Annotated in this window: 202 protein-coding genes and 1 pseudogene (2 of these 203 cut by a window edge); 96 read left to right on the top strand and 107 right to left on the bottom strand. The window is 39.4% G+C overall.

What is annotated here, in order from left to right; genetic code table 11:
* Both leuC and ED557_03885 read right to left on the bottom strand, forming a co-directional pair.
* Nucleotides 1–392 carry the 5' end (the start) of a 3-isopropylmalate dehydratase large subunit gene (gene leuC / locus ED557_03880; GenBank protein ID RNC85919.1) on the bottom strand. Its footprint begins 1,018 nt before the window's first position, so 392 of the gene's 1,410 nt are visible here — the first part of the coding sequence; its start codon is at nucleotides 390–392; the stop codon falls past the left edge of the window.
* An 8-nt stretch (nucleotides 393–400) separates the two neighbouring features.
* The gene (locus tag ED557_03885; GenBank protein ID RNC85920.1) at nucleotides 401–1,564 is read right to left on the bottom strand and encodes a 2-isopropylmalate synthase; all 1,164 of its coding nucleotides are present in this window, start codon (nucleotides 1,562–1,564) and stop codon (nucleotides 401–403) included.
* A gap of 207 nt (nucleotides 1,565–1,771) precedes the next feature.
* On the opposite strand from ED557_03885, the gene ED557_03890 reads away from it, so the two are divergent.
* From ED557_03890 to ED557_03915, 6 genes are all read left to right on the top strand, one after another.
* Nucleotides 1,772–3,319 (top strand): hypothetical protein, encoded by a 1,548-nt coding sequence (locus tag ED557_03890; GenBank protein ID RNC85921.1) that lies wholly within the window; start codon nucleotides 1,772–1,774, stop codon nucleotides 3,317–3,319.
* A 238-nt stretch (nucleotides 3,320–3,557) separates the two neighbouring features.
* A complete protein-coding gene (ilvD, locus tag ED557_03895; protein ID RNC85922.1) occupies nucleotides 3,558–5,237 on the top strand; it encodes a dihydroxy-acid dehydratase in 1,680 nt (559 codons plus the stop codon).
* A 24-nt stretch (nucleotides 5,238–5,261) separates the two neighbouring features.
* Entirely contained in the window at nucleotides 5,262–6,998 is a 1,737-nt protein-coding gene (ilvB, locus tag ED557_03900; protein ID RNC85923.1) for a biosynthetic-type acetolactate synthase large subunit, read from the top strand.
* A gap of 4 nt (nucleotides 6,999–7,002) precedes the next feature.
* Nucleotides 7,003–7,548: an acetolactate synthase small subunit gene (gene ilvN, locus ED557_03905; protein ID RNC85924.1), complete on the top strand. Its 546-nt coding sequence runs from the start codon at nucleotides 7,003–7,005 to the stop codon at nucleotides 7,546–7,548.
* A 181-nt stretch (nucleotides 7,549–7,729) separates the two neighbouring features.
* Complete coding sequence (gene ilvC, locus ED557_03910; protein ID RNC85925.1) at nucleotides 7,730–8,776, top strand: ketol-acid reductoisomerase; 1,047 nt, start codon at nucleotides 7,730–7,732, stop codon at nucleotides 8,774–8,776.
* 224 nt (nucleotides 8,777–9,000) lie between these two features.
* Nucleotides 9,001–9,663, top strand: coding sequence for a hypothetical protein (locus ED557_03915; protein ID RNC85926.1), 663 nt, complete (start codon nucleotides 9,001–9,003; stop codon nucleotides 9,661–9,663).
* A gap of 814 nt (nucleotides 9,664–10,477) precedes the next feature.
* Here the strand turns inward: ED557_03915 and ED557_03920 are convergent.
* Entirely contained in the window at nucleotides 10,478–10,672 is a 195-nt protein-coding gene (locus ED557_03920; protein RNC85927.1) for a hypothetical protein, read from the bottom strand.
* Nucleotides 10,673–10,796: 124 nt separating this feature from the next.
* Between ED557_03920 and ED557_03925 the strand changes: the two genes are divergently transcribed.
* The 6 genes from ED557_03925 (at nucleotide 10,797) to ED557_03950 (ending at nucleotide 14,823) form a co-directional block, all read left to right on the top strand.
* On the top strand, nucleotides 10,797–11,174 hold the full coding sequence (locus ED557_03925) for a hypothetical protein (protein RNC85928.1): 378 nt from the start codon (nucleotides 10,797–10,799) through the stop codon (nucleotides 11,172–11,174).
* A gap of 51 nt (nucleotides 11,175–11,225) precedes the next feature.
* Entirely contained in the window at nucleotides 11,226–11,462 is a 237-nt protein-coding gene (locus tag ED557_03930; GenBank protein RNC85929.1) for a DUF1059 domain-containing protein, read from the top strand.
* A gap of 22 nt (nucleotides 11,463–11,484) precedes the next feature.
* Nucleotides 11,485–12,063, top strand: coding sequence for a hypothetical protein (locus tag ED557_03935; protein RNC85930.1), 579 nt, complete (start codon nucleotides 11,485–11,487; stop codon nucleotides 12,061–12,063).
* Nucleotides 12,060–13,268, top strand: coding sequence for an FAD-dependent oxidoreductase (locus ED557_03940; protein RNC85931.1), 1,209 nt, complete (start codon nucleotides 12,060–12,062; stop codon nucleotides 13,266–13,268). Before ED557_03935 ends, ED557_03940 begins: the two co-directional genes overlap by 4 nt.
* A 67-nt stretch (nucleotides 13,269–13,335) precedes the next feature.
* Complete coding sequence (locus ED557_03945) at nucleotides 13,336–13,848, top strand: Crp/Fnr family transcriptional regulator (protein RNC86166.1); 513 nt, start codon at nucleotides 13,336–13,338, stop codon at nucleotides 13,846–13,848.
* Between the two features lie 144 nt (nucleotides 13,849–13,992).
* Nucleotides 13,993–14,823 (top strand): SDR family NAD(P)-dependent oxidoreductase, encoded by an 831-nt coding sequence (locus ED557_03950; protein ID RNC85932.1) that lies wholly within the window; start codon nucleotides 13,993–13,995, stop codon nucleotides 14,821–14,823.
* 228 nt (nucleotides 14,824–15,051) lie between these two features.
* Here the strand turns inward: ED557_03950 and ED557_03955 are convergent, their stop codons facing one another.
* From ED557_03955 to ED557_03965, 3 genes are all read right to left on the bottom strand, one after another.
* Nucleotides 15,052–15,252 (bottom strand): hypothetical protein, encoded by a 201-nt coding sequence (locus ED557_03955; GenBank protein RNC86167.1) that lies wholly within the window; start codon nucleotides 15,250–15,252, stop codon nucleotides 15,052–15,054.
* Nucleotides 15,253–15,382: 130 nt separating this feature from the next.
* Entirely contained in the window at nucleotides 15,383–18,514 is a 3,132-nt protein-coding gene (locus tag ED557_03960; GenBank protein RNC85933.1) for a T9SS C-terminal target domain-containing protein, read from the bottom strand.
* 205 nt (nucleotides 18,515–18,719) lie between these two features.
* Complete coding sequence (locus tag ED557_03965) at nucleotides 18,720–19,565, bottom strand: 3-hydroxybutyryl-CoA dehydrogenase (protein RNC86168.1); 846 nt, start codon at nucleotides 19,563–19,565, stop codon at nucleotides 18,720–18,722.
* A gap of 355 nt (nucleotides 19,566–19,920) precedes the next feature.
* Between ED557_03965 and ED557_03970 the strand changes: the two genes are divergently transcribed.
* Nucleotides 19,921–22,377, top strand: a complete 2,457-nt coding sequence (locus tag ED557_03970; protein RNC85934.1) for a penicillin acylase family protein — start codon at nucleotides 19,921–19,923, stop codon at nucleotides 22,375–22,377.
* Between the two features lie 213 nt (nucleotides 22,378–22,590).
* Nucleotides 22,591–24,777 carry a hypothetical protein gene (locus ED557_03975; protein ID RNC85935.1) on the top strand — a complete coding sequence of 729 codons (2,187 nt, stop codon included), beginning with the start codon at nucleotides 22,591–22,593 and terminating at the stop codon, nucleotides 24,775–24,777.
* A 65-nt stretch (nucleotides 24,778–24,842) separates the two neighbouring features.
* On the opposite strand, the gene lepB is transcribed toward ED557_03975, so the two are convergent.
* The 5 genes from lepB to ED557_04000 form a co-directional block, all read right to left on the bottom strand.
* Complete coding sequence (lepB, locus tag ED557_03980; protein ID RNC85936.1) at nucleotides 24,843–25,967, bottom strand: signal peptidase I; 1,125 nt, start codon at nucleotides 25,965–25,967, stop codon at nucleotides 24,843–24,845.
* Nucleotides 25,968–25,976: 9 nt separating this feature from the next.
* Nucleotides 25,977–26,561, bottom strand: a complete 585-nt coding sequence (locus tag ED557_03985) for a hypothetical protein (protein RNC85937.1) — start codon at nucleotides 26,559–26,561, stop codon at nucleotides 25,977–25,979.
* On the bottom strand, nucleotides 26,561–28,363 hold the full coding sequence (locus ED557_03990) for an elongation factor 4 (protein RNC85938.1): 1,803 nt from the start codon (nucleotides 28,361–28,363) through the stop codon (nucleotides 26,561–26,563). The genes ED557_03985 and ED557_03990 overlap by 1 nt, the downstream gene beginning before the upstream one ends.
* Before the next feature lie 337 nt (nucleotides 28,364–28,700).
* The gene (locus tag ED557_03995; GenBank protein RNC85939.1) at nucleotides 28,701–31,571 is read right to left on the bottom strand and encodes a hypothetical protein; all 2,871 of its coding nucleotides are present in this window, start codon (nucleotides 31,569–31,571) and stop codon (nucleotides 28,701–28,703) included.
* A 108-nt stretch (nucleotides 31,572–31,679) separates the two neighbouring features.
* Nucleotides 31,680–31,922 carry a hypothetical protein gene (locus tag ED557_04000; protein ID RNC85940.1) on the bottom strand — a complete coding sequence of 81 codons (243 nt, stop codon included), beginning with the start codon at nucleotides 31,920–31,922 and terminating at the stop codon, nucleotides 31,680–31,682.
* A 133-nt stretch (nucleotides 31,923–32,055) separates the two neighbouring features.
* On the opposite strand from ED557_04000, the gene ED557_04005 reads away from it, so the two are divergent.
* The 5 genes from ED557_04005 (at nucleotide 32,056) to hisC (ending at nucleotide 38,307) form a co-directional block, all read left to right on the top strand.
* Nucleotides 32,056–32,376 carry a hypothetical protein gene (locus ED557_04005; protein ID RNC85941.1) on the top strand — a complete coding sequence of 107 codons (321 nt, stop codon included), beginning with the start codon at nucleotides 32,056–32,058 and terminating at the stop codon, nucleotides 32,374–32,376.
* Between the two features lie 28 nt (nucleotides 32,377–32,404).
* Nucleotides 32,405–34,795: a response regulator gene (locus ED557_04010; protein RNC85942.1), complete on the top strand. Its 2,391-nt coding sequence runs from the start codon at nucleotides 32,405–32,407 to the stop codon at nucleotides 34,793–34,795.
* Between the two features lie 163 nt (nucleotides 34,796–34,958).
* Nucleotides 34,959–35,840 (top strand): ATP phosphoribosyltransferase, encoded by an 882-nt coding sequence (locus ED557_04015; GenBank protein RNC85943.1) that lies wholly within the window; start codon nucleotides 34,959–34,961, stop codon nucleotides 35,838–35,840.
* 24 nt (nucleotides 35,841–35,864) lie between these two features.
* Complete coding sequence (gene hisD, locus ED557_04020) at nucleotides 35,865–37,154, top strand: histidinol dehydrogenase (GenBank protein ID RNC86169.1); 1,290 nt, start codon at nucleotides 35,865–35,867, stop codon at nucleotides 37,152–37,154.
* Nucleotides 37,155–37,248: 94 nt separating this feature from the next.
* Nucleotides 37,249–38,307, top strand: a complete 1,059-nt coding sequence (hisC, locus tag ED557_04025) for a histidinol-phosphate transaminase (protein RNC85944.1) — start codon at nucleotides 37,249–37,251, stop codon at nucleotides 38,305–38,307.
* Between the two features lie 19 nt (nucleotides 38,308–38,326).
* Here the strand turns inward: hisC and ED557_04030 are convergent, their stop codons facing one another.
* Nucleotides 38,327–38,731 (bottom strand): DoxX family protein, encoded by a 405-nt coding sequence (locus tag ED557_04030; GenBank protein ID RNC85945.1) that lies wholly within the window; start codon nucleotides 38,729–38,731, stop codon nucleotides 38,327–38,329.
* 216 nt (nucleotides 38,732–38,947) lie between these two features.
* On the opposite strand from ED557_04030, the gene hisB reads away from it, so the two are divergent.
* From hisB to xerD, 5 genes are all read left to right on the top strand, one after another.
* Nucleotides 38,948–39,730 (top strand): imidazoleglycerol-phosphate dehydratase HisB, encoded by a 783-nt coding sequence (hisB, locus tag ED557_04035; protein RNC86170.1) that lies wholly within the window; start codon nucleotides 38,948–38,950, stop codon nucleotides 39,728–39,730.
* Complete coding sequence (hisH, locus tag ED557_04040) at nucleotides 39,730–40,326, top strand: imidazole glycerol phosphate synthase subunit HisH (GenBank protein RNC85946.1); 597 nt, start codon at nucleotides 39,730–39,732, stop codon at nucleotides 40,324–40,326. The genes hisB and hisH overlap by 1 nt, the downstream gene beginning before the upstream one ends.
* 18 nt (nucleotides 40,327–40,344) lie before the next feature.
* Complete coding sequence (hisA, locus tag ED557_04045) at nucleotides 40,345–41,058, top strand: 1-(5-phosphoribosyl)-5-[(5-phosphoribosylamino)methylideneamino]imidazole-4-carboxamide isomerase (GenBank protein ID RNC85947.1); 714 nt, start codon at nucleotides 40,345–40,347, stop codon at nucleotides 41,056–41,058.
* Between the two features lie 258 nt (nucleotides 41,059–41,316).
* Complete coding sequence (locus ED557_04050; GenBank protein RNC85948.1) at nucleotides 41,317–43,710, top strand: HDIG domain-containing protein; 2,394 nt, start codon at nucleotides 41,317–41,319, stop codon at nucleotides 43,708–43,710.
* 2 nt (nucleotides 43,711–43,712) lie between these two features.
* Nucleotides 43,713–44,624 carry a site-specific tyrosine recombinase XerD gene (gene xerD, locus ED557_04055; GenBank protein ID RNC85949.1) on the top strand — a complete coding sequence of 304 codons (912 nt, stop codon included), beginning with the start codon at nucleotides 43,713–43,715 and terminating at the stop codon, nucleotides 44,622–44,624.
* Here the strand turns inward: xerD and ytxJ are convergent.
* On the bottom strand, nucleotides 44,609–44,992 hold the full coding sequence (ytxJ, locus tag ED557_04060; protein ID RNC85950.1) for a bacillithiol system redox-active protein YtxJ: 384 nt from the start codon (nucleotides 44,990–44,992) through the stop codon (nucleotides 44,609–44,611). The genes xerD and ytxJ overlap by 16 nt on opposite strands.
* Nucleotides 44,993–45,100: 108 nt before the next feature.
* On the opposite strand from ytxJ, the gene ED557_04065 reads away from it, so the two are divergent.
* Nucleotides 45,101–45,802 (top strand): metal-dependent hydrolase, encoded by a 702-nt coding sequence (locus tag ED557_04065; protein RNC85951.1) that lies wholly within the window; start codon nucleotides 45,101–45,103, stop codon nucleotides 45,800–45,802.
* Between the two features lie 2 nt (nucleotides 45,803–45,804).
* Nucleotides 45,805–46,297 (top strand): annotated as a pseudogene (locus tag ED557_04070) (glyoxalase).
* Nucleotides 46,298–46,806: 509 nt separating this feature from the next.
* Here the strand turns inward: ED557_04070 and ED557_04075 are convergent.
* From ED557_04075 to ED557_04155, 17 genes are all read right to left on the bottom strand, one after another.
* Nucleotides 46,807–47,121: a hypothetical protein gene (locus ED557_04075; GenBank protein ID RNC85952.1), complete on the bottom strand. Its 315-nt coding sequence runs from the start codon at nucleotides 47,119–47,121 to the stop codon at nucleotides 46,807–46,809.
* Nucleotide 47,122: 1 nt separating this feature from the next.
* Nucleotides 47,123–47,332, bottom strand: coding sequence for a hypothetical protein (locus tag ED557_04080; protein ID RNC85953.1), 210 nt, complete (start codon nucleotides 47,330–47,332; stop codon nucleotides 47,123–47,125).
* 84 nt (nucleotides 47,333–47,416) lie between these two features.
* On the bottom strand, nucleotides 47,417–48,109 hold the full coding sequence (locus ED557_04085; protein ID RNC85954.1) for an RHS repeat-associated core domain-containing protein: 693 nt from the start codon (nucleotides 48,107–48,109) through the stop codon (nucleotides 47,417–47,419).
* 25 nt (nucleotides 48,110–48,134) lie between these two features.
* Nucleotides 48,135–48,365 (bottom strand): hypothetical protein, encoded by a 231-nt coding sequence (locus tag ED557_04090; GenBank protein RNC85955.1) that lies wholly within the window; start codon nucleotides 48,363–48,365, stop codon nucleotides 48,135–48,137.
* A 227-nt stretch (nucleotides 48,366–48,592) separates the two neighbouring features.
* Nucleotides 48,593–49,090, bottom strand: coding sequence for a hypothetical protein (locus ED557_04095; GenBank protein ID RNC85956.1), 498 nt, complete (start codon nucleotides 49,088–49,090; stop codon nucleotides 48,593–48,595).
* Complete coding sequence (locus tag ED557_04100) at nucleotides 49,080–49,487, bottom strand: hypothetical protein (protein ID RNC85957.1); 408 nt, start codon at nucleotides 49,485–49,487, stop codon at nucleotides 49,080–49,082. Before ED557_04100 ends, ED557_04095 begins: the two co-directional genes overlap by 11 nt.
* Nucleotides 49,488–49,577: 90 nt before the next feature.
* Nucleotides 49,578–49,817: a hypothetical protein gene (locus ED557_04105; protein RNC85958.1), complete on the bottom strand. Its 240-nt coding sequence runs from the start codon at nucleotides 49,815–49,817 to the stop codon at nucleotides 49,578–49,580.
* 91 nt (nucleotides 49,818–49,908) lie between these two features.
* Nucleotides 49,909–50,145 carry a hypothetical protein gene (locus tag ED557_04110; protein ID RNC85959.1) on the bottom strand — a complete coding sequence of 79 codons (237 nt, stop codon included), beginning with the start codon at nucleotides 50,143–50,145 and terminating at the stop codon, nucleotides 49,909–49,911.
* 105 nt (nucleotides 50,146–50,250) lie between these two features.
* Nucleotides 50,251–51,495, bottom strand: coding sequence for an RHS repeat-associated core domain-containing protein (locus ED557_04115; protein ID RNC85960.1), 1,245 nt, complete (start codon nucleotides 51,493–51,495; stop codon nucleotides 50,251–50,253).
* A 19-nt stretch (nucleotides 51,496–51,514) separates the two neighbouring features.
* Nucleotides 51,515–51,973: a hypothetical protein gene (locus ED557_04120; protein RNC85961.1), complete on the bottom strand. Its 459-nt coding sequence runs from the start codon at nucleotides 51,971–51,973 to the stop codon at nucleotides 51,515–51,517.
* A 17-nt stretch (nucleotides 51,974–51,990) separates the two neighbouring features.
* Nucleotides 51,991–53,244, bottom strand: a complete 1,254-nt coding sequence (locus tag ED557_04125) for a hypothetical protein (protein ID RNC85962.1) — start codon at nucleotides 53,242–53,244, stop codon at nucleotides 51,991–51,993.
* Nucleotides 53,245–53,293: 49 nt separating this feature from the next.
* On the bottom strand, nucleotides 53,294–53,857 hold the full coding sequence (locus ED557_04130; GenBank protein ID RNC85963.1) for a hypothetical protein: 564 nt from the start codon (nucleotides 53,855–53,857) through the stop codon (nucleotides 53,294–53,296).
* Between the two features lie 21 nt (nucleotides 53,858–53,878).
* Nucleotides 53,879–54,463, bottom strand: coding sequence for a hypothetical protein (locus ED557_04135; protein ID RNC85964.1), 585 nt, complete (start codon nucleotides 54,461–54,463; stop codon nucleotides 53,879–53,881).
* An 8-nt stretch (nucleotides 54,464–54,471) separates the two neighbouring features.
* A complete protein-coding gene (locus ED557_04140; protein ID RNC85965.1) occupies nucleotides 54,472–55,815 on the bottom strand; it encodes a PKD domain-containing protein in 1,344 nt (447 codons plus the stop codon).
* Nucleotides 55,812–57,512, bottom strand: coding sequence for a hypothetical protein (locus tag ED557_04145; protein RNC85966.1), 1,701 nt, complete (start codon nucleotides 57,510–57,512; stop codon nucleotides 55,812–55,814). Before ED557_04145 ends, ED557_04140 begins: the two co-directional genes overlap by 4 nt.
* Before the next feature lie 16 nt (nucleotides 57,513–57,528).
* Complete coding sequence (locus ED557_04150; GenBank protein RNC85967.1) at nucleotides 57,529–63,081, bottom strand: hypothetical protein; 5,553 nt, start codon at nucleotides 63,079–63,081, stop codon at nucleotides 57,529–57,531.
* The gene (locus ED557_04155; GenBank protein ID RNC85968.1) at nucleotides 63,041–63,496 is read right to left on the bottom strand and encodes a hypothetical protein; all 456 of its coding nucleotides are present in this window, start codon (nucleotides 63,494–63,496) and stop codon (nucleotides 63,041–63,043) included. Before ED557_04155 ends, ED557_04150 begins: the two co-directional genes overlap by 41 nt.
* Before the next feature lie 510 nt (nucleotides 63,497–64,006).
* Here ED557_04155 and ED557_04160 point away from each other — a divergent pair.
* Nucleotides 64,007–64,792 carry a S1/P1 Nuclease gene (locus ED557_04160; GenBank protein ID RNC85969.1) on the top strand — a complete coding sequence of 262 codons (786 nt, stop codon included), beginning with the start codon at nucleotides 64,007–64,009 and terminating at the stop codon, nucleotides 64,790–64,792.
* A gap of 366 nt (nucleotides 64,793–65,158) precedes the next feature.
* Nucleotides 65,159–66,103 carry a hypothetical protein gene (locus ED557_04165; protein ID RNC85970.1) on the top strand — a complete coding sequence of 315 codons (945 nt, stop codon included), beginning with the start codon at nucleotides 65,159–65,161 and terminating at the stop codon, nucleotides 66,101–66,103.
* A 195-nt stretch (nucleotides 66,104–66,298) separates the two neighbouring features.
* Here ED557_04165 and ED557_04170 read toward each other — a convergent pair whose 3' ends face one another.
* Nucleotides 66,299–67,567: an aspartate aminotransferase gene (locus ED557_04170; GenBank protein ID RNC85971.1), complete on the bottom strand. Its 1,269-nt coding sequence runs from the start codon at nucleotides 67,565–67,567 to the stop codon at nucleotides 66,299–66,301.
* An 89-nt stretch (nucleotides 67,568–67,656) separates the two neighbouring features.
* Between ED557_04170 and ED557_04175 the strand changes: the two genes are divergently transcribed.
* The 6 genes from ED557_04175 to ED557_04200 all read left to right on the top strand — a co-directional run bounded on the left by ED557_04175 (nucleotide 67,657) and on the right by ED557_04200 (nucleotide 77,250).
* Nucleotides 67,657–68,628, top strand: a complete 972-nt coding sequence (locus tag ED557_04175) for a gfo/Idh/MocA family oxidoreductase (protein RNC85972.1) — start codon at nucleotides 67,657–67,659, stop codon at nucleotides 68,626–68,628.
* Nucleotides 68,621–69,820, top strand: a complete 1,200-nt coding sequence (locus tag ED557_04180) for a hypothetical protein (GenBank protein RNC85973.1) — start codon at nucleotides 68,621–68,623, stop codon at nucleotides 69,818–69,820. Before ED557_04175 ends, ED557_04180 begins: the two co-directional genes overlap by 8 nt.
* A gap of 61 nt (nucleotides 69,821–69,881) precedes the next feature.
* On the top strand, nucleotides 69,882–70,985 hold the full coding sequence (locus ED557_04185) for an acyl-CoA desaturase (GenBank protein ID RNC85974.1): 1,104 nt from the start codon (nucleotides 69,882–69,884) through the stop codon (nucleotides 70,983–70,985).
* Between the two features lie 157 nt (nucleotides 70,986–71,142).
* Entirely contained in the window at nucleotides 71,143–73,467 is a 2,325-nt protein-coding gene (locus tag ED557_04190; protein ID RNC85975.1) for a response regulator, read from the top strand.
* The gene (locus ED557_04195) at nucleotides 73,464–75,851 is read left to right on the top strand and encodes a response regulator (GenBank protein ID RNC85976.1); all 2,388 of its coding nucleotides are present in this window, start codon (nucleotides 73,464–73,466) and stop codon (nucleotides 75,849–75,851) included. Before ED557_04190 ends, ED557_04195 begins: the two co-directional genes overlap by 4 nt.
* 88 nt (nucleotides 75,852–75,939) lie before the next feature.
* Nucleotides 75,940–77,250, top strand: a complete 1,311-nt coding sequence (locus ED557_04200; GenBank protein RNC85977.1) for a M20/M25/M40 family metallo-hydrolase — start codon at nucleotides 75,940–75,942, stop codon at nucleotides 77,248–77,250.
* 220 nt (nucleotides 77,251–77,470) lie between these two features.
* Here ED557_04200 and ED557_04205 read toward each other — a convergent pair whose 3' ends face one another.
* Complete coding sequence (locus ED557_04205; protein ID RNC85978.1) at nucleotides 77,471–78,652, bottom strand: O-succinylhomoserine sulfhydrylase; 1,182 nt, start codon at nucleotides 78,650–78,652, stop codon at nucleotides 77,471–77,473.
* 123 nt (nucleotides 78,653–78,775) lie between these two features.
* On the opposite strand from ED557_04205, the gene ED557_04210 reads away from it, so the two are divergent.
* Together ED557_04210 and ED557_04215 are read left to right on the top strand one after the other, a co-directional pair.
* Nucleotides 78,776–79,582 carry a dienelactone hydrolase family protein gene (locus ED557_04210; GenBank protein RNC85979.1) on the top strand — a complete coding sequence of 269 codons (807 nt, stop codon included), beginning with the start codon at nucleotides 78,776–78,778 and terminating at the stop codon, nucleotides 79,580–79,582.
* A 392-nt stretch (nucleotides 79,583–79,974) separates the two neighbouring features.
* Complete coding sequence (locus tag ED557_04215) at nucleotides 79,975–81,396, top strand: MFS transporter (protein RNC85980.1); 1,422 nt, start codon at nucleotides 79,975–79,977, stop codon at nucleotides 81,394–81,396.
* 69 nt (nucleotides 81,397–81,465) lie between these two features.
* Here the strand turns inward: ED557_04215 and ED557_04220 are convergent, their stop codons facing one another.
* Together ED557_04220 and ED557_04225 are read right to left on the bottom strand one after the other, a co-directional pair.
* Nucleotides 81,466–83,523, bottom strand: a complete 2,058-nt coding sequence (locus ED557_04220; GenBank protein ID RNC85981.1) for a T9SS C-terminal target domain-containing protein — start codon at nucleotides 83,521–83,523, stop codon at nucleotides 81,466–81,468.
* On the bottom strand, nucleotides 83,513–84,400 hold the full coding sequence (locus tag ED557_04225) for a carbohydrate kinase (protein RNC85982.1): 888 nt from the start codon (nucleotides 84,398–84,400) through the stop codon (nucleotides 83,513–83,515). The genes ED557_04220 and ED557_04225 overlap by 11 nt, the downstream gene beginning before the upstream one ends.
* A 130-nt stretch (nucleotides 84,401–84,530) precedes the next feature.
* On the opposite strand from ED557_04225, the gene ED557_04230 reads away from it, so the two are divergent.
* The 3 genes from ED557_04230 to ED557_04240 are packed head-to-tail and all read left to right on the top strand — an operon-like array spanning nucleotide 84,531 to nucleotide 86,505.
* A complete protein-coding gene (locus ED557_04230) occupies nucleotides 84,531–85,064 on the top strand; it encodes a DinB family protein (GenBank protein RNC85983.1) in 534 nt (177 codons plus the stop codon).
* Between the two features lie 45 nt (nucleotides 85,065–85,109).
* The gene (locus tag ED557_04235; protein ID RNC85984.1) at nucleotides 85,110–85,631 is read left to right on the top strand and encodes a TetR/AcrR family transcriptional regulator; all 522 of its coding nucleotides are present in this window, start codon (nucleotides 85,110–85,112) and stop codon (nucleotides 85,629–85,631) included.
* 46 nt (nucleotides 85,632–85,677) lie between these two features.
* Nucleotides 85,678–86,505 (top strand): SDR family NAD(P)-dependent oxidoreductase, encoded by an 828-nt coding sequence (locus tag ED557_04240; GenBank protein RNC85985.1) that lies wholly within the window; start codon nucleotides 85,678–85,680, stop codon nucleotides 86,503–86,505.
* Nucleotides 86,506–86,656: 151 nt separating this feature from the next.
* Here ED557_04240 and ED557_04245 read toward each other — a convergent pair whose 3' ends face one another.
* Nucleotides 86,657–87,172: a hypothetical protein gene (locus ED557_04245; protein RNC85986.1), complete on the bottom strand. Its 516-nt coding sequence runs from the start codon at nucleotides 87,170–87,172 to the stop codon at nucleotides 86,657–86,659.
* Nucleotides 87,173–87,212: 40 nt separating this feature from the next.
* Here ED557_04245 and ED557_04250 point away from each other — a divergent pair, with 40 nt between their 5' ends.
* The 6 genes from ED557_04250 (at nucleotide 87,213) to ED557_04275 (ending at nucleotide 94,410) form a co-directional block, all read left to right on the top strand.
* On the top strand, nucleotides 87,213–88,148 hold the full coding sequence (locus ED557_04250) for a LytTR family transcriptional regulator (GenBank protein RNC85987.1): 936 nt from the start codon (nucleotides 87,213–87,215) through the stop codon (nucleotides 88,146–88,148).
* A gap of 82 nt (nucleotides 88,149–88,230) precedes the next feature.
* The gene (locus tag ED557_04255) at nucleotides 88,231–88,755 is read left to right on the top strand and encodes a gluconate 2-dehydrogenase subunit 3 family protein (GenBank protein ID RNC85988.1); all 525 of its coding nucleotides are present in this window, start codon (nucleotides 88,231–88,233) and stop codon (nucleotides 88,753–88,755) included.
* Nucleotides 88,755–90,461 (top strand): GMC family oxidoreductase, encoded by a 1,707-nt coding sequence (locus ED557_04260; protein RNC85989.1) that lies wholly within the window; start codon nucleotides 88,755–88,757, stop codon nucleotides 90,459–90,461. The genes ED557_04255 and ED557_04260 overlap by 1 nt, the downstream gene beginning before the upstream one ends.
* 23 nt (nucleotides 90,462–90,484) lie before the next feature.
* Nucleotides 90,485–92,332, top strand: coding sequence for a DUF229 domain-containing protein (locus ED557_04265; GenBank protein ID RNC85990.1), 1,848 nt, complete (start codon nucleotides 90,485–90,487; stop codon nucleotides 92,330–92,332).
* Nucleotides 92,333–92,334: 2 nt separating this feature from the next.
* Nucleotides 92,335–93,204 (top strand): sugar phosphate isomerase/epimerase, encoded by an 870-nt coding sequence (locus tag ED557_04270; protein RNC85991.1) that lies wholly within the window; start codon nucleotides 92,335–92,337, stop codon nucleotides 93,202–93,204.
* Between the two features lie 375 nt (nucleotides 93,205–93,579).
* Complete coding sequence (locus tag ED557_04275) at nucleotides 93,580–94,410, top strand: hypothetical protein (protein RNC85992.1); 831 nt, start codon at nucleotides 93,580–93,582, stop codon at nucleotides 94,408–94,410.
* Here ED557_04275 and ED557_04280 read toward each other — a convergent pair.
* The gene (locus tag ED557_04280) at nucleotides 94,407–95,666 is read right to left on the bottom strand and encodes a hypothetical protein (GenBank protein ID RNC85993.1); all 1,260 of its coding nucleotides are present in this window, start codon (nucleotides 95,664–95,666) and stop codon (nucleotides 94,407–94,409) included. The genes ED557_04275 and ED557_04280 overlap by 4 nt on opposite strands.
* A gap of 264 nt (nucleotides 95,667–95,930) precedes the next feature.
* Between ED557_04280 and ED557_04285 the strand changes: the two genes are divergently transcribed.
* Nucleotides 95,931–97,115 carry a hypothetical protein gene (locus tag ED557_04285; protein ID RNC85994.1) on the top strand — a complete coding sequence of 395 codons (1,185 nt, stop codon included), beginning with the start codon at nucleotides 95,931–95,933 and terminating at the stop codon, nucleotides 97,113–97,115.
* 49 nt (nucleotides 97,116–97,164) lie between these two features.
* Here the strand turns inward: ED557_04285 and ED557_04290 are convergent, their stop codons facing one another.
* Genes ED557_04290 through ED557_04305 form a run of 4 tightly spaced genes read right to left on the bottom strand, consistent with a single transcriptional unit; the run spans nucleotide 97,165 to nucleotide 100,681 of the window.
* Nucleotides 97,165–98,043 carry a biotin-dependent carboxyltransferase gene (locus ED557_04290; GenBank protein RNC85995.1) on the bottom strand — a complete coding sequence of 293 codons (879 nt, stop codon included), beginning with the start codon at nucleotides 98,041–98,043 and terminating at the stop codon, nucleotides 97,165–97,167.
* Nucleotides 98,036–98,716, bottom strand: coding sequence for a 5-oxoprolinase subunit PxpB (pxpB, locus tag ED557_04295; GenBank protein ID RNC85996.1), 681 nt, complete (start codon nucleotides 98,714–98,716; stop codon nucleotides 98,036–98,038). The genes ED557_04290 and pxpB overlap by 8 nt, the downstream gene beginning before the upstream one ends.
* Nucleotides 98,691–99,452: a 5-oxoprolinase subunit PxpA gene (gene pxpA / locus ED557_04300; protein RNC85997.1), complete on the bottom strand. Its 762-nt coding sequence runs from the start codon at nucleotides 99,450–99,452 to the stop codon at nucleotides 98,691–98,693. The genes pxpB and pxpA overlap by 26 nt, the downstream gene beginning before the upstream one ends.
* Nucleotides 99,449–100,681, bottom strand: coding sequence for a divalent metal cation transporter (locus ED557_04305; GenBank protein ID RNC85998.1), 1,233 nt, complete (start codon nucleotides 100,679–100,681; stop codon nucleotides 99,449–99,451). Before ED557_04305 ends, pxpA begins: the two co-directional genes overlap by 4 nt.
* A 389-nt stretch (nucleotides 100,682–101,070) precedes the next feature.
* Here ED557_04305 and ED557_04310 point away from each other — a divergent pair, with 389 nt between their 5' ends.
* On the top strand, nucleotides 101,071–101,511 hold the full coding sequence (locus ED557_04310; protein RNC85999.1) for a hypothetical protein: 441 nt from the start codon (nucleotides 101,071–101,073) through the stop codon (nucleotides 101,509–101,511).
* 9 nt (nucleotides 101,512–101,520) lie between these two features.
* Here ED557_04310 and ED557_04315 read toward each other — a convergent pair whose 3' ends face one another.
* From ED557_04315 to ED557_04345, 7 genes are read right to left on the bottom strand one after another with little or no spacing between them, the layout of a single operon-like run.
* On the bottom strand, nucleotides 101,521–102,615 hold the full coding sequence (locus ED557_04315) for a DUF3524 domain-containing protein (protein ID RNC86000.1): 1,095 nt from the start codon (nucleotides 102,613–102,615) through the stop codon (nucleotides 101,521–101,523).
* Nucleotides 102,615–103,538, bottom strand: a complete 924-nt coding sequence (locus ED557_04320; GenBank protein RNC86001.1) for an endonuclease/exonuclease/phosphatase family protein — start codon at nucleotides 103,536–103,538, stop codon at nucleotides 102,615–102,617. Before ED557_04320 ends, ED557_04315 begins: the two co-directional genes overlap by 1 nt.
* Nucleotides 103,539–103,548: 10 nt before the next feature.
* Nucleotides 103,549–104,595, bottom strand: a complete 1,047-nt coding sequence (locus tag ED557_04325) for a hypothetical protein (protein ID RNC86002.1) — start codon at nucleotides 104,593–104,595, stop codon at nucleotides 103,549–103,551.
* The gene (locus ED557_04330; protein RNC86003.1) at nucleotides 104,562–105,323 is read right to left on the bottom strand and encodes a hypothetical protein; all 762 of its coding nucleotides are present in this window, start codon (nucleotides 105,321–105,323) and stop codon (nucleotides 104,562–104,564) included. The genes ED557_04325 and ED557_04330 overlap by 34 nt, the downstream gene beginning before the upstream one ends.
* On the bottom strand, nucleotides 105,302–105,754 hold the full coding sequence (locus ED557_04335) for a GNAT family N-acetyltransferase (GenBank protein ID RNC86004.1): 453 nt from the start codon (nucleotides 105,752–105,754) through the stop codon (nucleotides 105,302–105,304). Before ED557_04335 ends, ED557_04330 begins: the two co-directional genes overlap by 22 nt.
* A gap of 1 nt (nucleotide 105,755) precedes the next feature.
* Entirely contained in the window at nucleotides 105,756–106,466 is a 711-nt protein-coding gene (locus ED557_04340; protein RNC86005.1) for a hypothetical protein, read from the bottom strand.
* Nucleotides 106,467–106,520: 54 nt separating this feature from the next.
* On the bottom strand, nucleotides 106,521–108,080 hold the full coding sequence (locus ED557_04345) for an FAD-binding protein (protein RNC86006.1): 1,560 nt from the start codon (nucleotides 108,078–108,080) through the stop codon (nucleotides 106,521–106,523).
* 103 nt (nucleotides 108,081–108,183) lie between these two features.
* On the opposite strand from ED557_04345, the gene ED557_04350 reads away from it, so the two are divergent.
* The gene (locus ED557_04350; protein ID RNC86007.1) at nucleotides 108,184–108,780 is read left to right on the top strand and encodes a hypothetical protein; all 597 of its coding nucleotides are present in this window, start codon (nucleotides 108,184–108,186) and stop codon (nucleotides 108,778–108,780) included.
* A gap of 11 nt (nucleotides 108,781–108,791) precedes the next feature.
* Here the strand turns inward: ED557_04350 and ED557_04355 are convergent, their stop codons facing one another.
* The gene (locus ED557_04355) at nucleotides 108,792–110,159 is read right to left on the bottom strand and encodes a hypothetical protein (GenBank protein RNC86008.1); all 1,368 of its coding nucleotides are present in this window, start codon (nucleotides 110,157–110,159) and stop codon (nucleotides 108,792–108,794) included.
* A gap of 260 nt (nucleotides 110,160–110,419) precedes the next feature.
* Between ED557_04355 and ED557_04360 the strand changes: the two genes are divergently transcribed.
* Genes ED557_04360 through ED557_04375 form a run of 4 tightly spaced genes read left to right on the top strand, consistent with a single transcriptional unit; the run spans nucleotide 110,420 to nucleotide 114,102 of the window.
* Entirely contained in the window at nucleotides 110,420–111,568 is a 1,149-nt protein-coding gene (locus ED557_04360; protein ID RNC86009.1) for a hypothetical protein, read from the top strand.
* On the top strand, nucleotides 111,565–112,152 hold the full coding sequence (locus tag ED557_04365; GenBank protein RNC86010.1) for a hypothetical protein: 588 nt from the start codon (nucleotides 111,565–111,567) through the stop codon (nucleotides 112,150–112,152). The genes ED557_04360 and ED557_04365 overlap by 4 nt, the downstream gene beginning before the upstream one ends.
* A 59-nt stretch (nucleotides 112,153–112,211) precedes the next feature.
* Nucleotides 112,212–113,381: a lactonase family protein gene (locus ED557_04370; GenBank protein RNC86011.1), complete on the top strand. Its 1,170-nt coding sequence runs from the start codon at nucleotides 112,212–112,214 to the stop codon at nucleotides 113,379–113,381.
* A 22-nt stretch (nucleotides 113,382–113,403) separates the two neighbouring features.
* On the top strand, nucleotides 113,404–114,102 hold the full coding sequence (locus ED557_04375) for a hypothetical protein (GenBank protein ID RNC86012.1): 699 nt from the start codon (nucleotides 113,404–113,406) through the stop codon (nucleotides 114,100–114,102).
* Nucleotides 114,103–114,190: 88 nt separating this feature from the next.
* On the opposite strand, the gene tnpA is transcribed toward ED557_04375, so the two are convergent.
* Nucleotides 114,191–114,625, bottom strand: coding sequence for an IS200/IS605 family transposase (gene tnpA / locus ED557_04380; protein ID RNC86013.1), 435 nt, complete (start codon nucleotides 114,623–114,625; stop codon nucleotides 114,191–114,193).
* 369 nt (nucleotides 114,626–114,994) lie between these two features.
* On the opposite strand from tnpA, the gene ED557_04385 reads away from it, so the two are divergent.
* From ED557_04385 to ED557_04395, 3 genes are all read left to right on the top strand, one after another.
* On the top strand, nucleotides 114,995–117,832 hold the full coding sequence (locus ED557_04385; GenBank protein RNC86014.1) for a hypothetical protein: 2,838 nt from the start codon (nucleotides 114,995–114,997) through the stop codon (nucleotides 117,830–117,832).
* A gap of 235 nt (nucleotides 117,833–118,067) precedes the next feature.
* On the top strand, nucleotides 118,068–118,898 hold the full coding sequence (locus tag ED557_04390) for a TIR domain-containing protein (GenBank protein RNC86015.1): 831 nt from the start codon (nucleotides 118,068–118,070) through the stop codon (nucleotides 118,896–118,898).
* Nucleotides 118,895–119,449, top strand: a complete 555-nt coding sequence (locus tag ED557_04395; protein ID RNC86016.1) for a hypothetical protein — start codon at nucleotides 118,895–118,897, stop codon at nucleotides 119,447–119,449. The genes ED557_04390 and ED557_04395 overlap by 4 nt, the downstream gene beginning before the upstream one ends.
* Nucleotides 119,450–119,526: 77 nt before the next feature.
* Here the strand turns inward: ED557_04395 and ED557_04400 are convergent, their stop codons facing one another.
* The 8 genes from ED557_04400 to ED557_04435 all read right to left on the bottom strand — a co-directional run bounded on the left by ED557_04400 (nucleotide 119,527) and on the right by ED557_04435 (nucleotide 133,754).
* On the bottom strand, nucleotides 119,527–120,993 hold the full coding sequence (locus ED557_04400; GenBank protein ID RNC86017.1) for a DUF4976 domain-containing protein: 1,467 nt from the start codon (nucleotides 120,991–120,993) through the stop codon (nucleotides 119,527–119,529).
* 4 nt (nucleotides 120,994–120,997) lie between these two features.
* Nucleotides 120,998–122,344: a DUF3131 domain-containing protein gene (locus ED557_04405; protein ID RNC86018.1), complete on the bottom strand. Its 1,347-nt coding sequence runs from the start codon at nucleotides 122,342–122,344 to the stop codon at nucleotides 120,998–121,000.
* Between the two features lie 22 nt (nucleotides 122,345–122,366).
* Nucleotides 122,367–124,685 (bottom strand): beta-glucosidase BglX, encoded by a 2,319-nt coding sequence (gene bglX, locus ED557_04410; protein RNC86019.1) that lies wholly within the window; start codon nucleotides 124,683–124,685, stop codon nucleotides 122,367–122,369.
* 213 nt (nucleotides 124,686–124,898) lie between these two features.
* Nucleotides 124,899–126,833 (bottom strand): hypothetical protein, encoded by a 1,935-nt coding sequence (locus tag ED557_04415; GenBank protein RNC86171.1) that lies wholly within the window; start codon nucleotides 126,831–126,833, stop codon nucleotides 124,899–124,901.
* Nucleotides 126,834–127,027: 194 nt separating this feature from the next.
* Nucleotides 127,028–128,299 carry a hypothetical protein gene (locus ED557_04420; GenBank protein ID RNC86020.1) on the bottom strand — a complete coding sequence of 424 codons (1,272 nt, stop codon included), beginning with the start codon at nucleotides 128,297–128,299 and terminating at the stop codon, nucleotides 127,028–127,030.
* Nucleotides 128,300–128,339: 40 nt separating this feature from the next.
* Nucleotides 128,340–129,809, bottom strand: a complete 1,470-nt coding sequence (locus ED557_04425) for a RagB/SusD family nutrient uptake outer membrane protein (GenBank protein RNC86021.1) — start codon at nucleotides 129,807–129,809, stop codon at nucleotides 128,340–128,342.
* 9 nt (nucleotides 129,810–129,818) lie between these two features.
* Entirely contained in the window at nucleotides 129,819–132,893 is a 3,075-nt protein-coding gene (locus ED557_04430; GenBank protein ID RNC86022.1) for a TonB-dependent receptor, read from the bottom strand.
* Between the two features lie 291 nt (nucleotides 132,894–133,184).
* Entirely contained in the window at nucleotides 133,185–133,754 is a 570-nt protein-coding gene (locus tag ED557_04435; protein RNC86023.1) for a DUF420 domain-containing protein, read from the bottom strand.
* 290 nt (nucleotides 133,755–134,044) lie between these two features.
* Between ED557_04435 and ED557_04440 the strand changes: the two genes are divergently transcribed.
* The 14 genes from ED557_04440 to ED557_04505 all read left to right on the top strand — a co-directional run bounded on the left by ED557_04440 (nucleotide 134,045) and on the right by ED557_04505 (nucleotide 151,517).
* Nucleotides 134,045–134,689: a cytochrome C gene (locus ED557_04440; GenBank protein RNC86024.1), complete on the top strand. Its 645-nt coding sequence runs from the start codon at nucleotides 134,045–134,047 to the stop codon at nucleotides 134,687–134,689.
* A gap of 32 nt (nucleotides 134,690–134,721) precedes the next feature.
* Nucleotides 134,722–137,775, top strand: coding sequence for a 4Fe-4S dicluster domain-containing protein (locus ED557_04445; protein ID RNC86025.1), 3,054 nt, complete (start codon nucleotides 134,722–134,724; stop codon nucleotides 137,773–137,775).
* Nucleotides 137,775–139,202 (top strand): hydrogenase, encoded by a 1,428-nt coding sequence (locus ED557_04450; GenBank protein RNC86026.1) that lies wholly within the window; start codon nucleotides 137,775–137,777, stop codon nucleotides 139,200–139,202. Before ED557_04445 ends, ED557_04450 begins: the two co-directional genes overlap by 1 nt.
* Before the next feature lie 5 nt (nucleotides 139,203–139,207).
* Nucleotides 139,208–139,756, top strand: a complete 549-nt coding sequence (locus tag ED557_04455) for a DUF3341 domain-containing protein (protein RNC86027.1) — start codon at nucleotides 139,208–139,210, stop codon at nucleotides 139,754–139,756.
* Between the two features lie 22 nt (nucleotides 139,757–139,778).
* On the top strand, nucleotides 139,779–140,777 hold the full coding sequence (locus tag ED557_04460; GenBank protein RNC86028.1) for a hypothetical protein: 999 nt from the start codon (nucleotides 139,779–139,781) through the stop codon (nucleotides 140,775–140,777).
* 26 nt (nucleotides 140,778–140,803) lie between these two features.
* A complete protein-coding gene (locus ED557_04465) occupies nucleotides 140,804–142,018 on the top strand; it encodes a hypothetical protein (protein ID RNC86029.1) in 1,215 nt (404 codons plus the stop codon).
* Between the two features lie 13 nt (nucleotides 142,019–142,031).
* Nucleotides 142,032–142,415 (top strand): hypothetical protein, encoded by a 384-nt coding sequence (locus ED557_04470; protein ID RNC86030.1) that lies wholly within the window; start codon nucleotides 142,032–142,034, stop codon nucleotides 142,413–142,415.
* 6 nt (nucleotides 142,416–142,421) lie between these two features.
* Complete coding sequence (locus ED557_04475) at nucleotides 142,422–143,255, top strand: SCO family protein (protein RNC86031.1); 834 nt, start codon at nucleotides 142,422–142,424, stop codon at nucleotides 143,253–143,255.
* Nucleotides 143,255–144,196, top strand: coding sequence for a cytochrome c oxidase subunit II (gene coxB, locus ED557_04480; protein ID RNC86032.1), 942 nt, complete (start codon nucleotides 143,255–143,257; stop codon nucleotides 144,194–144,196). Before ED557_04475 ends, coxB begins: the two co-directional genes overlap by 1 nt.
* 1 nt (nucleotide 144,197) lies before the next feature.
* Nucleotides 144,198–145,931 (top strand): cytochrome c oxidase subunit I, encoded by a 1,734-nt coding sequence (gene ctaD / locus ED557_04485; protein ID RNC86033.1) that lies wholly within the window; start codon nucleotides 144,198–144,200, stop codon nucleotides 145,929–145,931.
* A gap of 23 nt (nucleotides 145,932–145,954) precedes the next feature.
* Complete coding sequence (locus ED557_04490; protein ID RNC86034.1) at nucleotides 145,955–146,620, top strand: cytochrome c oxidase subunit 3 family protein; 666 nt, start codon at nucleotides 145,955–145,957, stop codon at nucleotides 146,618–146,620.
* 13 nt (nucleotides 146,621–146,633) lie between these two features.
* Nucleotides 146,634–146,948: a hypothetical protein gene (locus ED557_04495; GenBank protein ID RNC86035.1), complete on the top strand. Its 315-nt coding sequence runs from the start codon at nucleotides 146,634–146,636 to the stop codon at nucleotides 146,946–146,948.
* Between the two features lie 73 nt (nucleotides 146,949–147,021).
* Complete coding sequence (locus tag ED557_04500) at nucleotides 147,022–147,897, top strand: MBL fold metallo-hydrolase (protein ID RNC86036.1); 876 nt, start codon at nucleotides 147,022–147,024, stop codon at nucleotides 147,895–147,897.
* A gap of 254 nt (nucleotides 147,898–148,151) precedes the next feature.
* Complete coding sequence (locus ED557_04505; GenBank protein ID RNC86037.1) at nucleotides 148,152–151,517, top strand: hypothetical protein; 3,366 nt, start codon at nucleotides 148,152–148,154, stop codon at nucleotides 151,515–151,517.
* Nucleotides 151,518–151,522: 5 nt separating this feature from the next.
* Here ED557_04505 and ED557_04510 read toward each other — a convergent pair whose 3' ends face one another.
* The 37 genes from ED557_04510 to ED557_04690 all read right to left on the bottom strand — a co-directional run bounded on the left by ED557_04510 (nucleotide 151,523) and on the right by ED557_04690 (nucleotide 184,692).
* Entirely contained in the window at nucleotides 151,523–152,269 is a 747-nt protein-coding gene (locus ED557_04510) for an HAD-IIB family hydrolase (protein RNC86038.1), read from the bottom strand.
* Complete coding sequence (locus ED557_04515) at nucleotides 152,269–153,288, bottom strand: VWA domain-containing protein (GenBank protein ID RNC86039.1); 1,020 nt, start codon at nucleotides 153,286–153,288, stop codon at nucleotides 152,269–152,271. The genes ED557_04510 and ED557_04515 overlap by 1 nt, the downstream gene beginning before the upstream one ends.
* A 50-nt stretch (nucleotides 153,289–153,338) precedes the next feature.
* Nucleotides 153,339–154,622, bottom strand: a complete 1,284-nt coding sequence (locus tag ED557_04520; GenBank protein ID RNC86040.1) for a DUF4147 domain-containing protein — start codon at nucleotides 154,620–154,622, stop codon at nucleotides 153,339–153,341.
* Nucleotides 154,615–155,094, bottom strand: coding sequence for a hypothetical protein (locus tag ED557_04525; protein ID RNC86041.1), 480 nt, complete (start codon nucleotides 155,092–155,094; stop codon nucleotides 154,615–154,617). The genes ED557_04520 and ED557_04525 overlap by 8 nt, the downstream gene beginning before the upstream one ends.
* Nucleotides 155,081–155,614 (bottom strand): exosortase/archaeosortase family protein, encoded by a 534-nt coding sequence (locus ED557_04530; GenBank protein RNC86042.1) that lies wholly within the window; start codon nucleotides 155,612–155,614, stop codon nucleotides 155,081–155,083. Before ED557_04530 ends, ED557_04525 begins: the two co-directional genes overlap by 14 nt.
* Nucleotides 155,615–156,847, bottom strand: a complete 1,233-nt coding sequence (locus tag ED557_04535; protein ID RNC86043.1) for a DegT/DnrJ/EryC1/StrS family aminotransferase — start codon at nucleotides 156,845–156,847, stop codon at nucleotides 155,615–155,617.
* Entirely contained in the window at nucleotides 156,844–157,428 is a 585-nt protein-coding gene (locus ED557_04540; GenBank protein ID RNC86044.1) for an N-acetyltransferase, read from the bottom strand. Before ED557_04540 ends, ED557_04535 begins: the two co-directional genes overlap by 4 nt.
* A gap of 8 nt (nucleotides 157,429–157,436) precedes the next feature.
* Nucleotides 157,437–158,465 (bottom strand): gfo/Idh/MocA family oxidoreductase, encoded by a 1,029-nt coding sequence (locus ED557_04545; GenBank protein RNC86045.1) that lies wholly within the window; start codon nucleotides 158,463–158,465, stop codon nucleotides 157,437–157,439.
* A gap of 12 nt (nucleotides 158,466–158,477) precedes the next feature.
* Nucleotides 158,478–159,650 carry a nucleotide sugar dehydrogenase gene (locus tag ED557_04550; protein RNC86046.1) on the bottom strand — a complete coding sequence of 391 codons (1,173 nt, stop codon included), beginning with the start codon at nucleotides 159,648–159,650 and terminating at the stop codon, nucleotides 158,478–158,480.
* A gap of 6 nt (nucleotides 159,651–159,656) precedes the next feature.
* Nucleotides 159,657–160,940 carry a nucleotide sugar dehydrogenase gene (locus ED557_04555; GenBank protein ID RNC86047.1) on the bottom strand — a complete coding sequence of 428 codons (1,284 nt, stop codon included), beginning with the start codon at nucleotides 160,938–160,940 and terminating at the stop codon, nucleotides 159,657–159,659.
* A gap of 84 nt (nucleotides 160,941–161,024) precedes the next feature.
* Nucleotides 161,025–161,729: a sugar transferase gene (locus ED557_04560; protein RNC86048.1), complete on the bottom strand. Its 705-nt coding sequence runs from the start codon at nucleotides 161,727–161,729 to the stop codon at nucleotides 161,025–161,027.
* A 32-nt stretch (nucleotides 161,730–161,761) separates the two neighbouring features.
* Entirely contained in the window at nucleotides 161,762–162,880 is a 1,119-nt protein-coding gene (locus ED557_04565) for a glycosyltransferase family 4 protein (GenBank protein RNC86049.1), read from the bottom strand.
* Complete coding sequence (locus ED557_04570; GenBank protein ID RNC86050.1) at nucleotides 162,881–163,789, bottom strand: NAD-dependent epimerase/dehydratase family protein; 909 nt, start codon at nucleotides 163,787–163,789, stop codon at nucleotides 162,881–162,883.
* On the bottom strand, nucleotides 163,776–164,828 hold the full coding sequence (gmd, locus tag ED557_04575) for a GDP-mannose 4,6-dehydratase (GenBank protein ID RNC86051.1): 1,053 nt from the start codon (nucleotides 164,826–164,828) through the stop codon (nucleotides 163,776–163,778). Before gmd ends, ED557_04570 begins: the two co-directional genes overlap by 14 nt.
* Nucleotide 164,829: 1 nt before the next feature.
* A complete protein-coding gene (locus ED557_04580) occupies nucleotides 164,830–165,849 on the bottom strand; it encodes a glycosyltransferase family 1 protein (GenBank protein RNC86052.1) in 1,020 nt (339 codons plus the stop codon).
* A gap of 14 nt (nucleotides 165,850–165,863) precedes the next feature.
* Entirely contained in the window at nucleotides 165,864–167,072 is a 1,209-nt protein-coding gene (locus tag ED557_04585) for a hypothetical protein (protein RNC86053.1), read from the bottom strand.
* A complete protein-coding gene (locus ED557_04590; GenBank protein RNC86054.1) occupies nucleotides 167,065–168,189 on the bottom strand; it encodes a glycosyltransferase in 1,125 nt (374 codons plus the stop codon). The genes ED557_04585 and ED557_04590 overlap by 8 nt, the downstream gene beginning before the upstream one ends.
* Nucleotides 168,186–169,136 (bottom strand): glycosyltransferase, encoded by a 951-nt coding sequence (locus ED557_04595; protein RNC86055.1) that lies wholly within the window; start codon nucleotides 169,134–169,136, stop codon nucleotides 168,186–168,188. Before ED557_04595 ends, ED557_04590 begins: the two co-directional genes overlap by 4 nt.
* Nucleotides 169,129–170,241, bottom strand: a complete 1,113-nt coding sequence (gene glf / locus ED557_04600) for a UDP-galactopyranose mutase (GenBank protein ID RNC86056.1) — start codon at nucleotides 170,239–170,241, stop codon at nucleotides 169,129–169,131. Before glf ends, ED557_04595 begins: the two co-directional genes overlap by 8 nt.
* Entirely contained in the window at nucleotides 170,238–171,053 is an 816-nt protein-coding gene (locus ED557_04605; protein ID RNC86057.1) for a DUF115 domain-containing protein, read from the bottom strand. The genes glf and ED557_04605 overlap by 4 nt, the downstream gene beginning before the upstream one ends.
* A gap of 13 nt (nucleotides 171,054–171,066) precedes the next feature.
* The gene (locus ED557_04610; GenBank protein RNC86058.1) at nucleotides 171,067–171,525 is read right to left on the bottom strand and encodes a DUF386 family protein; all 459 of its coding nucleotides are present in this window, start codon (nucleotides 171,523–171,525) and stop codon (nucleotides 171,067–171,069) included.
* Nucleotide 171,526: 1 nt separating this feature from the next.
* Nucleotides 171,527–172,345, bottom strand: coding sequence for a hydroxyacid dehydrogenase (locus ED557_04615; GenBank protein RNC86059.1), 819 nt, complete (start codon nucleotides 172,343–172,345; stop codon nucleotides 171,527–171,529).
* 8 nt (nucleotides 172,346–172,353) lie between these two features.
* On the bottom strand, nucleotides 172,354–173,088 hold the full coding sequence (locus ED557_04620; GenBank protein RNC86060.1) for an inositol monophosphatase: 735 nt from the start codon (nucleotides 173,086–173,088) through the stop codon (nucleotides 172,354–172,356).
* Between the two features lies 1 nt (nucleotide 173,089).
* Nucleotides 173,090–173,758: a cyclase gene (locus ED557_04625; GenBank protein ID RNC86061.1), complete on the bottom strand. Its 669-nt coding sequence runs from the start codon at nucleotides 173,756–173,758 to the stop codon at nucleotides 173,090–173,092.
* Entirely contained in the window at nucleotides 173,759–174,433 is a 675-nt protein-coding gene (locus tag ED557_04630; GenBank protein RNC86062.1) for a cytidyltransferase, read from the bottom strand. It abuts the gene before it with no gap.
* A gap of 15 nt (nucleotides 174,434–174,448) precedes the next feature.
* Nucleotides 174,449–175,012, bottom strand: coding sequence for an SIS domain-containing protein (locus ED557_04635; protein RNC86063.1), 564 nt, complete (start codon nucleotides 175,010–175,012; stop codon nucleotides 174,449–174,451).
* A 1-nt stretch (nucleotide 175,013) separates the two neighbouring features.
* The gene (locus tag ED557_04640) at nucleotides 175,014–176,003 is read right to left on the bottom strand and encodes a gfo/Idh/MocA family oxidoreductase (protein RNC86172.1); all 990 of its coding nucleotides are present in this window, start codon (nucleotides 176,001–176,003) and stop codon (nucleotides 175,014–175,016) included.
* A gap of 15 nt (nucleotides 176,004–176,018) precedes the next feature.
* Nucleotides 176,019–176,960: a hypothetical protein gene (locus tag ED557_04645; protein ID RNC86064.1), complete on the bottom strand. Its 942-nt coding sequence runs from the start codon at nucleotides 176,958–176,960 to the stop codon at nucleotides 176,019–176,021.
* Between the two features lie 9 nt (nucleotides 176,961–176,969).
* The gene (locus ED557_04650; GenBank protein RNC86065.1) at nucleotides 176,970–177,740 is read right to left on the bottom strand and encodes an aldolase; all 771 of its coding nucleotides are present in this window, start codon (nucleotides 177,738–177,740) and stop codon (nucleotides 176,970–176,972) included.
* Nucleotides 177,733–178,422: a hypothetical protein gene (locus ED557_04655; GenBank protein RNC86066.1), complete on the bottom strand. Its 690-nt coding sequence runs from the start codon at nucleotides 178,420–178,422 to the stop codon at nucleotides 177,733–177,735. Before ED557_04655 ends, ED557_04650 begins: the two co-directional genes overlap by 8 nt.
* Nucleotides 178,419–179,459, bottom strand: a complete 1,041-nt coding sequence (locus ED557_04660) for an aldehyde dehydrogenase (protein RNC86067.1) — start codon at nucleotides 179,457–179,459, stop codon at nucleotides 178,419–178,421. The genes ED557_04655 and ED557_04660 overlap by 4 nt, the downstream gene beginning before the upstream one ends.
* Before the next feature lie 10 nt (nucleotides 179,460–179,469).
* Nucleotides 179,470–180,108, bottom strand: coding sequence for an HAD family hydrolase (locus tag ED557_04665; GenBank protein RNC86068.1), 639 nt, complete (start codon nucleotides 180,106–180,108; stop codon nucleotides 179,470–179,472).
* On the bottom strand, nucleotides 180,108–180,950 hold the full coding sequence (locus ED557_04670; protein ID RNC86069.1) for a DUF115 domain-containing protein: 843 nt from the start codon (nucleotides 180,948–180,950) through the stop codon (nucleotides 180,108–180,110). The genes ED557_04665 and ED557_04670 overlap by 1 nt, the downstream gene beginning before the upstream one ends.
* A complete protein-coding gene (locus ED557_04675) occupies nucleotides 180,947–182,353 on the bottom strand; it encodes a hypothetical protein (protein ID RNC86070.1) in 1,407 nt (468 codons plus the stop codon). The genes ED557_04670 and ED557_04675 overlap by 4 nt, the downstream gene beginning before the upstream one ends.
* A 52-nt stretch (nucleotides 182,354–182,405) precedes the next feature.
* On the bottom strand, nucleotides 182,406–183,356 hold the full coding sequence (locus tag ED557_04680; protein RNC86071.1) for an NAD-dependent epimerase/dehydratase family protein: 951 nt from the start codon (nucleotides 183,354–183,356) through the stop codon (nucleotides 182,406–182,408).
* Nucleotides 183,357–183,378: 22 nt separating this feature from the next.
* Complete coding sequence (locus tag ED557_04685; protein ID RNC86072.1) at nucleotides 183,379–183,918, bottom strand: hypothetical protein; 540 nt, start codon at nucleotides 183,916–183,918, stop codon at nucleotides 183,379–183,381.
* 72 nt (nucleotides 183,919–183,990) lie between these two features.
* Nucleotides 183,991–184,692 carry a hypothetical protein gene (locus tag ED557_04690; GenBank protein ID RNC86073.1) on the bottom strand — a complete coding sequence of 234 codons (702 nt, stop codon included), beginning with the start codon at nucleotides 184,690–184,692 and terminating at the stop codon, nucleotides 183,991–183,993.
* Between the two features lie 86 nt (nucleotides 184,693–184,778).
* Here ED557_04690 and ED557_04695 point away from each other — a divergent pair, with 86 nt between their 5' ends.
* Entirely contained in the window at nucleotides 184,779–187,112 is a 2,334-nt protein-coding gene (locus ED557_04695) for a polysaccharide biosynthesis tyrosine autokinase (GenBank protein RNC86074.1), read from the top strand.
* 86 nt (nucleotides 187,113–187,198) lie between these two features.
* On the opposite strand, the gene cysN is transcribed toward ED557_04695, so the two are convergent.
* The 7 genes from cysN to ED557_04730 are packed head-to-tail and all read right to left on the bottom strand — an operon-like array spanning nucleotide 187,199 to nucleotide 195,392.
* Entirely contained in the window at nucleotides 187,199–188,476 is a 1,278-nt protein-coding gene (gene cysN, locus ED557_04700; protein ID RNC86075.1) for a sulfate adenylyltransferase subunit CysN, read from the bottom strand.
* 11 nt (nucleotides 188,477–188,487) lie between these two features.
* Entirely contained in the window at nucleotides 188,488–189,393 is a 906-nt protein-coding gene (gene cysD, locus ED557_04705; protein RNC86076.1) for a sulfate adenylyltransferase subunit CysD, read from the bottom strand.
* A gap of 25 nt (nucleotides 189,394–189,418) precedes the next feature.
* Complete coding sequence (cysC, locus tag ED557_04710) at nucleotides 189,419–189,955, bottom strand: adenylyl-sulfate kinase (GenBank protein RNC86077.1); 537 nt, start codon at nucleotides 189,953–189,955, stop codon at nucleotides 189,419–189,421.
* Between the two features lie 3 nt (nucleotides 189,956–189,958).
* On the bottom strand, nucleotides 189,959–190,705 hold the full coding sequence (cysQ, locus tag ED557_04715) for a 3'(2'),5'-bisphosphate nucleotidase (protein ID RNC86078.1): 747 nt from the start codon (nucleotides 190,703–190,705) through the stop codon (nucleotides 189,959–189,961).
* A 12-nt stretch (nucleotides 190,706–190,717) separates the two neighbouring features.
* Nucleotides 190,718–192,487, bottom strand: a complete 1,770-nt coding sequence (locus ED557_04720; GenBank protein ID RNC86079.1) for an SLC13 family permease — start codon at nucleotides 192,485–192,487, stop codon at nucleotides 190,718–190,720.
* A gap of 59 nt (nucleotides 192,488–192,546) precedes the next feature.
* On the bottom strand, nucleotides 192,547–194,601 hold the full coding sequence (locus tag ED557_04725; GenBank protein RNC86080.1) for a helix-hairpin-helix domain-containing protein: 2,055 nt from the start codon (nucleotides 194,599–194,601) through the stop codon (nucleotides 192,547–192,549).
* Between the two features lie 2 nt (nucleotides 194,602–194,603).
* Entirely contained in the window at nucleotides 194,604–195,392 is a 789-nt protein-coding gene (locus ED557_04730; protein ID RNC86081.1) for a hypothetical protein, read from the bottom strand.
* A 55-nt stretch (nucleotides 195,393–195,447) separates the two neighbouring features.
* On the opposite strand from ED557_04730, the gene ED557_04735 reads away from it, so the two are divergent.
* The 6 genes from ED557_04735 to ED557_04760 all read left to right on the top strand — a co-directional run bounded on the left by ED557_04735 (nucleotide 195,448) and on the right by ED557_04760 (nucleotide 201,440).
* Nucleotides 195,448–196,377, top strand: coding sequence for a DUF4835 family protein (locus tag ED557_04735; protein ID RNC86173.1), 930 nt, complete (start codon nucleotides 195,448–195,450; stop codon nucleotides 196,375–196,377).
* A gap of 122 nt (nucleotides 196,378–196,499) precedes the next feature.
* A complete protein-coding gene (locus tag ED557_04740; GenBank protein ID RNC86082.1) occupies nucleotides 196,500–197,270 on the top strand; it encodes an electron transfer flavoprotein subunit beta/FixA family protein in 771 nt (256 codons plus the stop codon).
* Between the two features lie 49 nt (nucleotides 197,271–197,319).
* The gene (locus ED557_04745; protein RNC86083.1) at nucleotides 197,320–198,297 is read left to right on the top strand and encodes an electron transfer flavoprotein subunit alpha/FixB family protein; all 978 of its coding nucleotides are present in this window, start codon (nucleotides 197,320–197,322) and stop codon (nucleotides 198,295–198,297) included.
* Between the two features lie 84 nt (nucleotides 198,298–198,381).
* Nucleotides 198,382–199,707, top strand: coding sequence for an FAD-dependent oxidoreductase (locus ED557_04750; GenBank protein ID RNC86084.1), 1,326 nt, complete (start codon nucleotides 198,382–198,384; stop codon nucleotides 199,705–199,707).
* On the top strand, nucleotides 199,704–200,006 hold the full coding sequence (locus ED557_04755; GenBank protein ID RNC86085.1) for a 4Fe-4S ferredoxin: 303 nt from the start codon (nucleotides 199,704–199,706) through the stop codon (nucleotides 200,004–200,006). Before ED557_04750 ends, ED557_04755 begins: the two co-directional genes overlap by 4 nt.
* Before the next feature lie 261 nt (nucleotides 200,007–200,267).
* Nucleotides 200,268–201,440, top strand: coding sequence for an acyl-CoA dehydrogenase (locus tag ED557_04760; protein RNC86086.1), 1,173 nt, complete (start codon nucleotides 200,268–200,270; stop codon nucleotides 201,438–201,440).
* A gap of 3 nt (nucleotides 201,441–201,443) precedes the next feature.
* On the opposite strand, the gene ED557_04765 is transcribed toward ED557_04760, so the two are convergent.
* Nucleotides 201,444–201,734, bottom strand: coding sequence for a hypothetical protein (locus tag ED557_04765; protein RNC86087.1), 291 nt, complete (start codon nucleotides 201,732–201,734; stop codon nucleotides 201,444–201,446).
* Between the two features lie 79 nt (nucleotides 201,735–201,813).
* Here ED557_04765 and ED557_04770 point away from each other — a divergent pair, with 79 nt between their 5' ends.
* The 5 genes from ED557_04770 to ED557_04790 all read left to right on the top strand — a co-directional run bounded on the left by ED557_04770 (nucleotide 201,814) and on the right by ED557_04790 (nucleotide 206,517).
* Nucleotides 201,814–203,016 (top strand): acyl-CoA dehydrogenase, encoded by a 1,203-nt coding sequence (locus ED557_04770; GenBank protein RNC86088.1) that lies wholly within the window; start codon nucleotides 201,814–201,816, stop codon nucleotides 203,014–203,016.
* A 67-nt stretch (nucleotides 203,017–203,083) separates the two neighbouring features.
* On the top strand, nucleotides 203,084–203,560 hold the full coding sequence (locus tag ED557_04775) for a cytochrome C (GenBank protein ID RNC86089.1): 477 nt from the start codon (nucleotides 203,084–203,086) through the stop codon (nucleotides 203,558–203,560).
* Between the two features lie 8 nt (nucleotides 203,561–203,568).
* Nucleotides 203,569–204,138 (top strand): uracil-DNA glycosylase family protein, encoded by a 570-nt coding sequence (locus tag ED557_04780; protein RNC86090.1) that lies wholly within the window; start codon nucleotides 203,569–203,571, stop codon nucleotides 204,136–204,138.
* Nucleotides 204,139–204,211: 73 nt separating this feature from the next.
* A complete protein-coding gene (locus ED557_04785; protein ID RNC86091.1) occupies nucleotides 204,212–205,378 on the top strand; it encodes a cytochrome-c peroxidase in 1,167 nt (388 codons plus the stop codon).
* Between the two features lie 173 nt (nucleotides 205,379–205,551).
* Nucleotides 205,552–206,517 (top strand): alpha/beta fold hydrolase, encoded by a 966-nt coding sequence (locus ED557_04790; protein RNC86092.1) that lies wholly within the window; start codon nucleotides 205,552–205,554, stop codon nucleotides 206,515–206,517.
* Here ED557_04790 and ED557_04795 read toward each other — a convergent pair.
* The gene (locus ED557_04795; GenBank protein RNC86093.1) at nucleotides 206,514–207,314 is read right to left on the bottom strand and encodes a DUF1080 domain-containing protein; all 801 of its coding nucleotides are present in this window, start codon (nucleotides 207,312–207,314) and stop codon (nucleotides 206,514–206,516) included. The genes ED557_04790 and ED557_04795 overlap by 4 nt on opposite strands.
* A gap of 62 nt (nucleotides 207,315–207,376) precedes the next feature.
* Here ED557_04795 and ED557_04800 point away from each other — a divergent pair, with 62 nt between their 5' ends.
* Genes ED557_04800 through ED557_04810 form a run of 3 tightly spaced genes read left to right on the top strand, consistent with a single transcriptional unit; the run spans nucleotide 207,377 to nucleotide 209,563 of the window.
* Nucleotides 207,377–207,973, top strand: a complete 597-nt coding sequence (locus tag ED557_04800; GenBank protein RNC86094.1) for a CDP-alcohol phosphatidyltransferase family protein — start codon at nucleotides 207,377–207,379, stop codon at nucleotides 207,971–207,973.
* Complete coding sequence (locus tag ED557_04805; GenBank protein ID RNC86095.1) at nucleotides 207,973–208,926, top strand: phosphatidate cytidylyltransferase; 954 nt, start codon at nucleotides 207,973–207,975, stop codon at nucleotides 208,924–208,926. Before ED557_04800 ends, ED557_04805 begins: the two co-directional genes overlap by 1 nt.
* Before the next feature lies 1 nt (nucleotide 208,927).
* Nucleotides 208,928–209,563, top strand: a complete 636-nt coding sequence (locus tag ED557_04810) for a 1-acyl-sn-glycerol-3-phosphate acyltransferase (GenBank protein RNC86096.1) — start codon at nucleotides 208,928–208,930, stop codon at nucleotides 209,561–209,563.
* Here the strand turns inward: ED557_04810 and ED557_04815 are convergent.
* Complete coding sequence (locus ED557_04815; protein RNC86174.1) at nucleotides 209,552–210,286, bottom strand: peptidylprolyl isomerase; 735 nt, start codon at nucleotides 210,284–210,286, stop codon at nucleotides 209,552–209,554. The two genes, ED557_04810 and ED557_04815, sit on opposite strands and share 12 nt — an antisense overlap.
* Nucleotides 210,287–211,638: 1,352 nt before the next feature.
* On the opposite strand from ED557_04815, the gene ED557_04820 reads away from it, so the two are divergent.
* Complete coding sequence (locus ED557_04820; GenBank protein ID RNC86097.1) at nucleotides 211,639–212,295, top strand: repressor LexA; 657 nt, start codon at nucleotides 211,639–211,641, stop codon at nucleotides 212,293–212,295.
* On the opposite strand, the gene ED557_04825 is transcribed toward ED557_04820, so the two are convergent.
* On the bottom strand, nucleotides 212,292–212,723 hold the full coding sequence (locus tag ED557_04825; GenBank protein ID RNC86098.1) for a hypothetical protein: 432 nt from the start codon (nucleotides 212,721–212,723) through the stop codon (nucleotides 212,292–212,294). The two genes, ED557_04820 and ED557_04825, sit on opposite strands and share 4 nt — an antisense overlap.
* A gap of 156 nt (nucleotides 212,724–212,879) precedes the next feature.
* Nucleotides 212,880–213,986: an AraC family transcriptional regulator gene (locus ED557_04830; GenBank protein RNC86099.1), complete on the bottom strand. Its 1,107-nt coding sequence runs from the start codon at nucleotides 213,984–213,986 to the stop codon at nucleotides 212,880–212,882.
* A gap of 131 nt (nucleotides 213,987–214,117) precedes the next feature.
* Between ED557_04830 and rplU the strand changes: the two genes are divergently transcribed.
* The 4 genes from rplU to ED557_04850 all read left to right on the top strand — a co-directional run bounded on the left by rplU (nucleotide 214,118) and on the right by ED557_04850 (nucleotide 217,488).
* Nucleotides 214,118–214,612 carry a 50S ribosomal protein L21 gene (gene rplU, locus ED557_04835; GenBank protein RNC86100.1) on the top strand — a complete coding sequence of 165 codons (495 nt, stop codon included), beginning with the start codon at nucleotides 214,118–214,120 and terminating at the stop codon, nucleotides 214,610–214,612.
* A gap of 29 nt (nucleotides 214,613–214,641) precedes the next feature.
* Nucleotides 214,642–214,899, top strand: a complete 258-nt coding sequence (locus ED557_04840) for a 50S ribosomal protein L27 (GenBank protein ID RNC86101.1) — start codon at nucleotides 214,642–214,644, stop codon at nucleotides 214,897–214,899.
* Between the two features lie 73 nt (nucleotides 214,900–214,972).
* The gene (locus ED557_04845; GenBank protein RNC86102.1) at nucleotides 214,973–215,623 is read left to right on the top strand and encodes an FAA hydrolase family protein; all 651 of its coding nucleotides are present in this window, start codon (nucleotides 214,973–214,975) and stop codon (nucleotides 215,621–215,623) included.
* Nucleotides 215,623–217,488 (top strand): M23 family metallopeptidase, encoded by a 1,866-nt coding sequence (locus ED557_04850; protein ID RNC86103.1) that lies wholly within the window; start codon nucleotides 215,623–215,625, stop codon nucleotides 217,486–217,488. Before ED557_04845 ends, ED557_04850 begins: the two co-directional genes overlap by 1 nt.
* On the opposite strand, the gene ED557_04855 is transcribed toward ED557_04850, so the two are convergent.
* The gene (locus ED557_04855; GenBank protein RNC86104.1) at nucleotides 217,456–217,833 is read right to left on the bottom strand and encodes a RidA family protein; all 378 of its coding nucleotides are present in this window, start codon (nucleotides 217,831–217,833) and stop codon (nucleotides 217,456–217,458) included. The genes ED557_04850 and ED557_04855 overlap by 33 nt on opposite strands.
* Before the next feature lie 124 nt (nucleotides 217,834–217,957).
* Between ED557_04855 and ED557_04860 the strand changes: the two genes are divergently transcribed.
* From ED557_04860 to ED557_04890, 7 genes are all read left to right on the top strand, one after another.
* Nucleotides 217,958–219,244: a hypothetical protein gene (locus ED557_04860; protein ID RNC86105.1), complete on the top strand. Its 1,287-nt coding sequence runs from the start codon at nucleotides 217,958–217,960 to the stop codon at nucleotides 219,242–219,244.
* 23 nt (nucleotides 219,245–219,267) lie between these two features.
* A complete protein-coding gene (locus ED557_04865; GenBank protein RNC86106.1) occupies nucleotides 219,268–220,449 on the top strand; it encodes a hypothetical protein in 1,182 nt (393 codons plus the stop codon).
* Nucleotides 220,450–220,455: 6 nt separating this feature from the next.
* Entirely contained in the window at nucleotides 220,456–221,592 is a 1,137-nt protein-coding gene (locus tag ED557_04870) for a PLP-dependent transferase (protein ID RNC86107.1), read from the top strand.
* Nucleotides 221,593–221,665: 73 nt separating this feature from the next.
* Entirely contained in the window at nucleotides 221,666–222,844 is a 1,179-nt protein-coding gene (locus tag ED557_04875; protein RNC86108.1) for an acetyl-CoA C-acyltransferase, read from the top strand.
* A gap of 283 nt (nucleotides 222,845–223,127) precedes the next feature.
* Nucleotides 223,128–226,988, top strand: coding sequence for a hypothetical protein (locus tag ED557_04880; GenBank protein ID RNC86175.1), 3,861 nt, complete (start codon nucleotides 223,128–223,130; stop codon nucleotides 226,986–226,988).
* A 61-nt stretch (nucleotides 226,989–227,049) separates the two neighbouring features.
* Complete coding sequence (locus tag ED557_04885) at nucleotides 227,050–228,195, top strand: hypothetical protein (GenBank protein RNC86109.1); 1,146 nt, start codon at nucleotides 227,050–227,052, stop codon at nucleotides 228,193–228,195.
* Nucleotides 228,196–228,201: 6 nt separating this feature from the next.
* Nucleotides 228,202–230,686 carry the 5' portion of a T9SS C-terminal target domain-containing protein gene (locus ED557_04890; protein RNC86110.1) on the top strand. The gene runs 683 nt beyond the window's last position, so the window shows 2,485 of its 3,168 coding nt (coding positions 1–2,485); its start codon is at nucleotides 228,202–228,204; its stop codon lies beyond the right edge, outside the window.

Below are 230,686 nucleotides of genomic sequence, written 5' to 3' on the forward strand. Positions count from 1 at the left end.
GTATGACTATCCCCACAAACAATGGTCATTCCCGGTTTGGTGATTCCAAGTTCAGGCCCGATTACATGAACAATACCTTGATATTTATGACCCAAACCGTATAGTTCGATTCCAAATTCTTCGCAATTTTTGGTAAGTGTATCGACCTGAAATTTGGATAGCACATCTTTGATTGGAAGATGCTGGTCTTTTGTAGGCACGTTATGATCGGCAGTGGCTACAATACGATCCTTCCTGAATAGACCAATACCCCTATTCCGAATTCCATCGAATGCTTGAGGGCTGGTTACTTCATGAATGAAATGGCGATCTATATAAAGAATTTCCAGTCCACCTTGGACCTTATCCGCCACATGACGATCCCAGACTTTCTCGAATAATGTTTTTCCCATATTTTTGGCTAGGCTGTTTTAGAAGCTGTTCTGGAAAAAAGTACGATTAAATCGTGATCCTGCACTACTTTTTTCTCATCTGCTACAAGTAAAAACTCTTGATAATATCCTTCCATCTCTTCCCTTGTAACATCAAAGCCTAATTTTTTGGCTCTGAAATTCAATGCTGCCCTTCCACTACGGGCAGTAAGCACAATTGAGGATTCGTCCACTCCTACTTCCAGCGGATCTATGATTTCATAGGTTTCCCGGCTTTTTATTACTCCATCTTGATGAATACCGGAAGAATGAGCGAACGCATTAGCTCCTACAATGGCTTTGTTTGGCTGAACAGGCATCCTCATTTTTGTAGATACCAATTCACTAATTGATTTGAGACACCGTGCATTAATGCCTGTATCATAATTTAGATCTTTGTGTTGACGCATAATCATCACTACTTCTTCCAGCGAAGCATTACCAGCACGCTCTCCGATACCATTTATAGTACATTCGATTTGCCCAGCACCATTTGCTACTCCAGCGATTGAGTTTGCTGTCGCCAATCCTAAATCATTATGACAATGGGTAGAAATAGTGACGTTATCAATTCCCTTCACATTCTCTTTGAGGTACTTGATCTTGGCTCCATATTGCCAGGGTAGGCAATAGCCGGTAGTATCCGGAATATTTACTACGGTAGCACCCGCAGCAACCACTTCTTCGATTACTTTTGCTAGAAACTCGTTGTCAGTTCGTCCCGCATCCTCAGCATAAAACTCAACGTCTTCCACAAAGCGCTTTGCATACCTGACTGCAGCAACTCCGCGTTCAATTACATTCTCGCGAGTGGTTCTCAGCTTGTCAAATACATGACTATCTGAAGTTCCGATTCCAGTATGAATTCTAGGCTTGGCAGCATCTTTGATTGCTTCTGCTGCTACTTCAATATCCTTTTCTACCGCTCGGGATAGTGCACATACCGTTGATTCTTTAATTATTGCAGCAATCTTTTGAACAGAATGGAAATCGCCAGGGCTTGAGATTGGGAAACCTACTTCCATCACATCTACCCCGAGGCTTTCCAGTGCTCTTGCTACTTCAATTTTCTCATCGGTATTTAACTGGCAGCCAGGGACCTGCTCGCCGTCCCTTAGCGTGGTATCAAAAATCTGAATTCGGTCGTTTGGCATTGTGCTATTGATTTCTAACTTATCAACGTCATTTACAGATTTGGTCAGAATCCGTAATTGGTGTTCGAAAGTAATTGGCTACCTTCTACTTACGAAACCGAAATACATCTATATTACAACATCCAAAAAACTACAGCTCCACTTAGGAATTAGTTAAAGGTATAATTATAAAAAGCTTACATACTCCGATAAGCGCTTTTTTTTACAATGGCCAACCAGCCCAACGATCACCTATATCAGCTAATTAAATCCCTCACTAAGGCAGAAAAAAGAGGGTTTAAAATTTATGCACTTAGAAATAGCTCCGAGGATGCCAAGTTTATACAGCTGTTTGATGCTATTGATAAAGCGAAGGGATATGATGAAGAACTGATCCTCAGGAAGATTTCCGGGTTAAAAAAAGTGCAGCTTTCTAACCTGAAAGCTCATTTATACAAGCAGATCATGACCAGCCTCAGGCTGAATTATGTAAGCCATAACATAGATATTCAGCTTAGGGAGCAAATAGATTATGCAAGAATTTTGTATGACAAGGGTTTGTATAAGCAGAGCCTGAAAATCCTTGAAAAGGCTAAACTGCTTTCTTACGAACACCATCGTATAACCCTTACTGCAGAGATACTTGGCTTTGAAAAGCTAATTGAATCTCAGTACATCACGCGCAGCCTGAGAAATCGGGCAGATCAACTTATTGAGGAGACAGAAAAATCCATTCAGTCTGTTGATACCTATCATCAGCTTTCTAATCTCGCACTCAGGTTATATGGTATTTATATCAAAGCAGGGCATGTTCGAAGTGAACAGGACTATGATATCACAGAACGATTCTTTGAAAAAGCTCTTTCTCAGATTGATTTAAGCAACGTCGGTTTCTTTGAGCAACATTATTTGAATGTGTCCCATGCTTGGTATAGCCTAATTGTTCAGGACTTTTTGATGCAATACCGCCATGCACAAAAATGGGTTGAGCATTTCCGCAATAATCCGGATATGCTTGAATTAGAGTCTGTATGGTACCTTAAAGGAATGCATGTTCTCCTTGAAGCTTTGTTCATTCTAGGACATTACAGCAAGCATGAGAAAGAAGTACAACATCTAAAATACTTCCTGGATAACCCTCCAATCAGAATCACGGAGAACATTGAAAACCTGGGCTTTCAGTACTATTACACCTCGCGTATTAATGCGCATTTTATGGCGGGTACTTTTACCGAAGGCCTTGATCTAATTCCTGAACTTGAAAAGGAACTTGAGAAATTCGAATCACGAATCGATCCACACAGGATCCTTGTGTTCTATTACAAAATCGCGAGTATGTATTTCGGTGCTGGTAAGATTCAGGAAGCTATTTCTTATCTAAACCGAATCATTAACTACCCTGATCCAAGGCTGAGGGAGGATATCCACTGCTTTGCTCGAATTCTGAATCTCATAGCTCACTTTGAGCTTGGGAACCAAACGCTGTTGGAATACCAGGTTCGCTCTACTTATCGCTTCATCATCAAGATGAACGACCTTAATTCAGTACAAGAAGAAATCCTGAAGTTCCTTCGGAACCTTACCTCTATCAACCCGAAGGATTTAACCAAAGAGTTCGAAAACCTTCGTACTACCCTTCTTGAAATCCAGAAAAAGCCATACCAGCGCCGGGCGTTTTTATACTTGGACATCATATCCTGGTTGGAATCCAAAATTGATCAAAAACCTATCCAGGAAGTCATTAGAGCGAAATTTACTCCCAGAAACGGACGATAAATTTTCTTTGGCCATCCCATTTTTCTGAATATTTATTTCATCTGATGATTGTATTTCGAGGCAAGAAGCTTTTTCTTTGCGAGCAAACAGATTAATTATGTTATCAACAATCATTTCCTTGGTCATTATTAGCGTCATTGGTAAATCATACCGACCAGGGAAAGCTCTATGTTGACAGGACAACGATTTTAAACTAAGCCTTCCCCAACCGGAAGGCTTTTTTTTTGATAAAGAATTAATGGCAGAACTGAACAAATACAGCAAACACATTACGCAAGACGGCTCCCAGCCTGCCGCCCAGGCGATGCTCCATGCACTGGGACTTACTGATGAAGATTTGCAACAGCCTATGATTGGAATCGCAAGTACAGGATATGAGGGAAATCCTTGTAACATGCACTTAAATGATCTTGCTGTTCATATAAAACGAGGTGTAAATGCCCATGCAATGACTGGCCTCATCTTCAATACCATTGGTATAAGTGATGGTATTTCAATGGGAACTCCGGGGATGCGTTACTCCCTTCCCTCCCGGGATTTAATCGCCGATTCTATGGAGTCGATGGTTAAAGGAATGAGCTATGATGGAATGGCTGCAATCGTTGGATGTGATAAGAATATGCCGGGAGCGTTGATGGCAATGCTTCGGATCAATCGTCCCGCTATTCTGATTTATGGAGGAACTATTGCACCGGGACATCATAATGGGAAAAAGTTAGACGTGGTTTCAGCCTTTGAAGCCTGGGGACAAAAAGTATCGGGTTCAATTGATGATAAGGAGTTCAAAGATATCGTAATGAACTCCTGCCCCGGCCCGGGAGCTTGTGGAGGTATGTACACGGCTAATACTATGGCTTCAGCAATAGAAGCGATGGGAATGAGTCTTCCATATAATGCTTCCAATCCTGCCACCAGCGCCGATAAAGTACTGGAATGTGAAGCCGTTGGGGAGCATTTATATGCATTGCTTGAAAAAGATATCAAGCCGAGAGATATCCTTACTAAAACCTCTCTACAAAATGCATTTAAACTGATCACAATCCTGGGAGGCTCAACTAATGCCGTGCTCCATATGATTGCCATTGCTAAAGCTGCTGACCTGGAGTTTACTTTAGCTGATTTCCAGGAAATTAGTGATTCCACTCCTTTCCTAGCTGATTTAAAACCCAGCGGGCAGTATGTAATGGAAGATCTCCATAATGTGGGCGGAATTCCCGGAGTAATGAAGTTCATGCTGAATGAAGGTATGATCGATGGTAGTTGCCTTACTGTAACTGGGAAAAGTATTGAAGAAAACCTGGAGGATATCAGTCCCCTCTCTTCCGAGCAAAAAGTTGTATTCCCGGTTTCTACTCCAATAAAGACAAATGGTCACATTCAAATCCTCTTTGGAAATGTTGCTGAAGAAGGAGCCGTAGCAAAAATTACCGGAAAAGAAGGATTGGCTTTCTCAGGCCCGGCTCGGGTTTTCGACAGTGAAGAAGAAGCCAATGATGGCATTAAAGATGGTAAAGTTCAAAAAGGAGATGTCATTGTTATCCGATATGTAGGACCAAGAGGCGGACCAGGAATGCCTGAGATGCTTAAACCCACTTCAGCTATCATGGGCGCTGGGCTAGGCAAAGATGTGGCGTTAATCACTGACGGTAGATTTTCAGGTGGCTCACATGGATTCGTGGTTGGACATGTAACTCCTGAGGCGCAATCAGGAGGAACTATCGCACTTATCCAGGATGGAGACCTCATCAGTATTGATGCCGAGCAAAATACTATCCATGTAGATCTTTCGGAAAAGGAATTGGAAATCAGGCGAGAAGCCTGGCAAGAACCTCCGCTTAAAGAACAAAGCGGACAATTGTACAAATATGCGAAAACGGTTTCATCAGCCTCGGAAGGCTGCGTGACCGATGAGTTCTAATCAGTCATTCTCAACTCACTCACTATGGGAACGGTAGACACACTCAATCAAACAACGACACAAACAACCTCAACTGAACGAGTTACTGGCGCAGATGCCGTGGTCCGGATTCTACTTGAAGAAGGTGTGGATATGCTCTTTGGATATCCTGGCGGAGCCATTATGCCGGTATATGATTCTCTTTATGATTACCGTGAGCAAATCCATCATGTTCTTGCTCGTCATGAACAGGGAGCAAGTCATGCTGCACAAGGCTATGCACGAGCTTCAGGAAAAGTGGGCGTTTGCCTGGCAACTTCTGGTCCGGGAGCAACGAACCTAATTACAGGATTAGCCGATGCACAAATCGACTCCACTCCTCTTGTTTGTATAACAGGTCAAGTGCCATCTGGTTTATTAGGTAGTGATGCCTTCCAGGAAACGGATGTGATTGGGATTTCGATGCCAGTAACTAAATGGAATTACCAGGTTACACGCGCAGAGGAGATCCCCGAAGCACTTGCCAAAGCTTTTTACCTTGCAAGATCAGGACGACCAGGCCCTGTGTTAGTAGACATCACCAAAGACGCCCAGTTTGAGGAGTTTGATTTCGAGTACAAGAAATGTACTTCCATTCGTAGTTATGTTGAAAAACCCGCCCTTGATTTGGCAAAAGTAGAGGAAGCCGCCGAACTCATAAATAATGCAAAGCGCCCCTACGTACTATTTGGCCAGGGAGTAATACTGGCACATGCTGAAAAAGAATTCAAGGCTTTCATTGAGAAAACGGGAATCCCCTCTGCATGGACCATTATGGGGCTTTCTGCACTTGAAACAGATCATCCATTGAATGTGGGAATGCTGGGCATGCATGGTAATTATGGGCCAAACCTGCTTACTAACGAATGTGATATACTCATAGCTATAGGCATGAGATTTGACGACCGGGTAACAGGTAACCTTTCCAAGTATGCAAAACAGGCAAAGGTCATCCACATGGAAATTGACCCCGCTGAAATTGATAAGAATGTGAAAACAGATGTCGCGGTTCTTGGCGATGCCAAGGAATCCTTGCAAGAACTTATCAAACGAGTAAAACCGAACAGCCATGAAGAGTGGTTGCAGCGATTCAGAGATTGCGATAAGCAAGAACATGAAAAGGTAATTCAAGACGAGCTATACCCTACTTCCGATATACTGAGTATGGGGGAAGTAATTCGATTAATTAATGAGAATACCGGAGGTGATCATATCCTGGTTACCGACGTGGGGCAGCACCAAATGGTGGCTTGCCGTTATTCTAAATTCACTCAATCGAAGAGCAACATAACCTCGGGTGGACTCGGAACGATGGGTTTCGGGCTGCCTGCTGGTTTGGGTGCTGCACTTGGAGCGCCGGACCGAACAGTAATTGCTGTGGTTGGCGATGGTGGGTTCCAAATGACGCTTCAGGAATTGGCTACCATCTATCAGACCAAGGCTAAGGTGAAAGTATTATTACTCAATAATGAGTTTTTAGGAATGGTAAGGCAGTGGCAACAGCTCTTTTTCGATAAGCGATACTCTGCCACAGAAATGATTAACCCCGATTTCCAGCAGATGGTGAAAGGCTTTTATATCCCTACCAATAAGGTTACTAAACGAGAAGAATTAGAAGCCGCAGTAAAAGAATTCATTGAATTTGATGGCGCTTACTTCCTGGAAGTAATGGTTGGAAAGGAAAATAATGTATTCCCTATGGTTCCCAGCGGATCGGGAGTAGCAGAGATCAGACTGGAGTGATACTATGGTACCTTTAGAACAAGAATTTACGATTACGGCATATACTGAAAATCATGTCGGACTTTTGCATCGGCTCACGATTATTTTCACCAAGCGGAAGATCAATATTGAAAGTCTCACTACCTCTGAGAGTGAGATGGAAGGCGTACACCGTTTCACAATTGCAGTAACTGAAACAGAAGAAGTGATCCAGAAAGTGGTGAAACAAATCGAAAAACAGGTTGAGGTATTAAAAGCGGGCTATTATAAGCGCGAAGAAGTGGTTCAACAGGAACTAGCGTTGTACAAAATTCCGACTGAATCCTTAACAAACAGCCTGGAAGTAGAACTCATCGTCAGAGAGCATAATGCACGTTTCCTGACCATTGAAAAAGATTTCGTGGTGATCGAAAAAGCAGGTTATCGTAGGGAAACCGTTGCTTTATTTGAAGATTTACAGCCCTATGGGATCAATGAATTTGTACGTTCAGGCCGCATAGCTGTAGCCCGGCAAGAATATGGCCTCGGTAAACAGGTCAAAGAATTATTGGGGGAAGAAGTTGATGGATAACCAAGATTTTTGCTCGCAAAGACCCACCCCTCAATCCCCTCCGTCGGAGGAGACGCTCGTTGTTTATACTTCTGGATCAGAACAACGAGTCTCTCCTCTTGAGAGGAGAACAAGAGGTGTGTCTCTAAGACACATCCAAAACTAAAAGAAACTCACAAACTAAAAACAACAGAACACACAAATGGCACTTTTAAATTTTGGCGGAGTCGAAGAAGAAGTAGTAACACGTGAGGAATTCCCTCTTGAGAAAGCCAGGGAGACCCTTAAAGACGAAACGATCGCCATTTTAGGATATGGAGTACAAGGCCCCGGACAAGCCTTAAATCTGAAAGACAATGGCTTTAATGTAATTGTCGGCCAACGAAAGAACTCCAAAACCTGGGATAAAGCGGTAGCCGATGGCTGGGTTCCTGGCGAAACACTTTTTGAACTTGAAGAAGCTTGCCAACGAGGAACCATCCTCCAGTTCCTTCTTTCCGATGCGGGACAAATCTCCCTCTGGCCTACCGTAAAGGAGAACCTAACTCCCGGAAAAGCACTCTACTTCTCCCATGGATTTGGAATCACCTATAAAGAACGAACTGGTATTGTCCCCCCGGATGATGTGGATGTGATTCTTGTTGCTCCAAAAGGCTCGGGGACTTCCCTTCGCCGAATGTTCTTAGAAGGCCGCGGATTAAACTCTAGCTATGCCATTTTCCAGGATGCCACAGGAAATGCAAAAAATCGTGTGGTTGCATTGGGGATTGGTGTAGGATCAGGCTACCTCTTCCCTACCACCTTCAAAAAAGAAGTATACAGCGATTTAACAGGCGAGCGCGGAACCTTAATGGGCGCCATCCAGGGAATTTTTGCTGCGCAGTATGAAGTACTTCGTGCAAACGGGCATACCCCTTCCGAAGCCTTTAACGAAACGGTGGAAGAACTTACCCAATCTCTCATGCCTTTAGTAGCCGAAAACGGCATGGACTGGATGTATGCCAACTGTTCTACCACTGCTCAACGTGGCGCACTGGACTGGTGGAAACCATTCCGCGATGCGACAAAGCCAGTTTTTGAAGAGCTCTATAAAGAAGTAGCAGCAGGTAATGAAGCTCAGAAGTCAATCGATTCTAATTCCAAAGATGATTACCGGGAAGGATTAGAACAAGAGCTCCAGGAACTCCGCGAAAGCGAAATGTGGCAGGCTGGTGCTACCGTAAGGACCTTGCGGCCGGAGAATAATTAAACTCTGTTTGTCATTGCGAGCGTAGCGAAGCAATCTCTTCATTTCTACTCATATCCTTGAGATTGCTTCGTCGCAGACTCCTCGCAAAGACTCTACCCTTTAATTGTTATTCTGAGGTTGCCGCCGAAGGATCTAATCGACTATACGACTAGATCCTTCGCAAGTATGCTCAGGATGACTTTTTATTTTTCGGATTTTACACCTGGACTTTATACTTTTTTTTGATGGATGCGATAAAGGGATATTTAATCGATTTTATTTCCAGTAATGGAAATGCTCAAAAATTCGAAAAATGGCTTTATGAACAGGATTCTTCCTTTTTGGAAAACTACTTTGGAGAGAATGGCTATCTAAATCTTATTGGTTATGATTATAGGAAGAAAACTTTCGAGGATGTAGTAGAACTAATTAAGACAAATATTAACCCTGAAGTTAAAATTGAATTTGATAAGGAATTCGAAAAAAGAAAAAAGATGATTTCAGGGGTTTGCGTTAAAAATATAGCTCCTGATTATGATGGAAAGTCATTAAGAAACTGGGGAATTGAAATAGGAGAAGTTTACTCAATAATTAATATTTGGAAAAAAAGAGACTCGATCTTTAAAAAGCGAGTGTATGTTGAATATGTTAACCCTCAGTATCATTTTTTCCCTTCAGGTCTTGTCCCTATGGAACTGTTTGAAATTAACCTAACTAATATTCCTGACCCTTATTTAAAATCCTCATACAGGTTTGGTGAATATAAAATCGAACCTAAAGCATGGTCAAAAGAGTTTTATTTACCTATTAATAAATCCTTTTGGGATGATTTTTATAATCATGACGACAAAGCAGTAGACACTTATCATGATACTTTAAAAGAACTTGGAATAATAACTCCTTGGTAATTCATACTATTTTTCTAGTTCAACTTTACCCACATTCTAAAGTATACAGCCGACAGACCTAAGGATTACAATTCATAACATGGAACGAATTTTTCCTGCATTCGGGTTATTCACCCATTCAACCCAATGCTATGCCAGCAACTAATACTAAAATAGATCTCGATATCGAATATTTGCCAGAAGGTAAATTTGAGATTATTTCTGCTTCCGTAAAGGGCTTAGAATCTAGGTGTAATTCTATCGCTGAGGTAATAGCGCAGGCCTTAGCTGCTGTAGAAGAACAAGATTCTTAGGTTATTTCTATGATACTTTTGAGCGATTGATTCCCGATAACCACCGGGACAGGCGCTAGTACCAAAACCCACCGTAAGGAATGTTAAACCCGTCATGCCGAACTTGTTTCGGCATCTTTATGAGGTTCATGAAACAACTACAAAATGGATAGCTGAACAACGCCCTTCCTTAAGATCTTGAAACAAGTTCAGGATGACCGAAAAGTCTTTTATTGCCCTTCTTAGTGTTCCTTATCCCGAGCTTATACAACTCAAAATTCTGAAGTATCCTTGATAGGTTAATCCGCATTAGAAATTGGAATGGAAAAAGCGAGTTGAAGGATCGGCATACCTGCAAGGTGAATAAATCCGTTCGGGGAGAAAAGTATTAGCGCTTGAGGTAGATCGAAGACCTTCGGATTTATTCAGCCGAAGCTTCATGAGCGCCATTCAAATTTCGCAGCGGAGAGTTTTTGCTACTGAGCCTGCACTGAGGAAGCTCAGTGTCGGTACAAAAGTAGAAGACAAAAGTATTAGAGAAGCTAATCCTCCGATTCAGCGCCCCATTTCCCCCAATCCTCAAACTCTCCATTCTCGATAAGAACCCCTAACACCACGCCTAAGCCTAACCACAACCCCATACTGCCCGTTGCTACACCAATAGCAGTTCCTATTGCTATACCGATTGCGATTCCCATTCCTTTTTCCATGATGTTCTCCTTATCAAAAATTATCAACGGAGTTGGCTACGGTGATTACTTCACTTTGTTTCTCAGTCCACCAAACATTTCTGTATTTGATAATTTGCCCCTCTCCCATTGCCCATTTACTTTCGGGTAGAAAATGAATAAAAAACCGATAATGGACTTACAGGCTAACAAACAAAATGCTATCGCCTTTTATAAAATGGCGTATGAAGGAAGCTCACGAAAAGCTGTTGAACTTTATATTGGAGATGAATACATCCAGCATAACCTTAATGTAGCAGATGGCACTGAGGGATTTATCAAGTATTTCGAACGAATGCAGAATGAATACCCAGATAAATCGATCGAGTTTCTTCGTTGCATTGCGGAGGGAGATTTAGTAGCTCTTCATACACATCAAACCTGGCCTGGAAACGATCAGTACATAACCATGGACTTCTTCCGATTTGATGAACGAGGTAAAATATGTGAGCATTGGGATGCTATTCAACAAATACCTAAGCACCCGGTAAATCCTAATACGATGTATTGATCAAATCATTTACTTTCCAGGTAAGTAATCACAAACCTAATCCATCCTGCTATGAAAACCATGACCTGCAAACAACTAGGTGGAGCCTGTAATATTGAATTCCGTGCCGAAACTTTTGAAGAAATGGCTGAACTCAGTCAACAACACGGAATGGAGATGTTTCAGAAACAAGACGAAGCTCATATTGAAGCCATGCAAGCTATGAGTGAGCTAATGAACGATCCTGAAGGACTTCAACAATGGATGGATGGGAAACGCGCAGATTTTGAAGCATTACCACATAGCTAATACATTAGTCGAATAACATATTTTGCATAAGCTAAGGGTATTATTTTTTTGGGGGGCTTTTTTTGTATTGCTGTGTTCAGGCTCATTGCTTGCTCAGGAGATCAAACCGAATACGCGTGTATCAGTCTCCCTGATTGGCCATATGGTTATTCAACCAGGAATCCAGGTTGGTTCTGAGTTTTTTTTAGACGATCCCATTCTTGAAAACCCGGATAGGCAGAAAACCCGATATATCAGTGTTGAACCTAAGTTAGGATACTTTACACGATATAATCTCACAAAGAACTTCTTGGCACAAACAGAAGTGGGGATTTTAACGATCAAAGAAAAACGACGCGTTAACTATAAAACCTCGGTAAGTCTTGGCTATTTGTTAGAATCCAAAACAACTTCTTTTTCGGTGAATCTTGGTACGGGATCAAAATCAAACGAAGAAACAGAAACAAACCACTTCTTCCTCCCTTCCATCAACCAGGAAATTATTGGCTCACTAGGAGGTAACAACTTTTGGTTTAATAAATACTCTCTGGGAAAACGATTTGGTACTTCTACAAACTCCATGACTTTTTTCGTCGAACTCGGAATTAAATTTAGTATATGATGAGTGATTCTATTTCCAGAAGAGAACTTCTAAAAAAAGCCTCCATCTTTGGAGCAGGTTCGCTCTTTTTACCTGCTTTTCTTTCTTCCTGTGATGATAGTGTCTCTTTTTATGAGGAATTCGATGTCAACTTTTCAGGAGATGTGCTTGTAATTGGCGCAGGTACTGCCGGGTTAATGGCTGGCCATGTACTCAATCAGTATGGAATTGATTTCCAGATCCTGGAAGCGTCCTCAGTATTTGGAGGAAGGGTGAAAAAAATAGATAGTTTTGCTGATTTCCCGATCGATTTAGGTGCCGAGTGGATTCACACTGACCCCTCAATACTGGCTACTTTGCTAAATAACCCTGATGAAACGGCTAATATCGACATCATCAATTATTCCCCATCCGAGCTATACATCTGGAAAAATGGAAAACTCAGAAAGAGAAACTTCTTCACAAATTTCTATGCAGAATGGAAGTTCAAAAGTTCTACCTGGTTCGATTACCTCGAAGATTACATTGTTCCAGGGATATCAGGTCGAATTATCTATAACAGCCCGGTTACTGAAATCGATTATTCCGGAAACAGGGTAAGAGTTACTACCAATGAAAGTACTGTATATGAAGCAGATCGGGTTATTGTAACTGTTCCACTCACGATTTTGAAGAAAAACCTGATCGATTTTGTACCGTCTTTCCCTTCCGAAAAAACAGCTGCAATGGAGAAGGTAGATATGCCGGATGGAATAAAAGTTTTTATGGAATTCTCAGAGCGCTTTTATCCGGAAATGCTATTTGACAGAGGACTTATCGTAGATACCTTAGACGGGGAAAAACTCTACTATGATGCTACTTTCGGTAAGGATACCGACCGAAATATCTTTGCTCTTTTTACTGTAGGTGAACCAGCAACCGTTTATGCTCAATTCGAAAATGATGCTGATCGCATAGCGTACATTCTGAATGAGCTTGACGAGATTTTTGGGGATGATGCCAGCAGAACTTATATCAAACATGTTACTCAAAACTGGTCAGCTGAGCCTTATATACAAGGTTCATATACTCACTATGATGATTACTCCGTTCAATCAACGCTGGTTGAACCTATTGATAATAAGATCTTTTTTGCAGGAGAAGCTTACCCGGAAGATTCTTCTACAGTTCACGGTGCAGGACAATCGGCTTATGAAGCTGTCAGATTAATTCTTGAAAATGGATAATCACTCCGGCCTGATTTCTAACATCCGAAGGTATGTTTCCTTTTCTCGTGATGAGGCACAACGAGTAATAGATATCGCTCATCCTAAACAGATTAAAAGGAAAACATTGCTTGATGAACCTGGCAAAGTTTCTAATTTCAGGAATTATGTGGTAAGCGGTGCTTTTCGTTCTTATTTCATTGATGATGAAGGCAAGGAGCATACGGTCCAAATTGCTGTTGATGATTGGTTCATAAGCGACTTCTATAGTTATGTGACAAGGACTCCTGCTATTCTTTTTGTAGAAGCACTAGAAGATTCTACTATCCTCCAAATGCATTACGATGATATAGAACCTCTTTGCAAGGAGATACACTCGCTAAGTGAATATTTCAGAGCTTCAACAGAACGAGCCTTTGCCTTTTCCCGAAATCGTGCTCTATCCAATCTTTCAAAAACAGCTGAAGAACGGTACGATGAGTTTCTTAATCGCTACCCTAATATCATCGACCGGGTACCGCAATACATTGTAGCCTCTTATCTGGGGATGAGCGCTGAGTTCCTAAGTAAAATCCGGGCAAAGAAAGCCGGAATTTCTTGAACTAGTTCAAGAGAGAGCTTTACACCTGGATTTATCTTAACAGTCATCCTGAGCATACTTGCGAAGGATCTTATTGAGTCACCACCCGTTTAGATTCTTCGGCGGTAGCCTCAGAATGACATTAACAAATAATCTTCATTCATCATGAACAACAGAACCTGGTTTATAACCGGCATATCCAGTGGATTAGGTAAAGCACTTGCAAAAGCTGTAATCGAATACGGAGACTACGTAATAGGTACCTTCAGAAGGCAAGAGCAAGTCGACGAATTCAATAAACTCTATCAAAATAAAGCTAAAGCTCTGCTACTGGATATCACCAATCACCATCTAATTGAAGCAAGCTTTAATAGGCTTAAAGAAACCAATACCCGTATCGATGTTTTAGTAAACAATGCAGGAGTAGGTTTTGCCGGTGCTATCGAAGAAACTTCTACAGAAGAAACCCGGAAAGTATTTGAAGCAAATTTTTTTGGAGCATTAAAGACTACCCGGGAAGTACTGCCAGTTATGAGAGCGCAGAAGTCAGGGCATATTATTCAAATCTCTTCCCATGGGGGTATTAAAGCCTTTGCTGGCTTTGGTATCTACAACGCCAGTAAATTTGCCCTTGAAGGGTTCAGCGAAGCGTTAGCACAGGAAACCGCTCCATTAAACATAAAAGTAACTATGGTTGAGCCAGGTCCGTTTAGAACAGAGTTCGCAGGTACAGGATTAGGCCTTGCAGAAACCGTTATTGAAGACTATTCCGAAACAGCGGGAATATTTCGCAATAAGCTTAAAGGAGTACATGGCCAGCAAGAAGGAGATCCGGATAAAGCAGCCCACGCTATTATTGATATGGTTAATTTAGAGCACCCACCTCTTCGATTACCTTTGGGCAGGATTCCCTTAACTACCATTCAAATGAAGCTGGATAGTGTTCAAAAAGATTTAGATGAGCAACGTTCTGTAGCAGAATCCGTGGTCTTTTAGAGATATTGAATGAGAATAGAAAATCATGAGGTATGAAGTGCCGATCTTCATGTCTTTGCGATCCCGACGAAGGTCGGGAGAAGCAATCTCGATGAGTTTGCCAACTTCTTCGAGATTACTTCGTGGCTAGCTCCTCGCAGATTGGAACTATGTTTCAGGTTCTCTTTAACCAAAAAAAGCCCCGATGGTTATATCGGGGCTCAAAATTAGTTAGTTAGAAAGCCAGCCTTAAAGTTCGCTTTCTTCGTCCGCTTTACGCTTGTCGCGCAGCTTCTTGATTGCATAAGCACCTCCAGCTGCTGCCAGCAGTCCAAGGCCTCCATCAATTGGAGCCTGGTTTGGAGCTCCCGGAAGACCCGGCTGAGCTATCGCTAGTTCCGTAACAAATAATATGAGTGCGGTAAGAGTAAATAATATTCGTGTTTTCATAGTCTTGGTCCTTATAAGCATCTTTGCGAGCGATAGCGAAGTAATCTCGACATGTTTGCCTGCCTTCCGAAGTTTCATACGGAGGACAGGCCACGATCGCGCTTCACTCGCTCTTGCAAGGATAATCAATTTATTTAATTAATGTCATTTTTCTAGTAAAAATTTGTCCACCTGCTTCTAAGCGGTAAATATACATGCCACTGGCTGCTCCTGAAGCATCCCAGCTTACATTATAACTTCCCGCGGTCTTGGTCGCATTGACCAGCTCCGCTACTTTTTGTCCCATCAGGTTGTATACATTCAACGTTACTTTGCCCATAGAGGCTACTGTGTAGTTGATTGTGGTAGATGGGTTAAACGGATTCGGGTAGTTTTGCTCCAGCTCGAAGGCGATAGGTTCATCACCCGTCTCGTTGCTCACTGAAGTCGTATTAGGAGTAATGGTGATCGCAAAGCGGATACCATCTTCACTCTTTGACTTCTGAGCCTGAGCAACCGCTCCGGTCAAAATACTTAGTGGGTTTACTTTCTCGCTGCTTTCAGAAGTAGCTTCGAAGGTGTAGCTGGTCTCAGCCCTCATATCCACATTAGTACCCACTTCATAATCGTGGAACATAAGCTCCCAGTTTTCAGGGATACTCTCTAATCCACTCCAATCAAGAGTAAACTCGCCACTCACTCCTACTAATTGCTGCTCCATGTTAATGGTAGTTTCTTCAGTCAGATCGTAAGGGAGAGACTCAACCGCTTTTAAGATATCGTTAGATTTGAATGCCATGGTTGAATAGGTACCAGCCATTGGGATCAACTTGGTTGCATCAGCTCTGTCAAATTCTTCGGTTGCGTATCCTCTGAAGGCTAAACGAATCGCTTCGTCGAAGCTATTCTCGGAAGAAAGCGTGAACGAGATATCTGCTTTGTTATATAACTCTTTAGAGAAAGAAGTACCCGTAGTATCAGATGAAGTTTTTCCAGAAGTAGGAAAAGAGATACTGGTTACAGAAGCATCTGAAGTCTCTACCCAAAAACCTTGCCATGGAGAAATAATATACCCACTACTTGCTGTTCTATCCTCAGCAGAATAAGAGCCGGAAGCATCATCCCAAAAACTAATGTTATCTGAGATATCTCCCCCTGTAGCTGAAATTGAATTGGTATTGTAATTAGTAGCGAAAGGATTTCCTACTAAGGTAAAACGATTTGCAGCGCCATTATATAGTGTCACACTAACATCAGAGGATGGTTCAGTACCAACAACATCAAGCGTAATTGGTAGCTCAGTACTACTTGCATCTGTATTGTCAAAGAAATAAACGGCCAATCCATACCCATCTGTCAAAGTACTTGCATCAGAGGAGATTGCTTCAAAGGAACCTGTGTCATCGTAGGTATAGATAGTAGCACTATCGGTATCCGAAGTAAATTGAGCACCAAGGCCGTCATCAGAAATATCCGCACCTGTAGCACTAGTTTTAGGAATACTTAATAATCTCCAACCTGCATCACCGGAAATATCTTGTTCTCCATCTAGTTGACCAGGAGTCGCATCAGATTGAGTTCCTGTGATAAAGGTTTGACTTCCAACAGGAAACTGAAAATCTCTAGCCGACCCAACACCATTGGTTGTTGAATCAATAGCAGAACCTGATTGCTGTAGTACCCATCTTCTACCCGTTCCGAAAAAGGCACTTGAAGATCCTTCAGAAAAGTTGGTGTTTGATTGTAAGGTACCCCATTCCGTTTCAAACTCAGATTCCGTAGCTCCTCTTGAAATAATTAAGAAGCCATTTGCCGGAATAGTTGTAGAACCAGTAAAATTCTCGATATCGAAGGTAGTTTCTAAAGTGGTACCAGTATTATCATACATTAAGAGATCTGCGGTAGAAAGAGTAACCGCATCAGATCCAGAATTATAAAATTCAATGAACTCAGCATTAAAGTCGGTATCAGCGTCAGCTACTTCTGTAATAAAAACGGAACCAACAGAAGGAGAAACAGTGGTAGAAATTGTGATTGTACTAGAAGTAGCACTTGTAAGCCCCGAGGAAGTAACAGTTACCGTATAGTCATCAGCAGTATCAAAGGATATGTCACTAAAAGTAGCTACCCCACTTGAAGCGGATACAGGAGAAGTACCGGATAGATTTCCTGATCCAGAATTTACAGCAATTGAGACACTGGCCGAACTGTTAAGATCAACTGAATCATCAGCTCTTTGAATCTCCACAGTAAATTCACTTATCGATTCAGATGTAGCTCCACTTGTTGGAAAATTTTGAATAACTAGTTTAGTTGCTGCCTCTAGTACAGTAAATGTTGAACTGGTTCCAGCCGTAAGACTTCCCCCAGTATTTGTAGCAGTTATAGAAACACCTGATTCCGCAGTATCGTAGGTTACACCTGAAATTGTAACAGAATTACTTCCAGATGAGATAGTTCCCGTTAACGTTCCTCCAAGATTACCATTTCCCGTAGCTAGTGATAATGTTACTGAAGTATCTTGGGTAGCATTAGTGGCTTCATCGTCAGAATCTTGAAGCTCTATAACAACATCGAATGACGTATCAGCAGTCGGGGAATTACTATTATTTACCGTTGTTACCGCGAACTTTGCAGGAGTTGAGCCCGAAGAAAACTCAAAACTAGTATCATCGAATGTTTGAGAGCTGCCCGAAGTAGTCCAATTAGAAGAACTGTAAATCAGGGCTTGATAGCTTGATTGGTCTCCTCCTGTTCGTGTTCCATTATAAATACCGTTATCACCACCAAAGTAAACTGCATCTGTGCCTTCTGTTAAACCTGTACCAGTAAGGGTTCCTGCGTTTGAAGAACTTTCACCTGCAAAACCTAAAATTGTATAAGTACCAGTATTGTAGACATTAGTGGATGTCTGGTAGATAAATACCCCATCACCATTATTACCTAAAGCGAAAGAACCTGCACTAGAGGTAACTGTTCCCTGACTTCCACCATCTACTCCGGTTACACCAGAAGTAGCAAATGTGAAAACATCCCCTGCTGAAATTGATGGTGTTACCCATTCATAAAATCCTTCACCTGAATTGAATGCACTTCCGCCCCATTCCTCGTCTGTAATAAAAACTGATTCTCCAGAAGATATATCAGTTAATGCGACAAGAAGAACTTCTTCATCATCTACACCAACCCCGATTATTGCTATATCACCCGCAGATAATGTTTGCCCATAACCCGAAGTGAATAGAAGTAAAGAAACCCCAAAGGATAGTAAAAGTTTTCTCATAGATTACCCTTAATCATTAGTTAAAAGAAAAAGCTTCAGAGTCTAACCATTTCTTCTTTGTGTGACAAATTAGAGGTGTAAAGTCTCTGTTAAGTTATCTTAATGTTGAGGTAGTTATTCCCGAGAAAAGCGGTTTCAAGTTTTATAACAGGTGTCACCTAAAAAAATTAGAGAGGGAATAGGCTGTTCCCTCTCACTCTGCTATTTAGTAAGAATAAAACCCTTCTCCGGACTTATTCCCTAATTTTCCGGCATCAACCATTTGTACTAACAGCGGACATGGGCGGTATTTGGGGTCTTTAAATCCGTCATGTAGTACATTCAAAATGCTGAGGCAGATATCCAGACCGATAAAGTCTGCAAGTCTTAGAGGCCCCATTGGATGAGCCATTCCCAATTTCATTACTTCGTCCACATGTTCCGGAGTAGCCACTCCTTCATACACTGCAAAAATGGCTTCGTTAATCATAGGCATAAGTACACGGTTACTTACAAATCCGGGCATATCATTTACCGGAACCGGAATTTTATTGAGCTTTTTAGAAGTCTCTTCTATGGCCTGGTATACTTCATCAGAAGTCTCCAGTCCTCGCACAATTTCCACCAGTTTCATAACCGGAACAGGATTGAAAAAATGCATCCCAATGAAGTGATTAGGCCTGGAGGTCATAGCAGCCAGTTTGGTGATGGAAATGCTGGAAGTGTTTGAACCGAAAATACATCCTTCCGGGGCGGCAGCATCTACTTGTGTCCATACAGCACGTTTGATTTCCAGGTCTTCGGGTACTGCTTCTACTACCAGGTCTGCATTAGCAACCCCATCACCTATATTCAAATGTACCGTAATGTTTGCCAGTGATTCTTCTTTCTGTTGTTCAGAGATTTTCTCTTTGCTCACCATCCTATCTAAATTCTTTGTAATAGTGGCTAAGGCACGGTCGGCAAATTCCTGCTTGGTTTCGATAAGAGCTACGTTAAACCCATTCATTGCAAATACATGGGTAATCCCATTTCCCATTGTTCCGCCGCCGATTACTGCTACATTCTTTATGTTCATTTCCTGATGAATTTTCGAGTTAATTTTTGACCAAAGTTCCGGGTTTCGGAAGCGCTTTTCAACCCATTATTGTACAAAAAGCAATACCCCTATGTGTCATCCTGAACGAAAGCGAAGGATCTAAGCGGATAACAAATCGATTAGATCCTTCGGAAGTATCCTCAGGATGACCTTGAGGTAAGAGTAAATAGATAACAACATTGAACCTTGAACATCCAACAAGGAACTTCGAAGTTCAATGTTCGATGTTCAACTGTTCCTTATTGAATATTCTTCATTCCCTACCCAATCGTTATTCTTTTTTTGTTCTATATTCGAATGCTAACGACTAACGATTATCATTTGGGAAATGAATACTGTTCTCAAACTTCTCCTTTTCTTCTTTATCCTCATTCTTGGCTTTATCGGGCTTGCTGCTTACTGGACGTTCTACAAACCTTTGCCTGATTATGAAGATTCTATCTCATTGGAAGGTTTGAATGAGCAAGTAGATATTCACTGGGATGAATTTGGAGTCCCTCATATCTATGCCAATAATGAAGAAGATTTGTATTACGCTTTCGGATTTGTTCATGCCCAGGATCGGTTATGGCAAATGACACTAAGTCAAATTGCTGCTGAAGGTCGCTTTGCTGAGTTTTTTGGAGAAGAACTTGTTCCTTTAGACAAATATCAGCGTACCTTGGGTTTTTGGAGAACAGCTGAACGGTTGGAAAAGGAAGTATTGAATGAGAAAGAGCGGCAAATCCTGAATGCCTACTCTGATGGTGTCAACGCTTTCATCCGAAAAAATAGCAACCGCCTGCCTGTTCAGTTTGCTCTCGCTGATATTGAACCTATTGAATGGTCTCCAACACGTATTCTTGCAGTAACCCGACTCATGGCATGGGAATTGAATATCAGTTGGTGGAGTGAAGTAATGTACAATCACCTGGGAGCTACCCTTTCCGAAGACCAATTTGAAGAATTGCTTCTCGGTTGGGCGGATGGACTACCTACCTCTCTTAATGATGACGAATCCATAGGTCTTACCACTACCGCCTTACTTCCCTTTTTTGAGCAGGAAATTGAGCGTCGAAAACTCCTGGAAACAGAAGGCTCTCATGTAGGAAGTAATGCCTGGGTTATTGACGCATCAAAAACAAATACCGGATATCCAATGCTTGCCGGCGACCCCCATTTAGGCCTTGATATGCCCGGGAAATGGTATGAGATTCACTTAAATCTAAATGGGAAAAATGTTTCAGGAGTAACTTTAGCAGGAATCCCCGGGGTTGTGCTAGGACAAAATGATCAGTTGGGATGGTCATTCACCAGTATGATGTCTGATGACACTGATTTCTTCCTCGAAAAAGTAGACCCTGAAGATCGGGGTCGCTATGTTGTTGATTCAGCTAATGTAGGAGAAGTAGTATTTGAGCCTTTCACAAAAATCCGGGAGATCATTAAAATAAAAGATGCGGATGATGAATTGGTGGAGATTAGATACACTCGCCATGGCCCGGTTATTTCCGATATCTATCCAAATAGTACTTTATTAAACAATGAAGTGGTCTCCTTGAAATGGACCGGGTACGAGCTTTCCAATGAATTTCGAACTATGTACCTGATGAACTGGGCAGAAAATTTCCAGCAGTTTAAAGATGCCCTTCCTCATTACGGAGTTCCGGGTATGAATTTCCTTTATGGTGATGTGGAAGGAAATATCGGGATGTTTTCTACCGCAAAGCTGCCTATAAGAACAGGAAATAAAGTAACAATGAGAAGAGGTTGGGTTCCTGAAGATGATTGGAAGGGATTTATACCTCAGCAAGAAATGCCTTATGTAATTAACCCTGAAAAAGGATGGATTGCTAATGCCAATAACAAGTTAACCACTGAAAATTACCCGCATTATATCAGCACCTTTTGGGAACCCCCTTCCAGAATGCAACGCATCGAAGAACGCTTAACTGCCAGCCAGGTGCTTAGCATTGAAGATATGGAGGATATCCAAAACGATTCCTACTCCGCATTTGCTGCAACGATTACCCCGGTAATCCTGGATATTATCCAGAACCAAAACGTGTACGATTTCTCAGTTCCTGTATCCTATCTGGAAAACTGGGATTTTAAGTATGAATCCAATTCTACCGCTGCTTCTATTTTCGATGCCTTCTTCATCAACTTTACAAAGAATACGCTAAAGGACGAGCTTGGTGATGCCGCGTATGAAAACTTTATTATCCACGAACTTATCCCGGTTCGAACGTTAAGTGCTTTGGTACAGGACAGCAGCTCCTTTTTTGATAATATCAACACGCCCGAGCTTGAGACAAAGTCTGATATTGTACTCAAAAGTATGCAGGATGCTATTTTCTTTTTAAGCGATTCATTGGGAAGTGAACCTTTTGAATGGCGTTGGGAGCAATTACATACCATTTCACTTCGCCCTCCTTTATTTGGTCAGGCTGCCGATGATCCTGCAGCGCCACAAGCGTTAAAAATGATTGTAGATAATGTACTTAGTAAAGGGCCTTATCCGGTTAGAGGACACGGAATGAGTATCAATAATGGCCAATACAAATGGGATAGCCCTTTTGAAATGGTGCTTGGGCCTTCCGTTCGAAGAGTAATTGATTTTTCTGATCTCAGCTCAACAAAATCTGTTATACCAACCGGACAATCGGGCAACCCTCTCTCCTCCCACTTTGGAGATCAAACACAGATGTGGCTGGATGGGCTGTATCGGGACTTCTTCCAGGATAGCACGTTATTTAGAGAGGCAGAACTTCGAACGATGAAGCTTATTCCTAAAGAAGACTAAAGAACATCGAACGTTGAACTTCGAAGTTCCTTGTTGGATGTTCAACATTCAATGTTCTTACGGTCAGTCGATACGTGAAGTATTCGGTTAAATCGTGGAAGCAGAATTTCGAACGATGAAATTGATCCTAAAGAATTAATTCTAGCCCTTTTGCATCTCTGATATAGAAATACGTACTTAGATGTGCTCTATCCATTTAAGTTGCCTCAAACTATGAAGAATCTACTAACTCTATTCTGCCTGATCTTCTCATTTTCTTCACTATCACAATCCATTTCAGCTCAAGGTGTTTTCAATCGCACTATTGAAAATGATAAAGACGCCGAGAAACTATTAATCGATTATTACTTCAACAGAAGTCTGGATCTTGGGGTAAAACATGGAGAAGAGCTTTTTACTAAATATTCGGATTCTCCCAAAGTGGGTGCATGGTATACTGCTTTGCTGGCCAGAAACGAAGAAGTGGATAGTTCCGTTGAGATAGCCAATACACTAAAAGAAAGATTTCCTAACAATCCCTGGACATCCTTCGCTGAAACCAGGGCATTGGGTTCCTCACCTGAGAAAAGAGATTCAGTTGCTTCAAATCTTGATATGGTAGTACAACTACATCCTAATAATGAATACTTCCATTGGTTAAAAGCGGTAATCTTAAGTAATGTGGGGAAGAAGGAAGAATCCTCAAACTATATAGATAGCCTAAGCGAAACAGAATTTAAGAATAGTATCATTCTTCTATCACTTAAAGGCAGCAATTTGCTTTCTTCGAATTTCAGGTCTGAAGAACAAGAGGGAATGGAAAAATTTGAAGAAGGACTTCAAATATTCGAAGAAATAAGAGCAGAGCATCCTGATTGGGTAGACGCTTATTATTTACCGGCCTACTATCTAAATCTAAAAGGTCAGCGTGATGAGCCTTTTGAGCTCCTGGAACAAATTGTTTATCAAACCAATTCTTATCGGGTACATAGCTTTTACTGGAGGCTACTAACCTCTAATGATAAACTTACAAAGGAAGAAAAGTTTGAGAAAATTCAGAAAGGAACTTCTTATATAGATGAAAATGGGTATTTGGGACCTAAATTTTTATTTGGCTTGTCCAGCACTTATGGAGGATTGGGAGATAAAGAAAAACGGTTTGAATATGAAGAAAGAGTACTTAATGAATATCCCAATCACTTGAATACTGAGTGGGTACTCGTTGAGAGATACCGTACTTATTCAAGAGAAAACTTAAAAGCAATTTCTGAGGATGCCGATCCTGAAGTCATCTCTAACTATGAGGAAATGCTATGGGAATTTGTAAATAAGCCATTTCATATTAGAGAAACTTTACTTGGAGATGCATATAGAGAACTTTTTCATGTATCTCAGTTTAAAGAAAAAGACGCTATTGTCCCGGAAACCCTACTAGAAATTGTAGAAGGAATGATTTTATATGAAGGAATCAATCCTCATATAACCTATGCACGGGCTCCGGTTTTTCTTTCAGAAACGACTGAATACTTTGAGAGGGCTAAAGAAATTGTTAGAGAGGGTATCCCCGTTGCAATAGCCAAAATTGAAGGGCAAAACGAACGTAACGTATATAAAACCGAAGAAGACTATCAAAGAAGCTTGAGCTGGATGCAAGCAATAATGTATGATGCTCTTGGTTGGATTAATTTTCAGGAAGGAATTTTGGACAGTGCTGAAATCTATCTCTCCAGGGCATATTCATTGAATTCAGAAAACTCAATTAATCTTAATCGATTAGGGCAACTAAATGAATTCATTGGGAATCTTGATAAAGCAGAATCCTATTATAAGAAAGGATTGAAAATTGAATCAATGGGAGTAAATCCAAATATTGAATCAATTAAGGCTCTATATATACAGAGAAATGGGAGCGAAGAATTATTTGAGGACTATCTCGCTAATATAAAAAACGAGGGAGAGATAGATAAAATGCAAGAGGTATTATCCGAATACATGAAAAATGGGGATTCATTTCCCGGATTCGAATTGAAAGATTTATCCAATAATACTTTTGAATTAAATGATCTAAAAGGGAAGATTGTAATTCTTAACGTTTGGGGGCTTTGGTGTGGACCTTGTGTTCAGGAGATGCCCGATATACAATTGCTTCATGAAAAGTATGAGAAGGACTCAGAGGTTGTGGTAGTAACAATTAATAACGACCCATCCATTGATAAAGTAAAAGAATGGATGGATGAAGAGGATTATGATTTTGTTGTTTTGAGAGATGATGGTTTTTTAGCTCAACAAAAAATTTATGTATTCCCCACTACTTGGTTTCTGGATCATAATTCAGAAATCAAGTTCATTAAAGAAGGTTATACAAAAAACTTAGTAGAAGAGTACACCTGGCGGATAGACTATATTGCCAATAATGATTGACCTAATGGTAGAACATTGAACTTCGAAGTTCCTTGTTGGATGTTCAACGTTCAATGTTCTTCCGGTCAGTCAATAACGTGAAGTATCCGGTTAAATCGTGGAACCATGCCATCTAAAGACATCCAAACCACAAAGGCTTTACCGATCAGATGATCTCTGGGTACAAATCCCCAAAAACGGCTGTCTTCACTATTATCTCGGTTATCTCCCATCGCGAAGTAATAGTCTTGTTTAATGGTATAGGTGTTAGTTCTTTCCCCATTAATAATGAAGTCGTTCCCTTCACGTGTTACTGTATTATTTTCGAATCGCTCAATTAAGTCCTGATAGATATACCAATTTTGGTTGGTGAGCTCGATTTCCTGTCCTTCAAAAGGAATTACGATTTCAGAAAAATGATCGTGATTATAAAATGCTTTTGAAAAATTCCCTTTACTATTCACATAAGGAAATACGGGTTCATCTGAATCAAACATGTAGAAGTCCAGAGAATCAACTTCAGGCCAGTTTCGCACAACATTTGCCACATCATCAGTTAGGTTAACCTGATATAAGTTGTTACCCATTGTACGTACGTACCGATCATTACCACCAATGGTTCCAGCTCCTACCGATTCCATTTTGGCATTACTTAATCTAACACCTTCTTTTAAGGCGAGGGTATAAAAACGTTGTACCCCTTCATGATACTCTTCACGTTCCCCATTTATATAAAGGATCTTATCTCTCAATTCCAGGGTATCACCAGCAACTCCTACAGCCCGTTTTATATAATTCGTTTTTTGTGAAATGGGCTTAGCTTCCCAGGGTATATTGAATACAATGATATCATTTCGCTCCACATCTCTAAACCCTGGAAGCCGGGTAGATGGGATTTTAATACCAGGTAAACAAATCTGGGTAAATGGAATGCAAACTGCCATCGGGGTTCTGGCACCATAGGTTAGATTTGAAACAATCAGGAAATCCCCAATGAGTAAATCCTGCTCCATTGAACCAGTAGGAATCTTATATGAGCCAAAAATTAATGAACGCAAAATTGCTGCGGCAAAAAAGGCAAATACGAGAGCATCAATCCATTCCCTTAGCCACGACTTTGCCTGCTTCTCTTCTTCAGCCTTATCTTTTTTACCCCGCCCAAAAAAACCTGATTTTTTGGTTTCTTCTGTTGCCTTTTTTTCTTCTTCCAAAGTGATCTTTTAGTTTAATTTTATGTGTGAGGGAAGAGTTGTTTCTTCTTTTGAATACACGCCGTCCTTATAAGTTACTTTATACCATTGGTTTCGCTCTGGCGAAAAGAAATAATCAGTGTATTCTTTGGGTTCTACTTCTGTAACCAGTCTTGTAAATGTTCGCTTCACCTGCGGCATTAAATCGATATAACGACTAGCTCCAACATAAACCAGTCCATTAGCAAAAGGTCCATCTAAATCCAGCACCATCATTGGGACTTCACCATCAATAATGAACCAGTATTCAAATTGAATAGCTTTTCCAGCTCTTAATTTTCCATCCTCAACAATATTCTCAATGGTTTTGGTTGGCTGACCAAAGGCACCTTCCAAACGTGCCCGAATTTCTATTGCAGGCATTCGATCAAGGCTGTTATAATTGAACCCCTGTCCCGTCCATTTAATATCGGCGAACTTGTCTTCAAATTTCTCAGCGTCCTGATTTTCTACTTTTTTGATATTAGGTTCTTCAAATTGTGCGTAGGCTGATGACGTTAGCAACACCATTAGCACAAAAAATAGCACCACTATTCTCTTTGTAGGTTTTTCCATTATCTGTCGTCCTCGTCCATAGATAGTACAGCAAGAAATGCTTCCTGGGGTATTTCTACTGAACCAACTTGTTTCATTCGTTTTTTTCCTTCCTTCTGCTTTTCAAGCAGTTTGCGCTTCCGGGTAATATCTCCACCATAACATTTAGCAGTAACATCTTTTCGAAGAGCACGGATCGAATCTCTTGCAATAATCCTGCTTCCGATAGCTGCCTGAACCGCTACCTCGTATTGTTGACGAGGTATGAGTTCTTTTAGTTTGGCACATACTTTCCGGCCTTGATAATATGCTTTGTCACGATGAGTGATACTTGATAAAGCGTCAACTTGTTCTCCATTTAACAAGATATCTAAACGGACTAAGTCGCCTTTTCGGTATTCAATAAATTCGTAGTCTAACGAAGCGTACCCACGGGTTCCTGATTTCAGTTTGTCATAGAAATCGAAAACTACCTCAGCCATTGGAATTTCATAGGTGATTTCAACCCGGTTATTCTGCATAAACATCTGGTTGATATAGACACCTCTTCGTTCCTGGCATAATTTCATAATCGGGCCAATAAACTCAGCCGGAGTAATAATACTCGCTTTGATATAAGGTTCCAGGATTGCATCAATATCACCAGCACCAGGCATTTGACTCGGGTTATCAACTCCAATGGTATTTCCATCTTCCAGTTTCACCTCGTACTGAACGTTGGGAACGGTAGTGATAATATCAATATCAAATTCCCTATCTAGCCTTTCCTGAACTATCTCCATATGAAGGAGTCCTAGAAAACCTGCTCTAAACCCGAAGCCTAATGCTTTAGAAGTTTCTGGCTCATAGCTAAGAGAGGCATCATTTAACTGAAGCTTTTCCAGAGCACTTCGAAGATCCTCAAAATCTTCTGAACTGGTTGGGTAAATCCCGCTGAACACCATAGATTTTGCTTCCTGATACCCGGCAATAGCTTCTTCAGCAGCGTTCTTAACGGTAGTAATAGTGTCTCCTACCCGAACATCCTGGAGAGATTTCACACTTCCAATCACATAACCGACTTCACCTGCACGTAACTCTTTTGCAGGTTGGTAATCCATCCTCAGAAAGCCAATATCTTCTGCGTTATATTCTTCTTTATTGGCCATAAATTTGAAGAGATCGCCTTTTTTTAACACCCCTTCCATTACACGAACATAAGCTACAGAACCACGATAGGTATTAAATACCGAATCAAAAATTAGCGCACGAAGTGGTTTATCTATTTCCTGTGAAGGGCCTGGTATACGATCACAAATGGCTTCCAATAAAACAGGAACTCCTTCTCCGGTTTTACCTGAAACCGTTAGAATATCTTCTCGCTCACAACCAATTAAGTCTATGATTTGCTGACCTACTCCTTCAGGATCAGAACTGGGTAAATCGATTTTGTTCAAAACGGGTATGATTTCAAGATCCTGCTCAATAGCTTGATAAAGGTTAGAAATAGTTTGTGCTTCGATTCCCTGGGTGGCATCAACTACTAGTATTGCACCTTCACAAGCTTTTAGGGCACGAGATACTTCATAAGCAAAATCAACATGTCCGGGAGTATCTATAAGGTTGAAACTAAAAAGCTCCCCGTTTGTGCGTTTGTAATCCAGTTTAATAGCATGACTTTTGATCGTAATACCACGCTCACGCTCAAGATCCATGTTATCTAGCATCTGCTCCTGCATCTCTCTTTCGCTGATGGTACCTGTTATCTGGAGCAAACGATCGGCAAGGGTAGATTTACCGTGATCGATATGGGCTATTATGCAAAAATTGCGGATGTTATTCATGAACCGTTACTACGTGCGTCTCTTCTTAAAAGGGTCAAAGATACGAAGAAGGCAGGAGCTACTAAAACTTATGTTAACGTGAATTCGGAATAAGAAAGATTTTTGAATGTTAAAAAGGTCATTCCGCTGCAAAAGCCGGAATCTGAAATTCCATTAAAACAAAAGTTCTACTTCGATAAGCTAGATTTGGATTCCTGCCTTCGCAGGAATGACTAAAAAGTCTGTTCAGGTGATCTATTAAACATTTCTTATCCCAAATTCACGTCAGATAAAGTAAAGCCTTTCCTTACTTAACAAACTTGATTCAATGCTATGAGTCGCAACTTCTTACGCTTTATTACACTACTTCTTCAAATAAGTCTTCTTTTTTTGGATCATTCAGATGAGCGATCCCCTTTTTGAATACAACCGAAAAGGTATTGCCCTGATCAGGAATTGAATGAACCAGTACTGTAGCCTTATGTAGTTCAATAAGTTTTGCCACCAACGGTAACTTAATACCCAGCAATTCTCGGTGATCCAGATCAGCTTCGTAATCTTTGAATAGAGTGAATATGGCGTGGAGTTCTTCGTGACTGTATGCTTTTCCATCATTACTGATTTTGATAGTGCAAATTGAGCTTTCTTCTACAATCTGAACTTTCACTTTGGTAGCATTCTCATCTTTTAACAAGGAGCCAATGAGGTTTTGGATAATGATGATACAGTAGCTGGCATCTACTGCAATTATTACTTCTTCGGTATTGGTCGATAATTCAATGTTCTTTTCTTCTTCACTTGAGGAAATCAGCTCTGTAATTTCTTTTAAGAGTACAACAAGATTCCTCTTCTCTATATGTAAATCAGCTCTATTCAATTCGATCTCAGATAGTAAAATGAGTTGATTTACATATTCGAGCAGGTTCCCAACCTCTTTATGAGCATCGTTACTCCCGTTTTCAATCTGAGTCAGAAGATCAATCACAGGGTTTCTGAGCTCTTTATTTATATAGGCAAATAAGCTGCTTTTGCGTTGCTCTTGTTTACTTAATCTGGCCTTTAATTTTTTAATCTGAGATCTGGAATTCTCGAGATCCTGATCTCTAAGAACCAGGTCTCTTCTTGCTCTTATTCTCATGATGAACATACTCAGAGCTATGAACATCCCAGCCAGGAATAAGAAGAGCGAATAAAACCAACCCGACTCGTAAAAGTAAGGAGGCACTGTTATAGTCACTACATCTCCTTGCCGATTCCATACCCCGTCATTATTACTGGCTATCACCCTAAATTGATAGGTACCTGGATCTAGGTTTGTATACCTCACTTTTTTATCTGAACCAGCCTCATTCCATTCCTCATCAAACCCGAACAATCGAAATTTGTACAGGTTTTTTTCAGGAGAAACCAGGCTAAGACTGGTAAACATGAAGCTAAGATTCCTGTCTCCTAGCTCTAATTCTATATATGCATCGCGTTCATAAGATTGTCCAAATCCGGTTTCTATTTTTTCAATTTCTACCGGAGGAATTACATCATTTCTATAAATCATGTAAGGATTGAATTGTATTACTCCATCTTGTGATGGGAACCATATCTCCCCGAAAGGACTATATGCCCCAGCAGGATATACCCCACCATTCCCTTCTCTACTCCTCAATCCATCTACTTCGGTAAACCCTGTCGAAAGCACTTCACTAAAACTTCCAGACTGATATAAATACACATCATTTTTAAATACCCAAAACACCCCTTGGTTTGAGTTCATCCATATCCTGCCCAATGTATCAGGAATGATTTGATGAATGGTATTATCAAAAAGACCATTTGATTTCTTAAGTGATTTAATAAGTGACGGAGAAGCCTTCCCTTTGCTAACCGGGATGAGTGTTAGCCCATTATCTTCTGTTCCTACCCATACTGTATAATTATCTGGAGTTTCAGCTGTATCAATCCAGATACTTCTTATTCGATTACTTGAAAGTCCCTCCGCTTTGGTTATGTTTTCGAGATTACCATCTTTTAAATGGAAAAGACCTTTGCCCTGAGTACCTATCCAAGTGCTGCCATCTTCAGATTCAGCAAGTACGTTAACGGAGCTATTATTGAGATCAGGATGTACAAACTGCTCCCACGAATCATCTTCTTTTTTATAAAATAACCCATCTCTGCTACCTACCCATAACACCTCATCAGAATCTTCAAACAATGAATAAATGGGTTTCTCGGTTGGAGATACATATTTAGTAAAACTATTTCCGCCTTCATATTTATGTATTCCACCTCCCATGAGTGCTACCAACAATTCTCCATTCTCTCTCTCTAATATGCTTTTTACAAATGCCCGATCTTCACCTTCTATTAAATAGCCTGTTTCTAATACTTCATCTTTTATGGAAGCGACTCCACCTCCGTAAGTACCAAGCCATATTGTTCCATTCTTAGTGCTTGTTACAGGATATACATTCCTACTTTTTAAGCCCTCTTCCTCACTAAATACCGAAAACAGATTTCTCCTGATCTTAAAAACCCCTTTGCTATAGCTTGCAATCCAGATGGTTTCTTCCCGGTCTACAATAACTTCATTAATTCGATCTCCCAGGTCGAGAATTCTTTCTCCTTCATAAAAAAGCTCTGTACCATTCGGTGCCCAGGTAAAACTCCCCCTTTTTCTTATCTGTTGATATTCTAATGAGTTATCTAATACTTCTTCAAACCCTGACTCCGAATAGCTAAATAATCTTTCACCTACTGCTGGTAAAAAGATTCTATCTGAATCATATTGAAAAATCCTTGTGAACCAGAGTGAATTAACCGAACCGGGAAGGTTTACATGCTCAAAATCGAGGCCATCAAAAAGTATAAACTTCTTTTGAGTGTGCTGTATAAATACAGATTCTCCAAGAGTCGCGATTCCTCGAATCCTATTGTTACCTAGCGAAGGGTAGTTCGCAGTGTTATATATTTTAATCGCACTTCCGTCGAATCTGACCAAGCCATTTGCTGTACCAAACCAGATATATCCATCACTGGTTTGTGCAACTGCGGCTATGGAATTTGCAGGTAAACCATCTTTTGTAGTCCAGTTCTGGAATAGGTAATCGCTGCTAATAAATTTTGGTGGATACTGCTGGCTTTGTCCTGATACCTTTAAAAACGGTATACCGCTTAGAACTACTAATATTAGAATAAACCTGGCATCCAGCTTGAACTCTATGAGCTCTCTCATGTATTCGTACTGTTTTGCTGAATGTAAAGCCTATGTAATTTTGATAGAAGAGTTCTGTACTAAGCGATAATTACATTAAATTCTTTTAACTCATTTTTTCATAAATATTTAAGCACCCGGACTTAAAAACTCCACGTGAAATCGAAAGCGTTCTTTTTCGAGAGCCATTGAGTCATAAACTTCTCTGACCATGGAGAAAATAACATCTGTTTCTCCTATTACTGTTGTAGATAAGTAACCAATCTCGACTGTCACATCATATTGGGCTACATGTTCAATCAATTCCTGAACTTCCTGAGTTGGATTATGAGTTGCTAGTGGAATGAAGGTTAATTGTGCGATTGTTTTCATTAACGTGTAATATTTGGAATTCTTTTTCTTAAAAAGATACAATGGCAATTCTTGTGATTCTAAATTAATATTGTTCAAATTGAGAAAAATAGAGTACTATCATCTACATATTAATTAACTAACTAGGACAAATATGCATGAAATAGGGTTTACGCAATGGTTTGGAATTCTTGAACTTCCTTTTTTGCTAGTATGCATTTTCTACAGCTTCAAAACAGCACAAACTCTTAAGGGTGGAGTTTTTGGAACAGGAATGATTTATCTGGCTTGGGGTTTCATTGTAATGGCCGTAGGGCATTTAAGCTTACAGTTAATAAACTTTTTTGGGTTAGACATTTTTGATTGGATTTTCAGCCAACCACTTGGAAAAGTAGTTTGGTTTATCGCACTTATGGCTACCTGGGGACTTTCAGCTGTTGGTTTTTATAAAATTTACCAAGCTAGTAAGGCCTAAGCGCTTTTTGTAGCGTTATTCTCTGGTTATGGGCTTTTTCAGAGATATACTCGCCTTTTTCAAGAAAAGGCAGCGGGAAAGTACTCGCAATCAATTCTTCAGTTCTCAAATTGATGAATTATTCGATTATCTCTCCACCTATATCTCAACTTCAAATCAAGCCCATGCTACCAGTGTTTATATCAAAAACTACCTAAGACTTGGGGATAACGAACGCAAACAAAAACTCCCTGAGAGCTACCTATTTGTAGAAAAGTACCTGACGGATATTGATACCGGCTTCGGACTTTCAAAAGAAGAACTACGCGGACTAGTGAAAGTTAAATTCGCCAGTCTCCTTTCGATTATTGATTTTGCACTCATTTTTGAGGAGGAGGATCGTCAGGAATTTGAATTATGCAAACTTTTCCTAAGAGAAGTAGTCTCCGGTTTATCTGATTTACTTGGAGAATCGGGTAGCAAGAAGATCCAGGAAATCAAACATTATATAGAGAGTGTACCTAACGCCTTTACCGGGAAAAACCCTCTTAACGATGAGAACTTCCATCCTTCTGGCTATAACGACTGGATTCAGTTTTTAAGAAAACTGAGTTTTTTCACTTTTAACATTCTTAAAGAAAAATTAGGAGAAGAAGCAGCGCTTCGAAGGTATGATAAAGGTTATAAAAGCCTAGCTGCAAAGTACATTAACCTGGACTCCTTCCAAATCATCATTTCTATCCTACCTGAGGTATTGATGGATGAAGATCGAATTGGAACTCTCACCAAGCACCAAATTGAAAAACTATTATTAAAGCGCGCCGATCATTTCGAACAGTTAACAAAGGAACTACAAGAGAAAAACGAAGAACTTGAGCGTACTCAAAAACTACTGATCGAGGCAAAAGATAAAGCCGAGGAGGCAACTAAAACCAAAGCAATGTTCCTGGCTAATATGAGCCATGAAATTCGTACCCCAATGAACGCTGTGATAGGGATGACAGAAATTTTGAAAGACACAGACCCTTCCAAAGAACAGCTCTTATATATAGATACTATTTATAAAAGCGGGTACGATCTGATTCATATCATTAATGATATCCTCGATTATTCAAAAATTGAGTCAGGTAAACTTGAGCTGGAGCAAAAGGAAATAAACATTCATGACTTTACCTCTGATGTTACCAACCTCCTTGTACTTAGAGCCGAAGAAAAGAATATTGATCTGATCTATTATGTAGATGAAGCAATACCAAGCTGTGTTCTGGCAGATCCGGTACGCTTAAAACAGGTACTGGTAAATCTAATTGGTAATGCTATAAAATTCACAAATGTTGGAGAAGTAGTACTCGAGGTTCTCTTAAAAGAAAAAACGGATCGTACTTTAGATATTGAGTTCAATATAAAAGACAGTGGTATTGGTATTCCGAAGAATAAGGTGAAGCATATTTTCGATTCTTTCTCCCAGGTTGATACCAGTACAACAAGAAATTATGGTGGAACAGGACTAGGGCTCACTATTACCAAAAGCCTGGTTCAGATGATGAATGGGAATATCTCAGTGAGAAGTAAAGTGGATGAAGGCTCGACTTTTACTTTTACAATAAATGTTCCATATAAAGAGGATGAACCTGTTAATAAAAAGCTCAAGGCTTTTGACAAAAAGACTATTCTTTTAGCTGACCAAAATGAGACTCATAAGAACATACTGGCTAAAAAACTCAAGTCCTGGGGGGTTGAAGTTCATACTTTTAGTACAGCAGAAGAGCTCCTTGCTAATTATAAAAAAGCCGGCTCTGTTGATGTAATCATGGTTGAAGACTTCTTGCTCAATAAAACTGATTCTTCATTTAAGGAAGTCTTTTTTAATCTGCTTACATCAAAAAAAATCCCACTTGTTCGAGTGGTACCCTTTGGGTACCAACCCAATGAGTTTAGTTCCAATATGGGGCAAGTGATAAACCGGCCTATCAGAAGAGCGACTCTTATTGATACTATTTATGATGCATTAACAGATGTTAAAACAATTGAGAAAGTTACTGCTCCGAAACCCCTTCATACCCCAAAAAAGATTTCTATTTTAGTTGCTGAGGATAATTCTACCAACCAGGTAGTTATGAAAAAAATGATGTCTAAAATCGGTTACGAAATAGAAATAGCTGAAACCGGTGAAGAGGTTATTCAAAAACTGTCCTCAAAATTTTATGAACTTATCTTCATGGATGTGCAGATGCCCATATTGGACGGTCTGCAAGCTACCCAAAAAATTAGGTTAGGAGTATATGAGAAAGGTCAACCCACAATTATTGCGATGACTGCCAATGCATCAGAAGAAGACAAACAAATGTGTTTGTTTGTAGGCATGAACGATTATTTAAGCAAGCCAGTTACTCGGAACGATATTATTTCAAAGATTGAAAAATGGTTTCCCGAAGAATAATCTTATGCCTATATTTGCAGCAGTGAAAAATTTAAGAGTTCATACAGCCCATCACACTCATCATGGTAGCCATCATGGTCACCACATTGTGCACTAATATTCCGCACACCCTTTTTCACTCAACATACCACCCTCTTTTTAATCACTTTTTAATTACAATTTTATGAACCGGACGAAAGATTCCACTACTTCTTTGCGCATTGCAATACAAAAAAGCGGCCGTTTAACAGATAAAACTATTGAACTGTTACATGGTATCGGGGTAGAGTTTGATAATTATAAACGCAACCTGATGGTTAAAACCAGGAATTTTGATGTAGAACTTCTTCTTCTTCGAGATGATGACATTCCGGAATACGTTCAGGATGGGATTTGCGATCTTGGTTTTGTAGGAGCAAATGAAGTATTCGAAAAAAATGCAGATGTTACCGTTCTAAGGGGACTTAATTATGGGAATTGTCGTCTTTCAATTGCAGCTCCTAAAGAGTCCGAACTGAGTACCCCTTCTGACTTTGAAGGAAAAACTATTGCCACAAGCTATCCTTTCTTAACAAAAAAGTTTTTTGAAGAGCATTCGACAAATGTTTCTGTAGTAGAAATCTCAGGAGCTGTTGAAATTACCCCTCAGTTAGAAGTAGCTGATGCGATCTCGGATCTGGTTTCTACCGGTGGTACTCTTATTGCTAATGGTTTAGAAGAACTATTTACCATTCTTGAATCGGAAACGAAATTGGTCCGCACCAATAAAGAGTTATCCCCTGGTAAGAAACAGCTAATTGATAAGTTTTTAGTTCGAATTGATGGATATCAGCAGGCTAAAAAAAGCCGGTATATTATGATGAATGCTCCCCAGAATAAAGTTGATACTATAAAATCTATCATACCTTCTATGAAAAGTCCTACCATCGTTCCTTTGGCTGAATCAGGAATGGTTGCTATTCACACGGTAATCCCGATTAATAAATTCTGGGAAGTGATGGAAGAATTAAAAGAAGTTGGTGCATCCGATATTGTAATGCTCCCTATCGAAAGTATGATCCTGTAACCTTTGAAACCCAAATCATTCTCTATTATGCAATCCTATTCTATCGAACAATTATCTGAGCAAGAAATCCGGGAATTAGTAAAACGTCCTAATATGGATTTCTCAACCGTTTTTGAACTGGTTCAACCTATTATTGAAGAGGTAAAAACTAACGGTGATGCTGCGGTAAAGTCCTATACCAAAAAATTTGAACAAACAACACTCGATCAGGTTACCATCAACCCTGCTGATCAAGAGATTTCTATTTCTCCCGAAGTAAAAAAAGCAATCGATACTGCTTTTGAAAACATAAAGACTTTTCATGAGGCACAGCTCACATCCCCTATAGAAATTGAAACGATGCCGGGAGTGCGATGCAAAAAGATCATGCTCCCTATCGAGAAAGTTGGGCTTTATATACCCGGAGGAACAGCAATACTACCATCAACTGCTATGATGCTGGCCATTCCTGCTATGATTGCAGGATGTAACACCATCATACTGGCAACTCCTCCTAAACCCGACGGAACCATTGCCCCGGAAATTATCTATATCGCCCAAAAAGCTAATGTTGATCTCATTCTTTTGGCAGGGGGCGCTCAGGCTATTGCTGCTCTTGCTTATGGAACGGAATCCGTACCCAAGGTAGATAAAATTCTCGGTCCTGGTAATCAGTATGTGACAGCGGCTAAAATGCTATTGCAAAATAGTGAGGCACAGATTAGTATCGATATGCCTGCGGGTCCTTCCGAGGTTCTGGTAATTGCTGATAACTCCGCAAATCCTTCTTATGTAGCTGCTGATTTGTTATCCCAGGCCGAACACGGTGAAGATAGCCAGGTGGTTCTCGTTTCTATTGATGGTTTTGACGAAGCTTCTCTGGAATCAGAGATCATTGCGCAGTTAAATAAGCTCCCAAGAAAAGATATTGCCCAGAAAGCGCTCGAAAACAGTTACACTATAAAAGTGGGTACTATTGAAGAAGCGATTTCATTCTCGAATCAATATGCCCCGGAACATTTAATCGTGAATGTTCAGGATGCCGAAGATTATGTTCAGCTTATTGCTAATGCCGGATCTGTATTTCTTGGCCAATATACTCCCGAAAGTGTAGGTGATTATGCTTCTGGCACAAACCATACATTGCCAACCTATGGTTTTGCCCGAATGTACAGTGGTGTTAACCTTTCTTCATTCCAAAAATCAATAACGATGCAAAGCCTTACCCGAAATGGATTGTTAAATGTAGGACCTTCAGTTGAGGTACTTGCTGAACTTGAAGAACTACAGGCCCACAAAAATGCGGTTAGTATTCGACTAAAGGATTTGAAATGAAAAATATTATTTAAAAGGTCATTCTGAGCCCGCCTTCTCCCGAAAGTATTCGGGATACGGAGGACAAGCGAAAGCGAAGGATGACAGTAATAGCATGAAAAAACTCGACCTTAAAAAATTAGTACGACCAAATATCCTGAACCTGAAACCTTATCGAAGTGCCAGAGATGACTTTGATTCAGGGATTCTTTTAGATGCCAACGAAAATTCTTTCGGTGCTCCATTTGATCATACATCTGAACTGAATCGATATCCAATGCCCTATCAGGAGGATCTGAGACAGAAAATTGCAGATTTCCGGGGAGTAGATAGTTCAAATGTATTTGTCGGGGTTGGAAGTGACGAAGCTATTGACTTGCTCTTTCGGATTTTCTGTGAACCTGGCAAGGACAGAGTGCTGATAACCCCTCCTACTTATGGGATGTATAAGGTATCAGCAGCCATAAATAATGTATTTATCGATTCAGCCCTGCTTACTCCTGATTTCCAGTTAGATGTACGAGCAACGTTGGCGGAAGTAAAAGAACATACCAAGCTGATTTTTCTGTGTTCTCCCAATAACCCTACCGGAAATAGTCTCACTACCGAAGATATTCTCTCCATTGTTAATGGCTTTGATGGGATCGTTATTGTAGATGAAGCTTATATTGATTTCAGTGAGAAGCCAAGCCTGGCTAATCACATCACTAAGTACCCTAACCTTGTGATATTGCAAACGCTCTCTAAAGCATTTGGCCTGGCAGGAATTCGGTTGGGCATTGCTCTGGCAAACCCTGAAGTAATAGACTTTATGATGAATGTGAAAGCTCCATATAACGTCAATAAGCTTACTTCAGAAGCAGCGTTAAAAGGCTTCGATCATGTAGCCGAAATGCGTTCCAATGTTGAGCAAATCAAAAAAGAACGCAGTAGTGTAATTCAACGACTAGAAGCTATATCTGAAATTGAGAAGGTATTCCCAACCGATGCTAATTTTTTGATTTTCAAAATTAACGAGGCCTTGTCGATCTATAAAAAGCTTGCAGAGAAAGGGGTCATTGTCCGCTATCGAGGAAATGAACCTCACTGCGAAAATTGTCTGCGACTCACCATAGGAACCACTGAAGAGAACGATCGCTTTTTCGAAGCGCTCTCTGAAATCCTTGCAGAATGAAGCTAACCGAACCCTATAATCAAGATGCTGGTACCAGTTTCTGTCCGATGACAGGAATGTCTTTTCGGTTTGCAAACAACAGAATTGCACATGAAACGAATACCACAATGGCCATTATAAATAATGTCCCTCCATCGTTTTGCACTACAATACCCAGTACGGTTAAATGGCTTATGATCGCACCACCGATTACCCCCAAACCTAGAATAGCTCCTAACCAGGTCGTTCTTGGTACAAGCAGCAACACAGAAGCAACAAGTTCAGCTACCCCAGAAGCATATCGGCCAAATGGCTCCAGGCTTACCGTTTCGAAAATGTATATGGATTCGGGAGCTCCCGTAAATTTAAAAAACAGGGTTTGCAGCATAATACCAGCTGCAGCAACTCTAAGGATCCAATAAAAAATGTTTACTTTTGATTTCATAATTCACCAAATGATTTTTTTGAAAGAAGCTACCAAGGATAAACACTCAAATAATCACATAAGAGTAACAAATCGGTTTCTAACTTCTAACCCAAATGCCTTATGAAACTCTGGATCGATTCTATTAACCTGATAAAAAGTGAAAACAAGAAGTTTCTCAACCCTGGTAGTGTTTATTTCTTGTCAGAATTAGCGCTAAAGGGTTTCGAGGTTTGCATGGATACCGAAGCTTTCAGCAAAAGGCAGATCGCGCTTCTGGAGCATGAAGAGCTGATTATTGAGTTTGAACGAAGTGAAGCTGAAGCCATCATTGAGTTTGATAAAAGTGAAGGTAAGTACGAGTTTTGGGTATCTGAACAAATAGTTGCATCAGGGTACGAACTTTCTGACTTGCTGAACTCACTTAAAACGGGACTACAACGTGGAGCCAGCTTTCAACGCAAAACGAATGAAACGGATATATCTATTTCCCTCAATCTCGATGGTAAAGGCTCTTCTTCTATTAACACCGGGTTAAAGTTCTTTGATCACATGCTGGAGCAAATTGCAAGACATGGGCTGGTTGATCTGAATATATCCTGTGATGGAGATTTAGAAGTTGATGAACATCATACTGTTGAAGATGTAGCTATAGCCCTTGGGGAAACACTTATCAAAGCTCTGGGCGATAAAAAAGGAATTGAACGCTACGCCTTCGTTTTGCCCATGGATGAAGCTCAGGCAACCGTTGCGCTTGATCTCTCGGGAAGACCTTACCTCGTATTCGAGGGTGAATTTAATCGTGAATATGTGGGAGATCTCCCTACTGAAATGGTCAAGCACTTCTTCTATAGTCTCGCAATGAGTTTAAAAGCTACACTTCACATAAGCTTTGATGGAGAAAATGATCACCATAAAATTGAAGCCTGCTTCAAAGGATTTGCAAGAACCCTAAAATCGGCTGTTGAAAGAAATCTTAGAACCATGGATCAAATCCCAAGCTCAAAAGGAGCCCTTTAATGATTGGATTGATTAAGTATCGTGCTGGAAACATTGCTTCTGTATCAAATGCACTGGATCGATTGGACATCGACTATTTCCTGGCTCAAACCCCTGAAGAGCTCGAAAAAGCAGATGCTATTATTTTTCCTGGTGTAGGTCATGCAGGCGCTGCCATGGAATCGTTACAGGAAAACGGTCTGGATGAATGGCTTAAACAAACAGACAAACCAGTTCTGGGAATTTGTGTAGGTATGCAACTTCTGTATGAATCTTCTGCTGAAGGGGAAACCCACGGCCTTGGCATAATCCCGGGAAGACTGGAACGCTTTGATGAAAGCCAGGAAAAGGTACCACATATGGGCTGGAATACCTTCCGAATCAACAGAGATAACCCTCTGCTTGAAGGCATTGAGGAAGATGATTTTGTTTATTTCGTGCATAGCTACTTTGCTCCCGAAAATGAGTGCTCCGTAGCCAGTTGCAGCTACATTCATCCCTTTTCGGCAGTAGTGGAAAAGGACAATTTCTTTGGGGTTCAGTTTCACCCTGAAAAATCCGGCAAAGTTGGCGCCAGGATTCTTCAAAACTTCGCTAATTACGTGTATAACAATTAACCAAGAGAATAACTTTAAATGCAAGCAATACCAGCTATCGACCTGCTTAATGGTCAATGTGTACGATTACATAAAGGAGCCTATGAGGAAGTCACCGTTTATAATGACTCTCCACTAAATCAGGCCAGGCTTTTTACTGAGGCGGGTTTTTCGCACCTCCATATCGTGGATCTAAACGGCGCCAAAGAAGGGCATTTCGTTAACCTGCCACATATTTCTCAAATAATCTCAGAATTAAAAGTGTCGATACAAACGGGCGGCGGGATTCGCACCTTTGAAGACGCCGAATACCTCTTTGAGCAGGGCATATCTAAGGTGATATGCAGTTCAATGGCGATCAAGAATGAAACAGACTGGCTGAAGTTACTCGAGAAATATCCCGAAAAAACCATTCTGGGAATGGACCTGAAAGATGGTAACATCGCGTATGCCGGATGGCTTGAAACAGCCTCCGAACCTGTTAATGAATTTTTAGCTCGGATGGAACAAGCAGGCTTGCAAGAAGTACTTTGTACAGATATCTCTAAAGACGGAACACTTTCCGGTCCCAATTTAGAGTTGTATAAAGAACTAAAAGCAAGCTTTCCCAATCTCAGGTTGATTGCATCAGGCGGTGTTTCCTCTTATGAAGACCTTGAAGAGCTGGATGCTATGAACATTGACGCGGTAGTTGTAGGAAAAGCGTATTACGAATCACGAATTAGCCTCGAACAAATGGCTAATTTCAAATAAATTTGGTGTGTGTTCGAAATAAAGAACTTTAAGAATAATATCTAAAAAGAAGCCTTTAGTCATTCCTGCGAAGGCAGGAATCTAGATTTGGATAAAGAGAAAAGTTTAATCTTTAAATAAATTTAGATTCCAGGCATACGCCGCGGAATGACATTCTTAATATTTGTAGAGTGTTTCTTATTTCGAACTTAGACTAAATTTAGATTTGTAAAAGTCTTTCTGGTTGCCAAACTTAATACTTTCTTAAAACGGCTATGAATGAGCTTTCTTGAAAAAATAGGTTTAGGACGCAAAAAAAAGGAACTAACTCCCTTACTGGGAGAAAAAAAGAAGAAGGAACAAGAAGCATATTCCCTCAGAAGGAACCCCTATCTGAGAGCTTTTATCTTTATTTGCTTCATTCTTATCTCTGTGTTTTCCCTTCCTCGTACCAGTGTTCAATCCAGTTTTAATTATACAGTAGGGCAACCGTGGAGAGCGGATGATTTAACTGCTCCATACACCTTTGCCATCAACAAGACTGCTGCTGAAATTGAAGAAGAACAACAAGCAATAGAACAGCAGCTCCCTCCTATTTTTACAGTGAATGAGCAAATTCCAATAGCCGTTCAAACACGATTAGATTCCCTGTATCGTACCCTTCAACCTACGTTACAAGCTTATACCGACTGGCAAACGGCTAAAGAGAATAATATTCCAACCATATTAGATGATAGTCTTCGATTTGCAAGCGTATATGCCCGGTATAATATAGGCCTCACTGATTTTGCCCTGAATACGCTCCTGGAAAGCTATCATCAGGTTCAAAGCCGAAATCTTCCAATCAATCGTTTTGCAGGTGTTATTGTTAAGCAACGGTTGGAAGAAGTCGTTGATCAGTTATTGAATCAGGGAATTATTGATATCAATAAATCCAACATTAGTGCCGATCAAATTACCGTCCTAAACCCTGCTCAAAGTACCGAACAATCTGTAAATATTGCCAGGGTAAGAGATCTCCGAGAAGCCAATGAATTCACCCAGTTTCAGCTCAATCGCTCTCTTCCTGAAAATCAGTCCCGGCTCGGCATTGAACTTTATAACAAGGTAATTGCTCCTAACTACAGTGAAAGCGAAGAACGTCGCCAGGAACGACTTGATGAGGCCATAGGGAACATTTCTGAAACGAAAGGTGCAATGACACAGGGGCAGGTGATCATCCGAAATGGTGATATTGTAAATGATGACACTGCAAATATTCTCAGAAGCCTGGAAGAAGCCCGTGCATTAAATGCATCTGAATTGGAACAGTGGCTTCGCTTTTCAGGAGGAGTGGTGCTCGTTATAGTTATTTCCCTCGTGTTCTTTATGTACCTGTATCTTTATCGTCGAAAAATTAGCAGTCATAACGGACTTTTTTTCCTCGTGTTTTTGACCCTTGGACTTGTTACTACTGGTGCCGCTTTTATTATTTATTTTGGGGTAGCTCACCCACTTATTATCCCGGTTGCAATAGCACCTATCATGCTAACCATCATTTTTGATTCAAGGGTAGGAATCATCGCTTCTGTAACCCTTGCTTCGCTAATTGGATTGGTACATGGATATAACTTCGAGTTTACGATTGCTACTATAGCAGCCTGTTCGATGGGGGTATTTTCGGTCAGGGATGTTAAGGATCGATCTCAGTTTTTCTTTACTACTCCGGGTATCGTTTTTCTAACCTATTTAGTCACCTTAGGTGCATTCGGAATCTCAAAGATGGAAGGATGGGATGTCGCGTTGGACAACCTGATGTATATCGCCATTAATTCATTATTCATCCTGTTTACCTATCCAATCATCCTGCTTTTTGAAAAACTATTTGGAGTAACTACCGACTTCACATTGCTCGAATTAGGAGACACAAACCAGCCACTGTTAAAGGAACTGATGACTACGGCTCCAGGCACCTTCCATCATAGTTTACAGGTAGCCAATTTATCAGAAACAGCTGCATCTGCCATTGGAGCCAATCCTCTATTGGCAAGAGTTGGAGGTTTATACCATGATATAGGCAAAATGATCAAGCCCGAATATTTCGTGGAAAACCAGTCCTCAGGGGTTAATGAGCACGATAAACTAAAGCCTCAAATGAGTGCCATGGTCATTAAGGCTCATGTTTCAGAAGGCGTTAAAATGGCCGAAGAATATGGACTCCCTAAAGTACTTATTCATTTTATAGAGACCCATCATGGAACTTCTGTGATTCGCTTCTTCTATGAAAAAGCTAAAGAGGACGAGAACCTCAAAGAGATGCATAATGAGGAGCAATTCAAATACGAAGGGCCGCTACCAACTACGAAAGAAACCGGTATTCTTCTGTTAGCCGATGGTATTGAAGCCGCCTCCCGTGCAATGAAGAATCCTACGTATAGCAAATTAGAAAACCTGGTTCATCGTATGGTAGATGATCGGGTAACCGAAGGTCAGTTAAGCCATTGTCCATTAACTTTCAGAGACCTCCAGATTATTAAAGAAAGCTTTTTAACCCTGCTCGTTGGGGTGTATCATAGCAGGATTGAGTATCCTGAAGATTCTGAAAAGGTTAAGGAAAAACAGGAACAAGCTGAGCCTGAAAACAACCAAAATGGTGCCCCTCAAGACCAGACCGAAGAGGCTCCAACCAACTAGTTTTGAGATTTAAGCAAAAACTTGAACTATATCTTCAATTCATCAAGCTTGAAAAAGGCCTTTCTGAAAATTCGGTGGTCTCCTATAAAAACGATCTCGACCGGTACCTCCAATTTCTTCTCATAGAAAAAAAGATAAGTGACCTTTCCGGAGTCACCCTTTCGCATATTGAAGATTTTTTGAATTACCTGATCGAGTATGAACTACTTTCCCCTGGTTCCCTGGCTCGTAATATTTCAAGTATCCGGGGCTTCCATGAGTTTGCCGTAGTTGAAGGTATGACCGAGGCAAATCCAGCTGAACTTATTGAACTCCCCAAAAAGGCACGGAAGTTACCCGAGGTACTGTCACCTCAGGAGATTGAAGAAATGCTGGCAACCCCTGATACCTCCAAACCAGCAGGAATAAGGGATAAAGCTATCCTCGAATGTTTGTATGGCACCGGGATGAGGGTAAGCGAACTCACCGATTTGGAAACGGATCGGATGTTTTTTGAAATAGGATTCATTCGCGTTATTGGAAAAGGAAGTAAAGAGCGGCTGGTTCCTGTTGGCGAAATAGCCCAGGAGGCTATTGAGCATTATCTCACTAAAGCCCGTCCTTTATTTTTTAATAAGGAAAAGGCCGAAAAAGCTAAGAACAAGGTGTTTTTGAATCAGCGGGGTGGAGCTTTAACCCGGATGAGTATCTGGAATATTGTGCAGAAAGCAGCCAAAGTTGCTGATATCAAGAAGAAGGTATACCCGCATATTTTTCGCCATTCTTTTGCTACTCATCTTTTGGAGGGAGGTGCTGATCTACGAGCGGTTCAAGAGATGTTGGGGCATTCATCTATTCTCACTACCGAGATCTACACCCATGTTGATCGTTCGCTACTCCATCAAACGCATAAGCAATATCACCCAAGAGCCTGAAGTATATTCCGGGTGTTTACTCCCCCATGGGAAGCGCTCCAGATTACTTCTCCATTTTTGATGACAAACACTTGTGGAGATTCATGCCTGATCGAAACTTTATCGCCCAGGTAGATTGAAATCGGCCGGGATCTTATCACATCTATCAAATGAATCGGCGCTCCTTTTCTCTCCTCTTCACTAATTGACTCAACATTTTTCTTGGCAAAATAGCTGGTGCCACAGCTGTTGCTGTGTTTTAAGATAATCTGTGGAGCTGAATTTGAGTCCTTAAACACATCTTCAACCTGCTCAGTAGCGGTCAGATAGTTCCATTGAACTTGATCCGAAGAACTTCCAGCGCCAAAAAAAGAATCAAATAATCCCATACCGTTATAATTTCACAAAAATATAATCCATTCAGGCATCTAATGCATTTGGAACTAATTGGCTGCAATGTTTATTTACTGCACAAACTAAATCGTAATACAATCGCCATGAACACACAAGCATTTTGGCTAGGTCACTCTGCCTTTCGAATTATCAGTCCTAAAGGAAATATTATTTATATCGATCCTTTTTTACAGCATAACCCGGCCACTCCAGATGAATTAAAGAGTGTTGAAAAAGCTGATTTTATCCTTCTTACTCATGGCCATGAAGATCATGTAGGAGATACTCTTGAAATTGCCAAGAATACAGGAGCCAAAGTGGTGGGTATCGTTGAGCTCATCTCCCTTCTCCAAAATGAAGGACTATCGGCAGAACAATCAGTGCCGTTCAATAAAGGTGGTACTGTTCATTTTGATGATTTTTCGGTGACCATGGTTTCTGCGAATCATAGTTCGTCATACAAAGGGCAATATGCCGGAGACCCGGCGGGATTGGTGCTGTCCTTCGAAGAGGACATTTGTATCTATCATATGGGCGATACCAATATTTTCACTGATTTGGCACTGTATGGCGAGTTGTATGAACCGGATGTGGTCTTAGCCCCTATTGGAGATCATTTCACTATGGGACCTGAGGAAGCCGCGTATGCTGTTGAAATGATTGATCCTGATTACGCCGTGCCTATGCATTATGGAACCTGGCCTCCGATAGCTTCCGATCCACAGGTGTTTAAAGAAACGCTCGAGGAGTTTACTGAAATAGAGGCCATCATCCCAAAAGTGGGCGAAAACTTCCTGGACTTATAACCATGTCGGATTATACCATCCCTGGTAATGCTCGGATTGGGCATGTGCACTTAAAGGTGTCTGACCTGGAACGCTCGATTGATTTTTACTGCGGACTCCTTGGCTTTGAATTAATGACCAGGTATGGTTCCCAGGCGGCGTTTATTTCTGCGGGGGGGGTATCATCATCATATCGGGTTAAATACCTGGCAGAGCTTGGGGTCTGAACCAGCTCCCAAAAAATACCCCGGACTCTTTCATACTGCCATCTTATTTCCTACCCGAAAGGATCTTGCTGTAATCCTGAATCGACTTATGCAGGAAAAGTACCCGCTAACCGGAGCTTCGGATCATGGGGTTTCGGAAGCTATTTACCTGGACGATCCGGATCAAAATGGAGTAGAACTGTATTGGGATAAACCCAAAGAGCAATGGCCTAAAAAAGAGGATGGCAACCTGGATATGTACACCCGGCATCTGGATTTGAATAATTTACTAGCCGAGCTTTCTGTTTGAGGGGCATTGGCTTCTCTTTCTCCACCCCGCCCTTCCGTCATCCCGCACTTGATACTGAATCAAGTTCAGCACAGGTTGCGGGATCTGTAGAGAGACCAAACGTTGATTAATCAAATGCTGTATCAACGAATCATGCTTTACAGATCCCGGGTCTTCGCCTGCCTTCCAAAGTTTTGTACGGCGGACAGGCCCGGGATGACCTAGTTGGGTAGCGGTTATTTAGTGTACTTGAACTTATTTAAGAAAGAATAACTAATGAACAAAAAGAACAGAGATATCAGCACCCAGTAGGAATAGTTGATTATACCAGATTCTGAGATGCCCGTACTTTCGTAAAAGAGATATAAAAATAAATTTACCGGACCTGGAGATTTTATTACAAAGAAAACGATGATTGAAAGCAGTGTCGAAATCGTCAAGTTTCTTTTTTTAGTGTTACTCATATAAGAATATTTCTTTACCTAATCTGGTGCCCCAACCTGGTGCAAGCTGCCTGTGCTAGTTAGGGGCTATTCATCTAAATCGATACTAATTTCAAAAGAATCAGAAGAAATTTTCAGATCGTATTCTTCTTTTAATTTGTTTAGGAGCTGCTCGTTGAACCTATTCATTTTAATAGTTTCTTCTGCCCAGCACTTATTTGAAGACACTAAAGCTTTTGCTTGTCCAAGATCAATTTTTCTTGCTTTCCTAATTATTTTTATAGCATCTATCATTGAAACATCAAGTGCTTTCAGATAACATAACACTGTTTGCTCTTCAGTTCCCTTTTTAAGCTCTATCAAGCATAGTTTGATTAGTTTTTCACTATCGTAATACTTCATTTTAATAATTATTCAAATTTAGTGTAAGATCAATAGATTTACCAGGACTTGCAGAACTACTGTTGGGCACTCTATCACCAGTAATTCTTAATTTATCATAGCCTAGATCTTTTGCAGCATTAATAAGTTCAGTTTTATTATTTAATACAGTACCAAGTATTTCATTTTCTAAAGAACCGCCTGCAGAATTATACACAGTTATATTCTCCAAAACTAACTCAAAGAGTTTTTCCTTGATTAGAAGGCAAGTTCTTGTATTGTTTTTTCACCTCTTTTGAGATTGCATTTGCAACTTTTACACCATCTGCACCAACCTCATGTAAATGCCGAAAAGTATGAGAAACTTGGTTGTAATTGTACCAAAAGAAAGGTTGAATGTACTACCACCTGCTTTAACAACCATCGAAAGACCTTTCCCTAATACATACCCACCAACCAATCCAATAGAAGCATCTCTCCACATTCCAAAAAGAGCTTGAGAGGATGTTTGATAGGTTATGTTCCCTTTACTATCCCAAGACACTTTTACCTTACCATCAAAAGCAAATACTATATCATCAATTATACCATTTACCCAAGCATCATATTGATCACGGTCAGTAATCTCAGTGGTAGAACCATCAGCATTTCTAACGCCATCCCAATCTGTTTCGCCATCTGTAGTCATGTCATCTATAACATCCTGAGTTGTATGAACTACCAAGGCATTATCCTCCCCGTCATCATATACTGCTTCTCCATTCACGTAATAAACAGTCCGACCATCAGGGTCAATGGCATTCAACGGATTGTTCATTACATACGCATAGGGTGAAATATCTGGGTAAAGCTCATGAGCTGGGTCTATTTGCATCATCCGCCCTGTTGCTGGATCCATCCCTCTGGCAATCATGTGGTAGATATCCAATCCCGCTTCGTCATCTAACTCATGTCCTGTAAACTTGTAGTTGTCGTTGGGGTTGGCTGTGTTATTAGATCGCCCCGGCATTTCCAGGCCAAAGGGGTAATAATCATCATGCCCCAGTACAAAACTTTTTCACTATCCAACTTCTAATTCCTACATACAGCATTAGAGAATAAAGAGTAAAGAATATACCATAGAATATTCCATATAAATCTGGTATTCGATTATTCAAAAAACCAAAACCTATAAAAAATACTCCAAAAAAACCTGAACTAATGAAGTATGCATTTACAAACTTATTTAATAGGTGCTTCTTATCCAATGGACTTTTCTTAGTCAAACTCTCGTAAATCTTCTTTAGTTGCTTCTATAGGATTTTGAAAAAAACTAGTTATACGGAGCAGAGCTCCGTAACAAGTTTATGCGTTAGTTGGGGGGGCACTATATAAATTTTCCCCCCAACCTGGTGCAAGCGTCCGCTTGAACCATTAGTAAACCAACATCAACCTCTCAAACTATCTAACCGCACAAGCGGACGCTTGCGCTAGTTAGGGGCTTTAGCCCAATTTACTCAAATTTGAATCTCCCATACTCCAAATCTGGATAGGTACCATATTCAAAATAGATGTACCCATCCCTGATAATAAGATCTCTTACTGGCTCATTGATTCTCTTTTGAAATACAATAGACAAGTCTTCTTTTTTGAGCACTAACAATTTAGAGTAGGTTGGAAAAACCAGAAATTTCCAACCCGAATCAAGCTGAGGTAAACCAGTTATTAAACCTAGGTTATCATTATCAACAAACCGAATATAAACTCGGTTCGGGAATGATTTAGAGATTCCACCATACTTAATTTCAGTGCCTAGATCCTCCAATTCATATCCTTGATCCAAGAAGCTTTGAATTGGAGATTGGTTTTTTATAAATAGATCTTTTGCATCATTATCTAGCTTTTCAAAACTACTGCTGCTTAAAAACCAATAAGAAGTAAATGCCAAGAATGCAAGCGGTATTATGTAGTAAGCTTTTTTCAAATGTTTATTTTCTCGTTTAGTTTTCATTAAGGTAATTATTGATATAACTAATTAGTTCTTCTGTATTATGAATTGTTGTATGCGAGGATACCATTCCATCCTCTCCAATGATATTTACTCCAAATGTCCCATCGCCATTATCCGATAAAACATATCCAACTTGTATATTTTCAGCTCCTTCACGTGATCTTGAGGCCATACCTAATGTAGAAATAGAACCTCCATTTATTTGAACCTGATCATAATTTGAATAAACATTTATTACACTCGAGGCAGCACCATCATTTAGTTGATAGTCATTTCTATTTGGAGTCCCAAGTAGAATTAGTCGATCAACTATTATACCATATTTTTTCTGGAGGATATTTGCTGCTTCGATAGAAACATTTCCTCCATGACTATGTCCAACAATTTGTACCAGCATTACGCTTACGCTAGCTGGGGATCTGTTGTTGATGTTTTTATTAGAGTATCCTACTATCTCAATTCTCTCGTCAGCTGTACGGCAGTAAGACTAGTTGGGGGTATTAATACTCAAAGCCAAAAATATAAACCCTGAAAAAAGTACTACAAAACCCATTATAAGAAGTACATATAAAACTTTGTGTTCTTCTCTTGCAAATTTGTATAGGTTGAACTTCTCTTTTTGAGTTTTGTAATCATACTTTCTAAACTGATGAATAATTAAAATTAAATTAATTATTGTTAACCAGATTATTCCTACTCGAAATACGGTAAATGTTAAATCTGACATAAATAAATTACTTTAAGTTATTATTAAACTATTTCTTACTGCAAATATATTCTTGAAATGAAGCTATTCTAAACTAACCATCTTTAATTTTTTAAGCCGTAAGTGGATTCAAAAATAATATCACAAATCCTGAAAAAAATATTATAAGTCCTATTAAAAAAAGAGTGTACAAAGTTTTATTATTTTCTTTAGCAAATTTAATTGATCCTAAAAAATCCTTCGGTTTTTCAGAATCATTATTTTTTCGCATTGAAATAGTCAAAATTAAATTAATAAGTATTAACCATGTTATTCCTACAAGAAATAGGACAAAAGCTATATCTGACATGACATATGTTCTATAGAATTAATAATTAGGCCCATCTAGCATTGAGTGAAATTTTTATTAATTACACAAATAAAAGTAGCTTTCTAAGGATTACTACTTTCCGTTTTAATCCTGTTTAACCCATTCTTCTCCATTCCAAGTATAAGTTCCTTGTTCCGTATTTTGAACATTCTCGGAGGCAAATTTTTCATCAAACCCCTCAATTTTAGCTTTCGCTTCTTTATAAGCAGATTCAAAAGCATTCAAAAAAGCTTCTGCTTCTGATTTAGAAAACCCATAGTCATTTATTAATGAATTTAATACTCCTTTAAGGCCATCTTCCTCAATATTACCTAATCCTTTTACCGTAGTATATGCTAACTCACCATATGCTCCTACAAAATTACCGAAACCCCAACCTGGTAATGAAAAGGTAGTACCTGAAGCTGAGTTATCGTTTTTTCCGAAAAAGTCGCTTGTAAAGTTACCTTCTAAACTAAATGCACTTAATGAAGCAACTTGTAGTGCAGCTCCATAATTAGTTCCCCATCCGCTTAAATTATATATAGTATCAAGTCCACCGTAAGATGAAAGTTCAACAGAAGCACCATAACCTGCACCAACTCCTCCGGCTACTCCTGCAGTCCTTACTAGTCCCACATTATTATTATCATCAACTGCTAACCCTACTGATAGTGATCCTCCTAAAAACTTATACATTCCTCTCACTGTTACCTGAAATGTAATTACCCAAAGACCATTAGGGTCAACATATCTTGTAGGATTATTTAGAACGTAGTTATATGGAGAAACCGAATGATAGATATATTCAGACGGGTTTGTCATATGAATAAGTGGATCAATACTTAGCCATCTTCCTGATATTGGATCCATCATTCTCGCTCCTGCGAATACTAAATCTAACCCAGCTTCTTTATCCCGCTCATGCCCGGTGAACTTATACAGATCATTCGGGTTGGAGGTATTGTTGGAACGTCCAGGCATAGTTAGCCCAAAAGGGTAATAATCATCATGACCCAGTACATTTCCATCCCGGTTTACCGTGGCACGTACCGTTCCCAGGTGATCTTTCACAAAGTATTTTCGCCCTTTGTGCTCCTGGATGGTGTAGGTTTTGGTTACCAGGCTGCTCCAGTCCCCGGAGTTATCCCTTACTTTAAACCCAACTGTTACCGTAGTAACTCCACTAGCTAATTGGTAACAGCCATTAGAAGGGCTACCATGCAAAGCAAAGCAACGAGTAAAGGAGGCCGTGTAGGAGGAGGTAGCCTGCAGGACACCATTAATATAAAACTCGGTATAGTTTACATAACCGTCCGGGTCATAACTGGAACCCGAAGAAAAAACCACATCTTCAAGGTTAGATTGGTTAGGTAGGGAAAGTAGGTAAATTGTCTCTATATCTTTCCTTTGAAATTATTTTGACTTCTGGAAAAGATTCCATTGCTCTTAAAATCTTCTCCTTAATTTTCTCATAATCTTGAAAAATCCACCCTATAGCTATTGATTTTCTTTTTGGACCATAAATTTTTATAAAATTTGACCCTACCTCGACTCTAGTAAACTCTTTATAATAAATCTTCAATGACCTTATTCTCTTAAACTCGATAAATTCATTTGTAACTATCAGTTTATTCTTAAAGGAAAAGGCAAAGCCTAGAACTACTAAAAGAAAACTAGGAATCACAACCACCAATATTAAACCTGACTTAGAATAGGAAGGATCATACCAAAGATTAGGAAACTTGATAAAAACATAGATGCCAAAAAGAATCCAAAAAGAAGTCATAACAAAACGAACAAAAATGCGCGGTCTAAAAGTATCCATAAAATAGTTTATGCTTTTCAATCATTTTCGGGTTTTTGTTCCTTTATCTCAATAGTAATATTTACTTCATCATTTTTATCAAGTAAACCTTGAATCCAATTACCTAGCCTAGTTAAAGCATTTTCTGTTCCAGAACTACTCATGCCTCCAGAAACTTTTTTAGCGACTTTTTTTCCTGCTGATGCAGCAAACCTTTGCCCAGCTGCATTTCCTAGCTTTGAACCTGCAGCTCCACCTATTGCATCTGTTATAACATCCCCAGCTTCTGTAGATTCTCCTGAGATCATTCTGTCATATTGTCCAGCAATGACTTCAACACCAGCTCCAACTAATATATCATAACCAGTTCCTGGAATTATATCACTAAGTTGATCTGCTACTATCGATCTTGTGGCTGCTCCAGTTGCATCAGGCTCAGAAGGGAATATACCATACTCAAATGATACACCTACAGCTGTCGCGGCAGGAGCTTTGAAAGCTCCATATGCCAATATGTGCCCTTTTATTGCCGTCTCTGTTTCAGTTTTAAAACTTTCTACATCAAAGCTTTCACTTTGTGCCCTCTCTGCTGTAGCATTTGTCCAGCCTAATATACACGGAATACACCCAGGACCACTTTTAGCACTCATCCCAGTAGGATCCACCAAATTCAATGGATTATTATGCACGTAATGGTATGGAGTCCAACCAGCAAACTGGTCAGATAACGGATCAATCTGCATAAACCTACCGGTAATTGGATCATAGGTTCGGGCATTCATGAAATCTATAGTCAAGCTTGCTTCATCATCTCGCTCGTGTCCAGTGAACTTGTAATTATCATTAGAGTTAGCTGTGTTATTAGATTGCCCAGGCATAACTAAGCCAAAGGGATAGTAATCATCATAACCCAATACATTTCCATCCCGGTTTACCGTGGCACGTACGTTGCCAATATGGTCATTCACAAAGTACTTTCTTCCTTTGTGTTCCTGGATGGTATAGGTCTTGGTGACCAGGCTGCTCCAGTCTCCGGAGTTATCCCGTACCTTAAAACCTACGGTTACTGTGGTTGCTCCACTGGCTAGTTGGTAACAGCCATTGGAGGGGCTGCCATCCAAGGCAAAGCAACGAGTAAAGGAGGCTGTGTAGGAGGAAGTAGCCTGCAGAACACCATTAATATAAAACTCGGTATAGTTCACATAACCGTCCGGGTCATAACTAGAGCCGGAGGAGAAGACCACATCTTCCAGGTTATAAAACCAGGTTTGGTTTGGGGTAGAAGTAACCACCGCTACGGGGGGTATGATAGGTTCCCATAATTCAGATAATTAAGCTAGGCTAATCACATTTTATATTTGGTCGCTCAATAAAGCCTCTATCACTTACCACTTTTTTATATTTGGTAAGGTCATCTTCACAAAAGAAATAGCGAACGCTTTTCCCATCGCTTTTTACCCTAATATCTATTTCAGGAAGCTTGAGTAAACCATTTTCATCATCCTGGAGTATGTCATACTTTTCATATACTGCCAACGCTTCAGCAGTTAATGCATAGTCATTATCCCACCAAAGGAAAAGTTTACCATCCTTCTCGATAAAGCGAGAAGGCATTTTACCTATACTTCCTGGCACAGTTTCTTCTGTTTCAAGCAAGTAAATAAAATTCTCATTTATCATAACTAATATAAGTCCATTGTAGGCATCTAAATATTTAATATTTACCCGAAAAACCTGGTACTTATTATACATTTTTGTTGTGTTTGAAAAATCAAGAATAGCATTCTCAATTGCTTCTTCTTTCCCCCCATCGCGAATCAACTCTACTTCAAATGGTTTTGTAGTATTACACCCAAAAACTAACAAACAAATCATCAGAAGTTTTCGGGTATGATAGGTTCCCATAATTCAGATAATTAAGCTAGGCTAATTACAGTTTAACTTTGGTCGATTAATAAAGCCTTCATCAGTTACCACTTTCTTATATTTGGTAAGGTCGTTTTTACAAAAGAAATAACGTACTTCTGTATCACTAAATTTTACTTCGTAGTCTTTATCTGGAAGTGTAATCATACCATTTTCATCATCCTGAAGTATGTCATATTTTTCATATACTGCCAATGCTTCGGCAGTCAATGGATAATCATCATCCCACCAAAAAAATAATTTATCATCTTTATCAATGAATCGGGTAGGCAATCTACTTTTTGTATTTCCAGGTACTGATTCTCTTGTTTTGAGTAAATAAGTATAATTTTCCCTTATTAAAACCAACATGAGTCCATCATAGTTATTTAAATATTTGATATTTATCGAAAAAATCTCATAATCATTATACTTCTTTGCAGTATTGGAAAAATCAAGAATAGCATTCGCAATTGCTTCTTCTTTCCCCCCATCACGAATTAGTTCTGCTTCAAATGGTTTTGTAGTAGTACAAGTACACCCAAAGACTAACAAACAAATCATCAGAAATTTTTGGGATTGGTTCATTTTTGCAGCTCTTTTCATAACTAATTTCAATAAGTAGTTCTAGGAATAGTAGTATATGGAAATCTAGGAAGCCTACTTCCGTTCTTTCGATCACGGGTCAAAATATAAAACTGTAAGTTTGGATTTTTGTCGAGTTCACCGTCTCTTTCATTAAAATCGGGGCCCGATGGTGACAATCTATCCGCGAGACTCAGGCTATAGTCAATATGTGTATGGAAAAGTCCAGTGTTCAATAACCCGTACCCCTTGCTTGCTCCATAACCTTGAGCATGATGTTTCAGATTGTTGCGATACCTACCCAACGTAATATGACTGGTTTCTCCTCCTTCTGTTTCTGAGAAATATGCTCCGCCTATTTCTTTGTTCACATGTTCAGAAAGTGCTAAAGCAAATTCTTCCACTTGTTCTGCGGTAGGTCCATCTCCACCTACTGCTATGATATTGTCGTCATCCCGAAAATTCATTCCTTCTTCTACTATCCCATCAGCTATGTTATCAATAGCTACTTTGGGTTTCCCTTTTTGAGATTTTCTTACCATCCAGCCAAATAGCTTACTGTCTCCTTTTCGCTTTACATTGCCTTCCTTATCAGAATGTAAAATGCGATCTGGCTCGTCATTAATGTCACCAACTCTTACAAGTTTTCCAGTTTTATAATCAATAATGTAGTCGGTTAACCCATCCGGATCTACCCTCAACATTGGATTGTTTTGTACATAATTATAGGGCGTTACCCATTCCCTTCTGGAAGAAAGCGGATCAATCTGAGCAAATCTACCTATTACCGGATCATAGCCTCTGGCATTGGCATGGTACATTTCCAATCCTGCCTCATCATCTACTTCATAGCCGGTATACTTGGTATCATCTTCAGGGTTAGAGGTATTGTCAGACCTTCCAGGCATTACTTTTCCAAAGGGGTAATAGTCGTCATAGCCTACTACGTTACCATCTACATCTACACTGGTACGTACACTTCCCAAATGATCGGCAATGTGATAAATGCGCTGAGGGCGCTTTACGGTTACCGAAATGCTTTTGGTATTTGTTAACCCGATGTTGTTCCACACTTTTAACGATACTGTATAACTCTGCTCATGCACATTAGCTGGTAAAGTAAATGTGTGAGTTTTAGTAGACCCATTATAGGTAGAACCTTCAATGGTCCATTGATACGTAGTGATATACCCGCTACAATTATTGGGGGTACTCGTGGTGCCTGAAAACTGAATTTGGTCTCCGCTTCTAAAGGTTAAACCGGTTGGTGTATTTGTAATATTGGCGGTAGGTGCAAAGGTACATTCTTCGGTTGCAAAGGCTAAAGAAACAGCCAGGAAAATAAATAGAGCGCTTAAGACTAATCTTTTCATTGGTTCCCTCCTGTTGAGTCTGCAGAAACCGGAGTAGGCCTTTTATCCTTTTTCCTTTCTCTTTTTGCTTTCCATTCTGCATCCAGCTCTTGCAGCCGTATTCTCGCACGGTCTGCATTCGCTCCGGCTTTTCCATCTCCTTCTACTTCTAATAAGGTTTCCATGGCCTGCTGCCTTAGGCCCTGCCTTATTTGCCAGTCAGCTTTTAATAACCTCACCCTGTCCAACCGTTCGGGTTCTTGTACCGTCCATTCCAGCCATTCCAGATCATGGGTAAAGGTGCTGTCCATTAATTCCTCATCCTCCAGGCGCATTTCTACCCAGCGGATGCGGGTTCGTTGTTTTTGGCTGGAGGTACCGGTGTCTTTCAGCCCATTCATCGCTCTACGAAGCATGGCTTTATTTTTACCCCTTTCTCCAGCCTGAACCATATACTCCCAACCTATTCTCCGCATTTGCTCGTTGGGATGTTCTTCAATGAGCTGTTCAAGAGCATCTTTGGCTTTTACTATTTCGCTGGAATCTTCCTCTTGCAGGTAGCTAAACCCAATGGACTGTAAGGCATATCCACGTATGGCTTCCTGATCATATTCTGGTGCTAGTGCAAGTACTTCCCGCATGGCCTGCCGGGATTCGGCTCTCCTCCCACTATTCATTAACACACTTCCTTTCAGGTATCGGTAGTGCGCTTTTCTATAAGGATCCGGGGCTTTGTTGTACCAGTCTTCTACAATACTAAGTGCTAACTCCGATTGATCATTACCATTCAATACTCTGGACAGGTATCCATGAAAATCATCGTTGAAGGTCTCACGATAATGGCTTCGGTATTGGGCGTACATGGCTTGTGCACCTGAATAATCGCCCTGATCAATGAGTTCCATGGCCCGGTAGTACTCGTAGTTACGGGTTCCGCCATAGGTTTCGGCTGCTGCTGCGTAGTTGTTTACCTGAAGCCCGGTTCCCTGTACCGCTTCTACTCTACCTGTAGATTTATTGTAGCTAAACTCAGCAGTATAGGAACTGGCTTCGGAATCCAGTACCAATAAATGATCCAGAAATCCGGGAAGCTGTTCCCAACGCCACACTCCTTCGTATTCCCACACGAATTTAATGGGAAAATCAGCAGTGGTTCCTGCCGGGAAGTTAACGGCGGCTTCCCATATCCCGTTGCCCTGGTCTTGGAGATGGGTTATCCCATCCGGCATATTCCAGCTTAAGTCTCCATAGGAGCCCATAATCCCTATTGCATCCGGTGCCTCTCCATTCAGAGATAACTGATCGGCATTGAAATGGAAAATGATGGTTGTATTTTTACTGAGTCGTGGCCCTCCCATAAAATGGATGACATCATTGAACTCCGTTCTGTTTTGTACCGGGTAATATTTGCGATTAGCCCAGCCTTCGGGTTCTTCCTGGCCGTTTTGGGAGACTATGTAGTATTTGTATTCAAAAAATTGATCGCCCGGGCTAAAGCTTCCTGTCCAGCTTCCATCTTGTTGCTGCTCAAGAATTGCAGCAATGGTAGCAAATGTGACTCCATCACTGCTCGTTCGCAGTTCAATGCGATCGTTAGAAGTCGCAACACCTTCAGGTACAGTAAGCGTAATCGGTACTTGGCTACGAATTTCGGTTGAAAGTACAGCCAGGGCAAGAAGGGTGATAATGAATAGTGGTGTTTGGTTAAATCGTTTCATGATGTATTCCCTCCTCTTAGTAATTAATAATTCCTAGCCCACCGGGAAGTACCCAGTAACTCAGGTTCGAGCCTTCATACACCGCTATTATTTCTCCGGCTGCTCCGCGTACATACCAGGTGGTGGTGCCACCAACCAGTTCTTTTTTCACCCTGTTTCCATCACTATCGTAAGCAAACTTCAAGGTTCCTGAGCTTGTAACGGTTTGGTCAGGAAGGTTACGCCAATCATAGCTAATGCTGGTAATGTTTTGAAGATCATTTTGGGTAACATTTCCATTTGCATCATGTGAGAAATCATTATTAGGGCCATTTAGAATAACCGTAAGCAGCTTATTGGTGTTATTTACATATACATGGTTAATAACATCAGAACTTGTGGAATTAGGGAACCGCTCAATTTTCTCGAGATTCCCATTCCTATCGTACTCATAAGCCACATCATAATTTGAACTATTACAGCTTGCACCTCCGTAACATGCTTCGGCTAACCGATTTGCATTATCATATGAATAATCATAGGTAACCCCGGAAGTAGAAATAGCAGATTGTTTCCAGGTCTGTTTACTGATATTTCCGGAGTTATTGTAGTTCAAAGCCAAAGAAAAACGATCCCCGCCAGCACTTGTACTTACACTACCGTTGTTAATTTTATCCAGCCATCCCTGAACCCTGTAGGTGTAATCAAGGGTTTGAGCTAAGTCGCCTGCAGGCCCAAGCTTTACCTGTTTCACTGATCCGTCTGCAAAGTATACATATTCTGCTTCCCTAACCGCCGTAGCAGGATCACTGTATTCGTTGGAATTCACATATTGTAATCTCCCAAGTTCATCATACTCATACCAAAAGTAGAAATCTTCGCCAGTCGTTTGTGAGTCAAAGAATACTCTGGTTGTTCTTCCTAACTCGTCATAGGTATAATAGATGGTTTTATCATGGGAACTGGATTGCCCCGGGAGCCGTTTTTCAATCCATTCAACCAGACCAAGATCATTATAAGAATACCAGGTATATCCCCAATTACCCAGATTGGAGAGGTCTTGATAGTCGACTCGTGTAATCCGTCCTTCCAGGTTTTGAGCACCAGGTGCAAGATTAGTACCATCGTAATGGTATTTTATATACTGAGTATAACTGAAGTATGGGAAGTCCTGATCGTTTATATCGGCTTCATCACTAAAGTCTGCCGAAGTATTTCTTTTACCTATTTCAGTGGGGCGATCCAGGTCATCATACTTGGTATAGTAGTAATGATCAGATACTGCATTTAATGCAGGGTCTTTATGAAACCGTAATCTCCCTTTGTCATCATAGCGATACTCATGAGAATCTGTTTGATCAGTTAGCTTTTTCTCCACAAGCCTACCTAGCTCATCATAGGTATATGTGGTAGGGAGATTTCTGGGATCCTCAACCCGAATCAGGTTTCCTCTTAAATCATATTCAAATTCGGTTATAAGATCACAAGTAGGTAGGGCTGGTGGTGTAGGATCCGAACACGTTGTCTTTGTTTGCCCGTCGAGAGCCCCATCCCCGTCCATGTCCACTCCGCTTGCTATGGTTCTTCCCCATCCATCGGTATAGGTAATCGTCTTTTTACCATCCGGGTCTTCAACAACCACTTTATTTAGTGTATTAACAGCCCACGTTTTTCCGTTTATGGTAAACGTTTCTGTTGTATTCAGCCCATAGGAAGTATTGACATCATAAGCACTTCCTCCAGGCATTCGTGTTTCAATTGTACGAGCAAGAGGACTATCTTCATGATTATTGTAGGTGTACGGGTAATTTGCACCTCCGGAAGTTCCATCGTAATAATTATCCAGATCAGAATCCCAAAATACTGTTCCAGGTGCGCTAAAGGTAGGCCCAAAAAGATCATTCAAAAAAGTTGATTGGTTTGATTTAATGAATGGCCTCGATACTGCTTCGGGAATGCTCCGAGCATCATATTCCATACCCGATATAATAGATTCGCTGCCACCTCTTTGTTGGGTTTGAACTTCACGACCCAAGCCATCCAAATAGGATACCGTTTCAATACCCTCAAATAAAGAGGTTACTTCTGTAGATGAGAGAGTTCGGTCATACAAACGGAAATCTGCAATAAAGCCTTCTAAATCTCCCCAGGCTTCATCTGTTGGTCGAGCAATTCCTAAGCTAAGGGGAGAACTTCCACTGTTTGCGAGCGCATTCTTCCATTCTGTCCAGGTCTGGATTAATTCACCGTCTAAATATAGTTTAGTTTGATCAGCAGATGCACTGTAAGTCAATACTAAGTGATACAACACATTATTTGTGATCCCGGCATCAACAGCTCGACGAGTATCTTCTGTACCCGACCCTGTATCTAGATAGATCTCTATATCAGTGCCCTCAGTACCTATTTCAAGGTTATCATTAGAAGCTGATGAGGATTGAGCAACCAACACATTATTGATTAGGTGATTGGTATCTAAGCTGGTTCCGGCTGCATCAGAATATCTCTTAAACCAAAGTGAAACAGAGAATGCAGACGCATTATCCATAAATGATACATCTCCAAGGCTTACATAATCGTTATCACCATCGAATACAACAGGTTGTGATTGTGCTTCTTCGGGCTCTTCCAGCCCATCTACCATCATTATCTGTGAAACGTAATTTGGATCGGTAGCACTGTAACTACCTCCGTTACCCGATATAGAATAGTAATACTTGTTCATCAACTCAGCGGACAGAGGAGAAAAATTCGTCTTTAGCCTTCCAAATTCGTCATAACCAAATCCTACGCTATTGGAATTTTCATTAGTTGTCGAATTAATTCTGCCCAATGCATCGTAGGCTGCGGATGTACAAAAGTCATCACTCGAACATGCTGAACCGTCTAGCCCATTAAATCCCTTTTGTATACCAGTAAGATATTTACCACTAACCCCGTTAATTCCGGTATTAGAAAAAGGCGAGGTGTTATTTCCGTAATAGTACTTCGTTTCATCATCTAGCGCGTCTTCTACTTCAAGTACATTTCCATAACTATCATACTCATTGATTTTGAAGGTATTAATAGACGTAGTAGACCCCGGATCATCTGGTGTCGTCCCGGTATCCCAAACCCAATACTCCGAAGGCATCCAATTTCCGGTGGCCCCGGTTATACTAGTACTCCACTTCAACCATTTCTTACTTAACACTGCATTTGAATTGGCGTTTTTTACCGTTACCGAATACGGGTAAGAGAGTAAGTTCAACCCCTCCATAGCGGTATAATTTATTCCTGAGCGATTAATAGTGTGCGCATATTCGTATTCAGTAGCTACTGAATCCTGGTCATCAGAATTAGTTCTTACTTCTTTTGTTAACTGAAGGTGGTCTTCATCATATTCAAATCTGGTGGTAGTGGTTAATTCTGAACCTTGTGAGGCTGGATCATAAATAGTGACTTCCTGCTTTTTTAAAAAATTCCATGATGAAATATGCTCGTATTTAATCAAGAAGGTTTGAGGATAGTTCATTGTAATACCGACTTGATCGAGATCTTCCGCATTTGTAGTCGATATCCCTAAATATCGATTATGTGTTGGTGAGGTTGATTCATCTTCAACAATACTATCATAATATTCATTAACCGTTTTTTGAAGTAACTGATCGCTGGAATTGTAAACAGAATGCGTAAGTAGTAGCCCTCTTCTGCTATCCATACTACTTCGGTACCCAAAGCCCCAATCAAAATTAGAAACTGTATCCAGGTAATAATCATTAGGATCCATGTACTTTTTATAGTACTCCATCCAGCCCCAGTTTAATTCTTCCAGCGTACTCCCGGAAAATGTCTGGAGAAAAAGATCAACAATAGCAGTTTCTAGGACTTCATCGGGATAATCCTCAGGAGAAGTAAAAGTACTTACTTCATAGCCATACTCTCCGGTAGCTCCATGAGTTACTTTAACTTCGTTATACCCCACAATCCCTCCTAGTGTTGTTCCAAGAGGAATTAATGAATGATCCAGTAACCCATAGGTGATATCATATTCGCCACCTATCTGAGAATTCAAATATGGGATTTGGTAAGTAGGTTCAATAACTAAAGCACCACTACTTCCGGTAGTAACTCCTACTGTATAGGAGTAACTTTTCACAATAGGTGTAGCTCCGGAATGCGAAACGGATTCGATTTTCTTTATGCGCAAGCCTCCTGCCGTTTTATTTGAGGAAAGACTAGACGATCCGACAGCGTCATATTGATTAGCTTCAAAAGTAAACTCAGTATACCCACCCGTTGGATAGTATATTTTTGATAACATTCCAGATTTCATGGCTGCTTCATCTGGCTGTCTTATAACATCGTCCGGGCCAGTCATCCCCAAATAATCTGTTTGTGGAATACTAAAAGGGTGATTTTCAAATTCGTTGTTAAAATACCCCCAATGATCAACAGCAGAGGGGTACTTGGCAGGAAACACGGTAGGGTTGATATCTCCACCTACTCCCTGAACAAAATCAAGGTAAGCTGGTAATGTTACATTTACGGTAGTTGTTACAAAAGCATTGGTGTTATAATTGTAGTACTTAAATGGGAAGCCCGTTTCATTATACTCAAAAGAGTAGGTCTCCAATGCGTTATCATTTGGGTCGGCTATATCTACCGAATTAAGCTTCAAACGCTTAAATAAGTCTGGCTCGTTTACCAGATTGGTATGCCCTAATAGCAAGGATACATCTTCGTTGAAGTAATCATAATTGAAATTCCATCTTCGTACTTCTTCACATCCGGAAGAAATTTTATGACATAGACGAATACCTAATAGTTTGTACTCCTGAGCCTGTAATCCCAACGGGAAATCTGAATAATCTGTGTAATCATAAGTATCGTCGTATGAAATGAATATTGGGGCATCGTATCTGTCCGGGGATGTATTTGTATCGAAATATAAAATATGGGAATTGGATTCGATCCGACTTAATCTCCTTACCTTATGAACAGATTGAGTATTATTTACTGCTGTCTTAAAAAAAGTAACCGGAGTATAGCCAACAAAAGTTGGATAGGAAGAGTAATCCGGAGTTGAAACACCATCGTCTGAAAAAGAGACCGACCTGTTATAATAGTAGGCTGTTTCCTGATCTGTATAATATAGATCAATGGTATCGGATGAATTCGGAAACTCTATCTTGGTTAAATACCAAGAAATCCTATTCTGAACTACTGAGCCCGATTGTGCTCCACTTATTAATCCAGATACACCTGTTTGAATATGTATTTCATCTTTATCAAAGGTGTATTTGATGCCGTTTTCATCGGTTATACTCCATGAGATAATTCCATAGTTGTCAAGGTTATTAACTTCTATTTTTAAGTTACTATGAGGAATTGTCTGAATGATAACTGAATTATCTACCTGGTCATTGGCATCTAACAAATCCGGAGGGAGTACAAACTGCCCCGAATAAGGCCCAAAGTTATAGAAAAAGACATCCGGCTCGGTATCATAGGAGCCGCTTCGTAATCTATCTAAGCTATTGGTTGTAAGGTTGGTTACAGAATCTTTCTCAGCTTGGGTAAGAGTACTCCCATCTACTCCATAATCCATAATCCATAATGGGATGGTCGTGAATATATTCTGCAGTAAAAAGATAGGCTAAAGAATATGGATCATCATCTGCATCTCCTCTTGTAGAACGGGTAATAACCCCACCGGCATTAAGAGACCACCCTAAACCAACCCAGCTTGCAACTTCCTGTGCTTTAATACCCCCGGCATGATAGCTCAATGATATAGGCAATGAATAGGAAGCTCCGGTAATTGTGGTAATAGGGATAGATATATCTGGCACTCCAGTATATAGACTGACTGGTGTTTCTCCATACTTGCCTAATGAATAAGCGGTAGGAGACTGAAAGGACTTGTAGGAATAATCATCAAATCCCTGACGTGCAATTAGCTCAATTGGGTTTGACAGAATAATACATGCAATAAAGCATATGGCTTTGAATAGAGCTCTCATAAGCGATAGTCAACTTAGTTGTTAAATTTCTTCTTAACCGACTAACGGATAGCCTAATCTATCCGTGAATACATACACAAAAGCCCAGCTAATTTTTACTTTTGTATATATCCCATTAGTTAGAACTGCGAATATAGATAGTGACTCCTCGATAACTATGTTCCCTAACTCTTGTCGTTCCATCAAGATGTTTAATACTGCCAGAAATTACAAATGCTTGTATGTTACCAAATTGTTAACTGGTTTTAGTGCTATGTGACTAAGTGGTTTGTGGGGCTTCTTTCTTCTTGGGAGGCACCTTTCCAGGTCATCCCGCACCCCGTTGCGGGATCTGCAAAGCATGACTCGTTGATATAGGAATTGCTATATCAACGTTTGGTTTCCTGACAGATCCCGGGTCTATGCCCGGGATGACGAGGGTAAGGAGAATTAGATTCGGAAACATTTACAAAATCGTATTATGATTTTGTTCATGGATTGGCTAGCATTTCCAAAATTCAAAAGTGCATTATGAAGTTTTTATTACCAGTTCTGATTATATCATTTAGCATTAGCTCTACCGGTACCGAAGAAACCCGAAGGTGGGGACAAATCGGGCACCGTACCACGGGCCATATTGCTACTCAACTACTTACCGAAAAAGCAGCTAGTGAGGTTGACAGGGTACTCAACGGTAGTTCGCTTGCTGAGGCAAGTACCTGGATGGACGAAATGAGATCATATCCTGATTTTAGGTATATGAGCCCCTGGCACTATGTAACCCTCCCTCCTGGCGAGACTTATGAAACGGTTGAAAAAGCAGAAGGCGGAGATGTTATCTGGGCAATCAATAAAGTGGTATCTGAATTGAAAGGGGGCGGTCTTTCGGATGAGGAAGAAGCGAATAATCTGAGGGTGCTTGTACACCTGGTTGGCGACATACATCAGCCCCTGCATGTCGGCAATGGTACCGACCGTGGAGGAAATGATGCCCGAGTTACCTGGTTTGGAGATGACTCGAATCTTCATCGGGTGTGGGATTCTGAAATGATCAATAGTAAGCAGTTAAGTTTTACCGAGCTTTCTGATTTTATTGATGACGAGCTGGATGCTGCTACAATCCGGGAATGGCAGTCTGCTACTGTGTATGACTGGGCTTATGAATCTCAGGCTTTATTGGATCAGGTGTATGAATACCCTGAAAATGGACGATTAGGTTACCAGTATTCTTTTCATAATTTTGCTACCGTTGAACTGCGCCTTCTTCAGGCTGGCGTTAGACTAGCAGGAGTAATTAATGAGATTTATGGTGAGTAAGGATATCCTGGCTAGTCAGTTACCATAGGCTATGTCATCCTGAACTTGTTTCAGGATCTGTAAAGGAACCATGCGTCGATTAAGCAACCGCCATATCAACGAATAATGCTTTACAGATCCCGCTACTTGTGCTGAACTTGATTCAGTATCAAGTGCGGGATGATGAGAGAATGTGCGATGACCTGGGCTGTGGAGTAAGTGACGCTCAGTATTCAATAAAGAGTTAGTAAACCCGATAAGATCCTTCGCAAGAATGCTCAGGATGACTATGAGGAAGAGTAAAAACATATTCAGAAACATTTACAAAATCGTGTTATGAATTTGTCCTTGGAATGGCTAGCATCTCCAAAAATTTATTAGCGCACTATGAATTCCTTATTCCCCACTTTAATGACCTTTCTTAAATCAATGGAAAATAAAAGAATAACAAGCTTCGGTATGTTGTCCTTCGTACTAGTAGCAGCTGCATGCTCAGCGCCGGAGACTACCGAAACCAAGGATTGGAAAAGAGGGCAGGATTTCTCGACCGTTGCCTTTTCTGTAGAAGGTTTTGACGGTCCTGAGGCTGTACGCTATGATGCTGAGCTTGATGTGTATTTTGTTTCCTGTTTTGTTGGAAGTACCTCAGGTGATGCTAATGCCTATATCTCAAAGATTTCTTCTTCCGGAGAAATCATTGAACTCGAATTTATGAAGGGCACCGATGAGTATCCTTTTGATGCCGGGCGTGGAATGTATATTACCGGCGATACCCTTTGGGTTGCTGATCATGCCGGGATTCACTACTTCAATAAACAATCTGGTAACCACCTTGGCTTTGTTGACTTCCGATCCTTTGAACCTGGCTTCCTCAATGACATTGTAGAGGGTGATGATGGCTATCTGTATATCACTGACACAGGCAAAAGAGCGGTATTTCGAATTGTCGATTTTACTCCCGAATTGGTAAAAGAGGATATGCCCATCATGCCTAATGGTATTGCAAAACTTCCGGATGGCAATTTCATTTTTGCCCCCTGGAATGGTGGCCCGGCCTTGTATCAGTATGACTCTGATCAAGACAGTATTTATGTATATGCAAATCTAGCAGGTAGTAATAACTATGACGGAGTAGAGTATTTTAACGGTGGGATTATCACTTCTACCCAATTTGATTCCAGTCTTCATCTAATGATTGATGGTAAGGATGAACTTTTTATCCATCTGCCGGGAAGACCTGCAGATATTGCTATCGATCCAAACAGAGCTATTGTTGCTGTTCCTTATGTGGCTTTAGATCGGGTCGATTTCTGGTATCTTCTGGAAGACTGATCGAGTGAATATTGGATAAGAAAGATTCTATAGAACGTCACCTAAGTCGGGTAGGCTTTTAGTCATTCCTGCGAAGGCAGGAATCTAGATTTAGCTTTTAAGAATCGAACCTTTGTTTTAATCAGACTTCAGATTCCGGCTTTCGCCGCGGAATGACCTCTTTAATACTTAAAACCTTTCCAACTCTATTGCACTCTATTTCAATTCATTTTCCAGATCAAGCTGCTTTCTGAAAGAACTATCATTGCGAACTAATTTAAGTCGCAGCCTTTCAACCGAGCCTTTGGTGAATATATTCAAGGCTTCATTTAAGGTGTATTCAGAGGAGCTCTTACCATTAATTTCAGTAATAAAATCTCCTTCTAAAATACCAGACCGGTCGGCAATAGAACCCTCCCTTACATGAGTAACCTGATAAAGCTGAATATTTGGGAAAGGGGTAGCTATTTCAATTCCGCTTTTGTTGTATGAAAATTCGTCGTTAAAAAATCGGGAGGGTTGTATCAACATGGTGCTGTCGCGATAGTTGAACATTACCTTGAATCGCCTCATTAATTCTGCTCCTATACTCCCGTCTCTGTCACTAAATACGAGTGCTCTTTTTATTCCTTCTTCATCGGGATAGGTGGTAACAGGTTCGGTTAGCGTGTACTTGCCAATCTGAATTTCTTTAATCAATCCAAGGTACCCGTTTATCTCTCCACTTAGTCCGTTTCCTAAAAAGGATCGAACTTTTTTTTCCGGAACAAAGATGTCGTCATTCGCAGAATGATAGAGTGAAATGGCCTTACTGGCTCCTGTATCAATGAGGAGGGTCACTTCTACTTTAGATCCGTCTTGTTGGGTTATCGTCGCATTCACATAGGGCTTTCCATCCCTTATGATTAACGGAACCTCTTCCCATCCGGAGCTCCTTTTCTTCTTATTAAACTTGGACCGGAATTTTTCATAGTCATGGAATTTTATCCACCGGTACCGATAGTCTATTTCTACAATGAAATCTTGGAATACGCTGTATCCAATTAATCCATGTACATAGGTTCCGAGTAGGGTCGATAGGTTGAAGATATCTTCAACCAACACCAGTACTTCCTGATCGTGCCCCGTAGTCCGGTTAATGATTACTTCATTCCCATTTGAGTAAAAGGCTTCAATGGCCTCCCCTTCTCCTAGTCCTTCAACTTTAACCCGTCTGGTAAAATTAAGGTTTACCACTTCTCCATTTGGCAAGCCGGTAATGAGCGTACGTGCTACCCCAGTATCTAAAATCATCTTCAGGGTGTCTCTGGAACTATTGATGATGACCGGAATAACGACAAGGTTATTGTAGAGCTCAAAGTCCATTTTAAGAGAATTATTTCTCTTAGTCTCCAGCTCAAAATATCCGGCAGCAGCAGGTTGAGCATAACTCTCAACCAAAACTGAACACATAAAGACCAACAGGGCTACTATTCGTTTAATCATGCCTAATTTTATTCCAACATTATCACTATTCAAAAATCAATATTTAACTCTTATACTTAAGCCCTAATACGGCTTAAAATACTTCCAGAATGGGCAAAAAGAAAATCAAATGGGGAGTTCTCAGTACTGCAAAGATCGGAGTCAAAAATGTGATCCCATCCATGCAAAAAGGAGAACTGTCTGAAATGGTCGCCATCGCGTCCAGAACTATCGAAAATGCTAAAGCTGCTGCAGATGTTCTCGGGCTGCCTAAGTATTATGGTTCTTATGAAGAGCTACTTTCAGACCCCGAGATAGAGGCCATATATAATCCACTTCCTAATCACTTGCATGTACCCTGGACTATCAAAGCGCTTGAAGCAGGCAAGCATGTGTTATGCGAAAAACCTATTGGTTTAACCGCCAAGGAAGCTGAGCAACTGATTCAGGCTTCTACAAAGTATCCACATTTAAAAGTTATGGAAGCTTTTATGTACCGCTTCCATCCTCAATGGGAAAAGGTAAACCAGATTATTGCATCGGGGAGTATTGGGGAGCTGAGGCACATCGATTCTGTTTTTACTTTTTATAATACTGATCCTTCTAATGTGAGGAATCAAGCTGATATTGGCGGCGGAGGGGTGCTGGACATTGGATGCTATTGCATTAATCTATCCCGAATGCTTTTTGGTAGTGAACCAATCGAGGTAAAATCTCATGTCGACCTGGACCCGGTTTTTAACACCGATCGATTAGCATCTGCCCTTTTGGTTTTTGAACAGGGTACGGCAAATATTATGTGTTCCACTCAGCTTGAGCATAAACAACACGCGATCATTTATGGTACTAAAGGTTTCCTTGAACTTAATATCCCGTTCAACTCATCGAATGAAGCCCTCAGAAAGCTGACCATTTCAACAGGAGGAGAAACAGAGACTATCCTGTTCGAGACCTGTGACCAGTATACCTTGCAGGGAGATGCGTTTTCTTTAGCTATTCTGGAAAACACTGATGTCCCCACACCTCTTGAAGACGCATTGGCAAATATGAAGGTAATCGATCAGGTTTTATCTCATGAGTAACAGCCAAAGGGAGTACGATATCATTCTGCTTGGGGCAACAGGTTTTACCGGGAAACGAGCAGCCCGTTATTTATCAAGTCAAGCTCCGGAGCAGTTGCGTATTGGGCTGGCTGCTCGAAACGCCGCTTCATTATCTGTAATTGCAGAAGAAGTAGGAGTAGCTGATTCCGATCTTTTTGTTGTTGACACTTTGGACGAGCAACAGGTGCTTGAAGTAGTTTCTAAAACCAGGATACTTATTACTACAGTAGGCCCCTACTCTCTTTATGGAGAGCATGTTATTGCCGGCTGTGCAAAAGCAGGAACTCATTATTTGGATATCACTGGCGAGGTTGGATTCATAAAATCAATGGCTGATAAGTATGGAGAGACCGCAAAGAAGAGCGGAGCTATACTTATTCCTTTTTCAGGGTTTGATAGTGTTCCTGCGGAAGTATCGATGCTTTTGTTAAGTAGAGAATTTGATCCTTCAGAAGAGGTGTATATCAAGTCATACTATTCTCTAAAAGGTGGCCTGAATGGTGGGACTATCGCGACCATGCTGAACAAGTTTGAAACAGGAGAATACAAACTGATGAGTAATCCCCGCTTAGCCATGGATTCAAACGAGCAACAGATTGGCAAGGCAACTGATCAGTACTTTACTGGCTACGATTCTTCACTTAAACGGTGGGTTACCCCTTTTATAATGAGTGGTATTAATTCGAAAGTTCTTTATAGAAGCTCTGATATTTTCAGGAACCGGGAAGAACCCCTGTTTAAGAGCATCGCTTATTCTGAACACGCTTCTCTTGGCAGATGGTATAATCCAACCCCTTTTATAACTACGCTACTAAGCTTATTGCTTATCCAAAAACTGGGACCATTTTCATGGTTTAGAAAGCTAGTTCGAACTTTAGCTCCTGCACCAGGAGAAGGTCCTAGCGAGAAGTCTATTGAAGAAGGATTCTTTAAAATCACTTCTATTGCCAATTCAACATCCGGGAAACGTGCTTCCGTAGCTTGTTCCTATCCGGGCGATCCAAGTAATAAGGCTACCGTATTTTTCTTGTGTGAATCCGCATTGGCTTTGCTTGAGAAACTAGAGTCGCGCACAACATTAACTCATACCGGCTTTCTTACCCCATCAACGGCTTTGGGGAACGAACTCATTACTCGTTTGAGTTCAAAAGGATATTCAATAAATACCTGAAAATGGAGAAAACCTTCAAAATTCGTATTTTCAGGATCATTTAATTTAGGGAATCGTCTACATGCCTGCGTTGGTCACCTTTAATAACAAAATTGACAAAGAGTTTAGCAAAGCTGTTAAGAAGAAGGTTAACCGGTATTTCGAAGAAAATAACCTTTCGAAGCATGCTAACCTGGCGATGGTTATTAAAACCATTGTGATACTCTCCGTTTACTGGGGAGCTTACGCTATGATCATCAGCGGCCTTTTTTCTACCCAGGTTATGTGGGCATTATGTGCTGTAATGGGAGTTGGAATGGCAGGAATTGGGTTTTCCATTGCTCACGATGCTTTACATGGAGCATATTCATCAAATCAAAGGGTAAATGACTTCTTCGGGCTATTCTTTGATCTTGTAGGAGCAAATGGATATATCTGGAAAATCACCCACAATATCATTCACCACACCTATACTAACATTCATGGTCATGATGAAGACCTTGAAGTTGCAAAATACATCCGGCTTTCTCCTCACATGGAATACAAAGCTGTTAACCGTGTTCAGCACCTTTTGGCATTCCCTACTTATAGCCTGGCTACCCTTTTCTGGGTTTTTGTGAAAGATTATTGGTATTTCTTTAAGTCTCCATTAGGTCCGTATGAGAATAAAAAGCATCCCACCAAAGAGTGGATTAAGCTTATCATTACTAAGATTTTTTACTATGGAACCATGATTGTGCTTCCATTAATGCTGCTTGATATTACAGGTATACAATTTATTATTGGCTTTGTAACCCTTCACCTGGTAGCAGGGTTAATTCTTGGCATTGTATTTCAGCTTGCTCATGTTGTTGAATCTACCACCCACCCTCTTCCGAATGAAGAGAATATGATTGAAAATCATTGGGTAATTCATGAAATGCTCACCACGAATAATTTTGCCAGGAAAAATAAAATTCTTTCCTGGTATATCGGAGGACTGAATTACCAAATTGAGCATCACCTGTTTCCTAAGGTGTGCAGTATTCACTATCCAAAAATAAGCCCGATTGTTGAGGAAACAGCCAAAGAGTTCGGCATACCTTATAATTGCCATGAAACGTTTAATGCTGCTGTTGCTTCTCATTACAGAACGCTAAAGAAATTCGGAGACCCGAATTTTACCTGGTCTCCTGCCACTGCTTAGTTGTTTTTTTAAAAGCCATGCATTAGCATGGCTTTTTTGTTTGTATTTATAATACATTCAGCAGTTAATGTCTCTATAGATAGCAATTGTTTTGAAAAATAGCTTTCGGGTTAATCTTGGAATCTTTTTGATTCTCTTCTGCATCCAACAAGTTGGAATGGCACAGCCTATCATAGAGCGAGGTGTATTGGATCTTAGTGATTATGATTTTGAGAACTCCGAGCCTATTCCTCTAAGTGGTGAATGGCAGTTTTTCTGGAACGAATTACTTGAACCAGGTGCGCCAATTAGTACCATCCCTGAGTTGGTTCCTATGCCTCAACTTTGGACTAATAATGACGCCTATCCCTCCTTTGGCTTTGCCACTTATCGTTTGAAAATTCTATTGCCAGACAATTACCCCGAACTTGCTGTGCATATGCCGGACGTCTACACTTCATATGCCCTGTATGTAAATGATGAGTTGATTTCTGAAAATGGGAAAGTGGGAACTACCAAAGAGGAATTCTCTCCTTTTTGGCTGCCATTAACAGAAAGTATCGGCCCTTTTGACAAACAAGAAATTGATATAACGCTGCACATTGCAAATTTTGAGCATAGGAAAGGTGGAATTAAAGACCCCTTAATACTCGGGAGCAGCGAACAGCTTAAAAAAAATCATCAAACTGAATTGGGCTATGATTTTTTGCTTACGGGATCCTTGATTATGGCCGCCTTATTCTTTTTTGCGCTATTCTTTTTTGGCAGAGATGATAAGACCATCCTTTATTTTTCTTTGTATTGCCTGGTATATAGCTACCGTGTGGTAGGCACCGACTCCTATTCCATCCATTTCTTATTTACTGATCTTCCCTGGTTACTTACTGTAAAAATTGAATATTTAGCATTATATCTCTCTTGTATCTTTTTTGGACTATATGTTAAACACCTGTATCCAGAAGATGGGATAAAATATGTGATAGATGCATTTACAGCTGTATTTAGCATATTTAGTCTAGGGAGTCTCCTATTGCCTGCAATCTATTTCACTTCCACTATTAATTTATTTTTTGTAATACTTTGTTTTTATGTGCTTTATGTTTCTTTTGTGATGGTTAAAGCTACCATAAACAAACGCCCGGGTTCAAATTTCGCATTCTCCAGTGTAATTCTCTTGTTGTTTATTTTTGTTGTTGATTCACTTGACTACTTCGTAGTAATGGAGGAAAAACTGGTGATCAGTTTCATTAGCTACATAGCGTTCTTCTTTCTTCAGTCGCTTACACTATCCTATCAGTTTTCAAATACACTTAAGGTAGCCAAAGAAGAGGCAGAATCTGCTTCCATAGCAAAAACCCACTTCCTATCTACAATGGGGCATGAGTTAAGAACTCCATTAAATGCAGTAATTGGATTTTCTGAACTTTTGCTGGAGAGTAAATCTAATACCGAAAAAACAGATTACGCAAAGACCATAAAAAAGAGTGGTGAGAACCTACTTAGTATTATCAATAACATCCTTGATTTTACTAAACTGGAATCCTCCGATATAGAACTGGATTATGCTCCTACTCATATTCCTACCATGCTTGCTGAAACGGTAAAAGTGCTTGGCTCACTCACCGACCCAAAAAAAGTAAAGCTCAGTTTTCGTTTTGATGACTCCCTCTCCGACTATATTGAAACAGATGAAGCAAGATTAAAACAGATTTTGATAAACCTGATTGGCAATGCAATCAAATTTACCGATCAGGGAGAAATATCTGTTCAGGTTACTACCACCGAATCCATCTCTGAGAAAAACCAGATCCTTTTTATAGTTAAGGATACCGGCATAGGTGTTCCTGAAAATAAAATGAGTTTATTATTTGACCGCTTTTCTCAAATTAACGCTGACAGGAATAGAAAATACGGAGGAACCGGGCTAGGCCTTGCAATAAGTAAGAGACTCATAGAAGGTCTTGGCGGCAGAATATGGGTACAAAGTAAAGTTGGGGTTGGTACTACCTTTTATTTCACCATTACACCTCGCCCTGTTTCGAAAAAGATTCTCACAGAACTGAAGGCTCAGGAAACTAAAGCAATATTGGAACAACCCCGTGAGGATATATCTATTCTTGTTGTAGAGGATAATCCTATCAATCAGAAAGTCGCTCAAAAAGTACTGGAACGACTCGGATTTAATTCTGATTTAGCTTCTAATGGATTTGAAGCAGTGGAAAAAGTGCAGGAAAAGCAATACAATCTTGTACTTATGGATATGGAAATGCCAGAAATGGATGGAATAGAAGCAACGGAACATATTATTAAGCTGGGAGACAAAGCATGGAACCCACTAATAATTGCAATAACGGCAAATGTATCGGCAGAAGACCGGGTCAGATGCTTTGAAGCAGGAATGCGAGACTTTATTTCAAAACCAATAACTCTAAGTTCGATGGAGACTACATTAACGAAATGGTTTCCATCTTCAGTAAATCAAGAAGTTAATCCAAGCAATTGACCGACAACATCAAGATTAGTACCGCACTAAAGAAACTGGGCAACTTGTGGGTATTGAGCTTTATTTTTCTTACAACTCCTGTATTGGGGCAACCTGTTGTATCAGAAGGCTTCATTCATCTAACCGATCATGATTTCAATACGCATGAGGTAATTCCTCTTTCAGGGGATTGGGGATTCTTCTGGAATGCCTTACTTGATCCCGAGGATATCGCCCCGCTTGAAAATCCTGTTTTTCGAGATTTTGCTTCAACATGGGATTTAGATGACGAATTATCTACCGAAGGTGCTGCTACATATACCCTGACTATAGTACTACCCCATTCGCACCCTCCTCTAGCTCTCGATATTCCCGACTTTTATTCTTCATACCGACTTTTTATAAATGGCGAAGAAATCTCTTCGAATGGGAATCCTTCATTGGATGAATCTGAATATTCGGCATATTGGCTTCCCCAGGTCAAATCTCTCGTCAATCACGATACCGATACATTATCCCTGGTATTACATGTAGCCAATTTCGGTTATAGTAACGGTGGTGCTTATTTGCCTCTAGGTATCGGTAAAGCTGAACAATTGTATAGATCGAGAACTATTGAATATGGCTATTCTTTGGTGCTTATGGGTGCCCTTTTAATGGCAGGCTTGTTCTTTTTTGGGCTTTACTTTTTTGGACGCAATGATCAGGCGATTCTATATTTTGCTCTCTTCTGTATTGTATACAGCTATCGAATAGTTGGATATAGCCCTTACCCTCTACACTATTTACTGCCCGATCTACCCTGGCTTCTTACTACCAAACTCGAATACCTGACTTTATATTTTGCCGGGTTTTTCTTTGGTACTTATACCTTGAAGCTCTATCCAAATGAAACCTCAGTACTACTGATGAATATCCTTCGAGGTATTTCACTTTTATTTGCCGCTATAGCGCTGATACTACCCCCTTCTGTTTTTTCCTACCTGGTTAACCCTTATATCTTTATAGTAACAGGATACATGGTGTACGCATTTTGGGTGTACACTAAAGCCGCTATCAATAAGAATGTGGGCGCCCGCTTTGCAGTAGCGAGTACAGGTGTCGTTTTTCTTGTTTTCCTGAATATCATCCTGGTCTATTTTGGGCTTATCCAGGAATACCTGTTATTAAGTTTTCTTGGATACCTCTTCTTCTTTGGTCTTCAATCTCTGGTCCTCTCTTATCGTTTTGCTGACTCTTTGAAAACTGCAAAGGAACAAGCAGAAGAATCATCGCAAGCAAAATCACAGTTCCTTTCAACGATGAGTCACGAAATAAGAACCCCACTAAATGCAGTAATCGGTTTATCAGGACTTCTTTCGGAAAGTGAACTCAATGAAAAGCAGAAAGAGTTTTCACAAACCATTAAAACAAGTGGCGAAACCCTGCTTAGTATCCTCAATAACATTCTTGATTATTCAAAGATTGAATCAGAAAAGATAGAGCTCGAACACAAAGAATTCGATTTAAAGAAACTCATACAAAATGTAATAGAGGTAAACTCACCATCTTTCAACGATAAGGATATAAAATTGTCTTATGAACTTGGCAATGATGTTCCGTTACAACTTGTCGGAGATTCGACCCGCTTGCAACAGATACTGTTAAACCTGGTTAGCAATGCTGTTAAGTTTACCGAAAAAGGCAGTGTACTAATTAAAGTGAGTTCTCTTTCAAAAAAATCCAATCCAAAATTATTGAAGTTTGAGGTTTCTGATACAGGAATCGGTATTCCAGATGACAAAGTGAACCGACTTTTTGAAAGCTTCTCTCAGGTTGATGCAAGTACTACCAGAAAGTATGGCGGTACCGGTTTGGGCCTGGCTATCAGTAAACGGTTAGTAGAACTGATGGGAGGAACTATTGAAGTTTCCAGTAAAGAAAAAGAGGGAAGTACTTTCTCATTTACCATTCAGTTATTTGAAATAACCATAAAAGAGCCTCCCAAGGATACAAAGGAAAGCGATACCGAAACTCAATCTGAAGGAGCTACCTTTGAAAAACTTTCTGTACTAGTGGCAGAAGACAATATGATAAATCAAAAAGTAGCCATCCGGATTCTCGAACAATTGGATATAGTTCCAGATATCGCCAATAACGGAGAAGAAGCTGCTGAAATGGTCTCTAAAAACAAATATGACCTGGTATTTATGGATATGGAAATGCCGGTTATGGATGGTCTTGATGCTACCAGGGAGATCAGAAAACAAAAAGATACCCTCCCCTTCAATCCAAAAATTATCGCGATGACTGCCAATGCCCTCCCGGGCTACAGGGAAAAATGTTTAGAGGCGGGAATGGACGATTTTATAACCAAGCCGGTATCAACAGATTCTATACGTTCTATTTTGGCTACCTGGTTTTAGGCTTTTTAACACTCACTTTCATTCTTTTACGACTCTTATCTAACTGGTTTGATATTATCATTTCACACTCTATCGAATGATATCCATCATGAAAGTTGGCACAGGAATTTTTAGAAAAGCAGGTTTTGTAACAGTATTTGCTCTTATATCTATCTTGCAAAGATGTGGAATTCAAGAGTATACACCCAATGAGAAAAGTGTATCTCAAATTCTTAAAACATTAAGTAGTGATCAGATGAAGGGGCGCCAGGCTCTTTCTCCCGAAATTTGGGAAGCAGCCTCATATATTTCTTCAAAATTTAATAAAGCAGGATTAACTAGTCTGCAGGAAAATGAAGACTATCTTCAGACCTTTAATCTTATTGAAATTGGTATCGCTACGTCCTCTTTTACCATTAATAACCGAGAAATACCATCTGATCATTATTTCGCATTCCTGAATGGCAGTAATGTAAACTGGCAAAATGGGGAAGTTGAAGTTGCTGAGATTAAAGAGGAAGAAAATTTCAGACAAGCTTTTCGTGAATTTAGAGAAACTGAAAGGGATCTCCTGGTTTTTGTAGATCCTTCAGCCAGTAATATCTTCAACAGGTTCCAAAATTTCTTCTCACGTCCACAGCGGGTTTTTGAAGGAGAATCGAACCCCAACATAGTTTTTGTAATAGGAACAATATCTGATAATTACGAAGTAAACATCACCCCTGAAATAACTAGCCATGAGCTTGCCAATGTCACCGGTGTTATTGAAGGAAAACGAAAAGACGAGTTTGTTCTTTTTTCTGCGCACTACGATCATATTGGTGTGAGACCCGCAGTTCAAGGAGATTCTATAGCCAATGGAGCTAACGATAATGCATCAGGAGTTACTGCAGTAATTGAACTGGCAAAGCATTTTAAAAGCCTTGGCAAACCTGAGCGAACCCTGATCTTTACTACTTTTACTGCAGAAGAAATGGGTGGTTTTGGCTCACGTTATTTCTCCGAGCAACTTGACCCTGACCAAATCGTGGCCATGTTCAATATTGAGATGATCGGCAAGCCCGCTGTATCAGGACCTAATACTGCATGGATTACAGGCTATGATCGTTCAGATTTTGGTGAGCTTCTCTCTAAAAGCACTGAGGGTACAGACTACGAATTTTATCCTGATCCTTATCCTCAGCAAAACCTTTTCTTCCGGTCGGATAATGCAACACTAGCCCGGCTGGGAGTTCCTGCTCATACGATAAGCACTACCCCTATTGATGTAGATAAAGATTACCATGCTGTAACGGATGAGTATGAAACCATCAACGTTTCTCATCTCACCAATACAATTAAAGCCATTGCTAAAGCTGCTCGTGGTATCGTATCAGGAGAAGACACACCGACCCGGGTTGATGTAAGCCTGATAGACTAGCTACTCCGTCATCCTGAATTCATTTCAGGATCTTTGTAAGGTCTGATTTCATCCTATATCTGAAAAAGTGTGAACAAAGAATAGATATAAGAAATTGTATATCTAGCCATTCCATAAGATCCCGAAATAAATTCGGGATGACCTTGACAAAAGGATTCTTCTGGGTTATTCCTGCTCGAAGAAGTATATTTTCCAGAAGGCACACGAGAGCAAAACTAAACTACCCCCTGTTACTTTTTGAGAGCGCCTGATCTACATCACCTATGATATCATTGATATGCTCTAGCCCAACGGAAATCCTTACCAGTCCAGGAGTGATATTCACCTCAGAGCGTTCTTCGTCTGTTAGCTTCGAATGAGTAGTAGATGCCGGATGAGTAGCAATACTACGGGTATCTCCCAGATTTGCCGAAAGAGAAAGCATGGATAAAGAATCCAGAAATCTTCTCCCCTGTTCGATACCTCCTTTAATCTCGAAGCTTACAATCCCACCGCCCATTCGCATTTGTTTTTTTGCCAGTTGATGCTGCGGATGAGATTCCAGGAAAGGATATTTAACACGTTGTACCTGATCATGATTTTCTAAAAATTCAGCTACGCCCAAAGCATTCTCACAATGTCGCTCCATTCTTACCGCAAGTGTTTCCAAACTCTTTGAAAGTACCCACCCATTAAATGGCGACATAGCCGGGCCAGTATGCCTGCTCATGAACAGTACTTCGTCAATTAACTCTTTACTACCAAGTATAGCACCTCCCAACATCCTTCCCTGCCCATCGATAAATTTTGTTGCTGAATGAGTTACTATATCCGCTCCGAATTTTAGCGGGTTTTGGAGGTACGGAGTAGCAAAGCAGTTATCTACATTCACTAGAATATTATGCGCCTTAGCAATTTTAGAAACCTGCTCTATATCGATTAAATCCAGCGCCGGGTTTGATGGTGTTTCGAAAAAGAACATTTTTGTTGCTGGAGTAATTGCCCTTTCCCATCCCTCAACATCATGAATATCAACATAGGTATGCGTAATCCCCCACCTTGGAAGTAGTTGAGTCAAAATCTGATGTGTTGATCCAAATACCGACCTGGAAGCCACAACATGATCTCCGGTTTTTAAAAAGGAAGCGATGCTTACAAACATTGCCGCCATACCCGATGCAGTCGATATCCCCGCCTCTGTACCTTCCAGTAAACAAAGTTTTTGTACAAACTCATCATTATTAGGATTTGAATAGCGGGAGTACACATTTCCTTCAGCTTCTTTGGCGAATAAAGCACGGGCATGTTCCGCATCTTCGAAGGTATAACTTGAGGTTGCAAATATGGGTACCGAATGTTCCCTCTGTTGAGATCGGTCTACTTGATGGCGAATAGCCCTGGTTTCGAATTGCTTGTCTTTCATGAGGTTGTAGTGAGTTATAAGCATCAAATATAGAGAATACTGATGACTGATTAGAAGGATGGAATGTGTTAGTTAGAGAATATGTAGTACATTGGTGAATCTAAACTAACCAGCTTACCGATTATGAAACTATGCACTCTACTCTTTGCACTTCTGATCTTCATTTCACCTGTTTATGCTCAGGATTATGCGATTGAACAACTGGAAAACTCTCCCCGACATCATGAGTGGGTTGAACTTGAATCCAGCGGGAGAACAATGCATAATTTTGTGGCCTATCCTGAGGTATCTGACAAAGCAACGGTTGTCATTGTAATCCACGAAAACCGAGGACTGAACGATTGGGCCAGAAGCTTTACCGACCAATTAGCTGGTCAGGGCTTTATAGCTATTGCCCCGGATCTCATTTCTAATACGGTTGATGGTTTTGAAAAAACCTCTGATTTCCCAACCTCCGATGAGGCCCGGTCAGCTCTTTATGAGTTAGATCCTGATAATGTAGCTACTGATCTTAACACAGTGCTGGAGTATGCCAAAAACCTTGAAGCTGGTAACGGGAAAGTCGCTGTAGTTGGTTTTTGCTGGGGAGGTTCGCAGTCATTTCGGTTTGCAACTAATGTTGGTGATGGAATAGAAGCTGCTTTTGTTTTCTATGGCACCGGACCAAGAGAAGAAGCGGTCTACGAGAATATTGAAGTTCCTGTATTTGGTTTTTATGGAGGAAACGATAATCGTGTAAACTCAACCATCGAACTTTCAGAGTCGGCCATGTCTAAGTTTGAAAATCCATTTGAGTATGAAATTTATGAAGGAGCCGGACATGCTTATATGCGCAGAGGCGACGACCCAAGCTTAGAAGCAGAGGATGCCAATAAAAAAGCAAGGGATGCTTCCTGGGGCAAATTCGTTTCTATTTTAAATAGGCTTTAAGATTTTTTTCTCCCACTGAACCAAACCATTTAGGCATGTTAAGGGCAAGGAGTGAGCGAATTAGCCACAAAAACACAAAACCTCCAATTATCCGTGTTTTAGAGTTTTAGTGGCTCAAAATCTATCAGCAAGAATAACTCTGATTAAATGGAATCCACCCCTGTCCCCTCCCAAGAGGGGAACTCTTTAAATTTATTTGGTAATTGAACAACGAACCTGTCCTATACACTATACTTCGGAGTGAACCTCCCCTCCTTGGAGGGGATTGAGGGGTGGGTCTTTATGCTTCTACAATTACTATATGTCCGGATTGCATGAGAATTTTTATCAATAGTATATAAAGGTGCCGTTTTTTATGTTCTGCGATTGCTTAATCAAACAGGACATCATTTATGGCAACTCCCGGCAAAGGAAATAGTGTTTATATCGCTGCAATTACATTTGTAGCAACCCTTGGAGGACTTCTCTTCGGCTTCGATAGTGGGGTAATTAATGGAACCGTTGATGGACTCCAGGAGGCCTTCAATTCTGATAGTGTAGCTACCGGATTCAATGTAGCTTCGATGTTGCTGGGTTGTGCGGTTGGTGCTTTTTTTGCAGGAAGACTTGCGGATCAATTTGGGCGCCGGACTCTTCTTATCGTGTCTGCTGTATTCTTCATTATTTCTGCCTGGGGATCAGGAATAGCCAATGCTTCCCTTCCCTTTATCATATTTCGAATACTTGGCGGATTTGCAGTAGGTGCTGCCAGTGTAATGTCTCCGGCTTATATAAGTGAAATAGCTCCAGCCCATCTACGTGGACGATTGTCTTCTATTCAGCAAGTGGCCATTATTACAGGTTTATTTGTCGCCTTTATAAGCAATTACTTTTTAGCTGATGTTGCTGGTTCTGCCCTTTCAGAATTTTGGCTGGGATATGAAGCCTGGCGTTGGATGTTCTGGATGGAATTGATTCCTGCTTCTGTTTTCTTGGTGGCATTAATGTTCATTCCGGAAAGCCCTCGGTTTTTTGCTGTTTCGAATAACCAGGAAAAGGCACTGGAAGTACTTACCAAACTATTTGGTGAAGAAGAAGCAAAAGTGAAGCTCGATGAAATCAACGAATCTTTAGGAGCTCATGAGAAACCTAAGTTCTCTGACCTTCTTGATACCATTACAAAAAAAATCCGCCCCATAGTTTGGGTAGGTATTGGATTAGCTGTATTTCAGCAATTAGTTGGTATTAACGTGGTATTCTATTACGGTGCCGTGTTATGGCAATCGGTTGGATTCTCTGAAGGCGATGCACTCCTCATTAATGTAATCTCGGGAGCTGTAAGTATTGGTGCAGTGCTTATCTCCATGTACCTGATTGATAAGATAGGACGAAAGCCTCTGCTTTGGGTAGGCTCTATTGGTATGGCGATTACACTTTCCATTATGTGTGCGACTTTCTTCACTGCTACTCTCGATGCAAACGGAAATCTACAGCTAACCGGCTCAATGGGTGTATTAGCCCTCATCTCAGCCAATCTATATGTTGCCTTCTTTAATGGATCATGGGGGCCTGTAATGTGGGTATTACTGGGTGAGATGTTCCCTAATAAATTACGAGGCTCTGGTCTGGCAGTGAGTGGGCTATCTCAATGGGTAGCTAATTTTGCGATTACCATGACTTTCCCAATCCTACTTACTAGTATTGGATTATCCGGAGCTTATGGCATATATGCCGCCTTTGCATTCATCTCCATCGTTTTTGTTCGAAAAATGGTGAAAGAAACCAAGGGGCTCGAACTTGAGGATATGAACAAGCTCTGGGGGATTGAGGAGTGATGAACTTCGAACATTGAACTTAGAACGTTGAACCTCGAAGTTCAACGTTCATTAATGGTCTGTTGCTTACTACTTGATAAGAAGCATTTTTCGGGTGATGGTTTCCGATCCAGCCTTCAAACGATAAAAGTAAACCCCACTTGAAAGATTGGATGCATCAAAAACCAGGGTATGCGATCCTTGCAGTTTTGGTTCTTCAACCAATTTAGCTACCTCAACCCCCTGAACATTATATACTGTAAGTGAGACAAGAGTTGGTAAACTCAATGAGTAACTAATCTTTGTGGTTGGGTTAAAAGGATTTGGATAATTCTGGTAGAGCTCAGTGGCTGCAGGAAGTTCGGTGTTTCGCTCATTATTCACAGTTATCCCCAGATCAAAAACTGAAACCTCATCAATCCAAACCTTATTAGTACCAGATATTCCCATCATAAATCTTAGGAATGTACTGGTCTCTGTATCATGACTTTGAGGAACACTAAAGGAATGTGCATAGCTTTGAACCTGCTGACTTAACGATACTGGTTCATCCAAATAGTAAAAATTTCCTGTAGTCTCCTGAACCCAGGTTTCCATTTCTGTTACTCCCGAAGCTTTCGCTTTATATCTGACCTGATAAGAATGCCCTGGTACAAGTTCCGTTTCCTGTTCGATCATAATATGAAAGTTGACACTAGAACTTCGGGTAACATCAGTGAGAGCAGAATATTTACCACTTATCACTGAATTTGTATCTATTGAAAACTCCACAGTTGTAAAGCTTCCCGCAGCTCTGTTGAAGTTCCAAAACGAATCCTGATCATCAAACTCAGAATTTTCAATAAGATCATCGCTGACAGATTCTGTGTCTTCTTTTATCAAAATCGGTTCTGATAACACAGATCTGTTTCCGGCCCTGTCTACTGCTATTACTGAGATATTCAGCGAATCCCCGAAAGACAACTCTCTAAATTCATAACTGGTGTTACCTGTAAAAGAATAAAACTCTTCCCCATTATACAGCAGGTATCGGGCTATACCCGAAGTATCTGAAGATTCATCCCAACTCAACCGAACCGGGTATCTCGTGCTCTCAATTCTCAGGTTTGTTACTGTACCAGGAAGGTCTGTTTCGGTATGACCTAGGGCTTCACGAAACACGCGGTCACTCCCAAGATGGAGATAAAGGCTGTCGTTCATCTCATCTCTATAGTTTTGAGCTACGACCTGGTTGGATGCTAGCCGAGCATCTCCCCATGTGTTCCAAACCGGTTCAATACTTTGGTCAGCCCATTCCCAATTGATATAGCCTGTCATCTTGATTCCCGGTTGAATAGCTACATGATTAAAAAATGGTACGAACCATTCATCCCAATCATCCTGACCATCAGTAACTCCAATGTATCTTGGAGTAGATTCGCCAATAATTACAGGCTTACCATGTTCATGTGCATCAGCTAGAAAATCGTCGCTCAAAGAGAGATTGACATCATCTTTTGAAAAATAATTGATTGACCACCAATCCACATATTCGTCTCCCGGATAATAATCCATATAGTTTTGATACCCTTCTACAGCAAGATTCCATACAGTCGCAGCTTCTATCTTTTCCCTTTCCCTCAACTTATCGGTGATGTACTTGAATGAGTTTATGTAGTGAACGCTAGAATAATCATTCCATGGACCATTAAATTCGTATCCAATGCGAGCATATACCGGGAGCCCGAGCTCTTCCAGCCCATCCAGCCAAATATCGAGTTCATTGTCGAGCAAAGCACTTGGAACAAGATGCTCCTGGTTTACCAGGTATACTCCAAATTGAAGAGCAATTAAACGGTCGCCATACTTAAGAAGCTTCTTACGCAATTCATCGGCCCACCCTTCTTCGATACCACTAATGCTTTCATAGTACATGTAAATCATCGGTAATTCACTGCTATCCATCTCTGAGACATAATCATCAAAAAAGGACTGCCTGTACCCACCATGGATTCCAGGATCCTGACCAGCTCCATGCATGATTCCATTTATAGGCTCCAGTTTTTGCCCATAAAAAGTTCTTGTAGCATACTCCTGGGCTTCTACTGAAATAGAACTCAACAATAGAAATAATACCCCAATAAACTTCACTTTCCGTTTACTTACCATATTTTAAATAGATTTCAATCTTAGACATATTTAGAACCGGAGTGGCTCCATTTCTGCTTGCTACAAAAGCTCCAACAGCATTCGCAAAACAGATAGTATCAAAAGCATTCTTACCATTTAGCAGCCCATGTATAGCTCCGGCAAGAAAAGCATCCCCGGCACCTACTGTATCTCGCACCTTTACATAGTAACGTCCCTTTTTAGCTATTGCGCCGTCCTTGAGGATATAGGCTCCTTTACCTCCTAAGGAAAGAAGAATCGTTTCTAATTCATATTGATCACTAAGCCAATGAAGAGCACTTTCATAATCATCATTTCTGTTTTTCCAGGTTAAGATCTGAGCTAACTCATCTTCATTGAGTTTGAGTACATTTGCCAGACTAAGTGCTTCGTCAACCAAGTCTTCATTATAAAAAGGTGCTCTCAGATTAACATCCAGTACTACTTTTCCTTTATAAGTCTTCAATAGTTCTCTCAGTGTACTACCTGATCTACCTCTGAAAGCAAGAGTCCCAAACATTAGATAAGCTGATTCAGACAGAGCATTGGCCATAGTTTCATTGAGCTTGATATGATCCCAGGCTACATTCTCATGAATTAAATACTCCGGAATTCCATTTGTGTCTATGTCCACTTCTACCAGGCCTGTGGGGTATTCATTTCGTTGTATCAACTCTGTTTTGAGTCCTTTTTTAGAAATTGATTTAACAGCAAGGTTTCCTAACAAGTCGGTACCTGTTGCACTTATAATGGAGGAATCTATTCCCAGATAAGAAAGGTTCAGTGCTACATTTAATGGTGATCCTCCCAGATAAATCCCTTTTGGAAGTGCATCCCATAATACTTCACCATAACAGATTACTTTAGCAGAAGACATATTGATAATTTATTTTCAAGCTTGTTCATTGTTCTTTCTAGTGACCAGTGAAATAAAACTATAATTACTGGAAAATGCTTGGAAATTTTGCTCACTATTTGCTCAAATTTGCTCACTTATATTATTTCCTATGAAAAACAGAAAACAACTCCAGAATGAATTGAATGATGCATTTGATACGGTTATTGAATTTGTTCGCTTACAAGACAGGGCAGATTTTCAAAAAACTCTCAGAGAGGAAAGCTGGAGTACAGGGCAACAATTGCTCCATCTCATAAAGAGTGTAGCTCCGCTAAATAAGGGAATGAAGATCCCCAAAATCCTTTTGAAATGGAGATTCGGTAAAACTGACCGACCAGAAATGAGCTATGAAGAGTTAGCTAAAACCTATAAGGCTAAACTGGATGAAGGGGCTATTTCTCCAGCTGAGTATATTCCGAGAATAATACAGGCAGATCAAAAAGAGATGTTGCTCGCACGATATGAACGAGAAAAAATAAGTCTGATTAAAACTCTGGAAAGCTGGAATGAGAAACAACTAAGTGAACAGATTGCTCCACACCCCATCCTGGGGATGCTTACCATAAGAGAGATGATGTACTTTACGATCTATCATACCTACCATCATTTAGCGAGCATGAAAAAAATTTCGGAAGGCATTTGATTGTTTAAAAAAGATAATTACCTTTGTGAGTGATTACTCACATTTATGACTGAGAAACAAGAAACCATATTACAATCAGCACTAGAACTTTTTTCCAAGGAAGGCTTCCATGCTACTTCTACAAATAAAGTGGCTAAACATGCCGGAGTATCCGAAGGGCTTATCTTCCGACATTTTGAAAATAAGGCCGGACTATTGGAAGCCATACTCAAAAAAGCCGAGGATAAGTTCAAGATCAATTATGCTAATATTGTTTTTGAGTCCGATCCAAAAGAGAAAATCCGAAAGACTATCCTTCTTCCCTTCCAGATTGAAAAGAAAGATTATGAGTTCTGGAGGCTCATTATGAAGCTAAAATGGGAAATGGGGCATAACTCGGAAGAAAAACTTAAACCCCTTATTCAGGCAGTAACTTCTGCATTTGAAGAGCTAGGAAACACTAATCCTAAACTTGAAGCCGAACTATTGATTCAAACCATTGATGGAATAGGAGCTTCTTTGCTAAGGGATTCTGTAGAGGATAAGGAAGGATTGAAGAAATTGATTCTTAATAAATATGGGTACTAAAAAAATTTAACCAATAAATAAGTGATTACTCACAAACAATATTCTTATGAATACACAAAAAGTAGCACTGGTTACTGGTGCATCAGCAGGGATTGGAAAAGCTACCGCTAAGCAATTATTGAAGGATGGATTAATTGTATATGTTGTCGCACGCAGGCTTGAAAACATGAAAGACCTGGAAGAATTGGGAGCTAAAGCAATCAAGATGGATATCACTATTGAAGAGGATATCCTGGATGTGGTCTCTCAAATTAAAAAAGAACACCATGGAGTAGACATTCTTGTAAACAATGCAGGTTATGCAATCTATGGATCCGTAGAGGAAACCTCTATTGAAGATGCACGCCGTCAGTTTGAAGTAAACATATTTGGGTTAGCTCGTCTCACCCAGCTTGTTCTTCCATACATGAGAGAACAAAAAGCCGGGAAAATTATTAATGTCTCTTCGGTTGGAGGAAAAATCTATACCCCTCTTGGAGCCTGGTACCATGGTACAAAACATGCATTGGAAGGTTGGTCTGATTCACTTCGCCTTGAAGTTTCGCAGTTTGGGATTGACGTTGTGATTATCCAGCCTGGATTCATTGTAACCGAATTCGGAGATGTAATGAGCCAACCAATGATAGAGCGCTCCGGATCAGGGCCTTATAAAAGCATGGTTCAGTCGCTTGTAAATGCATTGAAAGATGGGAATGAAAAACCAGGTGCTGGCTCTCCTCCAAGCGTTATTGCAGACGTTATCTCCAAAGCCGTAAAATCAAATCGGCCTAAAACTAGATATGCAGCAGGTAGCAGAGCAAAACCCTTGTTATTTATAAGAAGATGGTTTAGCGATCGATTCTTTGACAGAGCGATATTAAGCCAGATTAAATAATTATTAATCAACTTTTAGTCATTCTGAACATACTTGCAAAGAATCTAGTAGGGTAAATGATTAAATCCTTCTCCTGACCTTGTGTCTGGAGAAGGATGACTAAATCAAGAAACGAAGAGTAGATTCATTAGTCGAGGTTCTACACTTGGATTCACCTAACTAATACCGCCCATTTCGTTTTCACTTTGGTTCTTTCCTGATTCTTAAATTCTTCCTCAATCTCTTCCTCAGAAAGGCGCATTCCCTTATAGACCTGTATCATTTCCGGATCTCTCTTAAATTTTTGCCCAAGTAAACCAGTAGTTCCGACTATAGCTACCCACCCATCTGGTTCAGCATTCATCATGCTAACAAAGGGCATTTCAATGGAAGGTGCGGAAGTCCCCTGGCTATAGATTGAGCTAATTTGTGCAAATACATGTCCTTTGTGAATAGTTATAAAACCGGCATCTGTCCAATGGATTAGCTTTGTTGTGTTAGGCCCATCAACTCCTAATTCCCATCCTACTCTGATCGGATTTCCCTTTTCCACATAATCAATTAATTCTTCTAAGCTACCAATTAGTGCGTTCCCATCTCGGTCAGCTTCATAGATAACTTTGTAACCACTGTCATTTTGATCCTGGGCTTGAGCCAACAAAAGAACAGGAATAGTAACCGTTAACATTAGTGTCAAAAAAAGACTCTTAGTTTTCATAGATGTTTATTTGAGCTTAAGTTTTTCCAAAGAACGGTTGCTCAATCAGTTTTTAAAATCTCTTTTCAACGAACGGTATAGATATTTCAACAAACAGCATCGCCAAAATGAGTACAATAGTTTGTATGTATTATATTCTTCTATGAGTACCCTCCCCCACTCCTATCAAAAGCATATTCTATTCTGGATTTTAGCCTGGCTTGGGCAATCCTTGTTATTCAGTGGCGGAACAGGTGTTGGATTTTATCTGGTTAAAAATATTCCCATCGTATTTCTTCAAGTTTTGCTGGTATATGTTAATGGAAACCTTCTCTTCCCAAAATTGCTATTAGATCAAAAATTCTTGCTCTATACTTTTGCATCATTCGTATTTATTTATTCCGCTTTTTTACTCTCATACCCTCTGATAGGAATTTCATTCTATATATTCTTCCCTGAAATCTCGTTTGCTGGAGATGGTTCCGGCTTCTTCTTTTTTCCTACCAATTACTGGTCTATACTCTCTAATTCTGCGCCTTACTCCCTGGCTTTCTTGCTCAGTTCAGTGTATTTCCTTCTACACTTTATAACTCGTAGGGATAGTACATCTTCTGAAGATCAGAGCATCGAATCGTCGGGAGAAGAAGATTTCACAGTTGTTTTAAAGGAGGGGAAAACTATTCATCGTGTAGACTTACGGGAGGTCTACTATATCAAAGGAATGAAAGAATATGTTCAATGGCATACCTCTGGTAGAAAACTGATTACCCTACATTCCTTAGCAAAACTTGATGAGCAGTTAAAAGAAAAAGGATTTCTTAGAATACATAAGTCATTCATTGTGAATTCGACTCTAATTAATTCAATCACCAGTGAATCTTTGGTTGTCAATGGGAAAGAAATACCTATTGGCAGGAGCTATCGAAAAAAAGTACTCTCTTCTTTTCAGGCTTTGCCCTTTCTATAATTAATCAAATCTTTTTACTAATTCTTCTCGCAAAGTTGAGTGAAGTTAATTATGTTGGAAGCGCTTCTAAAAAATCACTTTTATGAAACGTCGCGACGCACTTAAAACTCTCATGCTGGCCACTAGTGGAGCGCTAGTTATGCCATCATGGGCAATCGGATGGACCAGGGATTCACTCCCTAACATTTCAGCTGTTTTCACAGAAACAGAACTGGCTTTACTCTCTTCAATCGTAGATACCATATTGCCAAGTAACGGAACCCTGGGAGGTCTCTCACTGGGGGTAGATACTTTTTTGGCTGGATTGATAAGTGAGTGCTATGAAACAGAAGTCCATGAAATAGTCAAGGCTCGGCTCAGAGCATTGGATGAAGAAGCTGTAAAAGACTTTGATATTAATTTTAAAGACTGCTCCGCTCCCAATCGGGAAAAGCTACTTCTGTCTTTCTCAGAAAGTAGCGACGAAATGGATCAGACATTCTTCAATTTTATAAAAGAAGAAACGATACGAGGATTTGAGACTTCAGAGGTTGTTATGGTTGAGTACCATGAATATGAAATTATGCCTGGCCATTTCTTTGGCTGTATAGATGTGGAGGAAAAGTAATGGCTAATGTCGCAATCAAATCAAAGAAGGAACGAACCTATGATGCTATTGTAATAGGCTCGGGTGCTAGCGGAGGTTGGGCTGCCAAAGAGTTATGTGATGCCGGCCTGGAGACCTTAGTCCTCGAAAGAGGAAGAAACGTTCGCCATATTCAGGACTACCCTACAGCTTCTAAAGGCCCCTGGGAGTTTAAATTCAGAGGAACCGTTCCTCTTGAGCAGCGATCAGGTCTGGTAAAAGATGGCTGGATGAATGCTGAGCGCATTCACTGGACAATCGCTGAAGATGAACAGCCAGTAGTGTATGAAAAACCATTTCGCTGGTTCAGAGGCTATCATGTTGGGGGAAAATCTTTACTGTGGGCCCGCCAAACCCAACGATGGAGCGATTATGATTTCGAAGGTCCAGCCCGGGATGGCTTCGCTGTCGACTGGCCCATCCGATATAAAGATTTAGCTCCATGGTATAGTCACGTTGAGAAATTTGCTGGTATTTCAGGAGTAAAAGATGGCCTGGATGTACTTCCCGATGGAGAATTCCTCCCTCCTTTTGAACTTACTTGTGTAGAAAAGTACTTCAAAGAAAGCATTAAAAAGCACTATGGAGACTCCAGGCATTTAATCTATGCCCGTTGTGCCCATATCACTGATCCACAGCCCATACATCTTGAGCAAGGACGAACAAAATGCCAGAGCCAAACCATGTGTAACCGAGGATGTGTACTGGGTGGCTATTTCAGTTCTAATTCGTCCACCATACCCTGGGCAATGAAAACAGGAAAACTGACTATGCGCCCTGATGCAGTAGTTCATTCTGTTATTTATGATGAGGAAAAAGGAAAGGCAACGGGAGTTCGAATTATCGACCGCCATTCCAAGGAAATGATCGAATTCTATGCGGACATCATTTTTGTAAATGCTTCTACCCTTAATAGTACTTCTATTCTTCTGAATTCAAGATCAAACCGTTTTCCAAATGGATTGGGTAACGATCATGATATTATGGGCAAATACATTACCTGGCATAATTATCGAGGACATGCTTCGGCTTTAGCTCCCGGCTTCGAAGATAAAATGGTTTCCGGAAGGCGACCTACTAATGCCTATATCCCACGATTCCGAAATGTAGAGAAGCAAGAAACTGATTTTCTCAGGGGCTATGCAGTCGGGGTAAGTGCAGTAAGAGGTACTTATACCGAGAAAGATGGATTGGGAATAGATCTCACTAGCAGCCTATTAGAACCTAAAAACGGACAATGGGGACTTGGTACCTGGATGATGGGTGAATGCGTGCCTGTAGAGGATAATCACATTCGGCTCCATGAAAGCCTTACCGATAAGTATGGGATCCCTCAAATTATTCTCTCTTGTGAATGGAAGGATAATGATATCAAGCAGGCTGATGATTATGTGGAACAGATGACAGAGATGTTCGAGAAAGCTGGCTTCACAAATATAAATGCCCGAAACAGAGATACCCTGCCTGGAGCAGATATCCATGAAATGGGCGGTGTAAGGATGGGACATGATCCCAAAACTTCGTTATTGAATAAGTGGAATCAACTTCATGAATGCAAAAATGTATTTGTGACCGATGGAGCCTGTATGACATCCGGAGGAACTCAAAACCCTACCCTTCACTTTATGGCACTAACAGCTCGAGCAGCTAATTATGCTGTAGATGAGATGAAAAAAGGGAACCTCTAGATTTGCGAAGGATTTTGCGAACAATGAGAGTAGATCCTGATGCAATCTCATTTGTGAAATTTGAGATTACTTCGTCGATTTCCCCTCAGTCTCACCTTGGTTTCAGAGACTCCCCCGCATCGCTGTGCGGGACATACTCGCAAAGACTATTAGTTATACTACTATTACTAGTTAAAGTACTTGGATGTACTACTGCAGATAATGAGTCTTTTCTTACCGAACAACCAAATATCTTATGGCTTGTTGCTGAAGATCTATCTCCTATCATAGCTCCATTTGGAGATTCTACTGCTTACACACCCAATATAAATCGGCTTGCCAACGAAGGAGTCCGGTATCCCAGTTTGTTCTCAACCCATGGTGTTTGTGCGCCAAGTCGTGCAGCAATTATAACAGGAATGTATCCATCCGGGATCGGAGCAAACCACATGAGAACAAATTCTAATATGGATATGACGAGACTGCCTGCTTACGAAGCGGTGCCACCTTCTCATGTAAGAATGTTTACTGAATATCTGCGCGAAGCTGGTTACTACACTTCAAATAATTCAAAACAGGACTATCAATTCAGAGCTCCGGTTACAGCATGGGATGAGAGTTCAAATTTCGCACACTGGAGAAACCGGGAAGCGGACCAACCTTTCTTTTCGGTATTCAATTTCAATATTACCCATGAATCAGGATTGTTTGAGCCCTATGGATTCAAAATTGATGAGAACAGGCACTACGAATCGGGAGAAAGACAGGTCGAACTGGCTGGGTGGAACGTAAGACTCTCAGAAGAAGAAACGGACATACTTGTCCTAAAAGATGCTGATTTCCCTGTCCCTCCATATCTACCTGATACAGAAACAACCCGAAGAGACTTATGGAAGGTGTACAACAACCTGGCCGAGATGGATCGCCAAATTGGAGCTATTCTCGATCAGCTTGAGGAAGACGGGCTGTTCGAAAACACCATCATTTTCTTTTATGCCGATCATGGAGGACCTCTTCCCCGTCAAAAGCGATTGATTTATGATTCCGGACTAAACTCTCCATTGATTATCCGCTTTCCAAAAAAATACAAAGCGGGAAGTATCGATGATCAACTTATTAGTTTTGTAGATTTTGCCCCGACTTTGCTTTCACTTGCAGGTGTTGAGCCTCCAGAGCATTTACAAGGTCAGGCTTTTCTTGGTGAATATGCTTCTCCTGAACCTCGAACTTATATTCATGCGGCAACTGATCGACTGGATGAACTCACTGACTCCCGCCGAGCCGTCAGAGATCAACAATTCAAGTACATACGAAATTACCGCCCGGAGCAAGGCTACTATCTACCTGTTGCTTATCGGGAGCAGATTCCAACCATGAACGAAATGCTTTCAATGCGAGATTCAGGCTTGCTGGATGATATTCAAATGCAATGGTTCCGGGAGTCTAAACCTGAAGAAGAATTATTTGATCTTGAAAATGATCCTCATGAATTAAATAATCTTGTAAAGAACCCGGAATATCAATCGAAGCTCTCGGAGCTCAGTACCGAAATGGATCGCTGGTTAACTGAGATTGGCGATGATCCCACTCTACCTGAAAAGGAATTAATTTCTAAACTCTGGGATGGTGCGGATCAACAACCTGCAACAGAAAAACCCGGAATCCATTTTAATCGTAGCGGATCTGCCATACTCCTTCATACTTCTACCGAAGGAGCTTCAATTGGCTATAAAATTATCCCTGAAAATGGACTAGAACCAGATTCATGGACGATTTATTCTGAATCGAATTTTATACCCCTTCAACCAGGGACAACAGTTAAAGCGATTGCACATCGTATTGGTTTTATTCCTGGTGAAATGGTAGAATACACATCAACCAGACCTAAATAATTATGAAGTCAATAACCTCACTCTTAATCCTTCTCTTTTTAATCACACTATCCCCAAAGGAATCCATGGCACAAAATTCAGGCGACCCTGTTCTTACTGCTGAACTCGGTGTTCAGCTATACACCTATCGTAATGTGGTACCTGAAAAAGGGCTCGAAACAACGCTCGATATCATTAGAGAATCGGGAATGACTCTAATCGAGAGCGGTGTAGCTAACGGAGTTACCCTTGAACAATACAAAGCATTATTGGATGCGCGGGGTATTACGCTCCCTTCGTATAGTACTGGCTACGAGGATATCGTCAACAACGTAGACGAGGTAATAAAGAATGCAAAGTTCATGGGCGCGGAATATGTAATGGTCCCCTGGATTCCCCATGAAGTTGGAAGCTTTAATTTCATAAATGCGAGCCAGGCAGTAGAAGACTTCAATAAGGCTGGGAAAACTTTAACCGAAAATGGGCTCATTCTCCAATATCACTTCCATGGTTATGAAATTGTACCCCACAAAAATGGAAGCTTGCTAGATTACATCATTGAGAATACTAACCCTGAGTATGTGTCTTTCCAGATGGATGTGTACTGGATTCACTTTGGTGGTGAGAATCCAGAACGTTTACTAAGAAAATATCCGGATCGTTGGAAGTCGTTTCATTTGAAAGACATGAAAAAAGGAACCTATAGAGATCATACCGGACTTTCGGATCCCAACACTAATGTAGTGTTGGGCGAGGGGGAAATTGATTTCGAAGGTATCATCAAAACGGCAAATGAACTGGGCATCGATCTCTTCTTCCTTGAAGACGAAAGTGATCATCTACTTACACAGGTGCCTTTGAGTATTAAATATCTGAGAAGCCTTAAGTATTGAAATTAAAAGAGCGATCCAGCGCTCTTTTTTATCGTCATCCCGCACCCCGATACTGAATCAAGTTCAGCACAAGTTGCGGGATCTGTGGTGGTACCCTTTTCTTCTCTTCACAGATCCCGGGTCAAGCCCGGGATGACTTTAATTGGGTTTGGGGTAACCGCACTAAGGGTAGACGAACAAACCGTTCAATCAGCCGATAAACTCTTCTGGTCAGATTCCACCACCTGGACCGATTCAAAACCTGAAGACGTTGCTGGTTAAGTAGCACTGGCACTAATTTTTTCTCCAAAAAATGGTTCTTCTAAAATAGAATTCATCATGCAACGAATATGGATTTAATGCGTGTAAGTCAGAGTTTAATTTGAAAAAATATCTATGAGATACTTACACCTTCCACTTTTTGCCGCACTAATTTTTTCCACTGCATCATTAGCTCAAAATGCCAAGACTATTTCTGATAGTGAATGGTGCGAAGAAAGAACCTGGATAAATATTAATGGATCAAAAGAAAAGCATTGTGAAGTCAGAGAAATCCGCCTGGATTCAAGAAATTCACTTTCGGTTGATGGCAAAAGGAATGGAGGAATAAGTATAAAGAGCTGGGATAAAAATGAAATTCTAATAACTGCTAAAGTTTCAGTCTACTCCTCAGACAAAGATGAAGCGATAAAAATAGCTAATAGTGTAACCATTAATACGAATTCAAGAGTAGAAGCCGATGTTCCAAAACTTAATAGATATGAGGGAGTTTCAGTGGATTACAGAATTTATGTACCAGAAAAGATTGACCTGGATCTAGTCGCTTTTAACGGAGGAATTTCTATTCAAAATGTAGATGGGGATATAGATTTTGAAACATTAAATGGCGGTTTGAGGCTATCAAATTTAAGTGGGAGAGTTACCGGAGAAACTACTAATGGAGGGATCAAAATCGAACTTTCCGGAAGCGAATGGGTTGGAGAAAAACTCGATATTGAAACCGTAAATGGAGGAGTTGTTTTTTATATCCCTAAAGATTTCAATGCTCAACTTGAAACCGGCACTGTAAACGGATCAATGGATTTTGATTTTCCAGTTACAGTTAGCGGAAGAATTAATAAGAAACTATCTGTTTCTCTTGGAAACGGAGGTAATCTGGTAAGAGCTACTACTACAAATGGTAGTGTAAAAATCAAAAGAGCCTCTAATAAGCTTTCTTTAAATTAGAAAGAATCTTCAAATACGAGATTCCCTTCTAAATCTCTTAAGCGTATATAATCTATATCACTTAATCCCGAGGTACGAAAATCGAGACCTACAATGTTACCGAAGTCTCCTTCGAAAGAAATCGAATAAACCTCGCTTCCGTTTAGCAATACTTTCGCTGCCTTCTCTTCAACCCGTATTGAAAGTTCCTGCCAGTTATATACATCGGTGCCAAAAACCGACAGGTTATAATCTCTGCCAGACTGAACTATCTCCCCTATTTTAATTTGTAGGTTGCTTTCACATCCTTGTAACGTTAAGGGCACATAGTAAATATGTACTTCGGTATGAATGGTTAGTTGAATAGTGGGACAAGGGTCATTTAAAAATTCACGGTACCTAAACCTTGCCTCTGCTTCAAAATTATGACCATCCACTCCATTGTACTCCCTGATGTTTATAAACCTCAGCTCACTGAAGCGTTCAATGTCCAGGTTAGTACTAAGAATCTCTTCTTCCCGGGCGGTCAATATTCCATCCTGATTCCTGTCTTCTGTTATATATACCGGGCGCTCGTCATAGTTATAAAAAGCAGCCGACAACCATCCATCAGTTTGAATGTGAATGGGAATGATTTTGAGAAAGGTCTCATCAGCTACCAGTTTGGTCTTATGATAGCCCGGCACATAATAAATACTGGAGAAGAAATTACTTTCGGGATTAATCCTATCCCGGTGATTTGGGTTCCAATCCTGCTGAATAAAAAAGCTATCTGCTTCAATTTCTGATACATCATAATCGAAGTTTACCGTACTTGGCACTCCTATCGAGACCGTTTTATTGGCCGTAAAGAGCACCTCTCCTTCATAAAATTCCGGGCTTTGTTTGTTGAAATAAATAACAGAAGCCGTACTTAGTACCAGGATAGCAACCAATGATACTAGTACTCTTTTATCGCTTAAATTGAACTTCCTTCCCGTAGGTTTTCCAATAGAAGATTCGGGTGTATTCTGTAGCTTGAAATCCAGCCAATCCTTATAGCCAAGTATCGAAACAAGAGCATTAAGGGTAGTAGGGTGAGGATTTTGAGCTTCATCTTGTCTCCAGATTCGCTTTAAGGTTGAGATACTCAACTTTATACCTGAAGTCTCTTCAATTAGATCGATCAGGTATTCAAAATCACGCTGCTTCATCCTGGCGTCACCATTGCCAAGATGAAATTTCTCTTCAATCTTGCTCTTACACAGCTCTAATAAAATCCCTTCATTCGATTCCATACCAAGAATTTACTCTCCTATCTCTAAAAAGTTAAGCTAGTTATATAAAAAACGGTAAATGAGCGGTAAATGAACGGGCTTCGATTTTGGGATAAAAGATCAATTGGTGAATATGAAATCGGTCATCTTAATTCAACGTGAGTTCGAGATAAGGAATACTCAAAAAGTGCATTCACATTCGCGAGGAGGCTTTTCAGATAAAAGCAGATCGACTGTTCCGACGAAGCGATCTCCTTGAGTACATATGTGAACGAAATGCTGTGATTGCCGCGGGATTTGCTCACAAAGCTCACTGAATCCCTCGCAAATGAAAATTTTATATCGAATTCACTTCAATTCAATTATAATGCAATGAAATACCTTCGATATTGTCTTTTTTTACTGCTCATACTAATAGTATCAACGGTTAAAGCACAGGACTTTACCCTCCTTCCATTCACTTCAACTCACTGGGATTTTGGAAACTCTGATGTAAAGCCTGAAAGCTATATGGGTAAGGAAAGTTATCGGTTGGATGGCGCAGCTATAGGCACAAAAAATATCTCCCTCAAAAACGGAACCATTGAGCTGGATATGAATTTCCCTTACGGTAGATTCTTTCCTTCCATCCTTTTTAGGGTGGTTGATGTAAACAATGGAGAGAGCTTTTATGTTCGGCCTCATCAAACAGGGAATCCCGATGCCACTCAATACACTCCAATTTTTAATGGCTACGCAGGATGGCAACTATATCATGGGCAAGGTCATGGTGAAGCTGTGGAGCTAACTCCGGATACCTGGCATCATGTAAAAATCAATATCCTGAATGATCAGGCTGATATCTACTTCAACAATATGGAAACACCACTAATTCAGGTAACCGACCTGAAACGAGATATTGCTTCGGGTGAAATTGGATTAAGCTCTGGCGCTCCTGTTTACTTTGCTAATGTGAAGTACTCAAAAGAAAATCCTACCCTAACCACCCGTACCAATGAACCCTTTGAAGCACCGGAAGGATTAATCACTGACTGGAAAATTTCTGAGGTAGTCGCCAATGAAGAATTCTGGGAGAAGCCTACTATCAGCACAGAAGGATTAACATGGACTCAACGACCCACTGAATATACAGGAACCATAAACCTGGCTAAATTCTCAAGAAGCAGCGAAGGTAAATCTACTGTACTTGCAAAGCTCGATATTGAAGCAGAGTCGGACATGCGGAAACAGGTCATCTTCGGCTATAGTGATTTCGTTTGGGTATTTGTAAACGGAGTGCAAATATATGGTGGACGGAATGATTTTAGATCAAGAGATTATCGGTATTTGGGCACTATTGGGTGGTTTGATAGCGTCTACTTACCTCTTGAAGAAGGTGATAACGAAGTGGTTTTCGTGGTTGGAGAAAACTTTGGCGGATGGGGTATAAAAGCCAGAATTGAAAATCAAAGTGGGATTAGGATTAGGTGAGGAACAGTAGAACATTGAACTCTGAACTTCGAACTTCGATGTTCAATGTTCAGAGTTCGATGTTCATACGTTCAAAACTCACGGTATCTCCGGGCTTTACCTGTCCAAGCCGCCATAACTCGCTATTCAATACCTTAAGAATTCTTGGATAACCCCCAATCGTTTGGCCGTCTACCATAAGAATAATCGGTTCCCCGCTTTTGGGGAGCTGGATTATTCCTGGCATTACCGGAGATGAAGTCATTTGAATATTTGGCACCTCAATACTATTCCCTGTTAATCGTAGCCCCATACGATTGCTGGATGAATCCACTGTGAATTTTTGACTCAGAACTTTTTTCTGCTCTGCTTCACTTAGCCAATCCCATTCGGGCGCCGCTATCACTTTAATGGTGACTTTGGAAGAGTAATAGGGAATCTCCGCTTTATCAGCTTCTCGAATCAGCACCTCCCCCGAGGGCTCTTCCCAGCTAAGCACATCTCCTTTTTGAAGGCTTCTCCCATCCAAACCGCCAAAACCTCCAACTGTATAGGTCGAATAGGAATTCATAACCTGATTTACTTCCAGCATTCCTCGAACGGCCAAATACGCCCTGCATCCTCTGTCAGAAAACTGGAACGATAAAGTATCTCCTCTTTCAACCGTCAAGGTTTTGTTTATAGGTACTGGCTTTGAATTAATAGATGGCTTCATATCAGCGCCTGTAATAGCAATAGAAGCATTAGTCTCAAACTCATATTTCCCACCAGACATTGTCAATTCAAGGACAGGTGCACCAATTTCATTTCCTACCAGCCAATTGGATAATTCATAGGCTTTTCTATCCATTACCCCACTTAACGGTACTCCATACTTCCTAAAACCTATCCTTCCTATATCCTGAATAGTGGTGAATAAGCCTGCGCTGAGTACTTTCAAACTACCCATCTTCAAACTCCTCTTTAGATATGGGCTTGAACTTTATGGTATCGCCTGGATTGACTTGAGTAGGCGGAGTCTGATTGATATCAAAAAAAGAAAGAGGTGTTCTGCCGAGAATATTCCATCCTCCTGGACTTTCCAGCGAATAAACCCCTGTCTGATTACCTCCAATTCCAACCGACCCTGAAGGAATGGATGTTCTCGGACTTTGTTTCCTTGGGCAGGATATTCGCTCATCTAATCCAAATAAAAATACAAAGCCGGGTATAAAACCCATCATGGCTACGGTATATTCCGTTTTCGAATGAATTTCGATGACCTCGTCCCTCCCGAGCTTAGTATGGGTCTCAACTTCTTCCCAATCTAAGCCCAGTTCATAGCAAAGCGGGACAGTAATTATAGAGGCATTACTTCCCATCTCCGAACTGTTTGGTAGTGAAGCTAACTTTTTCAGAATGGATTTAAAGCTCCATGATGCTTCATCAAAAAAAATACATAATGAGTTGTAAGAAGGAGCTAAATCGATAATTCCAGCTAGCTGGAGAGCCTCTATATCTCTGGATAGCTGGTGTATTTGCGAAAGTCTTCGCTCCCCTTCCGGAGAAACTAATAGAGCACCTTCTCCTAAAGCAGAGGGCTTCCACTCAACACCATTATTCTGGAAGGATGGCAACTTCATGATTCTTCAGAAAAGTATGAATATGTTTTGCAAGCTCTGCCGCTCCTTCCGTATCACTATGAAGGCAAATCGTTTGAGCAGTTATTGGCTTTGTATCACCAGAAAATGTATTCACTTCCCCATTCATTACCATGGAATAGATCTGGTCTAATACCTCTTCCCTCTTATGAAGGACAGCACCTTCCAGGCTCCTGGATCGCAAACTCAAATCATCTTCATAACTTCGGTCAGCAAATACTTCGTAAACCACGTCCAGTCCTAAATCCAGGGCTATTCGTGAAGAAATAAAACCTTCTGGTAAATATACTTTGATATTTCCAGCTACGGATTTAATGACTTCAAGTACAGTTTGTGCCGTCTCTTTATCTTTTGCCGCATAATTGTACAAAGCTCCATGAGGTTTAATATGATGAAGTGCCAACCCTTCCTTATCAAGAATGGATAAAAATGATTCGAGTTGCTCTTTTATGCTATCCGATAACTTCTCCTGGGTGATATCCATCACCACTCTTCCAAAATTCTCTCTATCTGGATAACCCGGATGAGCGCCAATGGTCACGTAGTTTTCCTGAGCCATTTTCATTGTTGTACGCATCGAATACTCATCCCCAATATGCCCGCCGCATGCAATATTACAAGATGAGATATAGGGCATGATCGCTTCATCCCTTAACCTGTGTTCCGGGGTTTTCCATTCTCCCAGATCACAATTAAGATCTATTCGTTTTGTACTCATAGAAAATGAAATACTGAATTCAAACTTCGGAAGCTTATCAGAACAGTGACCAAAATTACTCCCAAAGCCAGAATGTTCTGAACTTTTGAGTTTACATACTCTCCTAACAAGGATGATTTATTCATAATGTACAACAGAAAAGCCGCTACCAAAGGTAACAAGATGCCATTTGCTACCTGAGCGAACTGAATGATCTGTACAGGGTTAATTCCTAACATGGAAAAAATAACACCAATGATAAGGATCACCATCCAAATTGATTTAAATCGAAAAGAAGATGTACCCTCTTCCCAACCTAGTATGCCTTTGGCTGTATAGGCTGCTGCTAGCGGAGCAGTGATAGCTGAAGAAATTCCGGCAGCAAATAATCCTGCTCCTAAAAAGTATCCTGACCAACTTCCTAATAACGGTTCCAATTGGGCTGCCATATCCGCAGCATTCGAGATGCCTCTTTCTCCAAACAAAGCAGTAGCACTAGTTATAATTATAGATGCAGAAATCAGTCCTCCCAAAATGATCGCTACATTATTCTCCCTTCTTAACTCAGGAAGTTCCTCCACTTTTTTGTACTTGTTTTGCACTACTGATGCATGTAAGAATAGATTATAAGGAACCACCGTCGTGCCTATCAGTGCTACTACAGTAAGAAATTGTTCTGCTGAAGCTTTTGGGATTAATAAGCCCTTTAGTACTCCTCCCAAATCTGGTTGAACCACAATAGCTGTGGTCACAAAAACCAGGCTCATCAAACCAACCAATGCTATAAGTGATCTTTCAATAATTTTTGAACTGCCCATCACCAGAATTATAAAAGCGATTGCTCCAATAATTATTGGAGGCAGGGAAAGACTAACCCCTCCCAGCTCAATGCTGAAATCTGATATCAACTCTTCAAAACCGAGTGCTGCACCGGCAATATTTCCACCTTCATAGGCTGCATTACCAATTACTATGGCACCAAGCACTAGACATATCCCTAAAAAGCGAACGATTGGGTTCGTTAGTTGCTCCCGAATAGCTTCTCCAAAACCCTTCTGTGTTACCAGCCCCAAACGAGCCGACATTTCCTGTAAAACGATGGTGGCAATAACAGAAAATAAAAGAGCCCAAAGGAGCATATATCCCGATCTTACTCCGGCAAGAGTACATACGGTAACGGTACCAGGACCTATAAAAGCAGCTGTTACCAGGGTACTTGGACCAAAATATTTTCTAAGGAATGAATTCAAGACTAATTAGTGTGGGCTATTTTTATTTATGAGTCATTAAAATTATTATTGGTCGAAAGGAAGGGAAACCTTTTACCTAAATCAATGTCCTGAAAACATGTTTTTATATAAAGGAATATCAAACATAGACATTGATGTATTATCCTTATTACTTTCAGAGTCTTAAAAAATCACCATAATTAATCTACACGAAGTAAACCAGGCATTGATTAGCTATTTGAAGTGATATTGTTTTCTATGCCATATAAGAACAGTAATAAAATTTCCTCAGCCAGCCTATGAGATTATGTACTATTACTACTCCTAACTTCGTATCATGGTGGGATTCATATCCGTTGTTCGGATTCCAAAACAGAAGAGTAAAACACGAAATCAGGTGATCATCCAGGATGGAAAACAGCATTGAGTTAAGAACTACTATTTCTACTAACCCAGAAGGAGTCTGGGATGCTTTAACAAACCCAGACAAAATCGAGCAATATATGTTCGGCGCACGCTGTGAAAGCGACTGGAAACCAGGTAGTAAAGCGAATTTTTTTGTTACTCAGGATGAAAAAGAGATGACTGTGACAAAAGGAGAAGTAATTCGTGTTCAGGAAAATAAACTTCTCGAACATACTCTTTTCCCGGCAAACTCAAATATTGAGGACACACCCGAGAATTATATTGTAATCCTTTACGAGCTCGCCCCTATCTCTGACAGCGAAACAGAGCTCACTATTACACAAAAAGGATATAAGTACGTTGAAAACGGATTAGAGCGATACATTGAAACTCAAAAAGGTTGGAAAGTAGCTCTTCCTAAATTGAAAGAAGTGGCAGAAGAATAGCTATATCGGTTAGCTTAACTTTTCATCGTATACATCTATACACGTCTTCCAATTATAACCTTGTACGAGCTCCTGGGTATTAATCGATCTGAGTTGATCCCAGTTGATAAGCATATGTTCCAGGGCTGAAGAAAAATTACCTGCTTCGTACAGTAATGTGCCCTTCAAGTCCTCCGAAAGGTGTTCGGGATAAGCTAATCGATCAGGGAGTAAGGGAATACAGTTGCAATACATTGCTTCGACGACACTTCCTCCAAAAAAATCCTGAATAGAAGTAACGGGTAAAATATCCGCCCTCCATAGCCAGGAAGCATACTCGCCACTTTCTTTAGTAAATCCCCAGTGCAAGATTTCTTCCTTAAACCATTCCTCGGCCTGATTAAAAATTGGAGGAATTACATCGTTCTGTTCACCTAATACTGCAAGCTTAAAAGCTATCCCCTTTTCCTTGATCTCGAGCAATCCGTTAAAAAATTCCTCAGGGTTTTTATCATATTCCCATCTATGATTCCACAGGATTACCGGCACTGAATTCTTTGCTTCTACTCTGTATTCATCAAGCCGGGATAAATCTAATCCAAGGGATAGTACCTCACTCTTAGCTTCAATATGCTGGATATTGTTTTTATCTCTTTTGTCCGGGAACTGGTTCAAGAAAGCGGGAAGAGCATTTAAGAAAGAATCCTTATGGTATTTGGAATTAAAGAAAATCTTATCTGCAGCTATTGCTGAGGCATAGTTGATGAAAGCATAATGATTATCCCGTCGATTTTTGACATCCCGATCTTGAGGAGACCATGGGTAAGTGAGCTGATTTTCATGAAAATAGATACTAACAGGTATTCCGACTGACTTCTTCCTTGTAAGAGCTAAAAAGGTAGTTAAATCCAGCATTGAGGAAGCAATAATGGAATCAGGCATCTCTTCAAGTTGATTGAATTGCTCAGCTAAGGAAACAGCCCCGCCATGCATCCTCCACTTCCAGTGCCTGCCCGGCAGGCTTAGAATGTCTACACTATGAGAAGAGTATTTCTTGAATCCCTCACACCATTGGCGGTGGGAACCAGAAAAGAATGGCTCCAATAGTAAAATGTTTCTACCCATTACCAATCCCGGCCTATTACTTCGATGATAACTGGTAGATGATCAGAGCCAATATTTGGACCTACTCTTCGATGCATTACATCCAATCCATTGCTAACTAGTGCATGGTCAATGGTAATTGAAATTAGCGACCAGTAAGTATTCCAGGTTGGTAGCAACCCAAAGTCCTTCCTTGAGTCTCGCACTTCTAATTCGCTAGTTAGTCGTTTGAAATTTGGAGAAAAGGTTGTGGAATTAAAATCACCAATTAGCACATAAGGCTTATCATAGCTCTTCAAGAAGTCATTAGCCGCTGAAAACATTGCATTTCTCGTATCAAATAACTCTTTCGAAACAGGTGGAGGAGGGTGGATATTCATGATTGAAAGCTCCTTCCCATTACCATGTATCTCTACCAATTTTGCAAAAGTATTCCCGGATTTACTATGAATTATGATAGAACTATCTATTTCAAATTTGCTATACACTCCCATTCCAAACACTCCAGAACTTGGATCAAGCTCCATAAATGGAAAGTCCTCTTCAAAATCTTTTAAATACTCCATCCAATCGGGAGTAAATTCCTGGAAGACCAGAACGTCAAACTTTCCTCTTCTTATAAAAGTACCGACCTCTTTATAATTATCATTCGATGATAAAAGATTGATCGAAGCAATCTTTATCCCTTCCTCATAATATGATAATGGCACTGGCCCCAAATTTTTAATCGACGAATAAAATAGCATTGCTCCCAAAAACAGAGCTACAAAACCTGATTTCCACTTCTTTGCGACTAATAAGAGGACAGCTATTGCAGCGAAATAAATCACATAGTACAATCTGAAATGAGAGAAGGCATCAAATACCCAATTCCACCTCCCAAGAAAACCAAGTAAAACTGGGATTAACCCTAATGCGAGGAGGTATTTAGGGAAATGCTTCATTTATTGATATTTATCTAAGCTCCTGGATCGCTCGTTCTAAAATCGTATCAATGCCATTGGCTGAATCAGCAGAACTAATCCAAACAGGAATATCGGGATAGATTCCAGTGTACTGGTAATCCCTCCCTTCCGGAAGTTCTTTTTGCGTATTGGAAACTCTCATTCCCCAACCATTCGGTAAAGATGAAATAATAGGATTCCCACTTCCTCCTCCGGTAGTATCTCCAATTATGGTGGCATGAGGAATAGTTCTCATTCCGGAAATAAACCACTCTGTAGAGCTATAACTTCTCCTGTTTGATAAAACAGCAACGGGTTTCAGATATCGGTCTCCTTCATGAACATCAGTAATTTTTTCCCACCAATCCGAAAAACTGGTCCTGGAATCTGGTAACCTGCGCCGGGCACGAAATGAAAATCGAGGCTCATCATTAAACCGGGAAACAATGATATCAGCATTATTTGAATTCCCTCCTCCATTGGATCTTACATCTATGATGATACCGTCAGTTTCCCATAAAAGACCCAGGATATCATCTATAGCCCGATAATTGGATGTGGGTAAGCTCCCCGTAAACGTGCTTATTTTTATGTATCCAATATTCTCCCCATCGATTATTCCATAATCGAGTGCATTATTCCAGGATTTATATTCGCTGAAATAACCGGAAATATCTTCTAATTGGTTTTCTGGATATTGATCATACCATCCTGTATAGCTGATTGCTCCTCCATTAGTAAAAAAGACGTTGCTGTGGCCATCTTGTAACACATTGATTAACCCTTGAAGAGAAGTAGTTAATTCGCTGGTAGTTGGATTATCTACCAGGTTTTGCCGATTTACCTGGTAAGCGGAGTCAAAATCAACATTCAGGTATTCGAAGAAGGAGAATTTTGAATCTACTTCATCATAAAAGATATCGTAGGTTACCAGAGGATCATCGGAATCCACATCTGAACCCAGAAAAAGGTCTTCGCATTGAACGAGAACAATGCTTACAAAAAGAAGGAGTACTATTTTTTTTAGAGCGTCCAAAACAAACCTGCTGTAAAATATCTTCTTAAGAGTTTTTGGGTTTCCGGGTTTTCAAAACGATGGTATTTGAGACGAAACTCAGCTTTAAACGTCACATTTTCGGATAAGGGAAACCACCCTCTCAAAGAACTATTGACGCTGTTGTATGTATGCCATTCCAGATTATAATTTCTATTCTCTCGTAAACTTTCTGGCCGGCTACCATAAGAAAGAAATCCGAATCCCAGCTGGTATTGCACAAAAGAATCTTTTAACTCAAATTCAGAAAGTACATGGAAAACTGGTCCTGCTACATTCATCTCATATGAGAACTCTTGTTGATTTGTCCAGCTTGTTTGTAGAAAATAATCGTAATAAGAAAAATGCCCGCCCTGGGAAACGCCGAGAAAAATATCAGTCTTACTACTCAGTGAATAAACTTTACGGAAATACGAGATATCCATCTCATAATTCATACCCTCAAGCCTCTCCGTATTCGAGCCATCAAAGCGATCCATTGTGAAACCGTGCTGTAAGTAACTGATGGTAAATTTATGCTTGTCCGACTGGTAACTAATCTCGGGGTTTAATACCACGAAACCAGCAGACTCAAACCTAAATTGACTCAGAAGATAATCTCGTTGATCGAGAGAAGTGGTACCAATATTCGTACCAAAAAACCATTGGGCTTGAACGCTAACACTCAGAAACAGACTCAGTGCAAGAATCAACCATTTGGCTTTACCGATTACCACCGCGAACTCTCCCAAAAGTAGTAATTATGTTCTTCGTCCAAAGTCCACCCTGTTCTTGGATATAGCTGATTACCAATGTGATTCTTTTTTGCCGTTTCCAGATACATGCCGGCCGCTACGGTATCTTTACAAAGTTGTTTAGCTCTTTCAATGAGAGCTTTTGAAAATCCCATCCCCCTAAATTCAGGTGCTACATACAGATCATTTAATACCCATAAACGCTTCATTCTGGTGGAAGAAAATAACGGATAGAGCTGGGTGAAACCTGTGGCTTGGCCACCCTCATTCCTCGAAATGAAAATCACTGATTCTTCCTTTTCTATTCTGTCCCTCAAAAAAGCTTTCGCCGCTTCCATGTCCGATTCTTGTTCATAAAACACACGATATCCATCAAACAGATGAGCAAGGTCATTTAGATCTTCTAAACCAGCTTGATAAATATTCATATCAGTCAGGGAAAGCGGTTAATCTTTTGAGTTGTATAGTAAGTGCTTCTCTTTTCCAGGTCATCGAATCCTCATTTTCAAATGAAAGTGCCCAGTAGTCTAAACTCTTTTTTTCGTCATAATACAGGATATCCAGTGTTGGGCGATGAGCATCAACTCGCCACATGCCGGAGGTTCTGCCTTCCGAGGTCATAACATTTACAAGATTATCCCACCTAATATGATAAAACCATGACCCATCTTTGGTATAGTCTTTTGTGATATCCGTTTCTCCTTCCAAAACCAGTTCGATTTGCCATAACCCAACTACATTAGTTCTTAGATCCTTTGGTACTTCTGTAATCCGCTCATAAGTAACGGTTACCTCTTGCCCATCCTCCGTCCTTTTCCAATACATGAGCTCATCACTTACAATGTCGACAGTAAAAGCACCGAATTCATTATCGAATCCAGTGATAGTGGTTAATGAGAGTTTTGACGTTTGTTCATTAAAAAGCCACGTTCCATCACCGTTTTGAAGCCATCCATTTCCGGTAGTAAAGCTTCCGTCTTCGTTGAACATACTCCACTTGGCCACTGGGGTCATTTCCTCGGTTCCAACCTGAACTTTGGTAGCTTCCCATAAGCCGGAGATTTGGGCATTTGATAGAGAAACGTTTAGTAATAGAAAGGAAATAATTAGAAGTGCTCTTTTTGCAGTAGTAAAAATCATTGATAACTATTTATTCCTGAATTTGCGACTGAACAAGGTACTAATCTTTTGTACTTAAAAATCCTCCGACTCACAAACAGCTGCCGCCACCTTTTCCCCATCAATTGCCGCTGAAATAATCCCGCCTGCATATCCAGCTCCTTCCCCGCAAGGGAATAAACCTTTTATGCGGATATGTTCCAACGTTTTTCGATCTCTGGGAATACGCACAGGCGAAGAAGTTCGGGTTTCAGGAGCATGAACAATCGCCTCATTGGTTAAGTATCCTTTCATGGATAATTCAAAAGCCTTAAAGCCCTGCTGTAAATGCTGATAGATAAAATCAGGCAATACTTCTCCTAATTCCACAGAAGTAATTCCTGGTGCATAAGAAGTTCTATATAAACTATCCGAGATTTTCCCTTCGGTGAAATCCACCAGTCGTTGCGCCGGAGCAGTTTGGCTTTTTCCACCTGCTTCCCATGCTCGTTGTTCAATGGCTTCCTGGAATTTCATAGCTGCCAGCGGACCGTATTCTGCAAAATCTTTAAAGTCTTCCTCTTTCAGTTCTACAACAATTCCTGAATTAGCAGTAGCCCTGGCACGACGTGATGAAGACCAGCCATTGGTAACAATCTCACCAGGCTGAGTAGCGCAGGGGGCGATCACTCCTCCCGGACACATGCAGAAGGAATACACTCCTCTTCCTCCAACTTGTTTCACAATGCTGTATGGGGATGGAGGCAGGTATTCTCCCCGATCTTCACAGCTATACTGAATTTGATCAATGAGTTGTTGAGTATGCTCGACCCTCACTCCAATGGCCAACGGCTTTAATTCAATCTCTATTTCTTTTTGATGGAGCAACTCAAAAATGTCTCTGGCTGAATGTCCGGTAGCAAGAATGACCTTATGAGCATTAAAGGCAGTACCCTCAAGAGTTTTTACTACCTGTATTTGGTCTCCTTTGATAAATAAATCTGTAACCCTGGTGTTGAAATAAATTTCTCCACCATGAGCTCGAATACACTCCCGGATATTGGCAATGATTCCTGGAAGTTTGTTAGTTCCAATATGGGGATGGGCTTCGATAAGAATATTCTTTACCGCTCCAAAACCCACCAGCAACTCCAGGATTCGGTTTACATCTCCCCTCTTTTTAGAGCGTGTATAAAGTTTTCCATCCGAGTAGGTTCCGGCCCCTCCTTCACCGAAACAGTAATTAGAGTCTTCATTAACCACATGATCTACATTTATGCCCTTGAGGTCTTTAATGCGCTCTCGAACGTCTTTTCCTCTTTCAAGGATGACAGGCTTTTTGCCGAGTTCTATGAGTCTAAGTGCAGCGAATAATCCTGCAGGACCCGCTCCAATGATAATCACTTCCTCCTGGCTGGAAACATCCGGGTAATCCGGAAGAGGAATAGACTCTTCTTCAAAATCCTCATTAATAAATACCTGAACTTTCAGGTTGATAATCACCTGTTTCTGGCGGGCATCAATCGACCTTTTAATAATCTCAATATGGCGAATATCATTTGCAGGTATTCCCTCTTTCTTTGAGATGTAGGCTTTGAGTTCCTTAGGTTGACCGGCTATCTCCGGTAAAACTCTGAGCTGGAGTTCTTTCTGCATTTTTTAAAATATTGATTCCTTCTCTAAATATTCTAAGTTCTTTCTATCAATGTGATTCTTATTCCAGATGAGAGAATTTGCACTATCAATATTTATGAGTTTAATGCTGAGCTCAATCGCCTATGCATGTAGCTGCGGAGAATGGAACTATGAAGATATAGATGAAATATTCTACGGGAAAATAGTTGATGTATCTGAATACTTTTTAGATGACTACTATGATCCTACTAATGAATTTTCTGATTCCGTATATGTAATTGAAATAACGAAAAAGTGGAAAGGCAATTCCTCAAATCGTTTAAGGGTTTATGATGTATATAGTTGTGGCTATGGATTAAGAAATAGGAAAACAAATGACGTTATTGTTTATGCGATTAACTACAGCTTATTAGGTGAGTTTTTTTATCATCATTTTGATAATGAACAAGCCTACAAAAAAATAAACTCACTAGGCAGAATAAAGTTAACAACTGATTGCTTTTACTATCCTACTGCTTTTGAAGATTCTACTTTCAAAAGAATTTCTGACCATGATTTAGAAAAGATTTTAGATAAGAGCTTCCAAGGAACAATCTCCCTACGCCCTTACTACATCAACCTTTTTAATTTTATTCTTTTTTTCTGTGTTCTTTTGTTTTTAGGATTTCGATATAAAAATTCCAAAAAAATAAATTTAGAGGACAGCGAAACTCCTGAATAATCCAAATGCCACTATTGAACCCAAAAGGGAATTACTGATTCATATTCCAGCTTCCTTCCGAGAGAATCCCTAAAGAAGTCAGTGTTATCAACAGGTTGGCGCAACACCTCAAACTGGTTTTTGGTGGGATTTAAACTATCCGGCATACTAAAAAACCCACGATATCCGGCCTGATCTGTAACTGGGTGCCTGGCAAAAAATAAATCACTAGGCAAAGTGTCCTTCTCATTCACCACAAACATGAAGAATTGATTCGCACAATCAATTTTCTGTTGGTTCAGATTATTACGTCGCTGAAAACTTCGAAGGCTGTCAGCGGGCTCTTCAATCTCGCATAGTTTCTCCATTTTTTTATCCATCATCTTCATATATGGAATGAATAAAGAGAGGACTTCTCCTTCATTTATTACTGGAGATTGAATGGTAGGAGTACTCAGAAAACTTCCATCAAACTCTGATTCATAAAAATTCGGATTGAAGGTGGCGGTAACTGACCGATCCTGATAAAAAGACCTGCTTTCGAAAGGATTGAATTGAAGTACTCCCAGAAATGACTTCATAAATACTGTAAAGAATACAACGAATACGGCTATCGCATAAACCTGGAACTTTTTGGCGGATAGATTCGACATGAAAGTTAGAATCAGGTACTGGATGGGCCTGAAGATAAAGGGATAAAATATTCTCCCCGTCCACCAGGTAAGCTTAAAATGGAGTCGTGCGAATTTCTCCTTCTCTCTAAAGCGCTTCATGTTGAGAACCAGAGAAACTATAGATAAGAGTGTTAAAAGCACTGCTAGAGCTGTGAGCATTACCCGTGAATAGAATTCGAAGATTTCATCAGGCATGAACACTTTGACCCCATTCATCAATAAGAAAAAGATGATATAAAGTGCTCCTACTCCAATCATATAAAGAACGAACAGAAACGAAACCGAAAACACCATACTGGCCATCCTGTCTGTAGCCAGAAGAAAGGAATCCTGGTTTCCAATTCGTTTTTCCATTTCAGATTTATAGAGCTCACTATTGGGAAGCTTCTCGTACTGAATACCGTCTTTGAATACCGACATCAGACCAATTAAACCTACCCAGAAGGCCCGCACCACGAAATGAAAAATGAATCCATAATTGAGGACTTTAAGTGCAGTTAGAGCAACGGCAACGGCAAGCATTGGAAGCAGATCATCAATGATCCCTATGTCTACCTGGTAATTAAATCGGTAAAACTGATAGAAATTCTCTACTACACCTGGCAGCTGAAGTGTGGCAAAAATCGCGAGACCTGAAATTAGTAACTCGGGCTCCCAACTTTGTTCAGATACTCGTTGTAGCCAACCGTGATTGAATCCCTTTTTTTCTTTTTTTGAATCAGACAATGTTTAGTCCTATTTATAGTCCGTAAAATTAGCTTTCGAATAACATACTCTGAATATGTACTTTTTTTGTTTAAACGTCATCCTGAACTTGTTTCAGGATCTTAGGGAAAAGCAAGTGCATAATGTTTCGTATCAATCCTCCATATAGGATCATCAGCGGACTTAATTCATTTTTTTGTCAAATAATTAAGAAAATTAATCCTTATAAAGATTCCGATCCCGAAAGCTTTCGGGACGAGATGACCTTAAAGTAGATCGATATGAAAAGATTAGTCATTCTTATTTCTTCAATCCTGATTCTTCAATCATCATTCCTTAGCGCCCAACCTAGCCTTGATGATAAAGTATATGGACTGCTCATTGGCTCCGCGATTGGAGACGCAGCAGGTGGCCCCACTGAATTTGCTCCACCAGAGCGAAGCTTTTGGTCTACCACCAATCAAAAAATTACACCGCAGGACTTAGATGAGCTTGGAGCCCTTTTCAAGCTTCGGGATTATCCTCGCCCCATCGAACCTTTCGGGGTTTGGGAGAATCAGCCCCCTGCTGGTACAATTACAGATGATACCCGGCTAAAAATGATTTTCTTTGATGCGCTGGAAGCTTCATCGGGAAAGATCACTGAAAAAGACATGGCCAGGGCAACGCTGAATTTTGGAGATCATCTTCCGGAAAAATACCAGGCGATCAATAAAGAATGGATGAAGGAAATAGGCTTTGCTTCTCGCTGGGCGCTTGGAGAAAGAGAAAATGCTTATCCTACCGAACGTATTTGGGGCGGAGTTCCAACTGTGATGGGTTCCATGGCCTTCCTGCCTGTAGCTGCACTCTACCCTGACAATCCCAGAGAAGCTTACAAAAAGACTTATGAATTGGGCTACTTTGATAACGGTATCGCTAAAGATATAAATTCAACGATTGTTGCTGGTCTGGCCAACGCGCTCTCAGAAGGAGGAAGTTGGGAATCCGTTATCGAAACTATTAGAACTACCGATCCCTTCAATTATAATGGTACGCTTTATGTAAACCGGGCAACCACTCAATGGCTGGATAGAGCTTTATCTATTGCTGAAAGAGCAGATGGAAATATCGCCCAGCTATATCATCTCCTGGAATCGGAATTGCAGACTACCTACTGGTGGGAGGCCTGGGTTCCTCTTGTGGTAGTTTTTGCAGTAGCTGAATTTACTGAAGGACACCCGATGGCTTCTATGCAAATTATCCTCGAGTTTGGCCATGATACCGATTCCTATATGCAGGTTATGGGAGCTTTTCTTGGGGCATTACATGGGAGTAATGTATTTCCTGAAGGAATGATTGATACCGTTAATACTCAGATGAAAACTCAGTTTGGAGAAGATGTAAATGACTGGATGGAGCTGGTAGAAGCTTATCGAGAGAAGAAATGACTAACAATTTCGACCACCTTACTTATCAAAGAAATGATGATAAACTATCACCTGAGTTTATACAAAAATGGGTGCTTCCCTTCTACATGACCCATATATATAACGACTCGTTTTCGCCCCGATTGAATATTTTAAGGAATGAATTAGATTGTGAAGTAGTACGAAAATTATTGGGAGATTTTAACTGGAGAACCAGATCTGTTGGAGCTGTATTTGCAGCTATTATAGACTGCACAAAATTCGAAGAACAAATAGGAACACTACTTTTGAAAAGTGAGATGGTATCCGCTGGGAAAAAATATGTGCTTACTCTTGCTACTTTTAATACTCCGCAATCGATCCAGTACTTATTAGATTACCTAGATTATTACCTGGAGAGAAAAGATTTATGGTACGATCAAGATCATGCTATGGCAGCATTAAAGTGGCTAGACCATTTAAATGGTTCGAACCATTTAGACAATTACATTGAAAGGTGGAACAATTTTATAACAGATAAACCCTACTGGAACCTGGATCAAAGCTTCGAAATAGTTTCAAGAGAGATGACTGCCTTGAAAAGACTTTCCAAACGGGATTTATGAAAACTTTTATCACAATGATTTCTAGTTAGTAGCTTCTATCTTAGACAAAAATCATCTTTATGAAATCTCTATTTCCTATTCTAATCCTGTTGATAGCAACAGGTCTCCATTGTGATTCAAACTCTTCGAATGGAGATGAACCCGGTTCTCAAACCCTGGAGCCTACCTCTCTTTTCATAGGTACATATACCAGAGATGAAGGATGGGTAAATGGTAAAGCAGATGGAATTTATTCTGCTTCAATTTCAGAAGACGGTTCCGTTAGTTTGATTGGTACTGCAGCCGAAGTAATAAATCCTTCCTTTGTTGCTGTCTCACCGGATCGTAATAATCTTTATGCAGTAAGTGAACTTGGTAGAGGTAACGAACCTACAGGCTACATCCATGCTTTCACTATTGAAGAAGATGGAAGCCTCACCTTCATTGAAAAATATCCTTCTAATGCCAAGTCACCAGCACATGTAAGTGTCGATGCAACCGGAAGCATGGTCTTTGCCTCTAATTATAATGGTGGTGTTGCTGTAGTTTATGCCCGAAATGAAGACGGAAGCTTAGAGTTCAGACAACAACTTGATCATGAAGGTTCAGGACCCCATCCAAACCAGAATAGTTCTCACCCCCATATGGCGAAAATTAGTCCGGATAACAATTTCTTATTTATTCCCGATCTGGGCAGTGATAAAGTATGGAGCTATTCCATTGATCAAAGCTCACAAACCGTTTCAAAAACGGAGCAGGAATTTGCTGCACTTGAAGCAGGTTCCGGCCCGCGCCACATGGATTTCCACCCTACGTTGAATATCGCTTATGTAATGAATGAGCTGAATAGCAGTGTATCTGTGTTTTCTTACAATCCTGACAATGGGGCTCTTGAGGAACTTCAGGTTATATCAACCTTACCTGATGGTTTCTCTGAATGGAATTCAACTGCAGATATCCATGTACATCCGAATGGGAATTTCTTGTATGGCTCAAACCGGGGGCATAATAGTATTGTGAGCTTCAACATTAATTCCACAACCGGGTTACTTACTGAATTAGATCATACTTCCACCCGGGGCGAATTCCCCAGGAACTTTGCTATCCTGCCAAATGGGGATCAGCTTTTTGTAGCCAACCAAAATACAGATGATGTGTATGTTTTCAACATCGATGGAAACACGGGAGCATTGAGTTACTCTGGAGAGAGTTTAGATGTCCCTACTCCGGTTTGTGTGGTGTTTTATTAACATTAATGACTATTCTATTTCTATGATGAAAACTCTAGCCAATCTCCTTACATCAATAGCCTTTATTTTTGCATTTTTTCAACTGAATGCTGTAGCACAAAATTCATCTGAATATTTTGAAGGAGAAGTCACTTTTAGTGTAGAACACGAATCAATTAACTCGGAAATCCCGACAGATTACTTCTATTACCTTTTCGGAAATTCAATGACTGGTATTGTTACAGAAAAGAAGTATAAAACTATAACCAAATCTTTAGGGTTGGGAATATCCACTACCTATTATGATCTAGAAAATAAAAAAGTGTACATGGAGAGCTCAGAATCTGACACTATCAGATGGTATCCATTGGACGAAGAGAATGGAGAACTAATTAGTGTCCAGAGAAATAAAGAAGAAAAAAAGTTTCTATTTGATGGGCTTAGAGAATCAGTAACTATAGAGTACATACCCAATAATCCAAATATTGAAAGAATAGTTGGTACATTTTATTTCCATCCAGACTATAAGCTCAATAAGGAGTTGTATGCCAATCACAAATATAGTTTTTGGAATTTGTTTATCAATGAGTCCGGGTCAATAAGTATCAGAAATGAATCATATATATATCCACTTTTTAAAAGTATTGCTCAGGTTACAAATATAGAAGAAAGAGAAGTTCTGGATAGCGAATTAGAATTCGATAAAACAAAGATTCTAGTTAGAGGGGAAGATCCTTTTTGAAAACTTCACCTTGTGCCCTTGTATATCCACATATGAGCCCATGATTGAAATCATGGGCAATAAAAAATTTCGCATATAAAAAACGGTTTTAACCGTTTTCCAATTTGTGTAGCTCTATAAACTCTTCATATTCCTGAGTAAAAGTCTTCTTTAAGTGATGTTGTTTTTGATTCTTAATATAAGAGTGAACCCGTTTAATTAGAGACTCACTTACGGAGTAAGCCGCATAACCCGTTTGCCAAGCAAACTTCGAAGATGTAAGATCATTTTGATTTATCCAATGAGAAGAACTTCCTTTAATCTGCTTTAAAACTTCCGCCAACGATTTATTTTGATTTAGCAAAAATAGACAATGAATATGATCTGGCACTCCATTTATGATTTGTAATGAGCATTCCAGTCGATCAAATTCATTCTTTATAAAATCAAACACCTTCTTTTCAATATCACTACTAATGAAAGGCATTCGGTTTTTGGTGGACCAAATTGCATGAACCCAAACTTTATTTTTCGAATGAGACATTTTTCAAAGAATGTAAACCATTGAAATGGTTTTTGCCTAGAACAACACTAATTTAAAGCCCACGATTGAAATCGTGGGCTTTTACCCAAATGACTTCAACAATATAAACACCAGCACCCCGGTCACAGAAACATAGAGCCAGATCGGGAAGATTCATTTAGGTACTTTGTGTTTGTTTAGGTGTATCTCTGGTGTGGATAGTTTTTTATTAATTCCCCTACATATTCATTTGGCTTTCCATCAATAAAAAAAGGTAAAAGCTATATGCCTTAGTTATCGGTTCAAACATTCTTTACTCGTTTATTATGTTAAGCGAGATTATTACTTTCATTTTCGTACCCAATAACATGTAGTTACCCACTCACTTGCATGATTCGTGCCTTTTTATCTCTCCTGTTTTTTTTCGTATTGCCTTCTACATGGTGTTTAGGACAATTAAGTTTTCATATAAGCAATTATGATGAGTTAATTGAAGGGGCCGGAAACCAAAACTGGGACATTTCCGGAGATGGAAAGCAAAAAATATTCGTTGCTAATAATTATGGCTTACTGGTTTTAGAGAATACTAATGCCAAGATGTATGGTTTGTCTCATCAAACTATTTTTAGATCTGTAGCCTACATTGATGATCAAATTTATACCGGTTCTTTTGAGGAATTCGGTTATTGGTCTGCTAATTCTGACCAGGAATTGGAGTACACTTCGTTAGCTGCCCAGCTTGAGGATCCCGAGATGGGAAATGATGCTATCTGGAAAATTGTGAAGCATGAAGATAATATCTACTTCCATAGCTTTGGCTCTATCTACGGGTATGATGGCGAGAATGTGTTTCGGTTGAACACCTTCGGCACCTTCATGTTCCTACATAAAGTAGGAGATGAGATATATACTCAAAAAGTCGGAGAAGGACTTTTTACTCTTCAAAACAATGAATTTGTTCCTATTCCCGGTAGTAGCTTCCTCAGTAATGAAGAAATCCGTTCAGTAATTGAATTAGCAAATGGCAATATCATGATTGCCTCTACGGAAGGGATATATCAATATGATGGGCAGGAATTCAACAGACTGAACATAGAAGGGTATGACGATTTGGTTAATAGCGAAATTAACGCGGCCATTCGTACTGATGATAAAATCTTTTTTGGCACCATTTTGAATGGCATCTATGTATATGATACCAATTTCAAGCTCTTAAAAACCATCACTACCAATGATCAGCTACAAAACGACACCATTCTTTCTCTTGAAGTTGATGTATTCGGAAATATCTGGGTAGGAATGGACAAAGGTCTTTCCTACATCGCTTTTGATATTCCTTTTCAAAGTTATAGGGGTATGGCTAATGATATTGGAAGTGTATATGCAGCAACGTTATTTAACAATGAACTTTACGTAGGTACCAACCAGGGTATTTTTTGGTATAAGCGGGATACTAATGGAAATTTTTATGATAAAAACCTGATACCAGGCTCTCAGGGACAGGTATGGTTTTTGGAAGAATTTGATGGAAAGTTGTATGGAGGTCTTAATGATGGTACCTATGTAATCGAGGATAAATCCCTGCAAAAAGTAAGTGACATTTCAGGAGGATACACCTTAAAATCTTATCCTCTCGACAACCAGGATGTGTTGTTACAAAGTACTTACAGCGATTTGGTCGTGTATAAAAAAGAAAACAACACCTGGCAACAATCACATACACTGATTGGATTTAGGGCTCCTGCCCGTCTTTTGGAAACTGATCATCAGGGAAATATCTGGCTCGGACATACGGTGCGAGGGATATTTAAACTTCAACCCAATATTACTTTTACTGCCATTGATCAGATTCAGGAAATAGGTTCGGAGTATGGATTACCACAAACCACAAACAGGGTATTTAAGTTTGATGGGAGAATATTTACGTCTTTAGCCGACTCACTATATGAGTGGGATTCTATCGCAGAAAAATTTATTACCTATGTTGGACTTGATCCTTTTTTTACAACCAAAAGTACTGTAAGAAATGTACTGCCTGCAGGAAATCATCAATATTGGGTGATAAAGGAAGCGGAGATAAGCCTGTTTGAAATTCATTTTAATTCCATAAAGCTGCTATATACCTTAATCCCCGAGATGTATGGATTCGAAATGGTGGAAGGGTACCAAAATATTATCTCTCTGGGTAACCGGATGTACCTTATTAGCCTGGACGATGGATTTGTAATCCTAAATATGGAAAACATTAGTAGGTCTAAATACCCCCGCACTAATGTAGAAATCAAATCACTTTCAGCGTCCAATGTACAAACCGAAAAGATTATCACAGCCCCTGGGCCCAAGGATTTATTTCTTTCAAATGCATTCAACAATGTTACTCTTTCCTGGTCGTCAACACAGGTAGTAGGAAATCAACCCTTTTTCCAATACAAACTTGAAGGATTAATGCCTGGGTGGAGTGATTGGTCCCCTGAAAACAGTGTACGTTTTGACCGTCTGTTGTCAGGAGAATATACATTCCTGGTACGATCTATTGGTGTAAATGGTCTTATTTCCGAAACTACCAGCCTTTCATTTGAGATTGGAGAACCCTGGTATTTAACTACCGGCGCCTATTTTTTTTACGCACTAATTTTCATTTCTCTTGTATTCATGATCAGGCTTTACATTTCCAGAAAACAGTGGAAGGCTATTGGAAAAGAACTGGAGGAAAAGCACAAAGCTGCTCAGCGGGATAGGGAAAAGGCCGAAAAAGAAATAATCAAACTTACCAATGAAAAGCTTCAATCAGAGATTGAACATAAATCGGCCCAACTGGCTTCTAATACCATGGCAATGATGCGTAAAAATAATCTTCTCGCATCTCTTAAAGAGGAATTAGATAAACAAAAAAAGGAACTGGGTGTTAAACTTCCCAGCAGCTATTACAGCAAGATTAACAGGCTCATTGAGCAAGGCATTGAGGATGAACATGAATGGGAAGTATTTGAGCAACTCTATGATCAGGCCCATGGTGATTTTTTTAAGCGGCTCAAGGAGAAGCATCCTCAACTTACTCCCAGCGACTTGAGGCTTTGTGCCTACCTGAGAATGAACCTTTCGTCAAAAGAAATTGCTCCTCTGCTCAGCATTTCTGTCCGCGGTGTTGAGGAAAGAAGATATCGATTAAGAAAGAGACTGAACCTTTCTACAGATGTAAATCTTACAGAATTGATTATGACATTTTAGAATAATGTACAAAAGTGAGGGTTGTTAGCTGACGGCTATCAGCTAACAGTACTCAAACCATTATTCTCCAGCATAAGTGCGCTTTGTACTTTGATAACAAATAATTTTTATTGGCTTTACTCTCAACATTTTTTATGATAAAGTGAATAAAACTCAAATTTGAAATAGGGATAAAGTGAACTTTGTTCACTTTACTCTGTTGTTGTGTGGCATTAAAAAAACAGAAACAAAGTAAATGAGTAATCAAAGAGTCTTCCTATCATATAGCTATCAAGACAGAGAAAAGGTTGACCGTATTGCACACGAGCTACAGAGTAACAATATTGATATTTGGTATGACCAGCAGGATTTGGACGTTGGCTCGAATTGGAATGAAAAAATCCGTTATCAAATTGAATCGAGCGATACTGTCATTATTTTCCTCTCTAAGAATTTTCTTTCATCAGAATGGTCACAACGAGAACTCTGGCAAGCGCTCAGTGAATCTGAGAAGCGAAATATCAATATTATCCCAGTCACCTTAGAGAGGGTTAAAATTCCCTCCGACCTATCTGGATTCCTTATCCTCAATTTGGGAAACTCCGAAGCTGCTCTTCAAAAGCTCATACATAAGATTAAAACCATTCCAGAAATCACTTTTGACCATTTTACTCCATTTGAATTTGAAAAATTCGTAGGTGATTTCCTGAGAGAGTACGGTTTTGCCAACATCAAACATCAAGGTGTAGAAAGTGACAGAGGATTTGACTTCAAAGCAGAATACAAATCAAAGACACCTTTTGGAACCATTCAAATACAACATTGGCTTGTTGAAGTTAAGTTCTATCGCCATGAAAGATTCAGCATTAACTCAATCCAACAATTGCTTGAATACAAGCGCCACCTGCTACCTGCAGACATTAAACTGCTTCTTGTAACAAACAGTATCCTCACTTCTGTAGTCGAAAGCTATTTAAATGACTTTCAGAAAATCGAAAACACTCAAATCGAAGTAATTGATGGGCTTTTGCTGAAGAAATTAGTCGCGAAAAGGAAGAGATTACTAGACAAATATTTTCAAATATGAGTCAGGTAACAGATTTTATCCAACGACTTGACGCTTGTCCATTAGGTGCTCCAGGATGGTCACAATTTGAAGACCTATGTACCGAGATTTTGGAATTTCTCTTTGTACCTCCTTTAAGACCAGCTCAAAGACAAGCAAAAACATATTCTGGAATTAACAGAAGAGATGCGGTACTACCAAATAGAAATATTGCTGCAAATCAACAAGCGAACTCCATAAATTGGCATCATCTGTTTCAAGAGTTGGATGCACGTATGATATTGTTCGAGTTCAAGAACTATGACAACACAGATATTGGCCCTGATGAGGTAAATCAGGCACTAAATTATCTAGCGAATCCAATGGGTAGATTAGCAATATTGGTATGTTCTAAACCTCCCAACGTTCAAGCTCACATAAGAAGGAATACCATTTACTCCAATGAAAAAAAAGTAATCTTGTTTATGACTAAAGAACAACTGAAAGAAATGCTTGGAATGAAAGAAAGGAATGAAGACCCTTCTGATTTAATTATGGACTTACTGGAGTTGTTTTATATACAACATGAATAAAAAACGCCACACAACAATATGCATAATTCATAGCTTCCTAACGTCAGCTACGACATCATACACGGTACCGCTACCTACTAATCAATCTGCTTTTCATCGGCTTGCCAGTTAAAACGCCTCACTGGTATACTCATGGCATCTTCACTTTCCATTACATCAAAAAGACGGCTCCTCATTTCATTCCTGAGCTCAATAAATCCCGGCACTTCGGCTAAATTATATCGCTCTTCAGGATCATTTTGTAGATCATAGAGCTCATCCCTGTCCCACACTCCGTGATAATAAATGTATTTATAGCGGTCACCTCGAAGTGAAAACGTGGTTGGGGTATGTGGGAAAGCTGGTTCCCAGTAGTACTCATACAAAAACTCCCTTTCTTCTATTGTTTTAGAAGGATCGGTGAGTAGTGGTAAAAAGGAAAGTCCATCCATGTCTATAGAACTTTCTGCTCCAAACACATCCAGAATAGTGGGAGCGATATCTATATTTCGTATCAATTGATCAATAACTGTATCAGGCTCCAGATAACCCGGCGCCCAGGCTATCATTGGCACACGGATTGATTCTTCGTAGGCATTCCGCTTGTCAATGAGGCCATGCTCGCCGTGCATAAAACCATTATCTCCCATATAAATAACAAGTGTATTCTCATCTAATCCTGATTCTGCTAAATAGTCCAGGACTCTTCCCACACTTTCATCCAATGCAAGCAATGTCTTCAGGTAACTCTTGTAGAATTCGTCAAAGTTCATATCCCCGTGGTAAGCATAATCTACGCCATGCCAGCTATTACGCTGAGCTTTTACCCACTTAGGTTTTGTCCTGTAATTTTGCTCGGTCTTATCCATGGTAGCAGGGTACTCGATATCGATATCTTCATACTCATCCTGATGCCGTTCAGCAGGAATAAACTCAGCATGAACCGCTTTATGGGATAGATAAAGAAAAAATGGTTCTTCGGAATCCTCCTTCCGTTCCTTTAACCAGTCGACAGCAAAATCTGTGAGTATATCTGAGGTATATCCGCTATAGATGTCTCTCTTTCCATCCACATTTAATGTTGGATTGAAATATACTCCCTGCCCCCTAAAACTTACCCAATGATCCCAACCAGGTTTTGGGTCATCTACACTTTCGCCCATGTGCCACTTGCCAATAAAGGCCGTTTTGTATCCATTTTTTTGAACATCTTCATTAAAAAAACGGGTTCCTTCAGGAATTGGACTGGTGTTATCTACTACTTTATGAGTATGTGCATACTGCCCGGTCAAAATAGAAGCTCTGCTTGGCGAACATAGCGAGGTTGTGACAAATGCATTACGGATATGCACGCCTTCTCGAGCCATCCGGTCTAAATTCGGAGTTTTTATGTATTCCGGGGCATCAGGATGGAAGCCCATGAAGTCGAAGCGATGATCATCACTAAGTATAAATACAACATTTTGTGGTTTGTTATCCTGGGCCTGCAGTGAAGTAGCGGAAACTAAAAAACCCAAAAGGATAATTGACAAAACTTCGATATTGATTTTTCGTTGCCATTTCATCGTTCTATTCCCCTACGGTAAAACCAAGCCGTTCTAACCCAGTTTGTACTTCGGGAGCGCTCATAAATAAATCCCACAGCAATCCAGTTCTATAGTTTTCTATCATTACAGGAATAGGCCCCTGATCAATCGCCAGATACCTCGGAAGATACCAATCGTGTTCATAACTGAATGCATCATAAGGCCCATATTTCCCAATCAAACTATCCGCACTATTATATAAATACTTCAAAAATTTCATGCTTTCTTCAGGGGTATATGGAAAACTTGACAGAGCTGCGGTCGGAGAAATTACACCCAGATCTTGGTCAGGACGATGACTGGAATACCCTTTCATAGAATAACTGGAGGTGAGACCCCAAACACTATCACTATAGCCTTCATAGCTATTGGGATTATCAACACTATACGCATGATGAATCTTAGCATGATTTTGATTTAACTCCCAATAATCTCCGTACCGATCTTTTAGGTTTGTAGGATTTAATCCCAGATACGAGTAATGTGCCCAAAAAAGAGGGCCTACTGGTGAGTCATTAGTATCATAGTGATCCAATACTGTTGGATAACCGTAAAATTCTCTATCTGTACTAATTGCTCCATCTTTTGCCCAACCTTTGTGATAAACATCGGGGTCAATAGGATGTGTGGGTGATGACGCTGCAAGTACATACATAATCAAACACTCGTTATATCCTCTTACTGCGAAATTCATTCTCCACCCATGATTTGGTGACCAATGCCAGTACAAAACATCTTCTCCACCTTTTGTATGCCAATCCCACTCTACATTTTCCCAGATTGTATTAATCCGGCGTACCAGCTCCTGCTCTTTTTCATTTCCATCAACAAAGTATTGACGGACTGTGAGAAGACCCTGAATCAAAAAGGCAGTTTCTACCAAGTCACCACCATCATCGTAACGGCTAAATGCTTTTGTCTTGCCGGTGTCTCCATACCACCAGTGCGGATAAACTCCATGAAAACTGTCTGCAGTTTCTAGAAAGGTGAGGATTTTATCATACCGTTCAACGGCCTCTTCTCTGGTAATAAACCCACGCTCAATACCGACCAAAATCGCCATTAGCCCAAAACCTGATCCTCCGGATGTAACCACATTTTTATCATTTTGAGGATAGATTTCATCCATATGGGTACGCTCCGGGGCCATTCCTGAAACCGGTTCTGCGTTCTCCCAGAAATATTGAAAAGTCTGGTACTGAACTTTGGTTAAGAGTTCATCTTCCTGGGTCTTAATAGCATCTTCTTTTGATGTTTGACCCTGATTTTGCGGCGATGTGCAAGCAACAAAAAGTAAAGAAACAGACAATAGGAGTATTCTATATTGCATAGTGATATTAGTTAGTTTTTAATTAATCTCTTTCTGGCTTTGTCCACAGAACTGTTTGACTTTGTACATCTGCCGAATTACTGCCAATCATGATTATAAATTCACCTGGTTCCCAGTCATAAATCATAGATTGATCACTTCTTTCGGGATCATATTTATAAAACTTTAAATCATCGGTAGTTATTGAAAAAATTACGTTTACAGTTTCTCCGGCGGGCACCATAACTTTTTTAAAATCTTTCAATTCTTTCACTGGGCGAGTAACGGTTCCTACAAGATCCCGGATGTACAGTTGTACCACTTCCTTTCCATCTGTTTCACTAGTGTTGGTTACATCCACTGAAACCGTTAGGGTTTCATTTCCTGCCAGTTCTTTGTTGCTCAACTCTACGGAACCATAATTAAATGAACTATAACTGAGACCAAATCCAAAGGGGAATAATGGCTTGTTAGAAACATCGAGATAGTTAGTACGGAATTTCTGAAACCACTCTCCCTCCAGAGGGCGCCCCGTGTTTTTATGGGCATAGTAAATGGGAATCTGTCCAACGTTTTGAGGAAAAGTAGTCGTCAGCTTCCCGGAAGGATTAACATTTCCAAAAATGACATCTGCAATAGCATACCCTGCTTCACTTCCTGCAAACCAGACATTAAGAATATTTGGCATATGTTCAGCTTCCCAGGTTAAGGCTAATGGACGTCCTGTAAAAAGGACGGTAACTACCGGCTTCCCTGTTTCCAATAAGGCCTTCAGTAACCTCCGTTGAGATTCCGGGAGCTCTATATCGGTTCTACTGGAACTTTCGCCCGACATTTCAGAAGCCTCCCCTACTGCAGCTATTATTACATCTGCCTGACCTGCTACCTCTAGCGCTTCGGCTAGTATTTCTTCTGCAGGTCGGCTATCCCGATAGGTATTTTTACCAAAAATACTGAAACGGGCCTCTAATGCAGGGTCATCAACAAAATTCGCTCCTTTTGCATACAGTACATTTACTTCTTCTCCTACTACCCCTTTAACTCCTTCCAAGAGGCTTATCGACTTTTGATGATCTCCGGCTACACTCCAGGTTCCTTGCATGTTTTCACGGTTATTCCCCATTGGACCAATAATGGCTATGGTTCCCTCTTTTTTTAAGGGCAGAATATTTCCTTCATTCTTTAGCAAGACCATCGACTCCGCAGCAATTTTACGGGCCTCTTTTCGATTTGCTTCCGTATACACTTCTCTTTTGGCTCTATCAGGTTGTGCGTATCTGTATGGATCATCAAATAAGCCTAGCTGAAATTTTGCTGTAAGAATGCGCCGGCATGCTTCATCAATATCTTTTTCTGAAATTCTGCCTTCCTCCAACGATTCTTTAAGTGTTGTCAAAAAGCCTTCTCCTACCATATCCATATCAATACCTGCCTTTAGAGCGAGTGCTGAAACGGTTTGCAGGTCTCCAACTCCATGATCAATCATTTCATTGATGCCTGTATAATCGCTTAGCGTAAAACCATCAAATCCCCATTGATTCCGAAGCACTTCTGTAATCAACCATCTGTTTCCTGTAGCGGGCACACCATCTACTTCATTAAATGATGCCATAACACTTCCTGCCCCAGCATCAATTGCTGCTTTATAAGGCGGGAAATACACATTGTACATGGTGAGCCGGCTCATATCTACGGTGTTGTAATCCCGACCTGCTTCTGAGGCTCCGTATAGCGCGAAATGCTTTACACAAGCCATTAGAGTGTTTTCTTTCGATAGATCATTTCCTTGATATCCGCGAACCATTGCTTTAGCAATCTCTCCATTTAGATATGGATCTTCCCCACCGCTTTCCGCTATCCTGCCCCAACGGGGATCTCTTGAAAGATCTACCATTGGAGAAAATGTCCAGGCAATACCATCAGCTGTTGCTTCTTGTGCTGCAATTCGTGCAGATCGCTCTATAGCATCCATATCCCAGGAGCAGGATAAACCCAAAGGTATCGGGAATACTGTTTTATACCCATGAATCACATCCATCGCAAAAATGAGCGGGATACCTAGCCGGGATTCTTCTATTGCTACTTTTTGTACCTCACGAATGCGATCTACACCTCGAATATTAAACAACCCACCTACTTTACCTTCCTTAATCTTTGCAATAATGCCGGTGCTTTCAGCCAGCCCCGTGCTTATGTCGCCGGCTGCGGGTAGATTTAACTGGCCCAGCTTTTCATCTAATGTCATTAATGCCATAACGGAATCAACCCGTTGCACTACTTCAGCTCTTGAGTATTGCGCATAGGCTGGATTGGTTGAAAGCGTATAAAAAAGAGTGACTATCAAGATGTAAAGAAACCGCATAATCAATTAGTACTTGGTTGATATTTATTATTCATGAGTGACCTTTCGCAAATTAACCTCAACATTGAAGCCAGTCATTGCGAGGAGAAGCAAGGCATCGAAAAGGTCTGGATGATAACGATGAAGCAATCTCGCATTGACGAGTAATAAGAAGACGATAGAAACACTCCGACTTGACATCCACTTATTAGCAAAGGCCTATTTTGTGTAAGTTCAGTCATAAGTAAATCCTAAAGTGTCCAGTGCGGCTTTAACTTCTGGCGCCTGCATAAACAGATCCCAAAGCAACCCTGTCCTGTGATTCTCAATCATTATGATGATCGGCCCCTGATCGATGGCCAGCGTAGAGCTAGCCCACCAACCCTGAGTGGGATTAAAGGCATCATAAAAACCATACTCACCCCAAAGTTTATCGCCTAATATGTAGTAAAAGTGTCGCAGCGCACTCATTGACTCCTCGGGGGTGTAAGGCATTGATGAAAGTGCAGCGGTTGGAGTGATGGTGCCATTATCATTAGTTGGAGAATGGGCGCTATACCCTCCAAGCTCATCACTAGCAGTGATCCCCCAACTCTCTTGTGAATACCCAATAAAATTCATTGGATTCTCAATACTATGGGCTCTATTTATGAGTGAGTGATTCCTGTTTTGCTGCCAATAGTTTGCATATTGATCTGAAAGATTGCGTGGATCTAATCCTAAAAAAGAATAGTGGGCGAAAAAAAGCGGGCCTCCAAAATCGTATCCAAGGGGTAATTCAATCCCGTAGTACTCATTTCCATTTTGGATAGCTCCCGATCTGGCCCAACCACTAGTGTAGACCTCTTTATCGATTGCATAATTTTTTGACGAGGCAGCCAACACATACACAATTAGTGACTCATTATATCCTCTTATTGGTAAATTCATCTGCCACTCATATTCTGGCGACCAATGCCAATACAATACACTCTCTCCTCCTTTAGTGAACCAATTCCATTCGATGGCGTCCAGTAATCCATCGATTTTATCAATTAGCTCCTGTTCTTCCTGTATTGAATCATCCATATATTCACGAACAGTAATAAGAGCTTGTGCCATAAATGCGGTTTCAACAAGATCTGCTCCATTATCACGTGTGCTAAATGGTATTACTTCTCCGGTATTCCCATTCATCCAATGAGGCCATACTCCATGAAATCGATCCGCATTCTCCAAAAAAGTAACAATGGTTTGAAGCCTGGATATCCCTTCCGCTTTTCCTATGAAATTGCGTTCTATAGCTACCAGAATTGACATTACTCCAAAGCCACTACCTCCAATAGTTACTAAATCTCCGGAAGTATTTCTCTCTCTTGCCAACCCACTTACCGGATGAGCAAAATCCCAGAAGTATTTAAAGGTTTGCTCCTGTACTTTGGTGAGTAATTCCTCATCTGTAATGGTTAGAAATTTTTGTGTTGAATCTAACCCGGTTTGAAATGAAGCTGAGTAACCATCGAATTCAAACCCATTAGCTCCCTCAAGACTATTGCTTACCGTTACAGTATAATGTCGATAATAATCCAATGGTTCTGTTGTAGTGAGTATAACTTCCTTTCCATCACCGGAAAGACTCTTCTCTATGTTAATGGAGGGACTGACTGAGAAATAGGAAGCGTAGGTTCCCTCATTTAAGGGCTCAGAAAAAGAAAAGATCAGTTCTACTTCGGAATAGCTAATATTGCGCACCGTACTGTTTTGGGAAAGGTTTTCTGAGTTCGCACTGGCTGATACCAATTGAATGGTTCCATTTTCTGTGTTTAGCTGATACATTATTCTCGAAAACTCACCCCCCATCTCAGATTGCAATGTTTCGTTAATACTTAAAGAGTATGAAGTTTGAACGTCCAACCCCTGATCCGGGCTTACTACAATTCTTTTGTTGAGGTCTTCGAATCTGAAGCTCAAAGGAATCTCACTTTGGCTTTCTTCTTCGGTTATTGAAATACTCTGCCGAACTGAAGTGGTATCTACAGGCGATGAAAACTCAATGAAAAAAATGGCTCCAACAGAAACTCCTTCATTTAAGGAAGAAGAAGAAAGGGTATTGTTTTGAGTATATGTTCTCAACAATTGGAAAACTTCCGGCGTTGGATCTACTCCCTTTTCTTTACATGCCCCCGCCATTATTAAGATCAGCCCAGCTTTTATATTCAATAGGAAAAATCTGGCTATAGAGTGTTGGGTAAGCATAATGTTGAGCGGTAGATAAATATCTGGCTAAAAATTGGTGCGTTGATTACGAAGTAAATAGAATGATAAGACACAGGTTTATCAGAAAAGAGGTGCTAAAAGGCACCTCTTTATGGTCATCTATGTTTTTATTCTTCTGAATCATACATCAGCTGAATTTCGGTTGCAGTAAGCACCTTGTGGTAGAACTTAATGTCGTCAAGTTCTCCCTTGAAATGATTTGCAGTTGCATTGTCGTAACCACCCCATGGTGTGTCGTCCCACATAGTGCCGGCTCGGGAATGAATAAACCCAAAGGCTAACTCGTTCACTACATCGGGCTCTGTTCCTGCATATATCATACCTAATGTTCCTCTCTTAGCATCTTCATCTGGCCAGAGATTAAAATCAAACGTCTTCATTAGCTCTCCATCATAGTACATACTTCCTCTCATGGTTGATCCTTCGTAGGTATATGTCACCTGAGTCCAACTATCTTTCAGATAACCTTCCATTTGTTCCTGGGTGATGCTCTTGGCAAAATCCCAACCTTGCCATCCGCCATTCGTGTTGTCGAGGGCTTCTACGGGGAACCACATATCTTCGGCTCCAGTATTACCGTCTGCAAATTCATATTGTATTGCAAATTTAGCCCCGCTGTAATCACCAAAAACTTCAAATTGTAATCCAAAGAACGCTCCAAGCCCCATTACAAAATGTCCGGTTGGATTACCATTCGCATCAACATGTCCATCAGAGTTGGTTTTCATCCAGAAGCTAATGGTAAAGTCGCTGGTATTAATTAATGCATCGGCACCAGGGATTTCAATAATACTTGTATTCCCATTAAAAGACGCTGCTTTACCAGCTGCATCATTTCTACTATCAACATAGCTAATATCTACTACCGCAGATGCAGCGGGATCAAAACTACCTACTATATCTTCTGCTGTTTCTTCGAATGTCCAGTTAGCAATCATACCTGCAGGGCTAAAAGTACCTGCTGTTGTAAAGGCACGGTTTGTAGAAGCCAAGGGCTGATCATCATTATTCAAAAGTCCTGCTGATAGTGCGAATGTATATAGAGTTCCTGAACCAAGCGTTGAAGTAGGGGTAACGGTCAGCATAGGACCATCCACGACAATATTCAGTTCTATATCTGCCTGATCATAATCCTGAACAAGGGTGATGTTCGCCGAGGTAGCTGTTTCGATTTTAATATCGGAATTAAAGGTAATAACGATGCTTGCATCCGAAGGTACATCGGTGGGAGAAGTTGCTCCATTTAGATCTAGCCCACCTACCGTAATACTTTCGATATTAAGATCTACAGGGTCGCTATCGCTGTTACATGCCTGCGCTATAAATACTATAAGCGTCAGCATCAAAACATATTTAAATGTTGTATATATCTTTTTCATTATTGATCCTTTTGTTTCGAGGTTTATGTATTAGTTTTTTTTACCACATCGGGTTTTGCTCCAAAGAGCCTTGAGATAAATCGATTTCACTTTGCGGAATGGGCAGCAATTCGTGCTTTCCTTCTATAAAACCCAAAGGCCCTAATACTTCAGGGGCTTTTCCGGTGCGTACCAGGTCCCAGAAACGATGCCCTTCCATGGCCAGTTCTACTCTTCGTTCCTGAATAATAATTTCTCTTAGCAGGTCTTTATCGGTTTCTATGATGTCTGGCAAAATGCCTGGATCGCCTTGCCGAGCTCGTTCTCTCACTCGATTTAAATAAACCAGAGCCTGGACAGGTTGGCCATTTTCATTTAAAGCCTCGGCGGCCATAAGCAATAAATCTGCAAAGCGAATTAATCGACGGTTATGACCAAATTGAGTGTCCGTATTATTTCCGGGAAACCAAACCTTACGGTTATAACTCTCAATCTCAATTACGATACCATTTTCATCTGTTGTCTCATCCGGTGTAGATCCGTCTCCTAGTATAGTTATACCATCAATCACATCACCAAGCTCAATAATGGTAGCTTGCTCTCTGGGGTCATCATCCTCAAATGCGCTCCTGAGATCTATGGTTGGCCGATTAAAGCCCCAGCCTCGGTTTGGTGTGCCACGCACACCCTGGGTATTGGCATACTGATTTCCCGCTGTTCGATCTGATGCTGCACCTATCTCGAATACTGATTCTACACCTTGCTCACCTTCTGACCCATTTGCATGATAGAAATTCGTCTCCAGATCGTATTCATTCGAGTTTATAACAGCAAGAGCAAAGTCTTCAGCATTTCCAAAATCATTTTGGAATAAATACACCTTTGCTAATAAAGCCTGAGCTGCTCCTTTAGTAGCCCTGCCAATATCTTCAGCTCCGTATTCACTCTTGAGCGGCAGGTCATTAATTGCATCAAGTAAATCGGTCTCAACCAAATCATATATTTCTTGAGAACTAGCACGGGTTAATTTAATAGAAGGATTAGTTGTAGTTACAAGAGGAACTCCTCCAAACCCTCTTACTAAATCGAAATAAAAAGAAGCCCGAAGAAATTTTGCCTCCGCCACGTATCGTGCTCTTAACTCTTCATCCATTTGTATTAAAGGAACGCTCTCAATAACTACGTTTGCCCTTCGGATACCCAGGTACAACGTGTTCCACCATCTATCAAGGCCGTCTTGTGTAGTGGCATGAGTAAAATTATCGTAAGGAGCCTGATCAACTCCATCATTCGGGTTACTGCCTTTTGCTCCATCATCTGAAAGAAATTCCAGGAATGGGAAGCCACCAGTATGGTAGTTCCACTCCCGAAGTGTAGAGTACACCCCATTCGTAGCTAGCAATGCATCAGAAGCAGAAACTGGAAATGATTCTTGTGTAAGCTCTCCTTGAGGGTTTACATCCAGGAAACCTTCGCATCCAAGTAAAATTATTGTCAGAAGTAGAATTGAAAAAAATCGCTTCATAGTCATAACCTTGTTTTAAAATGAGGTATTAAAGCCAACAGATATCACCCGGGGAATTGGGTAAATCCCCGTATCAATTCCATTCGCTATTACACTTTGGCTGCCAATCTCCGGGGTATAGCCTGTGTATTGAGTGATTGTTAGCAGGTTATTGGCTTTTACATACAATCTTGCTTCTCGCAACCCTAAACGGCTCTGGTAAGAGGGGGGTAATTGGTACCCAATGATGACCGTTCGTAATCGTAAGAAACTACCATCATGTATGAATCGGTCTGAAGGCAAGAAGTTATACCCGCCATACGTTACCCTGGGTTCTGAATTACTGGTTCCCTCTCCCGTCCATCGGTTCCATACATGCTGCTCAAAATTATAGGGGTCAGGCCGGACTACATTTTTCCCATTAAAAATTTCATTCCCAATTTGCCCTTGTAGCCCAATACTTAGATCAAAATTCTTGTAGAACAAGTCGAGGTTGAATCCATAAACAAAATCCGGAATTGGAGAACCAATAAATGTCCGGTCTTCGCCATTAAGCACTCCATCACCATTTACATCTACGAAGCGTAAATCTCCTACATCAGCTTGAGAAAGGTGAGGATAGGCATCCAGTTCTGCCTGGTTCTGGAAAATTCCATCCGTTTTATACCCATAGAATGCACCAATAGGTCTTCCTACCACTGATCGGGTAACAGATTGACCGTTCGCTAAAAAGCCACCGACAAGAACCGAGTCTATGCCACTATTTCCACCAATAGCTTGTACTTCATTATCAATAGTATTGCCTAAAAAACCAATGGAATAGGCAATATCACCCACCCTATCCTGCCATGCTATATTAAATTCTATTCCTTTGTTCTGTACTTCTGCGGCGTTAAATGTAATGCGTTGACCTTGACCATTGCCCAGATGTCCGGGAGTTGACAGGTCTATGAGAATATCGCTGGTAGTTCTATTATAATAGTCTATCTCGACGGAGAGCTTATCTTCGAAAAGTCCTCCCTCAATACCTACATCTATTTGAGTTGTGCTTTCCCATTGTAAATCGGGATTCCCTGACGTTCCATAAGTAGCTGCATTATAAGGAGTATCCGGCGAGCCAAAAACAGCCAGAATATCTGAGTTTACTCCTGAAAATCTTCCCAGATATTGAATCTTCTCATTTCCAATTATCCCCCAGCTAGTTCTCAGTTTCAGGCTACTAATCTCAGGAATTAGCCCCATGAATTTTTCCTGATCAATATTCCACCCAAATGCTACGGATGGGAAATATCCCCAGCGGTTTTCCTCAGCAAATTTGGAGGAACCATCAGCCCTGTATGTAAGGGTAGCTACATACTTTTGATTGTATGTATATACAACACGACCAAGCAAAGAAATCATGTTGAAGTAATTCCCGGCATCTACTCCGTTATTGTTTGCCTGTAAATTATTAATGCCGTTTGCTTCATCAATTATGTAAGATGGGTTTACATACCAAAAATCTTCATCGTCACGAATTACATTCTGTCCTGAGAGTTGAAGAAATTCAGAACGAGTTTGTTGCATGCTTAGCCCACCTACAGCATTTACAGAATGTCGATCATATTCCTTTATATAGCTGAGTGTGTTTTCCCAAAGCCAGTTATAATTAATGCTCTCCTGTTTGAAAATATCGCTGAAATCATTGTTCTGCTGAGAAGCAGTCCCATCTGGATTTAATACGGTGAAAGCGGGAGTAAAATTTCTGGCTCGATTTAACGAAGCATCAATTCCAAAACTGGAACGAAGTAAGAATTCATTTTTGATAATAGCATCGGCAAAAATATTACCCACAAACCGGGTTCCACTATTTTGATTGTTCGAATATTCAATGTCGGCTAATGGGTTACCAACATTATAAACCACCCCAAAGCTACCATCATCGTAAAAAGGTTCGAGTAAAGGTTGCGCCCGATATGCTGCAAAAGTTGCATTCGGCGCGATTTGCTGTTTGTATGGGGCTATCGTCAGGTTGTTTCCAATCTTGATTTTTTCATTCAGCTTATAGGTGTTATTCAACTTTATGGTTAATCGCTCATAACTGGATTTTTCTATAATCCCATCCTGCTGGAAATACCCCACACTCACGTAATAATCGCCCCGGTCGCTCCCTCCACTTACTGATAACTGGTGATTTTGTATGGGTGCAGTACCAAATACAAGATCCTGCCAATCGGTATTGGGTACAGCATCTACATTATTATAGGTGCCCGATCGAATTTCGTTGGCAATAATGGCGTATTCTCTACCATTTAAAAGATCAATAGTGCGCTCTACCTGCTGGAAACCTGTTTCAGTAGAAAAATTAACCTGGGGTTTCCCTACTATTCCTGACCCGGATTTAGTTTGAACTAATACTACCCCATTAGCACCTCTGGATCCGTAGATAGCTGTAGCAGAAGCATCTTTCAATACTTCCATCGACTCAATATCCGCAGAGTTCAAAAATGAGATGTCATCTAAAATGACGCCATCAACTACATATATAGGAGATGAATCATTGAATGTACCAACCCCTCGAATACGCACTGCGGCTGCAGCTCCCGGAGCTCCTGAAGTAGAAGTAATTTGTACACCACTTACTTTTCCTTGTAATGCCTGTTCAACATTCAGACTCGTTACTTTCCCAAGTTCCTCAGAACTTACCCTGCCAATTGCTCCTGTTACATCTCTTTTCTTAACTACCCCATATCCAACAACAACCAATTCGTCCAGAGTGCCAACCACAGTTCTAAGTTGAACTTCTATCTCTGTAAGACCGGTTACATCTATTTCCTGGGTTTCGAATCCAAGGAATGAAAAAACCAATATACTTTCTCCTTCCTGGAGCCTTAACCGGAAATTACCTTCCGGATCCGTGGAAGTCCCTCGGGCAGTTCCTTTTATAAGTATGTTTACTCCAGGTAGTGTTTCTTGTGTTTCTGCATCATATACAGTACCGGTTATTTCGGTTTGGGCATATACTGTGTTACTTCCACTTGAAAACAACATGAAGCCTAACAATGCAAAAAAAAATGTGCCGACAATAGATTTTTGTTGGGTAGGCATAGGCTGTTCTGTATCAAGATTCATAGGCTGATTGTTAGGTCCTTAGCATCAAATAAACCAGCCTGGCTTCGAGTATAGCAGCGCTTTCGCAAAACGAAGCACAGGCAGGTATAAATCAGGATAATGATTACTGTTGTGTATTAACTAGCAATCGTTCTATTGAATATTGTGCAGCATTTAATTTATTCCAATAGAGGCAAGTACAATAAGATTACTTCATGCTTATAAAAGCGCTTTTTTGGCACTACTACATCACTACGTCACTTATAGAAAAATCGGCTTTTAAATATCTATAGAGAGGTCTTCGGCTTCGGTTTACCCAAAGGTTTTTAAGAGGATAAATACCAACACCCCAGTCACGGAAACATAGAGCCAGATTGGGAAAGTCCACTTTGACACTTTACGGTGTGTTTCAAATTTACCGGAAAAGGCAAAGAAGAAACTGGAGAGCACAAGAGGCACTACAAAAACGGATAGCACTATGTGCGATATTAATATGAAGAAGTAGATTGGCTTGATAAACCCTTCTCCCATGAATTTTGTGTCCCCTACAAAATTATGGTAAATCACATAACTCACCAGGAATAAGGAAGAAGTAACAAAAGCACTAATCATAAATCTCATGTGCTTTGCATAATTCCTTCTTTTGATCTCCCTGAATCCCAATAAAAGAAATACAGTACTCAAAGCATTAAATGAAGCATTCAGAGCAGATAGGTTTTTTACCCAGGGTATTTCAGATGGAGCAGGTGCTTTGAAATAAATAAGCCAAAAAAGAAATACCAAAGCGAGCACACTTACTCCTATAATTATACCAAGTGCCCGCTTGGTATTTACCTGTTCAAATACTTTTAAGCTATCCGGGAGTTCGACTTCGTGCTGCATCAATTAACTTATTTAATCCTTTGTTTGTTGAGCGCCTTAAAGTTAAGGTAAACTGGCGCTATTATTTGCCTTATTTCGTTACACAAACCAAGTTTTTTGGAGAAATGTTCTTATCTTCGTCGCAATAATTTACTAACTAGCTTATACTTCTAAACCTAAGTTATTTAGAACGGATTTAAATAAGAAAACCCTGCATCTAAGTATTCAATTCGAGTCAAAAATTCGATAGCTTTGCGCGGCTTCTTATTGAGCGTTAATGCTCAGGTTTGAAATATAAAATCAGCATTTTTATGGCGCAGATTTTCCCTAAGTGGACAAATCAAGTTCCTCGAAAATTACTTATCGGACTTATAGTTACTGCAAACGCAGTTATTCTTGGAATTTGGTACTTCTTCTCTCCCGAATATACCGATGTAGGTTACGCCCCTGTTCAACCGGTTCCATACTCTCACAAAGTTCACGTTGATAAGCTTGGTCTTGATTGCCAGTATTGTCATACCTCTGTGTTTGAGTCTAAGCAAGCGAACATTCCTCCTACACAAACTTGTATGAACTGCCATAGCCAGATTAAAACGGACAGCGAAAAACTCGCTCCTATCCGTGAAAGTTGGGAAACAGGCAAACCTGTAGAATGGGTTAGAGTAAATAACCTGGCTGATTATGCTTACTTCAACCATGCTGCCCATGTGAATGTAGGTGTAGGTTGCGAGAGCTGCCACGGAAGAATTGATAAAATGGAAGTGGTTTACCAATCTGAACCACTAAGTATGAGCTGGTGCCTTGATTGCCACCGCGAACCTGAAAAGTACCTCCGCCCTGTTGAAGAGGTGACTACCATGGGGTATAAGGCTGAGAACCAACTGTTGTTGGGAAGCGAATTAGTTAAGAAAAATAATGTAAGCCCTCCGCAGTATTGTCAGGGTTGTCATTATTAATAAGAAAGGATAGTTGAACTTATAATCATCCAATGAGCGAAGTTACACAGAATACATACTGGAAAAGCTTAAACGAATTAGCTCAGAATAAAGAATATCAAAATTTTGTTGAACGAGAATTCCCTGAGAATGCCACCGAACTAAAAGACGGTGTTTCCAGAAAGGGATTCCTCCGAGTGATGGGAGCGTCTATCGCACTTGCAGGTTTTGCTGCTTGCCGTCGACCAGTTCAAAAAATTCTTCCTTATTCTCAACAACCTGAAGACATTGTTCCCGGCATTCCTCTTTTTTATGCCACTGCAATGCCATTCCAAGGTAACCTTACTGGTCTAGTTGTTGAAAACCATCAGGGACGGCCTACTAAAGTAGAAGGAAATGACCTTCACCCTGCGAGTTTAGGAAATACCAATTCCTATCATCAGGCATCTATCCTTGAAATGTACGATCCTGATCGTTCGAGAAGCCCGCTCCGCAATGGGAGTAAAGCTACTACTGATGAATTCATCAGCTTTGCAAGTGAGCATTTCTCTGATACCAACAAGAATATCCTATTTATATCAGAAGCTAATTCTTCACCGACTTTTCAATCGCTTAAAGAAGAAGCTTTAAACAAATTTAGAAACGCAAGCTGGGTTACTTTCGAGCCTTTTGGTGAGAATGCTATTGTTGAAGGAGCCCAAATCGCTTTCGGAAGTAGACTTCGTACTCTATACAATTACACCAATGCCGATGTAATTGTATCGCTTGACGATGACTTCCTATCTCCTACTCATCCAAATAATGTAGAATATGCAAAGCAGGTTACATCACGCAGGAAAGTAACCAGCACCGGCGATTCTATGAATCGAATCTATTCGGTAGAGAACGGATTTACTCTAACTGGTTCTTATGCTGATAACAGGCTAAGAGTTAAAGCAAGTGAAGTTGAAGCTTTTGCCAATGCGCTTGCAGGAGAGCTTTCTTCCAGAATTAGCGGGCTTAATGCCTTTAGCGGAGTTAGCAATAAATTCACCGGGGACAACTTCATTACTGCAATGGCAGATGACCTAGCTTCTCACGCCGGACGTTGTGTCGTTTCAATCGGTTTTGATCATTCTCCAAGCGCTCATGCCATTATCAATGCTATTAATGTGGCGTTGGATAATGTTGGAAGCACTGTAAGTTATCTTGAAGTTCCTTCCATTGATGATCAAAGTAATTTTGAATCTTTTTCTAGCGCAGTATCAGCTCTTAACGCAGGCAATGTTGATACCGTTGTATTATTAGGTACAAATCCGGTCTTCACTGCTCCTGCTGATTTATCCTTTGCAAGTGCGCTTTCTAATGCAGCAGAAGTAATCCATTTTGGAAGTTACAGAGATGAGAGCTCTACAAATGCAAACTGGCATGTAGCGCGTTCTCACTATCTCGAAGCATGGGGCGATGGATATTCATTTGGTGGTGCACGTTCTGTGATTCAACCACAAATTCAACCATTGCATGATTCCTTAAGCGATATTGAATTCCTTGGTGCTATCGTAAATGGTGAGAAAGTATCTGGCCATGACCTTGTCAAAAGTACCTTTAACGGGTACTACCGCTCAAATTTTGAAAATCGTTGGAAAGATATCCTCCATGATGGAATTGACATTAATGATGGATATAGAACGGCTAACGTTCGATTGAGATCTGTTTCTCCAAGCGATGCTACACCAATTAATGGTATTGAAATAGTTATTCGACCTGACTATTCCTTATATGATGGCCGGTTTGCTAATAACGGTTGGCTTCAAGAGTTACCAGACCCAATGACGAAGATTACCTGGGACAATGTGGCTCTTATGAGTCCAGCTACAGCTGCCAGCCTTGGAGTCGAAAACGAAGATCTTGTGAATGTTACTGTTAATGGCACTTCTATCACCATTGCTGCATGGATTCAACCAGGTCACGCTGATGAATCTATTACGCTAAATGCAGGATACGGAAAAGAAGGAATCGGGCGAGTTGCTGATGTAACTTCCGATACTTCTCAGCTTTTTGATAGTACGGTATTTTCTGGTGGAATAAATGTATATCCACTGGTACAGTCAAGCGCACTATTATTTAATTCAGGTAGTATTTCAAAAGCAAGTGGAACATATAGCATTGCTTGTGTTCAGGATCATCATAGCCTTGAAGGCCGTGATATGTATCGTCAGGCTACACTTGAGAAATACAAAAAGACTCCTGAATATGCTTCATTCGCCTATGTTCATAAATATGAAGTTCCAGGCCAAAAGGAAGCAAACGAAAAAGGGGAAGACGATCTCATCTCTCTGTTTGATGAGCAGACCTATCCTGATTATGAGCCACAATGGGGAATGGCCATTGACCTGAACTCATGTTTTGGTTGTGGTGTATGTATTATTGCCTGCCAAAGTGAAAATAACATCCCAGTTATTGGAAAAAGGGAAGTTAGTCGTGGCCGTGAAATGCATTGGATCAGAAATGACCGCTATTATATGGGAGATGAGCATGATCCTCAGGCTGTTCATCAGCCAGTTCCTTGTATGCACTGCGAATTAGCCCCTTGTGAGCAGGTTTGCCCAGTGGCTGCTACTACACATAGTGATGATGGAATGAACCAAATGACGTATAACCGTTGTATTGGTACTCGTTATTGTGCAAACAACTGCCCATTCAAAGTTCGAAGATTTAACTTCTTCAACTATCCAAAAGAATATCTGACAACCGGAGAAGATCCGGATATCATCCAAATGGCGATGAACCCCGAAGTAACTGTTCGTTTCAGAGGGGTAATGGAGAAATGTACTTACTGTGTACAGCGTGTTAACAGAGCTAAAATCAATACCAAAATTGAAACTGGCTCACCAAAACCTGCTGACGGTACTGTAAAGACGGCTTGTCAGCAAGCTTGCCCTGCTGATGCCATTTACTTCGGAGACTTGACTGATAAAAACAGTGAAGTTTCACAAATGAAGTACAATGAAAGAAATTATTTGATGTTGGAAGAACTCAATGTCCGTCCAAGAACATCATACATTGCCAAATTAACCAATCCGAACCCGGCATTGGTAGATGATACTAAACAGGAAGCTGCCCACTAATGAGTAAATACGAATATATACCGGAACCCGCTCTTGTTAAGGGAAATCATGATTTTGCCAGTATCACTAAACTGGTTACTGATGTAAATCTTCGCCCTACTCCAAAATTATGGTACCTGTTCATGCTTATTTCGAATGCACTACTTGGTGTATTCCTTATTGCAGTTGGTTACCTGGTTTGGGAAGGAACCGGAATTTGGGGCTTAATGAACCCTGTTGGTTGGGGATGGGCGATTATCAACTTCGTATGGTGGGTTGGTATTGGTCACGCGGGAACTCTAATTTCTGCGATTTTATTCCTCTTTAGGCAAGATTGGCGTACTGCCATCAACCGATTTGCGGAAGCGATGACAATTTTTGCTGTAATCTGTGCCTTGATGTTCCCTGGTATTCACGTTGGAAGAATTTGGGTGATTTATTGGGTATTCCCGCTCCCAAATCAAATGGCAATGTGGCCAAACTTTAATTCTCCGCTACTTTGGGACGTATTTGCCGTTTCTACCTATTTCACCGTTTCACTGCTTTTCTGGTATGTAGGTCTTGTTCCGGATTTTGCTACGCTACGTGATAAAGCCACCGATAAAATTCGAAAGATAGCTTACGGTATCGCTTCATTAGGTTGGACAGGTAGTGGTCGTGCATGGTGGAATTACGAAAAAGCGTATATGATTTTAGCCGGTTTGGCTACTCCACTGGTACTTTCTGTACACACTATTGTATCCTTTGACTTCGCCGTTTCAATGATTCCGGGATGGCACACTACCATCTTCCCTCCTTATTTCGTTGCTGGTGCGATTTTCTCAGGTTTTGCCATGGTGCTCACCTTAATGCTTGTTGCGCGAAAGGTGTATGGCATGGAAGATATCATGACGGATGACCATATGGAGAAAATGAATATCATTATTCTGGTTACGGGTTCTATGGTAGGCTTTGCCTATATGATGGAGTTCTTCATTGCCTGGTATAGTGGTGTTGAATATGAAAAAGCAATTTTCATGCTGAGGGCGACCGGTCCATATGCCTGGGCATATTGGATTATGATGTTATGTAATGTGATCTCTCCGCAGGTATTCTGGTCAAAGAAATTAAGACGCCACGTTGGATTCACTTTCTTTATTTCCATTGTGGTGAACATTGGTATGTGGTTCGAGCGATTCGTAATTACGGTTACTTCACTTGCCACCGACTATCTACCTTCATCCTGGGATTACTTCTCCCCAACCATTTGGGACGTACTTACTTATGTGGGAACCTTCGGTATCTTCTTTACTTTCTTCCTTGCATTCTTGCGCTTCCTGCCGATGATTGCGATCGCGGAGATTAAAGCGGTAATGCCACAGGCTGATCCTCATAATTATGACGAGGAGACCCAGGAGTATCATCCCCACGAAATTGAAGTTCCAACCCCTAAAGCTGAAACGGTATAAATACTATGAGTAAAGAAACCAATACTAAGCTTTACGGCATCCTCGCTGAATTCAAAAACCCAAAAGCGTTAATCGACGCTTCTAAAAAAGTGGTTGAAGCCGGATATGATAAATTTGATACTTACGCCCCTTTTCCGATTCATGGAATTGACAAGGCGATGAACCTTAAGAAATCCAAACTTGGATGGATTGTACTAGGTCATGGGTTACTCGGATTTAGTGGAGCAATACTTATGATGTACTGGATGTCAGCAATCGACTATCCAATCAATATCAGTGGAAAACCATTTTTTAATGCACCGGCATGGGTACCTGTTACTTTTGAATTAACGGTACTTCTTTCTGCTTTTGGTGCAGTATTTGGAATGTTCTTCTTAAACGGACTTCCAAGACTTCATAACCCTTTATTTAATGTTGATCGCTTCAAGAAGGCTACTGATGATGGCTTTTTCGTATGTATTGAAGCGACAGACAGCAAATTCCAGGAAGATTTGGTTCGCCAGCTTTTTGAAGAAGCTGGAGCTACTCATATCGAGGAAGTGTATGACGACTAACAGTAATCACCGAATATCATTCATGCATTTAAAAAAGACACTTTCCATTGTTGTGCTAGGTGCTGTCCTAGTGGGATGTAGAGGTACTGTTTCTGAGAAGCCTGCCATCCATCCTAACATGAACATGGATCAGCAACCAAGAAAAGAAGCACAGGAGGAAAATGCCTTCTTTGAAGATGGCCGCTCTATGCGCCCTCCTGTTGAAGGAACCGTTGCTCGGGGTTACCGAAAAGCTGACTTGGCTTATTATGAAGGAGTTGATGAAAACGGTGAGTGGGTTGAAAACACTCCTGTAGAATTCACCAGATCCTTCCTTTACAGAGGAAAAGAGCGCTACGAAATTTACTGTACTCCATGTCATGGAATAACTGGAGATGGACAAGGTATTATTATGACCGGGCAATACGGTTATGTGCCTGCTCCTACCTTCCACCAGGCTCGATTAAGAGAAGCTCCCGATGGCGAGCTTTATTCAGCTATCTACAATGGAGTACGAAATATGCCTTCCTATGCACATCAGGTTAAAGTTGAAGACCGATGGGCTATTGTAGGATATATCCGAGCATTGCAAGCAAGTCAAAATGCAAGTGAAGAAGAAATTGCTGAATACGACATTGACCTGGATGAATTACAAGCTGAATTTACAGCAGAAGAAGAAAGGCTTGCTGCACTCGAAGAAGCAAGAACTCCACAGGATGCAGGAGTCGTTGCCATTGCTGCTAGAGGAGAGGAATTAATTACTCAATATGCTTGCGCTGTTTGTCACTCTAACGATGGAAGTTCTTTAATTGGCCCATCATGGTTAAATGTTTATGGCAGTGAAGGCCAAGTGGTAACTGAGGCAGGTGAAACGATTACTGTTGTTAAGGATGACGAATATCTCATAGAATCGATTGTTAATCCTTACGCCAAAATCGTAGACGGATATGATCCACTTATGGCTAATGCTTATGGATCTCTTTCAGAAAGCGACCTGCAATCAATCGTGGAATATTTGAAAACCATCACGGATAATAACTAAGAGATTTTTGCTTAAACACATATACAATGAGTCATAAGCCTACAATAACAGATTCTTTACAATTCTCACCAGACAGCAAGCTGCCCCAAATTTTGTTTGGAGTTGGTGCTGTTGGATTAGTTGCTAGCGTGATCGGCTACTTCGTTAATTCAGAACAATTCTTCTTCTCCTACTTAGTAAGTTTTACCTTTTTCACTGGTATTGCTCTTGCATCGGTATTTATGGTGATGTTTCACCACATCACTAAGTCTAAGTGGGGAGTAGTTGTTAGAAGGATTCCTGAAACTTTCGGTTCTAACCTTTGGATTTGGGCACTGTTCTTCATTCCTATATTACTAGGAATGCACACGTTGTACCATCATTGGACCGAGCCTTCGCTTTTCGATCCGAATTCACCAAACTACGACTATATAGTAGCTGGTAAAGAAGCTTATTTGAATACTCCTTTCTTCATTATTAGACAGATCATTTATTTTGCCATATGGGGATTTGTGGGCCATAAACTTTATAAAGCTTCTGTAGAACTTGAGAAAACGGGTGATTGGGGAATTACCACATTAATGAGAAAAGTCAGTGCTCCTGCAATTCCTCTGTTTGGACTTTCTATTGCTTTTGCCAGCTTTGACTGGTTAATGTCTCTGGATCCTCACTGGTTTTCAACCATGTTTGGAGTGTATTTCTTCGCTATAAGTTTCCAGAGTTTCTGGGCTATCATGATTTTAATGGTATTCTTCCTCCACAGAAACGGATACCTAAAAAATACCATTGGTCAGGCACACCTTTATGATCTTGGTGCATGGCTCTTCGCTTTTACAGTATTCTACGCGTACATAGCATTTAGCCAGTTCCTGTTAATCTATTATGCTAACCTTCCGGAAGAAACACTTTGGTTCTACCACAGAATGGAAGGTAATTGGAAATACATTACCTATGGTTTATTGCTATTCCGTTTTGTTCTGCCATTCCTGGTATTACTGAACAGAGAGCAAAAACACCGAAAAGGAGTACTAAGGTTTGTTGCTATCGTCGTAGTAGTGATGCACTTCCTCGAAATTTATTGGATTGCAATGCCTACGCTCAGCGAACACGGAATTCACTTTAGCTGGATTGACATTACCACATTTTTAGGGCTTGGTGGGATGTTCTTTGGGCTATTCTTTCACAAGTTCAAACAAAACAGCATGATTCCAGAGAATGACCCAAGATTGGATGAGTGCCTTGAAAAAACGTATCACCACTAATATTTGATCGATTATGTCGGATCACATTGAAGATTCAAAGACTAAGATTTCTACTACCTCAGGAGATGAAGTTACTCTTGAGACCGTAGATAGCTCATTTGCTGGCGCCGTTACTCACGGTGTTAATGATGACAACATGGATTATGGTACACTCTTCTTTTGGTCAGGATTAGGGATTGTCACGGTGATAGTATTTGTTGTGGGATTAATCTTTTTTGCTCAGTTTAGTTTCTTAAATGCACAGAGAACCGTTTCTGAAAATAGTTCATATACTGAAATCACAGAAATGAGGGCATCTCAAACCGAGCAATTAAACTCTTTTGGTGTTGTTGATCTGGAAGATGGTGTATACCATATCCCAATCGATGAAGCCATCAATAATATAGCTGTCGATTAATTACTGATGAGACGCATTGCACTGTTAGCATTTTATTTGCCTGCAGTGCTCCTGATTCCTTTTAAAGCTGAAGCTCAACTTAACAAAGAGCAGCCCGAAGCACTGCAAGGCGTTGGAGTAGATGAATTTTTAGGAGAATACATCCCCTTAGATGCCAAATTCTCAAATTCGCTAGGTGATAGTGTAACTATCGGCTCCCTCCTTTCTGAAGACAGACCAGTTATTCTGAATCCTCTTTACTACGAATGCCCTATGCTTTGTGGCCTGGTAATTGACGGTGTATTGAATGTGGCTGATGATCTGGCATGGCAAGTTGGAAAAGAATACGACATCATCTCTTTTAGTATCGATCCGGAAGAAAATCACGAGCTAGCCGCTTCATATAAAGAAAGATATGTATCAAAACTTAACCAGCCTCGCGCACAGGAAGGCTGGCATTTCTTAACCGGCAAGAAATCAGAAATTGATAAAATTATTGATGCTGTAGGTTTTAAATACAATGAGGTAGAGGGAACCGGGGAATTTGCACATAGTGCTGCTATCATTATGTTGAGCCCGGAAGGGAAAATCACCCGCTATCTTTATGGCATTCAATACAATGAATTTGATGTACGCAATGCACTGTATGAATCAGCCGATGGAAAGATCGGAAGTACCCTCGAAAAGGTACTTATGTTTTGCTATCAATTTGATCCAAATTCCAATAGTTATGTACCTGTAGCTGTCAATATTATGAAGGTTGGCGGCTTGGCTACACTAATAATTCTTGGTATCTTTCTCAGCCTCTTTTGGCTTCGCGAAAGATCAAAAAAAGTAACCACTAATATCGATTTCCAATAATGGGCAGACTATTCGATTTCATGCTCCCGGAAAATAAATCTCCGCTTACGGCAGATTCAACCGACGGGCTTTTTCACTTCATCAATGAAGTGAGTCTCATCTTCTTAATTGGTATAACAATAGCACTTGTTTACTTCGCCATTAAATACAGAAGAAAATCAGAAGACGACAAAACTCCTGTAATCACTCACAATAATACTCTTGAAATTACCTGGTCGGTAATCCCCCTTCTCATCGTTATGGTGATCTTTGGGTGGGGATATTCTGGTTGGTTGAATCTTAAAGCAGTACCGGATGATGCCTATGAAATTCATGTTACTGGTTTTAAGTGGAACTGGAGCGTGAGCTACGAAAATGGAGCACAAACTTTGAATGAAATCCATGTTCCAAAAGGACGTCCCATTAAGTTGGTAATGCAATCACGAGATGTATTGCACTCTTTCTTTGTTCCAGATTATAGAGTAAAGCATGATGTGGTTCCGGGACGTTATACCTACGTATGGTTCCAGGCTGAAGAGTCAGGCGAATCTGTGGTATTCTGTACTGAATATTGTGGAACCAGCCATTCCGATATGTTAGCTAAAGTAATTGTTCATGAGCCTGAAGATTTTGAAACCTGGCTGGAGCTTAATGGTGGGGGTGTTCAGGGCACACCAGTTGAGCAAGGGCAACAACTTGTTGAGCTTCAAGGGTGTCAAACCTGTCACTCTGTGGATGGCTCACCTATGATTGGCCCAACCTTTAAAGGTATTTGGGGCAGAACAGAGCAACTTGCTGATGGTAGTTCTTACACTGTTGATGAAAATTATATCAGAGAATCTATTCTTTACCCTGGAGAGAAAGTCGTTGCTGGATATGACAATGTAATGACTCCTTATGAGGGGCGTCTAAGCGACGATGAAATCACAAATATCATAGAATATCTAAAAACACTTGAGTGATATGGCTACAGCGGAAACTAAAAATATGACTACGCTACAAGTAAAGAGGTTTATCCCTTCTGAGAATCCAACTAACACCTATCTGACTGATGAGAAAGGTGTTTGGGCATGGATGACTACAGTTGACCACAAGAAAATCGGGATTATGTACCTCGTCTCAGTAGCAATCTTCTTTGCTGTGGCAGGCTTTTTGGCTATTGCATTAAGAACTGAGCTTTGGACACCGGCAAAAACTTTTATCGAAGCAGACACCTATAACCAGCTATTTACCATTCATGGTGCATTAATGGTATTCTTTGTTTTGATCCCAAGTATCCCTGCTGCGTTGGGTAACTTTGTTCTTCCAATGCAATTAGGGGCAAAGGATGTGGCCTTCCCCAGATTAAACCTGGCTAGTTTCTACATTTATGTGATTGGGGCTATCTTCACATTTGTATCGCTTACGAAAGGCGGTTTTGATACTGGCTGGACGTTCTACACTCCGTACAGTTCTGACACTAACTCTTTAGGCGTGATTTGGGTAACCCTTGGGGTATTCATCCTGGGATTCTCTTCGATCCTGACCGGTACAAATTTCATTACTACCATTCATAAGTTAAGAGCACCAGGTATCACCTGGAATCGACTTCCTTTGAATATTTGGGCATTGTATGCCACTTCTATTATCCAGGTGTTAGCTACTCCTGTACTTGCAATAACTATCCTTCTCCTTTCTATGGAGAATATTTTAGACATTGGAATTTTTGATCCGGCTAAAGGTGGTGATCCGGTATTATACCAGCATTTCTTCTGGTTCTACTCCCACCCTGCTGTATACATTATGATCGTTCCTGGCTTTGGAATTATCTCTGAGGTTATTTCGACCTTTTCTAAGAAAACAGTATTTGGATATTGGGCGATTGCACTTTCGTCTTTGGCAATTGCATTTATTGGGTTCCTTGTTTGGGGACACCATATGTTTACCTCAGGTCAATCTGCAGTGGCAACTACCGTGTTCTCATTCCTAACCTTCCTTGTTGGTATCCCAACAGGTATTAAGATTTTCAACTGGATAGCAACCCTCTATAAAGGTTCGATTGATATGAAGACACCTATGTTGTATGTCTTCATCTTCTTGTTCTTATTCTCAATTGGTGGTTTTACCGGGATTATGCTTGGAGCGCTTTCTGTAGATATCCATTTACATGATACCTATTACGTGGTAGCTCACTTTCACTATGTAATGATGGGTGGAACATTAATTGCACTACTTGCGGGACTGCATTACTGGTGGCCAAAAATGACTGGTAAGATGTACAACGAAACATGGGGAAGAATTGCAGCAGTGCTGATCTTCATCGGCTTCAACATGACTTTCCTTCCACAGTTTATTATGGGATCTCAAGGAATGCCTAGACGTTATTATAACTACATCGATCAGTTCCAGCCATTCCATCAGACTTCAACGATTGGCTCCTATATTCTAGGAGTAGGCTTCCTGATCATTTTAGTTTACTTACTTCATTCTTTATTCGCAGGAAAGAAGGCTCCATCTAACCCATGGAATAGCCGGGCATTAGAATGGCAATCCACTTCTCCTCCGGATTTCCACAACTTCAGTCACACCCCTGTTGTAATTAATGGGCCATATGACTACCACAAACCAATGGAAGAATTCCAACTTGGACTAGCAGTTTCTCATAATGGCCATGGTGAACACCATGAGACAGAAACTCAAGAAACTGAAAAAGCTTAATTAACCTTATACCTAAACACTAAATGGCGAATCATTCAGCTTCCCAACCAGCTCATGTTCAGCATCATTTTGTGGATTCGGATCAACAATTCGAATCAGCCAAAATGGGAATGTGGGTCTTTTTGGTAAACGAAATCCTCTTTTTCGGCGGGCTATTCTGCGCATATATCATATTCAGAGCCTGGTATCCTGAACTTTTTACACAAGCGGCCCTGGAGTTAAATAAACTTTGGGGAGGGGTAAACACCGTTGTTCTTATTGGTAGTTCTTTAACTGTAGCAATGGCTATCCGTTCTGCGCAAAAGAATCAAATCCGTGGATTGCGGATAAATCTATTGATTACCATTGCACTAGCGTGTGTCTTCATGGTGATCAAGTACTTTGAGTATGAGCATAAGCTACACCTAGGGATCGCTCCTGGTTCTTTCTGGAATCCTACTCCGGAAATCCTAAGTGAGCTTTCGCACCCAAAGGCCAATATCTTCTTTGGGATTTATTATATGATGACCGGTATTCACGGCCTCCACGTTCTGGTCGGTATTGGATTGATGATTTGGTTATACATCCGTGCTGGAAAAGGCCATTTCAACAGTGAATACTATACTCCGGTTGAAATCACAGGATTATACTGGCACTTAGTTGACTTGATCTGGATTTTCCTATTCCCACTACTATACTTAATTGAATGAGAGGTTTTTAGAAATGAGCGAACACAATCACGAACATCACGTTTCTTCGGTAAAACAACTTTGGTCAGTAGGTACTGCATTATTTATCCTCACCATACTTACAGTTGTGGTTTCTAATCTGGGACTACCTGCTCCTTTTGATATTATATCAGCACTTATTATTGCTTTCGGTAAAGCATACTTAGTAGCTGCATTCTTCATGGGACTATACTGGGATAATAAATTTAACACCCTCCTTCTTATTGGAGCCTTTGTATTCTTTATAATCATGGTAACTATTACTATGCTAGATACTATGTTCCGGAACGATGTAGTTCCATCTTTTTAAAAGAATGATCATACATTTTACAAGCCCTCTCGCTTTAGCGTGGGGGCTTTTTTTATATTAAAAGAAAAAACTTATGAACCTCTCCAAAACTACCCTCGGACATTTTGAACTCTATTCCATAGAAACAGGAGATATAAAACTAGATGGAGGCGCTATGTTCGGAGTAGTTCCTAAAACACTATGGTCGAGAGGGATTCCTGCCGATGAAAAGAATCGCATAGCTATGACCATGCGATGCCTGCTTGTTAAATCTAACCGATCAGGTAAGATCTATCTCATTGATAATGGAGTAGGTGATAAGTTCAATGAAAAGATGATGGAGATTTATCAGATCGACTTTTCTGAAAAGACACTTTTGAACTCTCTAAAAGCTCATGGATTTACTCCTGATGATATTACTGATATCATTTTCACACACCTACACTTCGATCACTGTGGTGGAACAACCTATTTTGATGAAGCTGATGAAATAGCTTTTACATTCCCTAATGCCACATATCACGTAACCAAACGACATTTCGAAACTGCTACTAATCCTAATGCTCGTGAAAAGGCGAGTTTCCTTCCTGATAATATCAATCCATTGAAGGAGAACCCCAATCTGAATTTGGTGGAAGATAGTCATACCTATGAACCAGGATTAAGTACCGTCGTTGTAAATGGCCATACTCTAGGGCAACAACTTCCCAAAATAGAGGGAGATGGAAAAACCATCGTATTTGTTGCTGATTTACTCCCTACTCATGTTCATCTGCCCCTACCTTGGGTAATGGGTTATGATATGAGACCTATTGAGACCCTAAATGAAAAAAAGGAGTTTCTTGAAAAGGCTATCTCCGGGAACTGGAACCTTTTTCTGGAACATGATTTAGAAACAGAAATGATCAGAATTGGTAAAGAGAACAACAGGTATTTAATTACCAATAAACTTGCCTTATCTGATCTTTAACACCTGAGTTCGAGATAAGAAATACCCTTTGAATGTCAAAAAAAGTCATTCCGTAGCGAAAGCCGGAATCTAGATTGTTTTAAAGGCAATATTCTAATTATGAAAGCTAAATCTAGATTCCCGCCTCCGCGGGAATGACTGAGAGGATTGTTTATTCGCTTTTCTAAAAGCTTCTTATCTCGAACTCAGGTTTAGCGACAATTTTTAACTAAGATTTATAGTTTTTGATTGGGTAAAGTAGTTTCTTAGTATCGATGAAAGGCTCAGATTCAACATATTCTTCTTCTCAACTTAAAGAGATTCTTCAGAAAGCACACCAGAATTACGATCGAAGCAGTTCTATGGGTGTCCTCTACCAGGCTCTTCTGATCCTGATACCTTGGCTTTGTGTTCTCATATTAGCTGAACATGCATTCTATTTATCAGTTGGATTAAAATTCATTTCTCTTTCAGGTGCTCTGCTTACTACACTTTTCGTTTTTTGGAATGGGTACTCAAATAAAAAAAGTATTTCCTTTATCGAATTTTACAGGGGTTTTGCCCGTTCATCTAAAGTTCCTGCACTTACCTATGCCCTTGATCTTGAGAAGAATAGTAACGCAAATCCAAAGTTAGTAGAAGCAGCTATCTTCAAAAATCTGGAACAAATTGATGGAGCTCTTCTTACCGAGAAACTAGATCAGTTCCTTTCCCAATCTGATAGAATAAGATCCACTAGAAGGAAAATGTTCTTATCCATTGGAGTTCTTATTGCTTTTGCTTTCACCTCATTTTCTTTTGATTCAGCTAGTAAAAGGCTTGGAGCTTTTTGGGAGGATTTCGAAAAACCTAACCCATTCGCTTTTATAGTTACTCCGGGAACTACCACCATAGAGCAGGGAACTCCATTTTCTGTACAAGTCGAGTTTGATGGAGAAACACCTCGAGAAGTAGTTCTGTATATGAAAACCCCCATTGAGGAAAATTTCAGGGGGAGAGATATGCAAGCTAACAGCCAAAATTATTACTCGTCAACTCCTTTCGATCTGAGTAATGATCTTGAATACTATATCGAGATGGACGGCTATAAAAGCGGATCCTATTCTATAGATGTGCAACTAAGACCACGATTTAGTGAGTTAAACTTAACGGTAGTTCCGCCCTCATATACCGGAATTGACAGCACTTCATACTTCTACCCTTTTTCAAATATTCAGGCTTACCAGGGGTCGGAACTAGTCCTTTCTGGATTGATGAATAAACCTGTTTTAACTTTTATTCTGAACAGAAAAAATCAGCTAGATTCTCTTAGTGCTCCTGAAAATATATTTGAGCATTCTGTTACCGTTTTAGAGAATGATACTCTCTCATTTACATTAGAGGACAACAACGGATTGAGCAATAGCAATAATTTCGAGTTTGTTGTCCAGGCGATTCAAGACGAATATCCATATATAGAACTCCTCGAGCCTTCCGCTTCCTTTGAAGCGGTTGAACCTACTACCATAGAGATATTATTTAGAGCTAATGACGACTTCGATCTAACCAAGGCCACGTTAAATTATGAGTTGGTTAAGGCCTTTGTTAATAGCCCTTATGAAGTTACCACAGAGCTTGAAACACCGAGAAACGGAGCACTACAATCATTTCTCTGGGATATAACTGACCTTAATCTTTCTCCTAAGGATGAGTTAAGTTTTTGGATTGAGGTAACAGATAATGATGGCTTCAATGGATATAAAAGCACCAGATCTCAAGAGATCACTTTAACTGTTCCTTCTCTAGTTGATTACTTCGAAGGATTAGAGGAGCGTGAATCGGAGGTCGAAACTGATCTCGAGGATATATCAAAAGCTTTTCAGGAAATGAGTGACCAATATGATACGTTCAAAGAGCAATTGAAAGAAGACCCACAAGTCAATTATGAAGATCAGCGTCAAATAGAAGAAGTAATAGAACAGCAAGAAGAAATTCAGGAAAGAATTGAAGAGTTGAATGAAAAATTTGACGAGCTGAAGGAAGAGCTAAGCGAAAAGAATATGCTTTCCGAGGAAACACTCTCGGCATATGAAGAGCTAAAAAAGTTAATGGAAGAAATTGACGACCCAGCATTTAGGGAGGCGTTAGAAAAGCTTCAGCAACAAATGAGTGAAATGACTCCCGATCAAATGAGGGATGCTCTGCAACAAGCTGAGTTTAATGAGGAACTATATCGCCAAAGACTTGAGAGAACTCTTGAGTTATTTAAAAATCTAAAGCTTCAATCTGATCTTGAAAAACTTGCTGAGTCCTATGAAGACATGGCTCGTCAGGAAGAAGAATTGGAGCAGGATCAGCTTTCTCCGGAAATGGAGAAACAGCAAAAGGAAGAAGCGATCAGAGAGTTGGAGCAATTATACGATCAGTTGATGAAGCTTTCTGAAAATATGACTTCCAAAACTGAACAACCTGTACAGGAACTACAGGAAAAGTCAGCTGAAGAACTTCAGGAGATTGAAGATACGATTCGGAAAATGATGGAGGATTTAGAGAAGGCCCTTGAGGAAGGTATTACTGATTCGAACAGGCAGAGTATTGAGCAGCAAAGGCAACAGATTCAAGAGATGTTCTCGCAAATGGCTCAAGAAACCAGAAACACTATTAATCAAATACAGCAGGAGCAACAGCAGTTAAATATTGCCGGCCTTAATTATATCTTATATGGCTTGTTAAACCTGTCCATTGAGCAAGAAGATTTGGTTTCATATGCAAGTACTACCGAAAATAGAAGTCAGGCTTTTGTGGAACACGCTCGTAACCAAAAAAATGTTGAGGATATCTTTATCTCCTTATCCGATTCATTGTTTGAACTTTCGAAAGAAGTACCTCAAATCTCGAACACTATTCTTCAAAAGAAAGAAGAAACAGAATTAAGGCTTTCAGGTTCGCTTGAGCAAATGGCCGAAAGAAGCCAAAATAGAGCTTCTGTAGCTTCCAGACAGGCTTTAGGAGGAATTAATGATCTGGCATTCCTCATTGCAAATATCCTTGAACAAGAATCTAATAGTCAAGGAGGAGGCTCTGGTAGTGGGCAACCTTCTATGCCGCAGATGATCGAACAAATGCAACAGATGGGTCAGGATCAGCAACAACTGAATCAGCAGTTACAGGAGATGATTAATGATATGCAAGGTGAGCGGTTGACCCAGGATCAAATGGATCGCCTTAATCAAATCTCAAGACAACAAAATGAGATAAGAAAGCAGCTTCAACAGCTACAAAGAAGTGGACAACTAGAAGGTGGTGATAAATTAGGAAGTGAAATAGAGAGGATGATTGAAGAAATGGAGGATACCATCAATGATTTAAGAGGTGGCGCCGTTGATCCTACACTTATTGAGCGTCAGCAAAATATTCTTTCTCGAATGCTTGAAGCTGAGAATGCACTACAGGAAAGGGATGAAGAGGAAAAACGGGAGGGTAATGCAGCGGAGAATTTAGCTCCGACTACACCTCCAGAGCTCACTCTTGAAGAACTAGAAAAACAAATCAGGAATCGATTAAACGACCCAAACTTCACCAAGTATTCCCCGGATTATCAACGCCTAATTGAGAAGTATTTTGAGCTACTCAAATTAATCCAGGAACGAGAGATTCAGTAAATCAATTACCTTTTTTTGTTTCGTTCTATTATCGTCTGATAAGCTTCAACAACAGCTTTTGTAGATTGCCCTTTCATTACTTCTGACACATTTTTTGTAGCCTGAATTGCATTAGCAGGAGAAAATGGCATCCCAACAATTTTTAAGCCTGGTATATCACCCGAGGAATCTCCAATATAAGCGACCTCGTCAAGTTCAATTCCAAGGTAGTCACAAAGCATCGCTATGCCTTTCCCTTTATTAGCTCCAGACTGAATAATATTTACCGAGACATCTGTTTTATGAACCTCAAAACTTTCGTAATTCGATGTGATCAAGTCAGTTGCTTGCTTATAAATTTTGTCAATAACCGAAGAGTCCTTATGGATAAATCCAATATCCGTATGCTTAGCAAATTCAGGAATTACGCCTTCAAAGTTTGGTAGTATTTGCTCATGTGACCATGCTTTAATTTCATTAACATGACGTTCTGCATCTTTATTAAAAGACGGAGACCAAATAAGCTCATTTTTCTTAACATCATACATCCCTCCCCCACTTTCAAAAATAAATGGAACAGTAATCCTCAACATTAGTGCCTGAGCTTCTGCATAGGGCATTGGTCGCCCTGTACAAATAGTAAGAGGTGGAATATCATGATCTTCTATACTTTTCAGATTCAATCTGCGTAACTCAGAATATGCTTCCCAATCAGGGGTTTCAAATGGATCGGTGACGCAGCCATCTAGATCCGTTATAAATAGTCTTATCATTATGTCTCTTCTTTGTAGGAGGGAACCAAAATCGATATTACAAAACACAAGAGTGCCAGTGCCCCTAACCACTGGTATTGATTCTTGAAGTCAGCATATTCCTGACTTGAAAACTCTCCTTTTTCTAACTCATCTACACGAGCTAGGAAAGCATCAATCCCATCATTCCCTCGTTCGATTTCATAATAATTTCCATTTCCCTTATTAGCGATTTCCCTCAGTACATCACGTTGCAATGAAGTTGTTACTACTTTACCATCTCTATCTCGCTTATACCCTATTAATTGTCCTGTTTCATTTTCATATAACGGAATTGTAGTTCCTTCAGAAGAACCAATTCCTAAAGTATATATTGAAATTGAATTATTTATAAGCTCATCAAGCGATTCTTCAAACGATTGACCGTGATCTTCACCATCGGAAATGATTAGCAATACCTTGGCTGCCTCAGTGGCATTTTCTTCCAAAGACTCAAAAGCAGAAAGGGCTGTTTCCATCGCAGACTGGAAATCAGTAGCTGAACTCGGCATTTGATCGGTATCTACAATTTCAAGAAATAAACGAAGAGCTGAATAATCGAGGGTCATAGGGCTCTGTAAATAGGCTTCCCCTGTAAAAACAATTAATCCAACCCTGTCCCCTTTTAATCGTTCAATCAATCGGTTTATCTCGAATTTTGCTTTTTCCAATCGACTCGGGCGGACATCTTCAGCGTTCATACTAGCAGAGAGATCCAACGCTATCAACATATCTACCCCACGACGTTTGACTTCTCTAACCTCAGTTCCAATTTTAGGGCCAGCCAAAGAAGTAATAAGAAGAATTAGCCCACTTAGAGTTAGTACGGTTTTAGTAATAGCACCAAAGGACCAAAACCCTTTCCTTAATGACTTAAATAGCTCTTGTTCAAAAAAAGATTGCTGAGCCTTTAGGATAGATCGATTCTTGGTCCACATAAGAAGGACCAGAATAGGTATGATTAATAGTAACCAGAGGTATAGTGAATTCTCCCAAATCATATTCTATGATAAATCTTCACAAAGATACGTTCCGTACTTCTTGACCTCAACTATTCAATAATTACAACTTGTAAATCCGCAAGGTTTTTCCCCGTTTCTCCGAATTTAACGAGTGTCCCCATCTGTTCATGAAAACTATATGAATCATTATTCTGCAAATATTCTTCCGGAGATATTTTCATTTTCCTTGCTTTAAGGGTTGTATACGAGTCAACAATTGCTCCAGCAGCATCCGTAGGCCCATCGATTCCATCCGTTCCTATACTTAGCATTGTAATAGAGTGTTGACCTTCAATTGATATAGCCGACATTAATGCCAATTCTTGATTCCTCCCTCCCTTTCCTTGTCCTTTTACTTTCACTGTACTTTCTCCATAAAATAATAACGCCGCTGGTTTTCCTATTGGCTCATTATTGCTAAGAACTGAAATCGCTTTACTACAGATATGCTTGGATACTATTTGAACATCGTCGTTATAAGCTTGTTTTGCAACCCTGGTATTGTACCCTGAGGCTTTATAATACTGCTCGATTTCAGAAATAAAATCAGATGGCTTAGATACCAGATGAATTTCTTGATTTGGGTGATCATTAATCCCTGGTTTTGGAGTATCCAGTATTTTACCAGCCAGGCCTTTTCTAATATGTTCACGAACTGAATCAGGAATTTTACTCCAAAGCTGATATTCCTTTAATACTTCAAAGGCATCTTGAAATGTTGAAGAATCACAAATTGTAGGTGCACTTCCAATAGTTTCAAGATCATCACCTGGTACATCCGATTCGATAATCGTAATCAGGTTAACATGATGCAGAGCCTGGGCTAGTTGTCCTCCTTTTAAAAGACAAAGGTGTTTACGAACAATGTTGATCTCTTTAATTGGAGCTCCTGAATTGAGAAGGAGTTTATAAGTATATGCAAGCTCTTCTTCCTCAATATTCTCAGGTGGAATACACAACATTGACGAAGCTCCTCCAGAAAGCAAAAATACTACAGTCTCACCTGCCGGGATACCTTTTGTGAGTTCAAGTATTTCATAAGAAGCTGCAATAGTAGAAGCATCTGGGTATGGATGCGAGCCTTTAAAAACTTGCACTTTTGCTAAAGAAGGAGGTTCATTTCTAGTGATGATTATCCCGTCAATAATCTGTCCTCTTCTATTCTCTCTTAAAAACTTTTTTAAAAGTGAGCCTGAAGACTTACCTGCTCCTATTACCCAAACAGGTTTTGGAGAGCTTAAGAATGAAAAATTAATCTCAGAATTGGAGGATGCTTTTATGCGAGAAATAACATTTTCAAAGAGAGAATATGTTTGCTCTTCCAGATTATCCAAGTTTCCCGTCCTTTTTTAAATAAGCGAATCCTACTAACCCTAAGGAAAACAGGGGAACTAAATATCTGGATAAAAGATCTGGAACTATTAGTAAATAGTGATAGAAATTTATACCAACTAATAAGAATAGGAATGAAATTAACCCTGAAGTAAAATGAATCCCAATTAGTATTAAGTAATCAACCCTTTTGGCATCAATTAAGATCAAACCTAACAAAGAGAATAAAAAAAAGGCTCCATAAGGTATTTTGTAAACCCAAGTATAGCTGGAGTCAGAATTGTAATAAAATGTGTAAGAGACTGAAGACTGAGAATAAAAAGAAAGGCTTGTATCTCCATCTATTAAGCCAGAAGAGGTAGGAAGAACACTCCCCAGATGAAAATCATGTACTAATGATCTTAAGTTCCTAATTCCAAAAAAGTAAACTATCACTACGATTGTAAGTAGTAATAACTTTTTAAGTAGAGGCATTTTCTAGTTTGAGAGAAGATTTGAAATCACCATCACTAAATTTCACCCAAGCCATCCACATAACAAAAATGACTATATAAAATATCGTGGTTGTAGAGTAATCGTGGGTAATATCAAAAAAATTATTCCATTCTTCCTGCGTAATCACCAAAATCACAATTCTGAGAATATTTACTATATAAATAACCCCAATTCCCAATAGGCAAAAACTGATTCTATTTTTCCAGTCTCCTGGGTATGCCAAAATAAACCCAAGAAAAAGACCAATTGCAGAAATTCCTGTACAACCATCTACTAACTCAATACCTACATTTTCTCCAATTCCTAAAATTCTATGCAAAGTCCATATTTCATAACCCATTGCCTGGATTATTCCTGAACTAACACTTACAATATTAAATGCTAACCATTCATCTAATCGTCCATCTGGTAAAAGCCAGAGCTCATACACTACGTACCATAAGATGAAAATCCCTAGAGCTTTTAAAATAAATTGTGTTATTGAGGATTTGAGCATGATTTAATGTAAAGCTTTTGCTATGGTATTAACCACTTTTTCTTGCTGATCATCATTCAGTTCTGGATAAATGGGAAGAGATAAGCTCTGTTGACTTGCACAATATGATATCGGACAGTCTTCTTTTTGATAGCCTAACTCTGAAAAACACTCTTGTATATGAAGCGATACGGGATAATAAATTGCAGAACCAATTCCCTCTTGCTTTAACATATCTACTACTCTATCTCTGTTCTTTACTCTAATAGTATACTGATGATAAATATGCCTTCCTCCGTTTTCTGGATTACCAGTAGTCTCAAGAGGAAGGATCAGCTTGTCGGAGTTTAGTTTACAATCTGTACCCAGCGAATCACAATCATTTGCACAAATAAGATCACTAGATTGTACAAGCTCACTTTTATTAAATAACATATTGTATTTTAGTGCTTTATCACGACGAGTCTCAGACCACTGATCAAGATATTTTAATTTAACTGAAAGTATTGCTGCCTGGATAGCATCTAACCGACTATTAATTCCTACAAACTTGTGATGATATTTAGGCCGTGCCCCATGTAGGCGTAGGATATCTAATTTTTGAGCTAGCACTTCATCATTTGTAGTTACCAAACCGGCATCTCCATAAGCTCCCAGGTTCTTACTTGGGAAAAAACTAAAACATCCTATATCTCCAATATTTCCAGCCTGACTACCTTTGTACCTGGAACCAATGGATTGAGCTGCATCTTCGATCACATATAAATCAAATCTTTTGGCAATATCCATAATTGGACCCATTTCAGCCATTTGACCATAAAGATGCACCGGGATTATTGCTTTTACTCTCTTAAGGTCAGGCTTTATCCGATCATAAACTTTTCCCTTTCCTTGAAGAAACTCTTCTATTTTTTTTGGATCCAAATTAAAACTCAAAGGATCGATATCTATAAAAACCGGTATAGCGCCTAACCTGTGTACCGCGCCAGCTGTAGCAAAGAATGTGAATGGTGGAAGTATAACATAGTCCCCAGGTTTTAGATCAATTGCCATCAAAGCGAGAAGTAACGCATCTGATCCTGATGCACATCCAAATGCAAAATCCGATTCACAGTACTCTGCAACTTCTTTTTCAAACTGCTTAACAAAAGCTCCCATTATGAAGTGTTGGGATTCCAACACTTTTTTTAAGGACAGCTCTATTTCATCTCTAAGCGTCTCATATTGGGCCTTAAGATCTAGGAGAGGAATATTCATGAGCTTAAAGGAAAAACCTTATTGTCTTTAAATTGGTACCGTTCACCTGTTTCTTTACAAGTAGCCTCATTCTCATTATTAAATATTAATCGATTCCCGGATTTTGAAACCCATCCTATTTGCTTACCGGGATTGCCAACTACTAATGCAAATGCAGAGACGGGTTTTGTAATGACAGTTCCAGCTCCAATAAATGAGTATTCTCCAATTTCATTTCCACATACAATAGTAGCATTAGCGCCAATTGAAGCTCCTTTACGGACTATGGTTTTTTTATACTCATCCTTTCTCTCAACATGACTACGAGGATTAATCACATTGGTAAAAACCATACTCGGACCACAAAATACATCATCTTCTAGTATTACAGCGTCGTAAATAGAGACATTATTCTGGATTCGGACATTATTCCCAATTACCACATCATTACCAACAAATACATTTTGCCCAAATACACAGTCATTGCCTATTCTTGCGTCAGGCATTATGTGAACCCAGTGCCAAATTTTAGTTCTAGCTCCTATTCCATCTGGGTTCTCTACTATAGCTGTAGAGTGAATAAAAAGTTCGTTTTCCGACATTATCGAACCTATTTAGTAAATCCTGCAGACTTATAAATTCTCTCAATTATACTAACTACTTTCATTCCATCAAAAGAAGTCGCCATTGGTTCTTCTTTACCATTCAATACATCCACTATATTTTCAAAAACATAATGATGGTTAGCTGCACTACCTTTGTAAGGGCCATAATCATTGGGAGGATTTGTCGCTGGTAATTCTGGCATCTCATAACCTTGAATATGGCAATATTCTACTTCATTCATGTACTGTCCTCCTACTTTGAAGCTACCTTTTGTCCCTACAATAGTAATACTACTCTCCATATTTTTATCCCAGCATGAAGTAGAATAATTGATAGAACCCATCCCTCCATTTTCAAACTCGAATTGTGCAAAACCAGAATCGTCAAAATCTACCAAATCAGAATGGGTGTAATTCTTAACAATAGCTTTGGGTTCTTTTATATCTCCAAATACCCAATACATGATATCCACAAAATGACTGAACTGAGTAAATAGAGCTCCACCATCTAAGTCCTTTGTACCCTTCCAATCACTCACTTTATAATATCTAGCATCCCGATTCCAATAACAATTTACCTGAACCATAAGAGTATCTCCTATGAGACCACTCTCGACCATATTTCTCATCCAAACAGAAGGGGGACTATACCTATTCTGTTTAACTACGAACACTTTTTTATTAGACTCTTTCTCTGCTTTAATGATCAGTTTAGCTTCCTCTTCTGATAATGCCATCGGTTTTTCAATCAGTACATGATATCCATGTTCTAAAAGTTTTATTGCATATTCAGCATGAAAGCCATTAGGAGTAGCAATTGTTACGATTTCGGAATTCCCTTTGTCCTCATCTAAAAAAACAACAATTGACTCATAAGTTATACAATCCAATCCTAGAGAATTAATAGAGTCAAATTGCTTAGTGTTGACATCAACTACCGAAACGAGTTCAGAATGACTGTATTCCTGAATAATTTTTGCATGGCGTTGACCAATTCTTCCAAAACCGATTACTGAAAATTGAATCGCATTCACCTCGAATCTCCTTTAATCCTTTCCAAAGAGATCTCTAGTGTAGACTTTATCTTCAACGTCCTTGATCTCATCTACCATACGATTTGCTACAATTACATCAGATAACCGCTTAAATTCACCTAAATTGGTAATTACTCTGGAATGGAAAAATTCTTCTTCTTTCAGATACGGTTCATAAACAACTACTTCTATTCCCTTTGCTTTAATCCGTTTCATGATTCCCTGAATTGCACTAGCCCGAAAATTATCTGACCCTGCTTTCATCACTAATCGATATATACCAACAACTTTAGGGTTCTTCTTTATTATTTGGTTAGAAACAAAATCCTTTCGGGTTCTGTTTGCATCAACAATAGCACCGATCAAATTATTAGGAACATCTTTATAATTTGCAAGAAGCTGCTTGGTATCCTTTGGTAAGCAATAACCACCATATCCAAAAGATGGATTGTTGTAATGGTCTCCAATTCTTGGATCCAATCCTACTCCTTTTATAACCTGAACTGTACTTAAATTGTGTGACTCACAGTATGAGTCCAGCTCATTAAAATAAGCCACCCTCATCGCAAGGTAGGTATTTGAAAAAAGTTTAATTGCTTCGGCTTCAGTGGAATCTGTAAATAAAACTGAAATTTCCTCCGAAGGTTTCACAGCTCCCTCAATTAATAAATCAGCAAAAACTTTGGCCCTTTCAGATTGCTCTCCTACTACAATTCTTGATGGATATAAATTATCGTATAACGCTTGGCCTTCGCGCAAAAATTCGGGAGAAAATAGGATATTATTACAGTTAAACTCTTCCTTAGCATGTTTTACATAGCCTACAGGAATGGTAGACTTTATTATCATGGTAGCATGGGGGTTAATGCTCAACACATCTTTAATTACTGCTTCTACTGATCTTGTATCGAACTTATTTGTCTCCGAGTTATAATTCGTAGGAGTAGCAATAATTACGAAATCTGCACCTTTATAAGCCTCTTCTTTATCAACCGTTGCTACGAGGTTTAAATCTTTATCTGATAAGAAACTTTCTATTTCTGAATCACTGATTGGTGATTTTTTATTATTAATTAGATCAACTTTTTCCTCGACTATGTCAAGTGCTACTACTTGATGATGCTGTGACAATAAAACAGCTAATGACAAACCAACGTATCCAGTTCCAGCTACAGCAATCTTCATATAACTTTATGCTTTATATATTTTTTTTGAATCTTTGGCTTTCGAGTAGACATTTCTAGTATCCACAATACAATTTGACCATTCTTCTAATTGCTCATAATTAACATCTTTATGATCGGTAACAATTAAAGCAGCGTCAAAAAACTCTATCGTTTTTTTATTCCATCTTATACTTTCCTTCCCCTTCCAATTCATGTGCTGCCTACTTATAGGAATAACAGGAATCCATGGATCATAGAATTCGACTTCTGCTCCTAATGATATTAATCTATCCATGATAGGAAATGACGGCGACTCCCTCATGTCATCAACATTAGGTTTATATGCAATCCCTAACACCAAAATCTTACTTCCATTTACTGACTTTGATTGTTCGTTCAAGGCAAGGATGAGTTTATTAATTACAAACTGAGGCATCGCGTTATTCACTTCGCCTGCTAGTTCAATGAACCTTGTATTTAATCCAAATTCTCTAGCCTTCCAAGTAAGATAAAAGGGATCTATGGGAATACAATGTCCACCAAGCCCCGGACCAGGTGTGAATTTCATAAACCCAAATGGCTTTGTAGCTGCAGCTTCTATTACCTCATGAATATCAATTCCCATCGCATCCATCACTAACTTCATTTCATTAACAAGTGCAATGTTTACAGAGCGAAAAATATTCTCCAGCAGTTTTGCAGACTCTGCAATTTTTGCTGAAGAGACGGGCACCACTTCTTCTAAAGCACTTGAGTATAGCTCAACAGCCATTTCTCGGGCTACATCAGAAGAAGAACCTACTATCTTAGGAATGGATTTAGTGTCAAAGTTTGGGTTACCAGGATCCTCTCGTTCAGGACTGTATGCAACATAAAAATCAATATCAGACTTTAACCCCGAACCATCTTCCAATATTCTTGCTAGGAGCTCATCTGTTGTTCCTGGCCAAGTAGTGGATTCTAAGATAACCACTTGACCTCTTCTTAAATACTTTGATATGACTTTTGTTGTTTCAACAACAAAAGTCATATCTGGTTCACGATGATGATCTAATGGAGTAGGAACACAAATAAGAATAAAGTCAACCTCAACAAGCTTAGAGAAATCTGAAGTTACCTCACATCTGTCAGAATTTACTAAGGCTTCAATCTGACTATTTTTAAAGTGTTTTATATAACTTTTACCAGTGTTAAAAGAATCGATTTTACTTTGATCTATGTCAAAACCTATTACGTTTTGTCCTGCTTGATGAAATGTGTAGAGTAGTGGAAGACCAACATAACCAAGGCCAATAATTCCTGTTTTCAACTTACCAAGATTTTTTAACTATTTTTTTAAGTAAGATATGATAATGTGAACTTAAAAGAGATAATAAGCTCTTAATGAAGGAAGTTAATGGGCGTTTGTATTTAAATGGAGCATTTGAAGAACCGTATTAAAGATGATCTTTATGTCTAACCAGAAAGATTGTTTCTCAACATAAATTAGATCCCAGTTTAACCTCTCCCGCATATGATTTTCATCGAAAGTACCTCCACGAAAACCTTTTACCTGGGATAGTCCCGTAATTCCCGGTTTGACTGCATATCTGTAATAAAAATCGTCAAATTTTTTGTTCCAATAGCTACACTCATCTTCCATGTATGGCCTAGGGCCCACTAAACTCATATCTCCTTTAAGAACATTGAATAGCTGTGGGAGCTCGTCCAAATTTGATTTTCTTAAAAAACTTCCAAAACTAAAAATCCGTACATCTTTTTTTTGTGTCAACGCCGGTTTTTCGCTCTGTGGATTATCATAAAAAACATGCATTGTTCGAAACTTATAACATGTAAATGATTTACCATTCCTCCCAGTACGTTTTTGCTTAAAAAGTATACTTCCATTAGAAGAAATTCTTATTCCCAAAGCCAAAAAAGGAAAAATAACTAAAAACGGTACAAACCCAATTAAAGAAAGAATAATATCTAAAAAACGCTTACCTAAATAATCCTTCTGGGTAAGCTTGTAGAAATCGTCGGGAAATACAAAACGCCCATTGATTATTTTTTTCCGACTCCTTTCAGCCTCTTGTAAAATTGTATCCCTAACCGTCATTAGAGTATTTTTTATTAAAAAAATAATATAACCTAATTTTGAATTTCATTCAATTTATCAGAAATAATTAACTTTAGTCTTTCAATAAAATGCACCCTATCAAATCTTAAGGCATTATTTTTTAATGCTTTAGGATCGAATTTAAGCGATTCAAGTTTTTTAACCGCCTGATTTAAGGAATCAGGAGTTTGTTGATCAAAAAAAACAGCCGAACCTTCATCTGGGTTAACTTCTTTATCAACCATGGTATCTAAGGCCCCCCCGGCCCGAAAACATATTACTGGCTTTCCAGAAGCATTTGCCTCTATAGGGGTTAATCCATAATCCTCGTATTGAGGAAATATAAAAGCCTTACAATTCGAATATAGTTCTATTAATTCTCGATCTGACACCCCTTCCTTAAATTCAATATTACTATTCGCAATACTTTTTAAGTATTCCTTTTGAGTTCCATTTCCAACTATAATTAATTTTTTGCGAGATTTATTAAAAGCATTAATGGCCAGATCCACCTTTTTGTAGGGCTCAAATCTTGAAACCAATAGATAATAATTTCCTTCTGTTTCCGAAACTGAAAATTTTCCAATATTAATAGAAGGTTCTAAAATTGGTATTTCCTTATCAAATTTATATGCCTTTCTAATCCGCTCCCTAGTCTCTTTAGTCATGGCTATAAACATATTTGCTTTTTGAGCATGCGCAAAATCAATTCTTTTCAGGATTTGAACAATAAAAAATTTTAATTTATTTATGAAATAATTAGACATTCCCATTGAGTATGAATCAGGTCTCCAAGCTAACCTGAATGGGGTATAACAGTAAAAAATTTTAACTGAATTATCACTCATCTTCGGATATTTAGCACAATGTGTTGTTGAAACCAATATCAAGTCGTAATCTTTTAGATTTATTCTTGACATCGATAAAATCACAAATGGAAAGAAAAACAATTTAAACAAGCGTTCACTTCTTATAAACCTATCCACAAAAGAGGTTCTTATTCTATATTTTTTAAACTCTGGGTACGTTTTTTCGGGTAGATACACACTTGTAAATATATCAGCATTTGGGTAGGCCTCACAAAAGTCAAGAAAAACTCTTTCAGCTCCACCTTTCCCGAACAAAACATCATGAACTAATGCAACTTTCATTTAATACTTTAGCATTTTTTCTAATAACTGAGGAAACCTAATTTTTGGCTTCCAGCCTATCTCTTTGATAATTTTACCATTATCTCCAATTAAGATAGGCATATCACTAGGCCGCATGAACTTTTCGTTTTTTCTAACATCAATATCAGTATCAAGAATTTTTTCAAGAATTCTAATTGTATCTCTTATTGAGTAACCAATATTAGAACTGATATTATATGTTTCTAGATTTTTACCCTTGTCTATTAAATCGATGTAAGCTTCTACAATATCATTTACATCTGTAAAATCTCTTACAGCGTCGATATTACCCAGTTCTAAAACTAATTTATCATAATTTGCTCTTTGTCGATTAAGTGTATTAATTACTTTAGCAATAACAAAGTTCTCAGATTGTCCTTGTCCAGTATGATTAAAAGGTCTTGCTAAAACTATTTTTTTAATTTTTTCTTTATAAGCTAACACAAGTTTTTCCATAGCAAGCTTACTGATTCCATAGTGATTAATTGGATTCGTGGGAAATGACTCAGCTATGGGATCTTTATAGTTTCCATAAACATAGCCGGAACTAACCATAAGAATAGTGGATTCAGGAACATATTCTTGGGCGCTCTCAAGTATATTCAAACTCCCCTGCAAATTTACATCATAGATGGTTGATATATTTTTTTCAACTGGACTTGATATTGCTGCTAAATGGAACACATAATCTGGCCTTTGTTCTTTAAATAATTTTGATACCTCCTCAAGGTTTCGAATATCAATTTGATAAATTTGATTTTGTTTATTTCCGGATAATTTTGAAGTAATTATAACTTCAAAGTTTTTGGTTCTTAATTTTGGAACTAAATAGCTACCTACAAAACCTTCTCCACCCGTAACCAAAACTTTAGGCTTATTTTGTTTCATTCTTTAAAAAGTTTAAATCTGCGTTAACCATCAGCTTTACTAACCCTTCAAACGTAGTTCTTCTATGCCAACCTAGTTCTTTTTCAGCTCTTGTTGGGTCTCCTACCAACAAATCTACCTCTGCAGGTCGATAATATTCTGGGTTAATACTGACCAAAGTCTTCCCGGTGAGCGCGTCTATTCCAACTTCATCTTCATACTTCCCCTTCCATATTAATTGAATTCCTATTTCTTTAAATGATAGCTCAACAAATTTTCGCACCGAATGAGTCTCTCCAGTAGCTAACACATAGTCATCTAGGCTATCCTTATCTTGCTGTAACATTAACCACATTCCCTCAACATAGTCCCCAGCATAACCCCAGTCTCGTTGCGCATCGAGATTACCCAGTTCAATTTTTTCTTGCAATCCAAGTTTAATTTTTGCGACTGATTGAGAAATCTTTCTCGTAACAAACTCAGGGCCTCTCCTCTCTCCTTCATGATTAAATAAAATTCCACTTACAGCGTACATTCCATAGCTTTCTCTATAATTTTTAGTAATCCAATGTCCATATAATTTAGCTACCCCATATGGACTGCGCGGATGGAATGAGTCAGATTCTGAATAACCAGAATCTGGACGATTATAATCTAAACCTCCAAACATTTCTGATGTCGAAGCTTGGTAAAAACGTGTAGTTTCCTCAAGTCCTGCCATTCGAATGGCTTCAAGCATATTAAGCACACCCATTGCCGTTACATTTCCTGTTAAAATTGGATTTTTAAAGGAGTAACCTACATGACTTATTGCTCCTAAGTTATAAACTTCATCAGGTCTAATATCAGTCATAGCTCGAGTTAAAGCAGACAAATCTAGAAGATCAGCCATAACTATTTTTAAGAATGGAAATTCCTTTTGCAACGCATGAAATCGAGGATGTGAAGCTTCCGTTTGCCCCCTCAATACACCATAAACTTGATACCCTTTATTATCTAGGAAAGTTGCTAAGTGGCCTCCATCTTGCCCTGAAACACCAGTTATAAATGCTTTTTTCATATCAAATACTTGTAGTTAAAATTTCTTCAATTTCTTTCGCTGTTTTTTTTGCTCTAAACTTTGATGCCACTTCAAATCCTTTTCTAGATAATCTTGTTCTAAGTGAATCATCAAGAATTACTGATTCAATTTTTTCGACAATGTCTGCTACATTTAGTGGATCTACAAATATAGCTGCTTCATTACCTATTATATCTCTAATAGGTCTAATATCTGAAGTTATTACTGGACATTTTTGAGACATTGCCTCTAATGGGGGGAGTCCAAAACCTTCATACAAAGATGGATAAATAAAGCAATGAGCATTTCTATATAAAAAGAGTAACTCTTGATCATCTACATAGCCAGTAAAAATAACATTCTTAGGTATAGAATTAAACTTTAGCCTAGCTAGTGAATGTTGATTAGCCCCGACGACACACAACTTTATATCAGTATTTAAAGATAACTTCTCCCAAGCTTGTAACAACCTTAAAATATTTTTCCTGGGGTCCATCGAACCAACATATAATATATAGTCTTGAGGAAATTTAGACATAAAATTTGCAGCCCCTATATTCTCTCTTTCACTATTAAAAAATTTATCTTCTAACCCACAATGCACTACCTGTATTTTTTCAATTTTTATTCTAAAAACTGTACTTATTCGTTCTTTTGAAAATTGAGAGCTTGTAATAATAGTTTTAGCATTTCTTGTTAGTTTTGGAAGTAAGAGTGAATATAAATAAGCAAATTTTTTATCAAACCACTCCGGATGGTCTATAACAGATATATCATGTAAAGTCACAATATGATTTCTGTGCTTAATAGGCCCCATATTGGCAGGGCTCCAAAGTAAACTCTTTCCAATCAACTTAGGTAAGGTTAGTTGCTCCCAAAAATATCCTCCAATCCTTGATTTTGGATTAGGGCCAATAAGCTGGAACTTTTCCGAATCTAAGTAAGGTAATATTGAAGATAAATATCTTTGTACACCCGTTTTCTGACTCAATAAAGTCCTAGTATTTATGTAATATGGCATACTAGTTCTCTTACCTATTTATATCTATTCCCAACAATTATACCCAAAAATAAATTAACTATCGAAATCTCAAATAATGAGGTTGTAATACCGGCCGTAAATAACATACTAACAAACAAAAAGGCATAATAATTATGCACTGTCGAAATCTTGAGCATAATAGTTCTATACATTAACCATATTAGTAGAACAAAACCTATCGCCCCGAAATTTGCATAAACGAACAAAAATAAATTATCCCCAGCAAGCCTCTTATCATTTTCAAAGTAAGCCTGTGAAGTTCCTATACCGCCTATACCTCTTCCAAAGATAACAGAACCATCATTTTTGATTAACTCTAAAGTTTCTGGCCAATGATTATAAATTCGATCTTGTAGTGAGTATAAACGAACACCATTTTCAGTGTTAAAAAGACTTTTGGATATCAAACTACTACCCATTAATGGCAACATTATCATCAACAAAAAAGAAGCTATTGCAATAGATTTTATATATTCTGATTTAAATACTTTATAGAATAAATGAATAAATGTAATTATTACAATAACTAATATAGCACTCTTATTAGTAGTTAAAATTATTCCATATAAAGATAGAATAAATAAGCCCACCTTAAACTTAAAATTATCACTATAAGTTAAAACCAATAAATATAAGACTAATATAAATACAGATGCAGTAGCAGAATCTCCTGAAAAGCCTGCTAATCTTCTGACTCCACCTGTAGTCCATTCTCTTGAAATATCTATCTCAATGCCGCCTAAGTTAATCAGGTCCAAAAACTCCCACGGATATACAACGAAATTATTAACTATAACACCAGTTATTATTATTACTAATAGGAAAGTGCAAAACTTTATATATTTCTCCAGGTTTAAAAAAAAATGTGGGGCTATTATTATCCCACAAAAAAGAGGAAGGAAAACTCTTATCCCGAATAAAGGCTGGATATAATTGTTCAAATAAAATATTGAAACTAGAACAGAAATAATTAGGACACTTATTAAAACTAATCCTTTGTATAGTATTTTGTTGGTAATAAAAACTTTAACAATGTAGATCAATAAAATTAATAGTAGAGCTAAATCTTTGACATAGTATAACCAACTTATATTTTTTACCTCTAAGTAAAATTTAATTGGAGATGAAAAAACAGTTAGAGTTAGATAGACAGTAACAACTAAAAAACTAAACTTATCAATAAGTTTTGAATCATTAATCATTTATAATCTTTTTATAAAACTCCATATATTCATACGAAGTTTTCTCAATTGTGAATTGTTTTCCCTCACCTATTCGTTTTAATGATTTATAGATTGATTTCAGGTTACTAGTTGTTTTTAAATAACTAATCACCCTTTCAAAATCACCTCTATTATTGGGATCAAAAATCAAATTCTTATCTATACTTTGAACTATCGTTTTACCTCCTGAATGAATTGACAAAATAGGTATTACATTAAAAGAAATAGACTCATAAATAATCCTTGGTAATGGATCGTACCAAACCGAAGTTATAATGACTACATTAATCTGTGAGTAAAAATCGAGAGGCTTCATATAGCCTAAATAATCTATGGATTTTTTATCGAAAGAATCTATAATGCTCTGATTTCCAGTTCCTGCAACTAACAATTTATTCCCAGTGGCTTCTAAAATCTGCCTTCCTATCTCGTTAAGTAGATGACAACCTTTAGCCTTATTGATCTTACCAAGATACCCAAATCGAATATCGGTTAATGAGTTTTTGTGAATTTTAATGCTTGGCATATCATAACCAGCATAAATAATTGACTGTTGCCCTCTTTTATATCCATACTGATTATGAAGACTTAAAGTTAGATTACTATTAGATACGATCCCATCAATATTAGCATATAAACTTTTTTTGTAAACACTCTGAAGTTTACAGAGATTACATTGGTCACAAATACCATTTTTGTATAAAGAATTTCTAAAACAAATTGTATTATAATCTCTTAGAGTATGTACAATCTTGTACTGATCCAAAAATCTAATCAATATTGCAGGGTATCCTTGTATGTTATTAAAATGAACTATATCTGGAGCTATTCTATCTATTATACTCTTTACTTTGAACGCCAAGGAGATGTTTAATTGATTGAAAAAATGTGTAGCGTATCTTAAGTCTTGGAATCTATTTCTTTTTAAAAAAATATTGATAACTTTTTTTTCTTTAATAATGATATTATCCTTATAAAAAGAAATAGTGTAAACCCTATTAGATTTTGATAATTCTTTAATGAGAATTCTCGATGATTCTTCGGCACCACCAATATAATATTCATGCAAATAATTGTTAATAAATACGATCTTCATTTTGAAAAATTGTCATTAGCTCCATCTATAAAATTCAAATTAAAATTACACAATTCTTTAATCTTAAATCTTAATAAATAATACAAATTGTATTTGAATAATAATTTAAAAAAAATCATTCGATTGTATGTATAATTTATATATCCTAAATTTCTAAAATAGATGCTTGATCTTTCAGGTGGTTTTAGGATTATTCTTAAAGGCAAGGGAGGTAATACTTTTGTAAAAGTGCTTCTGCTTGGGGGATGATAATGTTTCGCTTTTGTAATCGTTGCCACCGGATAACCATTGAATTTTACTCTATTTGTATACTCTTCTTCATCACCCCATATAAACATCTCCTTCTTTATGAGCCCTATTTTTTCTGGCACTTCCCGATGTATAAGTGTTCCATTGAATGGATTCATGAATCTTGGTATAACTTCGGAGTCATTAATTTGTTTTATATAGTAGATTCCGTTTAACCCGAATGCCAGTTCTTCTGGAGATTCTTGATTAATTACAATGGCATTGCAATATTTCAGTGAGAACTTTTTTGAATATTTTTTCAGATTCCTTAACTGATCTTTGCATGGAATGCCATCATCATCCATCATCCAAATCCAGTCCACCCCTGATTCAAAAGCTCTTTTCAATCCTTCATAAAAACCCCCCGCTCCACCATCATTTTCAGATTTTCGAACATATACAAGTTCAATTAAACCAGTATCTGTACTTATCACACACTCGATAACTTCATTTACCTCTGGACTTTTTGAAGGAAGTTTTGGAATTATTTTTTTTTCCAATAAAATTTCTGGTGTCCCATCGTTCGAGAGATTATCTATAATAAATAGAATGTCAGGCTTTCTTGTTTGAGTTTTTATTGCATCTAAACACTTAATCAATAATTGTTTGCGATTATAGGTAACTACTACAGCAGCGATTTTTTCATGCGCATTAATCATTTTTATTCAATTCCTTTCTAGTTTTAACCAATGCAGCACCAATAACTTGATGCATATCATAATATTTATATTCTGCCAAGCGCCCACCGAAAATGACATTTTCATGATCCTTTGTTAATCCATAATACTTTTTAAATCTGGCAGTATTCTTCTCATCGTTCACCGGATAGTAAGGTTCCATACCTTGCTTCCATTCAATGGGGTATTCCTTTGTAATAACCGTTTTTTTTTGTTTTCCAAATTCGAAATGTTTGTGTTCGAGAATTCTTGTGAACGGAATTTCATATTCTGTATAATTCACAACAGCATTGCCCTGGAAGTTGTCAGTGTCTAATACTTCATGCTCAAAATTTAGGCTACGGTATTCCAGTTCTCCAAATCGGAAATTAAAATATTTATCAATTGGACCGGTATAAACGATTTTGTCTGCAAGTTGATCCAACTCGTCTTTAGTATCAAAATAATTAACCCCAAGTCGTACTTCTATCCCATCTAAAAGACCTTCAATTAGTTTATTATAACCACCAATAGGGATTCCCTGATACTTATCATTAAAGTAATTGTTGTCGTAGGTAAATCTTAGTGGTAATCGTTTAATAATGAAAGGCGGTAAATCAGTAGCCTTTCTACCCCATTGCTTTTCAGTATAACCTTTTATCAGTTTTTCATATATATCTTTTCCAACCAGTGTGAGAGCCTGTTCTTCCAAATTAGATGGCTTGATATCTTTATACTCTCCTTTTTGCTCTTCTATTTTCTGTTTTGCTTCCCTTGGTGTTTTTACTCCCCATAATTTATTGAAAGTATTCATATTAAATGGAAGGTTGTAAAGCTCATTTTTATATCTGGCTACCGGTGTATTTGTATACCTATTAAACTCAACAAAATTATTTACATAATCCCAGATTTTTTTATCATTTGTGTGAAATATATGGGCGCCATATTTGTGGACATTAATTCCTTCTGTTTCTTCACAGTATGTGTTACCACCAATATGATTTCTTTTATCTATTAAGAGACACTTTTTCCCTTGTTTATTTGCTTCATGGGCAAATACTGCTCCAAATAACCCTGTTCCAACAATGAGATAATCATATTTCATCATAAAAAAGACTCTAAATTAACTTTTTTGAATACTTCCAGTTTTGTATTTCTAGAAGCATTTAATATTTGTATAGAATTTTTTTCGGCATACGCTTTTGCAGCTTCAAAAGCCATTATTTGAATGTCCAATTTCGGAACGGTCCATTTCTCTCCTTTTTTTCGATAATCTTTATGGAAATGATTTACTTCTTTGTCATTTATTAAAATCTTGTCCTTAACCAAATTATGATGTGAATCTTTACTTTCTTTTGGAATATTGAAATTGAAATCCATTCCAAGAATCACAATTTCTTTAAACCCCATAAAAACTGCTGTTTGCAACATTCGATAGCTAACAGTTGTTCCACTGAAATACCCACGGGTTAAATCGTCTGAAAATCCGTACCCATTTCTTAAATCCGATAATTGGTTTACATAAATTACATCCGAATAACCCGAAAACTGTTCCTTTATCTGGTTATCAAATATGCATTCAATCGAGGTATCATTAATCACGCTAATTATTTCTTCTTTTGCGTTTTCAACAACTAAATGATCTGCAACAGAATAATAGGTTGGTCGCCAGGTAGATTCATTAAAAATCAGAAAACATTTATTGCACCCAAAGCTTACTTCATCTTGTATCTTCTCAAGATCTTCTTTTGTTAAGCTGGGCCCCATTGCTACTAAAAAACATCTTTCCCCTAAATGCTTGTTTTGATATGATCTTAGCCGATTGATCATTTCTTTATTCATATTCTGATACTTTTTGAGGTTAATCTCACGACGAATATTTCGTAAACTATCAAAAATTGGGCTATTCTTTATTGACATATCAAACTACTTATTAAATGATAATTTTAATTGTTGCCTTTTTAATAGTTATCAGATTATTCACAAATCCTTTTTGCGGACTGTGTGGATCCCCCGGATAAAAAATTGCAAATACACCATTCCCTGTTACGATCTCTGAGGCATACTGACTTGTTTTCTTATATAAAGTTCTATCAAATTCAGGCTCATAGTCAGAGAATCTGTCTAAGGACTCGTAAGGTGTAAAATATGTGATTTCATACCCAATCAATGGATATTGGATATCAATAGTATGATTATGAACTTCAAAGATTTCATTATCTTCGCTTAGACTTTGAAGTGGGTAGGAATCAATTATAAGCCTCATATTCTTACTTAGCTCATATGTACCAAAATCAATATCTATGTCTGTAGTGGCTAAAGTCTGAACACCAAATAAGATTTCATCTGAAAGAATGCCTTTATTATAGTTATCGAATGAGTCGGTGATCATTTCAATTACTTTTGGAACTTAACTGATCCTGAAATTCATAAAAATCTTTAGCCAATCCTTTAAGAAAATCAGCACATGTGCTGGCAATATGCGGGGTCATTATGAAATTTTCAGGGTGATAATGTTTTAATTCCCCATGATATGGCTCCTTCCAAAAAACATCAAAAATTGCATAAATCCGGCTATTCTTAATTTCATTCAATAGGTCTTCTTCAGAAACTATTGGACCTCGAGAAGTATTAACTAAAAAGGAACCATCTTTCATCCAACCAAGTTTTTCAGCATCCCAATAACTTCTTGTATGCTCATTTAAGGGGATATGAAGTGAAACTACATCTGCTTTTTTTGTCAATTCAACTAGTTCTTCAGGAGAATTTTCTCTGATATCGAATGTTGATATATTGACTAAATTAATGAGCTTTTCTTTAACATAAGTACCTATTCTACCAAGTCCTACTAGAAGAACTCCTCTGTTTCCAAGAAACGGTCTTTGGTACTTTTTCCAGTTTTCTAAATCACCAACATTTTTATATAAAGCATTCAGAATTGAGTAAACTGCAAAATTTGCTGTCTCTTCAAATATAATGTTCTGTGTTTCTTTTGATGGTAAACGTATTTCGATACCTAATGCTTCTGCATCTTCAAAAGGAATATTATCAGTACCAACACCACATTTAAAAATACCTTTTAGGTTAGGCATTTCATGAACATTAATTGGTTTACTACCAATTACTGCGATTTGACCTTCAGCTGCCTCAACATTAGATAAGAGTTCAGGTACATATTCATCCAATGTAGGTGTATTTTTCCAAAGTTTCATTTAGTCATTTATGTGTGGTTATATACAAATACATCGTATCCGAAATCAGATACTTCCTGCATTTCGTACTTAATTCCTAACGAATGTATAATTGAAATCCCTCCAGCTACATCCCATAACTTGATATCTTTTTCCATGTAAGCATCGAATCTATCAAGTGCTACATAGGCCACTGATAATGCAGCTGATCCAAGTAATCTTACTTTTTTATAGCTTGTAATTTTTTGGACAAATTCTTGTAAAGAGTCTGTATCGTTATCGAGATCGATATATGTAGAAATTCCAGTACCTAATATGGATTCAGATTTCGGGCGCGAGATAGGTGCTTTTAGTTGGATATCATTTAACCATGCTCCAGCATCTACATACCCGTAAATTAACTCGCTTCTATTGAAATCATAAATGACTCCAAAAATTGGCGAATTATTTACCCATAAGGCTATCGAGACACAAGACAGATGTATTGTTCTCGTATAATTAAGTGTACCATCAATTGGATCAATAATCCAGTAAGGCACATCTTTTACATTATTATAATTCTGGTATGATTCCTCACTTAATAATGGAAAATCTGAAACACGTTTTATTTCATTCAGAATAAATTTTTCTGTCTCAATATCTGCTTTTGCTTTTGTGTCTTTACCCTGGCTTGAAAGAACTTCTAAATTTTTCTCTTTTATTAATCTTTCACCTGCTTTAATAGCTATTTGTTTTGCGTCTTCAAACTCTTGTTTATAATTCATTTTAATCCTCTGTTATACCAAAACAAGTTACAGGCACACCATCGGTTCCATCAATTCGTAATGGACAAACAATTACTTCCCTTAGAGTTGTATTTGCATCTACTTTAGTTAAATCCATGTCTTCAATGACAAGAATAGGTGATTTAGGATCTAAGAAATGATAATGCGCTGCTTTTCCAGCATCTGAATGTTGGTAACTTGATAGCGAAATAAAGTCCATTCCAACAACACGTATTGAAGTAAATTCTTCTTTAAGGTAATCGGCTACATTTGGTGAAAGCCCATAATTATATTCCCAATATCTGGATTCAGATCTAAATGCTGTCGCACCGGTTTTAACTAGAAGAATATCAAAAGAAGCTTTGTCTTTCACTTGTTTTAGTTGATCAATTATTTTCTCGTCAATGATTAATTCAGATTGTTCAACTTCAATAATGATTGGTTTGTTAAAGAACCAAAAATCGGCTTCATAATTCTCCTGAGTAATTTTTTCTGAAAAGAAGTGATGGGGAAAATCAATATGAGTACCGCAATGTAGAGGCAGATTAATTGTACTCTCGTTAACCGTGCTACCTTCTTTAATTGATTTTATTTTGGAAACTGATACTCTGGATCTATTTCCATAGGTTGGAGTATTATTATTTAAACTATGTGATAAAAAAATCTTCACTTATCCTCCGTTTTCCACTACCAAATCATAAAGAGCTTGTGCTATTTTTAGATCTTCTTCTACTTTGATTACATGACTTGCTAATTTACTAATTGGTATAAAATCGACATCTCCAGCATATGATGCACATTTACCAATCTCATAATTGGTTATATACTCATCCTTGAGCCATCCGGTAATTGACCAGGAGATACGTTGTATCAGATCCAGATCCTGGCTATTTGTCTTTTCGTCAAAGGTAAAATTAATTGGAGTATTTTTGTATGCACACTCAATCTGAATTGGCTCGTAGCTTAAAAATACATTTGCTTTTGAAACCATCATCTTCTCTACAAAGTCGATGATATCTTTTTGTGATAATAAAGGTGCTATAGAATGAACCTGCACAACATGTGTGCAGTCGTTGGATTTTAAAAATTCATAGATAAAATCTTCACTCGTTGCACTATTATTAGCAAGTTCTTCCGGTCTTTTATGAAATTTTGCACCATTCTCAAGAGCGACATTTCCAATTATCTCACTTTCAGAATTGACCCAAACTTCATCAAATACTTTGGTATTTTTACACTTTTCAATGGCTAACTGAAGTAATGTTTTCCCATTAATACTCCTGAGATTTTTCTGTTTTAATCTTTGGCTACCCAAACGAGCAGGAATCATTGCTAAAATCTTCATTTGAAAAAGAATTAGTTATGAGACACTATACTCAGCTTTCCCTAGTATCATGTCAACGACTGCAAGAAGCCAAATAGAATGAGCATGCTCAATAATATTATACGCTTTACTCTCAACCCAGAAATTAATATCACCCAAAGATTTAAGAGTATTATCTGGTCCGAAACCGCTAAAGGTTATTACCTTTATGCCCAATTCTTTTGCTGTTTTGGCTGCATTCACAATGTTTTTTGAACTACCACTTGAACTAATTAGCACCACTGCGTCGCCTTCTTGATAATAATGTTCAATTGCTCTGGCAACCCAATTTTCGTAACCAAAATCATTTGCAAAAGCTGTGATTAATGCGTCTTCATTGAAACATAAACCCTGAACTTTCGCCTGCTTTGTAAAATCTAACGCGGCATGACTGGCAATGGTTGCACTTGCGCCATTGCCTGCAAACATTACTTTCTTTCTGCCATTTTTGATTTTCTGAAAGAGTTCTTTGGTCGCAGTAAGTTCAGAGGTTACATCCGTCTGAAATAGAACCTTTTCGTATCTATTAAAATAATCTTCTAAAAATTCCTTATCTGTCATTTTATTTTGCGTTTTCGTAAACTTTGTCAATTATTTTCATCAATTTAAGCGCATCATTTGAGCTTCCAACTGAAACCGCTTTGTCTTCAGTAATACATTCCATGAAGTGATCAATTTCTGATCTCCAGGATGAGTTCGTATGAAATGTAATTCTTTCTTCATCTTCCCAGGTTGCTGCAGGTGCAGTTGACCTGTTTTTGGCAATAGATAAAACTTCATCGCCATAAGTTCCAGATGATGTTTTTAGACCATTTAAAACCATATAGCCTTTTTCCAGGAATACTTCGATTGAGAACAGATGTCTCCATTGTGTCATTGTAGAGTGAAGTGAGGCTGCAATACCGGTTTCTGTATTTTTAAACATAGCGAAAACATTGTCTTCAATATCCAAGCCCCAATATAGATCAGAAACAATCGCATGAATTTCATCGAAATCCTTTGCAAAATGTAGAAACAAATCCAACATATGGATACCCTGATCAATAAAAATACCACCACCTGCTAATTCTCTTTTTGCTCTCCATCCTTTGAAGAAAGATTCATCTACAGATTTACCGTATCTACCTCTCATCCATAGAATCTTTCCATATTCGTTGGACTTAATCAATCCTTTCATATGTTTTATACTTGAATGATGGCGATGGTTGAATCCGTACATTAGCTTTTTGCCTGTTCTTTTTTCAACCTCAATAATTTCCTGCACATCATCTGCTGTAAATGCTGGTGGTTTCTCGCAGAAAACGTGCTTACCAGCTTCTAGTCCTTTAATAGTGTATTCTTTATTCAGAAAATTTGGTGTACAGACAAAAATGATATCAATTTCTGTATCACTGAATATTTCATCTGGCGATTCTACCTTATTATAATCTTCAATTTTAATCTGGTCAGAATATTCATAGACAGATTTTACTACTGCTTTTTTTGTGTTCTCGATAGTTTCGGCTCTTATTTGCCCCATTTTTCCGAAACCTAATATTCCTACTTGATTCATAGACATGCTTTAGATCTAAATTATATTGAAAGGAGTTTCATTATTTAAAATGCGCATTGCATTTTTTGCAGCATTCAACCTTAACTCTCTATATGAAGATTGGGAGTAATAAGAAGTGTGAGGATTTATAATTAATCTTCCTTCCAACCAGTCCTCAGAGTTTCTCCAGGCGTCGATTAATTTATTCGACATTGGTGGCTCATATTCTAGAACATCAATCCCAATTTGAGATAGTTTGTTTGATTTAAGAGCATCGAACAATAAATCCAAATCAGAAAAAAGACCACCTCTAGCTGTGTTTACCAATGAGGCTCCATCCTTCATTTTGTGAATAAATTCACTGTTTACCAATCCCTTAGTATCATTATTCAGTGGTGTATGCAAAGATATAATATCAGACTGTTCAAGAACTTCCTCTATTGAATCAACTCTGTGTCCATTGATCATTTTTTCATATCCTCTTTCTTTGAAAGGGTCGTAGAAAACTGTATTAAATCTTAACGCATTACATTTTAAAAGAACGCTTCCACCAATCCTACCAGCCCCTATAATGCCTACGATGGTTTCACTGTTTCTTTTGATTGTGGTATCCACATTTTCTTGCCAGCTATCATAATACTTTCTGGCGTCATGATTGTATTTATAAACACCTCGAGCAATGTTCATTATCATTGCAATAGCTGTGTCAGCAACTTCATCAGTCCCATAATCAGGATTATTACAGCATATAATACCTTTTGATTTTAGATAGTCTAAATCAAGTGTATCATAGCCTACTCCATAACGCTGAACACCTTTTAAGTTTGGCAAATCCTTTACGAAGTTTTCATTAACATGAGTATGCCACACCAATAAAACTTCGGTATCCTCACCGATCTCCATTCCGACCAGATCACCAAGAATTTCAGATTCAAAATCGGCATTATCGAAATAGTCTGTTATAGCTATCTTAGACACAACTACCCCTTAAACGTTATCAAAAGTATCTTTTACTTCAGCATAGCTATTTCTTAGCATATCGCAATCGACTAAGTGGACAATATACTTGATCCCTAGCTTCTTGAATTGGATCACTTTCTCTTCAGAAGTTGTAATGGTTCCTGTGTATTTACCGGCTTTGGTAATTTTTGTATTGAGCTCTTTTAGGTAGTTGATCACTTTTGGATCGTCAACCTGTCCTGGAATGCCCAAAGACTTTGATAAGTCAAAGAGTCCAATAAATAGGATATCTAAGTCTTCAATCTCAAGTATTCTGTCTATTTCATCGATAGCTTCTTTTCCTTCTATGTTTACTGCAACAAGTGTGTTTTCGTTACCCACAACAGACATTTTAGTAGAATTTTCGATGTTATAATTACCTGCTCTTGTAAATGGTGAAAAGCCACGATTTCCATTTGGAGGATATTTCGAGTAGTGGATCAATTGCTCGATATCTTCTTTGGATTTCACATTGGGAACTTGAATTGCATGAACTCCAATATCTAATGCTTTTAAAATATCCGACTCGTCAATTGTCCCAACTCTCATGACTGGAGATACTCCTCTGGACTCACAAGCTATCACCATATTTTGTGCTGTTTCAAATGAAATAGGTCCATGCTCAGCGTCAATTATAATGAAGTCCAGACCAGCAGATGCCATAATATCAACTGTAATAACGGACGGTATTATTGCCCAGGTACCCAGAACAAATTCGCCAGCTTCCAGCTTTTTTTTAAGGAAATTTTCTCTAAACATTGATCCGTAGTTTATCTCTATTTTTATGGATGAGTTTCGCCATTTCAAAATCGAATGGGGTATCGATGTCTATGGCTTCAAGTTCATCGGTCTCATACAATAATGGATTCGTTGAAATGACATATCTGTTTTTCAACATTTCCATTTTCTTGGCAATAAATAGTGCTCCAGAGATCGAAAATAACTTATCGAGAAATTGAGAATATTTATGCCAAACTCCCCATGAATAGTTCAAAGGCTGGCATTTTTCATTAACGATAAAACCATTGAAGCGAGTTACAGCAACCAAGCCATTATACTCGTCCCCAAGCTCTTTATAGGTATTCACAGCATCTGCAAAATTTGAGAAAAATGGAGAAGTCGTATGACACCATGCCACAGAGGTTACATCTGAAACAGGTAGTGAACTTACTACTTCATGAATAACATCGCTCCATGGTACGATGTTATTGCAAAAATCGTCTGATCTGTCGATGTATTGAACCCCTCGTTCCTTAGCTAATTTCTTAGCTGTTTCTGAATTACTAGATATAAATATTTCATCAAATGAATTTGATTCTATTAGCTGGTCTAATTTGCGTTCGAAAAGGCTTTTTCCATCAATAAACGGCTTAAAATTTTTACTTTCTACCCGATCAGATTTCTCTTTTACTGGTATAACAGCTACAATTTTATTGTTCATAGTTTTGATTCAATAAATTTAATTTGGTCGATCACCCTCGAAGAATAGCCCCATTCATTATCATACCAGAGAACTAACTTCAATGCCTTTCCTTGAACCAAATCTGTCCATCTGTGATCTACAACTGCTGAATAGCTGGTTCCCATAAAATCTAGAGAGACCAGTGGTTCCAGATTATTGTGAATAATAGGCCATAATTGCTGTTTTTCAACTTTCTCAAATGCACGAATTACATCGCGTTTTGTAGTTTCTTTAGAGAGATTTAGCGTTAGATCTGCACTACCAACAATAGCATGAGGAGTCCGATAAGAAAAAACTCCAATTTTATCTTCTGTTATTTCATCGACAACCTTACACGTTGCATTCATCGCTGAGGTTGGCTTTGGTATAATATTACCAATTGAAGATCGACCAAGTGCATAGTGGTGATAAATTTCACCAGGAACAGACCACGAACTAGCGGATCCATCCATTAAATTTTGATAGTTTAACCAAGGGTGTAATGTTGTTACCCACCCTGAATTAATACCAAAATTATCTTTAATAATTCTTACAACCGGTCCCAGGGCCGTAGCGTCACAGATACTTGATGAAATAACCTGATGTTTGTCAGCGTCAAATTTTTCCTCATTTGCCCCTAGAACCATAGTAAAGTCTACTTCCTTTGGGGAATGAGTTACAATCACTTTCTTTAATTTATTTTTTTTAATCGCATTTTTTGCCCTTATAACATTATCTAACACGCCTGAAGCATCAATCACAAAGTCAACACCCACTTCTTCCCATGGAACGTCATCAATGTGAGGATTGTTGAACACCTTAATTGTATTATGGACACTAACAAGGTTTTCACCTTCCACATGGTATTTATCATCTAACTTACCATAAAGTGTATCATAATTAATCTGATATGCAATATTGTTTATATCAGGATTAATGTCATTAATCGCAACTACATCAAAGAAGTTGTTTTTTAAATTATTGCGAAAAATGGCCTTACCAATACGGCCTATGCCGTTTATTCCAATTCGAATCATAGAATAGTCATTAGTTTATTTGTAAATCTGTATAGTCTTTTATAAGCAAGACATCATTCATTGAGCAAAAAAAATTTCCCCAATCACTCATTGCTGTAAATCCATAGATAAAGATAAAATCCAACCCGAATTCAGTGGCTACTTCATAGTCTTTTTTACTATCCCCGAAAAATAGGACATTTTTAGGAAGATTCATTTTAAGTAAATGATATTTTTTAGACTTGGGACCTCCATGAATATGCGTGAAATAAGTGCTCAATTTCTTGTGATCCATAACTTCTTTTACTTCAGCTTCATCCCCCCCAGAGACGATCCTCATAGGTACGTTCTTATCTTGAATAAATGTAAGAAGATTCTCAAGACCCGGGACAATACCTGCTCCCTTTAGTGTCTGCAGATTAAGTTCATTATAAGCTCGCATAATGTCCTCAAAATCAGACTCTTTAAAGTACTTAAGTAGTTTCTCTTCTCTCGGAACACCACTATTTCCAATAAAATAATCTAGAAATTCACCCTGCTCCTGTGAGTTTTGGATGTATGGAGCAGTGACTTTTTTAATATTGTCATACTTAATCCAGTTACTATCTAAAACTACACCGTCATGATCGAACAGGATCAGATCGTACTGTTTTATACTTAACTGTGTCATTAAAATAACTTGTTATAGCCTACTTTAGGAAAAACTTCTAGCATTGTTCCCGGTGAGGCGTTTAAGACTTTCCGTCCGGATTCTTTGAATATATTATGAGCCATTATATACGCATTTTCCATTGCTTCTAAATCAATTGGTACTGAAATACCTTCTGGCGCATAATCTTTATCAAAATGTGCATCTTTGATTTTTGAGGTATCATAAATGTAACCACCTCGTTGCTTCTTTTTGTAATCATCCTTTTTATAGGTATGATCTAACCCTAAAATAACTGCTTCTTTAAATCCAAGGTAATGTGCTAACTGAAGCGCTAAGAAAATTACTGTACCACCTGCGGTAAAAAACTCATCCGGCTGTTTTGAAAAGAATGATGGTACTTTAAGTGGATACCCAAATCTACTGTTATATTTTGGTCTTAGTACATTTATCCAGCTTGTTGGTACCTCTGATTCTAAGTTCTCTTGTAATTCAACTGGCAAAAACTTACGATCACATTTTAGGTTTTTTATTCCGTCTACATGATTTTTCCAATACCAATTGGACACATATATGTAATAGTCTAAATTTATTTCGTTTGCAATTTTATATATGCTATTCACTCCGATTGTGTATTCTTTCTCAATTCTTGATAGATCCACTTTATTTAAACTTGGGCCCGTTGCTAGAATGAAACATCTCTCTCCTTTGTGTTTATCTTTATTTTCACTTAGCCATTCATCTTTTTTTGAATTTTGACGTAAAGTCAGAATTCTTTTGACTTCTTCCTTTTTTGCGAGGTATAAGTGAATCTGTTCGGGTATTAGATACTCAATAATTTTTGCTATAGTTTTTTTAATCATAAGAGGATTACTATATACACTAATAATAGTATTAGGATTGGAGAAAATGTCCTCCAACCAAAAGATATCAAATTTTGATGCAGCGAATCTGCAGCATATTTCAATGCTCTTACATTGAATAAAATAGTCCTTGGTAAAAACAAAGCTAAAATTATCCCAACTATACCATAAGTTCCGACAAATATTAGCAATCCTACTAAAGAAATTATAGCAGCAATTATTTGCTCAATGTATAATACTACGTGATTAGCCGATGCCAAAATAGCCTGATATAAAATATTCGCCCTTTCTACTCCATAAAATAGGCCCATAAGAAGCCAGGTTTCATTACTTACGAACGAAATATTTGAGCCTATTAACTCAAGTATAAACTCATTGACTAATAGTATTGTGACCACTCCAACGGTATATGTAGCTAAAGAAATAACTATCCGATTTTGAAATACTTTAGCGAGTGTCAAGGTATTTCCTTCAGATCGAAGTTGTGAGTAGTAAGGATTTTTACTACTAAAAGGTACTTGGGCAAACTGGGCTAAGATCGTAAGTATTCTTAGAGAAAAAAGGTATGCAGCTACAACGGCTGGATCCCCATAGGCTGTAAAAATCACTCCACTAAACTGAACCATTCCCATCTGGGAAGCATGTGCTACCAACCCTTTCCAGAGAGGTTCTTTGACTGCATATAGAATTTCTTTATCAAAGTTTCCTTCTTTCTGTATGTCTCTTTCCTTAAGATAATTATTAAAAAGCCAGTTATCTCTTAGTGCTGAGATCATGGGAATTAGCCTCTGCCATACAACAAGCTCCAGTAAACCTCCTCCAATACTAACAATTGTTAAGGCTCCCGCTATACTTATTACACCAAATAAAGTATTCCATCTGTTTACCAATGCAACTTCATTAAAGCCCATCAAGAATATATTGTACTTAATGAAATTTTCAGTAAATAAAGTTGATATAGCAACTATCAGCGTTATAAAAATATATTCACGGGTATAACTTTCTACTAAATTGTTTACACCAAAAGAAAGACCAATAACAACTATAATTGTACTGACCAAAGCTACATAAAAAAAGGTTTTACTTAGGGTGATGAATATATCTTGAATACCGAGCCAATTTGGTTTACCGTCCCCCCTTTTTTTTCCATAATCGACTATTGGCTTATAATCTTTTGCACCTGCAAACGCAAAAGAAACTACCCTCATAAATGTGATTTGCAACCTTGAAGATAAAATACTTGAAAACGTAGTTACGGTAGATATCAATAACCAGATAGCAATATCTGTAGATTGAAATTTTGATAAAATAATAGGCAAGAGAATAACCGCACTTCCAAGAGTAGAAATGTATTTCCCGTACTGTGTGACCGTGGGAGAATTCCAAAGTTTCTTCAGTAACATGAAGATTCTAAATTATCTATCAAGAAAAATGTAGTACTATCTATTGGACCTATCATTCTCTAACAGATTTGTACCATTCAACAAATTGAGGTAAACCTTCTTTTATTGATATTGAAGGCTTATAGTTTAGTATTTTTTCAGCCTTGCTTATGTCGGCCCATGTTTGTTTTACATCCCCAGGTTGTTCTGAACCAAATACCTTCTTCGCTTCAATTCCTGATGCAGTTTCAATTGCATCGATCAATTGCAAAAGCCCTACAGTTTGGTTGTTACCAAGATTTATTAATTCAAACATTGATCCTTTGTATTGTATTGAAGCCATTATGCCATCAATGATGTCATCTATATAAGTATAATCTCGTCGCGTAAAACCATCTCCATATAATGTAATTTCCTCACCTTCACTCATCAATCGAAGAAATTTATGAATGGCAAGATCCGGCCTTTGACGTGGCCCATAGACTGTAAAAAAGCGTAATGCCAAAAAACGAATACCATGTAAATGGCTGTATACATGTCCCAACAATTCACCACTTACTTTAGTACTTGCATAAGGACTAATAGGTTCTAATACTCTATCATCTTCACACCAAGGGACACTTGGGTTTTTGCCATATACAGAACTCGAAGATGCAAAAATAAATTGCTTGATCTCTTTATCTCTCGCCACTTCAAGTAAGTTTTGCGTTCCTTTAACATTTACTTCTTGGTATGATATTGGATTCAATATTGAGGGCCTGACACCTGCCTTTGCAGCTAAATGAATGATTACGTCTGTATCGTTTGGAATCAAGTTGTCTAGCTTATCTTTATTTCGAATGTCTAACTCAATAAATCTATAGTTCTCATACCCAAAATGGTGTTCAATATTTTTTAACTTAATTTCTTTTGAATAAAAAGGGTCAAAATTATCAACATTTAGGACATTTCTACCCTCTTTGAGAAGACGATCTATTAGATGTGACCCAATAAAACCTGCTCCTCCAGTAACCAAAATATTCATACTTACTTATTCACCCGTTGAATCAATAGTTGCTATCAATAAGTACATAAGCAGTTACTGCAGTACCAATTGCAGATATAACAGGTGCTACTACTCCTATATAATCTCGAAAAGTTGGTCTTCGTTTTACTCTAAGCGTTATAGTTTGGTTATTTTCAATCTGAAAATCATGCATACCTTCTGGAAAAGGCTCCTCAAACCTATAGCGGAATTTTTCTATTTTGTCTCGACCTTCTTCGGCATCATATTCTTGAACATGAACCTCTACACGCATTTTTGACCAATCTAAATCAGTTTGTCCATCTCTTAAAATACTCGGACCAAATCCATATGAAATAAGTTTAGGTAGGGTAGTGCCCTTTGGAACCAAGTATCTACCTGGAGAACCAATATCTCCCCAAACATTGATGGAATCGGCAAGCTGTCCAGGTTCGGCGATTCGTATTATCCTATCTCCAAGTCGAAATTGTTGTGAAGTAAATAATTGTTGAGCTTGAGAATATCCCAAGTGATTAATAGATAAAAGTAATGCAGCTAAAAAAAGTAAGAATTTTCTATTCATATCTGATATTGAGTAAGATCAATTTTTTAAACTTTAAATATACACTTTAATCTTATCAAGCTAGTATAAAAATTAAAGCCTCAATAAACGACGAGCTTCAGCTCTTGAAAATCCTTTTCGCATAAGAGCAGATAAATTTTCTTCCTGATCAAACTCTATTCTAAAGTTTTTATACTCAAAATTTTCTGTATCTATAAAGGAGCATGCAGCTCTATAATCTCCGTCTCTAGACTGCCCTATACTTCCAGGATTTATCATATACTTATACCCTTTTTTAAATTCATATACTCCCAATTGATTTGAAACAAGAGCTGGTCTATGAGTATGCCCTAAAAAGCATAATTCTACGTCAATTTCATTAAGCAAATCACGCGCTCTGAAAGCGCTCTCTATATATTCCCACTTTTCAGGGTTATCTGGGCTTGAATGTACGGCCATCCAATTTTCTTTTCTAACCACAAGAGGTAAACCTTTTAACCAATTCAGTTCGTCAACTTCCAGCTCTTTCGAAGTCAATTCAATCAATTTTCTATTTGGATCTCTAAAATGCTTTAATCCTAGATCCCCAGTAACTCCAGCATCATGATTACCTTTTACACAAACCATATTAAATTCCCTTACAAGTTTAATACATTCTGAAGGGAAAGGGCCATAGCCTACTATATCACCCAAGCAAAGCCATAAATCAGGGTTTTTTTTTTCAAGTGTTCTTATGGAGTTTTTTAGAGCCGACAAATTACCGTGGATATCTGACAAAAGTGCTATTTTAGGCATTAAAACTTATTCCTCTTATGTTATATTATCGGCAAAATTTATCAAATTCTTTTCTATCTTGTACCTTTTAAAGTCAGAAAAAAGAGATGCATCTTAACGGTTCAAATGGAACACCAAAAAATCCTTCTCATATTGAGAATAATTTTTCCTCAGAAGAAAGGGAAGTTGACCTATTAAAACTCGCCAATCTTCTTCTCCTAAACAAATGGAAAATAATAGCGATTACTTCTGTATTTACAATTGGTGCTATGATTTTCTCATTGTCACTTACTCCAATTTACAGTAGTAGTGGTACTATAATTATAAGTGAAAGTAAAAATAGATATTCATATGCAGGATCAGATCTTTCGAATTTATTAACTACCACATACGGAATAGGAGTTGGAAGCACCATTGCTAATGAATTGCAAATTCTTAGAAGTGTTTCTCTAAGCTACCAATTAGCAGAAAAGATACTAGAGATACAAAAAGATGAAACTGGAAACATTTATCCTATTGTTATGAGATCATATCCAGACAATCCTGTTTCCACATCTGTAGATACGGTAGCTATGCGTTTTCGAGGCCTCATATCATTCTCACAAATAGATCCAGAGGCCGACCTAGTAAGAATTTCGTTCGAGAGCCCCTCACCATATGAAGCTTCTGAGATAGTAAATATGACTATGGATACATATTCATCGATCTCAACAGATCAAAATAGAAGAATGGCTGTTGATGCACTAACCTTCCTTAGAGGAGAAAAAAGTAAGATTCAAGAACAATTAGAAGTTGTCGAAGACTCTCTTAAGACTTTTATGGATCAGTCCCAACTCATTGCAGTAGACCCACAAACTGAAAAATTGATAGTAAATATTTCAGGAGCAGAAGTCGAACGTAAAGAGGTTGAAATTGCTCTTGTAGCAGTAAACTCATCGCTTGAAGAATATCAGCAGCAATTAAATGAGATCAAACCCGGTCTCGCTAATCAATATTCTGAAGCCTTTGGAGCTATTATTGAGCGTTATCAATTTGCATTATCAGAACTAGAGACTGAAAAGCTATTGTTAGAAGTCAAAAACCCTAATATTACAGATGAACACTCTGAAATAATAAGAATTCAATCTCAAATTGATCAATTTAAATTACGGATTAAAAGTGTTACTGATGATCTTTTAGAAAATGATTCAGCTTTAAATTTAAGCTTTGCAAGCAGAGGTGATGGATCAGTTATGAAACGCTTAGCTGAAATTTCTGAAAAACTCATAGAACTTGAGGTAGAAAAAACAAAATATAAGACTCAGCTTAATTTCTTAAATGAATACTATGAGTCACTAAATCTTGAATTCGAAAAACTTCCAAATGACATTATAGAATTAGCGAAATTACAGAGAAATGTTAAAATTAATGAAGAGCTTTTTCTACTAGTTTCCAGTCAATATGCTGAAATGAGTTTATGGGAAAAAACTCAATTTGGGTTGGGACGCCCACTTGATAAAGCACTAGTTCCTTTAGAACCTATAAAGCCGAGAAAAAAAATTATCACTATCATAGGTTTCTTTTTTGGAGGTTTTTTGGCTGTTGGATTTGTACTTATAAGAAATCTAATTGATGATAAGATAACTTCAACAGATTCAATTAAAGATTTCAAATTACCTCTCTTAGGAACTATTCCTGACTTTTCTATATTGGATGGCCTTGACTCTAATGAACGACAATTCATAGATGATAAATCTGTATCCAATCAACTAATTACCTTTTTAGATCATATTTCCCCAATTTCTGAAGCGTATAGAAGACTTCGTATCAACGTGGTTTATGCAAACCCTGATAAAGTACACCGAGTAATCATGGTAACTAGTGCAACTAAGGGGGAAGGGAAAAGCACACTAGCTGCTAACCTAGCTGTTACTTTTTCAGAAGCTGAAAAGAGTGTTCTTTTAATTGACCTCGACTTGCGAAGACCAACACAGCACAAAATTTTTGGTGAAAATAGAGAACCAGGTTTAACTGATTCGTTATTCGAAACAATTAAGATAAGCGACATTACTAGAGAGACCATTGCTCCAAATGTTGATTTAATCACTGTTGGTAAAAAGACTCCTGAACCTGCTACTGTTCTTGATAGTAAGCGATTAAAACAGTTGATTGATAAGCTTTCGGAGCGGTACGATCATATTATCTTAGATACTGCGCCTTATGGTATTATTTCAGATTCTGCTTCCTTATTGAGACTTGTAGATGGAATTGTAGTGGTATCAAGGTTCAATGTTACTACCAAAAGAGAATTAAAGTATACTCTTGAAGGCTTAAATCACCTTAATGCTGATGTTTTAGGAGTTGTACTAAATGCATTTGATCCAAAGCGAAGTACTGATTATTACACTAATTACTCTTATTACAAACGAACGTATAGTGAGTATTATCAAGAAGAAGTTTAGAAATCATTATTACTTTCTATAAATGCAAAAAGCCTGCAAGTAATATACGAGCAGGCTTTTTCTGTATATACGATATCTGATTCTTTTTAGATAATCATTCCCGCTCCCACAGTAACATTTGTGAATTCATCTACAATTATGAGACTACCTGTAGATCTATTCCTCTTGTAGCTATCATATAATAAAGGCGCTGTGGTGCGGATTTTTATCCTACCTATATCATTTAATCCAATTTCAAAATCATCTTCCTTTCTGTGAAGGGTATTAATATCAACTTTATATTTGATCTCCTTAACTATACAGCGAGCATCTTTGGTAGTATGCTTGATTGTATATTTTCCATTAAGCTGTAATGGTTGCTGATTCAACCAACAAACCATTAAGTCAATATCTTGTCCATTTTGAGGCTGATTATCCGCTTTAGCGATCATATCACCTCTACTAATGTCAATATCATCTTCCAAAGTAATGGAAACGGACATAGGTTGATATGCTTCTGCAATTTCTTCAGTATGATTATGAATGGACTTAATCTTAGAAGTAAAACCTGAAGGAAGCGCAATAACTTCATCGCCAGGCTTAAACACTCCTCCTTCTACTCTCCCCGCATATCCTCTATAATCGACGTAATCTTTTGATTGTGGTCGTACTACCCACTGAACAGGAAACCTTGAATCAACATGATTGTAGTCACTATTTACCTCCACATTCTCAAGAGTATACAGAAGGGTCGGGCCATTGTACCAATCCATTTTAGTTGATTTCTCAACTACATTATCACCATAAAGTGCACTGATCGGAATGAAGTGAATATCCGGCACATCCAATTTTGATGAAAACTCTTTGTATTGGCTAACTACTTTATCAAATGCTTCCTCACTATAATCGACGAGATCCATTTTATTTACACACAAAACAATATGTTTTATCCCTAATAAGGAAGCGATAAATGAATGCCTACATGTCTGTTCAATTACACCGTGCCTGGCATCAACCAAAATAATTGCCAGATTAGCGGTTGAAGCTCCTGTTACCATATTCCTGGTATATTGAATATGTCCAGGAGTATCAGCAATTATAAACTTTCTTTTTGGAGTAGAGAAGTACCTGTATGCAACATCAATTGTAATTCCCTGCTCGCGCTCAGCCGAAAGACCGTCTGTAAGGAGCGCTAAATTTGTATAGTCATCCCCTTTGTTTTTACTTGATTCCTCAATTGCTTCTAGCTGATCTTCAAAGATTGATTTTGAATCGTAAAGTAAACGACCAATTAATGTACTCTTACCATCATCAACACTACCTGCTGTAGTGAAACGAAGCAAATCCATATTCAGGTAAGCATTGCTATCTAACTGTTCTGACATCCTTTTAATCCTTAAAAATATCCTTGTTTCTTTCGCTCTTCCATAGCTGCTTCTGATCGCTTATCATCAGCCCTTCCCCCTCGTTCGGTGATTCTTGCCGAAGCAACCTCTTGTATAATTTCTTCTAGGCTAGATGCATTAGATAATACTGCACCGGTACAAGTAACATCACCAATAGTTCTAAATCGAACCGTTTTCTTTTCTGGGATCTCATGATCAAAATTCTGGATGTATTCCGATTTAGCCAAGTATACACTATCACGCTCAAATACTTCTCTTTCATGAGAAAAATAGAGAGAAGGTATTTTCACATTTTCAGCAGCAATGTACTGCCATACATCCATTTCGGTCCAATTACTCAACGGAAACACTCTGAAATGTTCTCCCATGTGTTTTTTCCCATTGAATAAATTCCAAAGTTCCGGTCTCTGGTTTTTAGGATCCCACTGACCAAATTCATCCCTATGTGAGAAAAATCGTTCTTTTGCACGGGCTTTCTCTTCATCTCTTCTTGCTCCACCAAAAGCAGCATCAAATTTATACTTTTCAAGTCCATCTAGTAGCGCTGTAATCTGAAGCGTATTTCTACTAGCTCTTGGGCCCGTTTCTTCTCTAACCTTACCTTGATCTATTGCTTCCTGTACACTAGCTACCAGCATTTCAACGCCGAGCTCTTCTGCTAACCAATCTCTGAAGTCAATGGTCTCGTCAAAGTTGTGGCCTGTATCAACATGCATAAAAGGAAATGGAATTTTACCTGGGTAAAATGCTTTTTTCGCTAAATGAGCCATGACAATTGAATCCTTTCCTCCTGAAAATAATAGGACAGGCTTCTGGAATTGCGCAGCTACTTCACGCATAATCAAAATTGCTTCTGACTCAAGCTGCTGAATATGGGTTAGTCTATATGATGTCATTTTTTACTGCGTTTTAAAGTCCTTATTAAGATACAGCTTTATGGCTATTTAGATATCCTATTACTTTTTGGACTGCTTCTTCTAGCGTAATATTTGTCGTATCTATTTCCAATTCCGGATTCTCCGGAGCTTCATAAGGATCATCTAGTCCTGTGAAATGTTTGATTTCTCCTGCACGAGCTTTGGCATATAATCCTTTAACGTCACGGCGCTCACATTCTTCATAGGGCGTGGAGATATAAACCTCAGTAAAATCTTCACAAAGATCTCTCACAAAATCTCTGGCTTCTTTATAAGGAGATACGAAAGATCCAATTACGAATACTTTATGAGCTTGTAACCTACTGGCTAAATAACCAACTCGTTTAATATGATTGTTTCGGTCTTCTTTGGAGAAGCCAGTTTTCGGAAAAATATCCCTGATAATATCACCATCAAGGTGTTCAACTTCATATCCAAGATCTTCAATGATCTTAAATACCTGCTCCGAAATTGTGCTTTTACCTGAGCCCGATAACCCTGTGAACCAAAGAACCGTGGGTTTCCATTTAATCTCGTTCATAGCTTAAAAGCCCAAAATAAATGATGGGTTTAATAAATTTTCTTTGTTGTACATTAGTTCGGATGGATGCTGTCCCTCTTTAGCCGAATTCCGATATACACAATCACCAGCTGCCACATCCCACTCCATGGTTGGCGCCATTCTAGGGTAAAAATCTGCTTTACCTTCGGCTACTAAGCATATTTTTAAAGAACTTCCCGATTTAATTCTTTCCTTGATGTTTAGATCTTCTTTCTGAAGAAAATCTTCTAACTCTTGAGATCCATGAGATCTGCTTTCGATCATGCTTAAAGGACTTGATTTGTCAGCTCGTTCAGAAAAAATTCGCACTGGAATATCATTTCCAACTTGCTTGAAGGAGCCAAGCCCTTTTTCAGCATAGTAAGTGAGATCCATAGCTGGGGTATATACTACTCCCAAGATTGGCTCACCATTTTCAATAAGAGCGATATTTACCGTAAACTCGCCGTTTTTTTTGATGAATTCCTTGGTGCCATCTAGAGGATCAACAATCCAAAACTTATTCCAGTTTTTTCTTTCGTCAAAATCTGGAACTCCAGATTCCTCAGAGATTATAGGTGTGTTGGGATCTATGGACCTTATTCCATTTATAATTTCATGATGCGCTGCCAAATCAGCCTTTGTCAAAGGAGACTCATCTTTTTTATGAGTAACTTCTATCTCTTCATTATAATACTCAAGTATTTTTACCCCAGCCTGCTTGGCAATCTTGATGATATCTTCAATCATTAAATAATAGTGTCAAAAACTCCAAAATTTAGACACTAAAGATATGGTTATTACCGCTACGATCAAATTTAATGGAAGCCCTATTTTGATGTAATCTGTATACCTATAGTTTCCTGGACCATAAACCATGAGATTAGTTTGGTAACCAACAGGTGTAGAAAAACTTGCAGATGCTCCCATAATTATTACCAAAGCAAAGGGGATAAAATCTACTTGAAGTGATTGTGCTATTGAAAGAGCAATTGGAAAAACTAAGACTGCTGCTGCATTATTAGTAATGAGCTCAGTAAGTATCCATGTTATGAAATAAGTGATGATGAGGGCGATAGCTGGATTTTCTTTTGCGAGAGATAACATTCCCTCAGCTAAGTTTGATGCTACACCAGTTGAAGATAGAGCACTCCCTATTCCCAGAGAAGCTCCAATAGCTATCAATACCCTCCAATCAATAGCCTCTATACTAACCGAGTAACGGATACACTTGGTAACAATCATAAGCCCACCAGCTATAAAAGCAGCTTGGAGCATACTCATGATATTTAATCCTGCAAGAACAACCATAACTGTCAGAATTAGTATAGCTACTCCTGACTTCTCAAAATTTGTTCTAACAGCGCTTTCGATCGGGCTTATCAAATAAAAATCATTTGCGTTCCTGTACCTTCTTTGGAATGATCTTTTTGCCTCAAGAAGTAAGGTATCTCCTGTTTTTAAAGTAATATCGCCGACTTTTTCTTTTAGCCTTTCCCCACTTCTCGAAACTGCCAGAACCACAGCATTATATCTATCCCGAAACTTACCTTCTTTTATTGTCCTTCCCTTTATTGGATTAGATGTCGACACTACCGCCTCAACCAGAACCCGATCGTTTTTGGAAGCATCCAGTTTGAACACCTGATCCGTTGCTGGTACTAATCCCTGTATATTTTGGAGATCAACTATCGAATCTACAATACCCGCAAAAACCAACCGGTCCTTTTGCTTCAATTTCTGGCCAGGCCCAACTGCTGCAATGATCTCCCCCTCTCTTATTATTTCCACCAGAAATAAACCGGGAAGTTGTCTCAACCCTGCTTCCTGAATTGTTTGACCAACAAGCGAGCTTCCTTTAGACACCACCATTTCTATTGTGTATTCCCTTGGGTCTTTGAACGTTTCGAATGCTTCTCCTCTCGAAGGAAGCAACTTGTCTCCAAAAATCAGGAGGTATACAAACCCAGCGATAGCACAAGGAATTCCGATAAGTGCTGGCTCAAATAGACCAAGGGAACGGGTGCTTGTTTCCTCAATCAACAAACCATTCAGAATTAGATTCGTGCTGGTACCAATTAACGTACAGGTACCTCCCAGAATGGCAGCATAACTCAACGGAATCAGGATTTTGGAAACGGGTATCCTTGTTCTTTTGCTCCAATGTTCAAGAGCAGGGATAAATGAAGCAACAATGGGTGTATTATTTAGAAAAGCACTCATCACCATTACAGGGAACATAATTCGTGCTTGAGAAGAACGAACTGTATTCGCATTGCCCATTACTTTCTGTGTAATGTATTGAATAGCGCCAGTCTCTTTTAATCCAGCCGCAACAACATATAATGCTGCAACAGTAAGCATTCCTTCATTTGAGAAACCAGAAAGAGCGGCCTCGGGAGCAATTATACCTGACACTAGCAGAATAGCTAATCCTGCTAGTAATATCATGTCCACGGAAAGATGTGTAGTTATGAGTAGGACTAAACAACCAATTATTACTCCTACTACCGACCACCCTTCAATTGTCATAAGCACGAAGTTTGAAATTCGGACGAATATAGGATTTTAAATACTGACTTTATGAAGAATTAACGGATTTGTATCCTCGCTTGTAGTCCTATGAATGAACGCTTGTTACCCTGAATCTCTCCAAGCCCGCTACTCAGTGTTTGTGCATCTTCAATAATTGTGATGGAGTATTTGGCCCAAATATCGATCCATTCTGTAGCTTCATATTTTAATACCATATACATACGCTGCCCTCTGTCGCTTAATGCTGTATTTGACAGCACATAAAGAAGATCATTTTCAAACTGGTAGAGCCTTGTATCAAAACTATCTGTATCAAAAAGAGTGATTCTGGCATCAATTTGCAGCTTTCTGGAAGGAAGTATTCTTAAATCCTGATAAATAAGAATCCCGGACTCCCAATCTTCTCCCGCTCCTTGAAATCTAACAAACTCCCCTCTCGTCCTAAGTCTTACCTGTCGGTTTATTTGGTATTCCGTTTGAATTCTAATACTCGCCCTTTTTTCATTTCCAAGGGTTATCACTTCCCTTCCTTCCTGATCAGTCATCAAGAACTCGTCGTCCTTGACCTCATTTCTTATGAGTACATAGACATTTAGATTTCGAGATAAACTCCCTTCTATTAACCCTAGCACATCATATCCCTGTGTAGGTTGCGTATTCCCAGATCTCGGAGCATTAAAGCTATATTGATCTATATACCCACTTATTGTAAAACGATTGGATAGGCCGTGTGCAATCCCAAGATAAATTCCATTTTCGTTATTCGGATCTCCTGAAGATTCCCCAAATCCATCCCCTAAAAAGGATTGGAAGTCCTTTTGATAATTTCGATATAAGATGGCGATATCGGTATTAAGACCAATTGGAGCTTCTAATCCTGATACTAAGCCCAAGCCCCCATTTTCGCTTCTGGCAGCCTCTGCAAATAAAAAGGAATTCCCAACTAGTCCCCGGTAGTCAACTCCGAATACGGAATTAGATTTACCTTCAAAATCGAATAAATCACTTAACGAACTTCCTGCTTCAATGTAAGAGTTAAATGTAGTCTGATAGCCCGTGACACCTAAATACCCAAGAGGAGAATCAAACGTAACCCTTCCTCCAAAAGTCTCCTGATCTATATTATTTCTTCTTTCGATCTCAGAAAGGGTTCGATGAAATCCACTTGAAGATGGAAAATTGGTTGTATCTCCATTTATTACTGAAGCCGTTCTGGGACGGCTAGAATAAAAACCTGTAACCTGCAGCCTGTTCCCATATGTCGCGGCAATACCTCTAAAAAAATCCGTTTCCTGGGCTGAGCCATAAGCTCTTAACCCTCTCTCATTTTTGTTAACAGTTCCGGTTACTTCTCTTCCTTTTCCAAAAGCACCTCCTGTCCAAAGCACCAACCCCTGACCAAAGCTGAGGCTATAATCTCCAACTACCAGGTTTTTTAAGTTTCCATTTTCCCTCAACTCGATATGCCAGGAATTAAAGTCGAAATCGGTTGGACCTGAAAGAGTCTCACCTGCATCTTTTTCTTGTGTTAGATTTAAGGAAAGATGATCGCTCCTCATCCGAAGTCTTTGGTAATATTTAACCGCATTTCCTGTGTACCCACCTAGCGAATCTTCTCTCAAAAAGCCTTCTTGATCCTGAATATTTTGTTGATATCTGGAAATATATTCGAACTGATTCCCTGAAAGCCAATAGCCGGGATTTGTATAGAGATTAGCAAACCTATCAGATACCCCACCTACTGTTATGTAGGGTCTCATCCTTTGAAAAGTAGCAGCACCAATTCCTGATACTCTTTGAATGTCAGATACACGTTCAAAAGGATTATTTCTCCGGAAATCAATTACTGCCCGAGCGAGGATCAAGTTAAACCCAGGAATTTGAAGCAGTTCATTCACTCCTGCTGAGTTTATATTGATAGGATTAGAAGCTAAATCTTCTAAAAACTGAGTAAGTTGCTCCCCGGTCAGTCCGGTTTCCTCTGTATCCAGCTCTTCAAATGCTTCTTCAAGCTGTTTTTCGACCTCTACCTGGGAGCTATCCTGAGCTTGAACACTTGTCAAAAGAAAAAAAAAGAAACAGCCTAGCAATATTTTACTGGGGACTCGCATTGCTAGAGATTAATCAAAATATCAAAACCTGGGCTTAGACCAAGTGCGTAGTGTTGTTGAACTGCTACATTGATTTCCCAAAAATCTTTACCGTATCCGAATCCAAACGAATAGGTAAGTGGCTCAGTAGTAATTCCAGCTCTACCTAAAAAACCTTCTACAATTGTAACCTCTAAACCTCCCCTATATGACACCGGAAATCGGACATCCTTTACTACATCTACAACTAGCAGAGCCTGTTCCTCCAAATTGTAGCTAAAGCCAATACTCAAATCTGTAGCCAGGTCTTCTTCGTCAGTAGAAAATTCATAAGAAGAACGGTTTAGATTTGTCGCCTTGGCTCCAATCCAAAGTTGCTCAGTTATCTGGGAAGCCAAACCTACATCCATACTTATAGCTCCGCCAGAGCCATATACACCGCCAAATGAGATGTGATTATAATTTAGTGTAACACCAAAATGGAGAAGTTCCCATTCGTTCTTATATCCAAGTTTGATTCGGGTTTCGCTAAATAGGTTATCGCCATAGCGATGGAAGCCAAGAGCACCTATCCCAACAGAAGTTGGCAAACTTCCAAAAGCTGCCATGTCGGTAATTTCTGCAAAACCGTAATTCCTTAAACCGTAAAAGCCGACAGTAGATGAAGAACTACTTAGGAGCGCAGGGTTTCCAAAAATGGCCCAGTTACTCTCCTTTAATGCTGAAGTAGCTTGTCCAAGGCTAATCTCTCTAGCTCCCATGGTAGTTTGAGCTGATACATATGCAGGAATTGCACAAATAATGAACAGCAAAGAAATTTTATATGACATTCTTCGTATTCGTATCATTGGCTTAAGTTTATTCAATATGATATATCTAGAAGGAATAAAAAAAGTGTTTAATGCAAGAATTCATGGTTTAATAATATTGCTGTTCATTCCTATCACCTCGTTATCGCAAGAATTCGACTGCCGGGTAAATGTAGATGACACAAATCTAGAGGGAACATCCTTTGAATATGTTAAAGAATCTCTACAGACAGATCTGGAAAATTATATTAATGAATTTCGATGGACTGAAGTTGAATTCCAGGAACAGGAACGTATTTCATGCCAGCTGTCTATTGTACTTGTAGATGGAGACCAGGATTTCAATTTTGTTGCAGAAACAGTGATTTCCGCAAGAAGACCTGTTTATAATACTACTTCTGAGACTACTTCTATTATTATTGGAGACCAGTCCTGGCAGTTTTCCTACCCTCAAGGAAAAAGCCTAATCCATGAAGAATTGCAATTTGAATCCCTCACAGGATTTATTGACTACTACATGTATTTAATTCTTGGATATGATTTTGACAGTTTTTCTCCTTTAGGAGGAACAGATTATTTTGAACTGGCGCAAAATATAGTAGATCTGGCTCAGAATGAGAATACGATCGGCTGGAATAGAAATAGTAATAATCAAAGGAACCGATTTGTGCTTATTGCTGATCTTCTGAATAATAATTACCACCCACTTAGAAACGCTTACTACACCTACCATCGATTAGGATTAGACACATTTACACAAAACCAGGAGGAAGCAAGGAGACAAGTCTTAGCCAGCCTTACTGAGATTCGTGATGCAAAGAGGCGTTCCACAAGTAATTTTTTATATGACCTCTTCTTTGATTCAAAATCAAAAGAAATCGCCTCCATCTTCAGAGATGCAGACAGTCGTGTACAACTACAAGCTTATACTATTCTACAGGAAACTGATCAAGGTCATTTAAGCGAGTACAACGAGTTACAGAACTAACTTTCTTTTTCTTCCATCTTTATCTCTCTGGTGCAAACTTTTTCTGTTTCAAAGTTGTATATTATTTGGCTTAAAAAAGCGGTTCCACAGGAACAAATATCAAGACGAAAATTACGGAGCGAATGAAATTTTTTGTATGTATTAAGATGGTGCCAGACGTTGGTGCTCCCTTCCAAATTAAAGATGGCGAACTGATAATGGATAGTGATCGCATGGTGCTCAATGCCTATGACGCATCCGCCGTTGAGGAAGCGCTGGTTCTAACTGAAAAACATGGTGGAGAAGTAGAGGTTGTATGTATTGGCTCAGCGAAAGCTTCAGAAACCATCAGAAAGGCACTGGCAATGGGTGCCCATAAAGGAAGTCATATTGTAGTTGAAGGCGATAATAATTTTGATTCCGGAAGCTATTCGAGCATCCTTGCTGCCTTCTTTAAAGATAAAAGCTACGATGTAGTATCTCTGGGTAAGCAATCACAGGACACAGACTCCGGATTAACAGGAAGCATGTTGGCAGAAGCATTGGATTTACCCTATGCAACCAATGCTGTGGGTCTTGAAATCGAAAGTGACAATTTAGTAGTGAAGCGCCAAGGAGATACCGGTCAGGAAATGATTGGCCTTCCCTTCCCTTGTGCCATTACTTGTTCAAATGATATGAACGAGCCACGGATTCCAAATCTAAAGGGCATTATGGCTTCTAAAAGAAAGCCGATTGACACTATTGAACTTTCTTCTCTTGGTTTGTCGGAAGGCGAGCTTAAAGCCTCATCAAAAGTTACTTCTTACGAACATAAACCAGCACGTAAAGCAGGAAGAAAATTCGAGGGAGAAGCAGATGAAATTGCTCGAGAAGTAGCTCAGCTCCTTGATACCGAAGCCAGTGTGATTTAAGGGTTCTCCCTATCACTAAACAAGAATATAAAATCGATTTAATAGTTTAATGAGTTCAATTTTAACCTATGTCGCCATCTCTGAAGGCAAAGTAAAACGCTCATCCTTAGAAGTACTCTCAAGAAGTAAACAAATAGCAGATGCAAATGGATTGACCTGTACCGCAGTAATTATCGATCCTTCCGCTTCTTCTTTCGCAAGTACCATTCAGCAATATGGTGCTTCAGAAATTTTTGTAGTTGAAGATGCTTCATTCGACAAGCACAGAAACGCTCCATTGACATCAGCATTAACAAAGGTGATGGAAACAAGTTCTCCAAGTGTTGTTGCCTTCGCCTCTACAGAAGGCACTAAAGACATTCTCGGTGCTCTTGCAGCAAATCAAAAAGCAGGAGTAGTTGCTGATGTTTCTTCCTTTGATTTTGATGGAAACAAAGTATCGGCAAAGCGCCCGGTAATGGCTGCTAAAATGATGGCCAATGTAGAAGTGGAAGGAAGTCCTATCCTTGTTTCAGTTAGATCAGGCTCCTATGATTTAATTGAAGCTTCAAGCGAGGCTACCGTCTCTAATATTTCTGTATCAGTGGATATAAATACACTTAGAGCTACGCTGCGTGAAATAGTATCTGCTACGGGTGATACTATCGACCTAAACGAAGCTGAAGCCATTGTTGCAGCAGGAAGAGGAGTAAAAGACGAAGAAGCCAAAGCATTAATAAGTGAACTTGCTGATGTGCTTCATGCAGGAATTGGCGCTTCCAGAGCTCTTACTGAAGCTGGCATTTATGACCCAAGTCTTCAAATTGGGCAAACAGGTAAAGTAGTATCTCCACAGCTATACATTGCAGTAGGAATTTCGGGTGCCATTCAGCACGTGGCAGGGATGGCTAATAGCAAGGTGATTGTAGCTATCAACAAAGATCCTGATGCCCCTATTTTCGAAGTAGCAGATTATGGCATTGTGGGAGATTTATACAAGGTTCTCCCTCCTTTCATCGAAGAGTTGAAAAACATAAAGCATAACTAGTTCAAAGTGTCTTAGCGAGGTCTCGAAAACCTTCGAGACCGTGCCTATCTCAGAGAGATTGCTTCGCTAACGCTCGCAAAAATTATGGAAGATAAATTTGATTGTATTGTAATCGGAGGTGGGGTTGCAGGCTTAGCAGCTGCCATGACGCTCGCCCGAAATAACATGAAATTCTTGCTCATAGAACGAGGAGAATTTGCAGGAGCAAAAAATGTTTCTGGTGGGGTTTTATGGGGAAGTGATCTTGCAAAACTAGTCCCTAACTATTGGGAAGAAGAAGACGGAGGTTGGGAACGCTACATCAACCATCGCCGACTCACCTTCATGGATGAGCAATCAACATTTTCCCTGGATTTTAAATCCCAGCACTTCAATGAGACTCCTTATTCCGGGGTAGTAGTACTTCGTTCAAAATTTGACAACTGGCTTTCCGGCAAGGTACAGGAAGCCATCGATGCCAGCGATTTTGCCATGGATTCCTTCATTGCTACCAACATAAAGGTAGATGAAGTTATGATGGAGAATGGAAAAGCTGTTGGTATTAAAACCGGAGAAGATGAATTTCACGCAGATTCAGTAATTATTGCTGAAGGGGTTAATAACCTGCTTACTCGTCAGGTTGGTCTTCAGGATAGCTATGTTCCTGCAGATCATATGCTCACTGGCATTAAAGAGATTATTCGTTTTGATCAAAAAGTATTGGAAGACCGTTTCCAATTAAATGGTCTAAGCGGGATGAGTAACGAGTTTGTGGGCTGGGCCACCGATGGTGTAGAGGGCGGAGGTTTTCTTTACACCAACCGAGACACCATCTCACTCGGACTTGTCATTGGCATTAAAGATATGCGAGAAAAGAAGAGAAGTCCTCATGATCTTCTTAACCATTTCAAAACTCACCCTACTATCGCTGATGCCATTAAAGGTGGAGAAATTGTTGAGTATTCAGCGCACGTGGTTTCTTCTGGTGACTCAAGAGCCATGCCAAAAGAGTTGTATAAAGACGGTGTTCTGATTGCCGGAGAAGCGGCAAACCTATTAATGAACGCTGGAAAAGCAATACAGGGCATGGATTATGCTATGAGATCAGGGATACTGGCTGCAGAGACCATTGTGAAGGCCAAGGAAAAGGGAGATTACTCATCGGCTACTTTAAAAGGCTATCGAACTGCGTTGAATGAGAGTTATGTGATGAAAGACATCAATAACTTCCAGGATGCGGTTCACTTACTTCACACAGAAACCATGCAGCAAAAGGTTCCAAACCTTGTGTGTGATTTTGGGCGTCAGTTCTTCACTATTAAAAACGAGCCCACTCCAAAATCTGAAAAGATGCTACTTGGAGCTGTTAAAAGACATTCATCACTCTGGGAACTAATGAAATTAGGATTCAAAGCGCGTAAGTCATTATGAAAAATCTAAAATTATCTGAACGACTCGGACTTGTTAGCTATCGCAACCAGGCTAAATCAGAAATTAAACCTCACATTATTGTTGATACCGATATTTGTAACTCGGGATGTCCTCATAAATGTACTACCTGGGTCTGCCCTGCCAATTGCTATACCATGGATGACAACCAACAAGTTCATTTCCAGGTTGAAGATTGCATCGAATGTGGAACGTGTATGTATGCATGTGACCAGGGAGCCGTAGACTGGAATTTTCCAGACCCGGAAATTGGCCGTGGTGTGAACTGGAACTTTGGGTGATCTGCACCTAAGTCATTCCGCTGCGAAAGCCGGAATCTGAAGTTAGATTAAAACCAAGGTTCTACTTTTAAAAGCTAAATTTAGATTCCTGCCTTCGCAGGGATGACCAAGAAGTAAGCATATCTGGTCTGATTCTGAAAAAGTTTTACCCTCACGATATTTAACAAAAACTAATCCCATCGCGAACGCTTTATTGCTTTAATTGCGTTATCTTGGAAGCGGTTCCAAATAATAAAATTAATGAATAAAGAAGGATAGTTGATGGACACATTATTAGAACAAAGCCTTTCATTTGATCTTACTGAAGATCAAAAAATGATTCGTGATAGTATTAAAGAATTTGTAGAGAGAACGGTAGCTCCAACTGTAATGGAGCGAGACAATAGCAAAGAATTCCCAATGGAGATAGTGAAGGAATTGGGAGAAATGGGAATGCTTGGTATCTATCATCCTGAACAATATGGAGGCGCCGGTTTTGATACTCTAAGTTTCTGCCTGGTATTAGAAGAAATTGCACGTTGGGATGCTTCTCTTGCTTTAACTGTAGCTTCTCATACCTCCTTAGGAACCGGTCATATCGCTATTGCAGGAAATCATGACCAAAAACTGAAGTACATGCCGGATTTATGTTCAGGTGAGCATTTAGGAGCCTGGTGTTTAACCGAACCAGGATCAGGAAGCGACTCTTCCGGAATGAAAACTACCGCTGTACGAGATGGTGATCACTACATCATCAATGGTTCAAAGATTTTTATCACTCAAGGCTCAGTAGGTGATATTTATATTGTGCTTGCCAAAACAAACCCGGAAATGGGAACCAAAGGAATCAGTGCTTTTATAGTAGAAGCCGATCGGGAAGGAATTACTCCGGGACCGGGTATGCATAAATTAGGCATGAACTCTTCGGATACCACTGAAGTAGTTCTTGAAAATGTGAAAGTGCCTGCGGAAAACCTACTCGGAGAAGAAGGCAAAGGCTTCTATGACACCATGAAAGTATTAGATGGTGGTCGTGTTGGAATCGCTGCACTTTCTGTCGGAATTGCCCGAGGAGCCCTGGAAGAATCATTAAGATACTCCCAGGAAAGAAAGCAATTCGGCAAACCCATTGGCAATAACCAGTACATTGAGGGAAAGCTGGTAGATATGGCCACTGAAATTGATGCCGCAAGACTCCTGGTTTGGAGAGCCGCCACATTGAAAGATCAGGGTAAGCCTTACACTACCGAAGCTTCAATGGCTAAGCTTTTCGCTTCAGAATTATCTGTAAAAGCTTCGCTAGAAGCTGTACAGATTCATGGAGGCTATGGATACACCAAAGAATACCATGTAGAGCGTTTCTTACGAGATTCCAAGCTTATGACTATTGGCGAGGGTACTTCAGAAGTTCAGCGCTTAATTATTGCCAGAGAGCTTAAAAAGACGCTTTCGTAATTTTTAAACCAAAAGAACAATAATTACTACAACTGCTGCTGCAATCAAAAGAACACCCGCTCTTCTCCTTTGGGGTCTTTCCTGATTTTCTATGTCGATTTCCTTCAATTCAATAGATTTCACTACATCACTTAATGAAAGATTTTCTGATCCGAATGAGAATGTATTATTTACCTTTTCTAGCTCATTTGCTGGAACAACGAAATCTGATGAGGAAGACTGAAATGAGGCTTGTTGTGCATGTAGAGCTCCTGAAAGGCACAAAAGAAATGAAAGTGTTAGTATTTTTTTCATGAAATTAGATTAATTATTAACATTAAAACCATAGTTAATACACTCATCTCAACCATATCCCCTAACCAATCTTTTTTTAATGTCAAAAAACCTTTTCAACATCGACGACCCTTTTCTTTTTGAATCAGAATTAAATGAAGAGGACAGGCTGATCATGGAAACTGCCCGAGATTATGCCCAAGCTAATCTTGAGCCCAGGGCACTTAAAGGAAACACCGATGAGTTTTTCGATAGAGAAATAGCCAGAGAAATGGGCGAAATGGGGCTACTGGGAGTGAATATCCCGGAAGAATACGGTGGAGGTGGAGCCAGCTACACTGCTTATGGCTTAGTAGCGCGTGAAGTGGAACGGGTTGATTCCGGCTATCGATCCTTCATGAGTGTACAATCCTCGTTGGTGATGTACCCCATTTCCATTTTTGGTACCGAAGAACAAAAGCACCGCTTTATTCCAAAACTAGCTTCTGGAGAAATCATTGGTTGTTTCGGGCTTACCGAACCTGATCATGGTTCTGATCCGGGATCTATGGTTACAACCGCGGTAAAAGTTGATGGCGGCTGGAAAATGAATGGCGCCAAAATGTGGATCACCAACTCCCCTATTGCTGATGTTGCCGTAGTATGGGCTAAGGCCAAAGAATCGAAAAACGATGAAGGGGTAATTCGAGGCTTCCTTCTTGAAAAAGGAATGAAGGGCTTCTCTGCTCCTCATACCAAATACAAAATGAGCCTCCGTGCTTCTGAAACCGGAGAGCTGGTATTCGATGATGTATTTGTTCCTGATGAAAATGTATTCCCGGAAATCAAGGGACTTAAAGGTCCATTTATGTGCCTGAACAGTGCGCGATATGGAATTTCCTGGGGAACCATTGGCGCTGCAGAATTCTGCTATCAAAAAGCACGACAATATGTATTAGACCGTAAGCAATTTGGAAAACCATTAGCTGCTAACCAGCTTATCCAAACCAAACTGGCCAATATGCTTACCGATATCACAGCAATGCAGATGCTGGCCCTTCGTCTTGGTAAATTAAAAGATGAAGGAAGAGACCACCCTTCCATGACTTCGCTAGCCAAACGCAATAATTGTGGTAAAGCGTTGGAAATTGCACGCATCGCCAGAGATATGCATGGTGGTAATGGTATTACCGGTGATTATCGAATCATCCACCACATGATGAACCTGGAATCGGTGAATACTTATGAAGGTACTTACGATATCCATGGGTTGATTCTAGGAAGAGAGATCACCGGGATTCAATCGTTTACTCCAAAAGGCTAGGTTTCATTAAGTATTTTAGAAGTTTATATTCGCAGAAATCATTCTCTGATAAAGAATTACATCTGCTATGCTTCAAAAAATCCTTTTAGGCCTTCTTGGCGTTTTCCTTATTATGCAAATCTTTCAAATCGATAGAACTAACCCGGAATCTGATCCGGCTTTAGATTTAATGAATATCCACAACCCACCTGCTGAAGTGGCTACCATTCTTAAAACAGCATGTTATGATTGTCACTCTGATAAAACCGTATATCCATGGTATACCTATGTACAGCCTGTGGGATGGTGGGTGAAAGACCATGTGGACCATGGGAAGTCACATTTGAACTTTTCCACTTTTGGGGAATATCCTCCAAGAAGAGCTGACCATAAACTGGAGGAAGGTGTAGAATATACCCTGAATGAAGAAATGCCTCTCCCCTCTTATACCTGGGGACATGCCGATGCCCGGCTTACAGATGAGCAACGAGAAACCCTGGCTGACTGGTTTGAATCCCTTCGTCCCATCGTATATCCTGATAGTTTAAATGGGAGCGACTCTTAACCTTCCATTTGGAGCAGCTTCTAAAGAATATAGCGCAATGCCGGGTTTGTGAAGAATTTCTTCCCTTAGAACCCCGGCCAGTTGTTCAGGCTTCGCCAACAAGTAAGATATTAATTATCGGCCAGGCGCCGGGGACTAAAGTCCATGAATCCGGAATTCCATGGGATGATCCCAGTGGCGATAGGCTGCGTTCGTGGATGAATATTTCGAAAGAAATTTTTTATGACCCTTCTGTAATAGCCTTAGTACCTATGGGTTTTTGTTATCCGGGAAAAGGAAAGTCTGGTGACCTTCCTCCTCGTCCGGAATGTGCTCCTCTATGGCATCAATTGTTACTGGATTCAATGCCTGAGATCAGGCTTACTCTGCTTTTTGGAACTTATGCCCAATCCTACTATCTCAAAGACAGGATGAAGAATACATTATCTGAGACGGTTAAAAGCTTTAGGGAATACCTTCCTGAATATTTACCTATGCCCCATCCATCCCCTCGTAATAACATTTGGCTAAAGAAAAATCCCTGGTTCGAGGAAGAGGTGATTCCCTGGTTAAGAAGATCAATTAGCTCCTCTTTGTAGAATTTTAATTTCTTTTAGGGGTATTACTCAAGTCAGGTGTAATAGGGTCAAAAGAACTCATGTAAAGTATGTTATGAGACCCTATAAAAATTTATTCCTCGCCCTAATTTTTTTATTTGTTGCCTGTGAAGAAGCTTCAAATAACTCTGTAGCAGAAGAAGAAATTTTAGAAACTGAAGAGGCGGCAGTTCTGGATCAATATCTAAACTTACCCGACCAAGCATACAACTATGCCGATCCAGATCTGCCCGCTTTCTTCAATCAAAATGACAATGAAGAACAGGACAATACTCCCAATAACAATCCGGTAACAGATTGGGGTGCCACTTTAGGAAGAGTTCTTTTTTATGATGTAAACCTATCTGCAAATAATACCATCTCCTGTGCTTCCTGTCATGTTCAGGAAGATGGTTTTTCAGATCCTAACCAGTTTAGTGAAGGTTTTGAAGGTGGACTAACGGGTAGGAATTCAATGGGATTATCCAGTGCAGCGTTCTATGAAAATGGGAACTTCTTTTGGGATGAACGTGCTGGCACGTTGGAAGAACAGGTTCTATTGCCTATTCAGGATGCGATTGAAATGGGTCTTACTCTTGAAGAAATGGTGGTAAAAGTATCTGCACAGGAGTACTACCCTATTCTATTTACCCGGACTTTTGGTGATGATGAGATTACTTCAAACCGGATTTCTTTAGCTCTTTCTCAGTTTGTTCGATCAATGGTTTCTTACCAATCTAAATATGATGTTGGACGAGCTCAGGTGAATGACTCTGAGGATGATTTTCCCAACTTTACTGATCTTGAAAACTTAGGAAAACGTGTTTTCTTTTCAAACAATACTGATTGCTCTAATTGTCATACTTCTGATCACTTTGTTGGGGATGAGGCCAGAAACAATGGACTGGATGCAGTGTTAACCGATCTTGGACTCGGAGAAATAACGGGAAGAAATCAGGACAATGGGAAGTTCAAAACCAATTCCCTTAAAAATATTGAGTTAACCGCTCCTTACATGCATGATGGCAGGTTCGCAACCCTTGAGGAAGTAGTTGAACATTATGACTCGGGTATACAGAACAGTCCTAACCTGGATAACAGACTTAGCAATAGAAACGGAACGCCTGTACGAATGAACTTATCCAACCAGGAAAAAGCAGCTCTTGTTGCTTTCATGAAAACCTTAACTGATACAGAACTTATTACTGACGAGAAATTCTCAAATCCATTTAGAGACAATTAACTCCGCACAGGCACAAGCGATAGGGGCGCAAGCGTAGTTGCTTGCGCCCTTTTTATTTAAAAAGTTTTTTCGCAACCTGGTAATAATATTCCCTAAGTTTAGGCGATGTACGTACGAATAAAACATCCTTTTGGGCTAGCCGTAATTGAGGCAATTATCAGAGATTACACTATATGAGCATAACTAAGAATATCGTTCGTTGCCTTTTTGTATTCTTTTTCTTGATTGGTGCTTTATCTGAAAGCTCTTTTGCACAAGATGTAACCAGGACGAATATTACTTTTAATAATGGCCGATTCACTCTACATGGTGAGCTAGTAGTTCCTGATACTGCAACCAATGCTCCAGTATTGGTCTTCCTGGTAGGCTCAGGTCCTAATTCTTCGCATCGAACTATCTATAAAGACTTTGTACAGGAAAACCTCGAACAACTTTTTCTAAACGAAGGAGTAGCGCTCCTCTATTTTGATAAGCGAGGAGTTGGTAAATCAGAAGGTAAGTGGCAACGAACCAATTTATATGAGCGGGCATCTGATGCTAAAGCCGCTGTAGACTTTCTAAAAACACAGGGGAGAATCGACTCATCCAGAATTGGAGTAATAGGTCACAGTCAAGGGGGCTGGGTCGCTCAAATTATGGGAGATCGTTACCGGGATGAACTTAAACTTATCGCCTCTTTAGCTGCTCCTACCTATGATATCAAACTCAAGCTCACCAATGAGTATTACAGTAAATACCTGTGTGAAGGAAAACCCGATAATGAAGCTTTTGATAAGGCTAGTAAAAAGTCCATTTCTGATATCAATTGGGTTACTTGGTTTCCTGTGAGAAAAGCATGGAGACAACTGAGAGAATTAAGCAACTTTAATCCGGAGCCCCACCTTCTTGAACTTAATTTACCAGCTTTCTTTGCTTTTGCAGAAAATGATTTTTACGTCTACCCGGGATGGGCCATTGGAGCCATTAATGATAGCTTTAGCCAGGATATCCCTGAGAATATCAGTCTCCAAATCATACCCGCTGCTAATCATGATTTTAGGATAGCTACTATGTGTGTGTCTGATGAGGAAGCCTCCTCAGAGCCTTATTCAGAATATTTTCAGCAGGTTTTTAAAACCTGGATTTTAGAGAATCTCTAAAGTTCTCTTACCCAAATATTTCTAAAACGCATAGGGTCTCCATGATCCTGTAAAGCTATCGGTAGTTTAGCTTCATGAGCTACATAATATGGAGTGCCTATATAGCAGGTTGGCCCGAGTAACTCTACATTATTCTGTACCAATACTCCATTATGAAACACAGTGATGCGTGCAGGAGATACTAGCGTACCTTTATCTGAAAATTTAGGTGCCATAAAGATGATATCATACTCTTGCCACTCACCTACGGGTTTTGAAGCATTTACAAGAGGGATATGCTGCTTATAGACAGAACTCGCCTGTCCGTTGTTATAGGTTGGGTTTTCATATGAATTTAGGACCTGAACTTCATACATACCCATGAAAAATACTCCACTATTACTATAAAGCTGTCCACTTTTTCCTTCATCTTCAGGAGCCAACCACTCAATATGAAGTTGTATGTCTCCGAAGCCTTGACGGGTCTCTATGTTTCCTGTTCCTGGCTTCACCACCATCTCCCCATTCTCAATCAACCATGGAGCAACCTCACCATCTCCATCTGCTTTAAGGGTAGGTATGATATCCTTCATACCATCCATACTTGCACCAAGGCCTTGCTTTAAACTTTGCCATTTAGATAAGTCACTTCCATCAAAAAGCACAATAGCATCAGAAGGAGCGCTAGTCCCTACCCCGGGAGTGACTTTCTTTAAATCAACATATAACTCAGTAGCTTCGGGAACCTGAGCTTGGAAGGCAAATAAACATGGAGTAATAAAAACAAACATTAAAAGTTGGCTAACAAGTGTTTTCATAGGTTTTAAAATTTGAATTAGTAGATTAGCGTTACCCAATTGGATTTAAATATAGCGTCTTTATGATCTCCATTTATGAATTAAAACCGAGATTTCAAAAACTACTTAATCCTGTTCTGAAAGCATTTAATAGGGTTGGTATTACAGCTAATCAAATAACACTTTCTTCTATTTTATTATCTGCCATCATTGGAATTCTTTTCTCGTATTCACCCAAATATAATTGGTTAATGCTCGCTGTACCTGTTGGTTTATTTTTACGAATGGCATTAAATGCGTTGGACGGAATGATGGCTAGAACTTATGATCAACAATCTAAAATAGGTGAAGCTTTAAATGAGATTGGAGACGTATTATCCGATCTGTTCATTTACTTCCCTCTGCTTCTTTTTTTTGACGAAGCTCAGCTTTTAATCGTTGTTTTCTTATGTCTCTCGATATTGAATGAATTTTCAGGAATACTATCAAAAACAATTTCAGGAGAACGAAGATATGATGGTCCAATGGGTAAAAGTGATAGAGCATTTATTATTAGCTGCATTGCCTTACTCATTTTTTTTGAGATCAATCTTCTCCCTTTTCAAATGTGGATATTTTCAATCATAAACTTGCTAATATTAGTAAGCACTTTTAAACGACTAAAAGCAGGGATTTCCTGATGGACAAGATATTTGCACTCGATAGTATTTTTTCAAATGAACTATTAATCGTAGTTGCTTTAATCTTAGGACTATTGGTAGTGGTAAGCATCGCTTTTTGGGTTATTGGTCATTTGAAACCAAGCCTTGACCTTTCTGAGCTAAAAGCGCGTACTAAGTCTTGGTGGGTTATGAGTATTGTGTTCCTGCTAGCTACTATGGTAGTAAATGAAATCTCCTATGTAGCCATTGCTTTCCTGTCCTTTGTTGCCTTTCGAGAGCTCTACTCTATTTTGGATTTCAGAAACTCTGATAGAAATGCTGTGCTATGGGCATATCTCGCTATTCCTATACAGTATTTCCTCGCTTATATAGGCTGGTATGGAGCCTTCATCATCTTTATACCTGTCGTCATGTTCTTATTGCTTCCATTGCGTCTTGTACTTAAAGGAGATACAAAAGGAATTGTGGAATCCATGTCCAAACTTCAATTCACAGTGATGCTTTCAATATTTGGAATAAGTCACATGGCCTATTTCATATCCTTACCTGAAATCGATGGATTTTTATCTGGAGGACGTGGGCTACTCCTCTTTTTAGTTTTCCTTACAGAGATTAATGATGTTCTTCAATTTACGTTTGGTAAGATTTTTGGGAAGCATAAAATTATCCCTTCAATTAGCCCAAATAAGACTTGGGAAGGATTTTTGGGTGGACTAATAAGTACCACTGTTATTGGCTATTTCCTGAGTTTTCTAACTCCTCTAAGTGGTTTTTATGCAGCTTTTGCGAGTTTTCTCATAGCCTTTGCCGGGTTCTCTGGAGACATCGTTCTATCAAGTATCAAAAGAGATATCGGGATAAAAGATACTTCAGATACTATTCCAGGTCACGGAGGAATACTTGATAGAATTGACTCGCTCTCCTACACGGCTCCTGTTTTCTTTCATTTTATCTACTATTTAGCCTATTGAGATGCGAAAGATCGTATTGATTTTAATCTGGTGCGTACTCGTAAAGTGGTTTCTAAGAGCAATTGTAGGGATAAAAACCAAAAACTCGGAAGCTCTTAAAAAAGAATCTCAATTTGTAATCATTGCTAATCATAATAGTCATCTCGATACCGTAAGCATCCTTTCTTCAATACCCCCCAAAAGAATTCATACTGTGAAACCAGTTGCTGCAGGCGATTATTTTGGAAAGACTCGTTTTTTGGGTTTCCTCAGTAATTACTTCCTGAATACTCTCCTTATAAGCAGAAAAAATATTCGTTCAGAGACATCAGGAAACCCCATCGATAAAATGATAGAGGAACTTGATAAAGGCAACTCACTTATCCTTTTTCCTGAAGGAACAAGGGGCGAGCCTGAAGTAATGTCTAAATTCAAGCGAGGCATAGGAGTACTGTTAGAAAAAAGACCTGATATCAAATACCTACCCGCTTATATGAAAGGCATGGGTAAGACTTTACCGAAAGGCGAGCGAATTTTAGTCCCATTTAATAGTGTTCTTTTATTCGGAGAACCTAAAAAAGCTCAGCACGTTAACTCAAAAGAGATAATCCAAGAAATTGAGCAGGAGATTCTAAATCTGAAGGACTCATTCAATTAAAGAAACCTGCCAGTAGGCTTTTTCTATGTAATCCCCTCGTACAATTCGATCTACCACTTCCATTCCTTCAATCACTTCTCCAATGATGGTATATCTTCCTGTTAAGTGGGGCATCCAATCGTGCATAACAAAAAACTGACTTCCTTCTGTATCGGTGCCGGCACTAGCAATACCTACTTTACCCCTGAAATAGTGAGTTGCACTTCCTTCAGTTGGCACCACATAATCAGGTCCGCCAAAACCATCCTGAGTCTCTATATCTCCACCCTGAATTACAAAATTTGGTATTACCCTATGAAAGGGTACCCTGTTATAGACTCTTGCTGTAACCAGACTATCCATTCCTGATATAGTAGCCGGAGCAGTGAGAACATCCATCTGGATTAAGATATCTCCCTTATTCGTTTCAAGAATTAAAACGGGAGAGATACCTAATTTGGTTAAGCGCCTCCAGTCGGGTTTCCTAAATACAGTACTTGGAGCTGCACCCTCTTCAATTTCCCATCCTTGATTTCTAAGCGTCTGATTCAGTGCACTATTACCTAATGCAGCCAAGGAATCTATTAGAGCTTGTGCATCATCCTCAAAACGATCTTTTAGAACAGATGTAATTGCCTGATATACTTCTATATCTTCCGGAAGTTTAAACCGGGTGAGAAAGTCTTCGATAACGTAGTACTCTGAATCTTCGATAATGAGCGAGTCCCTCAATAATGAAGCCATTACAAATGTCATTGAGCGATCTACTGATCCTAAAACCTCTCTGACTTCTTGTTTTACTTCACTCTGAAATTCAGTCTTTTGATCTTCCTCTAAATTTTCCCACCAACCTGCCAACTCCTGGATACCGAAAAATTTAATTAAGCGCTGTTCGGAGGCAATGTCTGATTTAAGTTGTTCTAAAAACTCTGTATTTGATAATGTCTTCTTTAGGACATTGTAGAATTTAGGTCTCAGGTATGGATCTTCACCAGCTAATTCATAAACGATATCTTCATATTGTCCAGGATTCCTGATAGTGTTTATAGCTTCTAACCGTAATGACGGCTCTACTCCTCTGATAAGTCCCACTTTATTGAGAATCGCGCGATCCAGCTCTCCCAACAACTCCGGTTTACTTTGAATCGCAATAAGCGACTCAATGATTACATTTGGGTTTACATGATCAAGCATAGCATTTAATACCACAACAGCATGCTTGGTATGAGGATATCTTGCTATTCCTCTTGAAATCTCAATCGCCAGTTGCACATCCATGGTTTGGTATTCATCTAGTTCAAACCTGAAAAGAGCAACATCCATATTATTCGGCATTAAGATTCGGGTAATGTATTGCTCAGCTGCAGGGGTATCCGGATAGAAGTTCTCCAGCATTTCGAGCATTTTCTGTTCATTCCCTTCATCAAGTTCCTTCCGTGTTCTATAAATACCATATAGGTGAGCTTGTATCAATCTTCCATTTGTTGATGAAAATGCCTTTTCTATGATTGCCATCTCATCTTCTTTACTAAGCTCATCACTTGCGGATAATCTGCCAATCGCCAGGGCAGTTTCGAATCCGTCCTCAAAACCCGAGGTATTCTCACTGTTTAACAACATCGATAATGTCTCCATGTTTCCGTGAAGACCAAGTACCGAAGCCAGGCCGGCTTTATTTATCCCCTCTTCCTGCCAATACTGATGTAGTACGTTCAACTGTGCTTCTTCAATTTCTTTAAACCATAAAGAAGCCCAGGCCTCTTTTGTATTTGCTTCCCTTACTTTCTGGATCAATCCCTCTATATCCTCGGTTTGGGTGTTTATCATTGCATTCCAGGCTTGGGTACTTAAAAGATCAGAATTAGTAGCACCTAGTATTCCCTGCTCATCTCTTTCAAAAACAGAAGTATAAAGTTCAGGATAGTCAACTGTTAGAAGCTCCGTTTGCTCAGGAGTAGTTTTCGTGCAGTTTGTAGCTATGAGAAGCAGAAAAAAAGCCCCAAATATCATATACATATTTTGCACACATTTTTTATTGAACTTCATTCTAAAACTCCGTTTATTACACATGTTTTGTACAGTAAATAAATATCATCATGGATAATGCGCATTTAACGAGAAAACAACAGGAATTTTTTTCATTCATTGTTGACTATAAGAAAGAGTATGATGTTTGGCCTACTTATAGAGAGATAGCCGAACATTTTGGATATCGATCTCCAAATAGTGTCACCCAAAATATTCAGGCACTTCTTAAAAAAGGATTTCTGGTCAAAAAAAATGATGAGGAATATGATCTTCCAGGTGATAAAAAAAGTTTACTGGCTGAAAACAACGACTATGAGGGTATTCCTGTTCGTGGTTTAATTGCTGCCGGTTATTTACAAGAAGCTGTTGAAGCCGATTTAGGAAGCATAACTATGTCCACGTTATTCCCAAATCTTGATAAACTTTTTGCCCTTCGAGTATCCGGTTTCAGCATGAAGAATGTTGATATATATGATGGCGACTTTGTACTCCTTATGGATACAAAGCTCAATAGCGGAGAAATTGGAGCAGTACTTTATAATGGAGAAACTTCACTAAAAAGAATTTTCTGGGATGAAAACGGGCTTCGACTGGAAGCCGCTAATGAAGCATATGATGATATATACATAGATCCAGATGTATTCGAAGAAGTTAAAATCATCGGCAAATACATCGGGCATGTAAACAGACAGGGTTTTCATAGAGCCCCATCTAAAGTAGCTTAGCTTTCTTTCTTCCAATAGTGACCATCGAAAATCGTCGTCCAGGTTTTACCCTCATCAGATGATTGCTCCCAGTGCTGGCGAATATGGTCATCTGCCAGGTGATAGAAGGTAAGTTTGTATTCCAACTTCACTCCTCCCTGACCTACTCCCGTTCCGGTATATTTAAGTGCTTTTGCACTTTCATCATATGAACCGGAGAATTCAATAGGGATCCCACCACTTCCGATCCATTTTTGATGCCATTTGCCATCTAGGATATTATAATAGTTCAAACTCTTCCCGGTATATCCCGAGCCGCCCGTCCAGTTTTCTAAAATTACGCAATCACCAATAGTAAGCTCAATTCTGCTGTTTCCTACTACAACATCTTGAGGATTTTTTACTTCCCATTCTCCTATCCAGAAATCAAACTGTCGATACTCGGGCATTGTTTTGCATCGCGATTGTTGAGCCTGTTGTGCAAATACGGAGGTGGATGAAATAACAAATAACAAAAGGAGTGATATTCTCATGGCCTAAATTGGTTTGATATTTCACCAATCTTAAGCCTATCACTTCGAAATCAGAAACGTAAACTGTAACGATTAATCGGGATTTACACCCTTTGCAGTCTCTTGTTTTCTGAATTCAGAAGGTGTACAACCCACAAAACGCCGGAATGCTTTATTAAAAGAAGTTTTATTACTGAAACCAGACTCAAGTGCAATACCATGAATAGTGAGTACTTCGTGTTTTTCCAGTAACAACTTTTTGGCTTCTTCTATCCGGTATCGATTTACAAAATCAGAGAATTTTTCACCTAGCTCATCATTAAGCACCTCCGAAACATGATGCTTCTGCATATCAATTGAAATTGCCAGGCGCTGTAGGGTGAGATCTTTTTGCAAAAATAGTTTATTTGACCCCATCACCTCGATCAATTTTTGTGAAATCTTTTTCTTCTCTACCGATCCCAATGAAGAATGCTGGTATTTTGGAGTCGAAACTGAAGTTTCCTTCTTTGAGCCATAGCTATATCCCAGATAACCGGTCACATAAATAAAAACACTCATAGAAAATGAGATTGCGTAGTCATAGCCTTTTAAGTACCCGTAAAACTCTATCATGATATAATACGAGAGGAAACCTAGCGCGAAACCAAGAAAAAGTGCACTTGATACTTTTACCAGCCTGTCATCTTTTAATGCATCTCCGAACTTCTTTATTACCCCATATGCTAATGCCCAATACAAAAATAGAGAAAGAATTTGAGTCCATGGGATGAGCTTGCTCATCACAATTATCCAGGTATTACTGGATGGTATTGTTGACATCATTTGAATTTTTGTCTCAGTACCTGAAATATAGTAAGGCACATTCATTGACAAGAAGACCAGACCCGGAATAAAATGAGGAAGCATCTTCTTAAATGAATAAGACTTTTCGTCGATTACAGACTTCACAAAAAAATAGAACAGAGGGCCATATACAAAATAATATGGGGCACTAACTCTGTTTAAGTGAGGAAAAAGAAATCGATACCCGGTCCAGTAGAAAACGTATTCAACCAGTGTAATGGAAAAAAGCAGACATATGGCCGCTAGTAAATAATAACTAGTTTTCTTTTTGCTGATCAAAAGAATAGATAGAAATATTCCCTGAGCTGAAGCAAAAAGGAAGATAGAAGTCCATGTATCGAATGAATATTCCAACGCTATTATTTTTTCATACAGATAATCATGACGAATAGTATAAAGTTTTTAGTTGAAATTCTTTTTTTTGAACACGTATTGCCTTATCTTTTAAAGCTCTGACAAAAATCAAAAAAGTAGAACGAAAGACTATGTACGCGGTTGTAGAAATTGGCGGGCATCAATACAAAGTAGCCGAAAAAGATATTTTATTTGTTGACAAGCAGAATGTGGAAGGCAAGAGTGTATCATTCGATAAAGTATTGCTTGTTAAAGATGATAAAGGTGTAAAAGTAGGAACCCCTGTTGTAGAAGGTGCTCAGGTATCTGCTACCATCCTTGATACTGTTAAAGCTGACAAAGTTCTTGTATTTAAGAAGAAGCGACGCAAAGGGTATCAAAAGATGAATGGTCACCGACAAGTGATGTCTCAAATTCAAATTGAAGGTATCACCCTAAATGGAGCTAAAAAGAAAGCTGCTGCACCTAAAGCGGAAGCTCCAAAAAAAGAAGAAACTAAAGCTGAAGCTTCAACTTCTGACCTAAGTTCTAAAACAGTAGCCGAATTAAAGAAAATGGCTAAAGAACAAGGAATTGAAGGTTATTCAAGCATGAAAAAGGCTGAACTCGTTGAGGCCCTTAGCTAAAACAAGAATTTAATTAACGGTTCATTACCATGGCACATAAGAAAGGACAAGGTTCTACCAGAAACGGACGTGACTCAGAAAGTAAACGTCTAGGTGTAAAAAGATTCGGAGGCGAATTTGTTCGCGCCGGAGGAATTATCGTTCGCCAGCGTGGTACTAAGTTCCACCCTGGGAATAATGTAAGAAGAGGAGGCGATGACACTCTTTTTTCAGTTGCTGACGGGCACGTTTCTTTCACTACTTCAACCGGTGGAAGAAAATTTGTAAATGTCGAGCCTGCTAACTAAACTAAGGTTGTCGATCATCTATGTTGAAAGCCATCTGTCGAAAGACTGATGGCTTTTTTTATATCTTTGGGTTATGAAAGGATTACGTATACCCGGACTTGGGCTCCCTGTTAACACTATTTTTTGTATTGGAAGAAACTATGCTGACCATGCTAAAGAAATGGGACACAAGCCTCCAAAAGAACCAATGGTATTTATAAAGTCGCGCAATTCAATTTGCTTCGATGGTTCAGAGATCACCATCCCAACTCAAAGCGACGATGTGCATCATGAAGTAGAACTAGTTATTGCCATAAAAAAACCTGGTAAAAATATTCCACCTGAAAATGCGCTAGAGTACATAGCAGGTTATGGAGTAGGCATAGACTTCACTGCACGAGATCTCCAAAAAAAAGCTAAGAAAAAAGGTCATCCCTGGAGTGTATGTAAAGGATTTGATGACTTTGGACCGATTAGCTCATTTGTTCCATTCGAAGGCAATGAGTTTCCTGAGCTAACACTTTCGCTTTCAGTCAATGAAGAAATTCGGCAGCAAGGTTCCACTTCTATGATGCTTTTCACTGTAGAAAAATTGATAAGCTATCTCTCTGGAATTTTCACGCTTGAAGAAGGAGATTTAATTTTTACGGGAACCCCTGAAGGGGTAAGTGCAGTACAAGCGGGAGATCATATTTCAGCAACGCTTAATACTAACCATACATCGCTAACGGTAACTATCCAATAGTGAATACAAAACATCTCCTCTCGTTTTTATTCCTTTTCTCTTTCACCTTTTCTGCGGGTATCCAGTCACAGGATTACCTATGGCCTACTGATGCCAGCCCTTATTTGACTTCAACTTTTGGTGAGACTCGATCTGCTCACTTCCACGCCGGACTGGATATAAAAACATGGGGCAGAGAGGGCTATAAGGTTTTTGCCTCAAAAGACGGCATTGTATATCGATTAGGAATAGCTGTAGATGGGTATGGAAAGGCTATCTACCTCAAGCATAATGATGGCTCTTATACGGTTTATGCACACCTTCAAAGATTTAATAACAAGCTTCAATCCTACATCGATTCATTACGACTGCAAGACTTTTCCTTCGAAATTGATGTGATAACAGAGGAAGAAGGATTTTATGTAAACCAAGGAGACGTAATTGGCTTTACAGGTTCCACAGGTGTTGGCCCTCCACACCTCCATTTTGAAATCAGAGACTCTAATGATGTACCAATCAATGCGCTAAGTACAAACCTTGCTGTTGAGGATTCTATTCCCCCCACTCTATCCGCGTTAATGGCCGTGCCTTTAAGTAAAGAAACAACGATTCGAGGCTCGAGGTATCCCCAGCGTTATTACCCAACCAGAAAAGCAAATGGAGAGCTAGATTTTGGAGTTATTGAGGCTTGGGGCCCAATTGGTCTAATGATTTCTACTTTTGATGAAGCGGAGGGGGTAACAAATAAGTATGCTGCCTACGAACTCCTACTTTCGTACCAAAACGATACGCTGTTTTATCAGAAACTAGATCAATTCTCTTTTGATGAAGCTGACCTCATGTTCAATGATCGTGTTCCGGCTTTTGGAACTTCCAGAAGATCTTATCAGGTCTTATTTGAAAAAGATGGACCACAAAACCCTTTTTATAAAATAGTAGATCCTCGCTCTATTATTAATCCTGGTGACTCGCTTGTCAATCTTATGATTACTGTTACTGATTATTATGGAAATAAAACGATTGCTAATGTTGCGGCAATCAAGGATTCAAGTAAAATTGAAGCTAATTACCAATCCCCCAAATTACTCAAACCTTTGTCAGAGTGGCTTTGGACGGAAGATTGGGCCTATGGTGAAAATAGAATTATTGACCTTAAATCTGATACCGTAGGCAGTATATGGGATGATATCCTGAATCAACGGCTATATAAATTTGGGATTGAGACTTATCTGTGGACCAGGGTTTTCCCAAAAAAGAACACAACGTTTTACTCACCCTCTAAAGATCTTAAACTCAAATTTCTAGAGAATACCTTTTTTGATACACTAACAGTATTTACGAGTAGCAGTATAGTTGAAAACGGCAATTATTATCTTGATATACAGCCTGGAATGATACCAGCTAGAACTGAATTCAAGGTCGAGTACTACATAAATGAAGGATTTGACCCTGAATCCAGGTATCAGCTTTTCCGAATTGACCGTATTCGTGATGAAATAAGGTATGTTGAGTCCAAACAAATAGGTCGAACCATTCATGGATACCCATCAGCTCTAGGCGAGTTTCTTGTGATGCCCGATAATGAACCACCAGTCATGGAGTTCCCCTCAATCATACAAACTCCCAATCAAAAATGGCTGATCCAAATCCCAATTGTTGATAAACTATCCGGAATCGATTTTAAATCAACTACTATTTTTGTGAACGGAGTTCAGGGAATCGCAGAATATGATAATGAAGAGGATCTGCTCTTTTACTATCAACCGTCTTTTCTCCCAAATACAGAGAACATCATAACGGTTAACACAAAAGACAGAGCAGGAAATGCAATTACTGAAAGTTTTAGAGTTCTCTCAAATAAAAGCGATACAGCTGATTTCAACTAAAACTTCTTTAGGCAGAGTTTGTACCGCTACCGTTTCACGTGCTGGCGGATCAGCCTCAAAATAACTGCCATATACTTTATTCACGTCTCCGAAGTCTCCCATATCATCCAGAAATATGGAACATTTAATTACTTTAGAAAAATCACTACCCGCTTCCTCCAAAACTGCAGCTAAATTTTTCATCACTTGCTCAGCTTGAGTAGCTGCATTATCCCCTACTATTTGCAGTGTTTGTGGATCTAGTGGTATTTGACCGGAACAATACACTAAATCATTGTGAATAATAGCCTGACTATATGGGCCAATTGCTGCTGGTGCATTTTCCGTTGATACAATTTTTTTCATGTTATTTGCACATTATTTGATTGGTAGACTCCAACTGCTTGTATTGCAGAAAGTTCATTATATGGTTACTTTGTAAAACTTAATAAAAGAATTTTAACTCATCCATTTTCAAATCAGGTAAAAAATGAAAAAGTATTCTTTAAGTCTCTTTGCTCTTGTGGTAGCTTTGTTTGTTTCTAATTGTGGCGGCGGAGACCCGCTAATTGATCCCATTAAAGCTGGGTTGAACTCACAAAACTATGAGCAGGCTCTGGCAATGGCTGACACTGCCATTATGAAAGATCCTACAAATGGCACACCACACTATTATAAAGCTGTTGTATACAATAACCTCGCTAAACTGGAAGCAAACCCAAATGATCGAACTCCTCTGTATGAAAAAATGAGGTCTTCGTTAATGGAAGCCCGGGCGAAATACGATGTAGCTGAGAGTCCAGCGGCTGAAGCAAATGAAATTACCCCTCTAATCCTGGACACCTGGGAACTAGAGCATAACGAAGGAATTAAATACGCAACCGTTGACAGCGTAATGGAATCTGTTGATGCACCATTATCGTGGTCTATTGCCCATCTTAATAACGCAACAACCATCAACCCGGATAGTGTTCTCTCTTTTGATGTAATAGCACAGATTTATTATATGAATCAGGAACCAGCAAAAGCGGCTGAATCTATTACTACAGCAATCAACCTTCAGGAAACTGCTGCTGCTTCAGAATACGATCGATTAGGATCTTATTACTTCTTAAGCCAGCAACCAGAAAACGCTGTTACCGCAATCGAGGAAGGTCTTGAGATTTATCCTGACAGTGTATTCTTGATTGAAAAATTAGCAGATGGTCTATTCCAAATCGACCAAACTGATAAGGCGCTTTCTGTAATGGATAGATTAATTCAGAATGACCCTGGAAATGCTCGATACCATCTTGTAATTGGTACACGTGTATATCAGCGTGTATTAAGTCTAAGCGATCAAGTAACTGAAGCCAGAGATCAAATTTTTGATCTTGAACGTAATGATGGTTCACAAGAAGAGATTGATGCTTTGAATGAAAGAATCGAAACCTTAGAAGCAGAAATGCAACCTCTTACAGATCGAGCTGAGTCAGAATTACTTGAGGCAGCAGAACTTGACGATACTATTCCAAGTACTTTTAACACCTTAGGTATCCTTTATCAAAACAATTCAGCAGCTTTATTTGATAAGCGTAATAATACTGTAGATAATGATGAGGCTGAGATGTTTGATACTCAAGCCAGAGAAGAAGCTACTAAAGCTATGCAGTTTTATGAGAAAGCCGCTGAACTTGATCCTGATAATACTTCATACTGGAATTCCCTTTTCCGAATTTACACGCTACTAGATATGCGTGAGGAAGCGGAAGAAGCTATGAAAAAGGCAGGCATGTAATCCATTTCATTGAAAAGAAATCTATGAAGTACTTTTTTCCAACCCGATTGACAGGCCTAGTGCTTGTCATCGGGTTTTTTTTCGCATGTTCCTCTTCTAAACCAAGTATCGACTCTTTAGTTGAAAACAATGAGTATGAGCTTGCACTATCAAGCATTGAAGAAAGCCTGCTACAAAACCCAAATCAACCAACCCTGATCATCCAAAAGGGAGAAATCAACATCATTTTAGCTAAGCAGCAGGAAGCTGAAAACAGAAGTAATTTTTACGCTGAAGCGATTACAGCTTTTGATGAAGCTGTAAATATGGAGGCTGACTCATCACAAAAAGCAGGTATTGAAGAAGCTCTGAATCGAGAATGGTCTCAGGAACACAACTCTGGCACCGCATCTTTTAATAATGAAACTACAGATGCGGACCATTCAGTGACCATTGCTCATTTCAAAAACGCGATCCTCCTTAATCCTGGTGAAAGTAGTAGCTACCAATCGTTAGCTACCACTTACTTTACTTCGGGAGAGATTCAAGAAGCCATTGCTACACTTAATACGGCTAAGAACTCGGTCGAAGAAGTCCCTAATTCTTTATACGAAAATCTTGGCTTCCTATATCTTCAAGATGGGAATGCTGTACAATCTGTTTTTTACTTTGAGCTCGCCAATACTGATATAATCGGCAACAAAAACATCGCCTTTGGTTTGGTTAATGCCTACATATCTGCCGGAGAGCGTGAAGAAGCAGTCTCATTGCTAAGAGAACTTTCTACAACATATCCTACTGATGGTGCCATTAGAAATGTATATGGTACTCAGCTTTACTTGGTTACCCAGGAAATTATGGATGATCTGGTTAGTGCATATTCTGAAGGAGATACTTCGTTAGCATCACAGATCAGATTTGAAGCAGAAGGAGTTGGTGAACAGGCAGAACAAGAGCTTATTGGAGCTCTGAATACTGACAGCTCAAACGACGACTATATCGAAAGCCTTGCTGTATTCTATAACAATATGACGGGAAAATATCTTGAAGCACACAGAGTCGCTTTTGATGAGGATAAAACTTCTTTGGAGAATAAAGCCTCTGTACTTCTCAATTTTGCTATTGAATACTATCAGAAACTTTTGGAATCTTCTCCTGGTTCACAATCCATCGAAGACACGATAAATAGTTTAAACACTCTAAAAGAAAACCGGTTCGGTTCTTAGAACTAAATGAAATTCAACACCAAAGCAATTCATGCAGGACAGCACCCAGAGGAAACCTCGGGCGCTGTTATGCCCCCTATCTTTCAGACTTCAACCTATCAACAATCGGCTCCCAATGTTCATAAGGGTTATGATTATGCCCGGGTAGGTAACCCAACAAGAACAGCATTAGAAAAGCTAATTGCTGGTTTAGAAGGAGCTGATGAAGCAGCATGTTTTGCAAGTGGTGTGGCCGCGATGGATGCGCTGATAAAAATGTTCCGTCCTGGGGATCACATAATATCCTCAGATGATTTATATGGAGGATCATATCGGTTATTTACTTCCGTATTTGAGCCATATGGAATTTCTTTCTCATTCATAGATATGACTGACCTGGAGTTAGTAAAAAATACTATCACTCCTTCCACCAAAATGATGTGGATTGAAACTCCTACAAATCCATTACTCCGCGTAGTAGATCTTGAAGCACTTATTGGAATAGCTAAAGAGCACGAAATCCTCACTATTGTTGATAATACTTTTGCTTCTCCCTACTTACAGAGGCCTTTAGAATTTGGAGCTGATGCAGTATTACACTCCGCAACAAAATATCTTGCAGGACATTCTGATGTTATCCATGGAGCAGTTGCAAGCTCGAATGATGCAATTATGGAGAATATAAGGTTCCAGGTTAAATCTACTGGAGCTGTTCCTGGCCCAATGGACTGTTATTTGACATTAAGAGGTATTAAGACACTGGCTGTACGTGTAGAGCGATCCGTTCAGAACACCAAAAAAATTGTTGAGTTCCTAAGCACTCACCCCAAAGTAGGTACTCTGCTTTATCCTGGCTTGCCAACACATCCTCAACATGAACTGGCTAAACGACAAATGGATGATTTTGGAGCTATGCTTTCTTTTACACTCAAAGACGATTCTATCGATGCTGCTGTAAAATTTATGAGCAGCACAAAAATCTTTACACTAGCCGAGAGTCTTGGAGGTGTTGAATCTCTTATTAGCAACCCCGCCTCTATGACCCATGGTTCAATTCCAAAAGAATTAAGAGAAAAGGCAGGGCTAAGTGATTCACTCATTCGTATTTCTGTAGGAATCGAAGATGCAGACGATCTTATTCAAGATCTAGATCAGGCATTTTAACAATTCCTTTCAATAATCATTTCTATCTTTAGTGCTTCAAAAAAGCGCTTACAATTCTCAAATTTATTTACCCATGCGAAACGTCGTAATTGTTGATGCTAAAAGAACTCCAATAGGAGCTTTTGGTGGAACCCTTTCTTCTTTTACTGCCCCTGAACTTGGAGCCAGTGCAATTCTAGAAGTAATAAAATCTTCTGGAATATCACCGGATGCTGTTCAAGAAGTGGTAATGGGAAATGTTTTAACTGCAGGAGTAGGCCAAGCACCAGCAAGACAAGCGGCTCTTAAAGCGGGACTTTCACAGTTAACTCCCTCAACAACTGTGAATAAAGTGTGTGCATCCGGAATGAAAGCTATTATGATTGCTGCAGATCAGATTAGACTCGGTGACGCAGATGTTATTGTTGCAGGAGGGATGGAAAGCATGAGTAATGTACCTTATTACTTACCTAAGCATCGTTTCGGTTCTAAATATGGACACATGCAGACTGAGGATGGAATTCTGAAAGACGGACTTTGGGATGTTTATAACAACTATGCGATGGGTAATGCTGCAGAGCTTTGCTCAAAAGAGTGTTTTATCAGCCGAGAGCAACAAGATGAATATGCAATAGAATCTTATAAGAGAGCTATTGCGGCACATGAGCAAGGCTATTTTGCAGACGAATTAATCAAGATCAATGTAAAGGACAGGAAAGGGAATGTTACTGAGATCACTAACGATGAAGAGCTAGCAAAGGTAAATTTTGAAAAAATCCCTTCACTACGCCCGGTTTTTGAAAAGGAAGGAACAGTAACTGCTGCAAATGCATCTAGCATCAATGACGGAGCAGCAGCCGTGCTTTTAATGAGCGAAGAAAAAGCAAACGAATTAGGCGTTACTCCCTTAGCCAGAATAGTAAGTCATGCTAGCGCAGCAAAGGCGCCGGAATGGTTCACCACGGCTCCATCTGATGCTATTCCAATTGCATTAAAAAAAGCAGGGGTCGAGAAAACGAATATAGATTTATTTGAGATTAATGAGGCCTTTTCGGTAGTAGCTCTAGCAAATAACCAAATACTTGAACTGGACCCACAAAAAGTGAATATACATGGTGGGGCAGTGAGTATTGGGCATCCAATAGGATGCTCTGGAGCCAGAATTATCGTCACGTTGATTCATGCACTTAAAAGAACACAGGGAAGCCTTGGATGTGCTGGCATTTGTAACGGTGGTGGAGGCGCTTCTGCCATTGTATTAGAAATGCTTTAAATCGTCTTTAAAAGTTGACATTATAGGCAGGCAGACCTATTATTGATAAAATTTTAACGAACCAATAGACCATCAAACACAGCTACAGTTTTTCTTTTTAACCCTTAAAAAGCATTTGTACTGTATGGTTTCTAAGCCAATCTCATCGTTAAAAGTCCTTTTAGCATAATTGGATTTTATCGCTGTGGATTCTTTATACCTGGCAATAAGGAATTTCTAGTGCAGTTTAACCTAAATGATTTCGAGAAAAGCGATCATATTTCTTTCGATTATTGTCTTAGGCATGGCTTCCTCGTTACAGAGCCAACAGCTTAAGACTATTCAATCGACTGCCGATTACACGGACTACGAAATCGTTCTGGACGACCTTGGTATATATCCAGCTCATGAGCTTATGATTCCTATGGTAAATGGAGTACCCGGATACCAGATCCTGCGATCTACTATTGAAGAGAAAAACGAAGTACTATCAGAAACAAGCAGAATAGCACTAAACCTTTCTTCTACAGAAAGTCCTGTAGCCGAAGTAATGGAAGCTGGTTGGTACAGGGGAAATCGTGTCAGCTCTTTAAAAATACATCTTGCCCGTGCAGGTGAATCCTCAACTTTAATTACAAAGAATATTCAGTTCCGGGTTTATCATGTACCGGAAACAGTACCACGTACATCTGTTAAAAGGAAATCCTCTCTTGCTGAAGATCACCCACTTGCCAATGGAACCTGGTACAAGATACCTGTTAGAAGCAGGGGGATTTACCAATTAAATGCTACTTATTTGTCTAATCTTGGAATAGATGTATCAGCCATTGACCCAAGGAATATTCAACTTTGGGGAACAGATGGCTTACCTCTTCCGGAGCCGAATAGTGATGATCGACCGGAATTTGCTGAAATCCCTATAATTGTAGAGGGCGAGTCAGATGGAAGTTTCGATGCCAATGACCGTGTAATCTTTTATGGAAATAGTGCTCATCGTGAATCTAGAGTAGTAAGTTCAGTTTCATTTAACCATTCCATTCATCCATATAGTGATGAGAACTATATATTTCTGACGATTGGTAACTCAGCTGGCCAAAGAATAAGTACCGCAAATAGTGACCTCTCTCCCACCCGAACCATTACTGATTTTGATGACTTTATATGGCTCGAAGAGGAATTAACCAAAACTGAGACCAAGCAAAAATCAGGGAGGTATTGGTTAGGCCAAACCATCCCTTCCAGTGCTCAGAATCAAATTGTAAGTGTATTCAGAGATACCCTTCCCGACATTGATACCAATGTCCCTATTCGTGTTTCCGGACAAATCTACCTGCGCTCCACTTCCACTACTTCTTTTCAGCTTTATTTTAACGATGAGGAATTCAGGGGCTTTAGTATTGCAAGGCTAACAGGTGATTACACCTCTTATGAAAATAACTCCGCCAGACGGTACGTGTTTAATAATGCCTCTTTCTCTCCGGAGATCACTAATGGTATTCTTGAGCTCAGCCTTCGAATGGGCAATACTGACTCCGGGGCAAACGCCTTTATCGACTATTTTAGGTTTGTTGTAAGAAGGAAATTAACAGCGGTCAATAACCGGCTATTCTTCTTTGGCCCTGAGGATGGAGCCACCACTGAAATTGGGCAGTTTGTTCTTAATGGATTTTCAAGTATTCCATATGCATTTGATGTAACCAATCCAATAGATCCTCAACAACTTAGTGTTTCACAATCAGGTTCGTCTTTTAACCTTAACTACAACACCGACCCGAATAATAAAATCATTGTCCAAACTAACTTGTTCACTCCTAACCAGGGAACTGAAGTACCCAATCAAAATCTCCATAATCCAGGGGTATATCCTGATTATGTGATAGTTACTTCTGAGTTATTTGAAGACTTTGCTCAGGAATTAGCTGATATGCGAGCTGAAGATGGATTGACTCCATTAGTAGTAACACAAAACCAGATTCTGAATGAGTTTTCAGCAGGTATTACCGACCCAACTGCTATTCGTGATTTCTTAAAGTATCTATGGGACAGGGCAGCTCTTGATGGTCAAACTGCTCCAAAATATCTGCTTCTCTTTGGTGATACTACCTATGATACCAAAAACATTATAGCTAATTCTTTCACGAATTATGTACTCACCTACCAAACTAGCGAATCAATTCACAGGGTGAATTCATTTGGGAGTGATGATTTCTTTAGCCTCATGGATGATTCAGAAGGCTTATTAAATTCTTCTGCTCGTTCTGATATTGGTATTGGGCGTATTTCCGCGCAAACAAGAAGTGAAGCGGCAATCGCTTTGGATAAAATAAGACGCTACGAAAACCCTGCAAATGATGGGGATTGGCAGAATTTATTCACCTTTGCAGCTGATGATGATTTCCCTCAAGCTTCTTTAAATCGCGATCTCCATGTTGAAAACGCAGATGGAACTCTTCGATCAATGGACTTATATGGAGCAGGAGCCCGTTCGAAAAAAATCTATCTGTTCGATTATGCAGAGGAAATTACAGGAGCCGGACGTCAAATTCCTGGTGCTACTGCTGACTTTATAAACACCATTAACAAAGGAACACTAGTTACCAACTACTCCGGGCATGGAAATACCCAAACCCTTTCAGATGAAGAGTTTTACACATCCGATTTAATTTCTCAGATGACGAATAGGGATAAATTGACCTTATTTGTAACAGCAACTTGCCAATTCGGTAGATACGATGATATCAATGCTCAATCTGGTGCAGAACTTCTGTTTTTTGCCAATAACGGTGGAGCTATTGCAGCCTTTACAACTACACGGGTTGTATATACCAGCTCAAGTTCAAGTTCCCTGAATTATGGACTAAATATTGAGCTTTCCCAAAATATGCTTGAGCGTAATGCAGATGGAGAGCCCCTAACTCTTGGTGAAATTTACCTTCGAACGAAAAATACCTCTGTTGGTTCAGAACAAAACAACAGAAAATTTATCCTTCTTGGAGATCCGGCATTACAATTTGCATTACCAAATAAAAGTGCTGAGATAAGTGCAGTTAATGAACTTGATGTATCTGCAAATGATACAACTGTTACTATCCAAGCACTGGATCGGGTGACACTCAGGGGGAACATTAAAAATGTAGAGGGTGAAATTGAATCTTCTTTTAATGGAGAAGTTACCATTACTCTTTTCGATGCTCCCAGAACGGTTAGCATCCCCTCTGATCGTGAATGGCTTGAAGAACCAGATGATTGTTATCTAAACCAAAACACTGCCTTAGAGTGTACTTATAAAGCAGAAAATGATATTCTTTTTAAAGGAAAAACCATTGCTGAAAACGGTGAATATTCCATCACCTTGGTAATTCCGAAGGACATCAGCTTTTCTCCCGAGAATGGCCGAATTCTGATATACGCCAAAGATGGAAATACAACTGCAGGTGGTTCTTTCACCGATGTGATATTCAATGGAGTTAACTCGCTTGCTGTGAATGATGGTAACGGCCCCGAATTGGATGTCTATTTAAATGATCAAACTTTTATAAATGGGAGCCTGACAACCAGCGCTCCAACTTTAATAGTGGAACTGAGTGACAGTTCCGGAATTAATACTACAGGAACAGGAGTAGGACATGAAATAATTGCTACAATCGATACAAAACCACAACAAACCTATGTGCTCAACGATTTTTTCGAAGGTACATTAAACGATTACAGAAGTGGGCGTATCGAGTACCCGCTGGAAGAAATTCCGGAAGGTAACTATGCGCTAAAAGTTCGAGCCTGGGATGTTCATAACAACCCTTCAGAAAACGAAATCTTTTTTGAGGTAGCCAGTAATCAGGATTTGGTAGTTGACAATGTGTACAACTATCCGAACCCGATGAATAATGTTACATCCTTCACTTTCGAACATAACCAACAGGGGAACCCTCTAGATGTAGATATCAACATCTACACTCTTAGTGGCAAACCTGTTCAACGTATTCAAGAATACATACCTCCAAGCAATACACTTAGTTCTTATGCCAGTATTCCATGGAATGGCCGTGACAGGGATAATGATCGCCTGGGTAACGGTACTTATATTTATGTGCTTCGGGTTACAACAGATACCCCCGAAGGAAGAAAAACAACCGAAAAAATCGAAAAGCTCGTAATTATACGGTAAGATTAACCCAACATATATTTATCTTTAACCGTTATATTCGGGATTAAACTATTTGTCATCTATGAATAAAATATATTCGTTAGCAATAGCCCTGATGCTATTCGTTTATCCAGCAGTATCGAACGCGCAAGTGGGCATTACCGCAGTCCCTTTTCTCCAAATTGAACCTGATTCTCGTGGTGCAGCCATGGGTAATACAGGCGTAGCTATCGCCGATAATGCGGCGGCTATGTTTTGGAACCCTGCCGGGCTCGCTTTTCAAACCGGAAACCAGGTTAGTATTACCCACTCCAACTGGTTAGCTAACTTCAATGTAAGCGACCTGTTTTATGACTACCTGGTAGGTAAGTATTATGTGGAAGGCATCGGTACAATTGGTGCACACATAACCTTCCTGAATTTAGGTGAGCAAGTAGTTACTAATGAAACCAGCCCTGATCCTATTTCCCGATTTAATAGCTATGAATTGGCTTTTGGAGTTTCTTATGGGTATAAAGTAAATCAAAACCTGGCACTAGGTACGAGTGTCCGCTTAATTTATTCGAGTCTTGCAAATGGTACTTCCGTAGGTGCCCAAAAGGTAAATCCGGGAAGTAGTGTGGGAGTTGATTTAGCGCTCTTGTATAAAACTAATCCTTTCATGATTGGAACCAATGAAGCGAGATTCAGTACAGGGTTCAATCTTTCTAACCTCGGGCCAGGAATCCAATACACCGATAATGCCCAAAAAGATCCCCTTCCTACCGTACTTCGCTTTGGTATTGCTTTCGATTACAATCTGGACCCGGAAGGCTTCAACAGAATTACTGTAGCAGCCGATGTTTCCAAAATTATGGCTCGAAAAGAAGAAGTGATCTCCACACAGGGAGGCATTACAGATACCACATTTGTAGCTTCTGGCCCTATTGAATCCCTATTCCAGTCTTGGGATACCTATACAAGATTTGATGGACAACAAAATGTAGAGCTTAGCTTGCTTGAGCAATTTATGATCGGTGCCGGTGCCGAATACTGGTACAATAATCTCTTTGCTTTGAGGGGCGGTTACTATTACGAAGACCCTAATAATGGAGACCGAAAGTATATTACCTTTGGTGCAGGTTTGCGCTATAACTCATTCGGAATTGATTTCAGTTATATTAAAACATTAGAGTCTGATCACCCGTTAGCAAATACACTTAGATTTAGCGTTCTACTCGATTTTTAGCCCCGAATGAATCCTAACCCGAATTTTAAAAAGAGCATGTTGGCACTGGTAAGCATGCTCTTTTTGTTTAACCTCGATACTGCCACTGCACAGCAGTTTGAAATTAAGCGTACTCACGCTATTTCATCACCTTCTCAGGAGGCATTTCTTCCTGCTATTGGTATGCTTGATGTAATTGCAGTAATGGTTGAATTCCAACCGGATAGTAATCGACTTACTTCCGGTACTGGGATATTTGGGTCGGATGGTATGGATGGACTGCCCTACCTCAGTCGCCAGGATCAAACCTTTATCGATCCGCTACCTCACAACGCTTCTTATTTTGAAGCCAAACTGGAATTTGCAAGAAATTATTACGCTAAGTCTTCAGATGATCTATTGACCATCAACTATCGTGTTCTCCCAACTGTCTATCAGCTCGATAAGAAAATGGAGGAATACTCTCCAATTGGCGAAACTTTTAGTACCGAAAAACTTGCTGAGTTTTTACTTGATGTATGGACTGAAGTTGAAGAGCAAGGTGGCTTCAATACAACAGGACTCGATCCGGAGACAACGGCCTTTGTAGTATTTCATGCAGGAGTAGGCAGAGATGTGGAACTAACAGGTACTACCCTGGATATCACCCCATTTGATATTCCTTCTATTAATATGAGAGAACAAGAACTAGAGAGATGGCTAGGAAATGATTTTGAAGGCTTCCCTATCAATGGTGGTTCTTTTATGGTCAAAAGCTCGATGATCATGCCCAGAACTGAATCCAGAAGAGGCGAAGATATTCAGGAAAATGAAATTGTATTTCCACTTTCAATAAACGGTCTTTTATGTGCTTCTATCGGCAGTCATTTAGGGCTTCCGGATCTTTTCAATACTGAAACCGGGGAACCTGCTATCGGGCGTTTTGGGCTTATGGATGGAGCTGGATTTTTCTCCTATAACGGACTTATCCCACCTGAACCATCAGCATGGGAAAAAGTTTACCTTGGGTGGGAAACCCCCTTCACAATTACAACTAGTAGTACGGATAGTATTTTTTTGCCAGCTGCAAGTCTGGATGAACCTAATAGCATTGCTAAATACGAGCTCTCGTCTACCGAATATTTTTTGATAGAGAACCGGCACCGTGATATTGATGGAACAGGAGTCACCATTACTACCCAACGACCTGATGGAAGTATCACTCAAAAAACCTTTACCAATCAGGATGAAGCTTTTGTATTTCAGGAAAGTGATTTTGATTCCTTATTGGACCAGGGAAGCATCATCAACGTAAGTAATTTTGACTGGAGTCTTCCTGGAGGAATCGATATTGGTGACGACGAGCGAGAAGGAACCGATGATGATAGACAGTTGAACGGTGGAATGTTGATCTGGCATATTGATGAAGCTGTAATTAACCAACAATTAAGTACAAGCAGAGTAAATGCCGATCCTCTACTCAGAGGTGTTGATCTCGAAGAGGGTGATGGAGCTCAGGATATCGGAAGAGAATCAATCCTGTTGGATAATAGTCCAAATTTTGGTTTTGCCTTCGATTTTTGGTGGAGCGGAAATAACTACCGAGTAATTACCCAAACCGGAAGTATTGATTTGAATCCGGATAATGTTTTTGGACCTGAAACTTTCCCAGACAATAGCTCAAATTCTGGAGCCTTTTCTGGATTTGAATTCTATGACTTTTCGGATAACGTGCCCATGGCTTCATTCAGAATAAGAGAAAGTGTCGATTCGGAATTGGTATTTAGAAAAATATTGGAAGACAAAATTTCTGATGGCGTATTCTACACACCAGAAAATTCATACTGGGACTATTATCCGCTAGGCCTGATTGTAAGAGTAAATACTGTTGATTCCTTAATAGTAATTCCAACATCTACGGATTTATTTCTCTGGCCTACTGATTTAAGTGGATCATTTTTCATTTTTACGAGAAGTTCAAATCAACAACCACTTAATGGAAATAATCTGGTTATAAGTGAAAATCCTTCTCTGGAAAGCACACTTAACGTACTGGCATTCAACAATGATCAACTCAACAATGGCACCTATCTTTGGGGTACAACCACTCCTGCTAACAACTCTTTCATGAGTTCTCAGTCAGGCACTATTATCGATCTGGATTTTACCAATTCATCGATAGATGCAGCCAATGGAGGTGTAATTGATAACACTTCGGGTTTTGAATTTAGATCTGAAATAATAAACCAGAGATTTTTAGGCATAGACGGAGGTACTGTTTCTTTCGAAGGAGAAAATCTATCCGATTACATCTCCACTGCTACCGGTCGTCTTTTCGGAGGAACCATTTCTTCAAATCTTGGCAATTTTTACTACTTATTCGAAGACGGTGCATTCACAATTGTAGATCCTTTAGACAGTGATTCATTTATTCCAATTTTTGAAGAAGAAAAGGCAGAATGGCCTGCGATTATAGATGAAGGATATATTTATCGTATAAACCGATCGGAGAATACTCTTGAAGGGTATAATT

This window comes from Balneola sp., from assembly GCA_003712055.1.
Lineage (GTDB): Bacteria > Bacteroidota > Rhodothermia > Balneolales > Balneolaceae > RHLJ01.

Bases quoted from the DNA above. Each gene is read 5' to 3' on its own strand.
- ED557_03885 (RNC85920.1), bottom strand. From the start codon at position 1,564: ATGCCAAACGACCGAATTCAGATTTTTGATACCACGCTAAGGGACGGC.
- ED557_03890 (RNC85921.1), top strand. From the start codon at position 1,772: ATGGCCAACCAGCCCAACGATCACCTATATCAGCTAATTAAATCCCTC.
- ilvD (RNC85922.1), top strand. From the start codon at position 3,558: ATGGCAGAACTGAACAAATACAGCAAACACATTACGCAAGACGGCTCC.
- ilvB (RNC85923.1), top strand. From the start codon at position 5,262: ATGGGAACGGTAGACACACTCAATCAAACAACGACACAAACAACCTCA.
- ilvN (RNC85924.1), top strand. From the start codon at position 7,003: ATGGTACCTTTAGAACAAGAATTTACGATTACGGCATATACTGAAAAT.
- ilvC (RNC85925.1), top strand. From the start codon at position 7,730: ATGGCACTTTTAAATTTTGGCGGAGTCGAAGAAGAAGTAGTAACACGT.
- ED557_03915 (RNC85926.1), top strand. From the start codon at position 9,001: ATGGATGCGATAAAGGGATATTTAATCGATTTTATTTCCAGTAATGGA.
- ED557_03925 (RNC85928.1), top strand. From the start codon at position 10,797: ATGGACTTACAGGCTAACAAACAAAATGCTATCGCCTTTTATAAAATG.
- ED557_03930 (RNC85929.1), top strand. From the start codon at position 11,226: ATGAAAACCATGACCTGCAAACAACTAGGTGGAGCCTGTAATATTGAA.
- ED557_03940 (RNC85931.1), top strand. From the start codon at position 12,060: ATGATGAGTGATTCTATTTCCAGAAGAGAACTTCTAAAAAAAGCCTCC.
- ED557_03950 (RNC85932.1), top strand. From the start codon at position 13,993: ATGAACAACAGAACCTGGTTTATAACCGGCATATCCAGTGGATTAGGT.
- ED557_03955 (RNC86167.1), bottom strand. From the start codon at position 15,252: ATGAAAACACGAATATTATTTACTCTTACCGCACTCATATTATTTGTT.
- ED557_03960 (RNC85933.1), bottom strand. From the start codon at position 18,514: ATGAGAAAACTTTTACTATCCTTTGGGGTTTCTTTACTTCTATTCACT.
- ED557_03970 (RNC85934.1), top strand. From the start codon at position 19,921: ATGAATACTGTTCTCAAACTTCTCCTTTTCTTCTTTATCCTCATTCTT.
- ED557_03975 (RNC85935.1), top strand. From the start codon at position 22,591: ATGAAGAATCTACTAACTCTATTCTGCCTGATCTTCTCATTTTCTTCA.
- ED557_03985 (RNC85937.1), bottom strand. From the start codon at position 26,561: ATGGAAAAACCTACAAAGAGAATAGTGGTGCTATTTTTTGTGCTAATG.
- ED557_03990 (RNC85938.1), bottom strand. From the start codon at position 28,363: ATGAATAACATCCGCAATTTTTGCATAATAGCCCATATCGATCACGGT.
- ED557_03995 (RNC85939.1), bottom strand. From the start codon at position 31,571: ATGAGAGAGCTCATAGAGTTCAAGCTGGATGCCAGGTTTATTCTAATA.
- ED557_04000 (RNC85940.1), bottom strand. From the start codon at position 31,922: ATGAAAACAATCGCACAATTAACCTTCATTCCACTAGCAACTCATAAT.
- ED557_04005 (RNC85941.1), top strand. From the start codon at position 32,056: ATGCATGAAATAGGGTTTACGCAATGGTTTGGAATTCTTGAACTTCCT.
- ED557_04010 (RNC85942.1), top strand. From the start codon at position 32,405: ATGGGCTTTTTCAGAGATATACTCGCCTTTTTCAAGAAAAGGCAGCGG.
- ED557_04015 (RNC85943.1), top strand. From the start codon at position 34,959: ATGAACCGGACGAAAGATTCCACTACTTCTTTGCGCATTGCAATACAA.
- hisC (RNC85944.1), top strand. From the start codon at position 37,249: ATGAAAAAACTCGACCTTAAAAAATTAGTACGACCAAATATCCTGAAC.
- ED557_04030 (RNC85945.1), bottom strand. From the start codon at position 38,731: ATGAAATCAAAAGTAAACATTTTTTATTGGATCCTTAGAGTTGCTGCA.
- hisB (RNC86170.1), top strand. From the start codon at position 38,948: ATGGATACCGAAGCTTTCAGCAAAAGGCAGATCGCGCTTCTGGAGCAT.
- hisH (RNC85946.1), top strand. From the start codon at position 39,730: ATGATTGGATTGATTAAGTATCGTGCTGGAAACATTGCTTCTGTATCA.
- hisA (RNC85947.1), top strand. From the start codon at position 40,345: ATGCAAGCAATACCAGCTATCGACCTGCTTAATGGTCAATGTGTACGA.
- ED557_04050 (RNC85948.1), top strand. From the start codon at position 41,317: ATGAGCTTTCTTGAAAAAATAGGTTTAGGACGCAAAAAAAAGGAACTA.
- ytxJ (RNC85950.1), bottom strand. From the start codon at position 44,992: ATGGGATTATTTGATTCTTTTTTTGGCGCTGGAAGTTCTTCGGATCAA.
- ED557_04065 (RNC85951.1), top strand. From the start codon at position 45,101: ATGAACACACAAGCATTTTGGCTAGGTCACTCTGCCTTTCGAATTATC.
- ED557_04075 (RNC85952.1), bottom strand. From the start codon at position 47,121: ATGAAGTATTACGATAGTGAAAAACTAATCAAACTATGCTTGATAGAG.
- ED557_04085 (RNC85954.1), bottom strand. From the start codon at position 48,109: ATGCCGGGGCGATCTAATAACACAGCCAACCCCAACGACAACTACAAG.
- ED557_04095 (RNC85956.1), bottom strand. From the start codon at position 49,090: ATGAAAACTAAACGAGAAAATAAACATTTGAAAAAAGCTTACTACATA.
- ED557_04100 (RNC85957.1), bottom strand. From the start codon at position 49,487: ATGCTGGTACAAATTGTTGGACATAGTCATGGAGGAAATGTTTCTATC.
- ED557_04105 (RNC85958.1), bottom strand. From the start codon at position 49,817: ATGTCAGATTTAACATTTACCGTATTTCGAGTAGGAATAATCTGGTTA.
- ED557_04110 (RNC85959.1), bottom strand. From the start codon at position 50,145: ATGTCAGATATAGCTTTTGTCCTATTTCTTGTAGGAATAACATGGTTA.
- ED557_04120 (RNC85961.1), bottom strand. From the start codon at position 51,973: ATGGATACTTTTAGACCGCGCATTTTTGTTCGTTTTGTTATGACTTCT.
- ED557_04130 (RNC85963.1), bottom strand. From the start codon at position 53,857: ATGGGAACCTATCATACCCGAAAACTTCTGATGATTTGTTTGTTAGTT.
- ED557_04135 (RNC85964.1), bottom strand. From the start codon at position 54,463: ATGAAAAGAGCTGCAAAAATGAACCAATCCCAAAAATTTCTGATGATT.
- ED557_04140 (RNC85965.1), bottom strand. From the start codon at position 55,815: ATGAAAAGATTAGTCTTAAGCGCTCTATTTATTTTCCTGGCTGTTTCT.
- ED557_04145 (RNC85966.1), bottom strand. From the start codon at position 57,512: ATGAAACGATTTAACCAAACACCACTATTCATTATCACCCTTCTTGCC.
- ED557_04150 (RNC85967.1), bottom strand. From the start codon at position 63,081: ATGGATTATGGAGTAGATGGGAGTACTCTTACCCAAGCTGAGAAAGAT.
- ED557_04155 (RNC85968.1), bottom strand. From the start codon at position 63,496: ATGAGAGCTCTATTCAAAGCCATATGCTTTATTGCATGTATTATTCTG.
- ED557_04160 (RNC85969.1), top strand. From the start codon at position 64,007: ATGAAGTTTTTATTACCAGTTCTGATTATATCATTTAGCATTAGCTCT.
- ED557_04165 (RNC85970.1), top strand. From the start codon at position 65,159: ATGAATTCCTTATTCCCCACTTTAATGACCTTTCTTAAATCAATGGAA.
- ED557_04170 (RNC85971.1), bottom strand. From the start codon at position 67,567: ATGATTAAACGAATAGTAGCCCTGTTGGTCTTTATGTGTTCAGTTTTG.
- ED557_04175 (RNC85972.1), top strand. From the start codon at position 67,657: ATGGGCAAAAAGAAAATCAAATGGGGAGTTCTCAGTACTGCAAAGATC.
- ED557_04180 (RNC85973.1), top strand. From the start codon at position 68,621: ATGAGTAACAGCCAAAGGGAGTACGATATCATTCTGCTTGGGGCAACA.
- ED557_04185 (RNC85974.1), top strand. From the start codon at position 69,882: ATGCCTGCGTTGGTCACCTTTAATAACAAAATTGACAAAGAGTTTAGC.
- ED557_04190 (RNC85975.1), top strand. From the start codon at position 71,143: ATGGCACAGCCTATCATAGAGCGAGGTGTATTGGATCTTAGTGATTAT.
- ED557_04200 (RNC85977.1), top strand. From the start codon at position 75,940: ATGAAAGTTGGCACAGGAATTTTTAGAAAAGCAGGTTTTGTAACAGTA.
- ED557_04205 (RNC85978.1), bottom strand. From the start codon at position 78,652: ATGAAAGACAAGCAATTCGAAACCAGGGCTATTCGCCATCAAGTAGAC.
- ED557_04210 (RNC85979.1), top strand. From the start codon at position 78,776: ATGAAACTATGCACTCTACTCTTTGCACTTCTGATCTTCATTTCACCT.
- ED557_04215 (RNC85980.1), top strand. From the start codon at position 79,975: ATGGCAACTCCCGGCAAAGGAAATAGTGTTTATATCGCTGCAATTACA.
- ED557_04220 (RNC85981.1), bottom strand. From the start codon at position 83,523: ATGGTAAGTAAACGGAAAGTGAAGTTTATTGGGGTATTATTTCTATTG.
- ED557_04225 (RNC85982.1), bottom strand. From the start codon at position 84,400: ATGTCTTCTGCTAAAGTAATCTGTTATGGTGAAGTATTATGGGATGCA.
- ED557_04230 (RNC85983.1), top strand. From the start codon at position 84,531: ATGAAAAACAGAAAACAACTCCAGAATGAATTGAATGATGCATTTGAT.
- ED557_04235 (RNC85984.1), top strand. From the start codon at position 85,110: ATGACTGAGAAACAAGAAACCATATTACAATCAGCACTAGAACTTTTT.
- ED557_04240 (RNC85985.1), top strand. From the start codon at position 85,678: ATGAATACACAAAAAGTAGCACTGGTTACTGGTGCATCAGCAGGGATT.
- ED557_04245 (RNC85986.1), bottom strand. From the start codon at position 87,172: ATGTTAACGGTTACTATTCCTGTTCTTTTGTTGGCTCAAGCCCAGGAT.
- ED557_04255 (RNC85988.1), top strand. From the start codon at position 88,231: ATGAAACGTCGCGACGCACTTAAAACTCTCATGCTGGCCACTAGTGGA.
- ED557_04260 (RNC85989.1), top strand. From the start codon at position 88,755: ATGGCTAATGTCGCAATCAAATCAAAGAAGGAACGAACCTATGATGCT.
- ED557_04265 (RNC85990.1), top strand. From the start codon at position 90,485: ATGAGAGTAGATCCTGATGCAATCTCATTTGTGAAATTTGAGATTACT.
- ED557_04270 (RNC85991.1), top strand. From the start codon at position 92,335: ATGAAGTCAATAACCTCACTCTTAATCCTTCTCTTTTTAATCACACTA.
- ED557_04275 (RNC85992.1), top strand. From the start codon at position 93,580: ATGAGATACTTACACCTTCCACTTTTTGCCGCACTAATTTTTTCCACT.
- ED557_04280 (RNC85993.1), bottom strand. From the start codon at position 95,666: ATGGAATCGAATGAAGGGATTTTATTAGAGCTGTGTAAGAGCAAGATT.
- ED557_04290 (RNC85995.1), bottom strand. From the start codon at position 98,043: ATGGGTAGTTTGAAAGTACTCAGCGCAGGCTTATTCACCACTATTCAG.
- pxpB (RNC85996.1), bottom strand. From the start codon at position 98,716: ATGAAGTTGCCATCCTTCCAGAATAATGGTGTTGAGTGGAAGCCCTCT.
- pxpA (RNC85997.1), bottom strand. From the start codon at position 99,452: ATGAGTACAAAACGAATAGATCTTAATTGTGATCTGGGAGAATGGAAA.
- ED557_04310 (RNC85999.1), top strand. From the start codon at position 101,071: ATGGAAAACAGCATTGAGTTAAGAACTACTATTTCTACTAACCCAGAA.
- ED557_04315 (RNC86000.1), bottom strand. From the start codon at position 102,615: ATGGGTAGAAACATTTTACTATTGGAGCCATTCTTTTCTGGTTCCCAC.
- ED557_04320 (RNC86001.1), bottom strand. From the start codon at position 103,538: ATGAAGCATTTCCCTAAATACCTCCTCGCATTAGGGTTAATCCCAGTT.
- ED557_04335 (RNC86004.1), bottom strand. From the start codon at position 105,754: ATGAATATTTATCAAGCTGGTTTAGAAGATCTAAATGACCTTGCTCAT.
- ED557_04340 (RNC86005.1), bottom strand. From the start codon at position 106,466: ATGATTTTTACTACTGCAAAAAGAGCACTTCTAATTATTTCCTTTCTA.
- ED557_04345 (RNC86006.1), bottom strand. From the start codon at position 108,080: ATGCAGAAAGAACTCCAGCTCAGAGTTTTACCGGAGATAGCCGGTCAA.
- ED557_04350 (RNC86007.1), top strand. From the start codon at position 108,184: ATGCTGAGCTCAATCGCCTATGCATGTAGCTGCGGAGAATGGAACTAT.
- ED557_04360 (RNC86009.1), top strand. From the start codon at position 110,420: ATGAAAAGATTAGTCATTCTTATTTCTTCAATCCTGATTCTTCAATCA.
- ED557_04365 (RNC86010.1), top strand. From the start codon at position 111,565: ATGACTAACAATTTCGACCACCTTACTTATCAAAGAAATGATGATAAA.
- ED557_04370 (RNC86011.1), top strand. From the start codon at position 112,212: ATGAAATCTCTATTTCCTATTCTAATCCTGTTGATAGCAACAGGTCTC.
- ED557_04375 (RNC86012.1), top strand. From the start codon at position 113,404: ATGATGAAAACTCTAGCCAATCTCCTTACATCAATAGCCTTTATTTTT.
- tnpA (RNC86013.1), bottom strand. From the start codon at position 114,625: ATGTCTCATTCGAAAAATAAAGTTTGGGTTCATGCAATTTGGTCCACC.
- ED557_04385 (RNC86014.1), top strand. From the start codon at position 114,995: ATGATTCGTGCCTTTTTATCTCTCCTGTTTTTTTTCGTATTGCCTTCT.
- ED557_04390 (RNC86015.1), top strand. From the start codon at position 118,068: ATGAGTAATCAAAGAGTCTTCCTATCATATAGCTATCAAGACAGAGAA.
- ED557_04395 (RNC86016.1), top strand. From the start codon at position 118,895: ATGAGTCAGGTAACAGATTTTATCCAACGACTTGACGCTTGTCCATTA.
- ED557_04400 (RNC86017.1), bottom strand. From the start codon at position 120,993: ATGAAATGGCAACGAAAAATCAATATCGAAGTTTTGTCAATTATCCTT.
- ED557_04405 (RNC86018.1), bottom strand. From the start codon at position 122,344: ATGCAATATAGAATACTCCTATTGTCTGTTTCTTTACTTTTTGTTGCT.
- bglX (RNC86019.1), bottom strand. From the start codon at position 124,685: ATGCGGTTTCTTTACATCTTGATAGTCACTCTTTTTTATACGCTTTCA.
- ED557_04415 (RNC86171.1), bottom strand. From the start codon at position 126,833: ATGGCGGGGGCATGTAAAGAAAAGGGAGTAGATCCAACGCCGGAAGTT.
- ED557_04420 (RNC86020.1), bottom strand. From the start codon at position 128,299: ATGAAAAAGATATATACAACATTTAAATATGTTTTGATGCTGACGCTT.
- ED557_04425 (RNC86021.1), bottom strand. From the start codon at position 129,809: ATGACTATGAAGCGATTTTTTTCAATTCTACTTCTGACAATAATTTTA.
- ED557_04430 (RNC86022.1), bottom strand. From the start codon at position 132,893: ATGAATCTTGATACAGAACAGCCTATGCCTACCCAACAAAAATCTATT.
- ED557_04435 (RNC86023.1), bottom strand. From the start codon at position 133,754: ATGCAGCACGAAGTCGAACTCCCGGATAGCTTAAAAGTATTTGAACAG.
- ED557_04440 (RNC86024.1), top strand. From the start codon at position 134,045: ATGGCGCAGATTTTCCCTAAGTGGACAAATCAAGTTCCTCGAAAATTA.
- ED557_04445 (RNC86025.1), top strand. From the start codon at position 134,722: ATGAGCGAAGTTACACAGAATACATACTGGAAAAGCTTAAACGAATTA.
- ED557_04450 (RNC86026.1), top strand. From the start codon at position 137,775: ATGAGTAAATACGAATATATACCGGAACCCGCTCTTGTTAAGGGAAAT.
- ED557_04455 (RNC86027.1), top strand. From the start codon at position 139,208: ATGAGTAAAGAAACCAATACTAAGCTTTACGGCATCCTCGCTGAATTC.
- ED557_04460 (RNC86028.1), top strand. From the start codon at position 139,779: ATGCATTTAAAAAAGACACTTTCCATTGTTGTGCTAGGTGCTGTCCTA.
- ED557_04465 (RNC86029.1), top strand. From the start codon at position 140,804: ATGAGTCATAAGCCTACAATAACAGATTCTTTACAATTCTCACCAGAC.
- ED557_04470 (RNC86030.1), top strand. From the start codon at position 142,032: ATGTCGGATCACATTGAAGATTCAAAGACTAAGATTTCTACTACCTCA.
- ED557_04475 (RNC86031.1), top strand. From the start codon at position 142,422: ATGAGACGCATTGCACTGTTAGCATTTTATTTGCCTGCAGTGCTCCTG.
- coxB (RNC86032.1), top strand. From the start codon at position 143,255: ATGGGCAGACTATTCGATTTCATGCTCCCGGAAAATAAATCTCCGCTT.
- ctaD (RNC86033.1), top strand. From the start codon at position 144,198: ATGGCTACAGCGGAAACTAAAAATATGACTACGCTACAAGTAAAGAGG.
- ED557_04490 (RNC86034.1), top strand. From the start codon at position 145,955: ATGGCGAATCATTCAGCTTCCCAACCAGCTCATGTTCAGCATCATTTT.
- ED557_04495 (RNC86035.1), top strand. From the start codon at position 146,634: ATGAGCGAACACAATCACGAACATCACGTTTCTTCGGTAAAACAACTT.
- ED557_04500 (RNC86036.1), top strand. From the start codon at position 147,022: ATGAACCTCTCCAAAACTACCCTCGGACATTTTGAACTCTATTCCATA.
- ED557_04505 (RNC86037.1), top strand. From the start codon at position 148,152: ATGAAAGGCTCAGATTCAACATATTCTTCTTCTCAACTTAAAGAGATT.
- ED557_04510 (RNC86038.1), bottom strand. From the start codon at position 152,269: ATGATAAGACTATTTATAACGGATCTAGATGGCTGCGTCACCGATCCA.
- ED557_04515 (RNC86039.1), bottom strand. From the start codon at position 153,288: ATGATTTGGGAGAATTCACTATACCTCTGGTTACTATTAATCATACCT.
- ED557_04525 (RNC86041.1), bottom strand. From the start codon at position 155,094: ATGCCTCTACTTAAAAAGTTATTACTACTTACAATCGTAGTGATAGTT.
- ED557_04535 (RNC86043.1), bottom strand. From the start codon at position 156,847: ATGAATATTCCTCTCCTAGATCTTAAGGCCCAATATGAGACGCTTAGA.
- ED557_04540 (RNC86044.1), bottom strand. From the start codon at position 157,428: ATGTCGGAAAACGAACTTTTTATTCACTCTACAGCTATAGTAGAGAAC.
- ED557_04550 (RNC86046.1), bottom strand. From the start codon at position 159,650: ATGAAGATTGCTGTAGCTGGAACTGGATACGTTGGTTTGTCATTAGCT.
- ED557_04560 (RNC86048.1), bottom strand. From the start codon at position 161,729: ATGACGGTTAGGGATACAATTTTACAAGAGGCTGAAAGGAGTCGGAAA.
- ED557_04565 (RNC86049.1), bottom strand. From the start codon at position 162,880: ATGAAAGTTGCATTAGTTCATGATGTTTTGTTCGGGAAAGGTGGAGCT.
- ED557_04570 (RNC86050.1), bottom strand. From the start codon at position 163,789: ATGAAACAAAATAAGCCTAAAGTTTTGGTTACGGGTGGAGAAGGTTTT.
- gmd (RNC86051.1), bottom strand. From the start codon at position 164,828: ATGAAAAAAGCATTTATAACTGGTGTTTCAGGGCAAGATGGAGGCCAC.
- ED557_04580 (RNC86052.1), bottom strand. From the start codon at position 165,849: ATGCCATATTACATAAATACTAGGACTTTATTGAGTCAGAAAACGGGT.
- ED557_04585 (RNC86053.1), bottom strand. From the start codon at position 167,072: ATGATTAATGATTCAAAACTTATTGATAAGTTTAGTTTTTTAGTTGTT.
- ED557_04590 (RNC86054.1), bottom strand. From the start codon at position 168,189: ATGAAGATCGTATTTATTAACAATTATTTGCATGAATATTATATTGGT.
- ED557_04595 (RNC86055.1), bottom strand. From the start codon at position 169,136: ATGATTAATGCGCATGAAAAAATCGCTGCTGTAGTAGTTACCTATAAT.
- glf (RNC86056.1), bottom strand. From the start codon at position 170,241: ATGATGAAATATGATTATCTCATTGTTGGAACAGGGTTATTTGGAGCA.
- ED557_04605 (RNC86057.1), bottom strand. From the start codon at position 171,053: ATGTCAATAAAGAATAGCCCAATTTTTGATAGTTTACGAAATATTCGT.
- ED557_04610 (RNC86058.1), bottom strand. From the start codon at position 171,525: ATGATCACCGACTCATTCGATAACTATAATAAAGGCATTCTTTCAGAT.
- ED557_04615 (RNC86059.1), bottom strand. From the start codon at position 172,345: ATGAAACTTTGGAAAAATACACCTACATTGGATGAATATGTACCTGAA.
- ED557_04620 (RNC86060.1), bottom strand. From the start codon at position 173,088: ATGAATTATAAACAAGAGTTTGAAGACGCAAAACAAATAGCTATTAAA.
- ED557_04630 (RNC86062.1), bottom strand. From the start codon at position 174,433: ATGAAGATTTTAGCAATGATTCCTGCTCGTTTGGGTAGCCAAAGATTA.
- ED557_04635 (RNC86063.1), bottom strand. From the start codon at position 175,012: ATGACAGATAAGGAATTTTTAGAAGATTATTTTAATAGATACGAAAAG.
- ED557_04640 (RNC86172.1), bottom strand. From the start codon at position 176,003: ATGAATCAAGTAGGAATATTAGGTTTCGGAAAAATGGGGCAAATAAGA.
- ED557_04650 (RNC86065.1), bottom strand. From the start codon at position 177,740: ATGTTTAGAGAAAATTTCCTTAAAAAAAAGCTGGAAGCTGGCGAATTT.
- ED557_04655 (RNC86066.1), bottom strand. From the start codon at position 178,422: ATGAACAATAAAATTGTAGCTGTTATACCAGTAAAAGAGAAATCTGAT.
- ED557_04660 (RNC86067.1), bottom strand. From the start codon at position 179,459: ATGATTCGAATTGGAATAAACGGCATAGGCCGTATTGGTAAGGCCATT.
- ED557_04665 (RNC86068.1), bottom strand. From the start codon at position 180,108: ATGACACAGTTAAGTATAAAACAGTACGATCTGATCCTGTTCGATCAT.
- ED557_04670 (RNC86069.1), bottom strand. From the start codon at position 180,950: ATGATTAAAAAAACTATAGCAAAAATTATTGAGTATCTAATACCCGAA.
- ED557_04675 (RNC86070.1), bottom strand. From the start codon at position 182,353: ATGTTACTGAAGAAACTTTGGAATTCTCCCACGGTCACACAGTACGGG.
- ED557_04680 (RNC86071.1), bottom strand. From the start codon at position 183,356: ATGAATATTTTGGTTACTGGAGGAGCAGGTTTTATTGGGTCACATCTA.
- ED557_04685 (RNC86072.1), bottom strand. From the start codon at position 183,918: ATGAATAGAAAATTCTTACTTTTTTTAGCTGCATTACTTTTATCTATT.
- ED557_04690 (RNC86073.1), bottom strand. From the start codon at position 184,692: ATGCCTAAAATAGCACTTTTGTCAGATATCCACGGTAATTTGTCGGCT.
- ED557_04695 (RNC86074.1), top strand. From the start codon at position 184,779: ATGCATCTTAACGGTTCAAATGGAACACCAAAAAATCCTTCTCATATT.
- cysN (RNC86075.1), bottom strand. From the start codon at position 188,476: ATGTCAGAACAGTTAGATAGCAATGCTTACCTGAATATGGATTTGCTT.
- cysD (RNC86076.1), bottom strand. From the start codon at position 189,393: ATGACATCATATAGACTAACCCATATTCAGCAGCTTGAGTCAGAAGCA.
- cysC (RNC86077.1), bottom strand. From the start codon at position 189,955: ATGAACGAGATTAAATGGAAACCCACGGTTCTTTGGTTCACAGGGTTA.
- cysQ (RNC86078.1), bottom strand. From the start codon at position 190,705: ATGATTGAAGATATCATCAAGATTGCCAAGCAGGCTGGGGTAAAAATA.
- ED557_04720 (RNC86079.1), bottom strand. From the start codon at position 192,487: ATGACAATTGAAGGGTGGTCGGTAGTAGGAGTAATAATTGGTTGTTTA.
- ED557_04725 (RNC86080.1), bottom strand. From the start codon at position 194,601: ATGCGAGTCCCCAGTAAAATATTGCTAGGCTGTTTCTTTTTTTTTCTT.
- ED557_04735 (RNC86173.1), top strand. From the start codon at position 195,448: ATGATATATCTAGAAGGAATAAAAAAAGTGTTTAATGCAAGAATTCAT.
- ED557_04740 (RNC86082.1), top strand. From the start codon at position 196,500: ATGAAATTTTTTGTATGTATTAAGATGGTGCCAGACGTTGGTGCTCCC.
- ED557_04745 (RNC86083.1), top strand. From the start codon at position 197,320: ATGAGTTCAATTTTAACCTATGTCGCCATCTCTGAAGGCAAAGTAAAA.
- ED557_04750 (RNC86084.1), top strand. From the start codon at position 198,382: ATGGAAGATAAATTTGATTGTATTGTAATCGGAGGTGGGGTTGCAGGC.
- ED557_04755 (RNC86085.1), top strand. From the start codon at position 199,704: ATGAAAAATCTAAAATTATCTGAACGACTCGGACTTGTTAGCTATCGC.
- ED557_04760 (RNC86086.1), top strand. From the start codon at position 200,268: ATGGACACATTATTAGAACAAAGCCTTTCATTTGATCTTACTGAAGAT.
- ED557_04765 (RNC86087.1), bottom strand. From the start codon at position 201,734: ATGAAAAAAATACTAACACTTTCATTTCTTTTGTGCCTTTCAGGAGCT.
- ED557_04770 (RNC86088.1), top strand. From the start codon at position 201,814: ATGTCAAAAAACCTTTTCAACATCGACGACCCTTTTCTTTTTGAATCA.
- ED557_04775 (RNC86089.1), top strand. From the start codon at position 203,084: ATGCTTCAAAAAATCCTTTTAGGCCTTCTTGGCGTTTTCCTTATTATG.
- ED557_04785 (RNC86091.1), top strand. From the start codon at position 204,212: ATGAGACCCTATAAAAATTTATTCCTCGCCCTAATTTTTTTATTTGTT.
- ED557_04790 (RNC86092.1), top strand. From the start codon at position 205,552: ATGAGCATAACTAAGAATATCGTTCGTTGCCTTTTTGTATTCTTTTTC.
- ED557_04795 (RNC86093.1), bottom strand. From the start codon at position 207,314: ATGAAAACACTTGTTAGCCAACTTTTAATGTTTGTTTTTATTACTCCA.
- ED557_04800 (RNC86094.1), top strand. From the start codon at position 207,377: ATGATCTCCATTTATGAATTAAAACCGAGATTTCAAAAACTACTTAAT.
- ED557_04805 (RNC86095.1), top strand. From the start codon at position 207,973: ATGGACAAGATATTTGCACTCGATAGTATTTTTTCAAATGAACTATTA.
- ED557_04810 (RNC86096.1), top strand. From the start codon at position 208,928: ATGCGAAAGATCGTATTGATTTTAATCTGGTGCGTACTCGTAAAGTGG.
- ED557_04815 (RNC86174.1), bottom strand. From the start codon at position 210,286: ATGGCTTCATTATTGAGGGACTCGCTCATTATCGAAGATTCAGAGTAC.
- ED557_04820 (RNC86097.1), top strand. From the start codon at position 211,639: ATGGATAATGCGCATTTAACGAGAAAACAACAGGAATTTTTTTCATTC.
- ED557_04825 (RNC86098.1), bottom strand. From the start codon at position 212,723: ATGCCCGAGTATCGACAGTTTGATTTCTGGATAGGAGAATGGGAAGTA.
- rplU (RNC86100.1), top strand. From the start codon at position 214,118: ATGTACGCGGTTGTAGAAATTGGCGGGCATCAATACAAAGTAGCCGAA.
- ED557_04840 (RNC86101.1), top strand. From the start codon at position 214,642: ATGGCACATAAGAAAGGACAAGGTTCTACCAGAAACGGACGTGACTCA.
- ED557_04845 (RNC86102.1), top strand. From the start codon at position 214,973: ATGAAAGGATTACGTATACCCGGACTTGGGCTCCCTGTTAACACTATT.
- ED557_04855 (RNC86104.1), bottom strand. From the start codon at position 217,833: ATGAAAAAAATTGTATCAACGGAAAATGCACCAGCAGCAATTGGCCCA.
- ED557_04860 (RNC86105.1), top strand. From the start codon at position 217,958: ATGAAAAAGTATTCTTTAAGTCTCTTTGCTCTTGTGGTAGCTTTGTTT.
- ED557_04865 (RNC86106.1), top strand. From the start codon at position 219,268: ATGAAGTACTTTTTTCCAACCCGATTGACAGGCCTAGTGCTTGTCATC.
- ED557_04870 (RNC86107.1), top strand. From the start codon at position 220,456: ATGAAATTCAACACCAAAGCAATTCATGCAGGACAGCACCCAGAGGAA.
- ED557_04875 (RNC86108.1), top strand. From the start codon at position 221,666: ATGCGAAACGTCGTAATTGTTGATGCTAAAAGAACTCCAATAGGAGCT.
- ED557_04880 (RNC86175.1), top strand. From the start codon at position 223,128: ATGGCTTCCTCGTTACAGAGCCAACAGCTTAAGACTATTCAATCGACT.
- ED557_04885 (RNC86109.1), top strand. From the start codon at position 227,050: ATGAATAAAATATATTCGTTAGCAATAGCCCTGATGCTATTCGTTTAT.